This window comes from Rhodococcus sp. 24CO (genome assembly GCF_050586165.1).
Taxonomy (GTDB): Bacteria; Actinomycetota; Actinomycetes; order Mycobacteriales; family Mycobacteriaceae; genus Rhodococcus_F.
Map to the genome: position 1 here is coordinate 228,824 of NZ_JAZFNF010000004.1, position 228,947 is coordinate 457,770.

225 protein-coding genes and 4 tRNA genes (2 of these 229 running past the window's edge) are annotated in these 228,947 nt (G+C 61.9%); 131 read left to right on the forward strand and 98 right to left on the reverse strand.

The genetic code is table 11. The annotated features are described in order from the left end of the window. From V2B23_RS11195 to V2B23_RS11220, 6 genes are all read left to right on the forward strand, one after another. On the forward strand, positions 1–265 hold the 3' portion of the coding sequence (locus V2B23_RS11195) for a trimeric intracellular cation channel family protein (RefSeq protein ID WP_033234231.1). The gene continues 347 nt to the left of window position 1, outside the view; the window shows 265 of its 612 coding nt (coding positions 348–612); the start codon falls outside the window, past its left edge; it ends in the stop codon at positions 263–265. A gap of 71 nt (positions 266–336) precedes the next feature. Continuing rightward, positions 337–1,023, forward strand: a complete 687-nt coding sequence (locus V2B23_RS11200; RefSeq protein WP_430950414.1) for a response regulator transcription factor — start codon at positions 337–339, stop codon at positions 1,021–1,023. After that, the gene (locus V2B23_RS11205; RefSeq protein ID WP_430950694.1) at positions 1,023–2,471 is read left to right on the forward strand and encodes a HAMP domain-containing sensor histidine kinase; all 1,449 of its coding nucleotides are present in this window, start codon (positions 1,023–1,025) and stop codon (positions 2,469–2,471) included. The genes V2B23_RS11200 and V2B23_RS11205 overlap by 1 nt, the downstream gene beginning before the upstream one ends. A gap of 192 nt (positions 2,472–2,663) precedes the next feature. After that, positions 2,664–4,121 carry a S1C family serine protease gene (locus V2B23_RS11210; RefSeq protein WP_430950415.1) on the forward strand — a complete coding sequence of 486 codons (1,458 nt, stop codon included), beginning with the start codon at positions 2,664–2,666 and terminating at the stop codon, positions 4,119–4,121. An 80-nt stretch (positions 4,122–4,201) separates the two neighbouring features. Then, positions 4,202–4,699 (forward strand): MogA/MoaB family molybdenum cofactor biosynthesis protein, encoded by a 498-nt coding sequence (locus V2B23_RS11215; protein WP_179300869.1) that lies wholly within the window; start codon positions 4,202–4,204, stop codon positions 4,697–4,699. A 7-nt stretch (positions 4,700–4,706) separates the two neighbouring features. Then, complete coding sequence (locus V2B23_RS11220; protein WP_430950416.1) at positions 4,707–4,916, forward strand: hypothetical protein; 210 nt, start codon at positions 4,707–4,709, stop codon at positions 4,914–4,916. Positions 4,917–4,978: 62 nt separating this feature from the next. Here V2B23_RS11220 and mscL read toward each other — a convergent pair whose 3' ends face one another. The 4 genes from mscL to V2B23_RS11240 all read right to left on the reverse strand — a co-directional run bounded on the left by mscL (position 4,979) and on the right by V2B23_RS11240 (position 7,375). After that, positions 4,979–5,401 carry a large conductance mechanosensitive channel protein MscL gene (gene mscL, locus V2B23_RS11225; RefSeq protein ID WP_430950417.1) on the reverse strand — a complete coding sequence of 141 codons (423 nt, stop codon included), beginning with the start codon at positions 5,399–5,401 and terminating at the stop codon, positions 4,979–4,981. Positions 5,402–5,498: 97 nt separating this feature from the next. Beyond that, a complete protein-coding gene (locus V2B23_RS11230) occupies positions 5,499–6,242 on the reverse strand; it encodes an SAF domain-containing protein (RefSeq protein ID WP_430950418.1) in 744 nt (247 codons plus the stop codon). Positions 6,243–6,332: 90 nt separating this feature from the next. Continuing rightward, the gene (locus tag V2B23_RS11235) at positions 6,333–6,641 is read right to left on the reverse strand and encodes an FmdB family zinc ribbon protein (RefSeq protein WP_138872371.1); all 309 of its coding nucleotides are present in this window, start codon (positions 6,639–6,641) and stop codon (positions 6,333–6,335) included. A 158-nt stretch (positions 6,642–6,799) separates the two neighbouring features. Continuing rightward, positions 6,800–7,375 (reverse strand): 5-formyltetrahydrofolate cyclo-ligase, encoded by a 576-nt coding sequence (locus V2B23_RS11240; RefSeq protein ID WP_430950419.1) that lies wholly within the window; start codon positions 7,373–7,375, stop codon positions 6,800–6,802. A 59-nt stretch (positions 7,376–7,434) separates the two neighbouring features. Here V2B23_RS11240 and V2B23_RS11245 point away from each other — a divergent pair, with 59 nt between their 5' ends. The 5 genes from V2B23_RS11245 to V2B23_RS11265 all read left to right on the forward strand — a co-directional run bounded on the left by V2B23_RS11245 (position 7,435) and on the right by V2B23_RS11265 (position 11,572). Next, positions 7,435–8,346, forward strand: coding sequence for a UTP--glucose-1-phosphate uridylyltransferase (locus V2B23_RS11245; protein WP_430950420.1), 912 nt, complete (start codon positions 7,435–7,437; stop codon positions 8,344–8,346). 127 nt (positions 8,347–8,473) lie between these two features. Next, on the forward strand, positions 8,474–9,733 hold the full coding sequence (gene glp / locus V2B23_RS11250) for a molybdotransferase-like divisome protein Glp (RefSeq protein WP_378662574.1): 1,260 nt from the start codon (positions 8,474–8,476) through the stop codon (positions 9,731–9,733). Between the two features lie 57 nt (positions 9,734–9,790). Continuing rightward, the gene (locus V2B23_RS11255; RefSeq protein WP_092806967.1) at positions 9,791–10,426 is read left to right on the forward strand and encodes a GNAT family N-acetyltransferase; all 636 of its coding nucleotides are present in this window, start codon (positions 9,791–9,793) and stop codon (positions 10,424–10,426) included. A gap of 243 nt (positions 10,427–10,669) precedes the next feature. Next, on the forward strand, positions 10,670–11,407 hold the full coding sequence (gene sepX, locus V2B23_RS11260; RefSeq protein ID WP_430950421.1) for a divisome protein SepX/GlpR: 738 nt from the start codon (positions 10,670–10,672) through the stop codon (positions 11,405–11,407). Between the two features lie 89 nt (positions 11,408–11,496). Next, positions 11,497–11,572, forward strand: a tRNA-Ala gene (locus V2B23_RS11265). Positions 11,573–11,874: 302 nt separating this feature from the next. Here V2B23_RS11265 and V2B23_RS11270 read toward each other — a convergent pair. Together V2B23_RS11270 and V2B23_RS11275 are read right to left on the reverse strand one after the other, a co-directional pair. Next, positions 11,875–12,222 (reverse strand): hypothetical protein, encoded by a 348-nt coding sequence (locus V2B23_RS11270; protein WP_430950422.1) that lies wholly within the window; start codon positions 12,220–12,222, stop codon positions 11,875–11,877. Next, positions 12,219–12,635, reverse strand: coding sequence for a hypothetical protein (locus V2B23_RS11275; RefSeq protein WP_430950423.1), 417 nt, complete (start codon positions 12,633–12,635; stop codon positions 12,219–12,221). Before V2B23_RS11275 ends, V2B23_RS11270 begins: the two co-directional genes overlap by 4 nt. Positions 12,636–12,696: 61 nt before the next feature. On the opposite strand from V2B23_RS11275, the gene V2B23_RS11280 reads away from it, so the two are divergent. From V2B23_RS11280 to V2B23_RS11290, 3 genes are read left to right on the forward strand one after another with little or no spacing between them, the layout of a single operon-like run. After that, the gene (locus V2B23_RS11280; protein WP_430950424.1) at positions 12,697–13,092 is read left to right on the forward strand and encodes a hypothetical protein; all 396 of its coding nucleotides are present in this window, start codon (positions 12,697–12,699) and stop codon (positions 13,090–13,092) included. Positions 13,093–13,138: 46 nt separating this feature from the next. Next, entirely contained in the window at positions 13,139–13,600 is a 462-nt protein-coding gene (locus tag V2B23_RS11285; RefSeq protein ID WP_430950695.1) for an ImmA/IrrE family metallo-endopeptidase, read from the forward strand. Continuing rightward, positions 13,597–14,610 (forward strand): hypothetical protein, encoded by a 1,014-nt coding sequence (locus V2B23_RS11290; protein ID WP_430950425.1) that lies wholly within the window; start codon positions 13,597–13,599, stop codon positions 14,608–14,610. Before V2B23_RS11285 ends, V2B23_RS11290 begins: the two co-directional genes overlap by 4 nt. A 49-nt stretch (positions 14,611–14,659) precedes the next feature. On the opposite strand, the gene V2B23_RS11295 is transcribed toward V2B23_RS11290, so the two are convergent. Beyond that, positions 14,660–15,076: a helix-turn-helix domain-containing protein gene (locus V2B23_RS11295; RefSeq protein WP_033234244.1), complete on the reverse strand. Its 417-nt coding sequence runs from the start codon at positions 15,074–15,076 to the stop codon at positions 14,660–14,662. Between the two features lie 501 nt (positions 15,077–15,577). Here V2B23_RS11295 and V2B23_RS11300 point away from each other — a divergent pair. From V2B23_RS11300 to V2B23_RS11310, 3 genes are all read left to right on the forward strand, one after another. Next, complete coding sequence (locus V2B23_RS11300) at positions 15,578–15,733, forward strand: hypothetical protein (RefSeq protein WP_165826315.1); 156 nt, start codon at positions 15,578–15,580, stop codon at positions 15,731–15,733. A 117-nt stretch (positions 15,734–15,850) separates the two neighbouring features. Further along, positions 15,851–16,699: an SDR family oxidoreductase gene (locus V2B23_RS11305; RefSeq protein ID WP_430950426.1), complete on the forward strand. Its 849-nt coding sequence runs from the start codon at positions 15,851–15,853 to the stop codon at positions 16,697–16,699. Between the two features lie 53 nt (positions 16,700–16,752). Continuing rightward, positions 16,753–17,244 carry a DUF2505 domain-containing protein gene (locus tag V2B23_RS11310; RefSeq protein WP_430950427.1) on the forward strand — a complete coding sequence of 164 codons (492 nt, stop codon included), beginning with the start codon at positions 16,753–16,755 and terminating at the stop codon, positions 17,242–17,244. A 7-nt stretch (positions 17,245–17,251) separates the two neighbouring features. Here V2B23_RS11310 and V2B23_RS11315 read toward each other — a convergent pair whose 3' ends face one another. Then, complete coding sequence (locus tag V2B23_RS11315; protein ID WP_430950428.1) at positions 17,252–17,737, reverse strand: FABP family protein; 486 nt, start codon at positions 17,735–17,737, stop codon at positions 17,252–17,254. A gap of 61 nt (positions 17,738–17,798) precedes the next feature. Between V2B23_RS11315 and arcA the strand changes: the two genes are divergently transcribed. Beyond that, a complete protein-coding gene (gene arcA / locus V2B23_RS11320; RefSeq protein ID WP_430950429.1) occupies positions 17,799–19,016 on the forward strand; it encodes an arginine deiminase in 1,218 nt (405 codons plus the stop codon). Positions 19,017–19,019: 3 nt separating this feature from the next. Here arcA and arsC read toward each other — a convergent pair whose 3' ends face one another. Next, positions 19,020–19,373, reverse strand: coding sequence for an arsenate reductase (glutaredoxin) (gene arsC, locus V2B23_RS11325; protein WP_430950430.1), 354 nt, complete (start codon positions 19,371–19,373; stop codon positions 19,020–19,022). Positions 19,374–19,468: 95 nt separating this feature from the next. Between arsC and V2B23_RS11330 the strand changes: the two genes are divergently transcribed. From V2B23_RS11330 to V2B23_RS11345, 4 genes are all read left to right on the forward strand, one after another. Further along, positions 19,469–20,152: an SDR family oxidoreductase gene (locus V2B23_RS11330; protein WP_430950431.1), complete on the forward strand. Its 684-nt coding sequence runs from the start codon at positions 19,469–19,471 to the stop codon at positions 20,150–20,152. After that, positions 20,152–20,514, forward strand: a complete 363-nt coding sequence (locus V2B23_RS11335; RefSeq protein WP_430950432.1) for a GntR family transcriptional regulator — start codon at positions 20,152–20,154, stop codon at positions 20,512–20,514. The genes V2B23_RS11330 and V2B23_RS11335 overlap by 1 nt, the downstream gene beginning before the upstream one ends. A 47-nt stretch (positions 20,515–20,561) precedes the next feature. Next, positions 20,562–20,993, forward strand: coding sequence for a DoxX family protein (locus V2B23_RS11340; RefSeq protein WP_430950433.1), 432 nt, complete (start codon positions 20,562–20,564; stop codon positions 20,991–20,993). 84 nt (positions 20,994–21,077) lie between these two features. Next, positions 21,078–22,718, forward strand: a complete 1,641-nt coding sequence (locus V2B23_RS11345; RefSeq protein ID WP_430950434.1) for a BCCT family transporter — start codon at positions 21,078–21,080, stop codon at positions 22,716–22,718. 1 nt (position 22,719) lies between these two features. On the opposite strand, the gene V2B23_RS11350 is transcribed toward V2B23_RS11345, so the two are convergent. Then, the gene (locus V2B23_RS11350) at positions 22,720–24,279 is read right to left on the reverse strand and encodes a dolichyl-phosphate-mannose--protein mannosyltransferase (protein WP_033234252.1); all 1,560 of its coding nucleotides are present in this window, start codon (positions 24,277–24,279) and stop codon (positions 22,720–22,722) included. Positions 24,280–24,302: 23 nt separating this feature from the next. Between V2B23_RS11350 and rsmI the strand changes: the two genes are divergently transcribed. Further along, positions 24,303–25,133, forward strand: coding sequence for a 16S rRNA (cytidine(1402)-2'-O)-methyltransferase (gene rsmI, locus V2B23_RS11355; protein ID WP_430950435.1), 831 nt, complete (start codon positions 24,303–24,305; stop codon positions 25,131–25,133). 46 nt (positions 25,134–25,179) lie between these two features. Here rsmI and V2B23_RS11360 read toward each other — a convergent pair whose 3' ends face one another. Next, entirely contained in the window at positions 25,180–26,349 is a 1,170-nt protein-coding gene (locus tag V2B23_RS11360; protein ID WP_287160186.1) for a DUF2786 domain-containing protein, read from the reverse strand. Between the two features lie 151 nt (positions 26,350–26,500). Then, complete coding sequence (gene metG / locus V2B23_RS11365; RefSeq protein WP_430950436.1) at positions 26,501–28,099, reverse strand: methionine--tRNA ligase; 1,599 nt, start codon at positions 28,097–28,099, stop codon at positions 26,501–26,503. Positions 28,100–28,120: 21 nt separating this feature from the next. Between metG and V2B23_RS11370 the strand changes: the two genes are divergently transcribed. The 3 genes from V2B23_RS11370 to V2B23_RS11380 all read left to right on the forward strand — a co-directional run bounded on the left by V2B23_RS11370 (position 28,121) and on the right by V2B23_RS11380 (position 29,749). Further along, positions 28,121–28,948, forward strand: a complete 828-nt coding sequence (locus V2B23_RS11370) for a TatD family hydrolase (protein ID WP_430950437.1) — start codon at positions 28,121–28,123, stop codon at positions 28,946–28,948. A 76-nt stretch (positions 28,949–29,024) separates the two neighbouring features. After that, on the forward strand, positions 29,025–29,309 hold the full coding sequence (locus tag V2B23_RS11375) for a hypothetical protein (protein ID WP_430950438.1): 285 nt from the start codon (positions 29,025–29,027) through the stop codon (positions 29,307–29,309). Next, positions 29,306–29,749: a DUF6578 domain-containing protein gene (locus V2B23_RS11380; RefSeq protein ID WP_430950439.1), complete on the forward strand. Its 444-nt coding sequence runs from the start codon at positions 29,306–29,308 to the stop codon at positions 29,747–29,749. The genes V2B23_RS11375 and V2B23_RS11380 overlap by 4 nt, the downstream gene beginning before the upstream one ends. 122 nt (positions 29,750–29,871) lie before the next feature. Here V2B23_RS11380 and V2B23_RS11385 read toward each other — a convergent pair whose 3' ends face one another. Beyond that, positions 29,872–30,639, reverse strand: coding sequence for an amino acid ABC transporter ATP-binding protein (locus tag V2B23_RS11385; protein ID WP_430950440.1), 768 nt, complete (start codon positions 30,637–30,639; stop codon positions 29,872–29,874). Then, on the reverse strand, positions 30,636–32,030 hold the full coding sequence (locus V2B23_RS11390; protein ID WP_430950696.1) for an amino acid ABC transporter substrate-binding protein/permease: 1,395 nt from the start codon (positions 32,028–32,030) through the stop codon (positions 30,636–30,638). The genes V2B23_RS11385 and V2B23_RS11390 overlap by 4 nt, the downstream gene beginning before the upstream one ends. A 290-nt stretch (positions 32,031–32,320) precedes the next feature. Here V2B23_RS11390 and V2B23_RS11395 point away from each other — a divergent pair, with 290 nt between their 5' ends. From V2B23_RS11395 to rsmA, 3 genes are read left to right on the forward strand one after another with little or no spacing between them, the layout of a single operon-like run. After that, positions 32,321–33,445: a transglycosylase family protein gene (locus V2B23_RS11395; protein WP_430950441.1), complete on the forward strand. Its 1,125-nt coding sequence runs from the start codon at positions 32,321–32,323 to the stop codon at positions 33,443–33,445. A 32-nt stretch (positions 33,446–33,477) separates the two neighbouring features. Next, on the forward strand, positions 33,478–34,605 hold the full coding sequence (locus V2B23_RS11400) for a transglycosylase family protein (RefSeq protein WP_430950442.1): 1,128 nt from the start codon (positions 33,478–33,480) through the stop codon (positions 34,603–34,605). A gap of 10 nt (positions 34,606–34,615) precedes the next feature. Beyond that, positions 34,616–35,512 carry a 16S rRNA (adenine(1518)-N(6)/adenine(1519)-N(6))-dimethyltransferase RsmA gene (gene rsmA, locus V2B23_RS11405; RefSeq protein ID WP_092806994.1) on the forward strand — a complete coding sequence of 299 codons (897 nt, stop codon included), beginning with the start codon at positions 34,616–34,618 and terminating at the stop codon, positions 35,510–35,512. Between the two features lie 57 nt (positions 35,513–35,569). On the opposite strand, the gene V2B23_RS11410 is transcribed toward rsmA, so the two are convergent. Genes V2B23_RS11410 through V2B23_RS11420 form a run of 3 tightly spaced genes read right to left on the reverse strand, consistent with a single transcriptional unit; the run spans position 35,570 to position 38,198 of the window. Next, positions 35,570–37,807, reverse strand: a complete 2,238-nt coding sequence (locus tag V2B23_RS11410; protein WP_430950443.1) for a heavy metal translocating P-type ATPase — start codon at positions 37,805–37,807, stop codon at positions 35,570–35,572. Continuing rightward, complete coding sequence (locus tag V2B23_RS11415; protein WP_430950444.1) at positions 37,804–37,983, reverse strand: hypothetical protein; 180 nt, start codon at positions 37,981–37,983, stop codon at positions 37,804–37,806. Before V2B23_RS11415 ends, V2B23_RS11410 begins: the two co-directional genes overlap by 4 nt. Before the next feature lie 5 nt (positions 37,984–37,988). After that, on the reverse strand, positions 37,989–38,198 hold the full coding sequence (locus tag V2B23_RS11420) for a heavy-metal-associated domain-containing protein (RefSeq protein WP_430950445.1): 210 nt from the start codon (positions 38,196–38,198) through the stop codon (positions 37,989–37,991). A 324-nt stretch (positions 38,199–38,522) separates the two neighbouring features. On the opposite strand from V2B23_RS11420, the gene V2B23_RS11425 reads away from it, so the two are divergent. Then, entirely contained in the window at positions 38,523–38,726 is a 204-nt protein-coding gene (locus tag V2B23_RS11425) for a cold-shock protein (RefSeq protein ID WP_033234264.1), read from the forward strand. A gap of 97 nt (positions 38,727–38,823) precedes the next feature. Here V2B23_RS11425 and V2B23_RS11430 read toward each other — a convergent pair whose 3' ends face one another. After that, positions 38,824–39,792: a helix-turn-helix transcriptional regulator gene (locus V2B23_RS11430; protein WP_430950446.1), complete on the reverse strand. Its 969-nt coding sequence runs from the start codon at positions 39,790–39,792 to the stop codon at positions 38,824–38,826. A 98-nt stretch (positions 39,793–39,890) separates the two neighbouring features. On the opposite strand from V2B23_RS11430, the gene V2B23_RS11435 reads away from it, so the two are divergent. From V2B23_RS11435 to V2B23_RS11450, 4 genes are read left to right on the forward strand one after another with little or no spacing between them, the layout of a single operon-like run. Further along, a complete protein-coding gene (locus V2B23_RS11435) occupies positions 39,891–40,877 on the forward strand; it encodes an ABC transporter ATP-binding protein (RefSeq protein WP_430950447.1) in 987 nt (328 codons plus the stop codon). Between the two features lie 44 nt (positions 40,878–40,921). After that, positions 40,922–41,698 carry an ABC transporter permease gene (locus tag V2B23_RS11440; protein ID WP_430950448.1) on the forward strand — a complete coding sequence of 259 codons (777 nt, stop codon included), beginning with the start codon at positions 40,922–40,924 and terminating at the stop codon, positions 41,696–41,698. A 58-nt stretch (positions 41,699–41,756) separates the two neighbouring features. Further along, positions 41,757–42,692, forward strand: coding sequence for a 4-(cytidine 5'-diphospho)-2-C-methyl-D-erythritol kinase (locus V2B23_RS11445; protein ID WP_092807000.1), 936 nt, complete (start codon positions 41,757–41,759; stop codon positions 42,690–42,692). After that, entirely contained in the window at positions 42,692–44,500 is a 1,809-nt protein-coding gene (locus tag V2B23_RS11450) for an ABC-F family ATP-binding cassette domain-containing protein (protein WP_033234268.1), read from the forward strand. The genes V2B23_RS11445 and V2B23_RS11450 overlap by 1 nt, the downstream gene beginning before the upstream one ends. 194 nt (positions 44,501–44,694) lie before the next feature. On the opposite strand, the gene V2B23_RS11455 is transcribed toward V2B23_RS11450, so the two are convergent. Continuing rightward, entirely contained in the window at positions 44,695–46,056 is a 1,362-nt protein-coding gene (locus V2B23_RS11455) for a DUF222 domain-containing protein (protein WP_430950449.1), read from the reverse strand. A gap of 196 nt (positions 46,057–46,252) precedes the next feature. Here V2B23_RS11455 and V2B23_RS11460 point away from each other — a divergent pair, with 196 nt between their 5' ends. Beyond that, positions 46,253–46,378, forward strand: coding sequence for a hypothetical protein (locus V2B23_RS11460; RefSeq protein ID WP_430950450.1), 126 nt, complete (start codon positions 46,253–46,255; stop codon positions 46,376–46,378). A gap of 302 nt (positions 46,379–46,680) precedes the next feature. Here the strand turns inward: V2B23_RS11460 and V2B23_RS11465 are convergent, their stop codons facing one another. Then, complete coding sequence (locus tag V2B23_RS11465; RefSeq protein WP_430950451.1) at positions 46,681–48,168, reverse strand: acetyl-CoA acetyltransferase; 1,488 nt, start codon at positions 48,166–48,168, stop codon at positions 46,681–46,683. A 153-nt stretch (positions 48,169–48,321) separates the two neighbouring features. Here V2B23_RS11465 and V2B23_RS11470 point away from each other — a divergent pair, with 153 nt between their 5' ends. Beyond that, positions 48,322–49,146, forward strand: coding sequence for an AraC family transcriptional regulator (locus tag V2B23_RS11470; protein ID WP_430950452.1), 825 nt, complete (start codon positions 48,322–48,324; stop codon positions 49,144–49,146). A 24-nt stretch (positions 49,147–49,170) separates the two neighbouring features. Here the strand turns inward: V2B23_RS11470 and V2B23_RS11475 are convergent, their stop codons facing one another. The 3 genes from V2B23_RS11475 to V2B23_RS11485 are packed head-to-tail and all read right to left on the reverse strand — an operon-like array spanning position 49,171 to position 53,097. Continuing rightward, positions 49,171–49,638: an SRPBCC family protein gene (locus V2B23_RS11475; RefSeq protein ID WP_430950453.1), complete on the reverse strand. Its 468-nt coding sequence runs from the start codon at positions 49,636–49,638 to the stop codon at positions 49,171–49,173. A gap of 43 nt (positions 49,639–49,681) precedes the next feature. Further along, complete coding sequence (locus V2B23_RS11480) at positions 49,682–51,439, reverse strand: ABC transporter ATP-binding protein (protein ID WP_430950454.1); 1,758 nt, start codon at positions 51,437–51,439, stop codon at positions 49,682–49,684. Further along, positions 51,436–53,097, reverse strand: a complete 1,662-nt coding sequence (locus V2B23_RS11485; RefSeq protein WP_430950455.1) for an ABC transporter transmembrane domain-containing protein — start codon at positions 53,095–53,097, stop codon at positions 51,436–51,438. Before V2B23_RS11485 ends, V2B23_RS11480 begins: the two co-directional genes overlap by 4 nt. A 212-nt stretch (positions 53,098–53,309) precedes the next feature. On the opposite strand from V2B23_RS11485, the gene V2B23_RS11490 reads away from it, so the two are divergent. The 7 genes from V2B23_RS11490 to V2B23_RS11520 all read left to right on the forward strand — a co-directional run bounded on the left by V2B23_RS11490 (position 53,310) and on the right by V2B23_RS11520 (position 59,941). After that, a complete protein-coding gene (locus tag V2B23_RS11490; RefSeq protein ID WP_430950456.1) occupies positions 53,310–54,197 on the forward strand; it encodes a siderophore-interacting protein in 888 nt (295 codons plus the stop codon). Positions 54,198–54,232: 35 nt separating this feature from the next. Further along, positions 54,233–55,282, forward strand: a complete 1,050-nt coding sequence (locus V2B23_RS11495) for a Fe(3+)-siderophore ABC transporter permease (RefSeq protein WP_430950697.1) — start codon at positions 54,233–54,235, stop codon at positions 55,280–55,282. Continuing rightward, the gene (gene fepG, locus V2B23_RS11500; protein WP_430950457.1) at positions 55,279–56,328 is read left to right on the forward strand and encodes an iron-enterobactin ABC transporter permease; all 1,050 of its coding nucleotides are present in this window, start codon (positions 55,279–55,281) and stop codon (positions 56,326–56,328) included. Before V2B23_RS11495 ends, fepG begins: the two co-directional genes overlap by 4 nt. A gap of 11 nt (positions 56,329–56,339) precedes the next feature. Beyond that, positions 56,340–57,188, forward strand: coding sequence for an ABC transporter ATP-binding protein (locus tag V2B23_RS11505; protein ID WP_430950458.1), 849 nt, complete (start codon positions 56,340–56,342; stop codon positions 57,186–57,188). After that, entirely contained in the window at positions 57,185–58,213 is a 1,029-nt protein-coding gene (locus tag V2B23_RS11510) for an ABC transporter substrate-binding protein (RefSeq protein ID WP_430950459.1), read from the forward strand. The genes V2B23_RS11505 and V2B23_RS11510 overlap by 4 nt, the downstream gene beginning before the upstream one ends. A gap of 568 nt (positions 58,214–58,781) precedes the next feature. Next, positions 58,782–59,285, forward strand: a complete 504-nt coding sequence (locus V2B23_RS11515) for a nuclear transport factor 2 family protein (protein WP_430950460.1) — start codon at positions 58,782–58,784, stop codon at positions 59,283–59,285. Beyond that, positions 59,282–59,941: a pyridoxine/pyridoxamine 5'-phosphate oxidase gene (locus tag V2B23_RS11520; protein WP_430950461.1), complete on the forward strand. Its 660-nt coding sequence runs from the start codon at positions 59,282–59,284 to the stop codon at positions 59,939–59,941. Before V2B23_RS11515 ends, V2B23_RS11520 begins: the two co-directional genes overlap by 4 nt. A 9-nt stretch (positions 59,942–59,950) precedes the next feature. Here V2B23_RS11520 and V2B23_RS11525 read toward each other — a convergent pair whose 3' ends face one another. The 3 genes from V2B23_RS11525 to V2B23_RS11535 all read right to left on the reverse strand — a co-directional run bounded on the left by V2B23_RS11525 (position 59,951) and on the right by V2B23_RS11535 (position 63,085). Then, positions 59,951–60,541: a hypothetical protein gene (locus tag V2B23_RS11525; protein WP_430950462.1), complete on the reverse strand. Its 591-nt coding sequence runs from the start codon at positions 60,539–60,541 to the stop codon at positions 59,951–59,953. 199 nt (positions 60,542–60,740) lie between these two features. Then, entirely contained in the window at positions 60,741–61,391 is a 651-nt protein-coding gene (gene pnuC, locus V2B23_RS11530; protein WP_430950463.1) for a nicotinamide riboside transporter PnuC, read from the reverse strand. Continuing rightward, the gene (locus V2B23_RS11535; RefSeq protein WP_033234282.1) at positions 61,391–63,085 is read right to left on the reverse strand and encodes a peptide chain release factor 3; all 1,695 of its coding nucleotides are present in this window, start codon (positions 63,083–63,085) and stop codon (positions 61,391–61,393) included. Before V2B23_RS11535 ends, pnuC begins: the two co-directional genes overlap by 1 nt. 192 nt (positions 63,086–63,277) lie before the next feature. Between V2B23_RS11535 and V2B23_RS11540 the strand changes: the two genes are divergently transcribed. After that, entirely contained in the window at positions 63,278–64,912 is a 1,635-nt protein-coding gene (locus V2B23_RS11540; RefSeq protein ID WP_430950464.1) for a fatty acyl-AMP ligase, read from the forward strand. Positions 64,913–64,915: 3 nt separating this feature from the next. Here the strand turns inward: V2B23_RS11540 and pth are convergent, their stop codons facing one another. The 4 genes from pth to V2B23_RS11560 all read right to left on the reverse strand — a co-directional run bounded on the left by pth (position 64,916) and on the right by V2B23_RS11560 (position 69,180). After that, the gene (gene pth / locus V2B23_RS11545; RefSeq protein ID WP_430950465.1) at positions 64,916–65,488 is read right to left on the reverse strand and encodes an aminoacyl-tRNA hydrolase; all 573 of its coding nucleotides are present in this window, start codon (positions 65,486–65,488) and stop codon (positions 64,916–64,918) included. Positions 65,489–65,596: 108 nt separating this feature from the next. Further along, positions 65,597–66,196, reverse strand: a complete 600-nt coding sequence (locus V2B23_RS11550; protein ID WP_430950466.1) for a 50S ribosomal protein L25/general stress protein Ctc — start codon at positions 66,194–66,196, stop codon at positions 65,597–65,599. Between the two features lie 252 nt (positions 66,197–66,448). Then, positions 66,449–67,912: an FAD-dependent oxidoreductase gene (locus tag V2B23_RS11555; protein WP_430950467.1), complete on the reverse strand. Its 1,464-nt coding sequence runs from the start codon at positions 67,910–67,912 to the stop codon at positions 66,449–66,451. Positions 67,913–67,998: 86 nt separating this feature from the next. Next, positions 67,999–69,180, reverse strand: coding sequence for an aminotransferase class V-fold PLP-dependent enzyme (locus V2B23_RS11560; protein WP_430950468.1), 1,182 nt, complete (start codon positions 69,178–69,180; stop codon positions 67,999–68,001). A gap of 56 nt (positions 69,181–69,236) precedes the next feature. On the opposite strand from V2B23_RS11560, the gene V2B23_RS11565 reads away from it, so the two are divergent. The 6 genes from V2B23_RS11565 to V2B23_RS11590 all read left to right on the forward strand — a co-directional run bounded on the left by V2B23_RS11565 (position 69,237) and on the right by V2B23_RS11590 (position 76,043). Next, positions 69,237–70,469: an APC family permease gene (locus tag V2B23_RS11565; RefSeq protein ID WP_430950469.1), complete on the forward strand. Its 1,233-nt coding sequence runs from the start codon at positions 69,237–69,239 to the stop codon at positions 70,467–70,469. Between the two features lie 94 nt (positions 70,470–70,563). After that, the gene (gene egtA / locus V2B23_RS11570; RefSeq protein WP_430950470.1) at positions 70,564–71,769 is read left to right on the forward strand and encodes an ergothioneine biosynthesis glutamate--cysteine ligase EgtA; all 1,206 of its coding nucleotides are present in this window, start codon (positions 70,564–70,566) and stop codon (positions 71,767–71,769) included. Continuing rightward, a complete protein-coding gene (gene egtB / locus V2B23_RS11575) occupies positions 71,769–73,076 on the forward strand; it encodes an ergothioneine biosynthesis protein EgtB (protein ID WP_430950471.1) in 1,308 nt (435 codons plus the stop codon). The genes egtA and egtB overlap by 1 nt, the downstream gene beginning before the upstream one ends. 1 nt (position 73,077) lies before the next feature. Then, positions 73,078–73,842 carry an ergothioneine biosynthesis protein EgtC gene (gene egtC / locus V2B23_RS11580; protein WP_430950472.1) on the forward strand — a complete coding sequence of 255 codons (765 nt, stop codon included), beginning with the start codon at positions 73,078–73,080 and terminating at the stop codon, positions 73,840–73,842. Next, positions 73,839–74,804, forward strand: a complete 966-nt coding sequence (gene egtD / locus V2B23_RS11585) for an L-histidine N(alpha)-methyltransferase (protein WP_430950473.1) — start codon at positions 73,839–73,841, stop codon at positions 74,802–74,804. Before egtC ends, egtD begins: the two co-directional genes overlap by 4 nt. Positions 74,805–74,903: 99 nt before the next feature. Then, positions 74,904–76,043: a PQQ-dependent sugar dehydrogenase gene (locus V2B23_RS11590; RefSeq protein ID WP_430950698.1), complete on the forward strand. Its 1,140-nt coding sequence runs from the start codon at positions 74,904–74,906 to the stop codon at positions 76,041–76,043. 24 nt (positions 76,044–76,067) lie between these two features. On the opposite strand, the gene V2B23_RS11595 is transcribed toward V2B23_RS11590, so the two are convergent. From V2B23_RS11595 to V2B23_RS11615, 5 genes are all read right to left on the reverse strand, one after another. After that, positions 76,068–77,648 carry an SLC13 family permease gene (locus V2B23_RS11595; RefSeq protein WP_430950474.1) on the reverse strand — a complete coding sequence of 527 codons (1,581 nt, stop codon included), beginning with the start codon at positions 77,646–77,648 and terminating at the stop codon, positions 76,068–76,070. Between the two features lie 101 nt (positions 77,649–77,749). After that, positions 77,750–78,418: a hypothetical protein gene (locus V2B23_RS11600; protein WP_430950475.1), complete on the reverse strand. Its 669-nt coding sequence runs from the start codon at positions 78,416–78,418 to the stop codon at positions 77,750–77,752. 249 nt (positions 78,419–78,667) lie between these two features. Further along, positions 78,668–79,648, reverse strand: coding sequence for a ribose-phosphate diphosphokinase (locus tag V2B23_RS11605; protein WP_033234295.1), 981 nt, complete (start codon positions 79,646–79,648; stop codon positions 78,668–78,670). Continuing rightward, positions 79,645–81,144: a bifunctional UDP-N-acetylglucosamine diphosphorylase/glucosamine-1-phosphate N-acetyltransferase GlmU gene (gene glmU, locus V2B23_RS11610; protein WP_430950476.1), complete on the reverse strand. Its 1,500-nt coding sequence runs from the start codon at positions 81,142–81,144 to the stop codon at positions 79,645–79,647. Before glmU ends, V2B23_RS11605 begins: the two co-directional genes overlap by 4 nt. A gap of 10 nt (positions 81,145–81,154) precedes the next feature. After that, a tRNA-Gln gene (locus V2B23_RS11615) sits at positions 81,155–81,225 on the reverse strand. A 185-nt stretch (positions 81,226–81,410) separates the two neighbouring features. Here V2B23_RS11615 and V2B23_RS11620 point away from each other — a divergent pair. The 11 genes from V2B23_RS11620 (at position 81,411) to V2B23_RS11670 (ending at position 95,961) form a co-directional block, all read left to right on the forward strand. Continuing rightward, positions 81,411–82,043: a TetR/AcrR family transcriptional regulator gene (locus V2B23_RS11620; protein WP_430950699.1), complete on the forward strand. Its 633-nt coding sequence runs from the start codon at positions 81,411–81,413 to the stop codon at positions 82,041–82,043. 188 nt (positions 82,044–82,231) lie between these two features. After that, the gene (locus tag V2B23_RS11625) at positions 82,232–82,873 is read left to right on the forward strand and encodes a ScbR family autoregulator-binding transcription factor (protein ID WP_430950477.1); all 642 of its coding nucleotides are present in this window, start codon (positions 82,232–82,234) and stop codon (positions 82,871–82,873) included. 334 nt (positions 82,874–83,207) lie between these two features. Next, positions 83,208–83,681, forward strand: a complete 474-nt coding sequence (locus V2B23_RS11630; RefSeq protein ID WP_430950478.1) for a holo-ACP synthase — start codon at positions 83,208–83,210, stop codon at positions 83,679–83,681. Beyond that, positions 83,678–83,920 (forward strand): acyl carrier protein, encoded by a 243-nt coding sequence (locus V2B23_RS11635; protein ID WP_033234563.1) that lies wholly within the window; start codon positions 83,678–83,680, stop codon positions 83,918–83,920. Before V2B23_RS11630 ends, V2B23_RS11635 begins: the two co-directional genes overlap by 4 nt. After that, positions 83,917–85,107 (forward strand): acyl-CoA dehydrogenase family protein, encoded by a 1,191-nt coding sequence (locus tag V2B23_RS11640; protein WP_430950479.1) that lies wholly within the window; start codon positions 83,917–83,919, stop codon positions 85,105–85,107. The genes V2B23_RS11635 and V2B23_RS11640 overlap by 4 nt, the downstream gene beginning before the upstream one ends. Continuing rightward, positions 85,104–86,060 (forward strand): amino acid--[acyl-carrier-protein] ligase, encoded by a 957-nt coding sequence (locus tag V2B23_RS11645; protein ID WP_430950480.1) that lies wholly within the window; start codon positions 85,104–85,106, stop codon positions 86,058–86,060. Before V2B23_RS11640 ends, V2B23_RS11645 begins: the two co-directional genes overlap by 4 nt. Next, the gene (locus V2B23_RS11650; protein WP_430950481.1) at positions 86,060–87,046 is read left to right on the forward strand and encodes a DUF1839 family protein; all 987 of its coding nucleotides are present in this window, start codon (positions 86,060–86,062) and stop codon (positions 87,044–87,046) included. Before V2B23_RS11645 ends, V2B23_RS11650 begins: the two co-directional genes overlap by 1 nt. Continuing rightward, positions 87,046–89,589, forward strand: a complete 2,544-nt coding sequence (locus tag V2B23_RS11655; RefSeq protein ID WP_430950482.1) for a glycosyl hydrolase 2 galactose-binding domain-containing protein — start codon at positions 87,046–87,048, stop codon at positions 89,587–89,589. The genes V2B23_RS11650 and V2B23_RS11655 overlap by 1 nt, the downstream gene beginning before the upstream one ends. 103 nt (positions 89,590–89,692) lie before the next feature. Continuing rightward, complete coding sequence (gene mfd / locus V2B23_RS11660; RefSeq protein WP_430950483.1) at positions 89,693–93,319, forward strand: transcription-repair coupling factor; 3,627 nt, start codon at positions 89,693–89,695, stop codon at positions 93,317–93,319. A 7-nt stretch (positions 93,320–93,326) separates the two neighbouring features. Further along, positions 93,327–94,148 (forward strand): MazG family protein, encoded by an 822-nt coding sequence (locus tag V2B23_RS11665; RefSeq protein ID WP_430950484.1) that lies wholly within the window; start codon positions 93,327–93,329, stop codon positions 94,146–94,148. A 331-nt stretch (positions 94,149–94,479) separates the two neighbouring features. Further along, on the forward strand, positions 94,480–95,961 hold the full coding sequence (locus V2B23_RS11670) for a sugar transferase (protein WP_430950485.1): 1,482 nt from the start codon (positions 94,480–94,482) through the stop codon (positions 95,959–95,961). 7 nt (positions 95,962–95,968) lie between these two features. Here V2B23_RS11670 and V2B23_RS11675 read toward each other — a convergent pair whose 3' ends face one another. Beyond that, complete coding sequence (locus V2B23_RS11675; protein ID WP_430950486.1) at positions 95,969–96,529, reverse strand: YdcF family protein; 561 nt, start codon at positions 96,527–96,529, stop codon at positions 95,969–95,971. A gap of 308 nt (positions 96,530–96,837) precedes the next feature. Here V2B23_RS11675 and V2B23_RS11680 point away from each other — a divergent pair, with 308 nt between their 5' ends. Beyond that, positions 96,838–98,583: a hypothetical protein gene (locus tag V2B23_RS11680; protein ID WP_430950487.1), complete on the forward strand. Its 1,746-nt coding sequence runs from the start codon at positions 96,838–96,840 to the stop codon at positions 98,581–98,583. 17 nt (positions 98,584–98,600) lie between these two features. Here the strand turns inward: V2B23_RS11680 and V2B23_RS11685 are convergent, their stop codons facing one another. From V2B23_RS11685 to V2B23_RS11715, 7 genes are all read right to left on the reverse strand, one after another. Beyond that, on the reverse strand, positions 98,601–99,761 hold the full coding sequence (locus V2B23_RS11685; protein WP_430950488.1) for a cellulase family glycosylhydrolase: 1,161 nt from the start codon (positions 99,759–99,761) through the stop codon (positions 98,601–98,603). A 160-nt stretch (positions 99,762–99,921) separates the two neighbouring features. Further along, a complete protein-coding gene (locus V2B23_RS11690) occupies positions 99,922–101,007 on the reverse strand; it encodes a GH39 family glycosyl hydrolase (RefSeq protein WP_092807053.1) in 1,086 nt (361 codons plus the stop codon). Beyond that, positions 101,000–102,082, reverse strand: a complete 1,083-nt coding sequence (locus V2B23_RS11695; protein WP_092807054.1) for a glycosyltransferase family 4 protein — start codon at positions 102,080–102,082, stop codon at positions 101,000–101,002. Before V2B23_RS11695 ends, V2B23_RS11690 begins: the two co-directional genes overlap by 8 nt. After that, positions 102,079–103,668, reverse strand: coding sequence for a flippase (locus V2B23_RS11700; RefSeq protein ID WP_092807353.1), 1,590 nt, complete (start codon positions 103,666–103,668; stop codon positions 102,079–102,081). Before V2B23_RS11700 ends, V2B23_RS11695 begins: the two co-directional genes overlap by 4 nt. A 10-nt stretch (positions 103,669–103,678) precedes the next feature. Then, positions 103,679–104,701 (reverse strand): glycosyltransferase family 4 protein, encoded by a 1,023-nt coding sequence (locus V2B23_RS11705; protein WP_430950489.1) that lies wholly within the window; start codon positions 104,699–104,701, stop codon positions 103,679–103,681. After that, positions 104,647–106,035 (reverse strand): O-antigen ligase family protein, encoded by a 1,389-nt coding sequence (locus V2B23_RS11710; protein WP_430950490.1) that lies wholly within the window; start codon positions 106,033–106,035, stop codon positions 104,647–104,649. The genes V2B23_RS11705 and V2B23_RS11710 overlap by 55 nt, the downstream gene beginning before the upstream one ends. 11 nt (positions 106,036–106,046) lie before the next feature. Next, positions 106,047–107,816 (reverse strand): alpha/beta hydrolase family protein, encoded by a 1,770-nt coding sequence (locus V2B23_RS11715; protein WP_430950491.1) that lies wholly within the window; start codon positions 107,814–107,816, stop codon positions 106,047–106,049. Positions 107,817–107,999: 183 nt separating this feature from the next. Between V2B23_RS11715 and V2B23_RS11720 the strand changes: the two genes are divergently transcribed. After that, positions 108,000–109,124 carry a glycosyltransferase gene (locus tag V2B23_RS11720; protein ID WP_430950492.1) on the forward strand — a complete coding sequence of 375 codons (1,125 nt, stop codon included), beginning with the start codon at positions 108,000–108,002 and terminating at the stop codon, positions 109,122–109,124. Here V2B23_RS11720 and efeB read toward each other — a convergent pair. The 3 genes from efeB to efeU are packed head-to-tail and all read right to left on the reverse strand — an operon-like array spanning position 109,109 to position 112,434. Continuing rightward, positions 109,109–110,389, reverse strand: a complete 1,281-nt coding sequence (gene efeB, locus V2B23_RS11725; protein WP_430950493.1) for an iron uptake transporter deferrochelatase/peroxidase subunit — start codon at positions 110,387–110,389, stop codon at positions 109,109–109,111. The genes V2B23_RS11720 and efeB overlap by 16 nt on opposite strands. Continuing rightward, the gene (gene efeO / locus V2B23_RS11730; protein ID WP_430950494.1) at positions 110,389–111,519 is read right to left on the reverse strand and encodes an iron uptake system protein EfeO; all 1,131 of its coding nucleotides are present in this window, start codon (positions 111,517–111,519) and stop codon (positions 110,389–110,391) included. Before efeO ends, efeB begins: the two co-directional genes overlap by 1 nt. A 15-nt stretch (positions 111,520–111,534) precedes the next feature. Further along, a complete protein-coding gene (gene efeU, locus V2B23_RS11735; RefSeq protein WP_430950700.1) occupies positions 111,535–112,434 on the reverse strand; it encodes an iron uptake transporter permease EfeU in 900 nt (299 codons plus the stop codon). Positions 112,435–112,678: 244 nt separating this feature from the next. On the opposite strand from efeU, the gene V2B23_RS11740 reads away from it, so the two are divergent. The 7 genes from V2B23_RS11740 (at position 112,679) to V2B23_RS11770 (ending at position 117,724) form a co-directional block, all read left to right on the forward strand. Next, on the forward strand, positions 112,679–113,389 hold the full coding sequence (locus V2B23_RS11740) for a lytic transglycosylase domain-containing protein (protein ID WP_430950701.1): 711 nt from the start codon (positions 112,679–112,681) through the stop codon (positions 113,387–113,389). A 196-nt stretch (positions 113,390–113,585) separates the two neighbouring features. Further along, a complete protein-coding gene (gene eno, locus V2B23_RS11745; RefSeq protein WP_033234550.1) occupies positions 113,586–114,872 on the forward strand; it encodes a phosphopyruvate hydratase in 1,287 nt (428 codons plus the stop codon). 22 nt (positions 114,873–114,894) lie between these two features. Continuing rightward, positions 114,895–115,563: an FtsB family cell division protein gene (locus V2B23_RS11750; RefSeq protein ID WP_430950495.1), complete on the forward strand. Its 669-nt coding sequence runs from the start codon at positions 114,895–114,897 to the stop codon at positions 115,561–115,563. Then, a complete protein-coding gene (locus V2B23_RS11755) occupies positions 115,560–116,105 on the forward strand; it encodes a DUF501 domain-containing protein (RefSeq protein WP_033234548.1) in 546 nt (181 codons plus the stop codon). The genes V2B23_RS11750 and V2B23_RS11755 overlap by 4 nt, the downstream gene beginning before the upstream one ends. Further along, positions 116,102–117,064, forward strand: coding sequence for an exopolyphosphatase (locus V2B23_RS11760; protein WP_430950496.1), 963 nt, complete (start codon positions 116,102–116,104; stop codon positions 117,062–117,064). The genes V2B23_RS11755 and V2B23_RS11760 overlap by 4 nt, the downstream gene beginning before the upstream one ends. A 100-nt stretch (positions 117,065–117,164) precedes the next feature. After that, positions 117,165–117,241, forward strand: a tRNA-Leu gene (locus V2B23_RS11765). A gap of 138 nt (positions 117,242–117,379) precedes the next feature. Beyond that, the gene (locus V2B23_RS11770; RefSeq protein ID WP_430950497.1) at positions 117,380–117,724 is read left to right on the forward strand and encodes a TraR/DksA family transcriptional regulator; all 345 of its coding nucleotides are present in this window, start codon (positions 117,380–117,382) and stop codon (positions 117,722–117,724) included. A gap of 202 nt (positions 117,725–117,926) precedes the next feature. Here V2B23_RS11770 and V2B23_RS11775 read toward each other — a convergent pair whose 3' ends face one another. Both V2B23_RS11775 and V2B23_RS11780 read right to left on the reverse strand, forming a co-directional pair. Then, the gene (locus V2B23_RS11775; protein ID WP_430950498.1) at positions 117,927–118,274 is read right to left on the reverse strand and encodes a DUF3703 domain-containing protein; all 348 of its coding nucleotides are present in this window, start codon (positions 118,272–118,274) and stop codon (positions 117,927–117,929) included. Positions 118,275–118,336: 62 nt separating this feature from the next. Next, positions 118,337–118,855: a hypothetical protein gene (locus V2B23_RS11780; RefSeq protein ID WP_430950499.1), complete on the reverse strand. Its 519-nt coding sequence runs from the start codon at positions 118,853–118,855 to the stop codon at positions 118,337–118,339. A gap of 136 nt (positions 118,856–118,991) precedes the next feature. On the opposite strand from V2B23_RS11780, the gene V2B23_RS11785 reads away from it, so the two are divergent. Next, complete coding sequence (locus V2B23_RS11785) at positions 118,992–120,398, forward strand: ATP-binding protein (RefSeq protein WP_430950500.1); 1,407 nt, start codon at positions 118,992–118,994, stop codon at positions 120,396–120,398. Here V2B23_RS11785 and V2B23_RS11790 read toward each other — a convergent pair. After that, positions 120,395–121,075, reverse strand: a complete 681-nt coding sequence (locus tag V2B23_RS11790; RefSeq protein WP_430950501.1) for a response regulator transcription factor — start codon at positions 121,073–121,075, stop codon at positions 120,395–120,397. The two genes, V2B23_RS11785 and V2B23_RS11790, sit on opposite strands and share 4 nt — an antisense overlap. A 104-nt stretch (positions 121,076–121,179) precedes the next feature. On the opposite strand from V2B23_RS11790, the gene V2B23_RS11795 reads away from it, so the two are divergent. After that, positions 121,180–121,923, forward strand: coding sequence for a metal-dependent transcriptional regulator (locus V2B23_RS11795; RefSeq protein ID WP_430950502.1), 744 nt, complete (start codon positions 121,180–121,182; stop codon positions 121,921–121,923). Positions 121,924–121,938: 15 nt separating this feature from the next. Here the strand turns inward: V2B23_RS11795 and V2B23_RS11800 are convergent, their stop codons facing one another. Together V2B23_RS11800 and V2B23_RS11805 are read right to left on the reverse strand one after the other, a co-directional pair. Further along, complete coding sequence (locus V2B23_RS11800) at positions 121,939–122,106, reverse strand: hypothetical protein (protein WP_430950503.1); 168 nt, start codon at positions 122,104–122,106, stop codon at positions 121,939–121,941. 323 nt (positions 122,107–122,429) lie between these two features. Then, positions 122,430–123,107, reverse strand: coding sequence for a TerD family protein (locus V2B23_RS11805; protein WP_430950504.1), 678 nt, complete (start codon positions 123,105–123,107; stop codon positions 122,430–122,432). A gap of 381 nt (positions 123,108–123,488) precedes the next feature. Here V2B23_RS11805 and V2B23_RS11810 point away from each other — a divergent pair, with 381 nt between their 5' ends. The 7 genes from V2B23_RS11810 to V2B23_RS11840 all read left to right on the forward strand — a co-directional run bounded on the left by V2B23_RS11810 (position 123,489) and on the right by V2B23_RS11840 (position 132,946). Beyond that, on the forward strand, positions 123,489–125,792 hold the full coding sequence (locus V2B23_RS11810; protein ID WP_430950505.1) for a putative bifunctional diguanylate cyclase/phosphodiesterase: 2,304 nt from the start codon (positions 123,489–123,491) through the stop codon (positions 125,790–125,792). Then, positions 125,789–128,152 carry a putative bifunctional diguanylate cyclase/phosphodiesterase gene (locus tag V2B23_RS11815; protein ID WP_430950506.1) on the forward strand — a complete coding sequence of 788 codons (2,364 nt, stop codon included), beginning with the start codon at positions 125,789–125,791 and terminating at the stop codon, positions 128,150–128,152. Before V2B23_RS11810 ends, V2B23_RS11815 begins: the two co-directional genes overlap by 4 nt. 91 nt (positions 128,153–128,243) lie before the next feature. Continuing rightward, positions 128,244–129,074 (forward strand): SDR family NAD(P)-dependent oxidoreductase, encoded by an 831-nt coding sequence (locus V2B23_RS11820; RefSeq protein ID WP_430950702.1) that lies wholly within the window; start codon positions 128,244–128,246, stop codon positions 129,072–129,074. 3 nt (positions 129,075–129,077) lie between these two features. Continuing rightward, positions 129,078–129,983 carry a TIGR03619 family F420-dependent LLM class oxidoreductase gene (locus V2B23_RS11825; protein WP_430950507.1) on the forward strand — a complete coding sequence of 302 codons (906 nt, stop codon included), beginning with the start codon at positions 129,078–129,080 and terminating at the stop codon, positions 129,981–129,983. 52 nt (positions 129,984–130,035) lie between these two features. Then, a complete protein-coding gene (locus V2B23_RS11830) occupies positions 130,036–130,722 on the forward strand; it encodes a nitroreductase (RefSeq protein WP_430950508.1) in 687 nt (228 codons plus the stop codon). A 57-nt stretch (positions 130,723–130,779) separates the two neighbouring features. Further along, the gene (locus V2B23_RS11835) at positions 130,780–131,913 is read left to right on the forward strand and encodes a class I SAM-dependent methyltransferase (RefSeq protein ID WP_430950509.1); all 1,134 of its coding nucleotides are present in this window, start codon (positions 130,780–130,782) and stop codon (positions 131,911–131,913) included. A gap of 175 nt (positions 131,914–132,088) precedes the next feature. Beyond that, entirely contained in the window at positions 132,089–132,946 is an 858-nt protein-coding gene (locus V2B23_RS11840; protein ID WP_172937472.1) for a Bax inhibitor-1/YccA family protein, read from the forward strand. Between the two features lie 64 nt (positions 132,947–133,010). Here the strand turns inward: V2B23_RS11840 and V2B23_RS11845 are convergent, their stop codons facing one another. Then, complete coding sequence (locus V2B23_RS11845) at positions 133,011–133,238, reverse strand: PLD nuclease N-terminal domain-containing protein (RefSeq protein ID WP_430950510.1); 228 nt, start codon at positions 133,236–133,238, stop codon at positions 133,011–133,013. Positions 133,239–133,407: 169 nt separating this feature from the next. Here V2B23_RS11845 and V2B23_RS11850 point away from each other — a divergent pair, with 169 nt between their 5' ends. Both V2B23_RS11850 and V2B23_RS11855 read left to right on the forward strand, forming a co-directional pair. Continuing rightward, on the forward strand, positions 133,408–134,250 hold the full coding sequence (locus V2B23_RS11850; protein ID WP_430950511.1) for an SDR family oxidoreductase: 843 nt from the start codon (positions 133,408–133,410) through the stop codon (positions 134,248–134,250). 89 nt (positions 134,251–134,339) lie between these two features. Continuing rightward, complete coding sequence (locus V2B23_RS11855) at positions 134,340–135,083, forward strand: enoyl-CoA hydratase/isomerase family protein (protein ID WP_430950512.1); 744 nt, start codon at positions 134,340–134,342, stop codon at positions 135,081–135,083. 51 nt (positions 135,084–135,134) lie between these two features. Here the strand turns inward: V2B23_RS11855 and V2B23_RS11860 are convergent, their stop codons facing one another. Continuing rightward, positions 135,135–136,352, reverse strand: coding sequence for an acetyl-CoA C-acetyltransferase (locus tag V2B23_RS11860; RefSeq protein ID WP_033234533.1), 1,218 nt, complete (start codon positions 136,350–136,352; stop codon positions 135,135–135,137). Between the two features lie 123 nt (positions 136,353–136,475). Then, complete coding sequence (locus tag V2B23_RS11865; RefSeq protein ID WP_430950513.1) at positions 136,476–137,444, reverse strand: SGNH/GDSL hydrolase family protein; 969 nt, start codon at positions 137,442–137,444, stop codon at positions 136,476–136,478. A 71-nt stretch (positions 137,445–137,515) separates the two neighbouring features. Here V2B23_RS11865 and V2B23_RS11870 point away from each other — a divergent pair, with 71 nt between their 5' ends. The 3 genes from V2B23_RS11870 to V2B23_RS11880 are packed head-to-tail and all read left to right on the forward strand — an operon-like array spanning position 137,516 to position 140,713. Then, positions 137,516–138,901, forward strand: coding sequence for a cystathionine beta-synthase (locus V2B23_RS11870; RefSeq protein WP_430950514.1), 1,386 nt, complete (start codon positions 137,516–137,518; stop codon positions 138,899–138,901). Between the two features lie 40 nt (positions 138,902–138,941). Continuing rightward, positions 138,942–139,496: a hypothetical protein gene (locus tag V2B23_RS11875; RefSeq protein ID WP_430950515.1), complete on the forward strand. Its 555-nt coding sequence runs from the start codon at positions 138,942–138,944 to the stop codon at positions 139,494–139,496. A gap of 44 nt (positions 139,497–139,540) precedes the next feature. After that, on the forward strand, positions 139,541–140,713 hold the full coding sequence (locus V2B23_RS11880; RefSeq protein ID WP_172937400.1) for a cystathionine gamma-synthase: 1,173 nt from the start codon (positions 139,541–139,543) through the stop codon (positions 140,711–140,713). Between the two features lie 53 nt (positions 140,714–140,766). Here the strand turns inward: V2B23_RS11880 and V2B23_RS11885 are convergent, their stop codons facing one another. Together V2B23_RS11885 and V2B23_RS11890 are read right to left on the reverse strand one after the other, a co-directional pair. Beyond that, complete coding sequence (locus V2B23_RS11885) at positions 140,767–141,564, reverse strand: FAD:protein FMN transferase (RefSeq protein ID WP_430950516.1); 798 nt, start codon at positions 141,562–141,564, stop codon at positions 140,767–140,769. Then, a complete protein-coding gene (locus tag V2B23_RS11890) occupies positions 141,561–141,809 on the reverse strand; it encodes a hypothetical protein (RefSeq protein ID WP_430950517.1) in 249 nt (82 codons plus the stop codon). The genes V2B23_RS11885 and V2B23_RS11890 overlap by 4 nt, the downstream gene beginning before the upstream one ends. Before the next feature lie 195 nt (positions 141,810–142,004). Between V2B23_RS11890 and V2B23_RS11895 the strand changes: the two genes are divergently transcribed. After that, entirely contained in the window at positions 142,005–143,072 is a 1,068-nt protein-coding gene (locus tag V2B23_RS11895) for an NlpC/P60 family protein (RefSeq protein ID WP_430950518.1), read from the forward strand. A 62-nt stretch (positions 143,073–143,134) separates the two neighbouring features. Here V2B23_RS11895 and greA read toward each other — a convergent pair whose 3' ends face one another. Beyond that, positions 143,135–143,629 carry a transcription elongation factor GreA gene (gene greA / locus V2B23_RS11900; protein WP_033234619.1) on the reverse strand — a complete coding sequence of 165 codons (495 nt, stop codon included), beginning with the start codon at positions 143,627–143,629 and terminating at the stop codon, positions 143,135–143,137. A 290-nt stretch (positions 143,630–143,919) separates the two neighbouring features. Beyond that, positions 143,920–144,345, reverse strand: coding sequence for a DUF4307 domain-containing protein (locus tag V2B23_RS11905; RefSeq protein ID WP_430950519.1), 426 nt, complete (start codon positions 144,343–144,345; stop codon positions 143,920–143,922). A 184-nt stretch (positions 144,346–144,529) separates the two neighbouring features. On the opposite strand from V2B23_RS11905, the gene mca reads away from it, so the two are divergent. The 3 genes from mca to V2B23_RS11920 are packed head-to-tail and all read left to right on the forward strand — an operon-like array spanning position 144,530 to position 147,748. Continuing rightward, the gene (gene mca, locus V2B23_RS11910; RefSeq protein WP_430950703.1) at positions 144,530–145,402 is read left to right on the forward strand and encodes a mycothiol conjugate amidase Mca; all 873 of its coding nucleotides are present in this window, start codon (positions 144,530–144,532) and stop codon (positions 145,400–145,402) included. A gap of 2 nt (positions 145,403–145,404) precedes the next feature. Then, positions 145,405–145,719 (forward strand): hypothetical protein, encoded by a 315-nt coding sequence (locus V2B23_RS11915; RefSeq protein WP_430950520.1) that lies wholly within the window; start codon positions 145,405–145,407, stop codon positions 145,717–145,719. Positions 145,720–145,738: 19 nt separating this feature from the next. Further along, complete coding sequence (locus tag V2B23_RS11920; protein WP_430950521.1) at positions 145,739–147,748, forward strand: thioredoxin domain-containing protein; 2,010 nt, start codon at positions 145,739–145,741, stop codon at positions 147,746–147,748. Between the two features lie 5 nt (positions 147,749–147,753). On the opposite strand, the gene V2B23_RS11925 is transcribed toward V2B23_RS11920, so the two are convergent. After that, a complete protein-coding gene (locus tag V2B23_RS11925) occupies positions 147,754–149,262 on the reverse strand; it encodes an aldehyde dehydrogenase family protein (protein ID WP_430950522.1) in 1,509 nt (502 codons plus the stop codon). Positions 149,263–149,389: 127 nt separating this feature from the next. On the opposite strand from V2B23_RS11925, the gene V2B23_RS11930 reads away from it, so the two are divergent. Then, positions 149,390–150,532 carry an acyl-CoA dehydrogenase family protein gene (locus V2B23_RS11930; RefSeq protein WP_430950523.1) on the forward strand — a complete coding sequence of 381 codons (1,143 nt, stop codon included), beginning with the start codon at positions 149,390–149,392 and terminating at the stop codon, positions 150,530–150,532. Between the two features lie 9 nt (positions 150,533–150,541). Beyond that, positions 150,542–151,234, forward strand: a complete 693-nt coding sequence (locus tag V2B23_RS11935; protein ID WP_430950524.1) for a GntR family transcriptional regulator — start codon at positions 150,542–150,544, stop codon at positions 151,232–151,234. Between the two features lie 15 nt (positions 151,235–151,249). On the opposite strand, the gene V2B23_RS11940 is transcribed toward V2B23_RS11935, so the two are convergent. Next, entirely contained in the window at positions 151,250–151,870 is a 621-nt protein-coding gene (locus V2B23_RS11940) for a TetR/AcrR family transcriptional regulator (protein ID WP_430950525.1), read from the reverse strand. 146 nt (positions 151,871–152,016) lie between these two features. Here V2B23_RS11940 and V2B23_RS11945 point away from each other — a divergent pair, with 146 nt between their 5' ends. Beyond that, entirely contained in the window at positions 152,017–152,799 is a 783-nt protein-coding gene (locus V2B23_RS11945) for an oxygenase MpaB family protein (protein WP_430950704.1), read from the forward strand. A 16-nt stretch (positions 152,800–152,815) separates the two neighbouring features. Here the strand turns inward: V2B23_RS11945 and V2B23_RS11950 are convergent, their stop codons facing one another. From V2B23_RS11950 to V2B23_RS11995, 10 genes are read right to left on the reverse strand one after another with little or no spacing between them, the layout of a single operon-like run. Continuing rightward, complete coding sequence (locus tag V2B23_RS11950) at positions 152,816–153,721, reverse strand: oxygenase MpaB family protein (RefSeq protein ID WP_430950526.1); 906 nt, start codon at positions 153,719–153,721, stop codon at positions 152,816–152,818. An 8-nt stretch (positions 153,722–153,729) separates the two neighbouring features. Next, entirely contained in the window at positions 153,730–154,287 is a 558-nt protein-coding gene (locus V2B23_RS11955) for a mce associated protein mas1a (protein ID WP_430950527.1), read from the reverse strand. Further along, entirely contained in the window at positions 154,274–155,494 is a 1,221-nt protein-coding gene (locus V2B23_RS11960) for an MlaD family protein (protein WP_430950528.1), read from the reverse strand. Before V2B23_RS11960 ends, V2B23_RS11955 begins: the two co-directional genes overlap by 14 nt. Further along, a complete protein-coding gene (locus V2B23_RS11965) occupies positions 155,491–156,558 on the reverse strand; it encodes an MCE family protein (protein WP_430950529.1) in 1,068 nt (355 codons plus the stop codon). Before V2B23_RS11965 ends, V2B23_RS11960 begins: the two co-directional genes overlap by 4 nt. After that, positions 156,558–157,655 (reverse strand): MCE family protein, encoded by a 1,098-nt coding sequence (locus tag V2B23_RS11970; RefSeq protein WP_430950530.1) that lies wholly within the window; start codon positions 157,653–157,655, stop codon positions 156,558–156,560. The genes V2B23_RS11965 and V2B23_RS11970 overlap by 1 nt, the downstream gene beginning before the upstream one ends. After that, a complete protein-coding gene (locus V2B23_RS11975; protein WP_430950705.1) occupies positions 157,652–158,707 on the reverse strand; it encodes an MCE family protein in 1,056 nt (351 codons plus the stop codon). Before V2B23_RS11975 ends, V2B23_RS11970 begins: the two co-directional genes overlap by 4 nt. Then, positions 158,707–159,750, reverse strand: a complete 1,044-nt coding sequence (locus V2B23_RS11980; RefSeq protein WP_430950531.1) for an MCE family protein — start codon at positions 159,748–159,750, stop codon at positions 158,707–158,709. Before V2B23_RS11980 ends, V2B23_RS11975 begins: the two co-directional genes overlap by 1 nt. Beyond that, entirely contained in the window at positions 159,747–160,964 is a 1,218-nt protein-coding gene (locus V2B23_RS11985; RefSeq protein WP_430950532.1) for an MCE family protein, read from the reverse strand. The genes V2B23_RS11980 and V2B23_RS11985 overlap by 4 nt, the downstream gene beginning before the upstream one ends. 3 nt (positions 160,965–160,967) lie before the next feature. Further along, positions 160,968–161,825 (reverse strand): MlaE family ABC transporter permease, encoded by an 858-nt coding sequence (locus V2B23_RS11990; RefSeq protein WP_033234515.1) that lies wholly within the window; start codon positions 161,823–161,825, stop codon positions 160,968–160,970. Next, positions 161,825–162,634 (reverse strand): MlaE family ABC transporter permease, encoded by an 810-nt coding sequence (locus V2B23_RS11995; RefSeq protein WP_430950533.1) that lies wholly within the window; start codon positions 162,632–162,634, stop codon positions 161,825–161,827. The genes V2B23_RS11990 and V2B23_RS11995 overlap by 1 nt, the downstream gene beginning before the upstream one ends. Positions 162,635–162,973: 339 nt before the next feature. On the opposite strand from V2B23_RS11995, the gene V2B23_RS12000 reads away from it, so the two are divergent. After that, positions 162,974–164,167: a TetR/AcrR family transcriptional regulator gene (locus V2B23_RS12000; RefSeq protein WP_430950534.1), complete on the forward strand. Its 1,194-nt coding sequence runs from the start codon at positions 162,974–162,976 to the stop codon at positions 164,165–164,167. A 4-nt stretch (positions 164,168–164,171) separates the two neighbouring features. Here V2B23_RS12000 and trhA read toward each other — a convergent pair whose 3' ends face one another. Next, positions 164,172–164,840 (reverse strand): PAQR family membrane homeostasis protein TrhA, encoded by a 669-nt coding sequence (gene trhA, locus V2B23_RS12005; protein WP_430950535.1) that lies wholly within the window; start codon positions 164,838–164,840, stop codon positions 164,172–164,174. Between the two features lie 163 nt (positions 164,841–165,003). Between trhA and V2B23_RS12010 the strand changes: the two genes are divergently transcribed. Further along, entirely contained in the window at positions 165,004–165,771 is a 768-nt protein-coding gene (locus V2B23_RS12010; RefSeq protein ID WP_430950536.1) for an isoprenyl transferase, read from the forward strand. A gap of 6 nt (positions 165,772–165,777) precedes the next feature. On the opposite strand, the gene coaA is transcribed toward V2B23_RS12010, so the two are convergent. Beyond that, positions 165,778–166,710 carry a type I pantothenate kinase gene (gene coaA, locus V2B23_RS12015; protein WP_092807369.1) on the reverse strand — a complete coding sequence of 311 codons (933 nt, stop codon included), beginning with the start codon at positions 166,708–166,710 and terminating at the stop codon, positions 165,778–165,780. Positions 166,711–166,882: 172 nt separating this feature from the next. Between coaA and V2B23_RS12020 the strand changes: the two genes are divergently transcribed. The 4 genes from V2B23_RS12020 (at position 166,883) to V2B23_RS12035 (ending at position 172,218) form a co-directional block, all read left to right on the forward strand. Next, entirely contained in the window at positions 166,883–168,154 is a 1,272-nt protein-coding gene (locus tag V2B23_RS12020) for a DUF885 domain-containing protein (RefSeq protein WP_430950537.1), read from the forward strand. Continuing rightward, positions 168,151–169,458 carry a serine hydroxymethyltransferase gene (gene glyA, locus V2B23_RS12025; protein WP_430950538.1) on the forward strand — a complete coding sequence of 436 codons (1,308 nt, stop codon included), beginning with the start codon at positions 168,151–168,153 and terminating at the stop codon, positions 169,456–169,458. Before V2B23_RS12020 ends, glyA begins: the two co-directional genes overlap by 4 nt. Before the next feature lie 75 nt (positions 169,459–169,533). Beyond that, positions 169,534–170,535, forward strand: a complete 1,002-nt coding sequence (locus V2B23_RS12030) for a patatin-like phospholipase family protein (RefSeq protein ID WP_430950539.1) — start codon at positions 169,534–169,536, stop codon at positions 170,533–170,535. 303 nt (positions 170,536–170,838) lie between these two features. Beyond that, complete coding sequence (locus V2B23_RS12035; RefSeq protein ID WP_430950540.1) at positions 170,839–172,218, forward strand: PhoH family protein; 1,380 nt, start codon at positions 170,839–170,841, stop codon at positions 172,216–172,218. A 44-nt stretch (positions 172,219–172,262) separates the two neighbouring features. Here V2B23_RS12035 and V2B23_RS12040 read toward each other — a convergent pair whose 3' ends face one another. The 4 genes from V2B23_RS12040 to V2B23_RS12055 form a co-directional block, all read right to left on the reverse strand. Continuing rightward, complete coding sequence (locus tag V2B23_RS12040) at positions 172,263–172,667, reverse strand: carboxymuconolactone decarboxylase family protein (RefSeq protein WP_430950541.1); 405 nt, start codon at positions 172,665–172,667, stop codon at positions 172,263–172,265. Positions 172,668–172,697: 30 nt separating this feature from the next. Then, complete coding sequence (locus tag V2B23_RS12045; protein WP_430950542.1) at positions 172,698–173,126, reverse strand: limonene-1,2-epoxide hydrolase family protein; 429 nt, start codon at positions 173,124–173,126, stop codon at positions 172,698–172,700. 31 nt (positions 173,127–173,157) lie between these two features. Then, positions 173,158–174,765, reverse strand: coding sequence for a serine hydrolase (locus V2B23_RS12050; protein WP_430950706.1), 1,608 nt, complete (start codon positions 174,763–174,765; stop codon positions 173,158–173,160). A gap of 126 nt (positions 174,766–174,891) precedes the next feature. Continuing rightward, complete coding sequence (locus tag V2B23_RS12055) at positions 174,892–176,511, reverse strand: putative Ig domain-containing protein (protein WP_430950543.1); 1,620 nt, start codon at positions 176,509–176,511, stop codon at positions 174,892–174,894. A 197-nt stretch (positions 176,512–176,708) separates the two neighbouring features. Here V2B23_RS12055 and V2B23_RS12060 point away from each other — a divergent pair, with 197 nt between their 5' ends. Beyond that, positions 176,709–177,410: an NADPH-dependent F420 reductase gene (locus tag V2B23_RS12060; RefSeq protein ID WP_430950544.1), complete on the forward strand. Its 702-nt coding sequence runs from the start codon at positions 176,709–176,711 to the stop codon at positions 177,408–177,410. A gap of 59 nt (positions 177,411–177,469) precedes the next feature. On the opposite strand, the gene V2B23_RS12065 is transcribed toward V2B23_RS12060, so the two are convergent. Beyond that, complete coding sequence (locus V2B23_RS12065) at positions 177,470–178,873, reverse strand: class II fumarate hydratase (protein WP_430950545.1); 1,404 nt, start codon at positions 178,871–178,873, stop codon at positions 177,470–177,472. 80 nt (positions 178,874–178,953) lie between these two features. Beyond that, positions 178,954–179,988, reverse strand: coding sequence for a class II fructose-bisphosphatase (glpX, locus tag V2B23_RS12070; protein WP_430950546.1), 1,035 nt, complete (start codon positions 179,986–179,988; stop codon positions 178,954–178,956). 180 nt (positions 179,989–180,168) lie between these two features. Here glpX and V2B23_RS12075 point away from each other — a divergent pair, with 180 nt between their 5' ends. Beyond that, positions 180,169–180,738, forward strand: a complete 570-nt coding sequence (locus tag V2B23_RS12075) for a DUF4245 domain-containing protein (protein WP_430950547.1) — start codon at positions 180,169–180,171, stop codon at positions 180,736–180,738. Between the two features lie 82 nt (positions 180,739–180,820). Here the strand turns inward: V2B23_RS12075 and V2B23_RS12080 are convergent, their stop codons facing one another. Genes V2B23_RS12080 through V2B23_RS12090 form a run of 3 tightly spaced genes read right to left on the reverse strand, consistent with a single transcriptional unit; the run spans position 180,821 to position 182,891 of the window. Next, complete coding sequence (locus V2B23_RS12080) at positions 180,821–181,051, reverse strand: exodeoxyribonuclease VII small subunit (protein WP_430950548.1); 231 nt, start codon at positions 181,049–181,051, stop codon at positions 180,821–180,823. Next, positions 181,048–182,319 carry an exodeoxyribonuclease VII large subunit gene (gene xseA / locus V2B23_RS12085; protein WP_430950549.1) on the reverse strand — a complete coding sequence of 424 codons (1,272 nt, stop codon included), beginning with the start codon at positions 182,317–182,319 and terminating at the stop codon, positions 181,048–181,050. The genes V2B23_RS12080 and xseA overlap by 4 nt, the downstream gene beginning before the upstream one ends. Next, positions 182,316–182,891, reverse strand: a complete 576-nt coding sequence (locus V2B23_RS12090; protein WP_430950550.1) for a lipid droplet-associated protein — start codon at positions 182,889–182,891, stop codon at positions 182,316–182,318. Before V2B23_RS12090 ends, xseA begins: the two co-directional genes overlap by 4 nt. Before the next feature lie 109 nt (positions 182,892–183,000). Here V2B23_RS12090 and V2B23_RS12095 point away from each other — a divergent pair, with 109 nt between their 5' ends. After that, positions 183,001–184,014 carry a 4-hydroxy-3-methylbut-2-enyl diphosphate reductase gene (locus V2B23_RS12095; RefSeq protein WP_430950551.1) on the forward strand — a complete coding sequence of 338 codons (1,014 nt, stop codon included), beginning with the start codon at positions 183,001–183,003 and terminating at the stop codon, positions 184,012–184,014. A gap of 62 nt (positions 184,015–184,076) precedes the next feature. On the opposite strand, the gene V2B23_RS12100 is transcribed toward V2B23_RS12095, so the two are convergent. Beyond that, positions 184,077–185,096, reverse strand: a complete 1,020-nt coding sequence (locus tag V2B23_RS12100) for a DUF6542 domain-containing protein (protein WP_430950552.1) — start codon at positions 185,094–185,096, stop codon at positions 184,077–184,079. Between the two features lie 94 nt (positions 185,097–185,190). On the opposite strand from V2B23_RS12100, the gene V2B23_RS12105 reads away from it, so the two are divergent. Together V2B23_RS12105 and V2B23_RS12110 are read left to right on the forward strand one after the other, a co-directional pair. Continuing rightward, positions 185,191–186,366, forward strand: coding sequence for an exonuclease SbcCD subunit D (locus V2B23_RS12105; RefSeq protein WP_430950553.1), 1,176 nt, complete (start codon positions 185,191–185,193; stop codon positions 186,364–186,366). Continuing rightward, positions 186,363–189,341 carry an AAA family ATPase gene (locus V2B23_RS12110; protein ID WP_430950554.1) on the forward strand — a complete coding sequence of 993 codons (2,979 nt, stop codon included), beginning with the start codon at positions 186,363–186,365 and terminating at the stop codon, positions 189,339–189,341. The genes V2B23_RS12105 and V2B23_RS12110 overlap by 4 nt, the downstream gene beginning before the upstream one ends. Here V2B23_RS12110 and V2B23_RS12115 read toward each other — a convergent pair whose 3' ends face one another. Further along, positions 189,342–190,538, reverse strand: coding sequence for an AI-2E family transporter (locus V2B23_RS12115; RefSeq protein ID WP_430950555.1), 1,197 nt, complete (start codon positions 190,536–190,538; stop codon positions 189,342–189,344). It lies immediately after the preceding gene. A gap of 156 nt (positions 190,539–190,694) precedes the next feature. On the opposite strand from V2B23_RS12115, the gene V2B23_RS12120 reads away from it, so the two are divergent. Continuing rightward, positions 190,695–191,099: a hypothetical protein gene (locus tag V2B23_RS12120; RefSeq protein ID WP_430950556.1), complete on the forward strand. Its 405-nt coding sequence runs from the start codon at positions 190,695–190,697 to the stop codon at positions 191,097–191,099. 7 nt (positions 191,100–191,106) lie between these two features. Here the strand turns inward: V2B23_RS12120 and V2B23_RS12125 are convergent, their stop codons facing one another. The 3 genes from V2B23_RS12125 to V2B23_RS12135 all read right to left on the reverse strand — a co-directional run bounded on the left by V2B23_RS12125 (position 191,107) and on the right by V2B23_RS12135 (position 195,266). Further along, a complete protein-coding gene (locus V2B23_RS12125) occupies positions 191,107–191,301 on the reverse strand; it encodes a YbdD/YjiX family protein (protein WP_033234491.1) in 195 nt (64 codons plus the stop codon). Between the two features lie 2 nt (positions 191,302–191,303). Then, positions 191,304–193,586: a carbon starvation CstA family protein gene (locus V2B23_RS12130; RefSeq protein ID WP_430950557.1), complete on the reverse strand. Its 2,283-nt coding sequence runs from the start codon at positions 193,584–193,586 to the stop codon at positions 191,304–191,306. 102 nt (positions 193,587–193,688) lie between these two features. Then, positions 193,689–195,266 carry an FMN-binding glutamate synthase family protein gene (locus tag V2B23_RS12135; protein WP_430950558.1) on the reverse strand — a complete coding sequence of 526 codons (1,578 nt, stop codon included), beginning with the start codon at positions 195,264–195,266 and terminating at the stop codon, positions 193,689–193,691. Positions 195,267–195,358: 92 nt separating this feature from the next. Between V2B23_RS12135 and V2B23_RS12140 the strand changes: the two genes are divergently transcribed. Then, on the forward strand, positions 195,359–195,802 hold the full coding sequence (locus V2B23_RS12140; RefSeq protein ID WP_430950559.1) for a CD225/dispanin family protein: 444 nt from the start codon (positions 195,359–195,361) through the stop codon (positions 195,800–195,802). Positions 195,803–195,872: 70 nt separating this feature from the next. After that, complete coding sequence (gene ychF, locus V2B23_RS12145; protein ID WP_430950560.1) at positions 195,873–196,952, forward strand: redox-regulated ATPase YchF; 1,080 nt, start codon at positions 195,873–195,875, stop codon at positions 196,950–196,952. 85 nt (positions 196,953–197,037) lie between these two features. Here ychF and V2B23_RS12150 read toward each other — a convergent pair whose 3' ends face one another. After that, entirely contained in the window at positions 197,038–198,009 is a 972-nt protein-coding gene (locus V2B23_RS12150) for a pseudouridine synthase (RefSeq protein WP_430950561.1), read from the reverse strand. A gap of 196 nt (positions 198,010–198,205) precedes the next feature. Between V2B23_RS12150 and V2B23_RS12155 the strand changes: the two genes are divergently transcribed. Together V2B23_RS12155 and V2B23_RS12160 are read left to right on the forward strand one after the other, a co-directional pair. Beyond that, positions 198,206–198,278: transfer RNA gene (locus V2B23_RS12155), tRNA-His, on the forward strand. A 562-nt stretch (positions 198,279–198,840) separates the two neighbouring features. Next, on the forward strand, positions 198,841–199,770 hold the full coding sequence (locus V2B23_RS12160; protein WP_430950707.1) for a glycoside hydrolase family 43 protein: 930 nt from the start codon (positions 198,841–198,843) through the stop codon (positions 199,768–199,770). Positions 199,771–199,795: 25 nt separating this feature from the next. Here V2B23_RS12160 and V2B23_RS12165 read toward each other — a convergent pair whose 3' ends face one another. Continuing rightward, entirely contained in the window at positions 199,796–200,638 is an 843-nt protein-coding gene (locus V2B23_RS12165; protein WP_430950562.1) for a PE-PPE domain-containing protein, read from the reverse strand. Positions 200,639–200,747: 109 nt separating this feature from the next. Between V2B23_RS12165 and V2B23_RS12170 the strand changes: the two genes are divergently transcribed. The 7 genes from V2B23_RS12170 to V2B23_RS12200 all read left to right on the forward strand — a co-directional run bounded on the left by V2B23_RS12170 (position 200,748) and on the right by V2B23_RS12200 (position 205,409). Further along, positions 200,748–201,713: an L-lactate dehydrogenase gene (locus V2B23_RS12170; RefSeq protein WP_430950563.1), complete on the forward strand. Its 966-nt coding sequence runs from the start codon at positions 200,748–200,750 to the stop codon at positions 201,711–201,713. Positions 201,714–201,753: 40 nt separating this feature from the next. Then, positions 201,754–202,137 carry a hypothetical protein gene (locus V2B23_RS12175; protein ID WP_430950564.1) on the forward strand — a complete coding sequence of 128 codons (384 nt, stop codon included), beginning with the start codon at positions 201,754–201,756 and terminating at the stop codon, positions 202,135–202,137. Positions 202,138–202,157: 20 nt separating this feature from the next. After that, positions 202,158–202,502, forward strand: a complete 345-nt coding sequence (locus V2B23_RS12180) for a VOC family protein (RefSeq protein WP_430950565.1) — start codon at positions 202,158–202,160, stop codon at positions 202,500–202,502. A gap of 78 nt (positions 202,503–202,580) precedes the next feature. Further along, positions 202,581–203,057 carry an SRPBCC family protein gene (locus V2B23_RS12185; RefSeq protein WP_430950566.1) on the forward strand — a complete coding sequence of 159 codons (477 nt, stop codon included), beginning with the start codon at positions 202,581–202,583 and terminating at the stop codon, positions 203,055–203,057. Positions 203,058–203,089: 32 nt separating this feature from the next. Continuing rightward, a complete protein-coding gene (locus V2B23_RS12190; RefSeq protein WP_430950708.1) occupies positions 203,090–204,427 on the forward strand; it encodes a WS/DGAT domain-containing protein in 1,338 nt (445 codons plus the stop codon). Between the two features lie 12 nt (positions 204,428–204,439). Further along, entirely contained in the window at positions 204,440–205,003 is a 564-nt protein-coding gene (locus V2B23_RS12195) for a mismatch-specific DNA-glycosylase (RefSeq protein ID WP_430950567.1), read from the forward strand. A 52-nt stretch (positions 205,004–205,055) separates the two neighbouring features. Continuing rightward, a complete protein-coding gene (locus V2B23_RS12200) occupies positions 205,056–205,409 on the forward strand; it encodes a hypothetical protein (RefSeq protein WP_430950568.1) in 354 nt (117 codons plus the stop codon). Between the two features lie 61 nt (positions 205,410–205,470). Here V2B23_RS12200 and V2B23_RS12205 read toward each other — a convergent pair whose 3' ends face one another. Then, positions 205,471–207,168 carry a fumarate hydratase gene (locus V2B23_RS12205; RefSeq protein ID WP_430950569.1) on the reverse strand — a complete coding sequence of 566 codons (1,698 nt, stop codon included), beginning with the start codon at positions 207,166–207,168 and terminating at the stop codon, positions 205,471–205,473. Positions 207,169–207,340: 172 nt separating this feature from the next. Between V2B23_RS12205 and V2B23_RS12210 the strand changes: the two genes are divergently transcribed. The 6 genes from V2B23_RS12210 (at position 207,341) to V2B23_RS12235 (ending at position 213,209) form a co-directional block, all read left to right on the forward strand. After that, complete coding sequence (locus tag V2B23_RS12210) at positions 207,341–208,363, forward strand: alpha/beta hydrolase (RefSeq protein WP_430950570.1); 1,023 nt, start codon at positions 207,341–207,343, stop codon at positions 208,361–208,363. Between the two features lie 10 nt (positions 208,364–208,373). Continuing rightward, positions 208,374–209,381 carry an alpha/beta hydrolase gene (locus V2B23_RS12215; RefSeq protein WP_430950571.1) on the forward strand — a complete coding sequence of 336 codons (1,008 nt, stop codon included), beginning with the start codon at positions 208,374–208,376 and terminating at the stop codon, positions 209,379–209,381. 70 nt (positions 209,382–209,451) lie between these two features. Further along, a complete protein-coding gene (locus V2B23_RS12220) occupies positions 209,452–209,925 on the forward strand; it encodes a VOC family protein (RefSeq protein ID WP_033234476.1) in 474 nt (157 codons plus the stop codon). Positions 209,926–210,046: 121 nt separating this feature from the next. Further along, positions 210,047–210,796 carry a CPBP family intramembrane glutamic endopeptidase gene (locus tag V2B23_RS12225; protein WP_287159992.1) on the forward strand — a complete coding sequence of 250 codons (750 nt, stop codon included), beginning with the start codon at positions 210,047–210,049 and terminating at the stop codon, positions 210,794–210,796. Between the two features lie 51 nt (positions 210,797–210,847). After that, positions 210,848–212,248, forward strand: a complete 1,401-nt coding sequence (locus V2B23_RS12230; protein ID WP_430950572.1) for an amidohydrolase family protein — start codon at positions 210,848–210,850, stop codon at positions 212,246–212,248. 1 nt (position 212,249) lies between these two features. Then, a complete protein-coding gene (locus V2B23_RS12235) occupies positions 212,250–213,209 on the forward strand; it encodes an antibiotic biosynthesis monooxygenase (RefSeq protein WP_430950573.1) in 960 nt (319 codons plus the stop codon). Here the strand turns inward: V2B23_RS12235 and V2B23_RS12240 are convergent. Continuing rightward, positions 213,197–213,424 carry a PLDc N-terminal domain-containing protein gene (locus V2B23_RS12240; RefSeq protein ID WP_430950574.1) on the reverse strand — a complete coding sequence of 76 codons (228 nt, stop codon included), beginning with the start codon at positions 213,422–213,424 and terminating at the stop codon, positions 213,197–213,199. The two genes, V2B23_RS12235 and V2B23_RS12240, sit on opposite strands and share 13 nt — an antisense overlap. An 841-nt stretch (positions 213,425–214,265) precedes the next feature. Here V2B23_RS12240 and V2B23_RS12245 point away from each other — a divergent pair. Next, positions 214,266–215,030 carry a DUF1906 domain-containing protein gene (locus tag V2B23_RS12245; protein WP_430950575.1) on the forward strand — a complete coding sequence of 255 codons (765 nt, stop codon included), beginning with the start codon at positions 214,266–214,268 and terminating at the stop codon, positions 215,028–215,030. Here the strand turns inward: V2B23_RS12245 and V2B23_RS12250 are convergent. After that, positions 215,017–215,517: a nuclear transport factor 2 family protein gene (locus V2B23_RS12250; protein ID WP_430950576.1), complete on the reverse strand. Its 501-nt coding sequence runs from the start codon at positions 215,515–215,517 to the stop codon at positions 215,017–215,019. The two genes, V2B23_RS12245 and V2B23_RS12250, sit on opposite strands and share 14 nt — an antisense overlap. Positions 215,518–215,564: 47 nt before the next feature. Here V2B23_RS12250 and V2B23_RS12255 point away from each other — a divergent pair, with 47 nt between their 5' ends. Continuing rightward, positions 215,565–215,735 (forward strand): hypothetical protein, encoded by a 171-nt coding sequence (locus V2B23_RS12255; protein ID WP_430950577.1) that lies wholly within the window; start codon positions 215,565–215,567, stop codon positions 215,733–215,735. Between the two features lie 26 nt (positions 215,736–215,761). Here V2B23_RS12255 and V2B23_RS12260 read toward each other — a convergent pair whose 3' ends face one another. Continuing rightward, on the reverse strand, positions 215,762–217,225 hold the full coding sequence (locus V2B23_RS12260) for an MFS transporter (RefSeq protein ID WP_430950578.1): 1,464 nt from the start codon (positions 217,223–217,225) through the stop codon (positions 215,762–215,764). 75 nt (positions 217,226–217,300) lie between these two features. On the opposite strand from V2B23_RS12260, the gene V2B23_RS12265 reads away from it, so the two are divergent. Next, complete coding sequence (locus V2B23_RS12265) at positions 217,301–217,786, forward strand: MarR family winged helix-turn-helix transcriptional regulator (RefSeq protein WP_430950579.1); 486 nt, start codon at positions 217,301–217,303, stop codon at positions 217,784–217,786. Here the strand turns inward: V2B23_RS12265 and V2B23_RS12270 are convergent. From V2B23_RS12270 to V2B23_RS12280, 3 genes are all read right to left on the reverse strand, one after another. Beyond that, positions 217,777–218,076, reverse strand: coding sequence for a hypothetical protein (locus V2B23_RS12270; RefSeq protein ID WP_138872529.1), 300 nt, complete (start codon positions 218,074–218,076; stop codon positions 217,777–217,779). The two genes, V2B23_RS12265 and V2B23_RS12270, sit on opposite strands and share 10 nt — an antisense overlap. Before the next feature lie 80 nt (positions 218,077–218,156). Continuing rightward, positions 218,157–218,918: an Rv1157c family protein gene (locus V2B23_RS12275; RefSeq protein ID WP_430950709.1), complete on the reverse strand. Its 762-nt coding sequence runs from the start codon at positions 218,916–218,918 to the stop codon at positions 218,157–218,159. A 262-nt stretch (positions 218,919–219,180) separates the two neighbouring features. Next, positions 219,181–219,480 (reverse strand): 4a-hydroxytetrahydrobiopterin dehydratase, encoded by a 300-nt coding sequence (locus V2B23_RS12280; RefSeq protein WP_430950580.1) that lies wholly within the window; start codon positions 219,478–219,480, stop codon positions 219,181–219,183. Positions 219,481–219,496: 16 nt separating this feature from the next. Between V2B23_RS12280 and V2B23_RS12285 the strand changes: the two genes are divergently transcribed. Next, positions 219,497–219,940 carry a (deoxy)nucleoside triphosphate pyrophosphohydrolase gene (locus tag V2B23_RS12285; protein WP_430950581.1) on the forward strand — a complete coding sequence of 148 codons (444 nt, stop codon included), beginning with the start codon at positions 219,497–219,499 and terminating at the stop codon, positions 219,938–219,940. On the opposite strand, the gene V2B23_RS12290 is transcribed toward V2B23_RS12285, so the two are convergent. Further along, positions 219,918–220,094 carry a hypothetical protein gene (locus V2B23_RS12290; protein WP_430950582.1) on the reverse strand — a complete coding sequence of 59 codons (177 nt, stop codon included), beginning with the start codon at positions 220,092–220,094 and terminating at the stop codon, positions 219,918–219,920. The genes V2B23_RS12285 and V2B23_RS12290 overlap by 23 nt on opposite strands. 336 nt (positions 220,095–220,430) lie before the next feature. Between V2B23_RS12290 and typA the strand changes: the two genes are divergently transcribed. The 5 genes from typA to V2B23_RS12315 all read left to right on the forward strand — a co-directional run bounded on the left by typA (position 220,431) and on the right by V2B23_RS12315 (position 226,440). Then, entirely contained in the window at positions 220,431–222,338 is a 1,908-nt protein-coding gene (gene typA, locus V2B23_RS12295) for a translational GTPase TypA (protein WP_033234466.1), read from the forward strand. 154 nt (positions 222,339–222,492) lie between these two features. Then, complete coding sequence (locus V2B23_RS12300; protein WP_430950583.1) at positions 222,493–224,280, forward strand: ABC transporter family substrate-binding protein; 1,788 nt, start codon at positions 222,493–222,495, stop codon at positions 224,278–224,280. Further along, entirely contained in the window at positions 224,277–225,158 is an 882-nt protein-coding gene (gene mshB, locus V2B23_RS12305) for an N-acetyl-1-D-myo-inositol-2-amino-2-deoxy-alpha-D-glucopyranoside deacetylase (protein WP_430950584.1), read from the forward strand. Before V2B23_RS12300 ends, mshB begins: the two co-directional genes overlap by 4 nt. Further along, entirely contained in the window at positions 225,155–225,580 is a 426-nt protein-coding gene (locus V2B23_RS12310; protein ID WP_430950585.1) for a hypothetical protein, read from the forward strand. The genes mshB and V2B23_RS12310 overlap by 4 nt, the downstream gene beginning before the upstream one ends. A gap of 14 nt (positions 225,581–225,594) precedes the next feature. Beyond that, positions 225,595–226,440, forward strand: coding sequence for a uroporphyrinogen-III synthase (locus V2B23_RS12315; RefSeq protein WP_430950586.1), 846 nt, complete (start codon positions 225,595–225,597; stop codon positions 226,438–226,440). On the opposite strand, the gene V2B23_RS12320 is transcribed toward V2B23_RS12315, so the two are convergent. Both V2B23_RS12320 and V2B23_RS12325 read right to left on the reverse strand, forming a co-directional pair. Next, a complete protein-coding gene (locus V2B23_RS12320) occupies positions 226,400–227,947 on the reverse strand; it encodes a PH domain-containing protein (RefSeq protein WP_430950587.1) in 1,548 nt (515 codons plus the stop codon). The two genes, V2B23_RS12315 and V2B23_RS12320, sit on opposite strands and share 41 nt — an antisense overlap. Continuing rightward, positions 227,944–228,447, reverse strand: a complete 504-nt coding sequence (locus V2B23_RS12325) for a PH domain-containing protein (RefSeq protein WP_430950588.1) — start codon at positions 228,445–228,447, stop codon at positions 227,944–227,946. The genes V2B23_RS12320 and V2B23_RS12325 overlap by 4 nt, the downstream gene beginning before the upstream one ends. A gap of 81 nt (positions 228,448–228,528) precedes the next feature. Here V2B23_RS12325 and V2B23_RS12330 point away from each other — a divergent pair, with 81 nt between their 5' ends. Together V2B23_RS12330 and V2B23_RS12335 are read left to right on the forward strand one after the other, a co-directional pair. Then, the gene (locus V2B23_RS12330; RefSeq protein WP_430950589.1) at positions 228,529–228,717 is read left to right on the forward strand and encodes a hypothetical protein; all 189 of its coding nucleotides are present in this window, start codon (positions 228,529–228,531) and stop codon (positions 228,715–228,717) included. Positions 228,718–228,812: 95 nt separating this feature from the next. After that, positions 228,813–228,947, forward strand: partial view of a bifunctional FO biosynthesis protein CofGH gene (locus V2B23_RS12335; RefSeq protein ID WP_430950710.1) — the beginning only. 2,418 nt of this gene lie beyond the right edge of the window; only the first 135 of its 2,553 coding nucleotides appear in the window; its start codon is at positions 228,813–228,815; the stop codon falls past the right edge of the window.

The following is a 228,947-nucleotide window of genomic DNA, read 5'->3' on the forward strand; positions in this document are numbered from 1 at the left end:
GGCTGCCACGCTGATCGGTGCCACCGCGGCAATCGGCGGCGGCGTGATCCGCGACGTCCTCGTCAACGAGGTGCCCTTGCTGCTCCACAAGGACCTCTATGCCGTCCCGGCGCTCCTCGGCGCTGCGTTGGTGGTCACAGTCTCGGCGTGGGGGTTGTCGACGAACGGGGCCCTCGTGGTCGGCACCGCGTTTGCCGCCGTCTTCAGATTGCTTGCGCTGTGGCGTCATTGGAGCCTGCCAGGACCACGCCGAACCGAAGACTGACCGCGACACGCCGAACCTCCCGAACGGGACCCTCTCAGCCCTATCTCAGCACTTCAGTCCAAACTGTCGGTATGCGTATTTTGGTGGTCGACGACGACCGGGCGGTTCGCGAGTCGCTCCGGCGCTCGCTCAGCTTCAACGGCTACACGGTCGAACTGGCGGTGGACGGACTCGACGCGCTCGAGAAGATCCTCTCGAACCGGCCGGACGCCGTCGTTCTCGACGTCATGATGCCGCGCCTCGACGGACTCGAAGTGTGCCGCCGGTTGCGCAGCGCCGGCGACGATCTCCCCATCCTGGTGCTCACCGCCCGCGATTCCGTCAGCGAACGCGTCGCCGGTCTCGATGCCGGTGCCGACGACTACCTTCCCAAGCCTTTTGCACTGGAAGAACTGCTTGCCCGATTGCGCGCTCTGCTCCGGCGAACCGCACCGGATCCCGACGCGGACTCCGAGATGATGACCTTCGAGGATCTCACCCTCGACCCGGTGACCCGTGAGGTTCGGCGAGGCGAGCGATCCATCAGCCTCACCCGAACCGAGTTCTCGCTTCTCGAAATGCTGATGGCCAACCCACGTCGAGTCCTCACCCGTGGCCGCATTCTCGAGGAGGTGTGGGGATACGATTTCCCGACCTCCGGCAACGCTCTCGAGGTCTACGTCGGCTACCTGCGTCGTAAGACCGAGGCCGACGGCGAACCGAGGCTGATTCACACCGTGCGCGGTGTCGGCTACGTCCTGCGGGAGACGCCGCCGTGATCGCTGCACCCTTCGGCAAGAACGCCGAGCCGAAAACCTCTCCCACATCGAACAGCTCGGCGGCCGGGATGCGCCCGCCGATGCCGTTGACCCGATCGGTTTCGCTGCGATGGCGAGTCACATTGCTGGCTGCGTCCGTCGTTGCGGTAGCTGTCGCCGTCATGGCCATCGCTGCCTATGCGGTGGTCTCACGCGCACTGTATGCCGACGTTGATCACCAGTTGCGCACTCGCGCATCGGTTCTCATCGACAGCAACATCGTGCGCTTCGATCCGCGGTACATCACCGGTGCCACCCTGTACACCACCGATATCAGTGTGGCCCTGGTCTTTTCGAACCTCGATACGTATCAGCCGCCAGGTTCCGACGTGCCGATCGGCGAACCCGAACTAGCCGTCGCACGCGGCACCGCAGAGTCGTCACTGCGGACCGTCGAAGGCCAGCGCGTGCTGGCGCAACGAACCCACGACGGCAGCACGTTGGTGATAGCCCAGCGGTTGGAGCCGACCGTCGCAGTGCTCGATCGCCTTGCCTGGGTGCTGTTTGTCGTCGGTGGCTGCGGCGTCATACTCGCCGCAGTAGCAGGTACGACAGTGGGGCGCACAGGGTTACGACCAATCGCCCGGTTGACGGATGCCACCGAGCGCGTTGCCCGAACCGACGATCTGACGCAGATCCCCGTATCCGGCAGCGACGAATTGGCGCGCCTCACCGAGAGCTTCAACACCATGCTCCGGGCACTCGCCGAATCCCGGGAACGACAGAGTCGTCTCGTCGCCGACGCCGGTCACGAACTGCGCACACCGCTGACGTCGCTCCGCACCAATATGGAGCTGCTGATCGCGTCGAGCCGGCCAGGGGCACCACAAATTCCGGACGAGGACATGGCGGAACTGCGAGCCGACGTCGTGGCACAGATCGAAGAACTGTCGACTCTCGTCGGTGACCTCGTCGATCTCGCGCGAGAAGACGCACCCGAAACGGTGTACGAGCGGGTCGATGTCAGTGACGTCGTAGAACGATCGCTCGAACGTGCGCGTCGACGCCGCAACGAAATTGAATTCGAGGCCGTGACAACGCCGTGGTTCGTGTACGGCGATCAAGCGGGACTCTCGCGTGCCGTACTCAACGTCCTCGACAACGCCGCGAAATGGAGCCCCAAGGGCGAGCAGGTGCGCGTCGAGATGCGTCCAGTCGGTCAGGGACTGTTGGAATTGACCGTCAGTGATGCGGGACCGGGTATTCCGGAGGAAGATCGGGAGTTGGTGTTCGATCGTTTCTACCGGTCCACCGCTGCACGTTCCATGCCGGGATCCGGTCTGGGACTTGCGATAGTGCGTCAGGTGGTGATCAAGCACGGTGGCACCATCGCGATCGAGGAATCCGAGCGTGGCGGGGCACTGGTTCGGATCGTGCTTCCCGGAGAGCCGGGTCCGATCGCCGAATAACTGGACACCGAAAGGTAATGTGTTCAGCGAGAGTGCTTTTCGAAAAGTGTGCAGGGCGCACAGAATTATCGGTGCAAACTCTGGGCAAAGTGACAGGTGAGTCTCAGCGGCTTCTCAGCAGCGCAAGGCAGTCTTGTAGTCAACAGAGTTGTGACCAACCAATGAGGTGGTCACCGAGACGAAAGCGAGCCGATGACCGAGGACCGTAACACTGGGCCCAACCGGCCCGAGCAGCCAGGCAACGAGCCCCAGCCGACGCAGGGCTACCCGACCCAGCAGAATCCTGCCCCGCATAATCCTGCCCAGCAGAACCCCACGCAGGCCTACCCGACCCAGCAGCAGCCTTACCCGACCCAGCAGCATCAGGCGCCGGGCTACGGCCAGCCCACGCAGTCGTTCGGGCAGCACTACGGCGCGCATGAGGCTGCTCACCAGCAGCAGTCGCCCTATCAGAGTGCAGCGAGCGCGGCCGGCCCCGCCGGACCCGGCGGTCCGGACACACCGATCCCGCCAGCGCTGCGCGGACCCAACGCTGATCCCGAACCGGCCAAGCCGAAGTCGAAGCGCATGGCGCTGGTAGCCGGCGCATTGGCCCTGGTTCTGGTCAGCGGCGGTGTCGGCGGCGCGGTCGGCGCGATTGTGGCGGACGACAACGGTGGCAGCGCTGCCGTCACCAATTCGCTCAACGCTGCCAAGCCGACGGCAACCAACACGTCCAACGCACCGGCCGGTTCGGTGCAGGCTGTGGCTCAGAAGGTCGTGCCAAGTGTGGTCCAGATCGAGGTGGCCACAGCCCAGGGCTCCGGTGGCGAGGGGTCCGGCGTGATTCTGTCCTCCGACGGACTCATCCTGACCAACAATCACGTCGCCGGCGCGTCCGGTGCGCAGCTGAGTGTGTCGTTCTCCGACGGAAGCAAAGCATCGGCAACCCTGGTCGGTGCCGATCCGGTTTCCGATATCGCCGTCATCAAGGTCGAGGGCCGCAATGATCTGACGCCGATCGACCTGGGCAATTCGGCTGAGGTAGTGGTCGGTCAGCAGGTTGTTGCAGTCGGTTCGCCGTTGGGGCTGGCCGGAACCGTCACCGAGGGCATCATCTCGGCGCTCAACCGCCCGGTGTCGACCAGCGGTGAGTCCGGCAACCAGAACACCGTCATCGACGCCCTGCAGACCGACGCGGCCATCAACCCCGGTAACTCGGGTGGCGCACTGGTCAATATGGACGGACAGTTGATCGGTATCAACACGGCCATCGCGTCGCTCGGAGCGTCGTCGGGCACGCAGGGTGGGTCGATCGGACTCGGCTTTGCCATCCCGATCGATCAGGCGCGGCGTGTTGCCAACGAGTTGATCGAAACCGGCAAGGCCACTCAGGCCATGATCGGTGTGACGGTGCCGTCGCAAGACAATGCGGATGGCGCGACGGTTATGGACGTCACCGCTGACGGTCCGGCAGCCAAGGCCGGAATCCCGAAGGGTGCCGTCATCACGAAGGTCGACGATCGTGTTGTCGCAGACGGTGATTCGCTCATCGCGGCGGTGCGTTCGCATGCTCCCGGCGACACGGTGTCGATCACCTACACCGACGGTGGCCAGCAGAAGACCGTCGACGTCACGCTGGGAACCGCCCCGGCGCAAGGCGGACGATGACAGTTGGCGATCGGCCGACGATCACCCCGATCTTCGGCCGGATCGCAACTGATTCGGGGCGCGGCACTACGGTAGGAGTCATGGAACTCGAAGCCACATCGGCCGGCCGCGCCCTGGTTGTCATCGTCGACGATCGCACTGCTCACGGTGATACCACCGACTCCATCGGTCCGTTGGTTACGGAACTGCTGAACGAAGCAGGTTTTCACGTCGACGCGACGGTTGCAGTTGCTGCCGACGAGGTGGAAATCCGGAACGCTCTCAATACTGCGGTGATCGGTGGTGTCGACTTGGTGATCTCGGTCGGCGGTACCGGAGTGTCACCGCGCGACGTGACACCGGACGTGACGGCGGAGGTGCTCGATCGGGAGATCCCGGGAATCGCCGAGGCGCTGCGCGCGTCCGGGTTGTCCGCTGGATCGCTCGAAGCAGGCTTGTCTCGCGGCTTGGTCGGGGTCTCGGGCAGCACCGTGGTCGCCAACCTGGCGTCGACGCGTCCCGCGATCCGTGACGGTATGGCAACGTTGACGGCTTTGGCGGGCCATGTGATCGCCGAACTGTCCAGCCTCGAGGGCTGAGTAGAAGTTGTCCGACGAAACTGGGTTGTCCGACGACCAAGGGTTGTCCGACGAACCGCGCGCAGTAAAGAAGCGTGTGGACAAAGAGGCTTTGGCGCGCATTTTCGGGGATGTGTTCCCGGAGACGACGTCCGACGAGCGTGATCCGCAGGGATCGCCGGGTTCGTCGGATGACGAGTGGTTACGCAGGCAGGTTCCGCCGCATCACGGCGGTTGACGTACAACAGATCAGGCCCGCTCCGGAGTTTCCGGGGCGGGCCTGATCTGTTCAGGTGGACGCTAGTCGAAGCTCTTGGCGTGGGCGCCGGAGTCGGGGTCGGTTGCACCGGAAGCGAGGATGTCGCGGATCTGGATGAGCAGATCGGTTTCGCTGGCTTCCTTGTCCTCGGGTTCGGTGACGAACTTCTTTTTGGCCGCGTTCGCGGGAACGATCAGCACGAAGTAGACAACTGCCGCGATGATGACGAAGTTGATGATCGCGGTGACCACGGCACCGATGTTCACGAAGGTTTCGGGATTACCGGCAATGATCTCCTTTCCCCAGCCCAATTCGTCGGATCCGCCGATAGCTGCGACGAGTGGGTTGATGATGTTCGACGTGAAGGCCGTGACGATGGCGGTGAACGCTGCACCGACGACGACTGCAACGGCGAGGTCCAGAACATTTCCGCGGAGCAGGAAGTCTTTGAATCCCTTGAGCATTTCGGTATCCCCCGAATTGTGTGTGAGGTGAACTTTGTCGGTCCCCTGAGGGATCCGAATGCAAAAATCCTAAAGGAGCAAGCACCAATGTGTTCGCTTACTTGAACGTCACGGTGATGGCGTTGACGAGTGATGCAGCCGCGACGCGGGTGGCAGCCTCGGTGGGCAATGCCAGCATGATCACCTGTTCTCGCTGGTTACGTGTACTTTCCGCAGCGGTGACCAGAACAACAACGGCGTCGGACGCAAGAATCGTGGGGTTGCTGTCGTTTGTCTGCTCGTTCGGAGTGTCGGGACCGACTGTGAGCACATCGACAATGTCGCCGCTACGGACAATGTCCGAAACTGCGGCATCCGCGAGGCGGACCGGGACAATTCGCGCATCGTCGGTTCCCGTTGACTCGCGGGCCAGGCGTGACCCGAGAACCCGGACGTCGGTGACGATTTCCCCGCGGCGAACGGGCCCGGCGACGGTGCTGCCCACCACGTCACCGACCTCGGTGAGCGTCCCGTCAGGCAGATGATCGGCCGGGAACTCGCTGATTCCCAGGTCGTCGGTGGTGACAAGTTGTCCGGGAATGACATCGCGGGCCGCGGTGACAACCCGGACGGTATCGGAGTCCGGATCGCCGCGAAACAGCAGCGCAATCCCCAGCACGGCAAGAGTGAGTGCGGCGATTTTTCGAACCGTCGAGCCTCGCACACGGTTCGGCTTTGCAATCGCAACAAAGCGGTCGACGACGCTGGGCGTGAGATCGACTTCACCGAAATTCTGTGATCTGGATCGACCGCTAGTCCGAGATCGCGCGCGGAACAGCCCGGACAGGAATGGTTGTCGCATAGACGAACGGTAGGGCCGAAAGCGTGCTTTCGGCCCTACCGATATCTGACTGTGGACAACCTCGCGGTTGTGGAGAAAGTCGTGCTCGAACTAGCTGGCGGCAGCCTTTGCCGGAGCCGGAGTGCTGGTCGACGACGAGGACGACTCGGACTTGGTCGACGACTCGGACTTTGCGGCCGGAGCGGAATCGCTCTTGGCGGGTTCGCTGGCCGTGCCGGATCCACCACGGCTGTCGGTGCGGTAGAAACCGCTGCCCTTGAACACGATGCCCACCGAGTTGAACAGCTTGCGGAGCTTGCCGGAGCAGGCTGGGCAGACCGTCAGCGAATCTTCGCTGAACGACTGGACGATGTCGAAACGGTTGTCACATTCCGTACATGCGTATGAGTAGGTAGGCACCGGGCTTCCTCCGCATTGTGATCTAAGTGCTTCATCAGGTCTGGCGAGTGCTGTCGAGCCAGTTCTGACACCGCAGCCCTTAGCACTCTACAAGTGACAGTGCCAACAGTGCTAATTACGTGTCTATTCCCACTGTGCGGGAAATGGTGGCGTTCGCCTCATCGGTCCAGTCGGGTCCAACCCGCAGCCGGCGTCAGTGCCCAACCCATCGGAATGTCGTGGGGATCCGCGGGGAGCCGTTCCACCAGTTCGCAGTCGCGAACTATCGCGACGAGCCTCGCGGTCGGGGACGCCAAGCCCAGGGTGCGGTCGTAATAACCGGCGCCGCGTCCCAGTCGAGTGCCTCGCCGATCCACCGCGAGGGCGGGGACGAAAATGGTGTGGGCGAGTGCAATCGTTTCCGGTGGCAGTACCGGTCCGACGGGTTCACGCAGCCCGTATGCAGCGGGGCGAAGTGCGTCGACGCCCGTGTATTCGACCCAGGACAGGGGTCCGGGTGCGCCGGTGATCGGCAGGAGAACTCGGTCAGCGACGGTTGCGAGCGCGTCCAACAGGTCCGTGGTTCCTGGTTCGGTCCGGGTCGGAACGTAGGCGCAGACTGTCGTCCCCGGGATTGCCGGATCAAGAGCGTGCACCGCGAGAGCTGATGATTCGGTGCTCCGAATTTGCTCGGATAACGCACGCCGCTCAGTCAGGACGGATTGTCGCCATTGCGCTTTTTCTCGGGGTTCCACCACTTCACGATATGCATCGTGCTGACCATTGGGTAACAAGCTGCCGTTAGGGTGTTGGCATGACAGACGTGGTCGCTAGCAACAAGAAGGCCTTTCGCACGGCCGTGGTTCCTGCTGCCGGATTGGGTACCCGCTTCCTGCCGGCCACCAAGACCGTTCCCAAGGAATTGCTGCCGGTCGTCGACACACCGGGTATCGAACTGGTTGCCGGTGAGGCCGCCGATTCGGGCGCTGAGCGCCTGGTCATCGTGACCTCGCCCGGCAAAGACGGGGTTGTCGCGCATTTTGTCGAGGATCTTGTCCTCGAAAGCAAGCTGGAGGCGAGTGGAAAGCTCGCTCTACTGGCCAAGGTGCGTAAGGCACCCGGACTCCTCGAAGTCGACTCCGTGATCCAGGATCAGCCACTCGGATTGGGACACGCGGTCGGTTGCGCCGAGGCTGTCCTCGACGACGACGAGGATGCGATCGCGGTTCTTCTGCCCGACGATCTCGTGTTGCCTAGAGGTGTGCTCGAAACCATGGCCAAGGTGCGCGCCAAGCGTGGCGGTTCGGTTTTGTGCGCCATCGACGTTCCGAAGGACAAAGTCAGCGCGTACGGCGTCTTCGACGTCGAGATCGTGCCGGACGCCACCAACCCTGACGTGCTCAAAGTCGTCGGAATGGTCGAGAAGCCGGCTATGGAGGATGCACCGTCCACGTTTGCCGCCGCCGGTCGATACCTGCTCGATCGCGCCATTTTCGACGCACTGCGACGCATCAAGCCCGGAGCCGGTGGTGAGTTGCAGCTGACCGACGCCATCGCGCTTCTCATCTCCGAAGGCCACCCGGTGCACGTCGTCGTTCATCGCGGTACTCGACACGACCTCGGAAATCCCGGCGGTTACCTCCGCGCTGCGGTTGACTTCGCACTGGACATGGATGATTACGGACCGTCGTTGCGAGAGTGGTTGGTTGCTCGTCTCGAACGATAAATTCAGTTTTCGGACATCTCCGCACAGCAGTTGACGCAGGATCGAGATGACCGGCCAATCGTGTGGCAAGGCATCATGGGCTGCGGGTAACACGAGTTTCGCGACAAAGTAGGAGGACGCAGTCCATATGCGGTCGGTTGAGGAGCAGCAGACCAGGGTCACAGCCGCTGCAGTTGCGCCCCGGCCGGTTCGTGTCGCCATTTCGGAGGCACAGGGGTTGCTGTGTGCCGAGGAAGTGGTCACCGAGCGGCCGCTGCCAGGGTTCGATCAGGCGGCCATCGACGGATACGCAGTCCGTAGCGTCGATGTTGCGGGGGCCGGAACGGATCTTCGCGGCGAGGACGGCGAGCCGATCGACTTGAGCCTCCCCGTCGTCGGTGAAGTCACGGCCGGTTCGCGTCAGCCGATCCGGCTACAGCCCCGGCAAGCTGTTCGCGTCGACACCGGGGCACCGCTGCCCACACTGGCCGATGCGGTTCTGCCGCTGGAGCAGACCGACGGTGGCCGCGCGCGCGTGCGAGTCTTTGCGCCGGTGCGCTCGGGCGACTACGTACGACGCGCTGGTGACGACGTGCAACCGGGCGATGTCGCTGTTCGGGCGGGAACCATCATCGGCGCCGCCCAGGTCGGCCTTCTCGCGGCGGTGGGCCGGGACAAAGTTCTGGTGCATCCGCGTCCGCGGCTCTCGGTCATCAGCGTCGGCGGCGAACTGGTCGACATCGACCGAACTCCCGGACCGGGCCAGGTTTACGACGTGAATTCGTATGCTCTGGCTGCGGCCGCTCGTGACGCCGGAGCCGACGTCAATCGGGTCGGCATTGCCGGATCGGATGCTCGCCGGTTGCGTGAGGTCGTAGAGGGACAATTGATCCGATCCGAGATCGTGGTCATCGCGGGCGCTGTCGGCGGTGGGGCGTCCGACGAGGTCCGCGATGCCCTGTCCGAGCTGGGCACGCTCGAGGTCGAGCGGGTCGCGATGCATCCCGGATCAGTTCAAGGGTTCGGTCAGCTCGGGCGCGACGAGGTACCGACCTTTCTGCTGCCGTCGAATCCGGTCAGTGCACTCGTGGTGTTCGAGGTCATGGTCAGGCCGCTCATCCGGATCGCGCTTGGTCGTCGACAGCCGATGCGCCGCATCGTGAAGGCTCGGACAGTGGGAACGATTACGTCGATCGCGGACCGCAAGGGATTCCTGCGTGGACAGTTGATGCGCGACGAGGCAACAGGGGAGTACCTGGTCCAGGCGCTCGGTGGTGCTGCCGGTGCGTCGTCCCATCTGTTGGCGACGTTGGCCGAAGCGAATTGCCTGGTTCTTGTCGACCGTGATGTCACCGAAGTGCAGATCGGTGAAGAAGTCGACGTCGCATTTCTCGCCCAACGTGGCTGAGTCACGGCTGGTTTACTTCCGGTGCGCCGCTTCGACTTTCCAACCGAATGAGGTGTGATGTCAGTCCATCCCGGATGGCCCGAGAAGCTGGGCCCGATTCGTGTGGCTGCCGGTGTGGTCACCGTCCGGCCGATTCGGTTGCGTGACGCGTCTGCGTGGAGCAGATTGCGCATTCGGGATCGAGAGCATCTCGAGCCGTGGGAACCGACCGGTGAATCGCCGTGGGACGCCCGGCATCACATCACCGTGTGGCCGTCGTTGTGCGGAAGTCTTCGATCCGAGGCGCGCAAGGGCCGGATACTTCCGTGGGTGATCGAGCTGGACGGCAATTACTGCGGGCAGATCACCATCGGCAACATCGTTCGCGGCGCGTTGCGTTCCGCCTGGGTGGGTTATTGGGTTGCGTCCGACGTCACGGGTGGTGGTGTGGCGACAGCTGCGGTGGCGCTCACGCTGGACCATGCCTTCTCACAGGTGGGATTGCATCGCGTCGAGGCAACTGTTCGTCCGGAGAATTCGTCCTCCCGCGCTGTGCTCCACAACGTCGGCTTCCGTGAAGAGGGACTTCTCCGCCGGTACCTCGACGTCGACGGGCAGTGGCGCGATCACGTTCTTGTCGGGATGACGATTGAAGAGATTCCCACCACAGTTGTGGATCGACTTGTGCGCGCTGGTCGCGCGTCTTGGGTATGAAGTCCCTAGTTAAAAGGTAGTTACCGCCCGAATTGTCATCACAATGGCTGAGGCTGGTCATTGCGAGTTCAACTTCTCCCCTGACAAATTCCGGCGGATCGGTCAGTTCGGTTCGGTACGCGTGTGACACATGAGTAAGGTGGGGTTCGGCGCGTCGGCAACGATGCGAGCCAGTCGGCCGTTAACCTTGATTCATCAACGGCTGGCATAGGTGCTGGTAGGTGATCGGGAGGAGGTCGCGGCATGCCTAGTTCATTCGTGTGGATCGGGCTCGTGGCCGTCTGGTTGTTCGTCCTCGTGCCCATGCTCGTGAACAAGCGCCCCCGGATCCGTCAGACCAGCGAAGCGGCTCTTGCGACTCGCGTACTTCACCGCGGCGACAGCAATCCTGTGCGACGCGGACCGGCAGCCGGACATCGAAGCGATCCGAACTGGCAACCAGAACCAGTGCGCAGCAGCTACGACGCGGAGGACCAGATGGACACTCACGCAGAAGACAGCGACTACAGCGGTGGCCGTGCCCCGGTCAGGGAGTTCGTGCCTGTCCGACGCGGCCGCGGTGGATTCGATCCCGAAGCCGATGCCGTCGCCCGAGAAGCGCGCTACACATTTCGCCAGCGCACCCTTCTCGGACTTGCCTTCGTCTCGATCATGGCCGGCGCACTCGCGCTGATCGTATCGCCCCTGGTGTGGTGGCTCTGCGCCTTGTCGTTTGCCGGTCTCGTCGGCTACTTGGCATATTTGCGCCGGCAAGTGCAGATCGAGCAGGAAATTCGCCGCCGTCGCACAGAACGGCTCAACCGTTCACGTCTGGGCGTCGAATCACACACAGACGAGGAATTGCGCCTGATTCCTTCTCGTCTGCGCCGACCGGGCGCAGTAGTCCTGGAGGTTGACGACGGAGACCCGGCGTTCGACCACCTCGATCACTACGAGGAAATGCCGATGCAGTCGGAAATGCGACACGCATCGGGTCAGTAAACGTCCACCGTTTTCGGAAGGCGGGTAACTCCAGGCGCGGACTTCGGTCCTGCTAGAGTTGCCGAGCACCCGCTTTCGAGCGGTGGCAAGGGGCTGTGGCGCAGTTGGTAGCGCGCTTCGTTCGCATCGAAGAGGTCAGGGGTTCGATTCCCCTCAGCTCCACCACATAATCAGTTACCGATCAGGTCCTTCAGCTAGCGCTGAGGGACCTGTTTTGTTACGGACCGGTCGGTCGACAAATCGCCTCGACTCGCGAAGAATGTGCGGGTGTGTGCAGTTTCATACAGCCGATGGGGCCCACCGGACTCGGTTTGGAACCGGTTGGGGCATGATCCTTGGTGGGCCAGTTATTTTCTGGACATGTAACGGCCATGGCGCCGCGACGATAATCTCACTGTGTCGCTGCGCCAGTGCATGCAGCTAGAACGTATTTTGTCGGGAGGAAATTGATGAGCCAGCCACGACGGCTACTCATGGCGCTTGTAGCTGTCCTGTGCCTGACAGGCGTGGGGTTCCTCGCTGTTTCTGTATTCCCGACAGTCGTTTCGGCTCAACCCGGAGCAGGTGACGACAGCGACAACAGTGCTGACACCACCCTCGCCGATGCCACCGATATTCCCAGTGCCGATGCCCTCGGTAAAAACGGCAACGGCAATAACGGCAATAACGGCAACGGCAATAACGGCAACGGCAATAACGGCAATAACGGTTGCGGCAACAACGGCAATGGCTGGGGCAACGGTTGCGGCAACGGATGCGGCAATAACGGCAACGGCAATGGCTGGGGTAACGGATGCGGCGGCTGCCACCATCACTGCACGACGACAAGCCCGGTAGTAACCACGACAACCGATCCGGTCGTAACGACGACGACCGATCCGGAAGTGACGACGACGGACCCGACTGAACCAGAGGTCCCGACCACGACTACTGATCCGGTCGTAACGACGACGACCGATCCTGTTGTGACGACGACTACTGATCCGGAAGTGACGACGACCACGGATCCGGAAGTGACGACGACGGACCCGACTGAACCAGAGGTCCCGACCACGACTACTGATCCGGTCGTGACGACGACGACCGATCCTGTTGTGACGACGACTACTGATCCGGAAGTGACGACGACGACCACGGATCCGGAAGTGACGACGACTGACTCGACCGAACCCGAGGTGCCGAGTAATTCGACTGAGGCGTCTACAAGTACCGAGGCGTCTACAAGCACTGAGGCGTCTACAAGCACTGAGGCATCTACTAGTTCGGAACAGTCCAGCGAGACTTCGGTAGTGGCAGCTCCGGCCGGACCGGAAAATCCGCAGGGCCCGTCCGCTGAAAGTGGGTCACCGGCGTCCGGGCCATCCGGCGGTGTAGGCAACGCCGCCACACCGGCTGCACCTCAAATCTTGGCTGCACCGGCACCGATCGCAGCTTCGGTGCAAACGGATGGCCCGAATTCCTCGGCTTCGGCACAAAGTGACGACCCGCAAGCTCTCCCGGTGGTCTTCACCTCAGGATTGCCGCCAATTCAGAATGCTGCTGCGGTGGTAGGTGGCCTCGCAGGAATGACATTGGTTGCGGCGGGTGCAGGCGCGTTGACGTTCAGGGGCGCTTCGATGCAGAAGGCTCGATTGGCAGCGGCGCGGGCTGAGTTCCTGGCACCCCGATCCGGAAGAGGTGTGTAGGACAGTGCCGACAAACAGGCGTTCGCATCGCCGAGTTCTTGCTGCGGTGGACGCGGTGTGTGATGCTGCTGCGTCGTCGGAGGCGGTGAATTTGTTGACGGTGGTGGAGGCTGTGGCGCTCGAGCGTGAGCGGCCGATCGAGATCGATCTGCAGACTCCGTTGGCGACGGGTGTGTGCGGTCAGCGGCGCGCGTTCGATGATCATGACGTGATCGTTCTGGCACCTGGCTTGCCCAATGTCGAGCGAACTCTTGCACATGAGTTGGGGCACATCGTGTTTCGGCATGAAGGGGCGGAGATCGCGGAGGCGACGTTGGAAGCCAGCGATGATCTGATCGCGTACATGCTGAGCCAGCGATCGTTGCGTCGCAATGAGCCGGTTCCGATGGATGAACTTGCAGAGTGGGAAGCGGAGACGTTTGCGTCGATGTTGTTGATGAGGTTGAAGACGATGAGTGGTCGTGGGACGCCGTTGTCGGTGTTGCGGTACGACGAGGCGATCGGATGATCGCTTGGGCTATTGCCTTGGTGGTGTGGATCGCAGCAGGTGCAAGACTTGGGCGCGTGGTGGCGCGAGTTGCCACGCCGCTGCGTACGGCCATGGTTATCGCCGGATTCGGTGTTGCGTTGATGGTTACGGTGCTTATCCCCGGGGTCTGGGACATCGTGGACAGAATTGCCCCTGATCAGCACTTTTCAGCGATGGTTGTTGTCGTATTGTGGGTGTTCTTGTCGGCGGCAAGTGCGGTTGGCGCGGTGTCTGCGTGGCCGGTGATGACGCGTTCCGCTATGCGCGTCGTTGCGATCGTGTTGTATACGGTCGGCCTGCTTGTGTCGATTTCCGTAGCCGTCGGTTATTCGATGCCGGCTTTGCTCTTTGTTGTTGTCGCGCTGGCGTTGGTTATCTCGACCGGACTGCGGCACGTTGCGTGGGCGCCGTTGGGCCGCGGAATCGGACTCATCGTCGTGGGTTCGATGATCCTGCTGATTGTTGTCGTGGTCATGCTGGTCGAGTCGGTGCGTGGGGCGAACGCACTCGAGTCGGGTATCTGGTCAGGTGCCGGCGTGCAATTCGTGTCGGTGGCGGGGTTGTTGATCGCGTTGGGCATCACGTGGATGCTCACCGAGACGTGGATGCGAGCGCGCTTGGACGTGAAGCGACTGCGGGGCATGCATGGTCTTCTGGTGACGCGTTTTCCAGAGGTTGTCGATTCCGACAGCGCGGCAACCACATCAGTCCTCAAGGCGTCGGACATGATCGCGCAGATCATGGACGCGATGTACATCCAGGCGGGTGCCGGGTTGTTCGACGTCGGTGGGAGGGAGCCGCCGAGGTCGCTCGCCACGCATTCCGGGATATTGACGGAGTGGATTGTGAATCCACTGGAATCAGAAGTTCTCGATACCCGTTGGATTGCGCCTCCTGACGGTATGTCTGCCAGGAGATGGGTTTTGGTTCTGGCTAGGGATTACGACAAGGTCGAGGCCCAGCCGAATACGACAAAAGCAGGCCGATAGGTGTCGATCGACCTGCTCAGTGCCGTCTAGGGGCAGCCCTAGCCTCGCGTCAACGTGACGCGTCTGGTGGAACTTCAGGTAGTCCTTCGCTCGCGCGGAGCTTTTCGGCCATAGTCGTGAGAAGGTTCTGGGACTCTTCAGACAGATCGAACGCTCGGCTCGACAGTCGACGCAGACCGTAACCCTGGAGCTGTGCGAGCAGTTCGAGGTCGTGATCGATCTTCGCGGCATAGATGTCGTTGAAGAAGTAGTCGGGCTTCACCTTGAAGAAGCGCGCAAAAGCAGCGACGGTCTCGTCCGACGGGTTGGTGCGTTGTCCCGAGCGGAGCTGTGAGATGTACGGCTTGGAGATCTGGTGGCCGTCCTCGATCAACGCGGAGGCGACCTCGGCGTTGGTGTGGGGCTTGCGCCCGGGAGGATGGACACTGTCGAACAGTTTGTTCAGTCGTTCTGCAAAGTCAGCCATTGTGAACCGCCCCGTAATCCTCTCTATCAGCGATTGTTCGTTCAGCGAATCCCACGATATCACGCGGATAACCGATTGGTAGCTCGCTGTAGTCCATTCGGTGGGCTTTGGGCGCAAAGCTGAGTTCGGTAATTAGCGGCGCTCCGAGGCTGCTTCCGTCGAGTTCGCGGGTAATTTCGGGTTGGTCGATATCGCAATAGGACCAATTATGTGGGCACTAGAGACCTACCTCAGTGCTGCATATTGTCACCATAACGAACCGTTTACCCGTTTTGCCTGCAGTAGCTATACGTTAACCCGGTTTTGGTGGTTCTTTCGGCTCGAATAATCGCAGTTCAGGCCACGGTCGACTCCAGTTCACCTCGGGAAAGCGCATTCTCGGGACCTTTGCCCCGATTTGCTGAAATGTGGCACGTAGTCTGCCGCATATGGGGCGTCTGCGGTTCGTTGTAGCGGCGTTCACCACTAGCCATGGACCGATAGTTGGCGCAAAATTGTGACATGAAACACATCATGAGTGACGAAGAGTTACGCCGGGCGATTCGCGCGCTCCAGGATCGTGCCCTCGATGCGCGCAAGCGTGGCGACCGCGACGCGGCAGACGAAATCGAGCGCACCATGCGTGACTACCAGGATCAGATGGCGCAGCGCCTGTAGCGAAGCTGGGCCGAGATCCCCGGCTTGGATCGAAGCGGACATAACCCCTGCCGGTACGTGCTGCGTGCGTACACTTCCCTGCATGTCCACAGTGCTAGCGCGGGGGAGTGTAAAGCCATGTCGATAAGGTCGCTCGACGGAAAGAAATGCCTGATCACGGGTGCGGGTAGCGGCATCGGTCGAGCTACAGCGATCGCGGCGGGCGCTGGCGGAGCAGAGTTGTTTCTCACGGATATCAACGGTTCCGGTCTTGATGAGACCGTCGAAATGGTGTCCTCGGCCGGCGGTACCGTCAGCGTGGCCGAGGCGTTCGATGTTTCCGATTACGACGCCGTATCCAAATTCGGCGCAGAAGTGGCCGAGCAGTTCGGATCGATGGATGTGGTGATGAACATTGCCGGCATATCGGCCTGGGGAACAATCGAGAATCTCGAGCATCGTCACTGGCGATCCATGGTGGACGTCAATCTCATGGGCCCCATTCATGTCATGGAGACGTTCATTCCACCGATGATCCGCGCCGGAAAGGGTGGTCATCTGGTCAATGTCTCGTCGGCCGCCGGCCTGCTGGCTCTGCCCTGGCATGCGGCATACAGTGCCAGCAAGTTCGGGCTGAGGGGCGTGTCAGACGTACTTCGGTTCGATCTGAAGCGTCACGGCATCGGTGTGAGCCTCGTTGTCCCGGGTGGGGTGAAGACTCCGTTGGTGGGCACCGTTGACATTGCGGGTATCGATCGCGAAGACCCGCGAGTCAAAGCATTGGTGCATCGCTTCGAGAAGCGTGCAGTTTCCCCTGAGAAAGTGGCGGAGTGCATTGTCTCCGGTATCGAGAAGAATCGATATCTGGTTTATACGTCCAATGACATCAGGTTCGGTTATTGGTGGGCTCGCAAGTTCTCTCCGCCGTATGAATTTGTTATGCAGAAAGCGAACGACCAGTTCGCCAAGCTGTTACCGCGCTCGTAATTAGCTGCCATTGCAGAACCAGTGTCGACTCGCATAGGGACCAAGGTCACTAAATGTCAAAGAGTTTTCGATTTGATATCGAATTCAACTTTCCGCCCGAGCAGGTTCATGTGGCATTGACAGATACTCGGTATTGGATGATCAGACTCGGCGACCTGTATTCCAAGGCGGTTATCGAAGACGGAGGCGGAGCGATAGCGGTGTCGCTAACCGACGAGCTCGAATCTTCGGCCCTGCCGGGGTTGGTTGCAAAGCTGGTTCCGGATCGCCTCGGTGTCGAGCGAGCCGATCGGTGGGGGCCGCTATCCGACGGCCGAGCGGTCGGATCGGTGACCGGGCGAGCGCACGGATTGCCTATTCGTATCGAGGTCGCCCTGGAATTGGCCGAGGCAGGCGACGCTCGCTCCGTCCTGAACGTCGACGGCTGGGCAGAGGTGAAGATTCCGATCGTCGGCGGCCAGATCGAGAAGCTGCTGAAGAATATGGCCCAGGATCTGTTGCGCCGCGATCACGACGCCGTCGAAGCATTCCTGCTCAATCCGTGAACGAGCGTTAATCGTCGACGCGCTGGAGCTCGGCATGCAGATGATGAGTGAGTGGGGTCTGATCGTGTGCCATCCAGATGTCGTACGTCAGTGTGTCTTCGTGAACCCGCACCACGCGTCGCACATCCGTGACGGGCTTGGAATCCGGTGACGAGGCAAGCGTCAACAGTGTGAAGGCAAGTGTGCCCTCGGCGTCCACCCTTCCGCGGTGGATCTCCACGAAACCGGTCGGCTGGGTAATCAGCAACTCGAGCTCGTTGCCGGGGACGGGGCGCAGGTATCCCGATTCCATGTGAAGCGGGCGGCCGTCGGGCAAGCCACGTGTGCGTGAGCTGTACGTCAGGAAGGGTTTGGGGGTCGGAGCAAAGACGATTTCCTCGGAGTACTCGAAATCGTCGATCGTCGGAAAGTGTCCGCTACCGGTGCCGGCCCAGCGTCCACGCAACAACTCGACCCCTCGGTGTTCGTTCTCGGGAAGCTGCGGTGCCGTCATGGTGGTTCCTCTCACTGGTGTCGGCCATCAGATTACGCACCGACGGGAATAGTGTTTATCCATGAACGGTTCTGGATCCGTCTCGCTCGGTGTCGACTCCGAGGTAGGTAGGTTGCGTTCGGTCATCCTGCATCGTCCCGGCGACGAATTGAAGCGGCTCACCCCGCGAAACAACGATCAACTGCTTTTCGACGGTTTGCCGTGGGTTGATCGGGCGCAGGACGAGCACGACCAGTTCGCGTCGGTGCTGCGTGAGCGCGGTGTCGAGGTTCTGTTGCTTGCGGACCTGCTCGCCGAAGCCTTGACGGTCAGCGGTGCGGCCCGGATTCAGGGAATTTCGGCTGCGGTGGACACGAGGAAGATCGGGCACGCGCTGGGGCAGCACCTGTCGTCGTATTTACGCAGTGTGCCGCCGGCGGAGTTGTCGGCCATTCTCACCGCCGGTATGACTTTCGACGAACTCCCGATCGACGCGTCGTCGACGTCGCTTGTGCGGCGGATGCACCACGGCGGGGACTTCGTGATTGATCCGTTGCCCAATCTGCTTTTCACGCGTGATTCGTCGTTCTGGATCGGGCCGCGGGTGGTGATTACGTCCTTGGCGTTGTCGGCGCGGGCGCGGGAGTCGTCGATCACCGATCTGGTGTACGCGCATCATCCTCGGTTTCGTGGGGTGCGGCGGGCCTACGAATCGCATACCGCTCCGGTCGAAGGTGGTGATGTGCTGCTTCTCGCTCCCGGCGTTATTGCCGTCGGTGTGGGTGAGCGGACGTCGCCGGCGGGGGCGGAAGCGTTGGCGCGCAGTGTGTTCGACGACGATTTGGCGCATACGGTGTTGGTGGTGCCGATTGAACAGCGCCGCGCGTCGATGCATCTCGATACGGTGTGCACGATGGTGGAGGCCGACGCCGTGGTCATGTATCCGGCGATTCAGAACACATTGTCGGCCTTCACTATTCGGCGTGAGGACGACGGGGTCAGCATTCGTGGCGCTGACCCGTTCCTCGAGGCCGCTGCCGACGCGATGGGGATCGGGAAGCTGCGGGTCATCGACACCGGATTGGACACGGTGACTGCCGAACGTGAGCAGTGGGACGACGGAAACAACACTCTGGCAATTGAACCCGGTGTGGTTGTCGCTTACGAGCGCAATGTCGAGACCAATGCGCGGCTGGAGGCGTCGGGTATCGAGGTGCTCAGGATCGCGGGGTCGGAACTGGGATCCGGCCGGGGTGGTCCCCGGTGCATGTCCTGTCCGATCGCCCGCGATCCGTTGTGATGCCTAGAGGATTTCTTCGACCTTGTCGGCCGGGCGGGCGAGGACAGTGCCCTTGTCAGTGACGACAAAGGGGCGTTCGATGAGAATCGGGTGTTCGACCATGGCGTCGAGGATCTTGGACTCGGATGCGTCGGCGAGCCCGAGTTCTTTGTACTGCGATTCACGCTTGCGAACTGCCTGGCTGGGAGTGAGGCCGGCGTCGGAGAGGAGTTTTTCCAGTTCCGAACGGGTAGGCGGTGTATCGAGGTACATGACGACGGTCGGTTCGATGCCGTGTTCACGTAGCCGGGCGAGAACAGTTCGTGAGGTGTTGCACCGTTGATTGTGGAAGATCGTTGCAGAGGCCATGGTCGTCATTGTGCCTGGCGTGATCAGCTGGCCGGTCGGGAAGTGGGAACAAACGGACCCTTCCGGTGCGCTGGACTGAAGTACCGACGTACGAGGAGTGGATGATGACGGAACATCGAAGTGTCGACGAACGGCGAGTGGTGATTGCCGGAGGTCACGGCAAGATCGCGCAGCACCTCACATTCTTGCTGGCCGGGCATGGTGATCGGCCGGTTGCGCTGATCCGCAATCCGGATCACGAGGGTGCGGTCCGAACGTTGGGCGCATTTCCCGTAGTGATCGACCTGGAAACGGCTACCGTCGACGAACTCGCGAAGGTGCTGGCCGGGTGCGATGTTGCGGTGTTTGCGGCGGGTGCCGGTCCGGGGAGTGGAATTGCGCGTAAGGACACAGTCGATCGGGCGGCAGCGGTACGGCTTGCCGACGCGGCGGAAAAAGCGGGTGTTCGTCGTTTCATCCAGATCAGCGCGATGGGCGCCGGCGAACCTGTTGCGGAGGGGACCGACGAGGTTTTTGCCGCGTACCTCGAAGCCAAGACGGCCGCCGAGGACGATCTGCGTTCTCGCACGGAGTTGGACTGGACGATCCTTCGTCCGGGGCTTCTCACCGATGACGACCCGATCGGTGAGGTAACTCTGGCCGAGCCGCCGGTTGCCCGTGGATCGGTCAGCAGGGCTGATGTGGCGGCGGTGATCGAGGCGTTGATCGACGCGCCCGCGAGCGTCGGCAAGACGTTGGTACTGACGTCCGGTTCCGATCAGATTCGCGATGCGGTTGATGCCTTGTGATGACCGGTATCGTGATCGACCACGGTTCGCCCGTGGCGCCGTACGACCAACTGCGCCAACAGATTATCGAACAGGTGCAGACCGGGGGACTGATAGCGGGGGCCAAGATTCCCACGGTTCGGGCGCTGGCGACGCACTTGGGTTTGGCGGCGAATACCGTCGCCAAGGCGTATCGGGTGCTCGGCGAGCAAGGGGTGATCGAGACCCGCGGGAAGCAGGGCACCTTCATCGCGTCGGGAAGTGATCCGGTACGAGCGCAGGCGGAGCAGGCGGCGACAGCCTTCGTGAAAGATGTGCGTGCGCTCGGGTATTCGGATGACGAGATACTGACCATGGTCGAGGCCGCATTGAGAGGTGCATGACAGAGCCTTAAGTTGACGCTTCAACTTAAAGCTGTCAGGCTTGCACCATGAATTCGTCGATCGTCCGTGACCTCGGACTCCTCATCGCTCGCCTCGGCCTCGGCATCATCTTCATCGCTCACGGTTGGCAGAAGTTCTTCACGTACAAGATCGCCGGAACACAGGCGTCCTTCGAGGCTATGGGCGCGCCACTGCCCAAGGTGTCGGCGATTCTCGCGGCCACGATCGAACTCGGCGGCGGAATCCTGCTCATTGCCGGCGTGCTTACTCCGCTTGTCGGTGTGCTGCTGTTCCTCGACATGGTGGGTGCCTTCTTCATCGTCCACTCGGGTAACGGCGTTTTTGTCGACGCGGGTGGCTACGAGCTGGTTCTTGCGCTCGGCGTCGGTTCGCTGCTGATCGCCACGATCGGAGCCGGTCGCATCAGCGTCGACGGATTGATTGGCAAAGGCAACGGTTGGTTGAAAACCGCAGCGTAAGACGTGTTTCGAGGCGGGTCCGGCAGGTGTCGGGCCCGCCTTCGCTATTGCTTTTGTTCGCTCGAGTGACCAACGTATTGTCCTATGGTGACGAAATCTGATCCTTCAGAGCAGAATTCCGGTGCCAACGAGGACCGACCGACGACTGGGTTCACACGAGTAGGTGTGCGAACCGATTACGTGGTTTTTTCCGTAACGGCATTGGCGGTCTTGGCAATTCTCGTGTGGGGCCTCGTTGCCCCCGACAATCTGAACTCGGTGACGGGGAGCATTCTCGACTGGCTCGTCGTCAACATCGGCTGGCTCTTTGTTCTCGCGGCATCGGCATTTGTGCTGTTCTCCATCTACCTTGCCGTCAGTCGGTTCGGAGACATTCCGCTCGGCAAGGACGGTGAGAAACCGGAGTTCCGGACCGTCAGTTGGATTGCGATGATGTTCAGCGCCGGAATGGGAATCGGCCTGATGTTCTTCGGGGTCGCAGAACCGCTGGCGCACTACGTCAGTCCGCCACCCGGCACCGACGGCGGTATCGGAACGGCCATGGCAACCACCATGTTCCACTGGGGGCTTCACCCTTGGGCGATGTATGCCGTTGTGGGCCTTGCTATTGCGTACGGATCGTATCGGCGTGGACGCAAGCAGCTTTTCAGCTCGGCATTCATTCCGCTGCTCGGGCGTCGAGCAGAAGGTCCGATCGGCAAGATCATCGATATTCTTGCTATCTTCGCGACTCTCTTCGGCACGGCCGCATCACTGGGACTCGGTGCCCTGCAGATCGGCTCGGGATTCCAGGTGGTCGGGTGGATGCAAGAAGTGAGTGTCTTCCTCCTCGTTTCCATTGTCGCGGTGCTGACCCTGGCCTTCGTCGCATCGGCGGTCTCGGGCGTTTCCAAGGGAATTCAGTGGTTGTCGAACATCAACATGGTGCTCGCATTGATCTTGGCGCTCTTCGTGTTCGTGCTCGGACCGACAGTTCTGATCCTCAACCTACTGCCCACCACCATCGGCGCCTACGCCTCGGACCTCGCCCAGATGTCGGCCCGGACCGGAGCGTCGTCGAATCCGGAGACGGGGGAGTGGCTGTCGTCCTGGACCATCTTCTACTGGGCCTGGTGGGTGTCCTGGACGCCGTTCGTGGGAATGTTCTTGGCACGCATCAGTCGTGGGCGCACTATCCGCCAGTTCATCGTTGGTGTCATTGTCGTCCCGACGACGGTGAGCCTGTTGTGGTTCTCGATCTTCGGCGGTGCCGGGATCGGTGAGGAGCGAGACGGAATCGATCTCGCGAGCCGGGGTTCTGAGGAAGCGCAGTTGTTCGGGATGCTCGACAATCTCCCGCTCGCGGGCATCACGACCGTGCTGGTCATGCTGCTCGTAGCGGTGTTCTTCGTCTCGGGCGCAGACGCGGCGTCGATGGTGATGGGCACTCTCTCGCAGCGGGGAACTCTCGAGCCGAGTCGGTGGGTTGTGGTGTTCTGGGGTGTGCTGACCGGTGGCGCGGCGGCTCTACTGCTGTGGACCGGCGGCTCCGAAGCTCTCGAGGGCTTGCAGACGATGACGATCATCGCGGCCGCGCCCTTTGTCGTGGTGATGATCGGACTGTGCTTCTCGCTCTACCGAGATCTGTCACACGACCCGATCATCGTCGCTGCCCGAGAGCAGAAACGGGCGCTTCTCCACACCCGACGGGTCCGACGAGGCACTCGCGCTCGGCGCGATACCTGAGCTACTTCCAGCTCGGCAACCACAGATGGTTCTGCCACGATTCCGGAGTGATCGGCATCGCGGTCAAGATGGGCCACAGGTAGACGAAGTTCGCGACAACCAGCCCGATGTACAGGCTGACCGCGAGCAATCCCGTGGTGCGTCGCTCGACGGAATCCGTTGCCTTGCCCAGGACGTCGCCGAGCGTCAGCGCAAATCCCATGACCATGAACGGTGCGAGCGCCACGCCGTAGAAGAAGTACATCTGCCGGTCCATCGTGGCGAACCAGGGGAGGTAGGCGGCGGCGTATCCGGTGAGAACAACGGCGTAGCGCCAGTCACGCCGAACGAATGTCTTCCAGATCGCCCACGCCAACATGGGCAGCGCCAGCCACCACATAGCCGGTGTGCCGATGAGCATGATCGCCTTGACGCAGGTGGCCGCCCCACAGCCCGTCACCTGCTCGCCGTCGGCGTAGTAGTAGAGCATCGGACGCAGACCCATGGGCCATGTCCAGGGTTTCGATTCCCACGGGTGGTGGTTGCCCGCGGAGTTCGTCAGGCTCGAGTGGAAGGTGAGCACGTTGCCGCTGTAATACCAGAGCGAACGCAGCGCCGACGGTATGAAACTCCACGTTCCACCCTCGCCGATCTCGTTGCCGACGGCATGGCGATCGACGCCCGTCTCACTCGCGAACCAGGCCCAGTAGCTGGCCAGGTAGACGCCGATCGGGATGACGACCAACGCGTAGAGAGCCGGGCCGATGTCGCGGATCGCGGTGCCGAACCAGGGCCGCTGCACACGGTAGGCGCGGCGGGCGGACAGGTCGAACGCGACGCTGAGGAGTCCGAAGAACAAGATGAAGTACATGCCGGACCATTTGGTGCCGCAGGCCAATCCGAGCAGGATGCCCGCACCGAATCGCCACCACCGGAAGCCGAGCCGTGGACCCCATTCGGAATCGCCGATCCGGCCCTCGGCGTAGGCGGTGGCCATCCGTTGCCGAACCTGGTCACGGTCGACGATGAGGCAGCCGAGCGCAGCGAGGACAAAGAATGCGAGAAAGATGTCGAGCATTCCCAGGCGGGAGGAGACGAACGTGACTCCGTCGACGATCAGCAGAATGCCGGCAATCGCACCGATGAGAGTCGAACGCGTCATCCGTCGAACGATCCGAATGATCAGCAGCACCATCAGGGTTCCGACCAGTGCCGACGAGAACCGCCAACCCCAGCCGTTGTATCCGAAGATCGCCTCGCCGATTGCGATCATCTGCTTGCCGATCGGCGGATGCACCACCAATCCGTAACCCGGGTTGTCTTCGATCCCGCCGCCCGTCAGCACCTGCCAGCCCTGCGGCGCGTAGTGCTTCTCGTCGAATACAGGAGTGCCGGCGTCCGTCGGATAGGCGAGCATCGTGAACCGGGTGATTGCGGCGATCGTGGTGATGACGGCGGTGACGATCCAGCCGCGCAGTCGGTCCGTGGGGCCGAAGTCCGGGGCGGGTACGAGCGGCGCCGGACTACGCACTACCCGATCGCCACTGGCGGGCGTTGGCCGCTCGTCCGTCTGCACAGTCACTCGGCAATCGTAGGCTGTCAGGTATGACTGGTCGCTTGGTACTCGCCGCAACACCCATGGGAGACGTCGGTGACGCGTCTCCGCGTCTGCGCGACGCTCTCGCAACCGCCGACGTCGTGGCGGCCGAGGACACCCGACGCACCAAGTCGCTGGCCTCGGCTCTTGATGTGACGATCACCGGAAAGGTAGTCAGTTTCTACGATCAGGTGGAGATTGCGCGACTTCCCGCGCTGGTCGCCGACGTTGCCGACGGTAAAACCGTCCTTCTCGTGACCGACGCCGGTATGCCGTCGGTCAGTGATCCCGGATACCGCCTTGTTGCTGCGTGCGTCGCTGAGAACTTGTTGGTCACCTGCCTGCCTGGGCCGTCCGCAGTTACTACTGCCCTCGCGCTGTCAGGGTTGCCGGTCGAGCGCTTCTGCTTCGACGGTTTCCCGCCGCGCAAGGGCGGACAACGCAAGACCTGGTTCGCGGGACTGCTCACCGAGCAGCGTGCCTGCGTGTTCTTCGAAGCGCCGCATCGCCTGGCTGATTGTCTGGCCGACGCCGTCGAGGTGCTCGGTCCGGATCGGCGCGCTGCCGTTTGCCGCGAGTTGACCAAGACCTACGAAGAAGTGAAGCGCGGAACTCTCGGCGAACTCGCCGCGTGGGCTGCCGAAGGTGTGCGCGGCGAAATCACAGTAGTGCTCGAAGGGGCTGTCCTGGTGGCCTCCGATCCGGCCGATCTGGTCGAGGAAGTGGAACGCCTGGTCGAGGGCGGAGCACGCCTGAAAGACGCGTGCGCCCTCGTCGCCACCCCCGGTGTGTCGAAGCGCGAACTGTACGAAACGGTGCTGGCTGCGCGTAAGGACTAGCGCTGGGCTAGCGGCGCTGAGTTAACGGCGCACTGCCGGCGCTGAGTTAACGGCGCACTGCCGGCGCTCCGGGCCGGAGGTTGGCGTCGTCGGCAGCAGCTTGGCCGGCATGCCACCCTTCGGCGTCGACGGACCGTCCGCGGGCCTTGCGGGTTCGGGGGAACAACCGATCGAATTCGGTGTCGACGGCTGCCGAGGTGGTCGCGAGAATCGGCAGGAGATCGGCGACATCCATCGACGCGGCGTCGGCGGCTTCTGCGGTGGCTTTGGTGCCGGCGTCGCGGAGACGTTGACCGATTCGATTGGCGAACCCGGTGAGGAAGCCCTTGCGGAACGACGTGGTTCGGGAGCCGCCGCGATTACTGGTGTCGGCGAACTGCATTGCGCGGGTTGCTTGCACGAGTAGCGACGTGAAGAGCATGTCGACCTGTTGGAGATCGACGGGCGTGCCGATGACAGTGGCGATGGAGACCTCGCTGAACCACACGGCGCGAACGCGGTTGGAATCCCCGATTGCCGTGAGGAGATGGACTTTCTCTTTCACGTACGGGTTGTCGAGGTGGATGCGACGTCCGTTGACGGCGGTATCGGTGATGCCGGTGCGATTGTGCAGGAGAGCGGCATCGATGGCGTATCGCGTCATCAACTCCTGCGCCTTTTCGGTGAAGGATTCGGCCTCTTCGGCAAAATTGGTGGCCTCGGCTTTGGCGAGTAATCCTCGAATTCGCTTGAGTACCTTGGCATCAACTTCAGCGCCAGTGCCCGCGTAACTGGTGTCGGTGCGCTGCGGCGGCCAGGTGGACGGCGGCGCGAGCAACAGATTCCACGGCGCGAGTCGCGTCCAGTGCAACGACACCTCGGCAATTTGCGAGACCAGGAAATAGGGATCTTCGAACAGGAGTCCGGCCGCGAGGGATCGAAAAACGTCCTCGTCCAGAGTGATTCGTGACGCGATGCGGTCGGCATTGGGGAACTGCTCACGAATGGACGCGAGTTGCCCGACCCATTCGAGGGGCGCGCGGTCGGCGGCTCTGGTTCGGGCGGCGTCGAGTAGGACTGCGGTGGCAACAAGATCGGCATTCGAGGGATCTTTGCTGCGACGGGCCAGGTGAACAAGATCGGCAGGTTGCCACCCTCGTTCGTAGACGCCGGCAAGTTCGGTGATCAAGGCCTCGGCAGCTGCGACGGATTGAGGGCTGACTTCGTGAGAGGACACGCGGGTTCCGTTCCAAGGCAGTGTCTGCGAGGAGGCAGCAGTTCGAAAGTATGTTCTATCGGGTGTCATGGACGCAGTGTGCACGTGGGGTCCGACACAACTGGCTCAGACCAGATGCGGCGGACCCCACGTCACGCGTCACACGGTTGGATCACTCGTCGACGAAACGAGGGAAAACAGGTGCCGGAGCAGGCAGTTTACGGTTCGCGTCGATGCGTACCGCGATGTCGGTGAACTGCCGGTTCTCTTCGCTCTGGCCAAGCAGATCGAGGATCCGCGACGCCGCGTCCGGCATGACCGGCTGAACGAGAATGCCGACGATACGGACCACTTCGATCGTCACGTAGAGGACCGTTGCCATGCGTGCCGGATCGGTCTTGCGCAGAACCCACGGTTCCTGCTTGGAGAAGTAGCGGTTGGTCTCGCCGAGCACGCCCCAGATGGCTTCCAGCGCGAGGTGCAGAGCCTGGACGTCGAACTCGCTGCGGCACTTCGCAAGCAAGGCGTCCGCCGACGCCAGCATCGCCAGATCGTCCTCGGTGAACTCACCGGGGCTGGGTACCTGGGCGTCACAGTTCTTCGCGACCATTGTCAGCGAACGCTGTGCAAGATTGCCGAGTTCGTTCGACAGGTCCGCGTTCATGCGCGTCACGATCGCCTCGTGGCTGTAACTACCGTCCTGGCCGTACGAGATCTCGCGGAGCAGGAAGAAGCGGACGGCGTCGAGGCCGTACTGATCGACCATCGCAATCGGGTCGACGACGTTGCCGACCGACTTCGACATCTTCTCGCCCTTGTTGTACAAGAAGCCGTGGACGAAGACCCGCTCCGGCAGCTCGATGCCTGCGGACATGAGGAACGCCGGCCAGTAGACGGTGTGGAACCGCGTGATGTCCTTGCCGATGATGTGCAGGCTCGCCGGCCAGAACTTCTTGAACTCTTCCGAGTCCACGTTCGGGTATCCGACGCCGGTGAGGTAATTGGTGAGGGCGTCGACCCAGACGTACATGACGTGGTCGGGGTCGCCCGGAACCTTGACGCCCCAGTCGAACGTGGTGCGCGAGATCGAGAGGTCCTTGAGGCCGCCCTTGACGAAGCTGACGATCTCGTTGCGGCGCGTCGAGGGAGCGATGAACTCGGGGTGCTCTTCGTACAGTGCGAGCAAACGGTCCTCGTACGCCGACAGGCGGAAGGTGTAGTTGGACTCCTCAGTCCACTCCACCGGGGTGCCGGTCTCCGTGGACTGACGGGTGCCGTCCCCCAGAAGCGTGGTCTCGCCTTCGGTGTAGAAGGCCTCGTCACGAACCGAGTACCAGCCCGAGTACGTGTCGAGGTAGATGTCGCCCGATGCGGCCATCTTTTCCCACAGCGTCTTGCTGGCGATCTGATGATCTGCGTCGGTGGTGCGGATGAACCGGTCGTACGAGATGTTCAGGACCTTGTCGAGGTTCTCGAACACGTCGGAGTTGCGAGCCGCGAGGTCACGAACGTCGATGCCCTCTTTGATGGCCGTCTGCTGCATCTTCAGACCGTGCTCGTCGGTACCGGTCATGAAGAACACTTCATGTCCGTCCAACCGCTTGAAACGGGCAAGCGCGTCCGAGGAGATGTACTCGTACGCGTGGCCGATGTGCGGAGCGCCGTTGGGATACGCGATCGCTGTCGTGATGTAGAACGGCGATCGTTCTGCGCCTTCCGGGGCGGCGGAGTTCGGGCGCGGGGTCTGGGAGGGTGAGGCAGGCACAGTCATGGTGCGCTTACTCTATCGGGCGTGAGCAAAGACCGTCCCGCCCCCGATGCCCCTGAGCCCTTGTCGCCTCTGATCGACGCCCATACGCACCTCGACGCGTGTGGTGCGAACGACGCTGCGACCGTGGCCGAAATAGTCGACCGAGCCGAGGCCGTCGGCGTCGGACGGGTCGTCACGGTGGCCGACGACCTCGACGCCGCACGCTTTGCCGTCGACGCGGCGAACTGGGATTCTCGCGTGTACGCGGCCGTCGCGATCCACCCGACCAGGGCAAACGTTCTCGACGACGACACCAGAGCCGAGATCGAGCGATTGGCGTCCGATCCGCGGGTCGTCGCTGTGGGGGAGACGGGCCTCGACCTCTACTGGCCAGGCAAACTCGACGGCTGCGCCACCATCGAGGAGCAGATTGACGGATTCCGGTGGCACATCGACCTCGCGAAGCGTCTGGGCAAGACGCTGATGATCCACAACCGCGAAGCCGACCAGGACTTGCTGCGGGTGCTGAACGAGGAAGGCGCGCCGGAGACGGTGGTGTTCCACTGCTTCTCTTCCGATTCGGAGATGGCGCGGGCGTGCATCGACGCCGGCTACGTGCTCAGTTTCTCGGGAACCGTCAGCTTCAAGAATGCGAAGGCCCTTCGCGAGGCTGCGCTGCTGGTGCCGTCGGATCAGCTGATCGTCGAAACGGATGCGCCGTTCCTGACGCCGCATCCGTTCCGTGGCGCCCCCAACGAGTCGTACTGCCTCCCGTACACGGTTCGGGCATTGGCCGATATCCGTGGCGAGGACCCGCAAGTTCTGGCGGCGGCGTCGACGGCGACAGCGGAGCGCGTCTACAAGCTCTGACGCTATGGTGGTCTGACAGGTAACTCCGCGCCCGGGACCGTCGTGTCCCGGCCCGTCTACTGCGCGGAGTATTCAGATGAACGACTATATCTATCCCGACGGCGTGGTCACAGTCCGCATCGAAACGTGGGAATTCGAGTGCTGTGCACCGCTGCCGGTCGTCGGCGAAGAATCTTCGTGGGCCTTGCACCCGATGCGTGACGCGCTGTGGTTCGCGGGGGCGGTGCCGGGGAGCATCGATCACGTTCGCGTCGAGAAAGCCCCGAGCCACTTCCGCGGCGCGCCTTCGCTGGTTGCCGGTAGCCGCGGGTGGATGGAGACGGCCGTCGTCGTCGAGTTGGCTGTTCCTGCGAGGGCGTGAGAGCGCACCGTTACACCGATCCGACGCCGGTCGACTCCTCGGTCGCGATCCTCACCGTTCATGTCGACATCGGTGAAATCGAATGTTGCGGGCCCTATCCGGTTGTCGGTGAATCATGTTCGTGGACGCTGACTCCGCGCGCCGAAACCGGCAGCTTCGACGGCTGGGTTCACGGCGGGACATCTGTCGTGGGAGCACCAACCACTGGCTCGGTGCTGGAGATTCTTGTGGTCACGACGACGTACGCGGAGGTCGGAAGCCCACGCGTGCGGTTGCCCGTCGAAGGTAGTGAGACCTATCGCAGGGTCGATGCGAGTCCTCGGTGGTTCCGGCGGTTCGGTGATTTCGACGTCGGCCCACAGAATCGGATCGAGACCGGTGTGGTCGTCGAGTTGGCCGTCACCCCGGGTACACAAGACTCGGACGAGTCAGGTGCCTGAGTGCACACAACTCCGCGCTGGGAGTCACATCCAGCCGACCGGGGCCGACTTGTGTGCACAATCGCCCTGTGCGCCTTTCCGGTAGTCGGTGCTACCAGAAAGGCGCACACGGGCGGAGCCCCTTAGAGAACCTTCCCCAGGAAATCCTGGGTGCGCTTCTGCTGCGGATTGCCGAACAGGTTTTCCGGCTTCCCTTCCTCGACGATGTAGCCGTCGGCCATGAAGATGACGCGATCGGATACCTCGCGCGCGAATCCCATTTCGTGGGTCACGACGACCATGGTCATGCCCTGCTTCGCGAGGTCGCGCAATACCTGCAGAACCTCGCCCACCATTTCGGGGTCGAGGGCGCTGGTGGCCTCGTCGAAGAGCATGATGTCCGGGCTCATGGCGAGGGCGCGGGCGATGGCAACACGCTGCTTCTGGCCGCCGGACAGACTTGCGGGCTTGGCGTCGGCCTTCTCGGCGAGACCAACCTGATCCAGCAGTTTCACCGCGATCTCACGTGCCTGTTCCTTGGTGGAACGGCCCGTCTGGATCGGGGCGAGCATCACGTTGTCGATGACGGTCATGTGGGGGAAGAGATTGAAGTGCTGGAACACCATGCCGATGTGTTGGCGCACTTTGTCGATATTGACGTTCTTGTCCGTCAGGTCGAACTGGTCGACGCGCACGGTGCCTGCGGTGATGTCCTCGAGGCGGTTGAGGCAGCGCAGGAAGGTGGACTTGCCCGATCCGGACGGCCCGATGACGCACACCACTTCGCCGTTCTTGATGTCGACGTCGAGGCCTTTGAGGACCTCGTTGTCGCCGAACGACTTTTTCAGTCCTTTGACTTCGATCTTGATCTCGGTGTCTGGCTTGCTCATGTTGACGGCTGTTTCGGTCACTTGTTGATCCTCTTTTCGAGGCGGTTCGAGAACTTGGTGAGCGCCATGATGATGATGAAGTACATGGCGCCGATGATCAGCCACATGTTGAAGGACTGGAAGTTGCGCGCGATGATGATGCGCCCGGTCTGAGTGAGCTCAGCCAGTCCGATGACCGACAGGATCGACGTGTCCTTGAGGGTGATGACGAACTGGTTGATGTACGACGGGATCATCGTGCGAATTGCCTGCGGCATGATGACTTTCTGCATGGTCTTCATGTAGCTGATGCCCAGGCTGCGTGATGCCTCCATCTGACCCTTGTCGACGGCCAGGATTCCGCCGCGCACGATTTCGGCCATGTAGGCGCCGGCGTTGAGCGAGAGCGTGATGACACCGGCGGTGAATGCCGACATCTGGAATTGCAGAGCGGCCGGGATGCCGAAGTAGATGAAGAACGCCTGCACCAGAAGCGGTGTGCCACGGAAGATGTCGACGTAGGCGGTACCGATTCCGCGGACGACGATGTGTGTCGATACGCGGCAGAGTCCGAAGATCGCACCCAGAACAAGAGCGATCGTGATCGAGACGACCGACAGAACGATGGTCAGCCACAGGCCTTTGAGCAGTTGTGGGTAGGTGCTCTTGATCAGCCCGATGATGGAGTTGTCGGACGAGGTGGCGTCCTGGCCGAGGAACTGCGAGAGGATCTCGTCGTACTCGCCGCTGTCCTGCAGGTTCGCAAGTCCGGCGTTGAACATCTCGAGCAGTTCGGCGTTCTGGCCCTTGTTGACGGCAAAGCCGTAGCTTGCGCCGGCTTCCTTCTCGGTCACGGTTTTGAGCCCGTTGCCCTGGGTGATGCCGTAGGCCAGCACGGGGTAGTCGTCGAACACGGCGACGGAGTTTCCGGTGCGGACCTCGTCGTACATGCTGGCGGAGTCGGCGAAGTAGACCGTCGTGAAACCGTATTGATCCTTGATGGATTCGGCGAACGTGGCGCCTTCGGTGCCGTTCTTGACGGCGACGCGTTTGCCCTTCAGATCCTCGTAGGACTTGATGTCGTTGTTCGATTCGAGCACTGCCATCTGCACGCCCGACTCGAAGTACGGGTCGGAGAAGTCGAAGACCTGCTTGCGGGCGTCGGTGATCGACATGCCGGCGATGACGCCGTCTGCCTGGCCGGCCTGGACTGCTTGCAGAGCTGCGTCGAATCCCAATTGCTTGATCTCGACGTTGAATCCCTGATCCTCGGCGATGGCCCGGATCAGTTCCATGTCGATGCCGGTGAGATTGCCGTTTTCGTCCTCGAATTCGAACGGGGCGAACGTGACGTCGGTGGCGATGGTGTACGTCCGGCCCGGCTGCGCCGACGCGATGCCTGGAGCGAACAGCGCTGCGATGAGCGCCAGCAGGATGGCCAGTATCGGCCACCTCGGGTTACGGGGTTTCTCGACTTTTCTTCGCACTCTCGCCCAGCTTTCGTATGTCACGCCCGGGATCGCCGGACTGCTTATGACCAGACGAGAACATACTGCGCGCCGCGCTGAATCGGTACACCGTTAACTGAGGTAAAAAGTTACCGACCTGCGACACGCCGTGTTTATTCCGTGACAAAAGTCGCAATTCGTGACCGTTTGGTTGCCGAAGCGGTGTGTGGCCGTTACCGTATTGTGATCGAACGTCGTCTGCCTTGGGATTTCCTGTGTCGCCTTTTGTCAAGATCAACTCCACGAAGTCACCACTTCTCTATTCGATGGTGGCTGCGCTGCTCCTGACGCTTGTTGTCGGTGGGCTGCTCGTGGTGGTTCAGCACAAGACGATCACGCTCGACGTCGACGGCGAGATGATCTCGCTGTCCACGATGTCGAGCAGTGTCGGTGGCGCATTGGACAAGGCCGGATACGAGGTGGATCCGAAGGATGCACTGGCGCCCAGCTCCGACGCCTCCCTGGCCGACGGCGACACTGTCGTTCTGCGCCGCGCACGTGAGCTGGACTTGACCGTCGACGGCAAGCAGCAGACGGTGTGGACCACCGCGCTGACCGTGGACGAAGCGTTGAAGCAGTTCGACGTGGCCGACGACTTTGCGGTTTCCGCGTCGCGCTCACATCGTTTGCCGCTCGAACGCACGGAACTCGACGTGATCAGCCCGAAGGTCGTCAACGTTGCGGATGGCGGTGCACCCGCCGCGGAAATCAAGCTTGCTGCCGCTACCGTCGGTGATCTTCTGGCGGCACGCAATGCTCCGCTCGAGCAGGCTGACACTGTCGTTCCGCCCGCCGAGACTCCTGTTACCGACGGGCTCACCGTCGAAATTACCCGGTCGCGCACCGACACCCGCGTCGAGACCCAGCCGATTCCGGCGCCGGAGAACAAGATCGACGATCCTTCGCTCGAGAAGGACACCACCGTCGTGGAAAATCCGGGAGTCCCCGGTGAGCGCACGGCGACCATCGAGGTCAAGACCGTCAACGGTGTCGAGGCCGGACGCAACGAGCTGTCCGCGACCGTCGTCAAGGAACCTGTTGCCGCAGTAGTGAAGGTCGGCACCAAAGAACCTGCGGTACCGGCAATTTCCAATGCCGCGACCTGGGATGCGATTGCGCAGTGTGAGGCCACCGGCAACTGGGCGATCAACACCGGCAACGGCTTCTACGGCGGATTGCAGTTCACCCAGAGCACCTGGCAGGCATTCGGCGGCGGCGAGTACGCGTCGCGTGCCGACCTCGCAACCCGTGAGCAGCAGATCGCGATCGGCGAGAAGGTTCGCGCCGGTCAAGGCTGGGGCGCATGGCCTTCGTGCACAAGCAAATTGGGTCTGCGCTAACCGCGCACTGATCCCGGACCAGTCAGGAACCTATGTCACCGCTTGCGAAGCTCAACTCGACGCGATCACCGCTGTTGTATTCGATGATCGCCGCGTTGCTTCTCACGCTGGTGGCCGGGGGAATTCTGGCTGTGGTCAACCACAAGACCATCACTCTCGACGTCGACGGTGAGCAGATTCGCCTGAGCACCATGGCGAGCAACGTCGACGGCATCCTCGAAGATGCGGGTTATTCGATCGGTGACAAGGACGCTGTTGCACCGGCATCCGACGCGTCCGTTTCCGACGGTGACACCGTGGTGCTGCGTCGTGCCCGCGAGATCACCTTGACGCTCGACGGTCAGCAGAAGTCCGTGTGGACAACAGCTCTCACGGTCGAAGACGCCTTGAAGCAACTCGATGTTGCGGCAGATGTTCATGTTTCGGCTTCACGTTCACAGCGTCTTCCGTTGGACGGCGCGGCGCTCGATGTGCTCACGCCTGTTGTCGCGAAGCTCACTGACGGAGCGCAGGCGACGACGGATGTCCGGCTCGCGGCTCCCACTGTCGGTGAATTCCTGACCGCCAACGGAACTCCGCTCGCAGCTGCGGACACCGTTGTTCCCGCCGCAGATGCGCCGCTCACCGAAGGCCTCGAGATCACGGTGACGCGCAACATCACCGAAAGCCGAGTGGAGACCTTGCCGCTCGATCCGCCGGATCAGCGCATCGAGGATCCGACCATGAATCAGAGCCGCACGATCGTCGAGAATCCGGGAGTGCCCGGCGTTCGTGACGTCACATTTGCGGTCAATCTGGTCAACGGTGTCGAAACCGGCCGCACGCCTGTTGCCGAGACGATCACCACACCCGCGCAACCCAAGGTTGTCCGCGTCGGCACCAAGCCGGGCACCGAGGTGCCGCCGGTCGAGAACGGCAGCACGTGGGATGCGCTCGCTCAGTGTGAGGCCACCGGCAACTGGGCTATCAACACCGGCAACGGTTTCTACGGCGGCGTGCAGTTCGACCAGAACACCTGGGAACGACAGGGTGGGCTCAAATATGCTGCCCGCGCCGACCTCGCGACCCGCGAGGAGCAGATCGCCATTGCCACGCAAACCCAGCGTACCCAGGGCTGGGGCGCATGGCCGTCGTGCTCGGGTCGTCTCGGACTGGGTTAAGTTCTTACCTGTGTCAGACGCCGAATCGAACCAACCCATCGCCACCCCTCGCGGGCAGGCAGCGCTGCTCGGCCCGGCCGAGGTGCGCGCTCTTGCCGAGGAATTCGGTGTGCGCCCCACAAAGCAGTTGGGGCAGAACTTCGTTCACGACGCCAACACGGTGCGACGCATCGTCACCACCGCCGGCGTCACCCGTGACGACGTGGTTCTCGAGGTCGGACCAGGTCTCGGCTCATTGACCATGGCGCTGATGGACGTCGTTGATCGTGTCATCGCGGTGGAGATCGATCCGAATTTGGCGGCTCGTCTGCCCAAGACGGTGTCCGAGCGCGCTCCCGAACTGGCGGATCGTCTGACGGTGGTGGAGGCCGACGCCATGCGCGTATTGCCTTCGCAGATCCCGGGGGAGCCGACGGCTCTGGTCGCGAACCTTCCGTACAACGTGGCGGTGCCGGTGTTGCTGCACCTGTTTGCGTCGCTGCCGAGCCTGCGCACCGCTCTGGTGATGGTGCAAGCCGAGGTCGCCGATCGCCTTGCTGCTGATCCGGGAAACAAGATCTACGGCGTCCCGAGCGTCAAGGCCAACTTCTTCGGTGAGGTCCGCCGTGCCGGCGCCGTGGGTCGCAATGTGTTCTGGCCGGCGCCCAAGGTGGAATCCGGTCTGGTGCGGATCGATCGTTACGCCGAGCCGCCGTGGCCGATGGACGAGCAGCATCGTAAGCGTGTATTTGCCGCGATCGACGCAGCTTTTGCTCAGCGTCGCAAGACTTTGCGGGCAGCTCTCAGTGGCTGGGCGGGTTCGCCGGCTGAAGCGGAGCGCAGGCTCCTTGCTGCCGGGATCGAGCCGCAGACGCGTGGCGAGATGCTCGACGCAGCGGCGTTTGTTCGTTTGGCGGGCGTCGAATAGCACTGTGCGCCTTTCTGGTAGCCATCGCTACCAAAAAGGCGCACAAGGGCTTGCCCTTTACTTGAACCGGCGAAGCCTCAGACTGTTGCTCACCACGAACACGCTGCTGAATGCCATCGCGGCACCGGCCAGCATCGGGTTCAACAGTCCTGCCGCCGCGAGGGGGATAGCTGCCGTGTTGTAGGCAAAGGCCCAGAACAGGTTGCCCTTGATGGTTTTCAGTGTCTTGCGAGACAACCTGATTGCATCCGCTGCCGAGCGCAGGTCACCGCGAACCAGTGTGATGTCGCTCGCTTCGATTGCGACGTCGGTGCCTGTTCCCATCGCGAGACCCAGATCGGCCTGAGCCAAAGCTGCCGCATCGTTGACACCGTCGCCGACCATGGCCACGACGCGTCCCTCCGCCTGCAGTTTCTTGACAGCGTCGACCTTGTCAGCTGGCATGACCTCGGCAAATACGGTGCTGATACCCACTTGGTCTGCGACGGTCCTGGCGACGGTTTTGTTGTCGCCGGTCAGCAGGACCGGTTCGAGGCCGAGTGCCTTCAACTGCGCTATCGCCTCGGCGCTGGTGTCCTTGACGGCGTCGGCAATCACGAGAACGCCGCGCGCTGCTCCGTCCCAGCCGACTGCGATGGCGGTGCGTCCCGCTTTTTCTGCTTCGGTCTTTGCGGCCCGCAGGTTCTCGGGCAGCGTCATCGCCCAGTCCTCGAGCAACGCGTCGCGGCCGGCTACTACAGCGTGGCCGTCGACCATTCCCTGCACGCCGCGTCCGGCGACGTTCACGAAGTCGGAAACGGCGGGAAGCTCGCCCACTCTTTCCTTGGCGCCCTTGGCAATTGCCGCAGCGATCGGGTGCTCGGAACGATGTTCGAGAGCGCCGGCCAAACGCAAGACGTCATCAACACCGGTTCCGTCGGCTGCGACGGTGTCGAGCAGTGTCATCTGGCCGGTGGTGACGGTGCCGGTCTTGTCGAGGACGATGGTGTCCACTGCGCGAGTCGATTCCAGCACTTCGGGGCCCTTGATCAGGATTCCCATCTGGGCGCCTCGGCCGGTGCCGACCAACAGTGCGGTGGGTGTTGCCAATCCGAGCGCACAGGGGCAGGCGATGATCAGGACGGCGACGGCCGCCGTGAATGCCATCTCGATTCCGCTGCCGCTGCCGAGCCAGTAACCCAGTGTGGCAACGGCAATCGCGATGACAACGGGAACAAAGATTCCGGCGATGCGATCGGCGAGACGCTGAACCTCGGCCTTGCCGTTCTGTGCGTCTTCGACAAGTGCTGCCATCTGGGCGAGTTGGGTGTCGCTGCCGACTCGGGTGGCCCGGACGGACAGGGTGCCGCCTACGTTGACGGTGGCTCCGACAACGCTGTCGCCGACGCCTACCTCCTCGGGCACCGATTCGCCGGTCAGCATGCTCAGGTCGACGGCGGAGCGGCCTTCGGTGATGACTCCGTCGGTGGCGATCTTCTCACCTGGGCGGACGATGAAGACGTCGCCGGTGACGAGATCCTCGGCCGGGATTCTGACCTCGGCACCGTTTCGCAGGACTGCAACGTCTTTTGCGCCGAGTTCCATGAGTGCACGCAGTGCCGCACCCGAGGTGCGTTTGGATTTGTGCTCGAAGTAGCGTCCGGCCAACACGAAGGTGATCACCCCTGCGGCGACCTCGAGATAAATGTTGGCGGAGCCGTCCATTCGGTCGACGGTGAGCGAAAACGCGTGTTTCATCCCGGCTTCGCCTGCTGTGCCGAAGAACAGTGCGTACAGCGACCACAGGAACGCGGCAATGGTGCCGATGGAGATGAGGGTGTCCATCGTGGCTGCGCCGTGCCGGAGGTTGATCCAGGCGGCGCGATGGAAAGGCAGCGCCGCCCAGACGATGACCGGGGCCGCCAGTGTGAGGGAGAGCCATTGCCAGTTCGTGAACTGAAGTGCGGGGATCATCGCCATCGCGATGACGGGAACCGAGAGAAGGGTCGAGACGATCAGCCGGGTGCGCAGTTCGCGGAGGTCACGATCCTGTGGGGTCTCCGCGTCTGCGTCGGCGGTGGTGGCAGGCGGCGTGGGGAGCGCTGCCGAGTAGCCCGCGTTTTCTACGGTGGCGAGCAGTTCTTCGACCCCGACGGTGTCCGGGTAGGAGACCTTGGCCTTTTCCGTGGCGTAGTTGACCGTGGCACTGACGCCGTCGATCTTGTTGAGTTTCTTCTCGATTCGAGCGGCGCACGACGCACAGGTCATTCCCGTGATGGCGAGTTCGACGCTACCGACGGTGGTGGGTGTACTCATCGGTGACCTTCCTCATGGGGTGCGGGCGTGTTCGGCGTACTCGACGCCGGCGCGTGGCTCGGGCTGTGGCTCGGGCTGTCGACGGGGTTTCCGACGGCCGCCCCCACGCCGAAGGCGGCGCCGAATACGACGACCAGGCCTCCGGCGTAGGCGGCAAGTGTTGCCGATGTGCGCATGGCCATCAGCTGTCTACGACGGCGTAGCCGGCTTCGTCGATTGCTGCGGCGATGTCGGTTGCAGGCACGGGTGCGTCACTCGTGACACTGACGCGGCCGCTGGCCAGATCGACGTCGACGGCAGTCACTCCGGCGATGTTGCCGATCTCTTCCTTGACGGATCCGACGCAGTGTCCGCAGGTCATTCCGGAAACGGTGTATTCAGCGGTGGTCATGGGAGATCCCTTCGGTTGGCTGGCTCTATTGTACGGATACCCCGTGTAGGTATCGCTTCGAGATTCAAGGTACCCCCAGGGGGTATACCTGTCAACGGGTCGTCAATGGATCGGACTGTGATCTGACACTCGAGCGAGACAAAGTCGAGGATCTATGATCTACTTGTGTTGGTCGTAAGTGTTTGTGTTTGTGTTTCCACGCTCGCAAATGGTTAGGTTGCGAGCGTTTGGACATCCTCCACGGATTTGTCTCAGAACGGTCGTAGTAAGTGACCCGGGCGGTCGCAGTGACAGCCCGTAGACACTGTGTTAGAGGAGATTTACATGGCAGAGGGCATCGTGAAGTGGTTCAACTCCGAGAAGGGGTTCGGCTTCATTGCTCCCGAAGACGGCAGCGCTGACGTCTTCGTTCACTACTCCGAGATCCAGAGCGGCGGCTTCCGCACGCTCGAGGAGAACCAGCGTGTTGCGTTCGAGATCGGTCAGGGCAACAAGGGCCCGCAGGCCACCGGCGTTACCGTCGTCTAAGTCGTCCATGTGAGCCGGCAACCGGCGCATGACGTACTCAACAAAACCTCAACTCTTTCAGGGTTGGGGTTTTGTTGTATCTGAATGAAAAGTGTTGTCAGGCATCACGATAGCGGGCGGTGATTACGGCCTGCTCTTCGGCGATCGTTCGACATTCCTCGCGCAGCTCGGGTGGATTCAGGACTGTGAAGTCCGCCTCGAAGGCTCGCAGCCATTGCGCGATGGAACGAAGTGAAGTGCCGGAAAGTGCTATGACGCAGCGATTTTCGCCATCGGATTCCACTGATCCCCACTGATCGCTGACCATCGGCGCGATCTGTTCGATGGGCGCATGGAGTAGAACTGTTGCGCGCGTGGACGAAAAGGCGCGGCCGACTCCCCGGGATACAAATTCCGCGGCCCCGCCCTGAGGTAGTTCTCGAGGCGAAAACCGTGGTCCCGTAGGAATTTTGGGTTCCATGCGGTCGACGCGAAATGATCGCCAGTCTTCACGCGAGAGATCCCACGCCACCAGGTACCACCGCACGCCCGAGCGCACGAGGCGGTACGGCTCCACTTCGCGGCGGCTCTGCGTGCCGTCATGGGTGGCGTAGTCGAACCGAAGTCGCTCGTGGATGTGGCACACCGATGCGATGGCGGACAGGACGGAGGCGTCTACTGCGCTTGTGGCCGGTTCACGCGGCACCACATCGATCTGCAGCGATTCCAGGCGATAGCGCAGCCGGGGCGGCATGATCTGGCGGAGTTTGGCGAGCGCGCGCATCGAGGCCTCGCCGATGCCGACCACCGAGCCGGTGGCGCCGGACTGTAATGACAACGCCACCGCAAGGACTTCTTCGTCGTCGAGTTGAAGGGGCGGCATCTCCGCCCCGGCGCCGAGACGGTATCCACCACCGACGCCCACCGTCGCGTCCACCGGATATCCGAGGTCGCGTAGGCGGTCGACGTCACGGCGAACGGTGCGCGGTGTGATTGCAAGCTTGTCTGCGAGTTCGGCGCCGGACCAGTCTCGACGGGTCTGGAGTAGCGACAGCAACCGCAGTAGACGAGCTGATGTCTCCTTCATGAAATTCAGTGTCGCAGAGATTGAGGACTGTAACGGTCCTCAATTGATTCTAGGTTTATCCGCATCCGGGAAATCGAGAAGAAATGTGGGGCTCAATCATGAATCACAGCAGTCCGATGATCGAGACGAAGTCGCTCACCAAGCACTTTTCGCAGGGGAAGAACCTTGTCGAAGCGGTCAAAGGTGTGACACTCGACGTTGCGGAGGGGGAGTTGGTGGCCCTGTTGGGGCCCAACGGCGCCGGGAAGTCGACGACGTTGCGCATGTTGACTACTTTGCTCGAACCGACCTCCGGTAGTGCGCGCATCGCCGGCTTTGATGTGTCCGACGCGCGAAGTGAGGTGCGTTCGCGTCTCGGATACGTCGGGCAAGGCAACGGCGCCGGCCACAACCAGCGGGTTCGCGACGAATTGGTGACGCAGGGACAGTGTTACGGAATGTCCAAGGCGGATTCACAGGTTCGGGCGGACGAACTTCTCGGCGATCTGGAACTCGCGGATCTCGGAACTCGCAAGGTCAGCACGTTGTCGGGAGGCCAGCGTCGACGGCTCGATATTGCACTCGGCCTGGTGCATCGGCCACCGCTACTGTTTCTCGACGAGCCCACTACGGGCATGGACCCGCAGAGCCGGGCAAATTTGTGGGATCACATACTCCGGTTGCGGCGCGAGATGGGCACGACAATCGTGTTGACGACGCACTATCTCGAAGAAGCGGATTCGATGGCGGAACGAGTCATCGTCATCGACGAGGGAACCGTGATCGCCGACAACACGGCCGCAGCGCTCAAGGCCGACCTTGCGGGCGATCATCTGTCGCTGACGTTCGAGACCGAAGCGGCTGCTGCGGTTGCGGCGTCGGTGGCGGAGCAACTTGTCACGGTGCGGGAGACCGCCGTCGACGGACTCATGGTGAGTATTCGTGCGAGCGAGGGTGATTCGACGCTACCGGTACTACTGCGCGAAACGGATGCCCGGGGTGCCCGCGCTCTGACCGCCGACATCACCCGCCCGACGCTCGACGACGTCTTCCTCACCCTGACCGGACGCAGCCTGCGCGAGAGCGCTGCCGCAGTCGCTTCCTAGATCTATTACGGCTTCCTGGAACTTCGACAGATAAGGACTTTGCCATGACACTCACTCTCGATACCCCACGCGCTATGCGCGGCAACATCGTTCGCGACAGCGCGATAGTGATGGGGCGTGAACTGCGGCCGATGTTGCGCGACCCGGTCAGCGTCGTCTTCAGTCTCATTCAGCCACTGATCCTGCTCGCATTGTTCGGTCCGCTGCTCAAAGGTGTTCCGGGCACGGGAGACGGCGTGTGGAATTGGTTCATCCCCGGTGTGCTGGTGATGATCGCGATCTTCGGCACGACGATGACAGGCTCGAACCTCCTGATCGAAATGCAGCAGGGATCGCACGAGCGGATGCTGGTGACGCCGCTGCGACGCTCGTCGCTGTTGATCGGGCGGGCATGCAAGGAGATGGTTCCACTTGCGGCGCAGGCGATTCTGATCATTCTCGTGGCGTTGCCACTCGGATTGGACGTGAACGCTGCCGGTGCGGCAGTCGGGATAGTTCTGCTCGGAGTGTTCGGCGTCGGTCTCGGGGCCCTTTCCTATGCTTTGGCTCTGGCTGTGCGGGAGCAGGATTGGATGTTCTGGGTGGTGCAACAGACGCTGATGTTCCCGCTCCTGATTCTCTCGGGGACCATGCTTCCGCTCGACAACGCACCTGGCTGGATGACGGTGCTCGTGAACATCAACCCGCTGGGCTACGTAGTAGATGCCGAGCGCGCGCTATTCGCCGGGGACTTCGCGTCGGGAAGCGTTCTGGCCGGAGTTGTCGCCGCCGTGAGCGTGGCAGTGGTCGGGCTTGGAGTGGGGGTCCGAGCCGTCAAATGAAGCGTCAGGCGGTTGTAGGTTTTCGCCCAGGTGTTCGCAGCGCCTATTGTTGTACCTTGTGCTCTCCGTCGTTCCCCGCCCTGTAGTAGTCCGGGCCCCGTCCAAGGTGAATCTGCATCTGGCCGTCGGGGACCTGCGCGACGACGGGTATCACGATCTGACCACCGTATTCCAGGCATTGTCGCTGGTAGACACGGTGACGGTGTCGGCAGCAGACGGCTTGTCCGTCAGTGTTGTGGGCGATGACGCCGCCGCCGTGCCCACGGACCGGACCAACCTCGTCTGGAAAGCTGCGGAGCTGCTGTCGGCGGAAGCCGGCGTGGAGACCGACGTCGAGATTCTCATCGACAAGGGAATCCCCGTCGCCGGCGGTATGGCCGGTGGCAGCGCGGACGCAGCGGCGACGTTGGTTGCGCTCAACGCTTACTGGAAATTGGATCTCTCGCGGCGTGAACTGGACGGCTTTGCCGCGAAGTTGGGTAGCGATGTCCCGTTCTCACTGCACGGCGGCACCGCGCTGGGAACCGGGCGCGGTGAGCAGCTTGTCCCCGTGCTGACTCGAAACACCTTTCACTGGGTGCTGGCGCTGGCCAAGGGCGGGTTGAGCACACCGGTGGTGTTCCGCGAACTCGACAAGCTGCGGGCCGAGGGCACCCCGAACCGACTCGGTGACGCGGACGATCTGATCCACGCCCTCACCACCGGCGATCCTCGACAACTTGCACCACTGCTCGGAAACGATCTGCAGGCGGCGGCGTTGTCGCTCAATCCGGCGCTGCGCCGGACACTGCGCGCCGGCGTCGACGCCGGCGCTCTGGCCGGCATCATCTCCGGATCAGGACCGACCTGCGCTTTCCTCTGCAGCGACGCACAGTCTGCCGTAGACGTCAGCGCTGAACTTGCGGGAGCGGGGGTGTGCCGCACCGTTCGCGTGGCGAGCGGACCCGTTCCCGGAGCACGAATACTCGACAAAGCGGCAAAGGGACAGCACTGATGGCTAACTTGATCAATCTGGAAAACGTGTCGAAGTCGTTCGGCGTCAAGCCGTTGCTCGACGGGGTGTCGATGGGCGTCGAGGAAGGCGAGCGCATCGGCGTCGTCGGCCTCAACGGTGGCGGCAAGACAACCATGCTCGAAGTCCTCGCGGGCGTCGAGGAACCTGATTCGGGTCGGGTCAGCCGCGTCGGTGGACTGCGGATGGCGGTCGTGACGCAGCGCGGTGTGCTGCCTCCCGGATCCACTGTCGGCGATATCGTTCTGGGTCCGCTGGGTGTGGCTCAGCATGAATGGGCAGGCAATGCCCGGATTCGCTCCGTGCTCTCGGGCATCGGTATCGACAACCTCGGCGCCGGCGGCGAGCGTTCCGCATTGGACGCGCAGGTTGACGGACTCTCCGGTGGTGAGCGTCGACGTGTCGCACTGGCCGCGGCCCTCGTCCAGGATCTGGACCTGCTGGTACTCGACGAGCCCACCAACCATCTCGACGTCGAGGGCGTGCAGTGGCTGGCCGAGCACCTCGTGTCGCGTCGGAGCGCCCTGGTGGTCGTGACCCACGATCGGTGGTTCCTCGACACTGTGGCCACACGCACCTGGGAAGTTGTCGGCGGCGGCGTCGAAAGCTACGAGGGTGGCTACAACGACTGGGTGTTCGCCCGCGCCGAGCGTTCCCGCCAGGCCGACGCCTCCGAAGAGCGTCGACGCAACCTCGCGCGCAAGGAATTGGCGTGGCTGCGCCGCGGAGCGCCGGCCCGAACGTCCAAGCCGAAGTACCGCATCGAGGCTGCTGAAGCGTTGATTGCCGACGTCCCGGCGCCTCGTGACGCCGTCGCATTGGCGTCGTTCGCGCAGCGTCGACTCGGCAAGGTTGTCATCGAACTCGAGGACGCTCGCCTCGAGACCCCGGACGGCCGCGTCCTGGTCGAAGATCTGACGTGGCGTCTTGCTCCCGGTGAGCGCGTCGGCCTCGTCGGAGTCAACGGATCTGGTAAGACGACGTTGCTGCGCACACTTGCCGGTGAGTTGGAACCTGCTGCGGGACGGCGTATTCAGGGCCAGACCGTGCACATCGGTTGGCTCAAGCAGGAACTCGACGATCTGCCCACCGACATGCGGGTGCTCGACGCAGTCAAGGATGTGGCTGAGCGAATCACCTTGGGGGACAAGGAAGTTTCTGCCGGTCAGTTGGCTGAGCGCCTGGGCTTCACGCCGGCACGTCAGCGGACGCCGGTGGGGGATCTCTCCGGTGGTGAGCGTCGACGCCTGCAGTTGACGCGAGTTCTCATGGCCGAGCCCAACGTGTTGCTCCTCGACGAGCCCACTAACGATCTCGACATCGATACGCTCCAGCAACTCGAGGATCTGCTCGACGGTTGGGCCGGAACGATGGTTGTCATCTCACACGACCGGTACCTGATCGAACGAATCTGTGACACCACCTGGGCCCTCTTCGGTGACGGCAAGCTCACCAACCTGCCCCTCGGTATCGAGGACTACCTGCGTCGACGCGCAGCGATGGGCGATGGCGACAATCCGTCTGTGGCATCCACGGCGAGCGGCGCGACCAAGAGCAAGCAGGTTCGTGACGGGGCAGCAGATCGCGCTGCGCGTAAGGAACTTTCGAAGCTCGAGCGCTCGATCGCCAAGCTGGACGATCGGGAGAAGAAGCTGCATGCGTCGCTTGCCGACGCGGCCACTGACCCCGACAAGTTGCAGAGCCTCGGCGCTGAACTCAAGACTGTTCTCGCGGACAAGGAAGCTGCTGAAGAGCAGTGGATGGAGTTGTTCGAGGAGCTTGACGGCTAGAGGCATCTGCCAGATCGGCAGTGAGTTACCCGCAAACCCGGTGTCGTGAGTTTTGTTGCGGTGCCGGGTTTTTGCGTGAATAGGTACTGATCAGGGAAGCCGATCTTTGAACCTGGGCATGCGTGTGGGCTTCGCATCGTCTTGACTGGTGATGCGAAGCTTAGGCGCTGTATTCACTTCCGGCGCAGCCGGATTCAGTCTCGGTGCACTGGCCCTTGGCGGGTGGTGGAGCGGCGGGGTCCTTGTTTCGGGTCGATCGCGGCTGGTGGGATGAACCAGGGTTTATGATCATCGCCCATTTTGATTTCCCAGATGCCGCGGAACCCGCTGGTGCTGTGGATCAATCGGTGGTGGTTTCGGCAGAGAAGGGTGAGGTTGTCCATCACCGTCAGACCGCCGGTTGACCACGGCTTTATGTGGTGGGCGTCGCACCAGGCGGGGACGGCATCGCAGTTGGGGAAGGCGCAGCCTTTGTCCCGGGCGATCAGTGCCGTCCGCTGTTCTGCTGTGACGAGGCGTTTATGTGGAGTTGCATCCAGCGGTGCGCCGTTGCCGTCCATCAGAACGGTCGAGAGCATGCAGTCGCACGCGAGCATGCGGGTCAGGCTCACACTCAGTGGTCCCATCCAGGGCATGTAGCCGACGTCCAGATCCTCGACGTCAAGATCCTCGAGATCAGGCTCGTCGTCATTCGATGCGACATCGCTGTCAGCTCGCATGGTGGCGCATTCGCGATGCTCGGCAAGATCTTTCGCGGTGATATGCACATTCACATGCGGACGCTGACCACCATCGACCCCGGTGACAGCATTATCGAGATAGCGGCGGATAAGTTCGGTGAAGGCGTCGGCGGTGCGTTTAGCTGCCGACCGCTGATCGGGGGTTCCGTCCGCGGCCGGTTTCGGCATCGACAACTTCGAGAGGGCCGATAAGAACATTTCACCGGTCAACGCGTCGAAATCACCCTTGATCGCGACCCGACCGTTGAGCGTCGGCGAAATCCGCAAGACGTTGAGATCATCGTCCTCACCGGGCGGGGTCTCGTCGGATTCGAAGATCCGCTCGAGAACAGCAATCGCGTAGCGCAGTTTGAGGGTGGTGGCTTCCACCCCGGACGCCGCAGCGAGAAGGGTTTTCATGCAGGACGGTAGAGCGTTGTCGGGCATGCCTTTTGGTGGTGATTCGCAGAACGCGACGATTATCGCTGCATGATCGAACGAGAGGTCACCGGCCTCGAACTGAGCAGCAATATCCGGGAATGCGCGCAGCGCGGCACCGAGGGCAGCGATCTTGTTACCGGCCGCGTTCTGCAGCATCGTGTTCGCTGCCAACCAGCGCCCCACCCCTCGGTAGCAGAGCACCTGCTCATCCGGATTGAGCGCCAACTCGTCGACTGCGGCAACCCGAATCGCTTCCAACCGAATGATTTCCGCAGATACCGAGATCGCAACATCCCGAACCTCGGCCGGACGCAAGCGCCACAACCTGCCACGCACACCCACGGCCGAACCGGCTACAACATCCCCCACCGAAACAAAATCGCTCAACGTAGTCATCAAGGCCTCCCCACCCGTGACCTCAATTATACTCGAACGTCTATTCGATTCAAGAGGTAATTCGGACACATTCCGACTAAAGTTGGGAGAACTATCGCGATCAACGACGCGTTGAATAATGGCTCTAGCCAAGCGAATCCGACGGTTCTAAGCGCTGGGTGGACCGTACACGGGTTCAGATGGACGGAGGGGGCACATGGTGCTGGTACGTCATGCGGTTGCGGGTTTGGCAGTCTCAGGACTTGTTCTTGCGGTGGTGGGCTGCGGTAGCGGAGCTAACGAAGTTGTCGGGGGACGGAGTCGCCGTGGTGGCGGAAGCTGAGCCCATACCTGACCGGTGGTCGTACACCGACCGGCCCTCATCGATACCAATATCACCCCCTGATGACGTACCTGTATGGCCAGGACCGCACCCGGCCGAGTTTCTCGAACTCAGCCCGCCGTCGGGGCAGAAGCAGTGAGATCGTCAGCGAGCAGGCTGGGCAACCTACATGGCCGCTCTCGACAATCCGGATGCACTGTGGAACGTAGGCGGAACGGTGCAGTGGCTGGTTGTCGATCCACTTCCGTGAGGGTCTCCGGCTGGGGCGTCAGCGCGCGGCCACCGAAGTGGCCCAACTTCGGCTAGAACTTCAAGGTGAGTCGACCGTTCTCGTCGCTGATGTGAACGTGGCGACCCACCGCTGGGGGATTGGTGCCGCTGAGTTGCGTCAACTCTGCGGCGTTCTCGGGGCCGGTGTGGCCGGCGAGGCGCCGACCGTCCGGCGTCGTAGCGATGACAAATCCGGTTTCCGGTTCGCCACCCTTGCTGTATTCGACTGTGGCGGTTACGATCTTGGCGTTTCCGGCGAAGTCAGTGACTAGGTCCGGTGCATTGGGTGTGAGGGTGCGGGCCTGAGGATCCCCGACGTATCCGCGTTCATGTGCGGACGCGGAGAGCAGCACGGCATGTTGGTAGGTGAGAAATCCGCCGTTGCCGTGGACCAAGGCGAGTTGGTCGCCTGATCGGAGTCGGCGCGTCACCTCGGTCAAGGAATGGAGGGTGTAACTGTTGAGTGGTCCGCCGAAGAACGAGTGACCACCCGTGACGCTGGGGACGGTGTCACCTGGCAGCCCGAGCTCGTGAATCAACAGTTTCGGCACGATCGGAAAGCAGCTGTAGGCGTCGACGATATCGAGGGCTTCGGCGCTGACGTCGGCGTTGCCAAGTGTGCGGTCCAGGGTGTCCTGCAATGCTTCGGATCTGTGAAAGTTGTTTCTGTGCAAGATATCCAGCGGATCAACGGCCCCAGCTCCGCCCCATAGATAGACGAGCCTGTCTTGGTCGACGCCGAACTCGAGGGCCTTCGCCAGGGAGCAGATCACCACGGCAGCAGCCTGATTCACGAAGGGCATGGCGTTAAGCATCAAAGGATATGGTTCGGACACCATTCGGTTGCCCGGCCCGACGGTGCTGATCTCGTCTGCGGTGCGTACTTCCGATGTCCACGACGCCGAGTTCTTCGCAGCAATGGTTGAGAACTCGGCATACATCTGTGCCGACCAGTCCAGGGACGCTTGGGCGTCGTGGCCGATCGATGCGCTGAAACTGTTCTCGAAGAGTGGGTAGACGCGGGTGGGCACGATGAATCCCGCGCGCTGCATGTCGGCGCCGCCTAGATCAGCGGGATCGAAACCGGGAGGGCCGCCCGGTTCGGTGGCCCACCCGAGAGATTCGGGAGTGACGCCCGACTTTCGCAGTGCGGTTGTGGTGGCGTGTGATTCACCGCCTACTAGCAGCGCGACGGAGGATGTGCCGTCTGCAATGGCAGCGCCGATTCGATCGAGAAGTGCCGCAGGCCAGTGTCCGCCGATCGGTGAGGTGGTGGTGACCGAGGGTGTAGCGCCCAACCTGGCTGCCAGGAGTTCGGGGAGGTTGTCGTATGACCAACTGACGGTCTTGATCGCGTAGATCGCGTCGGTGTGGCTACCGAGCGAGGGCTCTCCACTGTCCGTGAGGGCAGCGATGGTCGCCTTGTGGATCAAGTCGAGAGGTTCGAGGTGCCCGGCATCCGGATTCCATCGCAGATCGCCTACGCCGACGATGACGGGAATCCGTGACGCGTCAACCATCGTGCTCCTCTTTCAACCAGTTCTCGTGTGTGCCCGACGTCGGGAGTTCCGCCACGATAGCGCTGCGATAGGTATGTGTAACTACTGGGTCACATTCAGAAACTTTCGACTTACTATTTAGGTATGCCTAACGAAAGTCCTATACTCGTTTGCATGACAGCTGTTGCGGAGAGAATGTTGGTGCCCGTGGGGCCTCGGGTTATCGACGATCCGTATTCGATGACCACCGTGACATTGAAGTTGTCGCATCAGCGTCAGTGGGCGGCGCACCGCCACCCGGAACATGAGCTGATCTGGGGTAACTCTGGCGGAATGCTCACCGTTGTTGCCGACGGCGTCACGTGGGAGGTGCCGCCGTCGGCGGGCCTGTGGCTGCCGGCCGGAGTGCTGCACTCCGTCAAGGCAGGTCCGGGTACCGAGTTCTTCTGCACGTACTTCCGTCCCGAGGCGCACGCTGCGCCCGCTACGGTGCCTGGGCTGTTCGGGGTGAGTGCCTTGCTACGGGAGGTTCTGCTGCACATGCATCGTCGCAACATGCCGGACGAGGCTCGCAGTCGTGCAGAGCGAGTGGCGTTCGACATGCTGCAACCACTCGAGGTTGCCGCCGTCGAGGTTCCGATGCCTACCGATCCGAGAGCGCTGTTTGTCGCCCAAGCCTTGGTGGCCAATCCAGCGGATCAGCGCTCACTGTCCGAATGGGCTCTGACTGCAGGCGGGAGCGTCCGAACGTTGACCCGCGTCTTCACCCAGGGAACGGGAATGACTTTTGCCCAGTGGAGAATTCAGGTGCGTGTGCGGGCTGCCCTGACCTATCTTGCAGCCGGGGTTCCGGTTTCCGTGGTCAGCCGACGCGTGGGATACGAGACTCCCAGCGCCTTTGTCGCGGTCTTCCGCAGGGTCACCGGCCGGACTCCGGGCGCCATGATGAAACATTCGAATCGTGGCTCGAATGCACCGCAGGAACTTCTGCGCGCTTGATCTGCGGGTCGCCGTCGTTCTGAATCAGCCGCGCTCTTCGATGTACGAGGCCAGGTTGGCCAACGAGGAGGCGATCCCGGTCTCGTGTGCCGCCTGATCGATGCCGGGTGGCACATCCGTGGCGGTGACGGTCACCTCGGTCCCGTTGGCTGCGGCAGCGAGGTGCCAGGTCATCGTCATGGTGCCCGCGTACGACGGGTCATCGGACTCGAACACCGCCCGCTGTACTACACGCTCCGGCGGCACAAGGTCGGCGAATCCGACATCGACGATATCCGTCGCGGCCGACGTCTTGCCAGGGCTATCGGTGGAGTCCAGATAGGTGAGAACCATGCGAAACCCGCCACCTGGCCGTGGATCCCACAGCTCGATCCGTCCGCGCATACCGTCCGGCGGCAACCAAGCCTCGAGCGACTCTCGGTCGAGGAGAGCGTCGTAGACGACCGCCGGTGGTGCCTCGATCACCCGGCTGGCGCGGTCGGTCCTGTCCATAACCCGATCCTAGAGCCCCATAACCCGATCGAGCCGCAGTTTCTCAACGCCGTGGTGCCGACCACGCAGCCCACAATTGCGCATACCGGCCGCCGAGGTCGACCAGCTCGTCATGGGAACCCTGTTCCACGACGCGACCGCTGTCCATGACAAGAATGTGATCGGCGTCGACGGCTTGTGAGAGTCGGTGGGCCACAGTGATCGACGTGCGCCCACGGGTCAGCGCGATAGCGGCGTCGTCGAGTATGTGGGCGCCGGCGCTGCCGGCTTCTGCCGTTGCCTCGTCCAAGATCAGCAGAGGTGGATCCAGCAGTTCGATCCGTGCGAGTGCAAGCTGTTGCGCCTGTGTCGCGGTGAGGCGGTGACCGCCGTCGCCGACCACCGTCTCGATGCCCTCGGGTAGTGCTCTGACCCAGTCCGAGGCGCCGACGGTATCGAGCGCGGAGATGATGTCGGTATCGGTTGCAGCAGGGGCGGCCAGTCGCAGATCGTCCGCTACCGTGCCCGCAAAAACGTGAACTTCCTGAGTAACCAACGCAACTGCGCTCCGAGCAGTGTTTCGCGACAGTTGATTCCGGGGGACGGTACCGATTTGCACGGAGCCCTCGGTGGGTTCGTAGGTACCGGCGAGAAGTTTGGCCACCGTGGATTTTCCGGCACCGGTGGCTCCCACGAGCGCGGTGACGGTACCGGCGGGAATCGTGATGTCGATGTCGCGCAACACGGGGGCGTCGCCCGGGCGGTAGGAGAAGGTCACGTCCGCCAAAGAGGCCGAGCTGTCGACGGGCTCGCGGGGATCTGCCGGAATCGGAGGTACCGGTGCCAGGGTGACGCCGACAAGGCGAGCCAGAGCGATTGTGCCCTCTTGCAGCTCGTCGAAGACACTGAGAACGGCTCCGACGGGGTCGAACAACCGGTGGAAGAACAGGGCCGCTGCGGTGGCAGCTCCGATGGTGACCTGCCCGTTCTTGACGAGCCAGAATCCTGTTATCAGAACTGCCGAGAGCCCGATGAATTCGGCAATGTTGAGTCGGCCGAAGAACCTGGTCCGTAGCCGTGTCGTCTTCAGGCTGAGCCGAACCGCGGTCAGCGAACGGGATTCGATCTGCTCCAGATGCGGCTTCGCCAACCGTAGAGATCCGACGGTGTCAGAGTTGCTCAGTGAGTCGAGGAGCTGTTGTGCACGTGCACCTTCCGCCTCTCGTTCTTGTCGGTAGACGGGTGCTGACTGTGTGAGGTACCAGCGCAGGGCGCGGACTTGAATCGGTGCGGCAATCACGGCGGCAACGGCAAATCGCCAATCGAGTGCGCCCAATCCGACAAGAGTCAAGACGATGGTGAGCGCAGCGGTGGCAAACACCGGCAAGGCCTGTGACACGGCTTGCGTTACCAGGCGGACGTCACCGGTGATGCGGGAGACGAGGTCGCCCCGCCCGGCGCGCTCGACTTCGCTCTGGGGTAGGTCGAGCACCCGGACGACTACTTCTTCACGAAGGTCCGCCACGACGCGTTCACCAACCCCGGCCAGAAGGTACTCGCTGACACCGACCAGTAGTGAAGACAGAACGGCGACGGCAATCAAGGCCCCGGTCAGCGTGCCGATGCGGGAGACGATGTCGGTGCCACCAGAAGTGACGGTGTCTACCATCTTGCCCAGAATCAGTGGGGTGAGAAGGCCGATTGCCGTAGCGGCGGTCAAGGTGACCACCGCACCGCTCGCGGCGAGACGGTGGGGCCGCAGCAACCGAAGTGCCTCGGTGCGAGCCTGTTTGGGGGTTGCGGTGGGGAGTAGGTCGTTCACAGCTCGATCACCCGATCGCAGATATCGAGCAGCGCGGGGCTGCTGGTGAGAAGAATTGTCGCGTGAGCGCTGCGAACGTCGGATATCCCGCGGGCAATGCGCGCTTCAGTGACGGAATCGACGGCAGTGGTCGGATCGTGCAGTACCAGTATCGGCACGTCGCTCGCCAACGCACGCGCGAGCGCTACTCGTTGACGTTGGCCGCCGGACAGTGAGTTGCCCTGCTCGGTGACGCCGGTATCCAGACCGTTCGGAAGGGCCTCGATCACCTGATCTGCGGCGGCGGCGGAGATGGCGGAGTCGGTTCGATGGCCGACCGGAGCCAAGGCATGGATGTTCTCACCGACAGTGCCGATGAAAAGCGCGGCGTCGTGCGGCGCAGCGAGGATGTGCGTCCGAAGTTCGTCGATATCAAGTTCGTGGATGGCGTTGTCACCCAGATGGATTGATCCGGAGGCCGGATCGATCCGGCGAGACAGCACATCCATGAGAGCGTCGACCCAGGCCGTGTTGTCGCAGGCGATGCCGACGATCTCGCCGCGCTTGACATCCAGATCGACCGGCGCCGCACCGGCCAGGACAACGTCACGAAGTGTCAGAGACTCCGAGTGATTCAGTGCTACAGGATCGCTTGCGGGGGCGACGGCGCGGCTCGTCGCGAGAAGCGCCGCAACACGATTCGCGGACGCCCGGGCTCGGGCCAGTCCGGCGCCGAAATAGATGATGTCGATCAGCGGTCCGCGAAGGAACTGTGCCAACCCCACCACCGCAATGAACTCGCCGATCGAAATACTGCCGGACGCTGCCATTCTGCCGCCGACGTACGCGATGACGGCGAGGTAAGCGCCCGCAATGGCGACGTTGGCTGCCGAGTACATCGCTTGATAACGCTGGGCGCGCAAGGTGGCATCAAGCGATGTCCGGCTGGCACCTCGATAGCGCTGCGCCGCAACGTCTCCGGCGCCGATGCCGGAAAGAATGCGTAGACCCGCCAGCAAGTCGGCGGCGAGTGCCCCGGCGCGCGCGCCCTGCCACTGATCCGTCTCGGCTCGGCGTTCGAGTGGGCGGCTCACGACCTGCATCAGTGCTAGCACCGGGGGAGTGCTGAGGATGACCAGGAGTCCGAGCGGCACTGAGATGACCAGTAGTGAGATTGCAGCGGTCAGCACTCCGCAGGCAGCGCCGAGTTTGGTGCTGAGAGTGTGGGTGAACCCGGCCACGGAACCAGCGTCGGACGTCGCGATCGAATAGACCTCACCTGGCATTCGACGCGGATTCATGCCGTGCGGATCGAGGCCGCGTCTGGCGATGTCCATCCGAAGTCGATGCGCGCCGTACTCGGTGACCGAGTCGGCGATACGGGCGGCAATTCTCCAGCTGAGCAGCAGGCCTGTGAACAGGATGCCGAGAACCAGAATCCACTTGCCCAGCGCGGCAGCGTCGCTGGTCGCCACCGCACGGTCGATGACAGCGCCGATCACGACCGGGACCAGGGCTTCGGCCACCTGATGCCCGGTGAAGCCAACTGACGCGGCGGCCAGCTTCGGCCCGCGCCCTTCGGCTGCGACGGCACGGGTGATCACCTGACGTGGCGTGATCGCCTGAGGCAGCGGCGGACCGTCAGTATCGTTACTCGGATGAAGCGGCGTTGATGACACTGGGTCCACGCTAGGGATCGACAGCGCTTGTTATGAAGTCACGCCGATGCCAAAACTTGTCGTGAACAGGCCATATAGGGCGCGCTGGCCGGATTGCGATACTAGTTGACCCCGTTGTGGCGGAGAATTTGTCGACGCGGCGACGGCTCTGCAATAAATTAAGGTCTGCCTTACCTTTGTGCGTTCGTGTTTCACCGATGTTGGAGATTGTCGTGAGTCTTGTGTTCGGCGAGGTGCTCTTCAAGGAGTACGTGACCCCGGGAATGGTCCGGATCGTGTTCGGTGGGGAGGGCTTGACCACATTCCGATCAACAGGTGTCGGTGACGAGTATCTTCGCCTCCACTTCCCGGTTCCTGCGACGGGTAAGTTCGTTCTGCCGGAAGAAGATCCGGACGCGCCACGCGGATGGCGATACCCGCAAGGGCAGGAAGCGTCGCCGTGCCAGCCGTACACGGTGCGACGGTTCGATTCCGAAACCGGCCGTATGACTGTCGATTTCGTGGTTCACGACGGTGGGATAGCCAGCGATTGGGCGCAGGGCGCCGCGATCGGCGACGCGTTGGCGATCGGCGAGTCCCGCGGTCTGTACGAGCCACCGGTCGGTGCGAGCTGGCAGGTATTTGTCGCCGACGCAACCGGACTCCCGGCATTGGGCCGTCTGATCGAAGAGTTGCCTGCCGGTATGTCGGCCAAGGCGATAGTCGAGGTGGTGGACGAGTCGCACGAGCAGCAGATCGAGTCGGCCGCGGATGTCGAATTCATCTGGCTGGTGGGCAGTGGCAATGGCGTTGCGCCGTCGAAGCTTCCGGACGCGGTGCGTGCACTGAATCTGCCCACTGACCCCGGATACGTCTGGGTGGCCGGGGAAAGCACGATGCTGCGTGACATCCGCAAGTATCTACGACACGAACTGAGGTTACCGGCCCAGCAGTACAAGGTGATCGGCTACTGGACGTACAAGGCCGAAGTATGGAATGCGAAGTACGAAGCGCTCGACGAGAGCATTCGGGCGCAGCTTGATGCGGCATGGCAATCCGATCGTGACGAAGAGGAAATTCGTGACGAAGTTGAGCAGACGCTCGAGAGCGCGGGCTTGTGACTATCGCAGTCAACGAGAGCGAGAAGACTGCGGAACTGATCGACGAATCGCTGGCGGAGAAGCAGAAGCAACCGGCCGGACTCGTCGAAACGAATTCGCGTCGAACCTTGGGGCTTGTTGTCTGCCTGGCAGTTCTCGGATGCGTTGTGCTCGTGAGTATCGCGGTCGGATCGAAGACCATCCCGTTCGGGACCGTCGTCGACGCATTGGTCAACTACGACGATTCCAATGATCACGTGATCATTCGCGATCTGCGATTGCCCCGCACACTGCTGGGTCTGCTCGTGGGCATGGCGTTAGGCGTAGCCGGTGCACTGATCCAGGCGATGACCCGAAACCCATTGGCGGACCCGGGAATTCTCGGCGTCAATGCCGGTGCAGGATTTGCGATGGTGGTTGCCGTCGCGGTGTTCGGATTGACCAGCATCTGGTCGTACATCTGGTTCGCGTTCATCGGGGCGGTGATCGCGACCGTCATCGTGTACGCGTTGGGCTCGATCGGACGAGGCGGTGCCACACCGATCCGGCTCACACTTGCCGGCGTGGCGATCGGATCGGTGCTTGGCGGCATCTCGTCCGGAATCACCTTGCTCAACCCGACGGCATTCGACCAGATGCGTCAGTGGAACGCAGGTTCTCTCAGCGGTCGGTCTCTCGACATCGTGCTGGCGGTGGCACCGTTCATCCTGATCGGGCTCGTACTGGCGCTGGCTCTCGCGCGGCAACTCAACGCCGTTGCTCTCGGTGACGATCTGGCGCGTTCCCTCGGTGCCAACATCACTCGTACCCGTGTGATCGGGGTTGTTGCCGTGACCCTGTTGTGCGGCGCGGCCACTGCAGCCGCCGGTCCCATCGGGTTTGTCGGACTGATGGTTCCACACGTTGCCCGCTGGTTCGTCGGTCCGGATCAACGCTGGATTCTTCCGTACACAATGGTCTGCGCGCCGATTCTGCTCCTTGCCTCCGATGTGGTCGGGCGAATCGTGCTGCGCCCCGGTGAACTTCAAGTGGGCATCGTCACGGCATTCATCGGCGCTCCGGTGCTGATCCTGCTGGTGCGTCGAAGCAAGGTGAGCGGCCTGTGAGTATCGACTTCGGGCGCCCCACCACGGTGGTGCGCTCACCCAAGGAAGGTTGGTCCGCTCGGATCGACGTCCGCACAGTCACCGTGTGCGTCGTACTTGTTGTCATCGGGTTGGGGATCGGCGTCATCGCCCTGGGCAGTGGCGACTATCAGGTGCCGATCACCGATGTCCTTGGTGCCTTGTTCGGTGAGGCCCCGGCGCGCATCCACATGGTTGTCGTGGAATGGCGTCTGCCACGGGTGTTATTGGCGTTGATGCTCGGTGCGGCGTTGGGTATGAGCGGTGCGATGTTCCAATCGCTCACCCGAAATCCTTTGGGCAGCCCCGACATCATCGGTTTCAATTCCGGTGCCTACACCGGTGCGCTTATCGTCATTCTGCTGGTAGGCGGAACGTACTACGAAATCGCGGTGGGCGCGCTGGTCGGCGGAATCGCCACTGCGGCAGTTGTATACCTCCTCGCGTACAAACGAGGTGTGCAGGGTTTCCGTCTGATCATCGTGGGAATCGCGATCAGCGCGATGTTGGGATCTGTCAACACCTGGCTGATTCTCAAAGCGAAACTCGACGACGCGATGGCTGCCGCCGTGTGGGGAGCCGGTTCGTTGAACGGACTGGGATGGACCCAGGTGTGGCCGGTTGTCGTAGTTCTGATTGTGCTGGTTCCGCTGATCTTGGTGCTGGGCAGGCGGATGCAGATGCTCGAGATGGGCGACGACGCGGCCAAGGCACTCGGGGTTCGAGCCGAACCCACGAGGCTGTCGTTGGTGGTTCTCGGTGTTGCGCTGACTGCGATGGTGACGGCGGCGGCCGGTCCCATCGGGTTCGTCTCGCTCGCCGCACCACAATTAGTGCGGAGACTGACCGGCAGCGCCGGCGTGACGCTCTTGCCTTCTGCCGCAATGGGTGGGGCCCTGCTGATGATCAGTGACTGGGTCGCACAGCGAGCATTTGCCCCGACACAGTTGCCTGTCGGAGTTGTGACCGTGTCCATCTGCGGTGTCTATTTCGTCTGGCTCCTCGCGCGTGAGGCCCGCAAGCAGTGACCGGCGTAGGAATGAGGAAGAGCGTGAACGAAATCAGCGGGCAGAAGACAAATCGGCTGCGCGCCGAGGACGTCACGATCGGGTACGACAAGCGCATCATCTCGCAGAACCTCAACGTCGACATCCCCGACGGCGGCTTCACCGTCATCGTCGGGCCGAATGCCTGTGGCAAATCGACGCTCCTGCGGGCGCTGTCTCGCTTACTCAAGCCCAGCACCGGCACAGTCCTGCTCGACGGTAAGGCGATCACCTCGTATCCGGCCAAGGAAGTTGCTCGCCGACTCGGGCTACTGCCGCAGACGTCGATTGCCCCTGACGGCATCAAAGTCGCCGATCTTGTTGCACGAGGCCGGTATCCGCATCAGAAGCTGATTCGGCAGTGGTCGCGCGAGGATGAGGCGGCAGTCATCACTGCCATGGAGGCCACGAAGGTCACGGACTTGTCTGCCCGACTCGTCGATGAATTGTCAGGCGGGCAGCGTCAACGAGTGTGGGTTGCCATGGTTCTCGCGCAACAGACGCCGCTGGTGCTGCTGGACGAGCCGACTACCTTCCTCGATATCGCGCATCAGATCGAATTGTTGGAACTGTGCCGAGACCTCAACGAAAACGACGGTCACACCTTGGTGGCCGTGCTTCACGATCTGAATCACGCGTGCCGGTACGGAACTCACATCATCGCCATGAAAGACGGCGCGGTCGTAGCCGAAGGCCCACCGGCCGAGATCATCACGGAAGAACTGGTGCAGGAGGTGTTCGGCATGGCGTGCCGCATCATCGACGATCCGGTTTCCCATACGCCGCTGGTCATTCCGTTGGGACGGGAGCGGCAACGACGCATCGAAGGAGCAAAGGTATGACGCTCGTCCTGGATACCCAGGTGACGGATTTCGAGTGGGCGCAGATAGTTGACCGCATCTCGCGACGTCAGTTCTTCGGTGGCGCAGCGGGTATGGCAGCGGTACTCGCACTGAGCGCCTGCGGAACCTCGGATGCGGAATCCGATTCGGCCGGTGACACTGTTCCGTACACGTGGGCGGAGTTCAGCGGCGACGTTCCGCGCAGTCCCAAGCGCGTAGTGGTTCTCGACGGACGGGTCGATCTCGAGTTCGCGATGATGATGGACTACCCGATCGTGGGGTCCGGCAATTTCTGGTTCCCCAATGAGAGCGCCGGGTTTCAATTCCCCGGACGCGCTATCGAGGATGCGAGCTTCGTCAATGTTGCCGGTGATTTCTCGACGAACTTCGAGGCAGTACTCGGCCTCGATCCCGATCTGATCGTGATGACACATATCGGATACACGAGCGACTGGTACGGCAACGAGCGGTTGGCGTCCATCGCGCCGCTCTTGGTGGTCGGAGACGATATCGAGCCGATTGCGGGACACCCGGTTGATTGGCGGGGTGCGTTGCTGGCGCAGGCGCGTCAACTCGATCGTGTTGCCATCGCCGAGGCATCTATCGCCGAGTACGAGCGCAAGCTCGCCGAGTTGCGTCCGTTGTTGCAGCCCAAGCTCGGCGGGAAGAAGCTGGTCTTCGGCGTCCAGACGCCGACGGGTTTTCTTGTCCACCAGCGCAATGTGCGGATCAGCGTGGCACTGGACGCCGGGCTCGATGTTCTTTTCCGTGACGACGACAATGCCGAGAACTCGTTCGAGGTGTCTTTCGAGCAACTCGATGTTCTGGCGCCGGCCGACGTAATCATCGCGCAGGCCAGAAACCAGGAAGCGCTGGACGTCATCAAGACGCAGCCGACCTGGCAGCGGTTACCCGTCGTGCAAGCGGGCAATGTGATCACGACGGACGCGCGGTACAACCAGGGATTTGCGCTCACATCGGCGATCTTCCTCGACGTACTTGCGGATGCTGCCGGACGCTTCTGACCCGGCGCTCTCGCGATACGGACAACCAGGATCGATCCGTCAGTCACAAGCAGACTCGCTACTGCGAGTTCCGGCTCTCTTGCCCGGAGGCCGCGAATGACGCCCTGCTTGTGATCGCACACATGCTGCCGGTGGAGAACGCTAGTCGGATTGTTGTACAGGGGACCGATGGATCAGTCGTCGAAGTGGGTATCCAACGTGCCACCGCGGCCCGGTGGCAAGTACGCGGATTCGTGGATCAACGCCATCGGGACATGGCAGAGGTTGCTGGCAGTCTGAAAGGTTATGCGGATCGTGTTGTGCGCCTGATGGTGTGGTGGTTCCGCGCTGCACGCGCGCGAGGGCAGTAGGAATGTATCCGATACATCGACCTGGAGAGAGCCTGCGGCGAATCGACGTGGCACGGGCGGGCTTGGCTTCACGACAAGATCACGATCATGCTCGACGGCCTCGAAAGGCGTGTGGTCCGGTGACTTATCTACTAACTTAGAAGGTAATGCCCGATTCATTCGGTTGCGGGTTATGGTTCAGATTGATTCGGGTGGTTGCTCCACGAGAGGCGAGGATCATGGATCTCGAAGCGATTGTGCACATCCAACGGCTCAAGTACCGGTATGCGCGTTCGTTGGATACTAAATCCTGGGGTGAATTCGCAGACACTCTGACGGTTGACGCCACCGCAATCTACGGCGAGCAACTCAGTTTCGACTCCCGTGATTCTTTTGTGTCTTTCCTCGAGAACACTCTCGGCGCCCATGTGATCACCGAGCATCAGTGCGGCCAACCGGAGATCGACGTCGACGGTGACACAGCCACCGGGGTGTGGTGCCTCGCCGATACCGTCGTGGTGCCCGAGGACGGCATGCTGATGCGCGGTTCTGCTTTTTATCACGACAGGTACGCCTTGTGCAGCGACGGTAAGTGGAGGATCTCGCATACCAGTTACGAGCGGACCTGGGAGTCGGTGATGTCGCTGTCGGACATGCCGAGCTTTCGGCTGACGTCGAACAAGTGGGCCATGTTGCAGCCGAACTCGTACGGGAACTCGATGCCGGCTGTGTCCGCAGGGTGACGGGCGAAGACATCCGGTCCTGGATTCGGGGATTGCCGGCGCTGACCGGGACACCGCCGCCGGCGCCGTCGACATTTCCCGACCGTCCGAACGACCTGTTCGTCAGTTGGCTGCGTGAAGCCGTCGCAGCCGGAGTTCGCGAACCACACGTGTGCGCGCTGTCCACCGTTGACGAGAGCGGTGTCCCCGATACCCGCTACTTGATTCTCAAAGATGTGACGGACTCCGGATTTTGGTTTTCCGGCAGCTCGGATTCCATGAAGGGGATTGAGCTGCAGGCGAATCCGCAGGCTTCATTGGCGTTCTACTGGCGCGAGCAGGGGCGTCAGATCCGAATCAGGGGATCGGTGGAAACCGAAACCGGGCCGGTCAGGGACACCGACTTTGTCGAGCGCTCCGTCACAGCGAGAGCCGTGGCGGCAGCGAGCCGGACAAGTCGGGTACTGACCGACCCGGACGAGTACAACCGACTTGTCGAAGAAGCGGCGGCGCGCATCGAGAAAGATCCCGGCTATGTCTCCGAGAGTTGGCGTGCCTGGTGCCTGGTTCCCGACACGGTCGAGTTCTGGCAAGCGGACCAAGGCCGCCGGCATCAGCGGTGGCAGTATCGCCGCACCGGAGACGGCGGGTACATCCAGGAAGTCTTGTGGCCCTGAGCGCTCGTGTTATGTCGCGCTGATCTCCGGCGACACGAGGTTGACGACGATGGACTGCCCGCCGAGCTTTGCGTGAATCTCCGGATGCTCGAACCCCGACGAGAGCAGGTAGCTGCCGAGCATGGTCAGTAGTTCGTCCAGATCAATCGTCGGATCCGACGAATGCGCACTGGACGGGGATGCCTGGTTGGCAAGAAGTTCGGTGTGGGTGAGGCGTCCGGCGACGCGAACCGCAGCTACACCCATGGCGTCGCGTCGGACAACGGTGCGGCTACGAGTCTCGAGGTTGCGCGACGATTCACGGGAAGGTGTGGGTGTTGCGGCAGGCATGGACGGGTCCTCTCCGCTGCTGTGTGCTGCGGTGCTGTAGGTGGGAAGTGCAGTGCTGTGAGTCGGAAGTGCAGTGCCATCGGTCGGGAGTGCAAAGCTGAAGGCGTCGGTCGGCTTGCTTGGTGCAGGGTTGGCTGTTGCTGTCGAACTGCCGGAGCCGTTTGTGAGCCCACCATTCGATCCATTTGCCGGTCGATGCGCGGAACCGTTGGTGGCCCCGTTTGTCGACCCGGTGGGGTTGCTTGCTCCATGCGAAGTCGTGTCTTCCATCGTGCGCTCCTGATGCTGTGTGCTCCTGGTGCCCGTGGTCGGACAGGCCCGTAAACAGACCATAGGTTTGCACAGTTTCAACAAACATACCAGGAGTTGGTTTTGCCTCACGAGCCTTCGGCAGTGATCACCTAGCGTGTACCGCAGTGATCACCAAGCGTGTACCGCAGTGATCACCAACCGTGTGCCGCAGCGATTACTACGCGTGTACCGCAGTGCGCCGCTGAATCTTCAGCCACGCCAGGAATCCCCACACGACAAAGAAGGCATAGACGAGATAGAGGATCGCCGACGGGTAGTAGCCGGCGCGGAAGAGTAAGGGAACGCCCACCGCGTCGACGCCGATCCAGATGAGCCAGAACTCGGTCCAGCCGCGGGCCATGCCATAGGTGGCGAGGATCGACCCGGTGAAGATCCAGGCTTCTGCCCACGCGCCATAGGAGCCGAGGACCGTGAATACCCATGCGAAAATCACTGTGCCGCTTGCCATGACAGTGATCATCGCCAGACGTTCGCGCCGGGTCGCCCAGTGTGGCAACACTGCGTCGCCGGAACTCTGTGCGCCGCGCCGCCACTGCATCCACCCGTAGATGCTGACGGTGATGAACAGCAACTGGCGGCCGGCTTGGCCGTACAGATTGAGTTCCTGCGGCGTATGGAACAGCGCGCCCATGAACACGGTGAACAGCAAGGCATTTCCGGCGATACCGACAGGCCATGCCCACACTGAACGCCGGGCCCCGGCAATTGCCGAGCCGATGCCGAAGGTGTTCCCGATGATCTCCCGCCACAAGATCGTGGCGCTGCCGATGTGTAGTTCGGCGTCGAACAGCGCCTCGATCAGGCTCATCAGTCTGCAGCGGCGACGAGTGGTTCGAGCGTCAGATCCGGGAGTTCCTTCTGGATGTACTGCAAGCGCCACTTGTCACTGACCAGAGCGAGCAGGACACCGTCCGAGCGCGTGAAGACCTCTACGCCGCGCTGACGGTTGAGCTCGACCTCGGATGCGGCGTCGGTGCGTCGTGCCAGTGCGTAACCGAGCGGTTCCATCTTCGCTTCGACATTGAATTCCGCCTTCATCCGAGCAGCGACGACCTCGAACTGCATGGGGCCGACAGCCGCCATGACGGGCGACGCGTCGCCACGGATGTCGTTGCGGAGAATCTGCACGACGCCCTCGGAATCGAGTTGGTCGACGGCACGGCGGAACTGCTTGTACTTTCCGGCACTCTCGGCACGCAGGATCGAGAAGTGTTCCGGTGCGAAGGACGGGATCGGCGGGAACTCGGTCTTCTTTTCGGTGTACAGCGTGTGGCCGGGTGCAAGTGCGGTGGCGTTGACCAGACCGACGACGTCGCCGGGGAACGCGGACTCGACGGTGGAACGCTCACGGCCGAACACCGTCTGCGCGTATTTGGTCGTGAAGGGCTTGCCGGTCTGCGCGTGGGTGACGACCATGCCGCGTTCGAAGACACCGGACACGATGCGCATGAACGCCAGACGGTCACGGTGGGCGGTGTCCATGCCGGCCTGAACCTTGAAGATCACCGCACTGAACGGATCGGTGACCTCGCGAGGCTTGCCGTTGATGTCGTCGCGAGCACGCGGCGGCGGCGCCAATTCGACCAGGGTGTCGAGGATCTGACGGACACCGAAGTTGAGCATCGCGGACGCGAAGATCACCGGGGAGGTCTGTCCGGCAAGGAACATTTCCTGATCGTGGTCCTGTCCGGTAGCCGAGAGCAATTCACTCTCCTCGGCAGCGGTTTCCCACTCGGAGCCTTCCTTGGCGAGTGCGGCGTCGGCGTCCATGATCTCTTCGGGGGCGATTTTTGCGCCACCGGCAGTGCGAGTGAACCGGACGTACTCGCGGGCTTCGCCGTCCTCGCCGCGTCGCAGCAGTCCGCGGAAGTCGCCGGCGATGCCGACGGGCCAGTACAGGGGAGTAGGTGTGAGGCCGATGCGCTCACTGATCTCGTCCAGCAATTCGAGCGGGGTCTGGCCGGGACGGTCCCACTTGTTGATAACGGTGATGACGGGGATGCCGCGGTGACGACACACCTGGAACAGCTTGAGTGTCTGCGGTTCGAGGCCCTTGGCAGCGTCGATGAGCATGACAGCCGCGTCGACGGCCGTCAGGACGCGGTACGTGTCCTCGGAGAAGTCGGAGTGGCCGGGGGTGTCGACGAGATTGATCACGTTGATCTGATCGTCGGGCGTTTCGGACGAGTGGTAGTTGAACTGCAGCGCGGTGGAACTGACGGAGATGCCGCGGGCCTTCTCCATTTCCATCCAGTCCGAGACCGTCGACTTGCGTCCGGCCTTGCCGTGGACCGCGCCGGCTTCGGAAATCTTTTTTGCGTGCAGGGCCAGCGCTTCGGTGAGCGTCGACTTACCGGCGTCGGGGTGTGAGATGACAGCAAAGGTGCGACGACGTGCAGCTTCGGCCGCGAGGCCCTTCGTGCTGACCGGAGCGGATGTGGCACCGGTGTCGGACTGGACAGTCGAGTCGGTGGGGACAGTCGAGTCGGACGGGGTAGTCAACGAAGAACCTCTCGCAGTGGGAGTAGTGGGCGTAGCGCGATGAAGCACGGGTGCGGACGCACAACAGAGAAAGGATACTCGCCCACGAATTGGCGGTAACACTCGGCGAACTTTGTCTGATTATCCAGATAGGTGTGCGCTGGATCACATGATGGGTTCGGCAACTGTATTCAGGCGTTCTGAGGAGCTGCGTTGAGCAAATTCACCGACGAGATGTACAAGAGTGCCGCTGTCAGCGATCACGGCATGGTGACGGGCGAACCGGATAGCCCGTTGCGCCGGACCTGGGGCGACATTCATCGGCAAGCGCGACGGATGGCGGGTGGATTGGCCGACGCCGGGATCGATCGCGGCGTCGCGGTCGGAATCCTGGCCGGTCAACCGGTGGACATCGCGCCGGCCTGTCAGGCGAGTTGGATGCGCGGCGCTTCCGTGACCATGTTGCACCAGCCGACACCGCGAACCGATCTGGCCGTGTGGGCTCAGGACACCCAGAAGGTGATCGACATGATTGCCGCGCGGGCGGTCATTGTCGGGAGCCCGTTCGACGCGGCAAAACCACTCCTCGAAGCGGGCGGCATCACGGTGGTCACGATCGACGAACTGCGGACAGGGCGGGCGATCGATCCGGTCGACACCGCGGAATCGGATATTGCTCTGCAGCAGTTGACCTCAGGGTCGACTGGTTCGCCGAAGGCTGTGCAGATAACGCACGAGAACTTTCACGTCAACGCGTACGCGATGGTCAACCGCATCAAGTTCTCGATCGACGAGGACGTCATGGTGAGTTGGCTCCCGCTCTTCCATGACATGGGGATGGTCGGGTTCCTCAGTGTTCCCATGCAATTGGGGGCCGAGGTCGTCAGCATCACGCCGTTGGACTTTCTCCGCAGCCCGATCCTGTGGGCGGAACTGATGGGGAAGTACGGTGGAACGGTCACGGCCGCACCGAATTTCGCGTACTCGCTTCTTGCTCGACGGCTGGCGCAAGCGGAGGACGGCGCGGTGGATCTCTCCACGGTCCGCTACATGTGGAACGGTGCCGAACCCGTCGACCCCGACACGTTGGACGCCCTCACCCAGGCCGGGGCACGGTTCGGTTTGAACCCGACTGCGCTCGCGCCGGCCTACGGTATGGCCGAGACAACTCTGGCGGTGTCCATCCCAGACCCGGGGCAAGGGGCGATCGTCGACTACGTCGATCCCGACTTCCTCGATGCGATGTCGCGGGCAGTTCCTTCGAACCGGCCCAACGCGAGGGCTCTCGCGACACTGGGGAGACTTGTTCCGGACTTGGAGGGCCGCGTCGTCGACGGTGACGGTGAGGTGCTGCCGGCTCGAGGCGTCGGAATCATAGAGGTCCGAGGCAAGGCCGTCACGCACGGTTACGTCACCACGGAAGGTCGCCGATCCGCGTATGGCGCCGACGGCTGGTTCAACACCGGTGACGTCGGCTACCTCACCGAAGAGGGCCTCGTCGTGGTGTGTGGGAGGGTCAAGGACGTCATCATCATGGGCGGCCGAAACGTGTATCCCACCGACATCGAGCGGGCCGCGGCGACGGTAGTCGGCGTGCGACCCGGAAATGCGGTGGCGGTACGACTCGACGCCGGGCAGAAGCGAGAGAGCTTTGCCGTTGCCGTCGAGACCAACGCGTTCGAGGACCCCGAGGAAGTTTCCCGCATCGAGCACGATGTGATCCGGGCCGTGTTCTCCGAAGTAGGTCTGCGGCCACGCGCCGTTGCGGTTTTGGGGCCTGGCAGTATCCCGAAGACGTCGTCGGGAAAACTGCGACGGTCCAACTCGGCAGCTCTGATCGGAAAGTAAAGGTCAGTGCAGGCGATTCTGCGCTGCTTCGAGCCCCAGTTCGAGGAGAAGTTCCACCGCGTCGGCGGCTTCCTCGCAGACCAGATCGAGTTCTTTGCGCTCGGCCGCGGAGAACGGCTTGAGTACGTAGTCGGCCGGGTCCATCCGGCCCGGCGGACGGCCGATGCCGACGCGGGTGCGCAGGTAATCCTTGGTGGACAGTGAACTCGAGATGGAGCGCAGACCGTTGTGGCCGCCCTCGCCGCCGCCGAGTTTGAGGCGGATGGTCCCGAAGTCGAGATCCAATTCGTCGTGGACGACGATGATGTTCGACGGATCAACCGAGAAGAACCGTGCCAGCCCCGCTACGGCGCCACCGGAGAGATTCATGTACGAGCGCGGCTTGCCGAGGATCACGCGTCGGCCCGCCAAGCGGCCTTCGACGATCTCGGCCCCACTCTTCTTGTGCGCGTTGAACTTTCCGCCCATCCGGCCTGCCAGGGTGCCGGCAACCATGAACCCGATGTTGTGTCGGGTCTTTTCGTACTGCGGGCCGGGGTTACCGAGTCCGATCACCAGGGCTGAATCTGTGCTCATCGGAGATTTCCTTTACCGACAGGGGAGTGGGCGCGCAAACGGCGCGTCACTCCGAAACTCGGAATGACGCGCCGCTCACAAGCTGGGTTCTCGAGGAGAACGCGAGGATCAGGCCTCTTCGTTTGCTGCCGCTGCTTCTGCCGCTGCTTCTTCGGAAGCCTCGGTGGCTGCTGCGGTGACGTTGACGATCAGCACGTCTGCATCTGCCTGCAGGGTCGCGCCCTTGGGGAGTTCGAGCTGGCTTGCCAGGATCTGGGTGCCGGCCTCGAGGCCCTCGACCGAAACCTCGATCTGCTCGGGGATGTGCAGCGCGTCAGCTTCGAGGGAGATCGTGGAGGCATCCTGCGCAACCATGGTGCCTGCAGCTGCGTCACCGGTGACGACGACGGGAACGTCGATCGTGACCTTCTCGCCCTTCTTGATGACGAGGAGGTCAGCGTGCTCGATGTAGTTGCGGATGGGGTGCACGACGACCGACTTGGTCAGTGCAACCTGCTCCGTGCCGTCGATGTCGAGCGTCAGCACAGCGTTGGTGCCGTGTGCGCGGAGGATGGAAGCGAAGTCGCGAGCGGCGACGTTGAGGTGCTTGGGGTCTTCACCGTGGCCGTACAGAACCGTGGGGACCAGGCCGTCGCGGCGTGCGCGGCGAGCTGCGCCCTTGCCGAACTCGGTGCGGACGACAGCGACGAGGTTGTTCTCTTCAGACATGATGAAACGGCTCCTACAACTCACGGGGTTCGTGCTCGGTTTACTGACGTGTGGTTCTGCCGGCGACGAGGACAGGCGCGCACACGGCCAGGAGCGAAACGCTCGAGCTGAGCCGTAGCCGCGTCGATCACGGAAAACCTGCAGTTAGTGGAGCAGCTGCGATTCACCCTCGCCGAGACAACGTTCCATACAGTACCGGAACTCGCGCGTCGCCGCGAATCGCCGCACGAGTTCCGGTAGTTCACGGCTGCATCAGGAGCGGGCTGCGCTGATTCCGGCGCGACGTCCGAAGAAGCTGCCGTCGCCGAGGCTGGTTCCGCTGGCATAGCCGCCCGCGCAGACACCGGACGTGCAGCGGCCCGCTGCGAACAGTCCGGGGATCGGCTCGCCGGAGACGTGCAGAACCTCGGAATCGACGGTTGTCTTCAACCCGCCGAGTGTGAAGCCGCCGGTGCGACCGCGCAGGTCGATCGCTGCGAACGGGCCGACAATCGGCTTGACCCATTCGGGCTTCTTGCCCAGCACCGGGTCGGCGTTCGACTCGGCGTGACGGTTGTAGAGCTCGACAGTGGATTGCAACGCGCCGACAGGAAGCCCCATCTCGGCTTCGAGTTCCTCGACCGTTTCCGCTACCCACGTCGGCTGCGCGCGCAACTGAGCGCTGGACGATTCGGCATTCATGCCTTCCTCGTATGCAGCCTCGTCGATCACGAGGAACGCCTGATTGTCCTGCTGGAAGAGTGTTGCCTGGCCGATGCGGCCCGGGTACGTGTCCTCGGGGATGTATCGCTGACCACGGCCGTTGACGAGAATGCCGCGCACCATCAACTGCGGGTCGCAGAAGAACGCGACCTCGGTGGCGTCCATGTGCGCGGTGTCGGCGCCAAGTGCCTGGCCGATCTGGATCGCGCGACCGTCGTGCGCCTCGATGGAAGCTGCCGGATGGCCGAAGATGCGCGGCGCGTTGGAGCGCACCATCTCGTTGTTGTACGCAAAGCTGCCCATCGCCAGGACAACACCCTTGCGGGCGCGGATCGCGACATCCTTGCCGTAACGCTTGGCGACGACGCCGACCACGCGGGGTCCGTCGACCACCAGAGTCTGGACGCGCAAATCGTATTCTGCTCGGACGCCCAGCTTTTCGGCCGTCTCGACGAGCGGCTTCATCAGCATGTAGCCGCCGCCCTGCTCGCCTGTCTTCTTCTCGGACATCTGCGGAACATGTCCACGGGGCGCGGGATCGACCAGCGTGTTGAACGGCGCGGCGTTCTCACCGCCGGAGTACATGAGGCCGTCGTCGAAGGGCGGTTCCCAGCCGGGCTGACCCCAGAACGACTCCTTGAACGGAACGCCCGCGTCGACGAGCCAGTTGTAGTGATCGACGCTGCCCTCGCAGTAGGCATCGATCTTGGCGTCGTCGGTTCCCGGGCCGAGCGCGGCTTTCATGAACGTCTTCATGTTGTCGACGGTGTCGTCGAATCCGCATGCCTTCTGCAACGCAGTGCCGCCGCCCAGGTAGATGAAGCCGCCGGCCAGCGATGCGGCACCGCCCCAACCGCCGGTTCGCTCGAGCACGAGCACGTCGGCGCCCGCGCGCGCAGCTTCGATTGCGGCGGTGACTCCGGCGATTCCGTAGCCGGCGACAACCACGTCGGCTTCGAAGTCCCAGCTGGTGATGTCGGAAACGGAAATCGGGGAAATTGTGGCGTCGGCCATGGACGGCGTCCTCTCGCAAATACGAACTGATCAGGTGAGAGTCAAGATTTGCAGCTCCGCTCGAATCCTGGCCGATGTGATCCCGGTCATCGGGAGACGCTCGAGTCCCGCACAGCGCCGAGAAAACGGTCTAGGTCTTTCTCGTCGACAAAACAGTGCGGGGACGCCCTGACCACGGCGTCGAGACCGCGTGCCGTCATGTCGAGGAGAGTCGATCCACGGCCGCTCACCGTGACGGTGATGCTCTGCGCCGCAAGTTGACTGCGGACTTCGGCGGCCGGAACCGCGTCCACGGTGAACGAGACGATACCGCTGAGGGTGGGGCCACGATCGTGGACGGAGACACCGGACATCGCGCCCAGGCCGGCCCGAAGATAGCGCGACCTCGATTCGATCTGCTGCGCAACGGTTTCCGTCCCCAATGCCAGGAGGTAGTCCGCCGCGGCGCCGAGTCCGAGGCGAGCCGCGACACTGGTTTCCCACAGTTCGAATCGTGTGGCATCCGGCGCGGGCACATAGGCATCAGGGTGGGTCCAGTCCGCTCCGTGCAGGTCCATCGCGGCGGGTTCGAGTGCAGTCGCCAGTCCGGGACGCACGTACAGAAATCCCGTTCCCCGTGGGCCGCGAAGCCACTTGCGCCCCGTGGCGCTCAACGCGTCGACGCCGAGGGCAGCCACGTCGATGGGTAGTTGGCCCACCGATTGGCACGCGTCGAGGAGTACCAGTGCGCCGTGGCGCGCAGCCAATTCGACCACCTCGCGGACCGGGTTGACCAGGCCGCTGTTCGTGGGTGCGTGGACAACCGAGATGACGCGGACGCGGTCGTCGAGCATCGCTTCGAGCGCCTCGAGGTCGATCCGGCCGTCGGAATCGCTCGGAATCACCTCGACCTTCGCGCCGGTCGACCGCGCCCGACCCAGCGCGGCGATGGCGTTGCTGGCGTATTCGACACCACAGATCAGGACGCGGTCGCCCGGGCTCAAGGGCACGGCCGCAAAAAAATCGTTCCAGGCTCGGGTTGCGCTGTCGGTCAACGCGATATCCGAAGGCTGGGCGCCGAACACCCGGGCCAGTGAGTGTGGAACCGCGGCCAAGGCTTCACCGCGGCGATCTGCGGCGACGTAGCCGCCGACTTCGGCTTCCAGGCGCAGATGCTCGATCATCGCCGTCAACACGGGTTCAGGCGGTAGCGAGGATCCGGCGCTGTCGAGGAACACCTTGTCGATGCACCCAGGGGTGTCGCGGCGGATCGAGGTGAGATCGAACATGGCACCATCCGTTCACTTCGGTGTGGTTCAAAGGCTCTGTGAACGAAGCTATACCGATGGACCGCACCCTGGGGACGTTCGACGCCGTGGGGATCGGCCTTGCCGCGATGATCGGTGCGGGAGTGTTCGTGGTGTTCGCACCGGCAGCGGCAGCGGCTGGCACCGGATTGATGTTCGGTCTGGTTATCGCGGCATTCGTGGCGTACTGCAACGCCACGTCGTCGGCGCAACTCGCCGCACGGTATCCGACCTCCGGCGGGACGTACGTCTACGGACGTGAGCAACTCGGGCCGTGGTGGGGGTTTGTTGCGGGGTGGTCGTTTGTGGTCGGGAAGATCGCGAGTTGCGGGGCGATGGCGTTGACCTTCGCGACTTACGTTGTACCCGAGCCGTATCGGAAGCCCGTCGCCGTGGCGCTTGTAGTGCTGCTGGTCGCGGTGAACTATCGCGGTGTCACCAGGACCGCGCAGATGGCCCGAGTGATCGTCGCGATGTCCGTGACTGCAATCGGCGTGGGTTTGTGTGTATCGCTGTGGGGGCCGGGTGCTCATCGTGCGATGCCTGAGGTTGTCTTCGGCTCGTGGCACGGGGTTCTGCAATCGGCCGGACTACTGTTCTTTGCCTTTGCCGGGTACGCCCGCATCGCGACTCTGGGCGAGGAAGTCCGGGATCCTCGGCGCACGATTCCACGCGCAATCCTGATAGCTCTGGGCGTTGCGGTAGTCATCTATGCGGTGGTAGCGGTGGTTCTTCTGGTGACTCTGGGACAGGAGAGACTTGCGGAGTCGACCCGTCCGCTCGCGGATGCCGTCGCGCTTTCCGGGTGGGGGTGGGCAGAACCGATTGTGGTCGTCGGCGCCGCCGCCGCATCCGCTGGTGCTCTGTTGGCGTTGATCGCGGGGGTGAGCCGAACCGCGATGGCGATGGGCCGGGAACGGGATCTGCCACGGACTTTCGCAGCGATTCATCCCAAATTTGCTGTGCCACATCACGCTGAACTGGCTGTCGGCGCGATCGTGATCGCACTGGTCTCGATGGTCGATCTACGTGGTGTGATCGGGTTTTCGTCATTCGGGGTGCTGGTGTACTACCTCGTGGCAAATGTGAGCGCCTATACCCAAGGCGGCGCGGATCGGATCTTCCCGCGGTGGCTTCAGGTTGTCGGAGCGCTGGGATGTGCGGTCCTGGCGTTCACGCTGCCTGTTTCGGCAGTCGCGGCGGGGACAGGTGTTGTTCTTCTGGGTTGTGGGTATCGGTGGATACGACTGAAAAAATTTGGCGACACGTAACACGGCAAAGGGTGCAATCGGTGTGTGCGGGCTCTATCGTCGGTACAACCGCTAGAGCACGCGAACCGCTAGACAAACCCAAAGGGGAAGTCGAATGGCAACCGCAGTACTGGAAACGACGCTGGACTCACGTCCCGCCGCCGAGGCATACATCGGTGGGGTGTGCTTCAAGCAAGGCCCGCCGAGACTTGTCGGAACCGAGGTCGAATGGCTGACCAGGGATGCCGGCGGTGGCCGTCCGTCACTCGAGGCTCTTGCCCTTGCGCTGGGTAAACATACGCCCACCAGTATCGATCCGGAATCTCCCGGCGCCCCACTTCCGGGCGGAAGTTACGTCACCGTCGAACCGGGCGGTCAGATCGAACTCTCCTCGGCGCCGCGCACGTCAGCTCGCGAAGTATGCGATTACCTGGGCGAAGACCACCGCGTGTTGAGTGCGCTTCTTCGCGACCAATCCATCGAGATGTACGACGGTTCCGCTGATGATTTGCGTGAACCACATCGCCTGCTGCGACTGCCCCGATACTGCGCCATGGAACACCAGTTTTCCTCTATCGGGCCGTACGGAACCCTCATGATGTGCAACACCGCCGCTGTACAGGTGAGCGTCGACGCGGGTGGCAGCCAAGAAGCTATAGCGCGGCGGTGGCGACTGCTCGGCGATATCGGGCCGGCTCTGATCGCCGCATTTGCGTGTTCGCCACAGCTGGAAGGGATTCCGCGAGGGGAGTGGGCGTCGCAACGGATGCGGACGTGGCTCGAACTCGATGCCAGGCGCACGATGCCCGTTGTCGATGCGGCCGATTACGCGCAGTGGGCCTTGAACGTCCCGCTGATGTGTGTCCGGAACAGTTCCGACGACTGGACTGCGCCGCGGAGCGCCACGTTTGGCGACTGGATCGACGGGGCACTCGAATCCGACATAGGTCGTGCGCCCACGTCCGAGGATCTGGACTACCACCTGTCCACGATGTTCCCGCCGGTCCGTGCGGCAGGACATCTGGAGGTGAGGTACATCGACGCTCAACCCGGCGATCTGTGGCGCGTACCGATAGCTGCGATCGATGCGCTGCTGTCCGGGCCCGCGGTGATGCAGGAAGCAAGCGATGCCGCGGCATCGACGGCGGGCCGCTGGCGTGATGCCGCGGAATACGGTCTGGTGGACGTCGAATTACGTTCGGCAGCAACATCTCTGATGTCGCTCGCAGCGTCGTATGCGCCTGACCCCGAGTTCGTTCGTCTCCTTGATCGTGCGGCCGAGCGGTGTTGTCGGGGCCTGGCGCCGGTCGAGGGAAGCTGATGTCGACAGAGGTCACCAAGGAAGCGGTCGAGACCGTTCTGGATCGGGCACGAGCGCGTTCGCTGCTGCTCACCGATTGCGTCGACGACACCGAGTTGATCGCCCAGCACTCGCCGCTCATGAGTCCGCTGGTGTGGGATCTTGCTCATATCGGCAACCAGGAGGAACTGTGGCTGGTGCGCGATGTGGGCGGACGCGAACCGGTCCGACGCGATATCGACGACATGTACGACGCGTTCAAGCACTCGCGGCCCACGCGACCTGAGCTTCCGCTGTTGGATCCGGCCGAATCGCGTCAGTACATACATACGGTTCGAGGCAAGGTGTGGGACGTTCTGGCTGACAGCAACTTCGACGGAAATCCGCTCGAACGCAGCGGGTTTGTGTTCGCCATGATCGCCCAGCACGAACAGCAACATGCCGAAAGTATGCTCGCAACACACCAATTACGTTCCGGCCCTGCGGCGCTCGTGGCCACACCAGCTCCCGCTGTGCGGCGCAAGTACCTTCATGACGACGTGGTCATTCCCGCCGGGCCGTTTGTGATGGGTACCGATGACGAACCGTGGGCTCTCGACAACGAGAGGACCGCTCATCAGGTGTATCTCGGCCCCTATGCAATCGACCGATTCCCGGTCACCAACGGCGAGTTCATCGAATTCATCGACGACGGTGGGTATTCCCGCCCCGAACTGTGGTCGCGGGCCGGGTGGCGTCATCGCATCGATGCCAATCTCACTGCGCCCCTGTTCTGGGAACGCGACGGATCAACATGGTGGCAGCGGTCTTTCGGCACCGACAAACCGGTAGCGATTCGCCGCCCGGTGGTGCATGTCAGCTACTTCGAAGCCGAAGCCTATGCAACCTGGGCAGGCAAGCGACTTCCCACTGAAGCCGAATGGGAGAAGGCGGCACGGTGGGACCCCGAATCCGGACGGTCCCGCCGATTCCCGTGGGGCGATGACCCACCGGACGAGACCCGCGCCAATCTCGGCCAACAGCATCTGTCTCCAGCTGATGCAGGGGCCTATCCCGACGGCGCGTCGGCGTACGGTGTGCAGCAGTTGATCGGGGACGTGTGGGAATGGACGTCTTCCGGTTTCCATCCGTACCCGGGGTTTCATGCGTTTCCGTACCGTGAGTACTCCGAGGTGTTCTTCGGCGGTGATTACAAGATGCTGCGCGGTGGTTCGTTCGGAACCGACAGCGTTGCGTGCCGTGGCACTTTCCGCAACTGGGATCATCCGATCCGGCGTCAGATTTTCTCCGGATTCCGTTGCGCCAGAACACTGTCCGGGCACGTCTGACATGTGCCGACATCTCGGCTATCTCGGACCGCCGCGCTCCGTCCGAGATCTACTACAGGGCGGAACCCATTCGCTGGTGAAGCAGTCGTGGGCACCGCGTGAGATGCGCCGGGGCGGAACCATCAACGCCGACGGCTTCGGTGTCAGTTGGTGGAATGACGGGGCGTTGGGCCGATATCGAAGTAGTGTCCCCATCTGGTCGGATACCACTGTCGAGGAAACGCTTTCACATATTCACAGTGGATCGGTCCTCGCCGCGGTTCGCTCCGCGACGGAGGGAATGGCAGTGGAGATCGGCGCGTGTGCGCCGTTTGCCGACGGTACTTACGCCTTCAGTCACAACGGAGCCGTCACGGGATGGCCGAATTCGATTGCCACTCTCGCACAGGAGATCCCGACTGTCGAGCTGTTGACCATGCCGGCGCCGACCGACGCGGCGCTACTGTGGACGCTGTTGCGTCATCGCCTGCAGGACGGGGCGTCGCTGACGGGTACGTCGGTGGAAGCCGCGTTGACCACCGTCCTTCACGACGTCGAAGCGGTGGCGCCAGGTTCGCGTCTGAACTTCCTGCTCGGCGACGGGAACGAACTGTGGGCAAGCACCTGGGGCCATACGTTGTACGTTCTCGTCGACGAGTTGCAGGCACTGATCGCGTCCGAACCCTTCGACGATTCACCGGGGTGGGAACAAATTCCCGACAGGCACCTCGTCTGCGCCCGCCCCGGGCATTTGATCATCACCCCGATCCCGATGGGAGAACGATGAGCACCCCGATTCTCGAGATCTTTCTGACTCCGGACGACCTTGTCGAGCAATTGCGGTCCGACGCTCGCTCCGGCCTGACCGCGCAGTCGAAGTGGCTTGCGCCGGTGTGGTTCTACGACGCCCGCGGCAGTGAACTCTTCGAGCAGATCACCGAGCTGCCGGAGTATTACCCCACCCGCACGGAACGCGCTTTGCTGGCCGAGTGCGCCGGCGAGATCGCATCGTTGACCGCACCGAAGATGCTGATCGAGTTGGGTTCCGGTTCCTCGGAGAAGACGCGCCTACTGCTGGAAGCGATGGCTGGTTCACTGCACACCTATGTCCCGCAAGATGTTTCGGTGACTGCGTTGGAAGGCGCTGCCAAGGCGATCAGCACGGAGTTTCCGGGCATCGACGTCATTGGAGTGGTCAGCGACTTCACCGGTTCGCTGCATCATCTTCCCAGCGGGGGCAGGCGGGCGGTCGCGTTTTTGGGCGGCACGCTGGGAAATCTGATTCCGGGCGAGCGCGCAGAGTTTCTTGCCGGTGTCGCGGAGGTTCTCGGCCACGGTGAGAGCTTGATCCTCGGAGTGGGGTTGGTAACCGATCCGGCTGTGCTGGTTCCCGCCTACGACGACAGTGTGGGAGTAACAGCGGAGTTCAACCTCAACGTGCTCAGCGTCTTGAACAAGCAACTCGGCGCGAACTTCCCTCTGGAAGCGTTCCGGCATGTCGCACTCTGGGATGCCGAGAACCAGTGGATCGAGATGAGGTTGGAAGCTCTCCGCGATCTTTCGGTGCGGATCGAAGACCTGGATCTGGAGATCACCTTCGCCGCGGGCGAGCAATTGCGCACGGAAATCTCCGCGAAGTTCACCGTCGACGGGATCACTGCCGAGTTGGAGGACGCGGGCTTTCGGCTACAGAAAGTGTGGACCGACGCCGATCAGCGGTTCGCGCTGCTGTGCGCGGAGCGAGCCTGAGTGCTCACCAATCGACGTGAAATACGGCTATCCGCGTCCAGGGCAAATTTGTGCGCACTCAGATACGGGCGCGCTGTCCTGACTGCGGCGACAATCGTGATGCTCACGATCCCGCTGACGCAATGCTCCGCGCAGCCGGTTCCGTCGCCCGAGAATCTCGAATCTGTTGGCAGCAGCTCGGAAGTCCCCACTGAAGACACGTTGCCGGAACTCGAGGTGACCACGGTCCTCGACGGACTCGACCATCCCTGGGACGTTGTGCAGGCGCCTGACGGCGCGATTCTCACCGGGCAGCGGTCCGGGGGTTTTGTCGTTCGCCGCAGCGACAACACGACCGGCCCTGTCACTGCAGACCTTTCGGATCTCTACGCTCGGTCCGAGACCGGACTGATGGGAATCGCGCTTGCCCGCGACTTTGCTCAGTCCCGCACCCTGTACACCTGCCAGGGATTCGGTGCTGGGGGAGTTACGGACGTTCGGGTGATCTCGTGGACAGTCGACGCCGGCTGGACCGAACTCACGCGAACCGGAACGGTGTTGCAGGGTCTCCCGGTCTCGTCGGGGCGACATGGTGGGTGCCGGATTCTTGCCGCCGAGGACGGAACGTTGTTTGTCGGCACGGGTGACAGCGCGAATCCCAGTGTTCCGCAGGACCCGAACTCGCTGGGCGGCAAGGTCTTGCACGTCAACGCAGACGGCACGCCGGCGGCGGGCAACCCCAACCCGTCGAGCCCGGTGTACACCCTCGGCCACCGGAACGTTCAGGGATTGGCCGTTCAACCCGGAACCGGCAGGTTCTATTCAGTGGAGCAGGGCACCAGCGTCGACGACGAGCTGAATCTGCTGACCCCCGGCGGAAATTACGGCTATCGACCGGATCGGTTGCCGGGAACATACGACGAGTCGGTGCCGATGACCGATCCGTCCCGTGTGCCAGGCGCGATCGAAGCGGTGTGGAGTTCGGGTAACTCGACCCTGGCAACCGCGAGCGCGGCATTTGCCGATGGCCCGCAATGGGGACCGTGGGACGGCAGCGTTGTCATCGGCGGACTCAAGAGCAAGAAACTGATCTTTCTGCGACTGAGCGACGACGGCCGGAGCGTCGACGCACAGGCATACGGGTTGGAAAACAAGTACGGCCGACTGCGTTCGATAACGCCAACAGGAGACGGATCTCTCCTCGTCACGACGGACAACGGAGACAACGACAAGGTGCTCCTCGTGACGCCGTCGCAGTAGCCGGATACCAGCCGTAGCCGGGTGTCAGAAGCTCCAGATCAGCGGAATCAGAACTGTCGCAACTACGAGGAACCACAGGAGCATCGGGAGTCCGAGCTTCCAGTAGTCGCCGAACTTGTAGCCGCCAGGGCCCATCACCATCATGTTGGCGGGGGTTGCGACTGGAGTCAGGAACGACGCGGCGGCCGCGACGGTCACGGTCATCAGGAGCGGCACCACCGAGATGTTCAACTCGGAGGCGACGGAAAGTGCGATCGGCGTGATGATCAATGCCGTCGCGGTGTTGCTGATGAGCTGGCCGAGCGTTGCGGTGACGAGGAACAGTCCGGCAACAACAACGTACGGGCTGGCGCCGCCGATGACGTCGACAAAACCGTGGGCGAGTTTCTCGGCAGCGCCGGTCTGTTGAATTGCCGTGGAGAGCGGAATCATTCCACCGACCAGAATGAGGGTGGTCCACGAGATCGAGCGGTGCGCCTCTTCGACACTGATCACACGCAGCAGGACCATCGCGCAGGCGGCAACAAGACCTGCGATAGCGGACGGGACCAACCCGAACGTCAGCATGATCACCATGGCGGCGACGACAACCAGGGACATGATCGCGCGGGTGCCGAGCGGCGCGGCCTGCTTACGGATCAAGGCAGGCGGATCGACAACAAGGACGTTCGGGTCCACCGACGTGTGAGTGTCCAGGTCGTCCCAACTGCCCTGTAGCAACAGTGTGTCGCCGGCGGCGAGCCTGATACCGCCAGGCCCACAGGGCTCGCCGGCCCGCGCGGCCGCCAGAACCACCAGATCGCCACTGTCGGTCACCATGCCGGGGAAAACCTTGTCGCCGATGATTTCCGAGCGTGGAGGAACGATCACTTCGACAACGCCGTCGTCCTTGGTGATCAGTGGTGCGTCGGATTGATCGCAACCGCCCGCGACGGCGTATTGCTGCGCGAGCGTCTTGGCGTGCCGGCTCAGGTCCGGTGACATCGACGTTCCGGCACGGTGGGGCAACACGCGAGGACCGAGTAACACTGCGATCGCAATGGTTCCGAGAACCAGCGGCGCACCGATCAAGGTGAAGTCGAAGAAGCCGAATGCGCCGACACCGGCGTCGGCGGCGGCATCGGAGACGATGATGTTGACCGGTGTGCCGGTGAGCGTGAGCATCGAACCGGCATGTGCGGCAAAGGCGAGCGGGAGCAGCAGTTGCGATGTGGACCGGCCGAGTCGGACCGCGAGGACGACCACCATCGGGATCAACGCGGCTACCGCACCGTTCACACTGATCAATGCCGTCAGTGCGGCGACCAGCAACATGATTGCGCTCACCAACCGAACGCGTGAATCGCCTACCTTCGTCAGAAGCTTCTCGCCCGCCCACGTCGTGACCCCTGTGGCGTCGAGCGCTTCGCTGACGACAAAGAGTGCGGCGATGAATATGACTGTGGGATCACCGAATCCGGCCAGCGCCTGTTCCACCGAGATCACCCCGGTTGCGGCCAGCGCCAGTGCCGTTCCGATCGCGATGATGCCGACCGGAATTCTACCTATGACAAACAGAGCCACAACCACGGCAAGCACGACAAAGGTGATGGTGATGTCATTCACGATTCGTAAAGCTACCTCCCACCGCGGCTACCTCCCTGCACCGCATACAGAACGACCCCGTCTCGGAAGGAGACGGGGTCGAAAGGACGGACGCGGTGGAATTAGTTGGAGGCGGCGATGCGCGCCTTCTCGAGAGCGGCGAGGGTGCGGAGCACGGTTGCCTTCTGCTTGTTGAGATCGCTCAGGCGAGCGCGGGCAGGCAGACCCTGGGCAAGTTCGGCGACCTTGATCTGCTCGTCGATGGAACCGAGCTGATCGAGAAGCCCCAGAACGCGCGTCTGCAGCGTGTTGATGTCGACGGTGTCCGTCTTCACCGGAGCGGCAACGCGAGTCGCAGTGCCCGTGCTGGAGGGGCGGGAAGCGCGTGCCGGCGACGTGTCGGCAACAACGGTAGCCGCGCGCGGGCGGATGGCCTTGCGGACAGCGGCAGCGTCGGGGAGAACGTCCATGCGGATTTCGTTGAGGACGCGGCGGGCTTCGCGTGCCGTGACACGGTATTCGCGCTCTTCGTCATCGTCGGACTGCAGCGTTCCGCCGAGCGGACGCAGGCCGTACATGCCGAGGAATCGCTTGGCGTCGTCGATGATGCCTTCGTTTTCGCGGCACCGTGCGCAGCGAGGTTCGTTGCGGAACATTTCTACGGAGTTGTCGTCACCACACCAGACACAGGATCCTGGGCGCCACCGCCGGACCGTGGGAACTGAAGAATTCAGTGAATGAGATTCGGGCCGGGATGCCGAACGAGATTCCAGGGTTTGCGCGTCGATCACGACGAGCCACATTAGGCGAAGATTGCGGGCAGGTGAACACCAGCTCGGCGTCGACCTGGGATTCTCTCCGGAGGCGTGACCAAGATCATGCCGATTGTCCGATTCTCGGGTATTTGTGTGTCGCACAAATGGTTTCGTGAAGACCTCTCGGTCTGGTTCCACGGATGAGCGTCACCGTGAAACACGAAGGGCGCGTACCCGTGACCGTATGGTCACAGATACGCGCCCGCCCCGCGGTAACGCGAAAGACTATGCGCTGCCGTTGAACAGTGAAGTCACAGAACCGTTCTCGAAAACTTCCTTGATGGTCCGTGCGAGCAGAGGTGCAATCGACAGAATCGTCAGCGTCGGGAACTGCTTCGACTCGGGGATCGGCAGCGTGTTGGTCGTGATGACCTCCTTGGCGCCGCAGGCAGCCAGGCGCTCGGCGGCCGGATCCGAGAAGATGCCGTGGGTGGTGGCGATGATGACGTCGACAGCACCGGCGTCCTTGAGTACCTTGACGGCGCCGGCGATGGTGCCGCCGGTGTCGATCATGTCGTCGATCAACACGCAGGTGAGGCCGTTGACATCACCGACGACGCGGTTGGACTTGACCTGGTTCGGGACCAGCGGATCACGCGTCTTGTGCACGAACGCCAGCGGTGCGCCGTCGAGGGCATCTGCCCACTTCTCGGCAACCTTGACGCGGCCGGCATCAGGGGAAACGACGCAGATGTTGTCGGTGCCGTAGTTGTCGCGCACGTACTCGGCGAGCTGGCCCTGAGCGTGCATGTGATCGACCGGACCGTCGAAGAAGCCCTGAATCTGATCGGTGTGAAGGTCGACCGTGATGATCCGGTCGGCGCCTGCGGTCTTGAGCAGGTCCGCGATCAAGCGAGCGGAAATGGGCTCGCGTCCGCGGTGCTTCTTGTCCTGGCGGGCGTACGGGTAGAACGGCAGCACCGCGGTGATGCGCTTTGCAGATCCACGCTTGAGCGCGTCGATCATGATGAGCTGCTCCATCACCCACGTGTTCAGCGGCGCCGGATGGCTCTGCAGCACAAACGCATCCGAACCACGTACAGACTCTTCGAAGCGAACGAAGATCTCACCGTTCGCGAAATCGCGGGCAGTCTGCGGGGTGACTCGGATGTCGAGTTCCTTCGCAACCTGCTCAGCCAACTCGGGATGCGCACGACCCGAGAACAACATCAAGTTCTTCTGGTTGTCGATCCAATTCGCAGTCACTGGTTCATGCCATCCTTTTGTACTTGCTGATCTGTGCGCTCTGATTCCGAAGCCGTTGCTGCATCGGCTGCAGGAGTACCGGGCCGATTTTTCTCGACCCAACCCTCGATGTTGCGTTGCTTACCGCCCGAGACCGCAAGAGCCCCAGCCGGAACGTCGAATCGCAAGACGGTGCCGGCGCCGGTGTACGCACCGTCCCCGACGTGAACCGGAGCGACGAACATGGTGTCCGAGCCGGTTCGCACGTGCGACCCCACCACAGTACGGCGCTTGGTCACCCCGTCGTAATTGACGAAGACGCTCGACGCTCCGATGTTGCTGTGATGGCCGATGGTGGCGTCGCCGACGTAGGTAAGATGCGGAACCTTCGAATGTTCGCCGATCTCGGCGTTCTTGGTCTCCACGTACGCACCGAGTTTGCCGTGAGCGCCCAGGGAAGTGGCCGGGCGTAGGTACGCGAAGGGGCCGACGGTAGCGTCGGCGCCGATTGTCGACTCGTTTGCATGCGAACGGATGACAACGGCCCTGGCACCGACAGTGACATCGGTCAGAGTGGTATCCGGGCCGATCACAGCGTCTTCGCCCACTGACGTGGTGCCGGCCAACTGTACGCCGGGTAGCAGCGTCACATCCTGTTCGAGAGTGACGTCGCAGTCGATCCAGGTACTTGCCGGATCGACGACGGTGACGCCGGCGCGCATCCACTTCTCGAGGATTCGACGGTTCTTCTCACGTGCCAACGTCGACAGCTGCACGCGATCGTTTGCACCGGCGACCAGAACCGAGTCCGCGATGTGCTGAGCACGTACACGCTTTCCGGCGCGACGGGCGATCATGATCACATCGGTGAGATAGAACTCGTGCTGAGCATTGTTGGAGTCGAGGGACGACAACGCATCACGAAGCGTCTCGACGTCGAATGCGTAGACACCGGAATTGACCTCGGTGATCGAACGCTGCGACTCCGTCGCTTCTTTCTCCTCGACGATCGCGTTGACTTCACCGTCTGTGGTGCGCAGGATCCGGCCGTAACCGGTGGGGTCGGATGCCGTGGACGTCAGGACCGTCACCGCAGCTGCCGGCGCGCTGGTGTGGCGCTCGAGTAGATCCGCGATGGTGGTGCCGTCCAGGAGGGGGACGTCGGCAGCAGTCACGAGTACCGTGCCGCGGAAATCTGCAGGCAGTCCTTCGAGACCACAACTGACCGCGTGGCCGGTGCCCTTCTGCTCGTCCTGAACGGCGATCGTGATCAAGCGACCCAAGTCGGTGGCGACGGATGCCACAGCTTCGGATACCCGTTCGCGGTCGTGGCCGACGACGGTCACCAAATGCGTCGGATTCAACGACGCGGCAGCGTGGAGGGAGTGCGCGAGCATGGTGCGGCCGGCAAGAGTGTGGAGCACCTTGGGAGTCTTGGACTTCATCCGAGTGCCTGCACCCGCTGCGAGAACGATCACGGCGGTTTGCACTTGTTTGAGCTCCCTCTTGTCGATCATCAACTACCGGCTCCGCCGCCAGGACTCGAACCTGAACTATCTGAACCAAAATCAGAGGTGCTGCCATTACACCACGGCGGATTGCCACGCTCTCCGAACCTTGCGGCGGATTACGCGCAAGAATAATCGCATGCCGACCCGGTCTAGGTCGAACCGCTCCTCCGTTTTCGGGTCGAGCAGTGCCGATAGGCTTGCTGTGAGCGGTGCGGTGACAACCGTCCGGCGTATGGGGGAGAGAGGCAATCATGGCGACGGTTCCCAATCCGATGGGCAGTGATCGCGCACCTGAACGGGCAACTCGGGTGCGTATGACGGGAACACAGCGTCGTCAGCAGTTGATCGAGATCGCCAGGGCTCTTTTTGCCGAACGTGGATACGAAGCAACCTCGATCGAGGAAATTGCGCAACGGGCGAATGTCTCGAAGCCTGTCGTCTACGAGCACTTCGGCGGTAAAGAGGGCTTGTATGCCGTGGTCGTGGATCGCGAGATGTCGCGACTGCTGGAGATGATCACGTCGTCGTTATCGCAGAACCGCTCGAGAGTTCGAGTCGAGCGGGTAGCGCTGGCGTTGCTCACATACGTCGAGGAACACACAGACGGCTTCCGGATCCTGGTTCGTGATTCGTCCGTCGTGGCGCCGAGCGGTACCTATTCCAGTCTCCTCAACGACGCCATCAGTCAGGTGGGATACCTGTTGGCCGGAGACTTCTCGCGGCGTGGATTCGACCCGGGACTTGCAACGATGTACGCGCAGGCGCTGGTCGGGATGGTGTCGACCACAGCCACGTGGTGGCTCGACGAGCGCACTCCGTCCAAGGAAGTCGTGGCCGCCCACCTCGTGAATTTGTGTTGGAACGGCCTCACCAATCTCGAGGCCGATCCGCAATTAGAGGGTTAACGCAGGCGTGCCTGTCGCTGAAGTATGGAGCGCAGTCTAAGCTGTGTTGGCTGTATCACGATCGTTCGATGGGCAAATGTGGTTTGTTTGCGTGGGGTGTTCTTTGTTGCAAAGCGCCTTCCATTTTGACGCTGTGAACGGGTAATGGTGAGGATTCGTTCGATGTGTGGTGACTGGAGGCCGGATCGATGGTGAGGCAGGAGCGGGCGGAAGCCACTCGTGATTCGGTACTGCGCGGTGCAGCGGGCGTTTTCCTGCGTCTGGGGTATGCAAACGCCAGTCTGAGCGAGATCATCGCCGAATCGCAGGTGACCAAAGGGGCGCTTTACTTCCACTTCGGTTCCAAGGAAGAGCTCGCCCGCGCGGTGATCGACGAAGGGTCTGCTCGTTTCGACGCCAAGTCGGAATTGTGGCTGGATCGCCGAACGCCGGCGCTGGAATCGCTGATCGGTGTCTCGTCGGTGGCGGTCGACACTGCCGCACATGACGTACTTGTTCGTGCCACGTTCCGTTTGCTGGTCGAAATCGGTGACTACCGTGGATCGGGTCCGGCAACGTTCGACGTCTGGCTCGATATTTTCCGGGATCTCGCCACCAGAGCCGCCGATGAAGGTGACCTCAAATCCGACGTCGACTCTTCGGACATTGCGCGTTTCTTGTTGCAAATGGTGACGGGTGTCCGATTGATAGCGTCGGCTACGGGAACAATGCGCGATTTGTCTGAGTCGATGAAGACGTCGTGGAATATCATTCTTCCGGTCGTCGTTCCGGAATCGAAGGTCGAATACTTCCGCCAGTTTGCTGCTCGACGGCTAAGTAGCGACCACTGAGTTAATCGGGTTGCGTCGGTCCGAATGTCGCTCGGGTCGATAGCCTGGGCAGTTGATGGGATGTATCTCCCATTTGAGTGGATCTAATCGTGTAGCTGAAGTGCCTTTGGCCTATATTGGGCTTTTGAAACAAACTCAGAGTATGTTTATCTCATAACTAAATGTCCGATGGTCTGATCTTGCCGACTTGCCCGACGTTGCGGTATGTTCTTTCAATAGCTGAACAATTGCTGCGACTGTCGATCGGTCAGGGAAGCTTGATTGTTCGAGACGAAGTCGGTGTACCGGGCGGGGTAGGGGGTCGCCCGGTACACCGATGAAAGGGGTATCGAAGATGGGTGAATCTGTACCGTCGGGGACTTCGGCAGTTTCGGCTGTTTCGTCAGCAACATTCGATGCGACCCCTCGGATCGGCTGCGACGTCGTCAATGTCGTGGATGTCAGTCGAAGTATCGATCTGTTCGGGAGTCGATACCTCGAGCGGACGTTCACCGCGCGCGAGTTGGAGATCTGCAGCGGGGCTGCCAGGGATCAGCGACTCGCGGCGCGCTTTGCCGCGAAGGAAGCGGTGGTCAAGGTTCTCCGGCCCGCGGACACAGCAATTCCATGGAATTCCATCGAGATTACGCGTGAGCTGTGGGGGGGATGTGGAGTAGAGCTCTTCGGCGAAGCAGCAAAACTTGCTGTGGCGCAAGATCTTCAGGATTTTCAAGTATCTATTTCGCATGAGGCCGACGTCGCCATCGCCATGGTGATTGCCATGCATCGCGGCGGTTCGCACCAAACAGAAGGACGAAGTCACCGATGAGTGATCAGGCAATTCGCAAAGTGCTCATGGAGCATGGTCGGCTTGCAGTTGATGTCGGCACGATCGACATCGACGCCGATCTGTACGCCTTGGGTTTGACCTCCCACGCGAGTGTCAATGTGATGCTGGCGCTGGAAGATTCGTTCGATATCGAGTTCCCGGACGAGTTGCTCCGGAAGAGCACTTTTGCCAGCGTCAGGGCGATCGAGAGTGCGTTGATCGGACTGGGTGAAGCGTGAGCATTCCGCATTCCGACGTTATTGTCGAGCCCGCCCTCGATCGGGCACGCCGTGTCGCAGACGAAGTTGCCGCCGTGTGGGCGGCCGAGGTGGACGAAGACTCTCGATTCCCCGTCGAGGCGGTTGCCGCGATGCGCGAGCAGCGTCTGCTCTCTGTTGCCGTTCCCACCGAGCTCGGTGGCGACGGCTTGTCCTTGCGTGAGGTTGCCACGATCGCGCGGATCATCGGATCACGCTGTGCGTCCAGCGGAATGATCTTCGCGATGCATCAGACGCAGATCTACTCCCTGGTCAAGCATGGCAACACGGAGGCGCTGCGGGCGTTTGTGGTCGAATCCGTCGAAAAGCAGTTGCTGCTCGCATCGGCAACAACGGAGTTGGGGATCGGCGGCGATGTCAGTCGAAGTTACTGTGCTGTGGAGGATCTCGGTGGCCATCTGCTGCTGATCAAGAACGCGCCGGTAATCTCGTACGGCGAGCATGCAGACGCGATTCTGGTCACTGCCCGCCGTTCGCCGGAGAGTCAGCCGAACGATCAGGTTCTTGTTGTCTGTCGCAGCGGGGATCTCACTCTGGAAAAGACTGCCGAATGGAACGCATTCGGGTTGCGGGGAACGTGCAGCCTCGGGTACATCCTGCGGGCGACGTCCACACCGGACATGATGATCGATACTCCGTACGCCGATATTTCCACCAACACCATGTTGCCCGTGTCGCACGTCGTGTGGAGCTCGGTGTGGCTCGGCATCGCTGACGCGGCACTCGACAAGGCGCGTAAGTACGTGCGCGCGGCGGCGCGCAAGCAGCCTGGAGTCTCGTCGCCGGCAGCGCTGCGTTTGGCTGAAACAGCGTCGACTGCACAACAATTCGCGGACCTGGTGGACGCATCTGCCGGCCGCTACGACCGCGCCGTCGGCGCTCGCGGCGAATTGGCTGAGGCGGCGACAACCGACAGTGTCGGTTTCTCGCTGTCAATGAACAACCTGAAGGTCGCCACATCGAGATCTGTGGTGGAGATTGTCGGTCAGACGATGTTGATCTGCGGTATCTCCGGATACCGAGAAGACAGTGAGTTCTCGCTGGGGCGTCATCTCCGTGATGCCCACGGGGCTGCCGTGATGGTGAACAACGATCGCATCATGGCGGGGTCTGCTCAAATGGCCATCGGATACCAAGGAACAATGTGACTACCGAATTCGTGAACACCGAGACCGATTCCACCCCTTCCGAACTCGATCTCGCCAGGGCCGAGTTTCAGCGTGAATTGCTGAGCGCAGGAATTCTCATCGAGACAGATGTCCTAGGTCTTTACGGTCGTTCCGGGTTGTTCGAGGACATCGTCGACGGAATCGACCGAGTGGTCGTAGCTGCGGGTCCCGGATCCGCCGCAACGCGTCTGCGTTTTCCGCCGGTGTTTCCTCGCACGAGTTTCGAGCGCACCGATTACATCGCGTCGTTCCCCAACTTGACCGGTGCCATCAATACCTTCAACGGAAGCAATCGTGATCACTCACAGTTGCTGGCAGATCGTGCGAACGGCGATTCGTGGGATCGCTATCTCGAACCGACCGAGACGATGTTGGTGTCGGCTGCATGCCACCCCGCCTACGCTCAGTACACGGGTGAGTTGCCCGAAGGTGGAGTGCTGCTTGATATCTACGGTTTCTGCTTTCGGCACGAACCGGCAATCGATCCGGCCCGTATGCAGGCGTTCCGTATGCACGAGTTCGTGACGATCGGCGACGCCGCCGCCGCTGCCGCTCACCGCAGAAAGTGGATCGAACGCGGGATGGGGGTCTTGGGCGACCTCGGCCTCGATGCCACGCCGGTCATTGCCAACGATCCGTTCTTCGGAAGGGCTGGTCGGATGTTGGCGGCCAATCAACGGGATGAAAACCTGAAGACGGAGTTGACAGTTCGGTTGTACGGCGATCTCGACGAGGGTACGGCAATCGTGTCTTCCAACAACCACCTCGATCATTTCGGCAAGACATTCGACATCACGACCGCCGGCGGGGAGGTTGCCCACAGTTCCTGCGTCGGTTTCGGAATGGAGCGAATCGCTCTGACTCTCTTGCGAACACACGGTCTTGACATTGCTGCCTGGCCAGGCAGCGTCCGTGGACATATGGGGTTGTGATGGCCAGACTCCTCGATATCACCCCCGACCGCTACACCTCACATGCCGTGCATCACGAGGACCGGGTGTGGGCGCAGACCAATTGCTACTTGGATCTGTGGATCGAGGTTCTGCATTCGCTCGGCCTCGACCCGGTGCCCGCGATGGCATGTGCGTTTTCGTCGAGGTTCGACGGTGCGCAGTGGACTTTCCTCAAGTTCAAGGCCGAGGATATCTTTGCGCTGTACGGGATCGACGTCGCCGAGATGAACGTCTGGCGCGCGCCGCTGATACACGTCGAGGACAATCTCGAGGCGGGAATGCTGTCCACGGTGGAGGTGGACGGTTACTGGCTGCCGGACACATTGGGTACGAGTTACCATGAGACGCATACCAAGACAACAATTGTCCCCAACCGGATCGATCGAGTGGCGGGAGAACTCGAGTACTTCCACAACAGTGGATATTATGTGCTTCGGGGCGACGATTTTTCCGGGGTGTTCGATCTCGATCGTTCGAGCATTCCGCCGTTCGTTCCCTACGTCGAGCAGGTCCGACTTTCGCCCGTTCACGAGATGAACGCGGGAAACATCGCAGAAGTAGCCCGGCGGAACGTGGCAGTTCGGCCTCCGGGAAATCCGGTACGCGAGCTGGGACGCAGGGTCGTCGAGGATTCCGAGTGGATCCGCACAGCCGGCATCGAGGCATTCCATCTGTGGTCGTTCGGGTTACTGAGGCAGTGCGGCGCCAGCGCTGAACTTGCCGGCGATGTCAGCGAATTTCTCGATGCGTCAGGGTTTTCCGGTACAGCGCAGGCGGCAGCGGGGTTCCGCAGTGTCGCTGCGGGCGCCAAGAGTGTGCAATTCCAGATGGCACGTGCGGCGAGGGGGCGCGTCGTGGATCCCCGTGATCAACTCGACGAGATGGCGGTGTCCTGGACACAGTCCATGGACATCATCACCTCGATTGTCGGAGTTGACTCCCAGCGACATCTCAGGTTGGTGTGATGCCGCGGAAATACGCTACAGATCTTCTCGAAGAAGCGCAGTGGCGTTGTATTGCAACGCAACCCGGCGAAATCGCGAATCCCGCGCAGCTGTCGGGCAAGACTGGATGGCTACCGGTTACGGTGCCGGGCACGGTGGCCGGAGCGGTCCGCGAATCCGAAGGCTCCGCTGCGGCTCGTGGGGTGGCAGCCGACGCCAGTGACTGGTGGTTCGTCACGAGGGTTGCCGCGGCCGGTGAGGGGTCGTGGCTGCTCCGCCTCCAGGGGTTGACGGCGGGCGCGGACGTCTGGGTCGACGACACCGTGGTCTTGTCTTCGGAGTCCATGTTCGTTCCCGGCGAGGTAGTCGTAACCCGGGAGGCGGCCAAGAGTGGTGAATTCACACTCGCGATCCACTTTCATTCTCTGGCAACCGTTCTGAGGTCGCGTCGGCCCCGTGGACGATGGCGTTCGTCGTTGGTGCGTGAGCAGGGTCTGCGATGGATACGTACGACACTGCTGGGAAGTGCACCCGTATTCTCCGGCGTGCCGGTCCCGGTGGGGCCGTGGCGGGGTATTCGAATGTTGGATGTCGGCAAGGCAAGTGTCGTGTCTCGGACTCTCGACGTCACTGCTGACGGAATGTCCGGGACCGTCGAGATCTCGGCGCGTCTTACGGGTGTGCCCCGCAATGTCACGGCAGTGCCGGTGACCGTCGGAAATGTTCGTGGTTCCCTCACAGTGACATCGCGAGACGGTGGACTCGCCGTCGTATCCGGCGTCGTCGAAGTTCCCGACGTGGAACTCTGGTGGCCGCACACACACGGTCGGCCGCATCGATACTCTGTGTCGGTCGACGTGGGTAGAGATGTGCTCCACTTGGGGCACATCGGTTTTCGTAGTCTCGAGGTAGATCGAACCGGCGGTGGATTTCGGGTATCGGTCAATGGGGTCGACCTGTATTGCCGGGGATCGGTGTGGGTGCCCACCGATCCCGTCTCCTTCCGCGGCGAGGCGCAAACTACGTCGGTGCTCGAGCGTTGTGCAGCGTCCGGCGTGAACATGCTGCGTATTCCCGGGACCATGGTCTACGAGAGTGACCACTTCTGGAACGAATGCGCCCGGTTGGGCATTCTCGTCTGGCAGGACGCGATGCTCGCGACCCTCGATCCGCCCGACACCGACGAGTTCTTTGCACTCTTTGCCACCGAGGTACGTGCGTTCCTGCAACAGGTCGGTGGCAACCCGGCGCTCGCAGTTTTCTGCGGAGGAAGTGAAACCGAACAGCAACCGACCATGCTCGGTCTGGTCGATCAGCACATCTCGATCATTCATTCCCGCTTGCCGGCGATGCTCGAGGAACTCGCACCGGATCTCGAGTACGTCACCTCGTCCCCCGCAGCGCCGCCCGACCGTGAAACATTGGCTACTCACGTAGGCACCGGTATCGCCCACTACTTCGGAATAGGTGGGTACCGGCGTCCACTCGACGACGTGTTGAGCGCGCGGGTGCGATTCGCAACCGAGTGCCTGGCATTCTCCATTCCGCCGTCGAACGCTGCCATCGAGAACGAGTTCGGCTCTGTGTCCGTAGCCGGCCACCATCCGTCGTGGAAGGCTGCTGTGCCACGGGACAACGGGGCGTCCTGGGACTTCGAGGACGTTCGCGATCATTACGTCACAACGTTGTTCGGCGAGGATCCGAGTGAGGTTCGCTGGTCCGATCCGGAACGCTATCTCGACTTGGGGCGCGCGGCGATCTGCGAGGCCTTCGGCGCAGCCCTCGGTTACTGGCGTCGAGCAGATTCCGGTTGTGACGGTGCGCTGACCTTGGCTTTGATGGATCTCGAACCTGGGCCGGGGTGGGGAGTCCTCGACTGGCAGGGCACACCGAAGGCTCCGTGGTACGTGCTACGTCGGTACTCGAAACCCGTGGCCCTCATTGTCACCGACGACGGTCTTGACGGACTCCGCCTCGACGTGATCAACGAGACCGGTGACCCGTTGGTTGCCGAGATTCGCATCCGAGCGCACAACAGGTCCGGTGTGGTCCCGGTGGATGTGGTCGCACCCGTCAAGGTCGACGCCCACGGAAAACGGATTCTGACGGTCGACGAGGTGGTGGGGCGATTCACCGATCTCACTCACGTCTTCAAGTTCGGGCCGCGCAACTACGACGCAGTCACCATCACTCTCGAGAACGAGGAAGGCGTGGTTATCGACGAGGTTGTGCATCTGTTGGGAAGCCCGGCCAGACCCCTCGAACGCACTGTCGGCCTTGCCGCCATCGCCCGAAGTATCGGCGACGACTGGGTTGTCGACGTCACCTCGGAAGGTACGGCGCAATACGTGTCGCTGGACCTGCAGGGGTTCGAGCCGGAAGATTCCTGGTTTCATCTCGCACCAGGCGGTGCGCGGACGGTGAGGTTGCGTCGCACCGGTCAGGCGAAGATGGTGATCGGTCGCGTTCGAGCACTCAATTCCCATTCCAGCGCCCCGGTCAGCCCGCCGTTGGTTGCCGATCCACCTCGGCAAGCGGCGACCAAGCGGGTTCCGCGGAGGTAGGGCGCGCTCGCGGATAGAATCGACTCGGCGTCACGCCACCGCTGGTGGGTGACGCTCGGGTTGTTCGTCCGCAGCTCGCCGTCACCGCCGAGGAGCGCATTCGTTGACTGCCTTGCCCGCTGCCCAGACTTCGCTTGCCGGCCTTGCCGAGGCCGCGCTCGCAGACGCGGCCTTCGCCTCGGTGACCGAGGCGATCGGTAGAGCCACCCTCGACATCGTTGCGCCGAAACCGGCGAGGCCCTTCATCGCGGCCGCGCTTGCATCGCGAACGCCAGTGCTGCTGGTGACCGCAACAGGGCGTGAAGCCGACGATCTGACGGCCGAACTCACCGAGATGATCGGCGGATCGGTTGCACAGTTCCCGTCGTGGGAAACGTTGCCTCACGAGCGGCTCTCTCCCAGCGCGGACACCGTCGGGCGGCGTATCGAGGTTCTTCGGCGCCTCGCTCGTCCGGACGATTCCTCGTACGGTGCACCGCTGCGGGTTGTAGTCACGACCGTGCGCTCTCTGGTTCAGCCGATGGCCCCCGGGCTGGGTGAGATCGAGCCGATCACACTGCGCGTCGGCACCGAGATCGACTTCGAGTCGGTTCTGGTCCGGCTGGTGGAAATGGCGTACACGCGCGTCGACATGGTCGGCAAGCGCGGCGAGTTCGCAGTGCGGGGCGGCATTCTCGACCTTTTCTCACCCACCGCGGATCACCCTGTTCGCATCGAGTTCTGGGGCGACGAAGTTTCGGAACTGCGCTACTTCTCCGTTGCCGATCAGCGTTCGCTACCGGATATCGACGTCGACCTCGTGATCGCGCCGCCGTGTCGTGAATTGTTATTGACCCAAGATGTTCGGGATCGGGCTGCGGCGATTGCCGCAGAGAACCAGGCCGACGCCTCCCTGGTGGAAATGCTGGACAAAATCTCGGCAGGTATTCCGGTCGAAGGCATGGAGGCGCTGCTTCCGGTGCTGAAACCTGGTGAATTGCAATTGCTTTCCGATGTTCTTCCCGCCGGAACCCACATCCTGCTCTGTGACCCGGAGAAAGTGCGCACCCGTGCAACGGATTTGGTTCGCACCGGGCAGGAGTTCCTGGAAGCGTCGTGGACTGCGGCGTCCATCGGCGGCGCGGCACCACTCGACACCTCCATCCTCGCCGGTGGCGATTCAGGGCTAGGCGCTTCCGCCTACCGGTCGCTGCGTCAGGTGCGAGAATCCGCAGAAGCGGGTGGGCGTCCGTGGTGGACCGTCAGCCCGCTGGCATCGGGGAGTGGTGAGGAACTCGAACTCCCGATTCAGCCCGCGCCGCAGGTGCGTGGGTCGGACGATCTTCTTGCCGAGCTATTCGTCAGTCTCCGTGCGCACGTGACCACGGGTGGGCGCGCGGCCGTGGTTGTTGCCGGTGCAGGCACGGCAAAACGCGTCCTCGAACGACTCGGTGAGGCCGAGGTTCCGGCCACGATGGCTGAGCCAGGAGCGGTCCCGGCACGCGGTCAGGTCTCGGTATTGCGTGGATCGTTGCACGACGGTCTGGTTCTGCACGGGGACGGCGACGTTCCCGGAATGGTTGTCGTCACAGAGTCCGACCTCACCGGCAATCGAGTTGCAGCCGTCGGCGACGGTAAGCGGTTGCCGGCCAAGCGTCGCAACCAGGTGGATCCGCTTGCACTTGCCGCGGGCGACATGGTTGTTCACGACCAGCACGGTATCGGCCGATTTGTCGAGATGGTGGAGCGCACCATCGGCGGGGCACGGCGCGAGTACCTGGTCATCGAATACGCTGCGAGCAAGCGAGGCCATCCGGGGGACCGGTTGTTCGTGCCGATGGAATCGCTCGATCAGCTCTCCCGCTACGTCGGCGGTGAATTGCCCGCGCTGAGCAAGCTCGGTGGATCCGATTGGGCGAACACAAAACGTAAGGCGCGCAAAGCGGTTCGCGAAATCGCGGGCGAACTCGTACAGCTCTATGCCGCGCGGCAGGCAGCCCCCGGCCATGCATTCGGCCCCGACACTCCGTGGCAGAAGGAACTCGAGGACGCCTTTGCGTTCACCGAGACGGTCGATCAGCTGACCGTGATCAGTGAAGTCAAGGGCGACATGGAGAAAGCCGTCCCGATGGACCGCGTCGTGATCGGCGACGTCGGATACGGCAAGACCGAGATCGCTGTGCGAGCCGCCTTCAAAGCGGTACAGGACGGCAAGCAGGTAGCTGTCCTGGTTCCGACAACTCTGCTGGCGCAGCAGCATCTTCAGACGTTCACCGAACGGATGGCGTCGTTCCCGGTGAAGGTCCGCGGATTGTCGCGCTTCACCGACGCCAAGGACTCCAAGGAAATCATCGCTTCCATGGCCGAGGGCGAGATCGACATCGTCATCGGCACACATCGCCTGCTGCAGACCGGGGTTCGGTGGAAGGACCTCGGTTTGGTGATCGTCGACGAGGAACAGAGATTCGGCGTCGAGCACAAGGAACACATCAAATCCTTGCGGACCCACGTCGATGTTCTGACCATGTCGGCAACGCCGATACCTCGTACGCTGGAAATGAGCATGGCCGGCATCCGCGAGATGTCTACCATTCTGACCCCGCCGGAAGAGCGTCATCCGATTCTGACGTACGTCGGGGCCTATGCAGACAAGCAGGTCGCGGCCGCCATCAGGCGTGAGCTCCTGCGCGACGGTCAGGTGTTCTACGTTCACAACCGCGTCAGCTCGATCGACAAGGCTGCCAAGCGAATCCGTGAACTGGTACCAGAGGCGCGGGTTGTGGTCGCCCACGGTCAGATGAACGAGGACACTCTCGAGAAAACGGTTCAGGGATTCTGGGAGAGAGATTTCGACGTCCTGGTGTGTACCACGATCATCGAGACAGGCCTCGATATTTCCAACGCGAATACGTTGATCGTCGAGCGCGCCGATTCACTCGGGCTCTCCCAACTCCACCAGCTGCGCGGTCGTGTCGGACGCAGCCGGGAACGCGGATACGCATACTTCCTGTATCCGCCGGAGAAGCCGTTGACCGAAACGGCATACGACCGCCTTGCCACCATTTCGCAGAATTCCGATCTCGGCGCCGGTATGGCCGTTGCGATGAAGGACCTCGAAATCCGCGGCGCCGGTAACGTCCTCGGCGCCGAACAGTCCGGACACGTTGCCGGCGTCGGGTTCGACCTGTACGTCCGCCTGGTCGGCGAGGCGGTCGAGGCCTACCGCGCTGCCGCTGACGGGCTTCCGATTACGACCGACGAGGGCCCGAAAGAGGTTCGCATCGATCTACCCGTCGATGCACATATTCCGCCGGACTATGTCACCAGCGATCGTCTTCGGCTCGAGGGTTATCGAAAGATTGCTGCCGCAACGGATTCCGAAGGCATCGCTGCCGTCGTCGAAGAACTGGTTGACCGGTACGGCCCGATACCGGAAGAAGTGCGTCGACTCGTGTCGGTGGCGAAGCTGCGGTTGCTGTGCCGCGAGTACCAACTCGAGGAAGTGGCGGTGACCGGTACACAACTCAAGATCTCGCCCATGTCGCTGCCCGATTCCAAGCAGATCAGGCTCAAGCGGATCTATCCGAGCGCGCAGTACCGGGCTACGACAGGCTTGGTGCAGTTGCCACTGCCGCGAACCGGGGGAGTGGGTTCCGATCGCCTGCGCGACGTGGAATTGCTGCAGTACATTGCCGATTTCATCCTGGCGATCGACGGTCGCGCGGCGAGAGCCGTGGTGATGGAGGCATGAGCCGGTCGTGACCGAGATCTCGACGATAGTTCTGCTCGACCCGCTGCGCCCGCACGTTTTTCCGCTCGAGGCACTCTCGTTGTTGTCCGGACCGATCCGGATCGACGACGGTGTGCCGGTGTCGGTTCGGGAGGCGCTTCCGAAGCCGGCAGCGGGTGCCGCAGTGATCGTGATGATGGGCGACGACGCAGCGGTATCCGCACAGGCGGCAGCCGGGGTGCGGATCATCCGGGCCGCACCTGTTCAGGGTGATCGCCTTGTCGAGGCTGCTTCCATCATGGACAGGCTGTGGAGCCGCGGCGGCTGGGAAGCGACTCAGACCCACGAGAGCCTCTCGGTCTACCTTGTGGAGGAGACGTACGAAGTGCTCGACGCCATCCGCAGCGGTGACGAGATCGACCTTCGTGAGGAGCTTGGCGATCTATTGCTGCAGGTTCTCTTCCATTCACGGATCGCACAATCACACAATGTGTTCGAGCTGGACGACGTAGCCACCGCATTGATCGAGAAGTTGATCCACCGAAGTCCACACCTGACGAGTTCGGGGGTGGTCGATATTGCCGAGCAAGAGCGCGCCTGGGATGAGTTGAAAGCTGCCGAGAAGGCTCGGGCTTCGGCGATGGACGGAATCGCCACGTCGCAACCGCCGATCCTCCTGGCCGCGAAGGTTCGGGCGAGGGCGGAGAAAGCGGGAGTGAGTGAGGTCATCGACGAGGAAGAGTTGGAGCGACTCGTTGCGCAATGCAGGCAAGCGGACGCGGCGCTTGCCGGGGCCCTTCACATTCTGATCGGCGCGATTCGCGCGCGCGAGGCCGACTCATCCCGCTGACGCCCAAGTCCGTCCGATTTGAAGTGATTGCCCGGTAATTTGTTGGCAATCACAAAAATAGCTCGAACTCCTATGTGCAGAGAAAACAAACCTAAGGTATGTTTACGTACGGAACGAGCTACCTGTGGTTGTTTTCTCAAGAGGTAGCTGCCTGAGCGGCAGTTATGTTGGGCAAATGATCATCGATTCGTTTCCGCACTGTGAGAGGCCAGGTACGGCAGCCGGCGGGGTGTTGCCGTGCTTGGCTCCAGGGTTGGTTAACGATCAGCGACCACCATTACGGACCTTGATGTAGCCGGCGCCGCCGCATGTAGACGAAAGACTGATGATCATGAGCGTTCATGCTGAGGTGGGGATCGCGCCGACAATACGGCAGGCGGACGCAGAACTGCGGACTGACTGGCGGCGGGCGTACAGGCGAAGGATAGCGATCACAGATACGGTCATCGTCACCTTCGTCATCGCGCTCGCGCAGGTTGGAAGTATGTGGCCCAATCCGATCGAGTGGCTGACACTGCTCAAGGTGGTTGCATCTATTGCTTTGGGCGCGCTGTGGATGACAGTTCTTGCACGCGGACGCAGTCGACATCAAGCGATGCTGGGCGACGGACGCGACGAGTACGAGAGGGTGGTCCTTGCCACCGGCCAGGTTTTCGGATTGGGTGCACTCGCGGGAATTCTTCTCGGGATCGAAATCGCGCGAAGCTATCTGATGATCGCTTTGCCGCTCGGGTTGGTGGCCCTGGTGTTTGGTCGCTACCTGTGGCGCCGCCGCATTCAGGCGAAGCGCTCAGCGGGTCTGTGCCGCAACTCGGTCCTGCTGGTCGGTGGTCACGCGTCCGTGGTTGCTACCACCCGATCCTTCGTTCGAGAGTCTGGAGCCGGGTACGACGTTGTGGGCGTGTGCATTCCACGACGATCGACCGCCCTCGACGACCACATTGTCGTCGACGGCGCACGCGTGCCCGTGCTCGGCAATGAATTCGAAGTAATCGAGGCGATGCGGGCGAGCAATGCCGACACCGTGATCGTTACGGGAACCGAGGACCTCGGTCAAGTCGGAATTCGGAAGTTGATGTGGGACTTGGAATCTGAAGGAATCGACCTCGTTGTCTCGCCAGTTATCGCAGATGTGTCCATGGCCCGCTTGATGATTCGGCCGGTAGCAGGAATCCCACTGATGCATGTGGCGCGTCCACGATACGAAGGTGCGAACGGTTGGGCGTCAGGGGCGTTCGACAAGGCCTTCTCGGTTGCGATGCTTCTGCTTGTTGCTCCGGTGATGGTTGCTGCTGCACTGGCTGTGAAGATCACGTCGAAGGGCACGGTGTTCTACAAGGCCGAACGGATCGGACTGAACGGAAAACCGTTCCCCATGTACAAGTTTCGAACGATGGTTGCGGGTGCCGATCAACAGGTTGTCGATCTGATGGGTGACAACGAGGGCGCCGGCGGAGTGTTGTTCAAAATGCGTGAGGATCCGCGGATCACTCCCGTCGGCAAAATTCTACGTCGGTTGAGTATCGACGAGCTTCCACAGTTCTTCAACGTCATTCGCGGTGAGATGAGTGTGGTCGGCCCGCGTCCGCCATTGCGGCGCGAAGTCGAGATGTACGACGACGAAGTGTCGCGTCGTCTGTTCGTGAAGCCAGGCATCACCGGTCTGTGGCAGGTCAGCGGTCGAAGCGATCTGTCATGGGAGGAATCGGTTCGACTCGATTCTTCGTATGTGGAGAACTGGTCTGTGGTGCAGGATCTTTCGATTATTGCTCGCACGGTTTCAGCAGTAGTCCGGAGTGACGGGGCCTACTAGCCACGACTTACAAAGCTGCGCTGAAACGGGACTCTGCGCACCGGGCTCGCAGATTTTTGAGGTATCCCGCTGTTTGGTAGACGTAATTGAAGGCCCAGGTACCGATGGAGAGGTCGGGACGACTTGCGACCATCAGTAGCTCCCCCGAATAGCACTGGGAAATAATGAATCGGGCGCGCGAAATATGGGGAACAAAGGTCACGGCGATGACAGTTTTCCAACCGTTCAGGCGCGCAAGCCGTTCGATTTCGAATCCTTCCCCTTCGGTTGTCGAGGGGGAAGGCACAAAGCAATCGACCGGAAAATCGAATGATCCGTCACAGATCGATTGCATCTTCTTGTCGTTGGCGCTGTAGGGATTGGAGAAGATAATCCGTGGTGCGTATCCACGTCGCACCAGTTCGAGTCCCACTTCTTCGCGGCCGTCGTGCGCGCCACCGAGTACTACGACGGCGTCGGCAGATTGAGGTTCGTCGACCTTCGGGGACACGTAGAGCGGCCACCCTGCGATGGTTGTCAGGGCGAGCGCGGACACCGAGATGGCTACGATTTTCGAGGCTTTCGACATTTTTCTGATAGCCCGACAATACCTGCATCGATGCACGCGATATTGATGGATGTGAACCACTCGGGTCATATGTCGGATTTACGGCATTGCGGATTGCCCAGGGGCAAAACAGGTCTGGGTCCGTGTCCTCGAGCGGATCAGGCAACCTCGTCGGCGCCGGAAATGTCGAGTATTGCCCTGGTGTCACCGAAAATTCGATGCCTGCTGGGTAACTGGTTACCGTCCTTCGGGTATGTTTGTGGTTGTTCAGCAAACTTGCGGTTTCCTTTGTTGATCTTGAACTGCAGGGCCGAATTGGAGGTTTCGACGTGTCAGATGTCCGGGCTAGGGACGCAGCGATTCGTCGTGAGTTAGGCGTACCACCGACATTCGATCTGGTAGCACACGTTCGGAATCTCTCGCGGGTGATGCTGCCTGCGTTAATAATTGCGTTGATCGCCGGTGGTGCGATGTATTTCGCTCGGGGGAGTGAGTCGCCGGTCTATGAATCGGACATCGTCGCGGAAGTGCAAGCGGGTGCCCAGGTTGTCGTCAGCGATGCAAATCTGGGGCAACTGGTTGCGCCGTATATCGCCTTGTCTTCTGATAGCGCAGTAGTTGCCAGTATTCAAAGTCGGATGGACAACGGCTGGGCGGCATCTGATGTTTCGAGTCACATCGCGGTTACTCCCGGCACTTCGCCGGCACTGGTATTGGTGAAGGCGACTGGATCCAGTCAGGAGGAGGCGGACCGTCTCGCCCGCACCGTAGTCGAGATACTGAGCGATGCGCAGGCTCAACGCAACGCAGAAACTCTTGCACTACGCACCAGAGCATTGACTGACGACATTGCGCGGCTCAACTCACAACTCGCGGCTGCCCGTCAGGAGAGCATCGACAACGACGAGACGCCGATAGCAGATCCGACGACCTCAGCTGATTTGGATGCAAGGCTTGATCAACTGAGGCAACTCCGTGCGTCCGACTCCACAGCGGATCGGTTACAGCTGTTGTCGGCACCGACAGGGACTGGTCTACCGGTAGCCCCGAAACCGTTTGCAGAAGCAGCAGTGGTGTTCCTGGTTGTCCTGATACTGGTGGCAGAAATTCTTGTCGCTTGCCGTGGACGCTTCAGTTCTCGGGTTACCGATGCGTGGGCTCGGCGTGCCTCCAGAAAGTTTGGTGCATCATTGCTCGTACAGCACACATCGGGCGCCGATATTCCGTCGAATGTTGCTCTCACACTGAGTCAGCGTGCGAGCTTGGGCGACGACGTACTCGTGCTGGTGGGGGACGGAGTCGACACCGACTCGTGGCACGTTCCGGAAAACCTGCAATCCCGGATAGCTGTCCACCCCTTGAAATCGGAATGGTGGAGCAAGATCGATTCGAGTGGGACGGAATTCGCCATTGTGCTCGTCTCGGCTCGGAAGGCGGAACAGCAGGACGTCGTCAATGCTCTCAGAGCGCTGGCAGAAGTTGACGTCACACGCTCGCTGGTGCTCGTCGGTCCAGCCGCGCCTGAACCGTTCATCGAACTGATTACGTTGTCACGATTTCGGGGCCGACACGACACATCACCTTCAGTCAGTCCACGGCCTGTGGTGAAGGAATCGGTTGCGACGATATTGGCGGTGCCGGACACCTCGCCTTATGCGCAGACTCCGGCAAGTGGCCCGAAACCAGGGGCGCCGGCGGAGGCTGCATCCCTTGCGACACCTGCGCCTGTGCGCCAAGAACATTCAGTTGATTTGATCAAATCTGCCGATCGCAGTGAGCGTGGGAAGTTGATCGATGCACAGACGGTGACCATCGAACGAAATCGCTTACCTTCGTCTGCCGGCAAGAATGCCCGACCCGCTCGTGCAGAAACGGCAGTACCGCGAACCGATCAGGACGGGGTAAGTGCCCCCGACGGAGTTGAGGCCGCAGCCGAGGGCGACGACATCAACTCCGAGGCACCTACCGAGCGAATTGTATTGGTCACCAAAAAGAACGGTGATACTCGCACTGGGCAGTCCGTGCGGCGCGTGGGCTCACCACGCCATGAGGGTGCGGACAAGCAGCCGGATTGACATAAGGGGTATCGGGATCAGATCTTGGGGGCGCTGCAACCCCCGACTGCCTTCTTGACCGCGTCCAGCGCAGGTTTCGGCGTGTAGTTGATTGTCACCAGACCGAAATTCTGCTCGATGTCTCGGGAATTGGTTCCGCGATCACGCATGCTGTAGATGAATATGCGTTCGATGTAACCGAGTGCCTGCGCCTGCGCAAATCCGTCGGAGATGATGCTGGCTTGTAGTTGCGGAGTGACAGCAGTTGATCCCGATCCGGTAGGAGCGCCGAATTCTGTTGCCCAGACCTTCTTTCCGGTGTCGCCATTCTTCACCATGATGTCGCGCATCAAACGAATCCGGTAGAAAGTATTCCAACTCGAGGTGGATGCGTCGGATGGCAAGGCAGGCCAACTGTACGGGTGGATGGAGAACACATCGAAGTACGATTTAGCTCCGGCGCTGTAGAGGGCGTTCAGATAGGTGACCGGTGATATGTCGGAGCCGTTGTCGACCGCGGGCGCTAATCCGCCGTTGAGGATCTTGGCTCCGGGTTGGACCGCTCGGATACTGGTTGATGCAGCCTTCAGTATCGCTGCGTAGGTGTTGACGTTGGGCTTCGGGCGGAAGAACTGTGTGAGGTTCGGCTCGTTCCAGATCTCCCAAGTGCTGATCCTCGTTGAATAGCGTTGCGCTGCTTGTTGAGCGAACTTGGCAAAAGCCGCGGTGTCAGAAGGGTAACCATGAGTGTCGGTTGCTCCGGCCACACGTGCCCATGCCGGCGTGTAGGTGATGATGCCGACGAGACTCAATCCTTGTAGTCTCGCTCGATCGACAACACGATCAGTCGCTGCCCAATTCTGTTGACCCTTGGTAGGTTCGACGGCAGACCAGTCGATGTCGAAGCGAAGCCATGTCGTGCCTGCGTTCTTCATAGCACTCAACTCGGTGTCCAGATCGGCTTGTGAGAGCCAATTCAGTGGCGCTCCGCCTGCGATACCCAAACCGACAGAACTGCAGGTTGCGGGCGGGGCAGTCGTAGTTGTTGTGACAGGCTTGGGTGCACAGGCGCTTAACGATCCGATCGTCAGTAGCAGTGCACAGACGAGTGGTAATCGAAGTCGACGCACGTCGACCACCTTCCTTCCACGGGAATGCGAAATCGGAGCATCTGACAGAGCGGATAATCCGTATTTCACGGATTGATCCGACGAGCATCAGAATTACACGAATTCTTCCGGTGGTTGGCAGGCGGCAGGTTTTTTCTTCAGTACTTGTGCCTGCTTGTGAAGTCGATGGAAATGCGCCGGTTGGTATTGTCCGTTTTTTGCCGACTGCAGATTAACGTTGCGAAATATTTCAGATACAGCCTCCGGTTTTGTTGGCAGCTATCAGTACGTCCATTGCAGGCTTCGGATTGGAGTTCACGTCCAGAAGCCCGAAATTTTGTTCGCGATCGCTTGTGTCGGAACCGCGGTCCTGGAGGCTGTACACAAATACCTTCGCGATGAATCCCAGTTCGCGAGCCTCGTTCAGTCCGTCCTGGAGAATTTCGGCTTGGACTGCCTCGGTGACGGCATCCGGGCCGTCGCCGGTAGGGGAACCGAATTCCGTTGCCCAGATCGACTTTGTCGTGTCGCCGTTCTCGATCATGGTGTCGCGCATAAGTCTCATTCGATAAAACGCATTCCAGCTTTGTGTCAGCGAATCGGAGGGAAGCGCGGGAAAACTGTACGGATGCATGCCGACGACGTCGAACTGCGGTCCCGCCCCGGCCTCGTACAGGTCGGCGAGAAACGTCGTGGGGCTGATATCGGTGCCGTTGTCCGTCGCCGGTGACAGTCCGCCGGAGACAATTGTCGCATTCGGTTGTGATTCTCTGATCGAGGTACTTGCCGCAGTGAGCAGTTCGGCGTAAGAGGTCACGTCGGGCACCGGATTGTAGAAGGCTCGCAGATTAGGTTCGTTCCAGATTTCCCACGAAGACACAGAATCGGCGTAGCGCTCCGCCGCAAGGCCTGCGAAGTTGGCAAAAGTATTCGGGTCCGCGGGGCGGGTATGGCTGTCGGATTCGGCGACGGAGGTATCACGTGCCCACTCCGGCGTGTAGGTGATCAGGCCGAGCACCTCGAGTCCTGAATCTGTCGCAGTGTCGACCAATCTGTCGGTCCCGGACCAGTCGAAGGTTCCCTGAGTGGATTCGATATACGACCAGTCGAAGTCGAATCTGATCCAATGCGCGCCGGACGATCGAATATCTTCGACCACCTGCTGCATTTCCGATTGGTCCAATGACGTGTAACCGGATCCGAGAGCGATGCCGGTGTTGTCTGTCGGAGGAGCCGTTGCACATGGTTGCCCTAACGCGGGAACTGACGAGTGCACGACAACGCCCATTCCGACGAGAACGATCGCGGCTGCTGATAGTCGAATCAATTTAGTCATGGACGAGTTCCTCGAGTAGTGCCGGAAGATTCTTTTGTATGTCGTACCGGTCGACAACCTTTTCTCGTCCGGCACGTGCGAAAGCGGATCGCGCATTTTCGTCGCCTAAAAGCCTGGTGATTTCTGCGGCCAGGCGAGTCGGGTCGTCGACCGGAACGAGCGAACCGGCGCCACCCGCCAATAACTCGCTGGTTCCACCGTGATCGGTTCCGATGACTGCAATTCCGACGCTCATCGCTTCGAGAACCACCAAGGGGCTGGCTTCAGGCGACGTGCTGGCCGAGATGGCGAGGTCCCAATTCCTCAGTGTGGCCAGTGAATCGACATATCCGAGGAATTTCACGCGCCCCAGCAGATCCGGCTCGTTAGACCGTTGTTGCAGTGCTTCGGCATACGGTTCGTCTCCAGGGAACGGGACGCCGCCGATCTCGAGATGCACATCGGGTGTTCGGGCAACGGCGTCCAGCAGAACGGTATGGCCCTTCCACGGAGTGATGGATCCGATGATTCCCACGATGCGCCCGGCGGGGGACTGAATTTTCGCAGCTTCGGCAGGCACCGCTACGCCGAGTCTCGCGACACTCGTGGGAATGCCGAGTGCGCGTACCGGTATTGCGGTGGGTCCGGACACGGCAACAGCGCGTCGGATCGATGGCCTCGCAATCCGTACGACGATGTTCTGTTTGGTGCTGGACAGAGTGTCGTGGATGAGCCAGGTCGCGCCGCCTCGCACACGGCCGAGCCTGATTGCGGGCAAGGCAAACAGCGAGTTGACAATAACTTTGGCGTTCTCGGCCAGCGCGCGGGCGGCGATGACGCGTCCGGCGATCCGCCAGTTCTTCGCCACTGTGGCGATACCGAGAATTCGACGGACGCCGCCCTCTCCCTTGAGTCCGAGGGCAGGCAGTTCGACAACTTCACAGATACCGGTGACGCGTTCGCGCAGTGGCCCTTTCGGGCAAGCCAATATCACCGTGGACCCGCGGTCTCGTGCAAGTGACATCACTTGGATCATGACGAGTTCGGCTCCGGATACTTCACCGGTATGGCTGACGAAGATCAACGTTCGAGTCATGCGGATTCTCCACCGGGTTTGATGAGTGACAACAGGGGTTTCCCGTCGGAAATCGGGAGTACTACGAAGATCCCGATGACGATGACAGGTGCGACGATGGCGACGATCGGCCACGGAATGTCGAAACGTTCGACACCGAGGGTTCCCGTTACCGCGGCCAATGCGCCCACGACGGACGTTGCGATGAACGGGACTGCCGGAAACAGTTTGCGCGCTGGAAGTGTCCGAAAAATGACCGTCCAAATCGCAACGAACAGAAGTATTTCGGTCAGTACCGTTGCCAGCGCAGCGCCGTTGAACGACAAGCGGGGGATCAGGACGAAGTTGAGAACAACATTGACGCTCAGACCGCCGAGAGCGACCCACGGATACGTCCGATGCCGTCCACTGGCAACCAGCATCATCAGGCCGAGTTGTGTCAACATCGAGAAGCACGCGCCGAGTACCAACAGTCGTGTCGAAGTGGCTGCAACGGTGAATCTCTCGCCGTACAGCAATGAAAGAACCTCTGCCGCTGCCGGCCAGAAAGCAGCAATGGATGCACCCCCGAGGACAGTCAGGACAATGAATGCTTCTCGGCTTCGTTCCCGGAATGCGTCGAGTTTGTCGGGCCAGGACGACACAAGGAGAGTCGTCACGGGCGTGACGATGGTGATCGCGACGATCTGGAGGAGATCCGCGAACTTGTATCCGATGCTGTACAACCCGACAGACTCGAAAGAATCGAGTTGTCCGAGCATGAGTACGTCGACGCGGGAAAGTAGTGTGATGAAAGCAAATCCGATGCTCAGCGGGATTGCTTCGACCAGCATTTCCTTCCATCGCCGAAATTGAGCACGCGACGCCGGGAGCGGACCGGCGATTCCTTGGCGAACACCTCGAATCTTGATTACGGCGGCAACCACTTCGTTGACCACTGCCGGAATTACGAAGACGATCAGGATGGGCTGCCATAGCACCGCCGCGATGGTCGCGATCAGTTGAGCAAGTTGTCCGACTCCTTCGGCGACTGCCACGTACGTCATCTTGAGCCGGCTTTGATACATCACGGACAGTGCGTGGCTCGGCGTCGCGACAACAACGACGAGACCGGCAACGGCTGTCGCTTGAATGACCTCCGTTGGATAACTCAACAACCAGACGTAGCCAACAGCAAGGATGTATCCGAGTAGCCCCAGGGCGACGCGCAGCGAAATAAAGGCTGTGGTGACCAGCGATATTTCCCAAGGATTACTTTCGACCAGTTTCGCAAGGACGACTCGACCGACTCCGAGATCGGTGATGACGGACAACAATCCGAGCAGGCCGAAGATCAACGAGAACTGTCCGAACTGCTCTGGGCTGATGGCGCGAGCGATCAGGACGGAGCCGATCCAGCCCATCGTTGCTACAGCGACCCTGCTCCCCAGCATGATGACGGTGCTGCGGCGGGCTGCGCTCGCGGTCAATTCAGGCGTCGACGGTTCGTGGATCTTGGTTTCTCGTTCGCGCCGTCCCTGTTCGAACGTCTCGAGTGCGGCTCTTTTCAGTTCCGCGAATTCTCGCTGCGATACGTACTCGCTGTCCGTTTCGCGGCGGTTTGTCATGAAGCGCAATTCAGACACTCAATCCAGCGGATCGGTATGCGCCGACGGTGAGTTCGGCAGTTCGTGCCCAGGTGAGTCGTGATGCGACGTGGGGTGCGGCGGTCCGCAGGGCCAAGTTGCATTCGTGATCGTCGATCGCTGAGCGCAAAGCACGCACCCACGAATTCTTGTCATGGGTCTTCACCAGTATCGCGGCTTCGCCGGCAAAATCGGGAAGGCCGCCGACTGCGCTGGCGACTACCGCACTGCCACAGGCCATGGCCTCGAGTGGCGGTAGTCCGAAACCTTCGTAGTGTGAGGCGTAGGCAACGACTGTGGCTGCGGAATACAGTGCGGGGAGGTCCTCTGTTGCAACGTATCCGAGTCCTATCGCAGAACTGGGTGCGGAAGGTCCGCGAGAGCCGGCACCCGCGAGCACAAACGGAATAGAAAGTTCTGAGCAGGCCTCGGCAACGAGCGCGACGTCCTTACGGGGTTCGATCGTTCCGACTTGAAGCACGAACCTCTCGGGCAAATTGAGTCGAACCCGGACGTCTGCGACTGCAGCAGGGGTGGGCACGACTGCCCACGGTGCGGGTGCCAACGGGGTGACCACTGCCGCTCGACCACTGAAAGACTTGATTCGTTCGGCCGTGAAGTCGGACACCGCGATGAGCACGTCCGCTTTGCGTAGGGCTCGTGAGAGTAGTTGCCGTTCACCGGCCGCCCGAAACTTGCTGAATGCCCACGGGACATCGAATACCGACATATCGTGAAACGTCGAGACCGTAACGCCCGCTTGCCTGATCGGCAGATCCACGTCGAGGCTGTGGTACAAAGCTGACCCGGCGATAGGAACCATTGCCCAGGCCGCCCTACGGGCGCCGGCGACGACCGGTCGCTCGATCGCGCTGAGCGACGACGGAATCTCGGCGACGGCATCGCTTTGGATTGCCGCGCTCAACTTCACCGATCCGTCGACCTGCAAGGCGATCTCTTTCAGGATTTCACGAGCGTAGGTTTGTACGCCTCCTCCGCCGGGGCGCAGGGCCATTGCTCCGAAGGTGATCTCCGAACGGACGTCGTGTGTTCGTCTGAGTGGTGTTGACTCAATGCGCATCCCACAGTTCCAATCAGTAACCAGAAATAGAGGTCGAGAGGGAAAATCTCGAAGTAAGTGGCAAACACCGATGCACAGGCCGCGGCGATGACGGACGCACTGACACCCAAGGCGAACGCGCTGTCCTGTCCCCGAAGTATCCGAGAACTTCGAAGTGCGGTGACCGCCGCCGAGACCAGGAGCAGGAGAAAGATCCACACCCCGATCGGGCCGAGTTCGACCGCGACTTTCATGTAGTAGTTGTCGGGTTGATACGGAATCAATCCCAGCGTGGTTGCTGCCTTGATAGTCAGTGTGTCCAGCATCGGGTGAGCGGTTTCAGCGGCTTTCGCCGCTGCAGATCCGGTGGCGCCGAGTCCCTGGCCGAGCGGATGGACGTACAGCGAACTGATCGTGGACGACCAACCGTTGCCACGTTCCGCGAGGCTGTACGACGAGAACAACGGAGCGACGATCGACGACGGCGCGAGCAGTAGCGCAACCGGAACTACAACGGCAATGCCGGCGAAGACGACCAGTAACGAGCGGTAGCGGTAGATCGCCAAGCAGAAGAGACCCACAGCAAAAGCGATGTAGCTGGCGCGCACGATCGAAACGCCCATCCCGGCAATCATGATCGGAGTTGAGGCGAGAAAGATGATGTTCCGCAAGCGCTTCGGATCAGCAAGGCTGACAGAGATGCCGACAATCAGGCTGAGGCTGACGAACAGAGCAAACGCGAATGGTCCGGTGAACGTGCTGAAACTGCGCAGCAGAGAACCGGTGATTCTGATCTGTTCGGTGTAGCTGTAACCGAGTTCGACCAGATACTCCGGCCCGACGAGTTGCTGGAGCAGACCGATCACGGAGGTGAGAATGCCCATCCCCATCAAAATCGTGACGAGATGATCTCGGTCCGATCGTGTGAAGGGCGCTCTCCAGAGGATGACCGGGATCAGAGCGTAGAAGTACGTGATCTTGATCGAACCCAGCCCGCCGATTCCGGACAGGATGAGGGCAGACGCCGACCCGAGTACTACCCAGGCAATGGCGGCAGGCCACCATGGCATCGACGGATGCACGACACGGTGACGATTGGGGCTGACAAAGGTGCTCAACAGCGTGAGCAAAATGAGCCCTTCCTTCCAGCCTGCCAACGATTGCCCACTCGGGATGATCGCCAGTAGTCCGTGAAGTGGCGCAAAAAGCGCGAGGAGGAGGAGTCCACGCTGCGGCCGACGATAGAGGGCAAGCGCCACCGGGGCTGCCGCCACCGCGCCGAGCGCCATGATCACAGGGTTCACACGGTTGATCGCTTCGGTGGAGGGCTGTAGATCGGTTGTGTTGCGGCTCTTCCGAATTGCTTCGCCACCACCGACATTGATTCTCTGCGGATGATGCTGCGAAGGTCACGATGGTACGACGGGTGATCGCCGACCTCTGCCATGACAGCGTCGAACTCATACCCACGTCGAGTCATTCGCGCAATGCCCTCGTCTCCTCGCTGATGACGGAACCACTCGGCGTCAGCAGGGGAGAGAATTGCTTTCGTAGGGACGTCACGCCTATGCAATGCGTCCAGCAAGACTTCGGGAACTTGAGTTATGCCCCTGTGCCCCAGCAGCTTCCATGCAAAATACGGAAGACGAGATTGAAGTTGCGCCTTGATCACCGCACGCAGGGGAGGTTTGGTGGTGTCGGCGCCCGAAATGATCTTCGGAGATTCGGGCAGTACCGCATCGGTGAGCGACCGCTTCCTGCGCGTCGACCACAAGATGGTATTCACAAGAATTATCGACCGAGCACCAAGTCTCAGGGCCACCGACGCCGCCGTCCATCCACCCGAGCACAATCCCGCGAGTATGACGTTCTCAGGTGCAGCGCCGAGAGCCGCAACTGCTGTCAGCGCGTCTTCGTCTGCGGCCCTTGAATACACAGACGTTGGATTGTTTGCATCGATATGTCCGGTGTCTCCGACTCCACGTCGGTCGAACCGCAAGCTGGTAACGGAGTGCTCGGCGGCATCGCGTGCAATGTGTACCCAAGATCTGCCGGGTCCGATGCGATGCTCGATCGCAGTTGTGAAGAAAACCATGCCGCGCTCGGGTTTTCCGAAAGAGGTAGCCGAGGCGTCGACGGCGGTGTGTGTGACCGAAGTTGCGGGATGGGTCCGGATTGCGAACAGTTGATCCGCGCCGACTCGTTCGAGCGACTCGTAGACGTCGTCACCCGTCGCCGTCACCGCTACTCGCGCAGTGAGTTCGATTGTGGGGCTGACGGTATGCATCGTCGTCGGTGCATGTCGGTCGATCCATCCGGCGATCTCGTCGATGTGGCGGTACGGGATATCGACGTAGAAGCTCGGCGGCGAAGTGAATGCCTCGTGATTCTCCAGTGTCAGCACATCAGGCTGCAGCTCGGAAGTCAGGCGGGTGATCGCGCCGCTGTCCTTCATCGAGGACCGGACGGCAAGGAGGATCTGCGGGTTTCCCGGGAATGGGTATTTCAATTGGGTATGGCTGAGTTCGTCGGCGCATTCGGGTGCCAGCGCGCCACCCATGATCGATACGCGCGGGTCGGTGGGATCGTCCTCTCCTACGCTGATGGAGTAGAACGCTCGTTGCTCCCGGATGAAATTGCGCCCGTTGACAACCGGATCCCAAAGGACCACCGAATTGATTGTCCCGCAGCCCTCGAGAGCCGAGGCGGCCAACAGTGCACCGACTCGTAAACCGACGACGCTGACGGATTGGGTACCGCACTGACGGACGAAATCAACTGCGCTGACGATGCTGCTGCGCCATCGGCTCATCGCGTCGGGCGCATCCTCATTGCCCGACGAATCGCCGACACCTTCGTAGTCGAAGCGAAACGCGACTATTCCTCGGGCGGCCAGTTCGTCGGCCAGAAGTCGCATCCCGCGGTACGTGTCGATGTGCTCTTTGCCGACGGGGGAACACAATACGACCGCTTCGCGCGCAATGCCCGATGTCGGAACATGGATGAATCCGAGCAGTGGTGCCTCCGTCGGGCCGAACCATGTGGCCAATTGAGTCTCGATGGTGATCACTCCGTGTTGTTGGCTGCAGAATTTGAAATATTGACGCGCTGTTGCCGACCTCACCGTGAGGAGGGCAGCCGCCGGATTGTGGTTGCCTGTATGTTGCTAGTAAACATACCATCGGTTTGTTTGAGCGCGCTTTTACGGGCGCAAAGTATCAAATCGCACAATTGACGCGTACTGGAGTCCGAAATGGCTGGTGTTCTGGTCCATGAATGGATCGAACGTTCTGGGGGAGCGGAGAAGGTTCTCGACGAGTTTGTCAATTGCTACCCGGATGCGGACGTGTACTGCCTCTGGAACGACGCTCCGGATCGATATCCGGCGACAAATGTCCGCGAGAGTGTGTTGGCTGGGACGCCTCTACGCGGCAGGAAAGCGATGGCACTTCCGGCGATGCCGTTCACGTGGCGTGGCCTCGAAAATCGTGACTACGATTTCGCTTTGATCAGTTCTCATCTCTTTGCTCACCACGCAACATTCGCTGGAGCGTCCCCGGAATTACGCAAGTTCGTTTATGTTCACACGCCTGCCCGTTATGTGTGGAATCCGGAATTGGACGAGCGCGGTAATTCACTCTCGGCGCGGATGGCGTCGCCGATGTTGCGGCGAATTGATCGTAAGCGCGCCTCCGAAGGTGCGTCTTTCGCGGCCAACAGTGACTTTGTCAGCAAACGAATCGAACGCGCTTGGGGCGTGAATTCCAAGGTCATTCATCCGCCGGTTGATGTCGATCGAATTGTCGCTGTTGACGACTGGAGGTTGAAATTATCACCGGATGAACTTCAGTTACTTTTCAGCATGCCATCTGTGTTCGTTTTGGGTGCATCGAGGTTTATTCCGTACAAGCGGCTTGACTGGGTGATCCGTGCCGCCGAGAAAGCCGGCGTCGCGGCTGTCATTGCCGGGTCGGGGCCGGAGGAGGAACGACTTCGTTCAATGGCTGCCGAAGCGTCCGTGCCGGTGCGGATTATTCATCGACCGTCGGACGCTTTGCTCTTCGCCTTGTACCAGCGCGCGCTCGCGTACGTGTTTCCGCCTATCGAGGACTTCGGGATCATGCCGGTGGAGGCCATGGCTGCCGGCGCCCGACTGATTACGAACAGCATGGGAGGTGCTGCGGAGACTGTGACGCATGGCGTCGACGGGCTGCATTTCCACGATGACCGGTGGGAGGCGATTGCAGAGTGCATTCAGGAGATCGACCGCGTGAGTATTGTCAGGTCGAATACGTATGGCAAGTACTCGGTGCGGCGCTTCCATGAGGAGATAGCGATGTGGACGGGTGTCGAATCGACCGCCTATGTGAAAAGTTGAGATCCCCAATAACTTTCACCTGAAAGCCCGCCGGGGCAAGCGAAGACGGCAGAACCGACGTGTTGGATGTATTCGTTCAGCGCGTCGTGCCGGGAGAGGTTTTGCTGCATCGGAACAAACTGCTCGACGGGGTTCCGGCAGTAGGCAACAAAGAACAAGCCGGCGTCGAGGTGGCCGAGCCCGTCGGATCCATCGGTGAAGTTGTATCCGCGCCGCAGGATTTGGATTCCGCCCAGTTCTTCGGAAGACGCCAGACGGACATGCGCGTCCTCGGGAATGACGAAGTCGTGCCCTTCCTTCGAGTCCAGATCGAGTTCGTCGAACTCGTCCTTTCCGCCGAGCGGAGCGCCGCTGCGCTTCGACCTCCCGATGACGGCTTCCTGTTCCTTGAGGACTGTTCGATCCCATTGCTCGATCAGCATCCGGATGCGGCGGGCGACCAGAAATGATCCCCCCGCCATCCATTCCTGATCGTCGGCGCCGTCGACCCAGACGTGTTCGCTCAGTAGCGTTGGATCCTCCGCCTTGATGTTGGCGGTTCCGTCCTTGAAGCCGAACAGGTTTCGCGGAGTTTGTTGTGTCGTGGACGTCGAGGATGTTCGTCCGAATCCTAGCTGCGACCATTTGACCGATGCCGTTCCGAAGGCAACGCGCGCGAGGTTGCGAATGGCATGAACCGCGACCTGCGGATCGTTGGCGCACGCCTGGATTGCGATGTCGCCGCCACTACGCGCCGGATCGAGGTTATCAGCCCGAAAATGCGGAAGGTCGAGTAGCGCAGCAGGTTTCTTGTCGGCCAGTCCGAAACGGTCGTCGAACAGTGACGGTCCGAAACCGATGGTGAGCGTCAGTTGTGAGGCAACAAGGTCGAGGGCCTCACCGGTATCGCTCGGCGGTGCATACGGACCGTCGCCGCTTGCACCGTCCTCGGTTGCTTCCTCACCCTTGGTCATTCGCTCGGCCATGGTGGTCCAGGTCTGCAACAAAGCGATCAGTTCTTCGCGGGATGTCGTCGTCACGTCGAACGCGACGAAGTGCATGCGATCCTGGGCGGGTGTTGTGATGCCGGCCTGATGATCACCGCGGAAAGCCACCACGTTGGAGTGGTCGGCGCTGGAACTGTCGTCGGCGGTGACCCGTCCGACAACAGCACCGGCACCAGCGAGGGCAACGCCCGCTCCCACGGCGCCGAACAGTTTGCGCCGTGAGAGCCCTTGCGGTGTCGGATTTTCCGGGCTGGATGTGCCCTCTGGTGAATCAGTCATCACTGCCCCGCAACTACTTCCTGAACCTGGCTGACCTCTGCGGACAGAGCGTCGATCTTACGTGAGAGTTCCTGGCGCTGAGCTTCGGTGACGGTGTCGTAGAAGACAAATCCGTCGCCGACGCGGAACTGCGCGAGCGCTGCGTCGAGGTCGGTAAATCGATCCGAGATGCGCTGGGCGAGTTCCGGATTGCGTTCCTGCAGAATCGGGTTCAGGGCGGCGATCGCGGCCTGGGAGCCGTCGACGTTTGCCTGGAAGTCCCACAGGTCGGTGTGCGAGAAGATGTCTTCTTCGCCGGTGATCTTGGAGGTCGAGATCTCGTCGAGCAGCCCCTGCGCGTCGCCGGCGATCTTGGTCGGATCGATCGAGTAGTCCTGGGCGTTCACCTGATCGGCCAAGTACTCGATGTCGACGAGCAGTTGATCTGCGACGGCATTGGTGTCGGGCTGCAGACCGGTGACCCACAGGTCCTTCTCGAGGCGGTGGAAGCCGGTCCAGACCTGGCCGGGTTCGAGGTCTGCCTCGCGCAAGTCGAGCTTGGGATCAAGCTCACCGAAGCTCTCGGCCTCGGGTTCGATGCGCTCGTAGTACGTGCGAGTGACCGGGAAGAGTGCCTTCGCCTGTTCGACGTCGCCGGCCTGAACGGCTGCGACGAACTGCGCGGCGGTGTCCTGAAGTGCAACGATCTGGCTGCGGATGTACCGGCGGTATCCGTCTGCTGCTTCAGCGAGCTGGCCGCTCTCGTCGGTGGCTGCCTGCGAATCGCCGGTGACGACCAGGTCCTGGCGGATTCCGGTTCCCACCATGCCCGGCTTGCATGCAAGCTGGTAGGTCGCGGCCTCGGGGAGGGAGACGATGAGCTGACGCGTCAGACCGGGGCCGATGTTCTCGACCTCGCCCATCGCGCGGTCACCCTCGGCAAAGACGTAGAACTCGGTGACCTTCGTGCCGTTGTTCGTGACCTGGAACGTCGACTTACCCGTCGTGGCTGTGGTGGCACTGACGTCGCACGAATCATCGGTGGCAGTGACGATGATGTCGCCGTCGCTTGCCGTCGACTTCTCGGTGCACGCGGCAAGGGAGAAGGGGAGTACCGCGGCCGTCGCGAGCACGAGAGTGGATTTGCGCATCGTAGAAGGTGCCTTTCAGGATTCTGTGGGTTCGGACGAAGTTGTGGGCGATGCAGCGGTGGCAGGCGCCGGTGACGATTGCGGGCGCAGGAAGAGCGCCAGTACGACGACGAGATACACGACCCACGCGGTCGCCTGCAGAACCGTCGGGTCGGGACGGAAGTTGAAGATGCCGGCGAGGACGGTTCCGTACCAAGTGGAGGGGTCGTAGCCCGGTGTGAGGTTGAAGGCGATGTTTTCGGCTCCGGGCAGGACGTTGCCGATCTGCAGGGCGCGAACGCCGTAGGAGAGGATTCCGGCGGCCACGACGATAAGGAAAATCGCGGTGTAGCGGAAAAACGTCGTGAGATTGAGACGTAGTGCCCCGAAGTACATGGCGACGGTCAGGATGGCGGCCACAAGAATTCCGAGCAGCAATCCGATGAGTGGCCATGAACTGCCTGCGGTGTTCTCGGCGTACCCGACCATCAGCAGCGCCGTCTCGACGCCTTCGCGGCCGACAGCAAAGAACGCCAGCGTCAGGATTGCGATCGGTCCGGCAACGAGGGCCTTTTCCATCCCGGCCTTGAGGTCGCCGGAGATGTTCTTTGCCGCGGTTCGCATCCACAGGACCATCGCCGTCACGATCACCACGGCGATCAGTGACGCAATTCCGGCGATGACTTCCGCAGTAAGGCCGTCGACGGTGGATGTTCCGTAGTGGATGGCAAGGAAGATGATCGCCACCATCGCGACCGCGGCGACAACTCCGAGCCACACCCACTTCAGTGCGTCCCGCCGCTGTGCCTTGACGAGGTATGCGGCCAGGATCATGACGACGATGCCGGCTTCGAGGCCTTCACGGAGCCCGATCAGGCCGCTGCCGAATAGCTGCGTGGCAACTGACGGACTGCTCGACGCAGCGAGTACCGACACGGACACGGATGCTCCTTAACCGGAGGAAGCTGGGCCGCTTCACGGAATCGGCCAAAAGTAGGACAGCCTTAACTCCGATGAAGATACTCCACCTTGTAGCTGGTATCCACACCCTGACCAGGTCTTTTGCTTCTCTTTACCCTTGTATTCGGGTGTTCAGTCGACTCGTGTGGATGATGGAGGGGTGTACCGAACCACTGCCAAGACCTCGAGACCCCGGCGCGTCGTGCGCGTCGTCGCCGCGATAGCTGCCGGAACGGTGCTTGCCGGAGTGGGTATTGCAGCGTGTGGATCCGACGAACCGAAGATTGCGATTCCCGAAGGAATCCCGCCGGGTGTCGGCTCGCCGACACCGCCGATCGACATCAACGCACCCGGCCGCAGTGCAGATCAACTCGCTGATTGGGCCGCCGGACTGAGTGGTGACGTCGGAATCGGCACGACTGCGCTTGCGGCCTACGGGTACGCCGCCGCCGTGATGGCTGAGACATTGCCTGGTTGCGGGATCGGGTGGACAACACTCGCGGGGATCGGGAGCGTCGAAAGCCGTCACGGAACGTACGACGGCTCAGCGGTCGACGCCGTGGGTCAGGTCAGTCCGATCATTCGAGGCATTCCACTCGACGGTGGGCCTGGCGTAGCCGAGATCCCCGACACCGATGGCGGCACCATGGACGGAGATTCCGTACACGATCGAGCGATGGGCCCGATGCAGTTCATCCCGGAAACCTGGCTGAAGTGGGGCGTCGACGCCAATGGTGACGGTCGCGTCGATCCCGACAATATCGACGACGCCGCGCTCACTGCGGCGCGGTATCTGTGTGCCCGCGGGGGAGACCTGAGCACCGCGGCCGGTTGGCAGCAGGCTCTGATGGCGTACAACCTGTCCGGTGACTACCTCGCGCTAGTGCGCGATCGAGCGTCGGCATACTCGGTGGGAACTCGGCCGGCGTGAGTGCTCATGACCGCAGTTCAGGCCGGTGTGTGCGCGTCGATAAAGAAGCCTTCGCGCGCTGCGGTTAGGCTGTGTGCTGGCACTACGCGGGCCCCGGCACGATCGTGGTCCAATGCCCATGCACGCAGTGTGTGTCCCAATGTCCACGCACGCGGAGTGTGCCCCAATGCGAAGCCCATCGAAGGAGAACCACACAGTGGCCAGTATTGAGCAGGTCGGAGCTCGCGAGATCCTTGATTCCCGTGGCAACCCCACGGTTGAAGTTGAGGTTTTGCTCGACGACGGAAGTTTCGCCCGGGCCGCAGTGCCCTCCGGCGCATCCACCGGTGAGCACGAAGCCGTCGAGTTGCGCGATGGTGGCGCTCGCTACGGCGGAAAGGGTGTCGAGAAGGCAGTCGAGGCAGTCCTCGGCGAGATCGCGCCCGCAATCATCGGCATCGACGCCACCGAACAGCGCACCGTCGACCAGGCGCTGCTCGACGCAGACGGCACCCCGGACAAGTCTCGCCTCGGCGCCAACGCACTCCTCGGCGCGTCGCTGGCAGTTGCCCGCGCCGCAGCGGAGTCTTCGGGCCTGGAGCTGTTCCGCTACGTCGGTGGCCCCAACGCCCACGTCCTGCCCGTCCCGATGATGAACATCCTCAACGGTGGCGCTCACGCCGACACCGGCGTCGATGTGCAGGAGTTCATGGTTGCTCCGATCGGTGCACCGAGCTTCAAGGAATCCCTGCGCTGGGGTGCCGAGGTTTACCACTCCCTCAAGTCCGTCCTGAAGGAGAAGGGCCTGTCCACGGGCCTCGGAGACGAAGGCGGCTTCGCGCCTGACGTTGCCGGCACCAAGGAAGCTCTCGACCTCATCACGATCGCCGTGAACAAGACCGGCCTCAAGCTGGGTACCGATGTCGCGCTCGCGCTCGACGTTGCAGCCACCGAGTTCTACACCGACGGCACCGGCTACAAGTTCGAGGGCAAGAACCGCACGGCAGCCGAGATGGCGGCGTTCTACGCCGAGCTCATCGACGCCTACCCGCTCGTCTCCATCGAGGATCCGCTCGACGAAGACGACTGGGACGGCTGGGTTGCACTCACCGACCAGATCGGCAACAAGGTTCAGCTCGTCGGCGACGACCTGTTCGTCACCAACCCCGAGCGCCTCGAAGAGGGCATCGTCAAGGGCGCGGCAAACGCACTGCTGGTCAAGGTCAACCAGATCGGCACGCTGACCGAGACCCTCGACGCAGTCGACCTCGCTCACCGCAACGGCTACAAGACGATGATGAGCCACCGGTCCGGCGAGACCGAGGACACCACCATCGCGGACCTCGCAGTTGCCGTCGGCAGCGGCCAGATCAAGACGGGTGCGCCGGCTCGAAGCGAGCGCGTCGCCAAGTACAACCAGTTGCTGCGCATCGAGGAGAACCTCGGTGATGCCGCTCGTTACGCCGGCGAGGTTGCATTCCCGCGCTTCGCGTTCGAGGCCTGAGCAACACATTTAGGTATCAGCAGTGTCTGCACAACGCGGTAAACCACGATCCCCCGGCGGAAGTCCGGGGGGTCGTGGTTCCGGGCGCGCAGACACTGCTCGTCGCACCAAACCCGGCAGCACCCGCCGGGCACGCGGTACGGAAGCCGAGTCGACGGAAGCAGCGTCGACCGGGGTCAAGGCAACGACGGCGTCGACGCGTAAATTCTGGTCGAGGCTGCCCAGTTCCGACAACACGGTCTTCGGGCTCTCGACCAGCCGGGCGGTCATTCTCGCGATGGTTGTTCTGATGCTCGCGTTGACGTTGGCGGTGCCGTTGCGCACGTACATCTCTCAGCGTTCCGATGCCGCTCAGATCGCTGCCGAACGACGCGTACTTCAAGAGGAAGTTGACGCGCTCCGCCAGCAGAATGCGCGTTTCGATGATCCCGCCTACATCGAAGCCCTTGCACGGGAACGCCTTCGGTACGTCAAGCCTGGCGAAACGCCGTTCCAGGTACAGCTTCCCGGTGACTATCAAGAACCCGAGAAGAAGCAAGTTGAAGAAGCCCCGCTGACAGGTCCGTGGTATCGCGATCTGTGGCAAACGATTTCGGAGCCACCAGTGGTTCCCGAGACGAAGGCAACGCCGGCGCCGATGCCGGTGATGCCGACAGAGCAGTCAGAAGAACAAGGAGTACCCACCGGGTGAGCAAGCCGTCCGAAAATTCCCCTCACGTCGCGCAGGCAGATCTTGACGCCGTCGCAGCTCAGTTGGGCCGTGAGCCGCGCGGAGTGCTCGAGATTGCATACCGCAGTCCCGACGGCACACCAGGCGTGGTCAAGACAGCTCCCAAACTTCCTGACGGAACGCCTTTCCCGACGCTCTACTACTTGACAGACCCCAGGCTGACCGCAGAGGCCAGCCGTCAGGAATCTGCCGGTGTGATGCGTGAGATGACCGAGCGCCTGACACAGGATCCCGAGTTGGCTGCCGCGTACCGCCGCGCCTACGAGTCGTATCTTGCTGAGCGTGACGCCATCGAATCCCTCGGTACGGACTTCGCCGGCGGCGGGATGCCGGATCGCGTCAAGTGCCTGCATGTTCTGATGGCGCATTCACTGGCCAAGGGTCCTGGCGTCAATCCGCTCGGCGACGAGTCGGTGGCTCTGGCCGGGAAGGGCAAGTTGCGCGGCACCGCCATCCCCGCTGACTGGCCGGGCATCGACGACGCGGTAGATCCCGAGAAGTGAGGGGTCGCGTTGCCGCCGTCGACTGCGGCACCAATTCGATCCGTCTGCTGATCGCGGATGTCGGTGCAGACGGGCGATTGACCGACGTCTGCCGCGAAATGCGGGTTGTCCGTCTCGGTCAAGGTGTTGACGCAACAGGAACTTTGGCTCCCGAAGCCATCGAACGCACGCGTGTTGCACTGGTCGAGTATGCGGGCATGATCGCCGAATCCGGAGCGAGCGCCGTTCGGATGGTTGCCACATCTGCGACGCGCGATGCTTCCAACCGCGACGACTTCTTCGCGATGACGCGCGAAGTGCTGGGCAGCGTGATTCCCGGTGCGGGCGCCGAGGTGATCTCCGGCGACGAGGAAGCGCGACTCTCCTTCAGTGGTGCTGTGGGAGAGCTTGATCCGTCCGAGGGTCCGTTTGTGGTGGTCGACCTCGGCGGCGGTTCCACCGAGCTGGTTCTCGGCGACTCTGCTGGTGTTCAGGCTGCGTATTCCACCGATATCGGCTGTGTGCGGGTGACAGAACGGTGCTTGCATTCCGACCCGCCAACCGCTGAACAGGTTTCCGAGGCAACAGAGTTCGCGTCTGCCAAGCTTGCCGAGGCATTCTCGGTTGTTCCCATCGAGAAAGCACGCACCTTGGTCGGTGTCGCGGGAACCATGACCACGCTCTCGGCAATCGCACAGGATCTGCCGGACTACGACGCGGACAAGGTGCACCTGTCCCGAATCTCGTTCGGCCAGTTGATCGACGTGTGTGATCGCCTCACCGCGATGCCACGCGCCGAACGAGCGAAATTCGGGCCCATGCATCCCGGACGAGTCGACGTGATCGGCGGCGGAGCGATCGTCACCACCATCCTCGCGCGGGCATTCGAGGACAAAGCGGGAATCACCGAACTGGTGGTCAGCGAGCATGACATCCTCGACGGTATCGCCATGTCTATCCCGCTGCACACCGCCCAATAGTGCTGATGGGCATCACAATCGGTGGGTCTGATGAAGATGCCTGTGAGCGCACGATAGTGTGATCCCTGTTGTTGTCGGGAAACCGGCGGTAGCAGGGTAGGCCCCCATAGCCCAATTGGCAGAGGCAACGGACTTAAAATCCGTCAAGTGTCGGTTCAAGTCCGACTGGGGGCACCAAAAAGACCAGCTCACCGCACAAGTCGAAGCCTCGGATGTTCATCCAGTTTCGCTTCGGTACGCAGAGGGCACGCAGCTCTCTCCGACCAGCAGATCGCACGCATTGTGCGCGGTGCTTGGGCAGCGTTGAATACTGTGATGCAGGATTTCCACGCGACCATCGGCCTTGAACGGCGGCGGGCAGAGCACCGATTGGCATCGCTCCGCGAAGGACTCGAATCCATAATCGAAGGCTCCCGTTGGACTACCGACGACGATGAACACGATCCCGAAGGGTCGACCATCGCGTTCGAGCGGGCCAAAATCACGTCTCTCATTGCCGATACCGAAGCCGAATTGCGGGATTTGGATGCGGCGACAACCCGCCTCCGGTCAGGTGAATACGGAATTTGTGAGGTCTGCCAGGAGCCGATTGCAGACGCCAGACTGGAGGCGCTACCCACTGCGCGACAGTGCATCGAGTGTGTGCGACGGAGTCGATGACGGTGCTGTGCGTGTATCCGGCATCGTCAAGACGTCTTGGCGGAGCGGTAACTGTCGTTTCCGGCCGGGCCGGCCGCTGTGGGCGAGCTGCCCCTGTAACACGGATCAATGTCGAGCAGTCGCGATGATCCGCACAGTCCCCGCCCGCATTGCGGGTTGGCCATTCCAGTCCGAAGCGCCACGGAATCCAGTGGTGGGTCGGCTAAGCCGAATTGGTGAGAAGGTTCGCCAGCTGATCCGGGATCGGCATCGGTGTCGTGAGCCCAGCAGCAGTGCGTCCGGTGTTGCCGGCGGGGTAGCGGCGCAGGACCGAACCGGGCGTCGCAACAACAATCCGCACGAGTTGCCCGCGCACTTCGCGCCAATCACGTTGCCGCAGTGCCAGTGTGAGCATTGCGATGTGATTGCGCGTGTGCGGCCACGGGTACGGCTGCGCCAGGATGTGGGCCTGTTCTAGGTGAATCCATTTCTGCGCGTCGTCGCTGGTAGTACCGACGTCGTACATTTCGGCGTTATACGCGGCGCGAATACGCTCGGGCATCCTTGTCATGACGGGTTCCTTTATTCGGATTCGACTGTGTGGTGTTCGCGCCGCGTATGCGATCAGATGCTCTAGCTGCCGAACTGGCTCAAAACGCCGTCGAGCAGGCCTTTGATGAGTGCGGACGGGTCAAGCGAACCGGTAGCCGGAGGAGTGGTGCTGGTGACCGTGACGCGGACCGATGCGATCGGATCCTGGTAGTCGGTGTCGCCGTCTTCCTTGCACTTGGTGCGGACCTGGTACTCGCCGTCGGGGAAGACGGCGGAGGTGCCGACGCCGGAGGCGTTGGTCAGTACCTGACCGGCGACCATGGTGTCACCCACGACGAGGTAGCTCGAGCCGACCTTGGTGGTCGAATCGAGGATGGTGGCGTCGGCGCGGTAAACGGTGCCCTCACACTTGACGAAACCCTTGGTGGTGTTGAGGCCGGTGATCGAGGTGGTGATGGTGCCTGCGCCGGCGTTGGCGTGCACGGATGCGCCGCCGGTAATCGCTGCGGAGCCGATTGCCGGGTTGACGACGAGGGCGAGTGCCGACAGGCCGGCAATGGTGCCGGCGACGGCCAGGCGGTGCCCGGTACGAGTAGCCATGAATGGTGTCCCTTCGGTGTGTGTGGTGACGACAGCACTTCGGCACGTCGCACAGAATGCATCCTGGACCAGCAATACTTAGGGGACGCTGAGTTGCGCTACGGATCGACTGCATGGCGCGTCTACTGTCTTACTCGTGCACTCATCACTCACTGCCTGGACCGGCCGAATTCGGCGGCGGCTCAGGCCGGTGCGTACCCGTCTGACGGTGCTGGCGACGTTGTTGGTAGCGCTTACGTTGGCTGTTGCGGCAGGGGCAGTTCTCTACGCCCTGTACCAGTCGTCGCGCCAGTCAGCGGACGTGGCGACGACAGCCCGCGCGAGGCAGATCGCGGCGGTCGTCGAATCGAAGGGGATTGCCGGCCTCGACGAGTCGTTGCTGACCGACAGTCGCTACGTCGACCTCATTCAGGTGGTGGACGACGCGGGGCACGTGGTGTTCAGTGGGGAGCGTTATCCGGCTGGTCCACTCGGCTCGGGGCTGGCGCCTGGCGAGGAACGACGGGAAAGTGGTTTGCGGACAACCCCGGACGGTCCCGGGTATCGAGGGGCACTTGTCGGTGCACGCGCCCCGAGTGGTGAAGCGATCACCGTGGAGGTCGGGGCGGCCGAGAGTCGACTCGACTCGCTCTTTCGCTTTGTTGCAGTGCTGGCCGCCGTGGTGATCCCGATCATCGTGATCGGGACGGCCGCCTCGACCCATTACTTTGTCGCCCGGACCCTGAAACCGGTTGACGACATTCGTAGACAGGTTGACGACATTACCGGTGGAGACCTCGATCAGCGGGTGCCTGTACCGGATACCGGCGACGAGATCGCCACTCTGGCAACCACAATGAATGCAATGCTCGACCGTATCGGAACTTCCCGTGCCGAACAGATGCGCTTCGTGAACGACGCGTCGCACGAGCTCAACAGTCCGCTGACCACATTGGTGGGTCTGCTCGATCTGTCCCGGACTACGCAGCAGCCCATCGACCCGGAGACCGTGGCGACGGTCATGATGCCCGAGGCTCTTCGGTTGCAGGGGATGGTCTCGGATCTGTTGTTCCTGGCCCGCGCCGACGAGCATGGCGTCCCACTGCGGCTGGGTGATGTCGACATCGACGAGGTGGTCAGCGCCGAGGTCGCACGCCTGGAAGCGCTTGGCCGCCAAACGATTACCGCGAAAATTTGCGCGGTGCGGGTACAAGGTGACGGCGAGAAACTGGCTCGCGCCTTGCGTAACATCGTGGACAACGCATCCCGTCACACCGATGACCGCCTGGACTTCGACATAACCGTCGACGCCGATCGGCGCCAGGTGAGTGTGACCGTGTCAGACAACGGGCCCGGGATTGCCGATGCCGATAAATCGCGTGTGCTGCAACGCTTTGTCCGTCTCGACACTGTCCGTGAACGTAGCAGCGGGGGTTCAGGTCTCGGTCTGGCGATCGTCGACGAAATCATACGGGCCCACCACGGAAACGTCACTGTTGCAGATGCTCCCGGCGGCGGCGCCGCCGTCGGATTCACGCTCCCGGTGCCACCGTGGAGCGACTAGCCTCCACCGTCGGCTGCCAACCGGTAGCCGACCCCGCGAATCGTTTCGATCGACTTGCACCCGAACGGGGTGTCGATCCGTCGGCGCAGGTAGCTGACGTACACCTCCACGACGTTCTCGTCGCCTCGATAGTTGATGTCCCACACGGACTGGAGGATTTCGGTTTTGGTCACGACTTCGCCCTTGTGGCGCATCAAGAACTCGAGCATTCCGAATTCTCTTGGAGCCAAGGACAACTCGGTATTTCCTCGTTTGGCGACGTGAGAGGTCGGATCGACGCTCAGCGAACCCGCAGTCAGCACCACCGGCCGCTTCGGTGCGCCGCGGCGCACCAGTGCCCGCAATCGCGCTATCAGCACGACAAAGGAGAAAGGCTTTGTCAGATAGTCGTCGGCGCCGAAATCGAAGGCATCGGCCTGGTCGTACTCTCCGTCCTTGGCAGTCAGCATCAAAACTGGTGTCCACACACCGTCGCGGCGCAGTTGGCGCACCACTTCGTACCCGTTGAGGGCAGGCATCATGATGTCGAGAACCGCGACGTCGAAATGCTCTGTGGTCGCCTTCTCCAGCCCCGCGCGGCCGTCATGTTCCACGTCTACGACCCAGCCTTCGGCCACCAGCATTCGGCGCACAGTTTCCGCGACATTACGGTCGTCGTCCACCACAAGAATTCGCACGGCTCTACTATCCCTGCTCCGGTTCGGCGCCACCAAAGTGCGGTATCGGAACCATTACTGCGTTCGAGCAAGCACCACTTCGGTTTGGAAAGGCATCTGGCCGCGTGAAGGAAATCGTCAACACCACTGAGATGTATCTGCGCACCATCTACGACCTCAACGAGGATTGTGTCCCGGTGCGGCAATCTCGCTTGATCGAACGAATGCACCAGGCCGCTGCGACGGTATTTCACACCGTGGCACGAATGAAACGAGCCGGTCTGGTCTCGATTGCCGACGATAACCTCATCGAACTAACCGATCCGGGAAGCATCCGTGCCATCGAGGTGACTCGCAAACATCGATTGGCCGAGCGACTGCTCACCGACGTCATCAACATGCCGACGACACTCGTGCATGGGGAAGCCTGCCGCCTGCAACATGTCATGAGCGAGGAGGCTGAGCGGCGCATCGTCGACCTCCTCGGTGGTCCGACCACTTCACCGTGGGGAAACCCCATTCCGGGGCTCGAGCACTTCGGAATCACAGTTGAATCAATGGGTGCAGCAACAAAACTGGCTGACATTCCGGAATCGACTCTGCCGGTGACCGGCGTCGTCAGGTGCATTTCCGAACATGCGCAGTCCGACCCCGAACTCATTACGTTTCTGGTCAACGCCGGCGTCATTCCCGGTGCCCGCGTGACGATCAGACCGAGTGGAAAGTCCTACGCCATCAGAGGGCTGGACGAGATCGAGCTCCCGAAGAAGCTGGCCCACATCATCGATGTCGACTGCACGTCCACTTCTTCAAGACATCTGCGTTCAACTGATGGGTCAAAATTATTGCGGTACTTGACTATTCATTGACGGCAGGGATGAAGATCATTTCGGGGAATGGAACCCGTGGATGAATCCGCAGGCGATCCAGAAGGTTGCGGCAGCGGCGACGGTGACCCCGATCGACGCGGCGAGGTGAGAACTCGAGATCCACACCATGATCCCGAGGACGACGGCAACGATGACGATCAGCGCTGTGTCGGTTCGCTTCACCCACATTCGGATCACCAGTTCTATCTCTAAAGAAGCTCGCGGAGAACTTCCTCCCTGGTACCCGTGCCGGAGAGCCGCGAAACCACGTGTGAAATGGCGAAATTGCGGCGCATCGCATGGCGAGAGAGCTAGGTGATGCCCCGATCTCGAGCGAATCGGGGCACCACCGCCGACCAGGCTAAGCACATAGCACGGCCGACCCACTATCGGTGTCGAGTTGACCCCTCATGTCTGACCCCACAGAAATCGAGCCTAGCTAATTACACGGTCAAATATGGACAAATTGCGCAATGACGGCAGCCCTTGATTGGTCTCGTCGCTGCTTATTTGCGGCCCGCAGACCACTGCATGCCCCAACTGTAGGCGCGGTCGAGGTCGGACTGACTGCCGTTGATGTACTGCACTTCCCGAGTAACACTCACGCCTTGCCCGGAACTCTGGATGAAGGCGATTGCGCAGATGCGAGCCTGATTGCTGGCAGAGTCCAGTCGAACTTCCACTTGGGGTCCAGCGGTCGGCTCCAGGGTGACGACGCCGTCGACGGCAGCCCAGTTGGGTGCGCCGTCGTAGATCATCGCGAAGATCAGTATCCGTCGGAAGACGCTCGGGTCGGCGAGATTGATGTGCATGTTCTCGCCGCCGGTGTTCGAACCACTGCGATCGTCGCCGTCCAACAGAATGAACGGCGCGGTGTTCAATGCTCCGAAGCTGTTGCCCAGCGCTTGGACAACCCCTTTGGAACCGTCTGCGAGTTCGTAGAGACAGCCGAGGTCGAGATCGACGGCACCAGATCCTGAGCCGGCGAGTTTGGCCAGGAAACCCGTTTTCTTCGGCGCGGCACCTTGTGACCAGTTGAGATTCACGCGCATGTTTCCCTGGCGTTCGCCGGCCTTGGCGAGATTGACCGTCGGTGCGGCTTTGGTCAGTGTGATCTTGCTCAGATTGACCGAGCCTGTGGAGGGCGTGGATTCCGAGGGGCGCCGGGTGTAGTCGATTGCCATCGTTGTTGTCCTTCTCTGAACCCGAAGAGTTCGATCGTGGAACCTGGTGCGCGATCAGTTGCGAATTTTGTTCGTTGTGATGGTCGATCAGATCCCATTGTTCCTGATGTCCGATTTTGGTGACGGCGTGGACATAAACCGAGCCTCCTCGACCAGTGCGGAACCTTGCCGGTGTCCGGTCGATGTCACGGTCGATTCACATGATGTTGCCATGACGGCGCTCGCAGTTTGCTGACTTCGGGGCAATCGTGTGGTTTCCTACCGTAGTGCCACTTGGACGTCTGTATCGACGGGCGAATTCTTGTTACGGCATAATTGCCCGATTGGTGCAAAGCTGCATGCAGGTCGGTCCGCACAGAGTCCGACGGGCGAGGGGGCTCGATGGTTTTCGAACCACGTTCGGCACTGCTCGGTGAGCAGCGCGCCCTGACAGCTGCGCAGCGGCGTGACCTCAGGAACCGGCAGATAACAGTCAGCTACGCGATGCTGCCTTGGGCAGCCGCGGTGCACCTCCTGGCTGTGCTCGGTTTGTCGATATACGTCATTCCCGAGGACGGCGGCCTTTGGCTCAGGGTCTGGCCGATTGCCGCAGGAATAGTCGGCTTTGTCGGTGCGTATGTGGGGTTTGCCGTCAAACGAGGGGCGATCCTGCAGTCCGATCGACTCGCCTATTCCTTCCTGGCATTCGAGTTTGCCGCAGCAGGAGTTCTTTACTCAGCGCTTGCGATCGTCCTGTACCCGATTCTCGACGACGCCGGCGACCTGGTGATGACGGGCACGATGGCGGCGATCATCGGTGCGGGCACGTTGGCCACGGCGGTGCTGCGTTCTCTGGGGGTCGTCTGGATTATGTCGAGCACGGTAGTTCTCGGCATTGCGTTCTGGCAGCAACCGGGTCCGGAGTTCGGACGGCTTCTGATCAGTCTCGTGGTCTACGGGAGCGCGCTGATCGCCGGCACGGTCGTGGTGTCGGGGCATATCGAAGCGCGCTACAAAGCGGAACTCAGCGCCGCAGCAGAGCGCACTGTTGCGCAAATGCTGCTCGACGATTTCGAAGGCAATGCCGCCGATTTTGTGTGGGAGACCGACAGCAAAGGTCGGTTCTTGCGGATTCCCAGCCGGCTCGCGTTCGATGCCGGGGTCGATCCGGCCGCGGTGCGAGGCGTGTCGTGGCAGCAACTATTTGCCGAGCTGGGGTCATACGACCTAGCCGGTGGGCCTGGCGCGCTGTTGGAACTCGAGAAGGCTCGTAGCACAAAGGATGCGTTTGTCGATGTCATGCTTCCGGTACGGGTACGCGACGCCACGCGATGGTGGAAATTGTCCGGGCGGCCGACCCCCGGACTGGCACCCGGCGATTTTGTTTGGCGCGGCGTCGGTTCGGATGTCACCGATGTGAAGATTCAGAGCGACGAAATCGTTCGCATGGGATTGATCGACGCTCTGACCGGAATGCCGAACCGGCACAATTTCTGGTTGGAACTCGAACGTAGCGTGCGTAATTCGAAACAGGGGAGACCTCGGATCGCGCTGGCGATGCTGGACCTGGACAACTTCAAATCGGTGAATGACACGCTGGGACATTCGATAGGCGACGAAGTGTTGAAAGAGGTGGGAGCACGACTGGTGGAAGTGGGCGGTGCATCACACCTCTGTGCGCGCCTCGGCGGTGACGAGTTCGCAATCTTGTTCCGAAAGGTTGACGATCACGACACCGTACATACGGATCTGCTGAGTTACGTGGATATTCTCCGCGAACCGGTTTTGGTATCGGGGAACCGGTTGGATATCGGATGCAGCATAGGTTTCCACGTTCCGACTGATCCGGGACAAACCGCTGATGGCCTTCTGATAGCGGCGGACCTTGCGCTTTACGCAGCCAAGGACTCGGGTCGAGGAACAATCCTCCAGTATCAGCATTCGATGCAACTCATTGCGACCCGACGCGCACACCTCTTGGAAGACATCGGAAATGGCATATCTCCCGACGATGTCGAGCTCCGCTTTCTGCCACAGATCGATGTGGCTTCGCGTGCGATCGTCGGGGTAGAGGTCAAGGCGACGTGGAATAACCCGAGACTGGGAATGGTCCCGGCAACCGAATTCATGGTTGTCGTCGACGACGCAGGATTGTCGTCGAAGGTCGGCTCGATGCTATTCGAGAAGGCATGCAGCGCTGCATCGAGGATGCCGGACGATATCAGGTTGGCGATCAGCGTGTCCGGGCGCGAACTCGAATCGGATGGGCTCGTCGACCATGTTGCGGACGCACTCGACAGATGGGGCGTTCTCGCTCGTCGAATCGAGTTGCAGCTCACCGAATCATCGGCGATCTCGGAGCGAGCGAAGGCAGGAATGCGTGGAGTGACCGGGCTTGGTGTTTCGTTGACCGTCGACGAATTCGGAACCGGATTCTCTTCTCTTGCATCATTGTCCGATCTCCCCTTCACACGCGTCCGCGTCGATAGGTCATTCTCGGGAACCGTTCCGGGGCAACGGCCGATTCTTGCCGCCGTTGTGACCTTGGTCGAGTCCTTGGGCATGGAGGCGGTGATGCTGGGCGTCGACAGCGAGGAACAACTCGCTGCCGCAGCCGACATGAAAGTGCGGACGGTGCAGGGGCGTGTCGCTGGTGACGCGATGGCGCTCGAGCATTTGATGCAGATCGTGTCGGTGCATCGATGAGTGAGAGCCGAAGGTTGAGGCAGCGGGCGTTCAACACTGTGTTTCATCTTATCGACCCGTCGTGGACGGGCGACCCCGCGTCGTACTACGAAGATCGAAGACTCCTCATCCGCCGATTGCACTACTCTGCGCGCGTCGCACCCATGGCATTCCTCGTCGCGGCATTTTCACTGAGCTTGGTCGTCGCATTTATGCCTGTCGAAACCGATTGGTTCCGGTGGATTTGGATGGCTTTGGTACTCGGATCCAATATCTCGCTCGCCGTGTTCTGGTTTACACGACTCAAGAAACGTGAAGCCGAGCGAGAGATCACGGATCTTGTTGTCGTGGCGATTCAGGTTGTCACATGGGCGTTACTGCTGGCGTGGGCCGCTGTAGTTCTCTTTCCGCTTCTCGATGCGGCCGAAGAATTGACGTTGGCGGCAATCATGTTGGGAGGCGTGGTTGTCGGGGTCATTCCGGTAGTGATGTTCCGGGGTTTGGCGACGGTGTGGATCGTGATTGTCGGCGGTGGTCTCGTGTGGGGATTCTGGACGGAACCAGGTTCAGAGCGTTGGGTACTACTAGCGTTGCTCGGTGTCTATCTCGTCTCGCTTCAGCGCGGAACATTGGTCTTGGCCAACGTTTTCGAGCGTCGCTTGCGCGCAGAACTCAATGCGGAGGATCAGCGCGACCTTGTCGAACTGCTACTCAACGATCTCGAAGACGGTGCGCAGGACTGGCTGTGGGAAACCGACGACGCAGGTGTCGCCGTGGCTGTGTCCCATCGTTTTGCGGAGAGTCTGGGATTGCCGGCCACCGAGATCCGTGGACGGGCCATGAGCGAAATTCTGAAGGGAGTCGGGGCCGACAGAACAGCGACCGGACGCATTGCGCTCGACACACTCGTCGAGCGTCTCGACAACGGTGACGCATTCCGTGACATCGAACTGGAGGTGTGGATCGGTGGTCGACCTCGACGGTGGTCGATGTCCGGGCATCGTAGGAGCGACAGCCTTTCCGATGGCGGTTGGCGCGGCGTCGGTTCCGATATCACGCGCGCTCATCAGCAGCGGGAGTACATTCGCGAGCTTGCCGAGGTGGATTCGCTCACCGGACTTCAGAATCGCTACACATTCACCGCGCAGTTGTCGAAGATGATCGCCGACGGAAATGAGGTCTGGCTGGCCATGCTCGATCTCGACAATTTCAAGTCGATCAACGACCGCTGGGGGCACCGCGTCGGCGATGACGTGCTGGTTGATGTTGCGGCACGGTTGAACGCCGTGCTGCGCCCGACGGAAACTTGTGCCCGCCTCGGCGGCGACGAATTTGCTGTTGCTTTCAGCGGGGTCGAGGACGGGCAGGTAGTCAAGGATCGGTTCCAGTCGATAGTTGATGCGATCGATGTTCCGTTCGATCTCGCCGGCAACTCGATTCGGGTTCGGGGAAGCCTGGGATACGGTTCACTTCCGAATGATGCCGCGACCCTGGACGATTTGGTGGTTGTCGCGGACCTCGCGCTCTATCACGCGAAGGTGAGTGGCCGGAATCAAATCAGACGGTTCGACTTGACTCTGCGTGAGCGCGCTACCGGTAGAGCCAGAGCGCTCCTGGATCTTCGAATGGCCGTGCAGAACGGCGAGTTCGAACTTGCCTACCAACCGCAGGTTTCGGCTGCCACCGGCGCGGTTGTGGGGTTCGAGGCGCTGTTGAGGTGGAACCACCCGGTGTCCGGTGTGGTTTCACCGGCTGATTTCATCTCGGTCGCGGAGGAAACCGGCCTGATCGTTCCCATCGGGGCTGGGGTATTGCGCACCGCGTCCGCGCTGGCGACGACGTGGCCGGATCACGTGCGCATTGCGGTGAATGTCTCTCAGGTGCAGTTGCGTTCGGTGGGGTATGTCGAATCCGTTCGCGAAGTTCTCCGCGAAACAGGCTTGGCTGCGGAGCGGCTCGAGATCGAGGTGACCGAGTCTCTGATTATCGACGACTCGGATCGAGAAGTACTCGTACGTATCGCGGAGCTGGGTGTTGCCATAGCCATGGACGATTTCGGTACCGGGTACTCATCGGTTGCGAGTCTGTCCATGCTGCCGGTGGACAGGTTGAAGATCGACCGCGCTTTTGTGAGTCAGTTGGATGCGGACCCGACGGAGTCGAGAACAGCGGTATTTCGCGCCATTGTCGACATTGCCGAGTCGATGGGCTTGGAAACCGTTGCCGAGGGCGTCGAAACCGATCGTCAAAGAGCCGTAGTGACCGAGTGCGGGTGCCGCGTCGTCCAGGGCTATCTGGAAGGCCGTCCGATGCCGGCGGCGGACGTCGACGCGTTCATCGAGTCTCGCCGAAATTACAGATTGCCTTCTGCCGCTGAGTGAGAACACAGACGCGGTTTGTTACTTCTTTGTGTGATGGTGCACTCCGTAGCGGCCTCATCTCGAGTTGCCGAGCGAGAACAGTGACGGAGTGATGTTTGTGGTGAGCAATTCGGCGTTTGTTCCGGGGCCGATGTTGACGGGTAAGAAGGCGGTGGTGACGGGTGGTGCGCACGCGATCGGCGCCGCAATCGCCCGGGCGTATGCGAGCCATGGCGCGCACGTGCTTGTAGTCGACGTCGACACCGAGCCTGTCGCGGACATCGAATTCGATTCCCCAGCAGGTGGTTCGGTTGTCAGTTTGTGCTACGACGTCCGCGAAGCCGAAATACCGCAGGAGCTGATCGACTTCGCACCTGACATTCTGGTAAACAACGTCGGCCACTTTCTGGCACCGCCACAAACCTTTTCGGCCACGACGCCGACGTTCTGGTCGGACATGGGCAATATCAACTTCGATCAGGTTCTGCGCCTGACACATGCCTTGCTTCCCGGCATGATCGAACGCGGCGCAGGCGGATCGATCCTGAATCTGACCACGGTGGAAGCGCATCGGGCAATCCCGGGGCACACCGTGTACTCGGCGTACAAGGCCGCGCTGACGCAGTTCACCAGAAGCCTCGGCGTCGAGATCGGTAGAACAGGCGTGCGCGTCAACGCAATTGCGCCCGATCTCATCGAGTCCGTGCAGGTGCCGTACCGGTCGATCGTCGCCGCCGATGACTGGGCCAAGTGGCCGCAGTGGGCACCGTTGGGTGGCCCGGGTCAACCCGTGGATATCGCCGGGCCGGCACTGTTTCTTGCATCGGACCTGGCGCGGTACATCACCGGCACCGTCATCCACGTCGACGGTGGCTCCCACGCCGCGGGCGGTTGGTTCCCCGCAGAAGAGGGTGGTTGGACCAATCGCCCCCGAAAGGCTTGACCCATGACAACTTTGAGTCTCAATGTTCCGAACTTCGGCACGACGCTGGCCGCGGATTCCTACGGGAAACTGGTTGAGGTCTGTCAAAGCGCGGAAGCAGCCGGGTTCGATCGAGTCCTGGTCACCGATCACGTCGTGATGGGTTCGGACAACTCCGCATACACATGGTCGGCGTTTCCCACCGAGCCGGACGCGAACTGGCTCGAACCCTTGAGTGTGCTGGCTTTTGTTGCCGGACAGACCACAACGATTCGACTGGGCACCGGCATCGTGATCGCGGCGTTGCGTGGGGGAGCGGTGCTGGCCAAGACCGCCGCGACCATCGACCTTCTCTCGCGTGGCCGCTTGGATCTCGGAGTCGGAACCGGTTGGCAGGAACGTGAATACGATGCTGCGGGAATGGACTTCGGCAAGCGCGGACCGCTTCTCGACGACGCATTGGCGGTCTGCCGGGCACTGTGGGCTTCGGCACCGGCACACATTGACACACCCCGCCTGAAGTTCGACGACGTGTACTGCGCGCCTCGGCCGGACGCTGCAATCCCTATCTGGGTGTCCGGCTCGTTGTCCAAGGCCGTCGTGCGACGTGTCGCAACCTGGGGTGACGGGTGGATTCCGATCATGGGCGCCACCAACGACGACCTGCGAGAGGGTGGGGCCGTCATCCGTAAAGCGATGGCTGATCTCGGCCGAGACGGGTCAACCCTGGACATCCGTGGACGTCTGACGATCGCCAGGGCGTCGGACGGATCGATCGATCTACGTGCGACGATGCTCGGGGCCGAAGAACTTGTCGACGCCGGCGCGACCGATGTATTGGTGGCTCTCGGAGCTCTCGATCCGAACCCTGACGAGGCAATGACTGTCTTCGGGGAGCTGGCGTCGGCCTTCAAAACCGCAACCGGTTAGGGTCTAACGAACGCTAGAAAGACACGCTGGTCAAGACCGAGGAGACGCATACATGACCGAGAACACCGCCACCCTGTCGAGCCTCGAATCGCTCCTCGACTCCCGAATCAGTTGCCGGGCCTATGAGGATCGTCAGGTTCCTCGTGATGTCATCAACGAGATCCTGCGGCTCGCGCAGAAGACACCGTCGTGGTGCAACACCCAACCGTGGCAGGTGGCAATCACCGAAGGCGAGGGCACCGAAAAGTTCCGGGCCGGTATAGGCGCTTATGTCATGGCCAATCCGCAGGAATCCGATTTCGAGTTCCCGCGCGAGTATCAAGGTGTCTACAAGTCGCGCCGGTTCGATTGCGCGATGGCACTGTACTCGAGCGTCGGAATCGAACACGGTGACCGCGCCGGGTCCGGAGCTCAGACCATGAAGAACTTCGAGCTCTTCGGCGCTCCGCACGTCGCCATCATCACCACGGACGAGGCTTTGGGGACCTACGGGGCCGTCGACTGTGGGCTTTACGTCAACAGCTTTCTCCTCGCTGCTCAAAGCCTTGGCGTCGCGACGATCCCGCAGGCGGCGCTTGCCGGTTGCTCCAAGTTCATCCACGAGCACTTCGGCATCGACGACACCCGCAAGGTCGTGTGCGCGATCTCCTTCGGATACGCGGACACGGAACACCCCGTGAACGGGTTCCGCACCTCCCGCGAGGACGTCGACAACGTCGTGCAGTGGATGTCGAACTGATCACCTGCTCGGAGCGGGATTGAGTGTTGGGCAGGCGGACCTGAGAGACTGGTCCGCATGTCCGACACCCCCGAAATGTTCGATCGACTCCGCCGCTTTCCCGACATCGAGGCACCCAATCTGTTTGCTGTCGACGCGGCTGATCGGCTGATTCTCGACGAGGCCGCCGACGCACTCGCGGCGGCGCCGTCGGGATCGGTGGTTGTTGTCGGCGATCACTACGGCGCGTTGACCGCTGGAGCGGTTCTCGAGCACGGCCGGTCCGAGGTTCGGGTTTACCAGGACCCGCTCACCGGCGAACTGGCGTTGGCGAACAATGCCCGCGAACTCGGCTTCACCGAGCGCTACACATCACACGGACTCGGCGAAGAGTTGCTGCGCGGCGCTCGCGTTGTCCTCATGCAGTTGCCGCGCAGCCTCGCCGAGCTTGGAGAGATCAGCCAGTTGATCGCGCTCCATGCCGATCCGGAGGTACGCGTCTTTGCGGGCGGGCGCGACAAGCACATCACCCCGGCCATGAACAAGGTTCTCGCAGAGTCCTTTTCGTCGGTCAGTGCGTCGCGCGGCCGGCAGAAGTCCCGTGTTCTGCGGGCCGCTGAGCCGAAGCCCGACGTCGCGGTCACGTTCCCGATGACCGAGTGGCTCGACGAATTCGGTCTCGACGTGGTTGCGCACGGAGCGGTGTTTGCCGGTGCGAGCCTCGACATCGGAACCCGGTTGTTGCTCGAAAATCTGGGCAAGATCAACATCACGCCCCGCGACGTCGTCGACCTGGGCTGTGGCAGTGGCATTCTGGCGACGGCTATCGCGCTGAAGTTCTCCGACGCTCAGGTAGTTGCCACGGACCAGTCGTCGGCAGCCGTGGCGTCGGCGATGGCTACGGCGTCGGCCAACGGTGTCGGAGATCGAGTTCGCGGCCTACGGGACGACGCCATGAGCACTCTGCCCGACGCCAGTGTCGACCTGGTCCTCCTGAATCCGCCGTTCCACGTCGGTGCCGCCGTTCATACCGGTGGTGCACTCAAGCTGTTCGAGGCAGCAGGTCGGGTACTGCGTCCGGGCGGGCAACTGTGGACCGTGCACAACGCCCACCTGGGCTACCGGGAACCGTTGAAAGCTGCAGTCGGTGAGAGTCAAGCGATGGCCAAGAACGCGAAGTTCATCGTCATGCGATCGATCAAAGCGTCCTAGTATCGGAAACTGTTGACCCGCCGGAAACCTGCCGGGAACTACGGCGAACGCTCCGACGTTGTAAATTACGAGTGCTTTACTTTTTGTAAGTACACGGACCGGTCGGAAACTCGGATCCGTTCGGCGAACCCGCGACGCACCCGTCGCAGGTCACCACGATGAAGGGATGATCACGGTGCGCACCACCAGCAACCCGGTGTTCCGCAATCTGCCCAAGCAAGAGGGCAACGGATACGCCTCGTTCGGATCTGCGACGGCGGGCGCCTCGCAGGTCACCCAGCAGTTCGGCCAGCCGCAGTACGCTCCGGCCGAGCCGTACCAGACCGGCCCCACCTCGCGGGCTATGACAATCGACGATGTTGTCACCAAGACGGGCATGACGCTCGGTGTGCTTGCGTTGACCGCGCTGGTCTCGTACTTCCTCGTGAACAACGACCCGAGTCTCGCATCGCCGTTTGTGATCGTCGGCGGTCTGGTCGGACTTGTCCTGGTTCTCGTTGCGACTTTCGGGCGCAAGATGGACAACCCGGCCATCGTGCTGGCTTATGCCGCGTTCGAGGGCCTCTTCCTGGGTGCTCTGTCATTCATGTTTACCGCCCCGATCGAAGCGGCTGGCGGTGTGTCGGCCTCGGTGCTGATCTCACAGGCAGTTCTCGGCACGTTCGGCGTGTTCTTCGGCATGCTTGTGGTCTACAAGACCGGCGCCATTCGTGTGACGCCGCGACTGACCCGCATGATCATCGGTGCCTTGATCGGCGTCGTGGTTTTGGCTCTGGGTAACCTCGTTGCCAGCTTCTTTATCGACGGCGGACTCGGCCTGCGTGACGGTGGACCGATCGCCATTATCTTCAGCTTGGTCTGCATCGGTCTCGCAGCCTTCAGCTTCCTGCTCGACTTCGATGCCGCTGATCAGCTGATCCGCGCACAGGCTCCGGAGAAGGCAGCCTGGGGCGTCGCCCTCGGCCTCACCGTCACCTTGGTCTGGCTGTACGTCGAGATCCTGCGCCTGCTGAGCTACTTCAGTCGCGACTGACAACTCCTGAAAACGAATGGCCTCTGCGATGCAGGGGCCATTTGTTTTGTCATAGCGTCTCTTGTCATAGCGCGTTCTGCCGACGCCTGCTCGCGAAGAACCACGCCGCAGGCCCGACGATCGGCAGGATGACGGCAAAGGCAGACCATCCGATTTTTGCGATTGGGTCGGCATCGGATCTCACGATCGAAACCAGCGCAGCCGCCGTGAGAACGATCCACAGGATCATGAACACGGACCAGGCGATGTCGTAGCCGATGGGCACCATCGGTTGAGAAACCTCGTTGTCCATGTCGAATCCTCCATTCCGGCTCCCGTCCCCGTAGACGAGTCGAGGGAGGCACTGGCATTAACCGTATAGACAGGGTCTCCCTCGTTCGGTGAAACTGAGTTTGGCTGAGTGTCATCCCGGCGATCCGGATCGGCATGTGCGCCGATTCCACTGCAGAAGGAAGACAGTCATGGCTGAAAAGAAGGTTTGGTTCATTACCGGCGCTGGCCGAGGAATGGGTGTCGACATCGCCCAAGCCGCGCTCACCGCCGGACATTCGGTCGTCGCGACGGGACGAAACGCGGACCGGGTCGAGAAGGCTATCGGTGCACATGAGGAGCTACTCGCCGTTGCTCTCGATATCACCTCAGCCGAAGCGGCGCAGGCGGCAGCTGCGACTGCGGTCGAACGCTTCGGCCGCATCGACGTGTTGGTCAACAACGCCGGAAACTTCTACGCCGGTTACTTCGAGAACATCAGTCCCGAACAGTTCCGGGCGCAGATGGAAACCAATTTTTTCGGCCCACTCAACGTGACGCATGCTGTCCTCCCCGTCATGCGGAAGCAGCGCAGAGGTCAGGTCATCACCATTACGTCCACTGCCGGTCTGATCGGTCAGGAGTTCTGCGCCGCCTACGCCGCATCGAAGTTCGCTCTGGAAGGGTGGATGGAGTCTCTGCACTTCGATCTCGAGCCGTACGGCATCAGCACGATGGCAGTGGAGCCCGGATTCTTCCGCACGGAACTGTTGGTCGAAGGCTCGTCGACCATCTGGCCGGAGCTCGAGATCGAGGACTACGCGGAACGTACCGCGCAGACGATCGAGGCGTGGAAGAGCATGAACGGACAACAGGGCGGCGACCCGAAGAAGCTCGCCCGAGCTCTCGTCACACTTTCCGATTCGGAGAAATTACCGCGGCGGTTCGTCGCCGGCGCGGACGCGATAAGCGGTGTCGAGCAGAACCTCGTTGTCATTTCGGGCCAGCTCGATGCGAACCGCGACTTGTCGGAATCTCTGTCCTACGACTCCTGACACCTTCTTTTGTCGGTGTTGCCGGGTTACGGTGCTTGGGATACCTAGCAGTTGCTTGGTTCCTATAGATGAAGGACGTGCGTATATCCATGTCGACAGCGGTACTCGTCTCGGACAACGGATCCGTACGGACAGTGACGTTCAACAAACCGGAGCGACTCAACGCTTTTGATGCGGCCGGCTTCCGGGCTCTGACCAAAGCGCTCGACGACGCGGCCGCAGATTCAAGTGTCGCGGTAGTGGTGATCGAGGGTGCGGGCAAGGCCTTTTCGAGCGGAGTGGACCTGCGCGCGCTCTCCGAACCCGGGGCGGACACCGCTGATTTCGGACACGCATTTGCGCCTTTGATTGTGGCGCTGGTGGAGTTTCCGAAGCCGCTCGTCGCTGCCGTGCACGGTGCCGCTGTCGGTATCGGTCTGACGATGCTGCTCTTTTGCGACGTCGTCTACGTTGCCGACGACGCCCGGTTGCGTGCCCCGTTCACATCACTCGGAACGGCGCCCGAGGCCGCGAGCAGTTGGATGCTACCTAAAGTGGTTGGCACACAACGCGCGTCCGAACTTCTGTTGACGGCCAGATGGCTGAGCGGAGTAGAAGCAGCCGAGATCGGCATTGCGGTCGCGGCGGTTCCAGCCGATCAGCTACATGTTCGAGCAATGGAGGCTGCCTCGCAGATCGCCGGAAATGTCGGGCCCGCAGTCCTGGCCGCGAAAAGGCTACTGCGCCAAGGGTGGTCGGAGGAAGCCCGAGCGGCGGTCCAGCGCGAGGATGATGCCGCGCGCGAGCTGATCCGCGAGTTGGGAAGTTTTGCTCAGAAATTCACGACTACATGAAAACGGCCGCCCGGCAGAAGCCGGGCGGCCGTTTTCGACGTGCTCAGGAGATCAGCTGAGGCGTTCGATCACCATTGCCATGCCCTGTCCGCCGCCGACACACATGGTCTCGACGCCGAAGGTCTTGTCCTGCTCGCGCAGGTTGTTGATCAGGGTGTTGGTGATGCGTGCACCGGTCATGCCGAAGGGATGGCCGAGTGCCAGTGCGCCGCCGGAGATGTTGAGCTTGTCCTCGTCGATGCCGAGTTCACGAGCAGATCCGATGACCTGGACCGCAAATGCCTCGTTGATCTCGAACAGGTCGATGTCGGAGATCGACTTTCCGGCGAACTTCAGGGCGTTCTTGACGGCCTGGATCGGGCCGAGGCCCATGATCTCGGGGGACAGACCCGAGACGCCGGTGGAGACGATGCGGGCGAGGGGCGTCAGGCCCAATGCCTTGGCCTTGGTGTCGGACATGATCACCAGAGCGGCAGCGCCGTCGTTGAGCGGGCAGGCATTGCCGGCGGTGACGGTGCCGTCGGGACGGAAGACGGGCTTGAGGCCGCTGATGCCTTCGTAGGTGGTGCCGGCGCGCGGGCCGTCATCCTTGGAGACGACGGTGCCGTCGGCGAGGGTGACCGGGGTGATCTCACGCTCGAAGAAGCCACGGTTGATGGCTTCCTCGGCGCGGTTCTGGCTGCGGACAGCGAAGCGGTCCTGGTCTTCGCGGCTGATGCCGGTAGCTGAGGCAACGTTCTCTGCCGTCTGGCCCATGCCCAGGTAGACGTCGGGGAGCAGTCCCTCTTCGCGAGGATCGGTCCAGGCGACTCCACCTTCGGCGAGCTTGGCGCTACGCGCCTGCGCTGCGTCGAAGAGCGGGTTCTTGGTGTTCGGGAGGCCGTCTGCGTTGCCCGTGACGAAGCTGGAGACGGACTCGACGCCGGCGGAGATGAAGACGTCGCCCTCGCCTGCGCGGATGGCGTGCAGTGCCATGCGGGTGGTCTGCAGCGACGAGGAGCAGTAACGGTTGACCGTCACGCCGGGGAGGAAGTCGTAGCCCAGCTGAACTGCGACGACGCGGGCGATGTTGAAGCCCGACTGTCCGGCAGGCTGACCGCAACCCATGATGAGGTCGTCGATCTCGGTGGGATCGAGCTCGGGGATCTTCGCCAGCGCGGCTGCAACCATCTGGGTGGCGAGGTCATCGGGGCGGATGTCCTTGAGCGAACCCTTCATTGCGCGGCCGATGGGCGACCGTACTGCTGAGACGATTACTGCCTCGGGCATGAAAACTCCTTTTGTGTACTGCGTGGTCGGCGCAGACGACTGCGCGACGAGCAGGGCAAGATGGATGCAGCTTCGACTGCCAATTTACGTTGCCGGCCCGAAAACAGCGGCACGGCGTCTCACTCAGTCGTTTCCAAGCTCCTGTACTGCGGGTTTCGGGCGGCCGACCCACCCAACGCGGTGCAGCGCAGTGGATACGCGGGCAGTCATCGTCTGTGCCTGTGCGGCGTCCGAGACCTGTGGGAGATCGGGGAGTGGACCGCCGGTCCATTCGCCCAGCGCCGCAGCGAGCACCGGCACTATCTGGCGGGCCGCGAGCTCGTAGCCGGCCGCCGACGGGTGGAACCGATCAGCCGAGAACATGGTGTCCGGGGAAGCGAGGAATTCTTTTGCGAGCAGATCGGCCAGCGGAACAGGATGCCCACCCGCAGCTCTTGTCGCCGACGCCTGCGCTGCCGCCAGACGATGTCCCCACTCGCGTACGACGGTCCGCAGCGGTTGTGGGATCGCGGTGACAACCCCGAGATCGGGACACGTGCCCACCACGACGACGCCGCCGCTCTCACGCAAGCGTCGCACCGCGTCACCGAGACGTCTGGCCGATGCTCGAATCGCGTTCTTGGCAGTCACGTCGTTTGCGCCGATCAGGATCACCGCCGCGTCCGGTGCCGCCCCGGCAATGAACATGGCGTCGACCTGCCCACTCAACCCGCGCGATGTTGCGCCGCCGATAGCCTTGGTGCTCAGACGGATTCGCTTCCCGGTTTCCTCCGAGAGGAGTTTTGCGATCCGCACACCTGGTACCTCGTCCGCCGTCACGGCGCCCACCCCGGCAGCTGACGAATCGCCGAAAATCATCAGATGGAGGTCGAACGGAACACCGCGCCACCACCGCTCCGGTGCGTCGGCGCCCGGCGAATACACCCCGTCGGCTTCGGGTGGTTTGGAGACGTTGCGTCCGATCACGCCGCGTGCGGCACCGGCCTGCGACATCAGGTAGTGGTATGCCAGCCACGTCGCCGTGCCGGCGCTCGACCCGGCCACCAGTGTGGCCACCGACGCCTTCACTCCGGTCCGACTCACAGTGGTCAATCTAGCCGGATCGACGCACCTTCGCCCGACGTCTACGCGCAGCGATTCGTCGGATCTGGGAACATGGAGCGATGCGCATCGCGGAACACGTCGTAGACCTCATCGGCAACACCCCACTCGTCAAACTTACGTCCGTCACGGGCGAGAACTACGGCACTGTGGCAGCCAAGGTCGAGTACCTCAACCCGGGCGGTAGCTCCAAGGACCGTATCGCCGTCAAGATGATCGACGCGGCGGAGGCCTCCGGAGAATTGAAGCCGGGCGGCACCATCGTCGAACCGACCTCAGGCAACACCGGAATCGGTTTGGCGCTCGTCGCTCAGAAACGCGGATACAAGTGCGTGTTCGTCTGCCCCGACAAGGTCAGCGAAGACAAGCGAAACGTTCTGCGTGCTTACGGAGCCGAGGTAGTCGTCTGCCCCACGGCCGTCGCACCCGAGCACCCCAACAGCTACTACAGCGTCTCCGATCGACTCACCCGTGAGATCCCGGGTGCCTGGAAGCCCAACCAGTACTCCAACCCGGGCGGACCGGCAAGCCACTACGAGACCACCGGCCCCGAGATCTGGGCAGACACCGACGGCAAGATCACCCATTTCGTCGCAGGCGTCGGCACCGGTGGAACCATCACCGGCACCGGTCGCTACCTCAAGGAGGTGTCGGGCGGCAAGGTCAAGGTTGTCGGCGTCGACCCCGAAGGTTCCGTCTACTCCGGCGGCACGGGTCGCCCGTACCTGGTCGAAGGTGTCGGCGAGGATTTCTGGCCCACGGCTTACGATCCGTCCATCCCGGACGAGATCATCGCCGTGTCGGATGCTGACTCCTTCGAGATGACGCGTCGTCTCGCCCGTGAAGAAGGCCTGCTGGTTGGTGGATCGTGCGGCATGGCTGTCGTCGCGGCACTCGAGGTCGCCAAGCGCGAAGGCCCCGACGCGCTTGTTGTCGTACTCCTTCCCGACGGTGGCCGCGGCTACCTTTCCAAGATCTTCAACGATCAGTGGATGGCGTCGTACGGCTTCCTGCGGACTCCGCTCGACGGTAAGACAAACGTCCCCACCGTGGGCGACGTGCTGCGCGGAAAGTCGGGAGAACTGCCCGACCTCGTGCACACGCACCCGTCGGAAACCTTGCGCGACGCCATCGAGATCCTCCGTGAATACGGTGTGTCTCAGATGCCGGTTGTCGGTGCCGAACCGCCCGTCATGGCGGGCGAGGTGGCCGGCAGTGTCACCGAACGCGACCTGCTCAGCGCGGTCTTCGAAGGCCGTGCGCAACTTGCCGATTCGGTCGAAAAGCACATGAGTGCGCCGTTCCCGCTCATCGGATCGGGCGAGCCGGTCTCGGCCGCGACCAAGGCACTCGGCGACACTGACGCCCTCATGGTCGTCGACGACGGTAAGCCCGTCGGTGTCATCACCCGCCACGACCTTTTGGGATTCCTCAGCGCCGGATCGTGAGACATCCGAGTTTGTCCCCCGGACGGTAAGGTCAGCGCCCATGGGGGACAAACTCGTCGGATGTATCGGTGTTCTTGCTGCGGTGCTGGTGACAACGTCGTGTAGTTCGACGGTTGTCGGCACTCCGCAAGCGGCATCGGGGGCAAAGGTAGCTGCGTCGACCACCGCCCCGTCGGGGACGTCGACTACCGCCAAGACGGCGCCGACGACGGTCAAGCCGACGCTATCGCTCGCTCCGGCCTTCTCCGGCACGGTGGAGTGTTCGACCCTCATTCCCGCGGTCCGTGACATCGTCGAAACCTACGGTTCCCCTAACGACATGCCGAACGGGTGTATCTGGATGGACGGCGGCAGGTCCCTGGCCATCACGTCCTTGACGTTGGACCACTCGGAGAGCACGCGCAACACGATGGCAAAAAGCGGATTCGACTTGAAGGACCCGCGACTGACGGAGTTGGAGGCGGTTGTCAAAGGTGGTCAGACGATCACTGTTCTCTCTCCCACCCATATGACGGTGGTGTTGTACAGCTCGGAGCTCACCGAGACCGCCGCGCTGGATGCGGCAATCAGAGTCGTGGAGTTGGTCGAGAACTGACACAGCCGCCCTACATCGGCGGGGTGGCTACTAGTCTGGTGGGCATGAGCGAGCAACGCAGCAAGGCCGACAACATCAGCTGGCAGGGTTTCTCCACGAAAGCGGTACACGCGGGCTACGAGCCCGATCCGCTGACCGGTGCCGTCAACGTTCCGATCTACGCGAGTTCCACCTTCGCGCAAGACGGTGTGGGTGGGATGCGCAGTGGATTCGAGTACGCGCGCACGGGCAATCCCACTCGTCGACCGCTCGAAGCAAACCTTGCAGCACTCGAATCAGGTAGTTACGGACGGGCTTTCAGCTCGGGCATGGCTGCCACGGACTGCCTCCTCCGATCCGTTCTGCGTCCGGGTGACCACCTCGTCATTCCCGACGACGCCTACGGCGGAACCTTCCGGCTCATCGACAAGGTCTTCACGCAGTGGGGCATCGAGTACACCCCGGCTCCGGTGTCGGACGTCGACGCGGTGCGCGCAGCGATGCGTCCCAACACCAAGCTGGTGTGGGTGGAGACACCCACGAACCCGCTGCTCAACATCGGTGACATCGAACTCCTGGCCGAGGTTGCGCACGAGGGCAATGCAAAGATCGTGGTGGACAACACCTTTGCGTCGCCCTACTTGCAGCAGCCCCTGCAGTTGGGTGCCGACATCGCTCTGCACTCCACCACCAAGTACATCGGTGGACACTCCGATGTGGTCGGTGGCGCACTGGTCTGCGACGACGAAGAACTCGACCATGCTTTCGGGTTCCTGCAGAACGGTTCCGGCGGCGTCCCCGGTCCGTTCGACGCCTTCCTCACGCTGCGCGGCATCAAGACACTGGCATTGCGGATGGAGCGTCACAGCGACAACGCCGAAAAGGTTGTCGAACTGCTCGACGGGCACCCCGCCGTCGCGAGCGTCATCTACCCGGGTCTCGCCTCGCATCCGTCGCATAAAGTTGCGGCCAAGCAGATGCGCCGATTCGGCGGCATGATCTCCGTGCGGCTCAAGGGTGGCAAAGCTGCCGCTCTCGACTTGTGCTCACGTACCGAAATCTTCACGCTCGCAGAATCTCTCGGCGGCGTCGAATCGCTCATCGAGTTCCCGGGCGCCATGACCCACGCGTCGACGGCCGGGTCGGCGCTCGAGGTTCCCGACGACCTGGTTCGTCTGTCGGTTGGTATCGAAGATGCCTCCGACCTGGTCGGCGATATCGAGCAGGCGCTGGCGTAACTCTGTGCTGTGCGCCTTTGTCAACCGCGGGCGGTTGATAGAGGCGCACAGTGTCAGTCGTCCGGCCACCCCGCCAGTGTGGTGACCCGGAACTCCTGGTCGACCAGGCGGGCGGGGCGATCCAGCTTGTGCAGCCAATCGATGGCGGAGCCGCTCATTCCCACGGCGACCCGGCTCAGTGCTGCTGCCTCCGCGCAGGATTCGGCGATCACCGATACCGTGCGCCACATGGAAGTTGCCGTCGATTCCCGGGCAAGTGGCTTGACGGTGCTGGCCGTCGCGATGCCGCACCCGGAGGGAACGGCCACCTGGCACGTGGGGTCACCCGGGAGATCTTGAACTTGAATCTGCCAGCCACCTTCCGGTGACGGTCCGGCCACGGCGATGTCGCCGCCCAAGGCAACCAGAACGCCGCAGCCGAGAAGTTCGGCAGTGGTCGCGGCGCAATGATCTGCGGAACTGGCGCGCGCAGTGGCTGACAGATCGAGGACAACGTCAGCCGGGCTGAACACCCGGTTGCTCTCGACGCGGATCTTCCACCAGGAGTGTGGATCTCGCGATCCTGCTGTGGGGGTGAGTTTGCCGTCCGTGAGGCGCGCGATCGCGAGGGCGTCTGTGAGGAAATGCGCAAACATCGGTGTTATGGGGGCGCCGTCGGCCTCGAGAGCGGGACCGGATCCGAATGTGCGGATCTCGGAGTCTGCGCGATCGTGATTGGTGGCCGCGTCGGCAGCGCTCAGATAGCCCCGCACGAGGCTGGCGGCCGACGCGAGGGCACCGGGATCGGTGACGACTACGCGGGCCTGCACGCCCCAGGTGAGCCATTCGGTTGCGGCGCGTGGTGCGTTCACGAACCGTTGGAGACGGCGTCCGGAACTCCGAACCCGCTGACTACGACCAGCCGTGATGCGGTCGCATGCTTCGAGGTGGTGTCGGTGGAGAAGGCCGATGTCGTGGAATTGTCGGTGGGGTTGGAAACGAGGGATAAGCCACCACTTGCGATGGCGCCCGCTACAGCCGTCGCAGCAAGCGCGAGGTGAACGGGTCGGTATGCCGAGGTGCGAGCCCGAATGGGCCGTGTCCGATCGTCGCTCATGTCCACAGACTGCCCGCCGAACCTGAGAAAAGCCTTGGGGTATGTGGTCATTTGGGTAACGTCTGACGTGATAAATGAGACATTGGTTACAGGTTGGTGTGCCACCGGGGATATCGAATGCATGTTCGAAATCGTAAACGGTGCCACCGACAGGTTCGGCCGGCTCGTGGATCGATCAGTTACCGGAGGTTTTTGATGGCAGTGAGTGTCCTGGCGATCACTGTGTCGATCGGTACTGCACTGGGGGTGATAGGAGCAACACTGGGGACGCCGGCCGAGGCCGTCGCAGCTCCCGCCGCGGAGATCTCACTCGCGTCCTGGGGCGGACCGGCGCGAACACAGGAGAATCCGGAAGGGCTTGTGCCCTCGGTGCCGTCTGATTTTCCGGGTGCTGCTCTGGCGCCGGTTGGTGCGGTCGCGGTATTTGCTCCGTGGGTCAAGAAAGCGGGTGCAATCTGCTCGGAGATCACGCCGGCGGTGGTGGCGTCGCTGTATTCGACGCGCAGCGGTTTTCAATACGGCCCCGGCGCAGAAGTGTCGGAAGCCGGCGGACGCGGACCTGGCCGATTCACCACAGCAGCGTGGACGGCCTACGGCAAGGACGGTGACGGCGACGGCAAGATGGACATCTTCGGTGTCGCAGACCCCGTGATGACGACCGGCTACCGGCTGTGCGAATTGGTCAAGCAGGCCCAGTCGTGGCAGCAATCAGGGGAGGTCCAGGGCGATACCGTCGAACTGGCACTGGCCGCCTACGACGTCGGACCAGAGGCAGTGCGGGCAGCGCACGGGGTTCCGCAAGATCAAGCCGCGGCACCCTTCGTCGCGCAGGTCACGTCCTTGCAGGATTCCTTTGCCCTGATGCTTGCGCCGTTCAACTACAACAATCTTGCCGCCGCGGTTGGTGGTGTAGTCCAAGCCGGACTGAAATTTCTGGGACTGCCGTACGTGTGGGGCGGAGGCAACATCAACGGTCCCTCGATGGGCGGTTTCGACTGCTCGGGACTGACGTCGTACGCCATCCATGCCGCTACCGGAATCACGTTGCCCCGCACGTCGGAAACCCAATGGGGTGTTGGCGTCGAGATTCCCCTCGATCAAGCGCAACCGGGTGATCTGCTGTTCGGAAACTGGCAGGCAGGCGGCCCGGGGCACGTCGCGATCTACGTCGGAAACGGGCAGATGCTGCACGCGCCGACCTTCGGCGACGTAGTGAAAGTCGGTCCGATCTTTGCGGGTATGAAGGCTCGACGAGTGATCTAGGCAAGAAAAAACGTCGCCCGGACGAGGATGTCCGGGCGACGTTCGTTTCGTTGTGTAACTGATCAGCTGTGGTACGGCTCCGCGCTGACCAGGGTGACCTTCATGGTGCCGCCGTTAGGCAGGTTGTACTCGCGAGTCTCGCCTTCCTTGGCCTCGAGAAGCGCGCTACCCAGCGGAGAGTTGGGGGAGTACACCTCGAGCTTGGCGTCACGCGCGCCCTCTTCGCGGGTCGCGATCAGGAAGGTCTCGGTGTCGCTCTCGTCGCCGTCGTAGTACACCTTCACTACCGAACCCGGGAGTGCAACACCGGACTGAGTGGGTGCTTCGCCGACCTTTGCGCTGTTGAGCAGATCCTGAAGCTGGCGGATGCGAGCTTCCTGCTGGCCCTGATCCTCACGGGCAGCGTGGTAGCCGCCGTTCTCCTTCAGATCGCCCTCTTCTCGACGCTCGTTGATCTCGGCGGCGATGATGGGGCGGTACGCGATGAGCTGGTCGAGTTCCTTCTTGAGCCTGTCATGTGATTCCTGCGTAAGCCAGGTCACCTGGGTCTCGGTCATCTCGATCACTCCCTAGTAGTCGGAGCCGGGGGCTCCCTCGACAGATCACTGCGACAGCAATGAACTCACCGCAACAGCAATGAACTTCACTGCAACAGCAATAAACAACGGCTCGAACGCGCCTGGGCTAGGCGTGATCTTGCCGTCAGCGCTGCGCTCGACGCCAACCTGGCCGTCAATGCAGCAATACACGGTTCCACCCGGAACCGTGTACCAAGCAATTCTATCACGCAGGACTACCCGCCCCTGTCGGAACTCAAACGTCGGACAGGGGTGGGTAGTAGGCGCAGTCAGTTTTTGGTCAGATACTCCGGGACGTCGAGGCTGCATCCGAAGACGTCGGCCATGCCTGGTGGGAGGGACGTTTTGATCTCGGTGTTGAACTCCAAAGTCTGGTACGTCGTCGCGGGAATGTAGACCTCGCGTCGACCGGTTTCGGATCCACCTTTGGAACGGGCGCGAACGATGCACACAGCTTCCTGGCTAGGATCGTCACGCGTGACGGTGAACCGGATCTTCATGGTCGAGTCGTCGGCGATGTCGTACGAGATCGTCTCGGTCGTGATCTCTTTCACCGAGAACTTGGTGTATCCGACGTACGCGATACCGGTGCCCACAACGATGACGAGGGCGGTCAGAGCCCACACGATCCACTTCTTGGAACCGCCCGTGCGAGTCGCGCTCGGGTACCGATCTTGGGGAAGCGTATTACTCATCACTCTGCTCTCGAAGACTCGAGTTCGTGTTCTACGCAACCGCGGACTGGGGTCATGGCTGCATCAGGAACTCTCGGGTGGAACTATAGAGGACGCGCCCACTGGCGCTGCCGGTAGGTTTGACGGCAAGAGTTCGGAGCAGACGCCGATAACGGCTACAGGTGAAGTTGAGGTGAACGAACACGTGAGCGGATTCCGGCTCATGGCCGTCCATGCCCATCCCGACGACGAGTCGAGCAAGGGCGCGGCCACCACCGCCCGTTATGCAGCCGAAGGCCACGAAGTGATGGTCCTGACGCTTACCGGGGGTGAACGTGGCGACATTCTCAACCCGGCCATGGATGTCCCCGGCGTCCGCGACCGCATCAGCGAGGTGCGCCAGGAAGAAATGGCAGAAGCTGCGCGGATTCTGGGCGTGAAGCACCGCTGGCTGGGCTTCGTCGACTCGGGCCTGCCCGAGGGTGATCCGTTGCCGCCGCTTCCGGAGGGCTGCTTTGCCCTGGTGCCGCTCGAGGAATCGACGCGCGCACTCGTCAAGGTGTTCCGCGAATTCCGTCCGCACGTCATCACGACGTACGACGAGAACGGTGGATACCCGCACCCCGACCACATTCGGTGCCACGAGGTGTCGATGGCTGCGTACGAAGCGGCTGCCGACCCGGAATATCATCCCGAAGACGGCGAACCGTGGGAGATCAAGAAGGTCTACTACTCGCACGGTTTCATCCGTAAGCGTCTCGAACTTTTCCAAGAGGAGTACGAGCGTCGCGGCGAGCCGTTCCCCATGGCGGATTGGCTCAAGAAGTGGAAGACCGAGCGCGGCGACATGATGGTCCGGGTCACCACTCAGATCGCCTGCGGCGATTACTTCCCCCAGCGCGACGACGCTCTGCGTGCGCATGCGACGCAAATCGACCCCAACGGTTCGTTCTTTGCGGTGCCGCTCGAGATTCAGCAGAAGATCTGGCCCACAGAAGAATTCGAACTCGCGAAGACGCGGGTTTCCACGTCCATCCCGGAAACCGACCTGTTCGCAGGTCTTGAAGAGGACGTCTGAAAGTGAATGCACTCTCCGCCGAGTTGGTAATCGGCACAACACAATTGCTTGCACAGAGCCCGAGTAATCCCTCGGGACCTGAGTTCGGGAAGTCGTCGCCGGTCGGACTGGTTGTCGTCTTGGCATTGTTCATCGGTGTGATCCTGTTGGTCGTGTCGATGAACCGTCAGCTCAAGAAGTTGCCGGAAACTTTCGAACCCGAACACCCGGAAGCCGATCAGCAGTTGGATGAAGGAACGGATCGTGGTGCGATCGCCACGCCGGACACGGATGCCGGCGACGCATCAGCCGAGAAGACTCCCAAGCACGATTCCTGACGCGAGCGAGGTAGGGCACATGGACCCACGGATGAAGAACAATCTGGGTGAGTCCACCAGCCCCTACCTTCGTCAGCATGCCGACAATCCGGTCCACTGGCAGCAGTGGGGGCCGGAGGCCATGGAGTGGGCACGCGAACGTAACGTGCCGATTCTGTTGTCGATCGGATACTCGGCGTGCCACTGGTGTCACGTGATGGCCCACGAATCGTTCGAGAACGACAACGTCGCGGCGATCATGAACGACAACTTCGTCTGCGTGAAGGTGGACCGCGAAGAGCGTCCTGACATCGACGCGGTCTACATGAATGCCACAGTCGCTATGACCGGTCAGGGCGGCTGGCCGATGACGTGTTTCCTGACGCCGGACGGTTCGCCGTTCTACTGCGGAACGTACTACCCACCGGCACCGCGCGGTGGAATGCCTTCGTTCACACAGCTTCTCGAAGCGATTGCCGATACGTTTGCCAACCGCCGCGGCGAGGTCGACGATGCTGCGTCGTCGATCGTGACGGAGTTGGCGCGCGCGTCGGGCGGAATCCCGTACAGCGGTGTGCCGATCGATGCCGCGCTGCTCGACGCCGCAGGCCAAGCAATATCGGCCGATGAAGACCGGCCCCGCGGCGGTTTCGGCGGCGCCCCGAAGTTTCCGCCGTCCGCGTTGCTCGAAGGACTGTTGCGGCAGTTCGAGCGGACTGGTTCGAACGATATTCTCGGTGGACTGCAGCGCACTGGTGAAGCCATGGCGCGCGGCGGCATCTACGACCAGTTGGGCGGCGGTTTCTCCCGCTACTCCGTCGACGCCGAGTGGGTCGTGCCGCATTTCGAGAAGATGCTCTACGACAACGCGTTGCTGCTCCGGTTCTACGCGCACTGGGTACGTCGGAGCGGTTCCGCGTTGGCAACCCGCATTACCGAGGAAACCGTAGGATTTCTTCTCGGCGATCTGCGAACCGAAAACGGCTGCTTCGCTTCGGCTCTGGACGCGGACACCAACGGGGTCGAAGGATTGACCTATGTGTGGACGCCCAGCCAGCTGATCGATGCGCTCGGCGAGGACGACGGACGGTGGGCGGCAGAGTTGTTCCGCGTCACCGACGACGGAACCTTCGAAGAAGGCGCATCGGTGTTGCAGTTGCTACGCGATCCTGACGATTGGGCGCGCTGGCAGAAGGTTTCCGAGGCACTACGCGCCGTGCGAAAAGACCGACCACAACCGGGCCGAGACGACAAAGTCGTGACCGCATGGAACGGGCTCAGCATCACCGCCTTGACCGAAGCCGGGCTCGCACTGAATCGACCCGAATGGATTGACGCTGCACGGGTGTGCGCACACACCCTTCTCGGCCTGCATCTGGTTGACGGCAGATTGCGCCGCGCATCGCTCGGTGGTGTTGTCGGTGAGCCTGCCGGGGTCCTCGAGGACTACGCAGCCCTGGCCACCGGACTCCTTGCGCTGTACCAGGCAACCGGGGAATCGGAGTGGCTCGACACCGCCCAGCAGTTGCTCGACCTCACGCTCGATCATTTTGCCGACCCAGCCGAGCCTGGAAGTTGGTTCGACACAGCAGATTTCGCCGAAAGCTTGGTGACTCGACCCCGCGATCCGCTGGACGGCGCAACACCGTCGGGAGCATCCACTGTCACGGAGGCGCTGTTGACGGCGTCGGCGCTTACCGAACCCGAGCGCGCCTCCCGCTATGCCCAAGCCGTATCCGACGCCCTCGCACGCGCAACGCTGCCGCTCGAGCGTGCCCCGCGCTCGGCCGGGCATTGGCTTGCGGTGGCGGAAGCGTCGCTGCGCGGGCCGATCCAGGTAGCTGTGGTGGGTGACGGTGATCTGCTGGACGCGGCCCGTCGCCTCGCCCCCGGCGGCGCCGTGATCGTCGCAGGCGAGCCGGATTCCTCACCGCTGCTGGCAGATCGGCCGTTGGTCGACGGTAGTCAAGCGGCCTACGTCTGCCGAGGCTTCGTCTGTGACCGACCGGTCACAGACGAAGCCGGCTTGGCGCTTGCGCTCGAGTACTGATCTGGTCAGGACTTGGCGTGCCGCTTTGCCAACATCCAGCGCGAGATCTTCATGTCGCGAGCTTTCCTCTCGATGGTCAGTAGATCCAGGGGCGCACTGAATTTCTGAACTGCCATCGATTTGACGCTGCTGAACTCGCGCAGTCCGTCGGCCCCGTGGATGCGGCCGAATCCGGAATCGCCGACCCCACCGAATGGGAGGGCCGCGATTCCGGCAAATCCGAGAACCGAATTGACGGTGACCACACCACATTCGAGTTTCTCGGCAATTGCCCGTCCCTTCGATGTGCTCTTCGTGAACACCGACGCGCCCAATCCGTACTTCGACGCGTTGGCGCGCTCGATGCCTTCGTTCATGTCGGCAACCTTGTTCACCACGACGCTCGGTCCGAACGTTTCCTCGGTGACTGCGGTGGAATCTTCCGGTACGTCCGTCAGGACGATGGGGTCGATGAACGGGCCGCGGAAGGAATCGAGGCCGCCGAGAACAGCTTTCGCTCCACGGTCGAGGGCGTTCTCGATCTGACCCCGCACGATCGCCGTCTGCTTGCCCAGGGTCATGGGGCCGTACGTCGAACCGGCGCGAGCATCGCGCAGCGCCGTAGTGAGTTTCGAGAGGAAGGCGTCGTAGACCGGGGCGGCGACGTAGATGCGCTCGACACCGGCGCAGGTTTGTCCGGCGTTGCCGACCGCGCCGAATGCCGCGAAGGTCACGGCCGCATCAAGATTGGCGTCGGAATCCACCAGCATGGCGTCCTTGCCGCCGCACTCGGCAACCAGGGGAGTCAAGGTATCCGCACAGGCGGCCATGACACGTTTCGCGGTGGCCGTCGACCCGGTGAATGCAATCTTGTTCACGCCGGACGAGCACAACAGTGCGCCGGTCTTGCCGTCGCCGGTGATGGTTTGGAGGACAGGATGTCCGGGTGCCGCGAGGTTCCACAGGCGGGCCAGTTCTACACCGACGCCTGGTGAGAGTTCGCTTGGCTTGAAGACGACGGCGTTGCCGGCTGCCAGTGCGTAGCCGATCGACCCCATCGGGGTGTACAGCGGATAGTTCCACGGACCGATCACACCGACGACGCCCATCGGCCGGTAGCCGACGGAGGCGGATTGGTTGACGCTGATCAAGCCTGCACCGACGCGTCTGCGGCGCAACACCTTCTGTGCGTTGCGGGCGGCCCAGTCGAGATGTTCGACTGCCAACATCACTTCGAGTAACGCGTCGTCGCTCGGCTTTCCGGTTTCCGTGGAGATGATCGACGCCATCGAATCCGCATGGGAGGCAATGGCCGCCCGGAAGTCGCCGAGAACCTTCTTTCGCCCGGCAAAACCGAGTTGATCCCACCACGTCGCTGCGCTGTGTGCCGCGGCGACGGCCTTGTCGACCGCCTGCTGATCAGCGACGGGGTACTGCGCGATCACGGTGTCATCGCGAGGGTCGAGGCTCGCGAAGGTGGGATCGCCTGACGTCGGATCTGTGGACGTGCTGTGTCGGCCGAGCTGTTCGGTCATGTTTCTCAGATCCTCCAGGAGTCGACGCATCACATATATGTGATGTGATTTACTGTGCTGGTAGTCACAGTATGCGTCGGACGGAGCTCCGACAAGCCTCCAGCCATTTCTCATTCGGGAGTTTGCGATGCACATGGATTTCACGCAGGAGCAGTCTGATTTCGCCAAGTCGGTAGCCGCGTTCTGCAAAAAGGAAAGTGGTACCCGCGAGCAGCGAGACCTGCTGACCGATCACGGGGCGCACAACCACAACCAGGCGTACTACGAGAAAATGGCGGAACTCGGATGGCTTGGACTGACCGTGCCGGAGGAGTACGGCGGATCGGCCGGCAGCACGGTTGACCTGTGCATTTTCCTCGAGGAAGCGGCCAAGGGGATGGCGCCGATCGGCGGACTCGGCCCGACGGTCATCACCGGGGCGGCGTACGAGAAGTTCGGTAGTCCGGCGCAGAAGGAAGCGGTACTCGGCGGCATCGTTCGAGGGGCGTCGCAGTCGATCTCGATGTCCGAACCCGAGGCGGGCTCGGACGTCGGTAACTTGAGTTGCCGCGCCGAGAAGGTCGACGGTGGATGGCTGATCAACGGACAGAAGACGTGGTGCTCCAATGCGCACTTCGCCGAGAACATCCTGCTCGTCGCGCGCACGTCCAGAGGTGAAGGCAAGCACGAGGGCTTGACGATGTTCCACGTTCCGGCAGATATTTCCGGCCTGAAGATCAGCGGGATCGACACGATGGGCGGCAAGGAGGTCAACGACCTCTACTTCACCGATGTCTTGCTGCCCGACGACTCTGTGGTCGGCGAGGTCGGCAACGGCTGGCGTCAACTCATGGCCGGACTCAACATCGAACGACTCATCCTGGCGGCGATGATGCTCGGAACGGCGCAGCGGGCTTTCGACGACACTCTCGAATTCATCACCACCCGTAAGCAATTCGGTCGTCCTGTCGGTTCGTTTCAGGCGCTTCGGCACCGCGTCGCGGATCTGGCTACGGAGATCGAATGCGGCCGACTGCTGGTCTACAGCGTCGCCAGGATGGTCGACGCCAACCCGACGAAGATGTTCCCACGTGAGGCGTCGATGGCAAAGCTCAAGCTCACCGAAACCGCCAAGAAGGTTGCGCTCGAGGGCATGCAGATGATGGGCGGGTACGGTTACGCCACGGAATTCGACATGGAGCATCATGTGCGAAAGACTCTGGTGTCCTCCATTTATGGTGGTACCAACGAGATTCAGCGAGATATCATCGGCAAAACGTACGGACTGTGAGGATCGGTTGTGGCAACGTCTGCACGCACTCGGAGGGCGACGTCTGGGCTGAGAAGACGGCCACAGCTGTCCGAGGATGTGGCGAACCATGTTCGCAACCTGATCATGTCCGGGGAGGTTCGTCCGGGCGAGTTCGTTCGCCTCGACGAAACGGCAGCGGACCTCGGGGTCAGCGTCACGCCGGTTCGGGAGGCTCTGGTCGCGTTGCGCGGCGAGGGGATGGTCGAGTTGGTTCCCCACCGCGGCTATCTGGTGTCGCCGCTCAGTCGCCAGGACATCGAAGACATCTTCTGGTTGCAGGGGCAGATTGCGGTCAAACTGGCGTTGCGGGCCGCCGGCAGCATCACCGCTGACCAGCTCGCAGAGTTGGTCGAGCTCAATGCCGATTTACGGGCAGCGGTCGACGCGTCGGATGCGGCTGCGATCGAGCAGTGCGAATTCCAATTTCACCGCCTGATCAATCTCGCGGCAGGCGGGGCAAAATTGGCGTGGTTCCTGTTCGGAGCAATCCGTTACACCCCGGCGCGGCTGTACGCGACCGACCCCGGCTGGGGTGAGCTTGCTGTGTCGAGCCACGACAAGTTGATCGAGGCGTTCGAGAAACGGGACCTCGAGCAGGTGGACGCGCAGATGCGAGTTCAGTTCTCCGACGGTGCCGCTCGTCTGCTCGCTCACCTCGACAGCATCGGTCTCTGGGACTGAACTGGAGTCTGGCCCTCAAGGCGGCGGCATTGCGGGAGCGAGCAGGATCGCCGCGCATTCGGCGACCAGCTCTTCTTCCGTGACGTCGATGTATCCGTCGAGCCATGCGCTCAGCGTCTGCGCGAGGCCGCCGACCAGGAAGGTTGCCGTCAGCGTCAGTTGGCCGCTGTCACCAAGTCGGTAGAAGCTCTTGGCGTTGGCGGCGAGGAGACCGATGAAGATAGTGGTCGACGCCCGGCGTTTCTCGACGAGGAGTGGGCTTGTGAGTGCGCTCGAGAAGAGTAGTCGTCCGCGCCGGGGGTCGCGGGCAACAGTGTGGACGATGTTGGCTATGGCCGCCACTGCCTTGTCTCGTTCGGCTGCGGCCGCGTCCACTGCTGCCTGGGTGGAGACGGCGATATCCGTGATGACCGTGTCGTACACCGCGGAGATCAGGGCGTCGCGGTCGGTGAAGCTCTCGTAGAAGTACCGGGCAGCTACACCCGCCTGTTTGCACACCCCACGCACTGTCAGCTCGGGTTCGGCTGATCCCATCAGCTCGAGCCCGGCTTCGATCAGGGTCTCGCGGCGCGCAGCGACGCGGAGGGCGCCGTCGACGCCACCGTACAAACGAGGTTGGTCATTCATGTAGACCATCTTGGCATCTCGAAGTTCTTGACATCGTGAGGTTTCAGCGCTTGACTCATCTGAGAACACGCGTTCGCAGATATCCGACTCGAAGGGGTTAGGCCGTGACGGTGAGTAGAGATTCGATCGACATCGACGCCGAAGTCGAGAAGGCGATGTCGGGGTTGGGACTGTTGGCTGCCGGCGCGAACGTGATCATGCAACTTGCGCGCCCCGCGGTGGGATATGGCGTGTACGAGAGCAAGGTCGAGACCGGCAGGTTGGACCGCCATCCGGTCAAGCGCACTCGCACGACGCTGACCTACCTGGCGGTGGCAAGCCTGGCCACCGAGGAAGAGAAGAAGCAGTACCGGCGCGCAGTCAACGGCGCGCACAAGTATGTCCGTTCGGACGAGAACAGCGCCGTCGAGTACAACGCATTCGACCCCGAACTTCAGTTGTGGGTTGCTGCTTGCCTGTACCGCGGCTTCGAGGACGTCTACAAGGCACTGTACGGAGATCTCGACCCCGCAACCCAGGACGCTTTCTACCAACGCAGTTCAAGTTTCGGCACCACCCTCCAGATGCGCCGCGACATGTGGCCGGTTGATCGAGACGCGTTCGAGGTCTACTGGAACGAGAACCTGAACAAGGTCAGCATCGACGACACGATCCGTGAGCACCTGTACGGAATCGCATCGGCCACTTTCACCCCGAAGTTGTTGCATCCCTTGGTCGGCCCGCTCAATCGCTTTCTCACGACGGGATTCCTGCCGCAATCCTTCCGGGACGAAATGCACCTTCCGTGGTCCGAACGGAGGCAGCGCGGATTCGACCGGTCGATGCGCGTCGCGGCGGCAGTCAATCGAGTTACCCCGAAGGTCGTTCGCATGTTCCCGTACAACTTCTACCTGTGGGATCTGCGTCGCCGTATAGCCAAAGGGATTCCGTTGGTCTGATGAGAAAGTCCACAGCTCAGACGAGGTTCTTGCTTCGCTTGATCCGGCGGCGGAGGTCGCGCATCTGAATGGTGTTGCCCGCCTGCCGGATCGATCGAGGTATGAATCTGTTGACAAAGGACACGAAGATGAAGAGATGTTCGAAGCGTCGACGGTCGTCTTCGGTCCATTCGAGTCCGAGTTGGTCACGGTAGATCGGGGGCAGAAACCCGATTGTCAAAAAGCGCAGCAGGTTTCGGAACACCAGGCGCAGTGGCCAGGCGATCATGCGTAGGTCGATCAGATCGTTCAGATACTGACTGGTGCGTTCGTCGATGATCACACGTTCACAGCCGATGTTCCAGTAACGTTCGAAATCCGCGCGCGTGGCCGGCCACATCTCTTCGGTGACCTGCAAAGTGGTTCCCAGAGTGGAGGCGGATTGGTAGAACGACTCCGCCTGTTCCTCGGACATCACGCCGTGCAGCAACTGGTGACTGTCTTCGAATCCGATGAACAGGCAAGCAGCGACCCATAATTGGAGTTCACGGTTGAAGGCGTTGTACTTGACCGGGCTGTTGGCGTCCGACCGTACGTGCCGGTGCACCGAGTTGACTGCTTCGCGGTACGCCAGACGCTCTTCCTCGTTGCCCAGAATCGCCACGGTCAGATACTGCGTGGTGGTTCGCGCGCGCTTCCACGGATGTGCCGTCAGAGCGCCCGACTCGACCTTGCTTTCCATGACGCCATACGCCACCTCCGGCCAGCCGAGTTGCAGGACAACGTTGGCGGCGGCGCCGGCAAAGGACCAGAAGTCGAGGGCATCGGTGATGTGTGCAGGTTTCCGGGCCCACCGCCGACGCAGGCCTGTGATGGTGATTCGCGTCTGATCGGTTCGAAGTGAGGACTCGGTCTGTTCTGCGTTCAGATAGTGAGTGGGCATCGATCCTCCTATTTTGTCTCTACGTTGCCGACGAGCCACTGGTCGTTCGCCCGCACCATTGAGATGACCATCCGATACTTCTGCGCATTCCCCTGCGGCGCAGCAACATTCTTGGCTTCCTGATCGACGAACACCAGAACTGTCGCCGATGAACTGTCCATGGACTCGATGCCCACGTGTGCTGCCGTCGCGGTTGCCTGCCCCTGCCCGCCGGCGACAACATCGCGCAGCGAATCGACCATGGTTCCGTATGTGCCGGCAAACTCGTCCGTCGACATGGAGGCAATCGAGTCCTTGTTCGCGTCCAGATCCTGGTAATCGAAGGAAGACATGATGATCGAGTATTCGCGGGCAGTGTCGAGAGCTTCCTGGCGCAGAGTGTTGTCCCGGCTTTCCGAATACATCTGAAACCCCCACGCTGCCACTGCTGCGAACAGTGCCAGAGCCAACACGGCAGTCAGTGCGGTGCGCGGCGTCTTCAGGCGTCGCAGCAACGACGGTCGACCCGGCTGGTCACCGGATTCCTGCTCGGTCTTGTCGATCACTGTGCTTTCAGCGGGTGCCATTTCCCAGTCCTTCCAACATCGATCTCCAATAGTTCAGTGCGTCTACGCCGGTCGGGATGAGAATGGGATCATCGACAACCGGTGGGCCGATCGGCGTGCCGGGGATGGTGGCATTCTGCAATCCGAGATCGTTCGGTCGCGGAGCATTTCGCGCTCCGCGTTGGACCAGATCATCGGCAGGTGGGCAGTACATCGCGAGGTTCGGACTGGTGGGGGAGAGGTCACCGACTTCGCGCCGGGGAGTGTCGTAGTTACACACCGGCCCTTGTGTGGCTACCAGCGCAAAATCGGCGCGGTCACCCTTGACGATCGAAGCTAGATCCGCGAGGCCGTGAGGAATGGTGACCAGACCCGTTTCGAGAGCGTCCGTGCGGTCGGAGATGATCGGAGCGACCGTGACAAGGTTGGCCAACACTGCACCAAAAGTGTTGTGGTACTTGTCGAACAACTGCTGCGCACTGCTCAACGCGGCCGGTGAATGATCGGTCAGATAGATCAGCACCGGTGCGTTGGAATCGAGTTGCTCGGTGAAGTTCTTTGCAGCAGACATCCCACGGACAAACGAATCCGATTGTGTTGCCATGGAATCAACCAGCGTCGAGGTGCGTGAGAGCAGTGCCGCGAGCTCAGCGGACTGATCGTTCAACTGTGCGGACAGCGTCCCACCGTTCTCGATCATCGTGGACAGACTTGGCCCCAGTCCGTTGAAGGAATTCCCCAATTCGGTTCCGATGTCGCTGATCGCCCGCGGATCGAGACCTTCGAGGACATCCGACGCCTGAAGCATCAACTGGCTCATCTGAACCGGCTGTTGATCCGCCGGCATCGCGATCTCGTCGCCGTCCCGAAGATAAGGTCCCTGATCGGTGTTGGGATAGATGTCCACGTTCTGGATTCCGGCGGCAGTTCCCATCGTCACTTTGGCAACACTGTCTGCTGGTATCTCGGCGTTTTCGTTGAGCGAGAGCTCTACTCGAGCGGAACGGGTACTCGAGTCGAGAGCAACCTCGCTGACCTTTCCTACCTGCACCCCGCGGTAGGTGACCACGGTTCCCGCGGTCAGGCCAAAGGCGTCGGACATCGTGGCGTGCAGGCGGATGTGATCTCCGAAGCCTTGTGGACCGACGACGTAGACGATGCCGAACGGAATGACCACGGCAGCGGTGAGCGCAAACAAGACAAGTTGCACGAGCGCAAGACGTTTCATCGTCGGCCTCCCTGAAGAAGATCGGTCAGAGTTCCGGGTGCCGCTATAGCCGCTGCGCCGCCGGCCATCCCACCGGTCCACAGTTTGTCGATCGTGCCGGGAATGTCGAGGGCGCCGTCGAACATCAGGTAGTCGCCGCGAACCGCATAGGTGAAACTTTCGAGCATTCCGTTCATGTTTGCCAGCGTCTGGCCCATTTCGGAGTTGAACGAATCGAGAGTCCCGACAACGGTCGACGCATCCTGGAGCATGCTGTCGAGCCCGCCCGGCGAGGAGTCGAGAATAGTGTTCGCATTGACGGCGAGTTGAATCGTCGAGTTCAACAGGCTGGAAATCTGATCCTTCTGACCGACAAGAATCGATACCACCTGCGGGACGGAATCCAAATAGTGGTCCACGATTTCGCGTTGCCCGGCAAGCTGCGAGGAGACCCGAGCCGCGAAATCAACAGCCTCGTTGAACTCGTCTTGGTGACTACCGGCTTCGGCCATGAGGGAGGTGAGGGTATCGGTCAGTGACCGTACCTCACCGGACCGGCCGGAGAACGCGGTGTTCAGTTCCCTCACGACGGTATCGAGTTGGTCGATGCCGCTCCCGGTGAGCACTGTCCCGAGTGTCGCGAGTGCACTTTCCACTTGCGGTCCGATCTCGGTGCGGGACTCCGGAATGGTGTCACCGTCGCTCAACACCGAACTCGAAGGAACTTCCGGCAGAAGTAGTCGAATGAACGGATTACCCAGCGCTGAGGGAAGTTCGACGGATGCTTCGACGTTGTCCGGCAGCTGTGTCGCGCTGTCCAGACTCAGCGTGACGCGGGCTCCGACGACGTCTGCGGACAGTTCGGATACCCGTCCGATCACCTTCTGACCGCTGCGGACGTCGGCTCCCAGAACAAGACCGTCAGCGCCCGCCAACTGCACTGCCACGGTGTACGCGTTACCGTCTGCCGAGCGGCCCAACGGAAGATCCTGGATTCCGGCGCTGCACCCGCCCAAGGCAAAGACCATCGCGCAACCAACACCGAATGCCACGACTCCGGTGAGTATCCGGACAGAGGGCCGCATCAGTTGCCACCTCCCGAGGCTGCGCCGCCGGATACGGCAGATGCGATTCCGAGCGGATCGGACGCACTGAGCGGGAAGGAAATGGGATTGGTGAATCCGGCGCCGGTGCAGATCGGCAGCTTGTACGTCTCGCACAACGGTTGCGCCACAGCAAATTGCGTCAGCGCTGTCGAGACATTGAGTCGAATACGTCCACGCTGATCCGGGCCGATGGTGCCGGACAGGTTCGCCATCATCAACGGCACGAGGTCCATGAACTCGGCGAGACCCGATTGTTTTGCCGCCAGTACGTCACCGAGGACTTGAACGTTTCCGGCGATGGCACCGACGTCGTCGCCGTGAGTGGTCATGAATCGTTCCAACTGATCGAACACCACCTGCAAATCCTGAAGTGGTTGGGAGATGTCCATGTTCTGGCTCGACCACTGATCACCCAATTGACCCAAGTCGCCGACAAGTTCGTCGAGACTGACCTGCCGGGCGTCGAGTGCGGCCATCAAGGTGCTGAGGTTGCCGACGAGTACGCCGATGTCTTCGGACCGAGCACCGACTACTCCCGTTGCCGTACTGAGGTTTCGGATTGCCGTGTTGAACTGATCGCCCTGGCCCGCCCACCCGGCCGCACCGCGGCTGACAAGATCACCGAGATTGCCGCCGTCGCCGGCAAACGCTTCGGCCAAGGTGCTGACACTTCCCATCAAACCGTCGAAATCGATAGGGGAATGTGCGCGTTCGATGGGGATCTGATCACCGTCGTCGAGTGTGTCTCCGCCGGTATACGCCGGTCCGAGTTCGATGTGGCGATCACTGATCACCGAAGGATTGAGAACATACGCGGACGCATCGGCCGGGAGTTCGACGGAGGTCGGCATGGACATCGCCACCCGAACCGATGTTCCGCGGGGCTCGACCGCTGTGACTGTCCCGACGCCGACACCGAGGACGGTGACCTTGCTGCCCTCGTAGATCCCCCCGACGTAACTGAAATCGGCGTAGACGGTCTTGGACTGATCGGTGCGTCCGAAGATGTACCAACCGGGGAGCGCGATCGCCAGGGTCACGACGAGCAGCGCTGTGACGGCCTTTCGTGGATTCACTTGCAGCCCTCCATGATGCCGAGCGCGCAGAGTAGATTGTCCGGGATCACGGCTGCCGGTGCGTTGACGTCGGTCCAGTTTCCGGTACCGGTGGCATCGGTGACCGAGCGCAGTGCAGACGGGAGGCGTGTCATCAGCAGGTCGATCTGATCGGCGTTGTTCTTCAGCGTTGTGGTGACGGCGACCAGGTTGTCTGTCAGTGCTCCGAATTCGCCCTCGTGCGCGGTGAACGTAGTGGACAGCTTCGAGATGATGATCGTCAGGTTGTCGACGAGTTGAGTCAGGGCGTCCTTGCGCATGGCAAGCGTGCGGACGATGGTCTGAGCGTTTGCAGCCGTGTTCACTATCGAATCGGTCTGCGCCACAGCCATGTCCGACAGCTCTCGCGACATCGTCAGGATTTGGTCGATCTGCTCGCCGTTCTGTGCGAAGGCCGCGGAGGCGCCACTGATTCCGGCGAGTGCTCGGCCGACCTGATCGGAGTCGGTCGGAATCACCTGCGAGAGAGTGTTCATCATCGACTCCATCGCTTGCAGATCGACGCCGGTTGCCGCGTGGGTTGCGTCGGCACTGACGTCGTCGAGGCTGTACGGCACCGTGGTTCGCGAGAGGGGGATGACGCGTCCGTCGGCGTCGTCCACAACACCGGCAGGCACCACCTCGAGGTAGCGCTTACCCAGGACGGTCTTGAGTCGGACGGTGGCGGTGCTCTGGTTGCCCAACGGTTGATCCTTGTCCAGGCGGAAACTGACGATCACGTGGTCTCCGGCAAGTTCGATGGAATCCACCCGTCCGGCGGGAACTCCGGCTACGTAGACCGGGTCGGTGTCGGAAAGACCACTGGCATTGGCAAATTCAGCTGTGTAGGCCGATGTGCGAACGTTGTACCAGAGTTTCGGAATACCCAGCGCAGCCGCCAGTCCAACTACCAGAACAAAGATACCGAGGCTGCCCAACGCCAAAGCAGTTCCGCTGCCGCTCTGGCGACGGTCCCCTTTGAACAGAAAGAGCATGATGCCGACAAAAACGTCGATCAGCTTGACCAGAAACATCATGAGCACACCGGCGAATGTGTTGCGCCGAAGATGTTGGCTTCCACGTCCCCTGCCTTCAGTGTGAAATTGCACAGATAAAGATTGATGAAACTTCCGTAGCTGCCGATCCGGTTTGTGGCATCGGCAAACTGGGGGAGGTTCGCGACAAGCCGATTGAATTCGTCGGTGCTCGCAATCCAGCCGGCGGTCACATTTTCGAGTTGCGCAACCGTCGTGCCGAATGAACCGTTTGATCCGGTCATCAGCTGAGCCAACGACGAGACGGTGCGGTTTCCCTGATCCAGAAGTGCGGCGAGTTGGTCGTTCTCTTCGACAACCGAGGTACTCAGACCGTTCAAACCGTCGAGGAGGCCGACTATTTCGGGTTGGCGATCGTCAACGGAGGTGAGGAGTGTGTTCATATTCGTCAACAGCTGCGCAAAAACATCTTGGCGGTCGACGAGACCTGATGTCATGGCGGCGATCTGGTCGAGAAGCGCGGAGATCGCACCGCCCTGCCCGTTGAACGTTTCGACAAAACTCCGAGTGAGAGTGTTGACCTGGTCGGGTTGTAGTGCGGAGAACAGTGGTTTGAAGCCGTTCATCAACGCAGTCAGGTTGATCGGGGGCGTTGTCTGCGTCAGCGGAACAGTCCCACCAGGTTCCAGCGTTCTCGCTGACACCGATGCTGGTCCCGATTGCGCACCGTCATTGTGAGTCAGAGCGAGGTAGCGGGCGCCCAGCATGTCGCCGTAGCGGACCGTAGCCTGAACATCAGATGCGAGAGAATAGTGCGATTCGATCTCCACATCGACGATCGCCTTACTTGTGCCACCACCGTTGTCGGCAAAGGCGACCGAGTCCACCCTGCCGATCCGGACACCCGACATGGTCACCGGGTTACCCGGGTTCAGGCCCTCCACATCGGTGAACTCGAACGAATAGGAATCGGTATCCCCACGAACCGGCACCGACAACGTGTTTGCCACGAACGACGCGCACGCGAGGCCAGTGATACAGAACAGTGACAACCGAACTACCTGAGCGGTCCGAATTTTCACGGAACACTCACCTCGTTACCCCGGACCAACGGCCCCAACATGAGTGTTGTGGCGGGGTTGGGTGCGGTGCTGTCACCGGCCGCGTTGTCGAGTGGCGGGTTGCCGAGTAGTTGATCCTCGAGAAAGAGAAGGGCTGAGGCTTCGTCCGCGCCACCAGCAACCGGCCTGAGATTGGTGCCCGAACATTGCGCGCCGCGCTCATCCACGTACTGAGGGCAATCCTCGCCTGTGTACGGAAGCGGATCGGCAAAGGTGGGAACCGCTGTGATGTTGAATTTTCCGGTGGAGAATACTCGCGCACCGGCGGCGCCGAATGCGGAGGCATTCGCCAGAGTGGAGCGTAGGCCGTCGGGGTTGGCTGCTGTTGTTGCGAGTATCTTTCCGGTGGAGTCGATGACGGTGATGATGTTGCCGGTGTTTTCGGCGACGAAGCTGTCGAGCGTCGCGGCGAAGACCGCGGCCGCACTCATCGACCTCTCGAGGTTTTCCTGGTTGGCGACCATGCTGTTGGAGACTGACGTGGCCGCTGCCAGGGTGTCGAGTATGTCCGGGGTTGCGCGGTCCAACGCGTCGACAACCGACTTGAATTCCGGTGTCGAATCGAGGAATTGGTGTGCAGCCGGTGTCAGCACCGCAGAAGCGGCGCTGAGATTGTCGATCGTGGCACCGATTTCGGCGCCGTTCCCGTCCAAGGCCTGACCCAGTGCGGTCAGTGCAGTGTGCATTTTCTCGGGGCGCATCGCGGTGAGTACCGACACGAGATCGGTGTACACGTCGTAGAGTGCGACGGCTTCGGGACCAGTGTCCATGGGGACGACGTCGCCCTCCGAGAGCGTTGCCTGGCTCTGGGCATTCGGGTTGTCGACAAGTTGCACGTAGATGTCGCCGAAAAAGGTCCGCGGTACTACTCGTGCGACGACGTCTGCCGGGATCTTCGATGCTTCACCGGTGTCGATCTGCAGTTGCACCACCGATTCTGTAGTACCCGAATCGATGTCACCGATGCGGCCGATATTCACCCCGTGGTATCGAACCGGAGCCTCGCCACTGATCAGCCCTGCGTCGGCAGGGACGGCGACGTACACGTCGGTGCTGCGTTCGAGATTGCCCGAGCCGCGCAGCACCATGGTGACTGCTGCGACGACGGCTACCGCTATGGCCACTGCGCCGCGAAGGGCATAGGCAATCTTGGTGCGCGTAGTTAGCCTGTCCACGGCTCAGACCCCCATTCCGGGGATTTGGGGAACGAGACCCCACAAGCCGAAAGTCATGATGACGTCCAGGATTCCGATCGCCAGGATCGCGGTTCGGAGCGCGCGGCCGGCGGCCTGACCCACGCCCGCGGGTCCACCCGAGGCGTAATACCCGTAAGCGCAGTGCACCAGCGCCACCACGGCTGCGAAGACCACGGCTTTGAGGCCGGAGTAGAGAAGATCCTGCGGGGAGATCGCAAGGTGGAAGAAGTAGTCGTACGTTCCGGCCGATGCGCCGTTGAAGAACACGACGACAAGTCGGGTCGACAGGTAGCTGGCCAGCAGACCGATCATGTAGATCGGAATGACGCAGATCATTGCCGCGATCACCCGAGTACCTGCAAGAAAGGGGATGGATCTGATGGCCATCGAATCCAGGGCATCGATCTCGTCGGAGATACGCATGGCGCCGATCTGCGCGGTGAAGCCCGTTCCCACCTTCGCGGCCAACGCAATTGCAACAACAACCGGCGCAAGTTCACGTGTGTTGGCAACGGCCGACAGCATTCCGGACAGTGAGGTCATGCCCACGAGTTCGAGTCCCCGATGCATTTCGACACCCAGCATCATTGCGGCTGCCAGAGACATCGCGAACACGATGCCGATAGTTCCGCCGCCGGACAGCAGCGAGTTCGTGCCGAAGCTGACCTCGCTGATCTGGCCGAGTACATGCTTGCGATATTTGGTGAGGGCAAACGGAATTGACGCGACCGTGCGGACGTAGAACGTCACATGCTGACCGAGTGACACCAAACCGTCGGCAGCGGTCCGGAGCGGTCTGCTTGCCTGGTGAGCTCTGATCCGTAGATCGACAAGCGACATCAGAATTCACCGACTGCCGGAACTATGACGGTGTACAGCGCGGACAGAACCGTGTTGGCGATGAAGACCAGAGCGAAGGCGATGACCACGGCTTCGTTGACGGCGTCGGCGACGCCGCGGGGGCCACCTTTGGCATGGAGTCCTTTGAACGTGGCGACCAACGTTGAAGCGAGACCGAAGATCGCGGCCTTGACCAAGGCCATGACAAAGTCGGATGAACGGCCGTACTGGCTGAACGTAGCCATGAATGTTCCGGCAGGGAGATGCTGAACGTAGATGTGGTACAGGTAGCACGCGATCACTCCGCCGAACGTGACCATGGAACACAGTGCCAGGGAAACGACCACCGCTGCAATCAATCTCGGAGCAACGAGACGTTCGATGACGTCGATACCCATGACTTCCATGGCGTCGATCTCTTCGCGGATCTTCCGTGAGCCCAGATCGGTGCAGATGGCCGAGCCGGCAACCCCCGCCATCATGAGCGCGCACACCAGTGCTGCGGCCTGACCGACGATGATGAATGCGACAACTGCACCGGAGTAACCGCCGGCGCCGATTCGCCCCGCGAGTTCGCCGACCGACACCGCGATGAAGACCCCGATCGGGATCATGAGCAGCAGGGACGGGCCGGTACTGACCCTGCCGATGAACAGCGTTTGAGTTATCGTCTCGTGCAACGAGAGTCGCCTACGAATGATGGCCGTGAACAGGCCGAACAGTGCCTGCACCGAGAATCCGATCAGGTAGCCGCCCTCGAGCGCTACGTCTCGTACCGGGCCTTTCGGGGCTGGCAGTTCGTACGTCACCTGGTTCTATTCCTTTGCAGCTCAAGTTCTTTCATTGAAGATGTCGAGTGTGTTCAGGCGTCGAGAGGGCCGAAATGCGCGGCGCGATCGTGGCGGATGGTGTTGTGAATCATTTCACAGCGACTCGCGTGCGGCAATAGTTATGTGAATGGAAATTCTTCTCAGATTTCCTCTGGCTGGCGACGGAGACTTGATATAACTACAGTTGAAAGCTGCATCTTCGAGAGTGCAGACAGTATCTGCCCAAAAGATGTGTATGGGTATTCTCAATATGGAAGCGGGCCGGAGACAGTGACAACAAGAGACCTGAGGGTTGCTCCGGCCGTCGGTCGGAGCCGTGTGGCCGAAGTGAAGAAGAGGCCGAAAGACCGCAAGGCACAAATTGCGGCCGCAGCGGCAATCGCCTTCAGTGAGCGCGGCTACCACGGAGTCAGTGTCGAAGACATCGCGTCGTCGGTGGGTATCTCGCCCTCAGCGCTCTACCGCCATTTTCCGAAGAAGTACGCACTGTTTCAGTATTCGGCGCTGTCGTTGATGGAGGCGCTCACAGAGGCTCTCGATTCTGCGGAAGGCGTTGGGCAAGACGCCGATCGGCTTCGACAAGATCTGCTGGCTGTAATCCGAACCACGATCAGCAATCGCCGGACCGCGGGCATCTACCGTTGGGAGAGCAGGTTTCTCGAACCCTCGGACCGGGCGGTGATTCGCGAACACTCGATTCTGCTCAATCGCCGGGTGGGTGAGCATTTGTCACCGTCGGATCCACCGATCGGCGAGAGTGACACCAAGCTTGTGGTGGCTGCGATGTTCAGTGCGATCGGCAGCATCACGGCCCACAACCTTGTACTGCCGCAGAAGACAATTGAACGCATCTTGCTCAGTGCATGTTCGGCGATAGATCGGGCGAGATTTGCGCGAGGGCGCCAAGGCAACTCACAAAGCCGCCGTTCGGTGCTTGCGCCGCTAGGGGATAACAAGCGGGAACGACTACTGCATGAAGCGGTTCGGCTCTTCGACCTCCACGGCTACCACGACGTCAAGATCGAAGAGATAGCTGCCGCAGCTGGTTTGAACGCGTCCGGCATGTATCGGTACTTCCCGAGCAAAGCGGATCTTCTCTCCGCGATCTTCTACCGGGCCGCAGATCGCCTGGACGTCGCGACGGTATCGGTACTGGACGGGGCGGAAACGCCGGCCGAGGCACTGGCATCGCTCTCGTCGATGTACGTCGACTTGTCTTTTGCGCAACACGAGTTGATGTCCATCTACTTCTCCGAGATGCACAATCTGTTGCCCAGTCACCGAAATGACCTGAAGAGTCGACAAAAACTCTACGTGGTCGAATGGGCGCGACTGCTCCGTGAGATCCGACCGGAGCTCACGGAGCCCGAAAGCATGTTCATCGTGCATGCTGCGCTGAACGTGGTTCCCGATGGCGGCCGTCTGCTCGGATTCGATCCCGAACCTGAGAACGTGTGGAAAGTTTACTGCTTGGTTTCGGCAGTTCTGTTCGGTGGACCGACACAGCTGTGACGAGTCAGTTGAAGACGACGAGCCAGACGGCGATGTAGTGGCAGATTGCCGCGACGACCGTTGCGGCGTGGAAGAACTCGTGATGTCCGAACGTTGTGGGCCACGGGTTCGGCCATTTGGTGGCGTAGAGAATTGCTCCGACGCTGTAGAGGATTCCGCCGACGAGCAGCAGCACCATCGGCGCGACGCCCACCTGGTGGGTCAGCTCGCCGGCGACGGGCACGATGGCCCATCCGAGAATCAGGTACAGCGGCACGCCCACCCACTTAGGGGCTGTCGGCCACAGCATCTTGAGTGCAACGCCTGCGAGTGCACCAGCCCAGACGACCGCAAGGACTACAGTGCCGGTCTCGCTGGGCAAGCCCAGCATCGCAAACGGTGTGTAACTGCCGGCGATGAACAGGAAGATCATCGAATGGTCGGCACGCTTCATCCAGATGCGGGCGTCGACGGTCTTCCAGTGAATGCGGTGATACGTCGCGCTGATGGCGAAGAGGCCACAGATAGTGATGCTGTAAATCGTGGTGGCCACGGCTGCCTTGGCTCCGACTCGAGCGCCCGCCACCGAGACGAGAACGATGCCCGCTACGACGGAGACGCAGAGTGCCCACAGATGGATCCACCCGCGCATGCGCGGTTTGACCGGAAGGGCGTCCAACCCGAGTGCTGTCATCCTGTAACTCCTCTCGGCGACTCCGCCAGAACCTACGGTACCGTAGGTTACGTGTCAGTAGCATAACCTACCTGCAGCTTTTCGACGCGCTGGTAAAGCGTGACGGCGCTCGCAGGTGGGGACAAGGTCCCGGCGTAGTCTTTGTCACCATGGTGATGTCACGGTGAAGGTGCGCGGACTGCTGTACAGCATCTACGAGCGACGGCTCTTGAAGCATTTGGATGGACTCACCCATCCAAGGCATGTCGCGGTGATGTGTGACGGTAACCGACGCTGGGCGCGCGAGAACGGTTTCACTGACGTCAGTCACGGGCACCGGATGGGCGCACTCAAGATTTCCGAGCTACTCGACTGGTGCGATGCCGCCGGAATCGAGATGGCAACGATCTACCTACTCTCCACCGAGAATCTGCGCCGGGATCCCGAAGAGTTGGACACACTCCTCGAAATCATCACCGATGTGGTCGAGGAAATCTCCGGGCCGAGCAAGAACTGGAGCGTGCAGATCGTCGGCGCTCTGGATCTGCTGCCGGCCGAACAATCGCGGCGCCTGCGTGATGCCGCGGACGGAACCGAGGGCCGCACCGGAACTCACGTCAATATCGCGATCGGATACGGCGGCCGCCAGGAGATCGCCGACGCCGTTCAGTCGCTGCTCAGTGAGAAGCTCAGCCAAGGACTCAGCGGCGACGACCTGGTCCAGGCGATCACCGTCGACGGTATCGACAGTCACCTCTATACGTCGGGTCAGCCCGATCCCGACCTGGTGATCCGCACGTCGGGCGAGCAGCGTCTCTCGGGATTCCTGTTGTGGCAGAGCGCGTATTCGGAGATTTGGTTCACCGAGGCGTACTGGCCCGAGTTTCGCCGGGTCGACTTCCTTCGGGCCCTTCGTGACTACGCCGCCAGGCATCGCCGGTTCGGCGCCTGAGCACAATCAGAGCTTGCGCAGGCGCAGCCGGTTGATCGTGTGATCGGAATCCTTGCGCAACACCAGCGTTGCTCGCGGACGGGTGGGGAGGATGTTCTCCACCAGGTTCGGTTGGTTGATCGAATTCCAGATGTCCTTGGCGGCGCTGGTCGCGTCTCGGTCCGACAGTCCCGAGTAGTGGTGGAAGTGTGCGTTCGGGTCGGCAAACGACGTCTTCCGTAGTGCCAGGAATCGTTCGATGTACCAGGCTTCGATGTCCTCGATCCGGGCGTCGACGTAGATCGAGAAGTCGAACAGATCCGAGACCATCAGACGCGGACCGGTCTGCAGTACGTTGAGGCCCTCGATGATGAGGATGTCCGGCTGGCGGATCAGGTGGAACTGGCCGGGGATGACGTCGTACAGAGTGTGCGAATAGACCGGGGCCGCTACCTCTTCGGCACCCGACTTCACCTCGGTCACGAATCGCAGGAGCTTGCGGCGATCGTAGCTTTCCGGAAAACCCTTGCGGTGCATCATGCCCCGACGGTGCAGTTCTTTGGTGGGATAGAGAAAGCCGTCCGTGGTGACAAGATCGACACGCGGGTGGTGGTCCCAGCGGGCCAGGAGTGCTTGCAGCACACGGGCTGTCGTGGATTTGCCGACAGCCACCGAACCGGCAACGCCGATGACGAACGGAACTTGTCGATCGGGATGTTTCTCGCCGAGGAACGTTGCGGTAGCCGCAAACAGACGCTGCCTCGCCGCGACCTGTAGGTGGATCAGTCGAGCCAACGGGAGATACACCTCGGCAACTTCTTCGAGGTCGATCTGCTCACCGAGGCCGCGGAGGCCGTACAGTTCGTCCTCCGTCAGGACCAGGGGAGTCGACTTACGCAGTGTGCGCCACTGCTTACGGTCGAACTCGACATACGGGCTGGATTCGCCGGCGCGTGCCATCAGCGCAGCTCGCCGGTGCCGAGGAACTGTGATGCCGTTGGTACGGGCGAAGCGTGCGAGCAAGCCAGGCGCGAGTGCGCACGATCCAAGTGCATAACCGAATTGTGCTTGGTGCCACGTCGGGAGTTGTCGTCGGGTCGCATTCCGGGCGCGGGCGCTAGGCTAGTGCGTTATGGATCCAGACTCGCTCGTTCGCCGATATCTGCTGCTGGGACTAGGTTTCGATCGACTCGAGGAAGGGTTTGTCGACGCGTTCACCGGCGACCCGGCCCTCCGTCAACAGGTTGAAAATGCGACGAAGCCCGATCCGGGCGTGCTGGCCCGCACTGCCCGCGAACTCCGCGCCGAGTTGCCGGCAAGCGGTCTGAACGCCGAGCGGGCTCACTTCATCGACGTTCACCTACGGGCTCTCGAATGCTCCGGCCGCAAATTCGCGGGCGAGGAGATCGGGTTTGTCGACGAGGTCGAGGCCTATTTCGACGTGCGAGTTTCCAAGGGAAACGAAGATGAATACGGCGATGCTCACCGCCGGATGGGTGAGGTGCTACCAGGCCCGGGAACGCTGGCGGAGCGCGTGCAGGCACATCGCATAGCCGACGAGATTCCGGCTGCAAAATTGGCCGAGTGCGTCGACGCGATGTCCAGTGCCCTGCGCGATCTGGTGCGCGGCACGTTCCCGCTGCCGGCGTCGGAAACCGTCGAATACGAAGTGGTGGGGGACAAGCCGTGGTCCGGGTTCAACTACTACCTCGGTGACTATCGCTCCAAAGTTGCGATCAATTCCGATCTCCCGCAGTTCATGGCAAACCTGCCGAGACTGATTGCCCACGAGTCGTATCCGGGCCATCACACCGAACATTGCCGCAAGGAAGCCGGATTGGTGGGTGCCGGGCAACTCGAGCAGACGCTCTTCCTGGTGAACACGCCGCAGTGCCTCATGGCAGAGGGTCTGGCGGATTTGGCACTCGAAGCGATAGTCGGCCACGACTGGGGACTGTGGGCGCAGGAGATCTACGCGGATCTGGGGTTGGCATTCGACGGTGAGAAGGCGCAGCAACTGTCGGCAGCGTCGGGCCAGCTGATCAGCGTCCGGCAGGACGCCGCGTTGATGCTGCACGACGAGGGACGCAGCCATGACGACGTTGCCGGATTCCTCGAGCGGTGGTCACTGTCGACGCCGGAGCGGGCACGGCAGTCGCTGCGATTCTTGTCCTCACCGCTGTGGCGGGCGTACACCAGCACGTACGTCGAGGGGTACCGGTTGCTCGGCGGGTGGCTCGATCAGGCTGCAACTCCGTCCGAACGAACAGACCGATTCCGGCGGCTGCTGGACGAACCGCTGGTGCCGAGCTCACTGCGTTCGGCACCGGGTGGAGCCACGTCGGGTGAACTTCGTAGACTGGACGCATTCGATCCCGCATCCACCTTGGAGATTCCTCGATGACCGCTGTGCCTGGCTCCGACGTCAACTCTGCACCACTCGCCGAACTCGACCCCGAGGTCGCCGAAGCTATGGCGGGTGAATTGGCTCGTCAGCGCGACACTCTCGAGATGATCGCGTCGGAGAACTTCGTCCCCCGCTCGGTTCTGCAGGCTCAGGGCAGCGTCCTGACCAACAAGTACGCCGAGGGATACCCGGGACGTCGTTACTACGGCGGTTGTGAGCACGTCGACGTCATCGAGGATCTGGCGCGTAACCGTGCGAAGGAGCTCTTCGGCGCAGAATTCGCGAACGTTCAGCCGCACTCGGGCGCACAGGCCAACGCTGCCGTTCTGATGGCGCTGATGAACCCGGGTGAGAAGCTGCTCGGCCTCGACCTCGCTCACGGTGGTCACCTGACGCACGGCATGAAGCTCAACTTCTCCGGCAAGCTGTACGACGTCGCGTCCTACGGCGTCAGCAAGGAAGATCACCGCATCGACATGGACGAGGTGCGCTCGATCGCCCTCGCCGAGAAGCCGAAGGTCATCGTCGCCGGCTGGTCCGCGTACCCGCGTCAGCAGGACTTCGCGGCCTTCCGCGCCATCGCCGACGAGGTCGGTGCGTACCTGTGGGTCGACATGGCTCACTTCGCCGGACTGGTGGCCGCCGGCCTGCACCCGTCACCCGTCCCGTACGCCGACGTCGTATCTTCCACCGTCCACAAGACCCTCGGTGGCCCGCGCTCCGGTCTGATCCTGGCGAAGAAGGAATGGGCCAAGAAGCTCAACTCCGCAGTCTTCCCCGGCCAGCAGGGTGGACCGCTCATGCACGCCATCGCAGCCAAGGCCGTCACCTTCAAGATCGCGGCCGGCGAAGAGTTCAAGGACCGTCAGGTACGCACCCTCTCCGGCGCCCGCATCCTCGCCGAGCGTCTCGGCAACAAGGACGTCGCAGATCAGGGCATCACCGTTCTGACCGGTGGCACCGACGTCCACCTCGTTCTCGTGGACCTGCGCAACTCCAAGCTCGACGGCCAGCAGGGTGAGGATCTTCTGCACGAGGTCGGCATCACCGTCAACCGCAACGCTGTTCCGTTCGATCCCCGTCCGCCGATGACCACGTCGGGTCTGCGTATCGGTACCGCAGCCTTGGCTACTCGCGGATTCGGCGACGCCGAGTTCACCGAGGTCGCCGACATCATCGGCACCGCCCTCGCCGGCGATGCCGATCTGGTTTCCCTGCGCGCCCGCGTTGCCAAGCTCGCTCTCGACGTCCCGTTGTACGACGGACTCGAGGACTGGGGCTTGCTCAGCAAGAACGTCTAAGCAGTAGTTCCCGACAGCCCGGTGCCCGTTGTGGTGCCGGGCTGTCGGCGTTCTTGCGGCGCTTACGATGGTCCGATGGCTCAGTCTCGGACAGTTGCATTGGCACTCGGTTCCGGTGGCGCGCGAGGCTACGCCCACATCGGTGTCATCCAAGTGCTCGAGGAACGTGGCTACTCGATAGTCGGGGTGGCAGGTTCGTCGATGGGCGCGTTGATCGGTGGGTTGTACGCAGCCGGAAAGCTGGACGAGTTTACCGAGTGGGCAACGACGCTGAAAGCCCGCGATGTTGTTCGGTTGCTCGACGTATCCATGTCGGCTCCCGGGGCCATCCACGCGGAGAAGGTACTTGGACGCGTACGGGAGATCCTGGGTGAAACGTGTATTGAGGACATGCGCATCCCGTTCACTGCTGTTGCCACCGACCTGGCGGCGGGCAGGTCGGTGTGGTTTCAGCACGGGCCGGTCGACGCCGCGATTCGTGCGTCCATCGCTATCCCCGGAGTCATCACTCCGTTGGTTCTCAACGGCCGGGTGCTGGTGGACGGCGGCATCCTCGATCCGCTTCCCGTCGCGCCGACGCTCTCGATTCGTGCAGACCTGACGATCGGTGTCAGTTTGGGCGCGGACGCCCGTGAGAATCGGACGCCCGCGCGGGTGGGTACGGAGCCACGGCCCGTCGACGAGTGGGTCGGCCGATTCAAACGGGGCACCGCCCAGTTTCTCGATCGGGAGACAGTGAAGTCTGTGGTGTCTCGATTCGGTGGTCACTCGACGGGCCTGGGTCTTGAAGAGGTAGGTCTGGACGAGGTGAGCCTGGACGAGGTGAGCCTGGACGAGGTAGTTGTGGATACGGGTCCTGATATCGCTCCGAAGATCGGGCGTTTGGAGATCATGGGTCGTTCTCTCGAGGTCGTGCAGTCCGCGCTGGCCAGGTACCAGCTCGCCGTGTATCCACCGGACATTCTCATCCAGGTACCCCGCAAATCGGCCAGGACTCTCGACTTTGCGCGGGCTACCGAGATGATCGCGATCGGTCGGGCTTTGACCGAGTCGGCGCTCGATGCCGAGGATTTCTGAGCTCACGCGTCGATAGTGCAGGCGGCGTCGACAAGCACCTCTGTGGCGGTAAATGACACGAGTGGCATTTTGTAACCTGGCGTTCACGCATTGTGTGTCGGAATTCGTGGCGGGATGGCCCGAAGCACAGTACCGTCGGCAGTATCGAGTAGCGCAGAAGTTACTTGTGCGGGAGGTTCTGATCGTGACTGAAACACTCAGTGCGAGAGGGCCGGCGCCCGGCCCTCGTGTCACCTGACACAAGAGCCGACCGGTCCAGCGAGAACAAGTTTGTGCGGCGTAGCGCAGACCTAGGAGCCCACCGTGACTGCATCACGCTCCGTTTCTGCCCACTCGGTTCCGGGCGGTATTTCAGCCGGCAATTCAGCCGGGAGTCATTCGGTAGATGCACTTCGCACGTACGTCTTGGATACGTCGGTCTTACTGTCCGATCCGTGGGCCGTCACCAGATTCGCCGAGCACAATGTAGTTCTTCCCCTCGTTGTGGTCAGTGAACTCGAAGGCAAGCGACATCATCACGAACTGGGATGGTTTGCGCGAGAAGCACTCCGCATGCTCGACGACCTCCGAATCGAGTACGGCCGGCTCGACCGTCCGGTGCCGATCGGTAGCGAGAACGGCACCTTGCAAGTCGAACTCAATCACACTGATCCCGCAGTACTCCCCGTCGGATTCCGCACGGACAGTAATGATTCGAGGATACTTGCCTGCGCGCTCAATCTTGCGGCCGAAGGCAAAGATGTAGTCCTGGTCAGCAAAGACATTCCGCTCCGAGTCAAAGCGGGCGCCGTGGGGCTTCCCGCCGACGAGTACCACGCGCACGACGTCGTTCCCTCCGGGTGGACCGGCATGACTGAGTGTGATGTCGCGTCGACGGACATCGACGAACTATTCTCCGAGGGCTTCCTCGATCTCGAGGAGGCGCGAGACCTGCCCTGTCACACCGGGGTTCGGTTGCTCGGCGGTTCGTCCAGTGCCTTGGGGAGGGTGACACCGGACAAGCGGATTCAGCTTGTCCGCGGTGAGCGCGAGGCATTCGGTCTGCACGGCCGCAGCGCCGAGCAGCGGATTGCACTGGAACTGCTGATGGACGAAAGCATCGGAATCGTCTCTCTCGGCGGCAAAGCCGGTACCGGAAAGTCGGCGCTGGCCTTGACTGCGGGACTTGAAGCGGTACTCGAGCGTCGAAGCCAACGCAAGGTGGTGGTCTTCCGGCCACTGTATGCCGTTGGTGGACAGGAACTCGGATATCTCCCGGGCAGCGAGAGTGAGAAGATGGGCCCGTGGGCTCAGGCCGTCTTCGACACACTCGACGGGTTGGCGTCACCCGAAGTTCTCGAAGAGGTCCAAGCCCGCGGAATGTTGGAAGTCCTGCCGCTCACGCACATTCGTGGACGTTCTCTGCATGATTCGTTCGTGATCGTCGACGAGGCGCAGTCCCTCGAACGAAATGTGTTGCTGACGGTGCTTTCTCGACTGGGAACCGGATCGCGAGTGGTGTTGACGCATGACGTCGCGCAGCGTGACAACCTGCGAGTCGGCCGCCACGACGGTGTTGCCGCCGTGATCGAAAAGCTCAAGGGGCATCCACTGTTTGCGCACATCACGCTCACTCGAAGTGAGCGTTCGCCGATCGCCGAGTTGGTTACCGAAATGTTGGAGGAGTTCGGACCGACTCCCTGAGAATAGTTCTCCCCGTGCGGCATTCTTGCCGCACGGGGGGAGACTCAGTTTTCCAGCGGACCCAGTTCCGCGCTGAGAACTTCCTGGACGACGCGCATAGCGGCGAGTCCGGCCGGGGCGCCGCAGTACGCGCTGGCATGTATCACCGTTTCGACGATTTCGGTGCGCGTCAAGCCATTTCGCAAAGCGCCGCGAACATGGCCTTTCAGCTCGTTCTCTGCCCGCAGGGCGATCAGCATTCCCAGATTGATCAGGCTGCGGCTGCGTCGATCGAGACCGGGACGCGTCCACACAGAACCCCACACGTTGGCCGTCACGAAGTTCTGCAATTCTTCGCTGTCGGTTCCGCGGGTGCGCTCGAACGCTGCGTCGACAAAATCGGCACCCATGACTTCTGTGCGCACGGCCAGTCCGGCGTCGAAGGAATCGGATGTGTTGTTTTCGGTCATCGGGCGAGTGCTCTCTTCCGGCAGGTGTTGTCAGGCCGGAGCCAGCCTACTGCGAGAGCCGATACCCAACACCGCCTGCCCGATCGCGGTCACGACACCCCACGCAACGTCGCGCAGCGAGAAGTAGTCCCGCCATACGGCGACCTTGCCGTCGCGTAATTCGAAGGTCCCACACACCCAGAACTCGATGCGCAGTGGTCCGACGGTCAGGATGTCGGTGCGTTCGGTGAGGACGGTGAACTCGTCGCCGATGATGTGGTGCATGTCGGCCTCGAACTTGAGCGACGGCTTCGTGACCATTCGAAGCGCCCGGACAACGGCCTTTCTCCCGTGCAACGTCGGTAGCGAGACGTTCTGCCAGATGATGTCCTCGGTCATCAACTCGGCGGCGCCGTCGACATCGAAATCGGTGAGGGCGCGGAACATCTTTCGAACTGTGGTGACCGAATCAGTGTTCATGAAAACCCTTCTTCATCGAAACCGCTGTTCATCACGATCCTTTGACAAATATGCCCAAACCGTCGCTGTCGAAGTATTCCAAGGTTAGCGAGTTTCCGTCGAATATGGCTCGAGAAATGGTTCCGATCGGTGCGTTCTCGGTGGCGAGAGCAAAGGTGAAGGTGTCGCCGTCCCAATGAGTCAACGGATATTCAGTCTGTGCCGGCCCCATAGTCAGTGTCAGCACGCCGTTCTGTTCGGTGACCGTCGCTGCGCCCCAATACGGATTGTCGTAGGTTCCTGCCAGTGACTCGAGGGGTGCAGATGGTGCCGGGTTGGCCGGTGGACTCTGGCCGACCAGTTCACCTTCCGGGTCTTGTTGCGCGGAGAGCATCGCCTTGTACGGTGCGTGCCAGTCGCGGGTGATCTCGCCGTACTGAACGAGGTCGGCAAATTCGGCCGTGAGCGTCTCGGGAACTCCGGTAGGACTGCCATTGGTCAGAGCAACGATCCCGACATCCGCAGACGGAATCATGAGCATGTGGGTGGCGGCACCGAGAATGAACGCTCCGGAGTGTCCGAGGGTCACGCGTCCTGTGGAACTGTCGGAGACGTTGAAGCCGAAACCGTAGAAGCCCGCACGCTCACCGAGTTCGGCGGGATGACGCGAGACGATCTCCGGGCTGACCGCCGGAACCAAGGCCTCCGTTTCGACGATCTGTTTGCCACCCGACTCGCCGCCGCCGAGGACCATGTCCATCCACTTGGCCATGTCGTTCACCGACGACGTCACGCCCCCTGCGGGCGACTGAGCATCCGGTTGGCGTACGACGCCGGCGGCGTATTCACCGTCGTGCAATTGGTGGCCGACAGCGCGGTTCTCACGAGCTTGATAGTCGGCAAACGTCGACGACGTCGACGTCATCCCCAGCGGGCCGTAGATTGTGTTCTGGGACAGGGATTCCCAGCTTGTGCCGGCTGCAGCTGCGACAGCCTCGGCGCCCACGGTGACCCCGAAGTTCGTGTATTCGTAGGTGACCCGGAACGGTTCGAGGGGGAGTTGGCGAAGCTTGTCGAGTATTTGCGCCCGGTTGAATCCGATATCTTCGAGCGCGTCACCGGCATGATCGGGCAGCCCGGATCTGTGTGCGTAGAGATCGGAAATCATGAGGTGATCCGTGACCCACGGATCACTGAGCGCAAAGTTCGGTAGTTCGGACTTCACCAATGTGTCCCACTCCACCGTCCCGACGCCCACCCCGTGGGCGACAACGGTGGCGCCGACAGGCTTGGACAGGGACGCGAGTTGGAAGACGGTATCGGCGTCGACGGCAGCCTCCTTACCTTGCTCTCGCACGCCGAAACCCTTGGCGTACAAAGTCTTGCCGTCATGGACGACGGCGATCGCCATGCCAGGCACACCGGAGCTGTCCATGAGCTCTTGCGCCAAGCCGTCGAGTTTTCCGACGGCTGCGTCGATCTGCCCGTCAGGGATCGGGACGCCGATATCGAGGCCTGGGTTCGTATCGTTGATCTGTGGTCCTGGCGTCTGTTCGACGGATGAGGTGTCCGACGAACATCCAGCGACGAGGCCGAAGGTGAGAAACACGGGAAGGGCCAGTGTGAAGGCGTGAGTCGAGGTGCTGCGGGCTCTGGACATCATGTTCCCCCTGGTCGGGCGATCGTCGGGATCGTTCGATTTGTCCAGTATTGACGAATTCAGGGATGCAATCGACGGAATCAGGAAAAGGCAGATCGGAACCTGCAATCCGGAGCCCCCGTGAGGTCAGCTACCGAATCCGGTGAACTCGAGTGATCCAAGGGATCCTGTGGTGGGTTGTTCGGGTGTGATCGGGGCCTCGGCGACATTGACGGTAACGACAAGGGTCAGGTCGGGATTGACGCCGTTGGTGGCGTTGAGGATGAACGTGTAAGAGCCTGCAGTGGTGGGTGTTCCGGACAGCGTTCCGTCGGCGAACGTCAGACCGATGGGCAGCTTCGTCGGGTCGACCACTGTGATGGTGGGGGCAGGGTTACCGGTGACGGTGAATTCACGTGTAAGTGCTGTTCCGGCAACAGCATCGAGCGTCACGGGTCCGGCGTCGGTGAACATCGGCGCGGCGGGTGCTGCGGCGACGATGAGGGTCACGTTGAGCGTTGCGGCATTTCCGATGCCATTGGTGGCGGTGATGGTGAAGGGGAACGAGCCTTCGGTGGTGGGTGTTCCGGTCAGAGCCCCGGTTTCACTGAGCGTGAGTCCGGTCGGGAGTCCGGTGGCGGTGAGGGTAGGTGCGGGGTTGCCGGTGGTGGCGAACAAGTGAGTGAGTGCAGTTCCGGCAATACCGTTGACCGTGACGGTGCCGGCATCGGAGAACGCAGAAGCGGTTGCCCTCTTCAAGGTCATCGAGTGGAAGAGGCCGGAGGCGACGGCGGTGTAGCCGTTTCCGACAGGGGCGGTTGCCTGTCCGAAGTTGTCGAGTCCCCAGGCTTTGATGGTGCCGTCGGCCGCAAGCGCTACTGAGTGGATGTTGCCGGCGGCAATTGCGGTGTAGCCGTTGCCGGAAGGAGGGTTGGTAAGTCCATATCCGCCGTCTCCCCAGGTTTTGATGGTGCCGTCGGACGTCAGCGCAAACGAATGGTAGAAACCGGCGGCGATTGCGGTGTAGCCGTTGTCCTCGGGGACGTCGGTCTGTCCGTTGCTGTTGAGTCCCCAGGCTTTGATGGTGCCGTCGGCGGTCAATGCCACCGAATGGTTGAAGCCGGCGGCGATGGCTTTGTAGCCGCTGCCAGTCGGGGCGTTGAGCTCACCGTATTGGTTGCTTCCCCAGATTTTGATGGTGCCGTCGGCGGTCAATGCCATCGAATGGAGGTGGCCGGCGGAAATGGCTTTGAACCCGCTACCGGCAGGGAGGGCGTCCAGACCAGAGCCGGTTGCCCCCCAGATTTTGATGGTGCCGTCTGCTGTCAGCGCCAAGGAGTGGTAGCTGCCGGCAGAGATTGCGGTGTAGCCGTTACCGGCCGGGGCGTCTGCCTGCCCGCTGACGTTGTTTCCCCAGGCTTTGATGGTGCCGTCTGCTGTCAGGGCTAACGAATGGCTCAGGCCGCCGCTGATAGCGGTGAAGTCACTATCGGCCGGAGGGTTTGCCCGCCCGTTCTCGTTGTTTCCCCAGGCCGTGATGGTGTTAGGCGGTGCGACAGGTACGCCCTCGGGTGCCGGTGCCGCCGCGGCAGTGGTCGCGGCGGCACCGGCACCCGAGGGCAAGTGCCCCAGCGGCAAAGAGAGCGGTGAGCCCTCGCAGCCGTCTGCCTCGGTGTGGTCTGCGACGGTTATCGAGCGGTGCCATCGTGGTGTGCCTTTCCTGGCGTGTTCCGCCGGGAGGGCGGTGCGGCCACGGTTAGTGACCACGCAGCGACGATAACGGGTGCCGAGGCATAAAACGTCCCTTTTTGCTGGCCATTTTAGGCCAGGGGGCGTTGGTGGCCGAAAATGGCCACTTTGTTGCCGGGGGTTCCAGGGCAAGCATTTGAATCAGTTCGAGTTGAATGTGCCAGTCCGGAATTAGCCCGCGGTGATCCGTTGTTGAGGCATGCAGCAGTCGCGGAGTGTCGCGACACTCGACGAAGGAGCACAAGAATATGCGCATCGGAATTATCGGAGCTGGTCAGATCGGTGGAACGCTTACCCGCAGGCTGACCGCGCTGGGTCACGACGTGCGCGTCTCGAACTCTCGGACGCCCGACACTCTGGCAGACCTCGAGGCAGAAACCGGTGCAAAAGCGGTACTGAACACCGAAGCCGCCGAAGGTGCAGACCTGGTGATCGTGAGCATCCCGCAGAAGAACGTCGTGGACCTTCCCGCCGGCATCCTCGCGGGCGCCGCCGACGGCGCTCCGGTGATCGAGACCAACAACTACTACCCGCAGCAGCGAGACGGATTGATCGCCGCAATCGAAGACGGTCAGGCAGAAAGCGATTGGGTGCAAGAGCACCTCGGAGTTCCGGTCTTCAAGGCATTCAACGGAATCTGGTGGAAGCACCTTCTCGAGAAGGGCCTACCGGAAGGGGCGGACGGCCGGATTGCACTCCCCATCGCCGGTGACGACGAGCTGAAGAAGCAGGTTGTCTTCGATCTGATCAATCAGCTCGGCTTCGACCCCGTCGACGCGGGCACCATCGAAGACTCCTGGCGTCAGCAGCCGGGAACTCCGGTCTACGGCAAGGATTTTGGTCGCGACGCTACGTTGAAGGCGCTGGCGCAGGCAACTCCCGAGCGCACGGACGAGTGGCGAGCTGTCGCGGAGTGACTGACTGACCTGGGCCTCGCGGCGGTTCCCGAATGCGGAACCGCCGCGAGGCCGGTGGGTTAGTCCTTGACCTTCGCCATCGCGAGTACGTCGAGGCGCTTGTCGAGTTCGGCTTCGCTGAGCTTGTCCGGAACCAATCCGCGCTCGACGACAACCTGCCGAATCGTCTTCTTCTCCTTCAACGCTTGCTTGGCAACGGACGCGGCTTCTTCGTATCCGATTGCCGAGTTGAGCGGCGTCACGATCGACGGCGAGGATTCGGCAAGGGTCTTGAGGTGCTCCTCGTGCGCAACCAAACCGCTGATACACTTGTCCGCGAACAACCGAGAAACGTTGGCCAGCAACGTGAATGACTCGAGTAGATTACGTGCCATCATCGGGATGTAGACGTTGAGCTCGAACGCGCCGGCAGCGCCGCCCCACGCGATGGCCGCGTCGTTTCCGATTACCTGTGCAGCGACCTGCGTAACAGCCTCCGGCAGAACGGGATTGACCTTGCCTGGCATGATCGAGCTGCCTGGCTGCAAATCCGGGAGCGCTATCTCGCCGAGACCTGTCAACGGTCCCGAACCCATCCAGCGAATGTCGTTGGCAATCTTCGTCAGCGAGACCGCGATGGTGCGCAGGGCGCCTGACGCTTCCACCAGTCCGTCACGGGCAGCCTGCGCCTCGAAGCTGTTCTTTGCCGGGGTCAAGGCGTCGATGCCTGTCGACTTGACCAGTTCTGCAACAACTTTGGGCCCGAATCCGTCCGGTGCGTTGAGTCCGGTGCCCACCGCGGTGCCGCCGATCGGTAGTTCGCCGAGTCGGGGGAGCGTTGCCTTGATTCGTTCGATGCCGGCCTCGATCTGGCGGGCGTAACCGCCGAACTCCTGGCCGAGGGTCACCGGAACTGCGTCCATCAGGTGTGTGCGTCCGGACTTGACGACGGACTTCCACTCCGCGGACTTCGCGGCGAGCGCGGTGTGCAGATGCGCCAGAGCCGGAACAAGATCCGTGACGGCGGCTTCTGTCGCTGCGACGTGCGTGGCCGTCGGGAAGGTGTCGTTGGACGACTGCGACATGTTGACGTCATCGTTCGGATGCACATCTACGTCGTTGGCCTGGGCAATCGACGCGATGACCTCGTTGGCGTTCATGTTGGAACTGGTGCCAGAGCCGGTCTGGAAGACATCGATGGGGAACTGATCGTCGTGCTTGCCGTCGGCAATCTCGTTGGCTGCCGAGATGATGGCATCGGCCTTGCCCGCGTCGAGGAGGCCAAGATCCTTGTTGACCTGCGCACACGCGGCCTTGAGAAGGCCCATCGCACGAATCTGAGTGCGTTCGAGAGGTCGGCCGCTGATCGGGAAATTCTCGACTGCGCGTTGGGTTTGCGCTCGCCACAGTGCGTCGATGGGTACCCGAACTTCACCCATGGTGTCGTGTTCGATCCGGAACTGCTGTTCGTTGCTTTCCGTCATGGTTCCAGAGTAGGGGCCATCGGCCCCTGTGCGCCTTTTTGGTAGCGGTGACTACCAGAAAGGCGCACGGGGAGGAGCCGTCAGAACGTCGGCGGAACCGCGCCCTCTTCGCCGTCGAAGTCCACCGAGCTGTACTCGCGGAGCTTCTCGAGGCGGTGGTACGCGTCGATCATGCGGACGGTGCCGGACTTGCTGCGCATCACGATGGACTGCGTGCTGGCGCCCCCGCCGTAGTAGCGGACACCGCGCAGGAGGTCACCGTCGGTGACGCCGGTGGCGCAGAAGAAGACGTTCTCGCCCGAGACCAGATCTTCGGTGGTCAGGATGCGATCGAGATCGTGACCGGCGTCGATGGCCTTCTGGCGCTCTTCGTCGTCGGTGGGGGCAAGCTTGCCCTGCAACGATCCGCCCATGCAGCGCATGGCCGCAGCGGCGATGATGCCCTCAGGGGTGCCGCCGATACCGACAAGCATGTCCGTGCCGGACTCTGGACGCGCTGCCGCGATTGCGCCGGCAACGTCACCGTCGGAGATCAGACGGATACGAGCGCCCGTGTCGCGAACGTCCTGGATCAGTTGGGTGTGGCGAGGACGGTCCAGGATGCAGATCGTGATGTCGGAAACCGACGCCTTCTTGACCTTGGCAACACGCTTGATGTTCTCGGCGATCGGCGCGCTGATGTCGATGACATCTGCAGCGTCCGGTCCGACAGCGATCTTCTCCATGTAGAACACAGCAGACGGATCGAACATCGCGCCGCGCTCGGCAACAGCCAACACCGAGATGGCGTTGGGCATGCCCTTGGACATCAGCGTGGTTCCGTCAACCGGATCGACAGCGAAGTCGCAGTCCGGGCCGTCGCCGTTGCCGACCTCTTCGCCGTTGAACAGCATCGGCGCTTCGTCCTTCTCGCCTTCTCCGATGACAACGATGCCGCGCATGGACACCGAAGAAACAAGCTGACGCATCGCATCGACGGCAGCTCCGTCGCCGCCTTCCTTGTCGCCGCGTCCTACCCAGCGACCTGCAGCCATCGCGCCGGCTTCGGTGACTCGGACCAATTCGAGAGCAAGGTTACGGTCCGGGGTCTCACGATGAATGCTGCTGGCCGTCATGTGCGGTGCCTCCTGGCGCGGTCGCGGTCGACGGGGTGTGTCGACGCAAGTGGTTTCTACAGGCGTGATTGTCCCAGATGGGAGCCACTGTGTGCGCTGCTGGGTCAGTGCCGTGGTGATTTGTCACGCTTAGGGGTACCGGGAATCGTTCCCAGCGCCCGGTACCTGGATACTGGGAGTGTGGCATCGAAGAAACCCCGCATTCTCGAAGACAACAAAGACATGGTCTGGTCTCTCGTACCGCTGGTGCTGATTTGCATCATCATCGCGAGCATCGCCAGCCAGTGCACGTTCAGCCCCGGAGGCCCCACCCAGGGACCGATCCCGAGCGTCGACATCGACGCAGCGCTGAACTACGACGCCAAAGAACTGGGTTTCCCGATCCGCAAACCTGAAGTTCCCGAGGGCTGGACCCCGAACTCGGGAAGTCGGAAAGTGATCACAGGCGACGGTGGCGGCGACTCCAGCACTGTGGGATTCATCACCACCAACGGCAGCTACATTCAGCTGACACAAAGCAACGCCGAAGAATTTCCCCTGGTGTCTTACGTCGCCGGCGGCCCGCGTTTTGCGACGGGTGTCGAAGACATCGACGGTCACACCTGGAACGTCTTCGGCGGCGAGGGCGTCGAATCAATCTGGGTGACGGACATCGACGGAGTGCGTCTCCTGATTACCGGCGCCGCTCCGGCTGAAGACTTCACGACCTTGGCGCGCAACGCCGGCCAGGCCGAGCCCATCGTTCCCTAGATCAGCCGGTCTACTCGTCCGACCCGGACAGCCTCTACTCGTCCGACCCGGACAGTCTCTACTCGTCCGACCCGGACAGCCTCTACTCGTCCGACCCGGACAGTGCCGTCTCCACGCGAGCCCTAGCACCCGCCAGGTGCTCCTCACAGCGCTTGGCGAGCGCTTCGCCACGCTCCCACAGGGCCAACGAGGCGTCGAGGTCCAGACCGCCCTGCTCGAGGATCTTCACGACGCCCACCAATTCGTCGCGGGCAGCTTCGTACCCGAGTTCGCTGATGTCGACGTCTGCTGGGTTGTTGTCGGCGTTGCTCATTTTTCTCTTCCCATTACTGCGGCGCGAACAGCGCCGTCTGCAAGTCGAACTCGTATCTGAGTGCCAGGCGGCGCGTCTTCGACCGAGCGCAGCACTTCCGGATCTCCGTCGGCGATGATGCGCTGCACCACCGCATAGCCGCGGGCCAGCGTGGCTGCCGGACCAAGAGTTGTCAGGCGTGCCCGCAAGTGCTCGACGGTTCGTGATTCGGAGTCGATCAACCTCGTGACATCGCGTCGGCCGGCGGCTTGGAGTCGTTCGATTTCCTCGGCCCGACGGTCGATTGCCAGCAGCGGCGACGCCATTACCGGGCGGGTGCGCAGTTGCTCGATGAGGTGCGACTCGCGCTTGACCCAGCTGCGTAGCGCTGCGGCACTGCGATCGCGGAGTTCGGAAACCAGCGCTGCTTCCGCAACGGCGTCGGGAACTACTCGCTTCGCAGCATCGGTAGGTGTGGCGGCGCGAAGGTCGGCGACGTGGTCGCTCAACGGACTGTCGGGTTCGTGGCCGATCGCGCTGACAACGGGCGTCGTGCACGCGACGATTGCCCGGCACAACGCTTCGTCGGAGAACGGGAGCAGATCTTCGACGCTTCCGCCGCCGCGCGCGAGGATGATGACGTCGACTTCGGGGTTCGCGTCGAGATCCTTCAGTGCCTCGATGATCTGAGGCACCGCGGTCGGACCTTGAACTGCGGTGTTGCGCAACGCAATTGCGACAGCAGGCCAGCGTCGATGGGCGACGGACACGACGTCCTTCTCGGCAGCACTGGCCCGTCCGGTGATCAATCCGATTGTCCCGGGCAGGAACGGCAGCGGTCGCTTGAGCCGGGGATCGAACAGCCCCTCGGCCGCAAGCAGTGCGCGTAGTCGCTCGATGCGCGCGAGCAGCTCACCGATGCCGACGGCTCGGATCTCGGTCACCCGCAGCGAGACGGTGCCGCGTCCGGTGTAGAACGAGAGCTTCCCGAACATCACGACCCGAGAACCTTCCGTCAACGGGACGGGAGAGTTGTGCAGTAGTTGCGGTGAGCACGTAACCGACAACGACATGTCAGCCGACGGATCACGAAGAACCAGAAACGCCGTCCGGGTGCCGGGGCGCGCATTGATCTGGGTGATCTGACCCTCGACCCAAATACTGCCGAGACGGTCGATCCATCCTGCGACCTTGGCCGAGACTGTACGAACCGGCCACGGTTGTTCGGGGGAGCTGGCACCCGAACCCGTCGGGCGTTGTTGTGCGGGCGGACGCTGGGCGGAAGTCACTTTGCCTTGGCTGTGGTGATGCGGTTGGTCAACATGGTGACGTACGGCGCGCGCGAACGAGTTGCGTTCTCGTAGTCGAGCAGCGTCGTCAGGTTCTCCACACTTAACGACTTGATGCGGGCACGCAGCTCTGCGAGCGTGAGGTTGGCGTAGTCCAGTTCGGCGACGATGGGCGGTTCCGACGCAGCGGTGTTGTCGGTATCACTGTCGGGATCAGCCTCCGCGTCCGAGTTGGGCGCGGTCTCGGCTGTGGGGTCGACCGAGTACAGAGCGAACCGACCGGCGTTGGTAGGGCTCTCCCGAGTCTTCGGCGACGACGGCTTCACGTCCTCGTCGAAAACGGCCCACTCCGGCTGCTCGTCATCACCGGACCAGCTGAGCAGCGCAAACGCCTGATCGCCCTTGATTGCGAGGGACGTGATGGACTGCTGCAGCCGCATGCTCGTCTGGAGCATCTGACTGACGGCGGTCATGGGCAGGGCGACTGCGGTTTCCGGAAGCTTCTTGGCTTCTTCCAACGCTGTGACGGCGAGTCCTGCAGCCACACGTGCCACGAACGGGGGTCGAATCATTCCAACAGCTTGCCGTAAAGCACCGACAATCGGTAGCCGACTCGGCTGTTATGCGGAGGTAGACCTTCGCCGAAGTGTTGCACAGGGACGCTGCCAGTAGGCTGGTGCCATGTCTTCGGCTGTTCCTCTCAATCTCGGTATCGCGCACTCCGCGGATTCGGCGTCCATTCGTAAGGGCACAGGCAAGCGGGTACTTCTCGCTGAGCCACGGGGCTACTGCGCCGGCGTCGACCGGGCGGTGGAGACCGTCGAAAAGGCGCTGGAGAAGCACGGCGCGCCCATCTTCGTGCGCAAGGAAATCGTTCACAACCGTCACGTCGTCGAGACGTTGGAAGATCAGGGAGTGATCTTCGTCGACGAAACCGACGAGGTTCCCGAGGGTTCCCTTCTGGTCTTCTCCGCACACGGCGTCTCACCGGCGGTCCACGAATCGGCTGCCGAACGCAATCTGCGCACCATCGACGCGACGTGCCCACTGGTCACCAAGGTGCACCAGGAAGCAAAGCGGTTTGCGCGTGACGACTACGACATCCTGCTCATCGGCCACGAAGGCCACGAGGAAGTCGAAGGCACCGCAGGTGAGGCGCCCAATCACGTCACGATCGTCGACGGCCCCGACTCCGTGGACGCTGTCACTGTCCGCGACGAGAACAAAGTGATCTGGCTGTCGCAGACCACGTTGAGCGTCGACGAGACGATGCAGACTGTCGCTCGTCTGCGAGATCGCTTCCCGAATCTGCAGGATCCGCCGTCCGACGACATTTGCTACGCGACCCAGAACCGCCAGGTCGCCGTCAAGGCCATGGCGCCCGAATGCGATCTGGTGATCGTGGTCGGCTCGCGCAACTCCTCGAACTCGGTTCGATTGGTCGAGGTCGCACTCGGTGCGGGCGCCCGGGCGTCGTACCTGGTCGACTATGCCCGTGAAGTTGATCTGAGCTGGCTCGAGGGCGTCGAGACGGTCGGAATCACGTCCGGCGCTTCCGTCCCGGAGGTGCTGGTTCGCGGAGTGATCGACTTACTGGCAGATCACGGTTTCAAGGATGTGCAGTCGGTGACCACAGCCAACGAGACGCTGGTGTTTGCCCTACCGCGGGAACTGCGAGCAGCCCGCACCCAGTAGACGCTACGAAAAACCCCGAACCAGCACACACAGGTTCGGGGTTTTCGTTTGCACGAAGAGTGTCAGGTCGGCGTTTCGTCGCGGTCGCGGTAACGCACGCGAGGAGCCGGGTAGGCCGGCAGGTCCGCGCCCGCTGGGCGTCGACGCGGGGGGAGCGGCGCGTCGTCTGCCCCACCTGAGGCAAAGAACGGTTCCATGCGTTCTTCGGAGGGGCGACCGGCTTCCGGGGTGCGACGCTCTCCATACGACGGGTACTCGCGACGCTCGTACGAAGGGGAGTCGCTCCGCTCGCTGACCGGCTGGTTGCGTCGCGGCGGTTGGTAGCGGTCGTGGTCTGGTTGGTATCGATCGTGGTCGACGGGAGCGGAGCTACGACGCGGTGGTGTGCGATCAGGCGCGGCAGCCGGGCGGTACGACGGCCGCTCGTTGTAGACAGGACGTTCGCTGTACGCCGGGCGATCGGCGTCGCGGCGGCGGGGTTGCGGTGGGATCAGGTCGGTTGCCTCTGCGGCATCCGGTCGGCTCGGTTCCGGCCGACGGCGACGACGTTGCACCGAATCGGAACCGGCGTCGCCTGCACTACGTGCGCTCTTGGCCGGCGGCGTGTCGCGCCGGGTTCGGGTGGATCGAACCGGACCCGTCGGACGCTGCTGCAGCAGGAAGTAACGCAGGCAGCCGATAATCAGGACCACGATGCTGGTGGCCAGCATGACGGGGAAGCGGTCTACCAGCGGGTATGCGATGTTGATGGCAATGTCGCGGAGTGAAGTGCTGTTTTCCTTGCCGATCAGGGTCTGAGCAACCGGTACCGCGACCAGGAGCAGGAGCGGTGGCTGCGCCATTGCCGTGAACAGTGACTTGTTTGCGGCGGCAACCACGGCAAACAGGCAACCGAGGAAGTAGAACGTCGAGAAGACGGAGGTCAGCTCGCCGCCACCGCCGGATGCATCGATCAGGACACCGATCGAAGTGACTCCGGCAGCGAGCAGAATGACTCCCCACCAGGGCAGGCCGGGGACTGTGACGACCAGAGATCGTTTGTCCAGCGGTACCCCGGAGCGAGCACGTTGGGTTGCAGACACACATTGACATTAGCCGCTTTCTCGGTGTGAGCAGTGTTTGTGCCGGTCGTGGCTTCGGGTTTATCTGTCGGTGGGGTCCTCTACCGTCACTGGAATGAAGATCCTGCACACGTCTGATTGGCACATAGGTCGCACTTTCCATGGTGTGGATTTGTTGGCCGATCAGGCGAGTGTGTTGAACACCATTGCGGCTCTGGTCCGTGAGCACGGCGTGGACGTCGTGGTTGTTCCGGGGGATATCTACGATCGCTCCATTCCCAGTTCCGACGCGGTCACCGTGTGCAATCGAGGGTTCGAGGCCATTCGCGATGCCGGGGCGATCATCGTCGCGACGTCGGGAAATCACGATTCGGCCGTGCGCTTGGGTGCCGGTGCGTCGTTTGCCGCGGCCGGCGGGCTGCATCTGATCACTCGAGTCGGTCAGGTGGATTCACCGGTTGTGGTGCAGGACGAGTTCGGCCCCGTTGTGTTCTACGGAATTCCGTATCTCGAACCGGAGATCACGAGAGTCGAGTTGGACGTGCCCCGTGCGCGGAGTCACTCGGACGTTCTCGGGGCCGCTATGGCCCGGGTGCGGGCAGATCTGACGGGTCGGCAAGAGAGTGACCCGAAAACCCGGTCGGTGCTCTTGGCGCATGCCTTTGTTGTCGGCGGTGAGGCGACGGGTGAGGAGCGTTCCATTTCTGTGGGTGGCGTCGAGACGGTGTCGGCTGGGGAGTTCGACGGTGTCGATTACGTCGCGTTGGGGCACCTCCATTCGCCGCAGATGTTGTCGGAGCGGGTCTGGTATTCGGGATCGCCGTTGCCGTACTCGTTCGGTGAGCGCAGTCATAAGAAGGCGGCGTTGTTGGTCGAACTCGACGGCACCGGTCTTGTCTCGACGTCGCGTCTCGATCTTCCGATTGTTCGGGGATTGCGACAGTTGACGGGCACTCTCGAGGCGTTGCTGAGTTCACCGGATTACGTCGATGCTGAGGATTGTTACGTCTCGGCGCTGCTCACCGATCCGGTTCGCCCGATCGATGCGATGCGCGCGTTGCACACGAGGTTCCCGTTTGCCGTCCATCTCGAATGGCAGCGGCCAGAAGGTAATTCGGAACTCAAATACAGCGACGCGGTGCGTGGTCGAGACGATATCGAGATCGCCCGGGGGTTTGTTTCCGCAGTCCGCAGCGAGCCTACCGAGGGCGAAATCTCTCTGATGCAAGCTGCACTCGGTTCGGCTGATCGAGCCGACGAAGCAACAGCTGAACTGGGCGTGACAGCGTGAGACTTCATACGCTCGAGGTCAAGGCCTTCGGCCCGTTCGCGGACACCGTCACGGTCGATTTCGACAGGCTGGGGGCCGACGGACTTTTCCTGCTGCACGGCGATACCGGCGCGGGTAAAACCACTGTCCTCGACGCCGTTGCCTTTGCGTTGTACGGCCGGGTGCCTGGTGCTCGAAACGAGGGCAAGCGGTTGCTGTCCGATCATGCTCCAGTCGGGTCGGTACCGCAGGTGACGCTTGAAGTGACCATCAGCGGTCGACGCCTCAAACTTGTTCGTAGTCCGGAGTTTTCGCGCCCGAAAAAACGTGGATCCGGGTCGATCGTCGAGAATGCCAAGGCGACCCTGACGTGGCTCGACGGCCGCGGCGAGAACCTTTCGCGAATTCCGGATATCGGCGACGAGATCAACCGACTGATGGGAATGAGTGCCGATCAGTTCTTCCAGGTTGTCCTACTCCCGCAAGGGGAGTTCGCCAAATTCCTTCGAGCCGAGAACGAGGAGCGAGGCAAGCTCCTCGAGCGACTTTTCGACACCAAGAAATTTGTGTCGGTCGAGGCGTGGTTCGACGAGAAGAAGAAAGTCAGTGCCAGCGCTCTCGCCGACAAAGAGCAGGCCGTGCAGGTCTTACTTGCGCGGGTCGAGACTGCCGCGGGTTTGGAAGTAGGAGCGGAAGCGCATCCGCTCGAATGGTCGCGCAAGTTGCTCGCGGAGGCGCAAGACAGCCGCGATCTGGCAAACGGAGTACTCGAGAAGTCCAAAGCTGCTGCAGCGGAGGCAAACCGAATTATAGGGGTTGCCGAGCGTGCCGCGGATTTGGTGCGTCGCCGAGACCGTGCGCGCGCAGAGATCATTGCCCTGGACGAGGGGTCGGCAGATCTGGCCGTCATTTCGAGTGAGTTGGCTACAGCCACACGGGCGCAACCGGTTTCGGTAATCTCTCAGGATTCGGACGCGGCGCAGCGGGCAATGGCGTCGGCACTCGCGCAGGCTGAGAAGGCGGTGGCGCGGTACTCGGAGCACGGCGGTCCCGACATCTTCAGCGGGGGACTGTGGCCGCCGCGAGACGGTGAGCGCGGCGAGGTCTTGGCTCAGGTCCGAGACTGGCGAGACGAGATCGTGCGACTGGATTCGGTGGCAGAGCAGGCACGGGTCGCGGATGCGGCAGAATCGGAGATCGGCACACTGTCGGCGCGGCACGCCAAGATGATCGCCCGCACCGAGGATATCGTGCGTGAGCGTTCGCAGCTTCCGGAGCAATTGAGCTCTGCCGCATCGGAACTCGCCGATGCGCAGCGATGCGAAGCGTCGTTGCCGGGCCTTCGAGCTGCCTATGCAGCAGCGGCGGACAGTGCTTCGGCCGCGCACGACATCGTTGGTGTGCGGGCAACGGCCGAGGCAATGCGCTCCGCAGTGCTTGATGCGCGGGGCTCCCATCAGGCGGCGCGTGGTCGGTGGCTCGATCGGGTGCAAACACGTATCGAGGGAATGGCGGCGGAGCTGGCCGGTTCGCTGAAACCGGGCGACGCGTGTCAGGTGTGTGGTTCCCCGGAACATCCAGCTCTGGCGCAGCCCGGAACCGACACCGTCACCGAGGCTGACGTCGAGAAAGCCGCAGCACTCGAACGCGCCGCAGAAGGTGCTTTGACGGTCGTTCTCGAGCAGGAGAGCGCACTGGCGTTGGAGATCGAGCGTTTGATCGCCCGCGGCGGCGGCGGTGATGTCGCGGAACTCGAGGCAGCGCGAGACAAGGCACAAGCGGATCTCGAGAGTGCGACATCCACGGCGCGTCGGGCAGCCGATTTGGCTGCCAAGGCAGCGGAACTCAGTGGCCGCGACAACACACTCGAGCAGGAGTCCGCAGCGTTGGCCACGGAGGCGGCCACAGTCATCGAGCGCATCTCGGCTCTGACGCTGCGAGCACAGGAAATTCGTGCGGCGATTGTCTTTGCGGCGGGCGAGGATTCGAGCATCGCGGCAAGGCGGGCACGATTCGATACCTGGGCAACCGCTGCGACGACGGCTTCGGAAGCTCGCGACGAGGCCGCCCGCGCGAAAACTCGAGCTGTCGAGTTGTCGACAAAACTGGTGGATGCAGCACTCTCCGCTGGTTTCGAGTCGGTCCCGGCCGCGCTGGCAGCTGTTCGGACGCACGCACGTATCGCGGCTATCGAGGCTGACGTTGCCCGGGCACGTGATCGCAGAGTCGCTGCGCGTTCAGTTCTCGACGATCCGGATGTTGCTGCAACGGCTGATATTGCGACCGTGGATGTGGATGGACCAGCACTGGTTTCGCGTGAATGCGCGGCGGCAGCCAACGAGGCTGTGGCAGCGGCGTCGTTGGCGGAGAGTCGGGTGTCGAACCTCGAGCGGCTCAACAGCCAACTCGAGAATGCCTACGAGGCAATCGCGCCGCAGCGAGCGCGTCACGACGAGTTGGCAGCGCTGGCAGACGTGATCGCGGGCAAGGGGCAGAACAGCCGCAAGATGTCATTGCGGTCATATGTGTTGGCGTCGCGGCTCGAGGAAGTGGCACTGTCTGCGTCGGTTCGGTTGCGCCGAATGTCCGGTGGACGATACGAATTCGTTCACAGTGACGAAGCCGGATCCCGTGGTCGCCGCGGTGGGCTCGGGCTTGATATTCGTGACGATTTCACCGGCGTCGTGCGGTCGGCAAAAACGCTGTCGGGCGGTGAGTCCTTCTTGGCGTCACTGTCGTTGGCGTTGGGGCTTGCCGACGTTGTCGCGGCTGAATCCGGTGGCGTTGTGCTGGACACAATGTTCATCGACGAGGGATTCGGAACGCTCGATGCAGACACACTCGACTCGGTGATGGGTGTACTGGACGAACTTCGCGACGGTGGACGTGTTGTCGGGATAGTCAGTCACGTCGACGAAATGCGACAGCGAATCCCGAGTCGCCTGCACGTCATTCGGGGACGTGCAGGCTCCTCGGTGGAATTGATTGCCGGCTGATCAGGCCTTCTGGTCTCCGGCGGTGTTTGTACTGTTCTCGGATTGTTCGACCAGATCGGCGGCGTCGCCCTTCGGCATAGGTTCGTTGTCGGTGGCGCGTTCGTCGATCTGCTCGCCGATGTAGCGGATCACGACGGCGGCGACAGCGGCCACGGGGACGGCGAGGAATGCACCGATGATTCCGTAGAGGGAGCTACCCGCCGCGACGGCAAGAAGCACGATAACCGCGTGGAGTTTCATCGACTTGCTTTGCAGGACAGGCTGAAGGACGTTTCCTTCGATCTGCTGCACCAGGAGGATGATGATCAACACGATGATCGCGGTGGTCAGGCCGTTGGCAACCAATGCAACCAACACCGCAAGGGCGCCGGCAACAAATGCGCCCACAATCGGAATGAAGCCGCCGATGAAGGTGAGAATCGCGAGCACGGGTGCCAGGGGGACGCCGAGGATCAACAGTCCGGCGCCGATGAACACCGCGTCGATCAGACTCACCAGAGCCTGGGTGCGGATGAACCCACCAAGGGTGTCCCACATACGCGTCAGAACTTCTTCGAGGTGCCGTCCGGCCTTTCCGCCGCCAACCGCGTGGAGCCACGGGATGAATCGGGGGCCGTCCTTGATGAAGAAGAACGACAGGACCAGAACGAGGCCCAGGGTGACCAGTAGGGAGCCGGCGGTGCTCACGCCACTGAAAACGCCTGAGGCGATAGCGGTTCCGCTCTCCTGGACCTTGGCGACAACTGAATGGATGGCGTTGTCGATCTGATCGTCTTGCAGGTTCAGCGGCGGTCCTTGGAGCCAGTCCTGGACTTGGTTGATGCCCTCGGTTGTCTTGTTCGCGAGTTCAGGGGCCTGCCCGACTACCGACGGGATGATTCCGGCGATCACACCGGCGAGCACACCGATCGACAGCAGCAGGGTGATGCCGGCAGCTGCTGCGGGCGGCAATCCGCGTTTGACCATTTCGCGAGTGGGCGGCCACATGACAGTCGCAAGGACAATCGCCAGAGCCACGGGCAGCACAATTACCCATAGCTTTTCGACGAGCCAGCCGAAAATCAATGCGCCGATCGAAATGGATGCCAACACCAACGACCATTTGGCGAGCCACAGGCCGCCCTGCCCGATGATCTCGCCACGGTCGCGTGTACGCGCGGGAGTCGGCCCAGCTACCTCGTTGCCTTGCTCGCTCACTGATCGTCCTTTCGGTCGGCGTGGGGTTCTCCCCGCCGATGTAATTGACGTGGTTTCGCTTGCCTGATCGTAACGCTGTCCGAATTGGTGCAGTACGCACGACGCTAACGGTTGGTCCGTATCTGGCGGCGTCGGTGCGCGACTACCATCTTCGCTATGAGAATTGCAGCAGCAGTTGTGGCAGCAACAATCGTCGTTCTGGGTCTCACCGCGTGCAGTGAGGAACAGACGAACGATGCACAGGACAAGGTCAACAGCGCGATCACCAGTGGGCAGCAGGCTTTCGAGACTGCAAAAGAGTCAGCGGGCACTGCCATCGATCAGGGAAAGTCTGCCCTGTTCGTAGCAACGTTCCGCGGTGCGTACGCGCCGTTGGCTGCTGATCGTGATGACGCGGACATCGAGAAGATCCTGACGGCAACGTGTGACGAAGTCGCCAAGGGGACCGACGAGGCAGACGTGAAGGCAGAGATCATCACTCTGGCGGAAAACAATGGAACTGTTCCGACTCAGGAGCAGGCCGACCACATTTACTCTCTGGCCAAGGCAGCCTGCCCCTGATCGTCAGTCAGCAGCAGCGGGCACCAGGATTGCTGTCTGCTGCTGCGTGACGTCGACGCCAGAACTCACGCTCGCTCAGAAGCGGCGCATCGGTGTGGTTCCGCCGTGTGTGTTCGACGTACCGGGCGTAGTCCAGATCGCCCATCACCGAACGGATCCACCACAGGATGCCGCGCAGGGTTGTTGCGACGTGTGCAGTCATGATCAGTGCCCACTTGCATGTGCGGCGCCGGGTGCGCGAACTTTACCCGCCTTGATGAGCTCGTCCCATTCCTTCTGAACTTCCTTTTCTGCCGGTGTCGGGACGAAGCTCGCGGGGCCGAAGATCTTCGACGGCTCCTCGGGGGATTCGGTAGTGGGTAGGCCGCCGGCCCTGATTGCCTTGATGCACACGATGATTCCGGCAATCACCACGACGATGACGAGTGACGCGAAGATGATCGACAACGTGCCCTGAATGAACGTGTTGCGAATGACGGCGTCGATTGCTTCGGGAGTCTTCGCTGAGCCGTGCGACGTCTCGCCGGCGGCTTTTGCGTCCTTGAACACGTTGTGCTGAGCCCAGTATCCGATTGCCGGATTGTCGGAGAAGATCTTCTGCCACGACGCCGTCATGGTGACAATCAAGTCCCACACCAACGGAACTCCGGGGATCCAGGCCCACTTGAACAGTCCCTTTTTCATCACGATCGTCATGACCACTGTCAGCGCGATTGCCGCGAGTAGCTGATTGGCGATTCCGAACAGAGGGAAGAGCGTGTTGATGCCGCCGAGTGGATCGGTGACGCCCATCAGCAGGATTGCGCCCCACGCTGCAACAACGATCAGCGAGCAGAGCCACGCACCGATGCGCCACGACGGATCCTTGAACTTCTTTGCGGGACCACCGAAGTTACCCAGCGAGTCCGAGAGCATGAACCGCGCAACTCGGGTGCCGGCGTCGATGGTCGTGAGAATGAAGAGGGCCTCGAACATGATCGCGAAGTGATACCAGAACGATTTCAGTGAGTCACCACCGAACACGTCGCTGAGGACTTCGGACATGCCGAACGCCAGTGTCGGAGCGCCGCCTGTTCTCGAGATGATCGATTCCTCGCCGACGGCCTCAGCTGCCTGGGACAGGACGTCGGGGGAGATGGGATCGATGCCGAGCGGCAGGTTGTTGACGTATTCCGCTGCGGTTTCGGGTGTTCCACCGGTCAGTGCGGCGGGAGCGTTGAGCGCGAAGTACAGGTGCTGATCGAGGATGCAGGCGGTAACCAGGGCCATGATGGCGACAAACGATTCGGTCAACATGCCGCCGTAGCCGATCATCCTGGTCTGGCTTTCCTTCTCCAGCAGCTTCGGTGTGGTTCCCGACGCGATCAGCGCATGGAATCCCGAGAGTGCGCCGCAGGCGATGGTGATGAACAGGAATGGGAACAGTGCGCCGGCAAAGGCAGGTCCCTCTCCGTTGGAAGCGAACGGCGTCACAGCAGGCATGTTCAGTGCTGGTCGTGCAACCAGAATTCCGATGGCCAGCAAGGCAATAGTGCCGACCTTCATGAACGTCGACAGGTAGTCGCGGGGAGCGAGGAGCAGCCACACGGGCAGGACCGAGGCGGCAAATCCGTACGCGATCATCAGCCACGCGATGGTGACCTTGGACAGCGTGAACCAGTCTGCGCCCCAACCGGTATCGGCGACCCAGCCGCCGGAGACGATTGCCAGCAGCAGCAGGACCACGCCGATCATCGAGACCTCGGAGACCTTGCCGGGGCGAAGGTAACGCAGGTAGACGCCCATGAACAGTGCGATGGGGATAGTCATCGCGATAGAGAAGACGCCCCAAGGACTTTCGGCGAGCGCGTTGACAACCACCAGTCCGAGAACGGCGATGAGGATGATCATGATGACAAAAACGCCGATCAATGCCGCGACGCCCCCGACGAGGCCAAGTTCTTCACGGGCCATCTGACCGAGACTGCGGCCGCGTCGTTTCGACGAGATCCACAGAACCAGGAAATCCTGAACGGCGCCGGCAAAGACGACTCCGATGATGATCCACAGAGTGCCTGGTAGATAACCCATTTGCGCGGCCAGGACCGGACCGACCAGTGGGCCGGCGCCCGCGATGGCTGCGAAGTGATGGCCGAAGAGGACCCGTCGATCCGTCGGCATGTAGTCCGCGCCGTTTTCCATGATTTCGGCGGGGGTGGCGACGTCGTCGCGTGGTTTGACGATTTTGCGTTCGATCAACCGCGCGTAGAACCGATAGGCGATCAGGTAGGTGCAGATTGCGGCCAACACGAACCAGACGGCGCTGATGTGTTCATTTCGCACTATCGCGATCATGTACCAGGCGAGGCCGCCTACCAGTCCGATGACCAGGAATACGAAGCGAGCAGTCGGTGAGATGGGGGTGCGGTCCACCACGCCGACCGGTGGCAGGTCAGGGTCTGTTTTCAGGTACTCGACATTCGGTTCCGGCGCCGTCGTCAGGCTCATCGTCGAACTCCGTCCACTAGTTCAGATGTGGCCGCCGTCACAGCGAGCCATCTGTCACTGTAGGACTAGAAGTGTGAATCCGCGCGGTACCTGGCCGGTATTTCAGAATCGATGGGCGTCGGCGTCGATCCAGTCGGTGCGCCAGCTTTGTGGCGGGGAGTCGAGGAGTTCGCCGGGCATGAGCCAATCGAAGAGATCGGCATACGTCCGGGTTGTGAGGCCGTCGATCCGACGGTTGAGCATCGCCGGTTCCAGTTGATCGAACGAGTCGACACCCATCGACGCGATCATCTGTTGTGCGCTGGCGACGGTTGCCTTCTGGAATCGATACACGCGTTCGCTCTTGTCGGGGATGTCGAGGGCGCGCGTGCGGGCCGGGTCTTGAGTCGCAACGCCGACGGGACAGCGGTTGGTGTGGCACATCTGGGCCTGAATGCAGCCAACGGCGAACATCATTGCGCGGGCGGCCATCGTGAAATCGGCTCCCTGAATAATGCGCTTGACGATGTCGGAGCCGCTGGCAACCTTGCCGGACGCACCGACCTTCACGAGATCCCGTAATCCCGTCCCCACCAACGCGTTGTGGACCAACATCAATCCCTCGGTGAGCGGCATACCCATGTGGTCTTCGAACTCGACCGGACCTGCTCCGGTGCCGCCCTCGGAACCGTCGACGATGATGAAGTCGGGCGTGATGCCGCGCTCGATCATCGCCTTGCAAATGCCGAGGAACTCACGGCGCGAGCCCACACACAGTTTCAATCCGACGGGCTTGCCGCCGGACAACGTTCGCAGAGTGTGGACGAAGTCGACCAGTTCGACAGGTGTGTCGAATGTGGTGTGCGCGGGCGGCGATATGACGGTCTGGCCGACGGGAACGCCTCGGGTATCGGCGATTTCGGGGGTGACCTTGACTCCGGGAAGTACCCCACCCAATCCGGGCTTGGCGCCTTGTGAGAGCTTGATCGAAATGGCCTTCACCTGGTCGAGAGCCGCACGCTCGGCAAAGCGGTCCGGATCGAACCGCCCGTCCTCGGTTCGGCATCCGAAGTATCCGGAGGCGATTTCCCAGATCAGGTCGCCGCCGTGTTTGCGGTGATACGGACTGATGGCGCCTTCGCCGGTGTCGTGGGCAAAACCGCCCTTCGCGGCGCCCGCGTTAAGCGCCTCGATTGCGTTGGCGGACAACGACCCGAAGCTCATCGCGGAGACGTTCAGAAGAGCGATGTCGTACGGTTTGGTGCAATCGCGTCCGCCGAGGCGAACTCTCGGAATGGTGTCGGAGGCTTTGCGGGCCCGGATCGAGTGTGTCATGAACTCGTAGCCGATTGCATTGACGTCGCGCTCGGTCCCGAACGGTTCCTCGGCCAGAGTGCCCTTTGCGCGTTCGTAGACCAGATCGCGTGTCTCCCGGTCGAATGGCGTTCCATCGGTGGATGATTCGACGAAGTACTGCTGAATCTCCGGTCGGATCTTTTCGAGCAGAAAGCGGGCGTGTCCGAGAACGGGATAGTTTCGCAGAATGCTGTGCCGCCGCTGAGTCAGGTCGTAGGTGCCCACCGCGGCCAGAGCGAGCGCGACGACAGCGATCACCCACCACGCCGGGGCGACGACGCTCGCGAGCGTCGCGGCTCCGAGACCAACTATCCACATGGCGAGCACGATCAGCATCCGGGTCACACGGCGAGCGTAGGCGTTCACTACGACGCGGCAACGCTTGCTTCCATTAGGTTCTGCAGTAGAGGAACCGAAACCGAGTCTTTGGGGGAACGATGACCGAACCGCAGGAACCGAAACCGACATACGGCGAGATGCCGAGTTACGACCAATCAGGCGCCGCCGGCCAGCAGTATCAGCAGTACCCGACCGAGCAGTACCCGTCGGGTCAGCAGTACGGCACGCAGCAGCAATATGCCGCTCCACAGACCTACGCGCAGCCTCAGTACGGGCCGCCGAAATCGAATGCGGGTTGGGCCGTCGCCGCGATCATCTTCTTCTGGCCCGTCGCGTTTGCCGCGTTCAACCATCTGCACGACATTTATCCGAAGTGGGCGATGGGTGATCACCAGGGCGCGCAGTACGCGTCGGAGCGGGTGAAGAAGTTAGGACAGATCGCGCTCTTGATTGCCGTTATCGGATGGATTCTGCTGATCGCGTTCTACGTCATCTTCCTGGTCGCGGTCGTGGCGTCCGTCGACAACTACAACTACAACTGATCACCTGCGGCGACGTGACGGTGGGGCGAGTTCCCGGCGCGTCGCCGCGAGGCCGTAGAATCCACAGACCGTGAGCCTTACCCTCGGAATCGTCGGACTGCCCAACGTCGGCAAGTCCACCCTTTTCAATGCACTGACCAACAACGACGTGTTGGCAGCGAACTACCCGTTCGCGACCATCGAACCCAACGTCGGCCTGGTCGAGCTGCCCGATCCGCGGCTGCAGAAGCTCGCCGAGATCTTCGGCTCCGAGCGCATCCTTCCCGCGACCGTGTCGTTCGTCGACATCGCGGGAATCGTGAAGGGCGCCTCCGAGGGCGCCGGCCTTGGCAACAAGTTCCTCGCCAACATTCGTGAAGCCGACGCAATCTGCCAGGTAGTGCGCGTTTTCGCCGACGACGACGTCATCCACGTCGACGGCAAGGTCGACCCGGCCTCCGATATCGAGGTCATCGAGACCGAGCTCGTGATCGCAGACATGCAGACACTCGAGAAGGCTCTCCCGCGTCTGGACAAGGAAGCTCGCAAGAACAAGGAGCTCAAGCCGGCCCACGACGAGGCACTCAAGGCTCAGGCATTCCTCAACGAGGGCACGACGCTCTTCAGCGTCAAGGACAAGCTCGACTTCTCGCTGCTGCGTGAACTGAGCCTGCTCACCACCAAGCCCTTCCTCTACGTCTTCAACGCCGACGAGTCGGTGCTCACCGACGCGGCGAAGGTTGCGGAACTGCGCGCATCCGTTGCTCCGGCCGACGCCGTGTTCCTCGACGCGAAGGTCGAGCAGGAACTGCTCGAGCTGGACGAGGAAGACCGCCAGGAAATGCTCGACTCGATCGGTCAGACCGAGCCTGGCCTGCACGCCCTCGCGCGCACTGGTTTCCACACCCTCGGGCTGCAGACCTACCTGACGGCAGGTCCGAAGGAAGCTCGCGCCTGGACCATCCACAAGGGCGATACCGCGCCCCAGGCTGCCGGCGTCATTCACACCGACTTCGAGCGCGGCTTCATCAAGGCTGAAATCGTGTCCTTCGACGACCTCGTCGAGGCGGGCTCCATGGCCGCAGCCAAGGCTGCCGGCAAGGTCCGCATGGAGGGCAAGGACTACATCATGGCCGACGGCGATGTGGTGGAGTTCCGCTTCAACGTCTAAATCCGCCGTACTGCCGCAGGGCAATTGTGCAACCGCAGGGAGAACTGTCCGCGCGGCTGCACAATTGCCCTGCGGCGTCTGGTCCTCACCTCACCGGCATCTCGCTGAGCGTCCGCCGCGTGACAAACCGCCGCGCTCTCCCCGACAACGGATCGGTGAATTCGAGTTCCCGCGCGAGCAATTGGAGCGGGAGGGAATGATCGTCCGGGGCGTCGGGCAGCAGCTCGGGGTATCGCCGGTCGCCCAGGATCCCGGCGCCGAGAGCTGCCAAATGCACCCGCAACTGGTGCATCCGTCCGGAGCTCGGACGTAGAACCGTGTGCAGCACTGTACGTCCGGAGGCGCTCACGCCCGTCCCTCGCGCCTCGATCATGGTCTCGGAGTTAGGTTCACGGCTGTCGTCGACGAGGACCCGTAACTCGCCGCGCCGAGCTTCGATGTGGTTGCGGTAGACGAGGGGACCGTTGGATTCGCTGAGCGCCGGTGCGCCCTGGACCCACCGGGGCGGTCGCGCCGACACTGCCTCGTAGACCTTCGTGACCTGCCGCTTCTCGAACAGTGACTGGTACGCGCCGCGCGTCGCGGGGCAGGTCGAGAACATCACCACGCCTGCGGTGCCGCGGTCGAGTCGATGGATCGGGGTCAGATCTGGGTTGTCGAGGCGGACCCGCAGTCGGACGAGCGCCGACTCGCGCAGGTAGCGCCCGCTGGGGGTGGTCGGGAGAAAATGTGGCTTGTCGATTACGACGAGATCGTCGTCGACGTGCAGGATCTCTTCGCGGAACGGCACCGGGTCCTCCGCCGGCAACTCACGGTAGTACCAGACGAACTGGTGCGCGCTGAATTCTGTGCTCCGGCAGATCGGGTGGCCGTCGATACCCACGAACTCGCCGGCGTCGAACCGCCGAAATAGGTTTTCGGCGTCCAGGTGGTCGAACTTCGCCACGACGTACTCGGCGATCGTCGCCCACGGCCCGGCCAGTGGGATGCGGAGGCGCGTCGGGCCAACTCCGTTCTTGACGGGCAGCGGTGGGGTCATCGACACGCATGTCATCATCCCACCGGTCGCTGGCCAGTGGCGATTCGGTGTGGCGTCGACGGGGACGTCCCCGCGGGGACGCCGGGGACCGCTCTCGGATCGGGTGCCACGCCACCCACGACATTTGGATCAGAAAAATCAGTAGCGCGGACCACAGAAGGGTCCGCATGGTCTCGACAGACAAGATCGCAGTCGAAAAGCGCTGCGGTCCATACCTTCTGTAGCTCAATTGGTGAGAGCACCCGACTGTGACTCGGGCGACGGCGGATCGTAACCGCCCAGAGGGACTCAGCTCAGATACGCAACAAGGGCTTCGGCCAGAGTCTGAAGAACCCACATGAATTGCCGTGTGTTCTCGTGTTGCCATTTTGAGGAAGCTGAATCCGCAGGGCGATTATGCGCTCGCGTGGATGATCAGCCGCGCGTACGCATAATTGCCCTGCGGTGTCGGACATGCGCGTCCGGGCCCTACACGTAACGACCTGAAGCCCTCAGCCGGGACAACTGTTCGACCAACCTCAGGCGATGTTCTCTGAACCTCCGGGCAGCATCACCGTTGCCTGTGAGTTCCGCGTCAGCCAGTAGGTATTCACAGTTGTCCAGCTGATCCGTCAAGGTCATCACCTGAAGTCACCTCTCATCGCCTGAATAAGTACCGATCCAGAATGCAGGCGGGGGCGGCTGGAGACATCCGCTGAACTACCTATCCAGGTACCTATCTGGCGCCACCACACTGTCGTCGGTAACGATCCAGCGACACCTGCGGTCAAAGTTGCGCATGGTTCGCCTGTTGTCGTAGATACTTCACCGGTGAATCCGACAAAACGGACCGTTCTTTCCGCCATATCGATGGTGACGCTCGTTGTCGCGGGTTTGCTCGTCGCGGCCCCGGCCAGCAGCGGCGCCGACCCGCAGGCTTGGCGATACACGATGGTGGCGTTCAGCAACGTCAGCGACCGCGACATGGATGTATACGAGTCGGGTGACGGTTCTGGATTCCAGCTCGTCCAGCCGTCGGCGTATCGGCCTCCGTCAGGGCTGGTGCGTGATCCGAGTATCTTCCGGAACTCAGACGGAATGTATTACCTCACCTACACAACGGGCGGAACGAGTATCGGCTTCGCCCGCAGTAGCGACCGCATCACCTGGACACCTCTGGCGAACTATTCACTCCCGTTCTGCTGTGCCTTCATGCCAGGCACCGGGGACGGCACGGGTTCTGCGAGCCCGCCGGGCTTCTCGGGGTCGGCCGGCTTCAGCGACGGCCCGTCGTTGTCACCGTTCGTCACCAAAGCCTGGGCGCCCGAGTGGTTCGTCGACGGCGGCCGGGTCAACGTCATCGTGTCGATGTCGACCGGTGGAGGATTTGTGCCGTATCTGATGACGGCACTGGAACCGTCGCTGCGGTTGTGGAGCCTGCCTGTTCCGCTCGCCGGGATCGGTGCGGACCACATCGACACCACCGTGGTCAAGGTCGGATCGACCTATCATGCGTTCACGAAGAACGAGACGAAGAAGGTCATCGAGCATGCGGTCGCGCCGTCGGCAACGGGACCCTATTCCTTTGTACCGCCCGGAAATTGGGGCACTTTGGTGGAGGGACCAGCTCTGGCTCAGTTGCCGGACGGCACCTGGCGGCTCTATCTCGACGCCTATACCGAGGGGAAGTATCTCTATTCCGACAGCACGGATGGGCTGAACACGTGGTCTGACGCGCAAGAGCTTCCAGGCCTTTCCGGGACGGTGCGCCATATCGGAGTGATGAGAGAGCCGGCATAAAGGAGACTCGTCGCAGTCTGCAGATTCATGCTGCGGCGACGTGCTCCCTGACGCCTTGAGCTTGTGCCGTCATCCAATCGGCCAGCAGTTGGCAGCCCGTGCGCCCGCTGGCGTCGAGGGGTTCGCTTGCATAACTGACATGCCGCCCGCCGCGGGAGTTACGGATCTGAAAGCGCCGCCAACTCACTCGGCTCGGTAGGTATCCGAGGACTTCGAGGAATGCGGTGTGGAGGCGTCGTAGATCTTTGCGCCATTGGCTCGGACTGAATCGAGTCTTCTGTGCGTTCTGAAAGGTGTTGCTGCGAAGCAGTTCCCACACTTTGTTTGCCCACAGTCGCGCTTGGGAGAAAGACATCCAGCCGGTGAGGTCGGCGATGTCACGAATGTAGCTGTCGTCGCTGGCGTTGCAGATCAAGTCCTGCGGGTGTCCGATCCACTTGGCCGGAATCCACGACGGAATTTCCGGTCCGTCGCCGGCGACGCCGTACCCGTCGCAATCTGGGAGAACCCCCACTGGTTGTTGCGGATCGGAGATCAGCCCGATCCCGATGATGTTGCTGCCGTTCACTTCTGGCAGTGCGGCGCGAATGACCGAGCATCCCTGTGAGTATCCGATGAGCATGACAGGTCCACGGACCTCGGCGAGAGCTGCTAACAGTGCCCGGGCACCCATTTCGGTGCTGCGGCGAAAACTGGAGCCGCCGTCGGCAACAGGTCCGTACGACGCGGGGTAACTCACCCACTTCGCGTCGAACCGATCATCGAGTTCACGTGTGACCGCGCTCAGTAGTCCGACAACGTGGGTGCGGGTGTCACCGTCGTACGACTCGCCGGTGCCGCCGACTGCAAAAACCGTTACCTCTGTCATGTTCACCATGGTCTACGGCAATTCTGAGAGGTCTGCGATCAAAGCCTGAGAGAACGCTGGCAATCCCGATATCCTGCAGAATCGTTATAAAGGGCGCACCATCAAAGCTATGACGACGGCATATCGCTCTCGGAAGAAGAAGGTCTCCATCGTCGGCGCCGGCAGTGTCGGCACGGCTATCGCCTATGCGTGCCTCATCCGCGGATCAGCGGACGCACTTGCCCTCTACGACACGAATGCCGCGAAGGTGCGAGCGGAGGTGCTCGATCTCAATCACGGCACTCAGTTCACCCCACCGTGTTCGGTGGACGGTAGTGACGACATCGCGGTCACCGCAGGGTCCGATCTGGTTGTGGTGACGGCCGGAGCGAAGCAGAAACCCGGGCAGTCTCGTCTCGAGTTGGCGGCGGTCAACGTCAAGATCGTGCAGACCTTGACGGAGCAACTTCTCTCGCAGTCGCCCGAAGCGATCATTTTGTTTGTCAGCAATCCCGTCGACATCGCGACGTACGCGGCGGTTCAGGCCGCGGGCCGGCCATACCGGCATCGGATCTTCGGATCCGGGACGGTGCTGGACACGGCTCGCCTGCGCTTTCTCATGGCGTCGAAGTTGGGCGTGGCGGTCGAGAATGTGCACGCGTTCATCGTCGGCGAGCACGGGGACTCCGAAATTCCGTTGTGGTCCAGTGCCACCATCGGTGGTGTTCCGGCGACGGCATTTGTGGGGCCTTCGGGGAACACACTCGACAGCGTGATCCGCGACGAGGTCGCGACCGAGGTGGTGCAGAGCGCGTACAAAATCATCGAGGGCAAGGGCGCGACCAATCTGGCCATCGGATTGTCGAGCGCCTTCATGGTGGAAGTGGTGCTGCGCGACGAGCAGCGGGTGCTGCCGATTTCGACTCTGCAGAACGGGGTGCACGACCTCGAAGGGGTGTGCCTGTCGTTGCCGACGCTGGTTGGTGGTGCGGGAGCCGGCCGAGTCCTGGAAGTACCGTTGTCGGACAGTGAACGCGAGGGTCTCCATGCGTCGGCGCGAGCATTGCGAGACGTTCAACATTCTCTCGGATTGTGAAGTGCTGCCAGGACGTATATCGGGCATATAGGATCGGCCCATGATTACCTTTCTGATTCGCGCCGCGATATTCCTCGGGTCTGCGGCAGTCGGGCTTCTTGTTGCGACGTGGTTGCTTTCAGGGTTTTCGGTGAGCGCGTCGGGTTTCGTCACGGCGGTTGTCATCTTTGCGATCGCGCAGTCGGTGCTGTCGCCGTTCATCGCCAAAGTGGCGAAGCGTCACGCACCGGCGTTCCTCGGCGGCATCGGGTTGGTCTCGACCTTTGTCGCTCTGCTGATCGCGTCGATCTTCGGCGGTCTGACGATCACGGGTGTGTCGACGTGGATTACGGGCACGGTTCTGGTGTGGCTGGTCACGGCACTCGCGACCCTGTTGCTGCCATTCCTCTTCGTGCGTAAGAAAGTCCAAGAGAAGAGGGCTTAGATATGCGCCCGGACATCGGAATGGATTACACAGTCCTCGACTGCCCGGATCCGGCTGCGCTGGCACGCTTCTACGAACAGGTTCTCGGATGGAGAATTGTTCGCGCGGAAGATGATTGGCACGTCATCGAAGGCCTGCCCGGCCAACGACTCGCGTTTCAACTTGCCCCGGATTTTGTTCCGGTGGACTGGCCCAAGGTGGGCGTGGGAATCCACCTCGATCTTCTCGTCGAGGCTTTCGACCCCGCGCAGGAGTGGGTTCTGAGTCTCGGTGCGCAACGCGTCGACGGTATTGCCGAGCATCCGACTTTCCGCGTCTACCGCGACCCGGTCGGCCATTACTTCTGTCTGTGCCTGCGCGATTGAGTTCTGTCTCGACGGCGACAGCGTCACCATGGATAATTCCGTCAGACTGATCGCCCCGAGAGCGCTGGAGAGACGACTATGGCTGCACCGAATTCCGACGAGTTTCTTGTCGAACGCTCCGCTGTGATCAATGCGGACGCTGCCACAATCTTCGATCTGATCAACGACTTCCACTGCTGGACCACCTGGTCCCCGTGGGAAGGACTGGACCCGGCGATGCAGCGTACGTACTCGGGCCCGGATTCCGGTGTAGGTGCGTCGTACGCCTGGTCCGGCAACAAGAAAGCCGGTTCGGGCTCGATGAAGATCACGGAATCGGTTCCGGGTAGCCGTGTCGTGTTGGATCTTTCCTTCCTCAAACCGTTCAAAGCGCAGAACGTCACGACGTTCCTTCTCGAACCGCAGAGCAATTCAACCCGGGTGACGTGGCAAATGACAGGGAAGAAGAACTTCTTCTTCAAGACCTTCGGATTCATTTTCAGCATGGACAAGATGGTGGGCAAGGACTTCGAGAGGGGCCTTGCACAGTTGAAAGCCGAAGCCGAAAAGGGCTGATGCCTCGGTGGTACCGTCACCCCGTGTTACGGATGACGCCCACCGACGCCCAAACTTTCTGGATTTCGGAAAAGATCCCCAACGATCAACTCCTGCTGTACTGCTTCGAGGGGCAATCGGAATCGCTCGAGGATGTACGACGCGCGGTCATCGATCGTGCGTCGTCGATTCCGGATCTGTGTGTGCGGATTCGTGAAGTGCCGTGGCATCTGGATTATCCGCTGTGGGAACCGATGCCGGTCGACCAGTCGTTGGTCGTGACGCATCGACTTCCGGACTCCTCGTGGGAACAGTGCATCAACGCGATCGAGTTGTTGCTCGAAAACCACGTCAATCCGCGCGCGACGCCCTGGCTGCTGCATCTTTTCGAGGGCGTGCGGGGCGCACCGCGCTGCGACGGTCCTGCGTTGATTGCCGTTCTGCAAGTTGCTCATTCGTTGGCGGACGGCAAACGGGCGAGTGCTATTGCCCGCACGCTGTTCTCGGCAGACCAGCCGAAAAGCATAGAGATCGACAAACGCTCGGTCAGTTCGGCAGAAATACTCGCTCGCGCGGCACTGCGCCTGCCCGGTCAGATCTACCGACTGTTTCGCGACGGCCGCGCGGGTCATCAGGCTCAGCTGCAACTCGAGGCAGATACCGAGTCGGGAGTTGTTGCGCCGCAGGCTCCGAACCGTCCGAAGGTCACCTCGAACATCGCCCCGGATGCGCACAGGCTTGTTCGGATGGTGGTGCGTGACGCGGCAGATCTCCGAGCCGACGGGGTCTCCGTGACGGTGGGTGCGATGACGGCTATCTCGGTGGCCATGACCAGGTACCTGCTGGCCGCCGATGGCGTCGTTCCTCCTGAGCTGGGTGCCGAAGTCACCATCGCGAAGGACGGAAAACCGAAATCGCGCAACCACTTCCGCAACGCAGGTGTCGGTCTGTTTCCGGAGGTGGCCGATCTTCGCGAGCGCGCCGACAGCATCACGGAATCCCTGGCCGAGCGGCGGGCGAGAGCAGCACACCCGTCCAGCGCGGCGTCGGACCGGGCACTCGAGGCTGTGCCGGGGCCGCTGATTCGTTGGGGCGTGCAGCAATACGATTTCACGGCGATTCCCGAGACGGTGACGGGTAATACGGTGGTGTCGAGTGTTGCTCGCGGAGCCGCGGACTTGGTGTTCGGCGGCGGAACCGTGCGATTCACGGCAGGGTTTCCGAGCCTGTCGCCGGTCATGTCACTCACACACGGTGTCCACGGAATCGGTGACACCGTGACCATCAGCATCACAACCAGTCCGTCGGCGATTGCGGATATCGATCACTACGAACAGCTGATGCACGACGCGATCGACGAGGTGCGCGATACCTTTGCGCGGCGGGTCTGATCTACTGGCCCTATGGGATTCACGCGCGCGGAGTTGGAGTCGTATCGCGACGCCGAGATCGACGATCTGATCGGACCGGGTTGCCGATTGCTGTTCGTAGGCATCAACCCGGGATTGTGGACGGCAGCAACGGGTGCGCATTTTGCGAGGCCGGGGAACCGTTTCTATCCGGCGTTATTGCGGGCGGGAATCATCGAACGCCCGATAGATCCGTCAGACGGTATGTCGGCGGCGGACACACAGCACCTGATCGATCGGGGAGTTGGCATCACCAATCTGGCGGTGCGGGCAACGGCGCGGGCCGATGAATTGACGCCGGAGGAACTGGCAACTGGTGGGGTTCGGGTGCGAAACATCGTGCAGGACACCAAGCCTGTGGTTGTTGCCTTCGCCGGAATCACTGCGTATCGAACAGCTTTCGGTAACAAGAAGGCCAAGGCCGGCCGTCAGGACCACGATTTCGAGGGGGCGATACTCTGGATCGTGCCCAATCCCAGTGGGCTCAATGCGCACGAAACGGTGGACACGCTTGCCGCCAAATACCGTGATGCGGCCCGGGACGCCGGAATCCTGTAACTGATATCGGGGTTCGGTAAAACCGGCACAAACTAGGCGCTACAGTGCAGATATGTCATTTCTTTACAATATCTTTGTAGTCATTCACTTACTCGGTATGGCGGCCCTTGTCGGTAGCTATTTCACGGTCCTGAAGGCTCCGAAGATCACCGAGGTCATGGTCTGGGGTGCGCGCATCCAGTTCCTGTCCGGCCTCATCATCGTCGGATTCGGCGAAGCTGTGCTCGACAACAAGGAGTACAACCACACGAAGATCGCTGTGAAGCTTGTACTTTCACTGGCTATCGTTGCATTGGCCGAGATCACGCGGGCCAGGCAGAAGAAGGGGCAGCCCAACCCCAACCTGGTACACGTGGTCGGTGGGCTGTCCGTCGTGACGGTTTTTGTGGCTGCACTCTGGACCTGACAAAACCACAAAAGAGCCCCGGCGAATCGGAATTCGCCGGGGCTCTTTGCTATTGGTCTGTCTACAGACCTGGACGCTTGCCGATCGTCAAGGTCACTTCACCGGTATGGGCAAAGAAGTCGTTGCCCTTGTCGTCTACGACGATGAACGCGGGGAAGTCCTCGACGTCGATCTTCCAGACAGCTTCCATACCCAGTTCGGCGTACTCGAGGATGTCGACCTTCTTGATGCAGTCGAGGGCCAGACGAGCGGCCGGTCCGCCGATGGATCCGAGGTAGAAACCGCCGTGCGTGTTGCACGCATCGGTGACCTGCTTGGACCGGTTTCCCTTGGCCAGCATGATCATCGAGCCACCAGCAGCCTGGAACTGCTCGACGTACGAGTCCATCCGGCCGGCGGTGGTGGGGCCGAAGGAACCGGAGGCCATACCGTCTGGCGTCTTGGCGGGTCCGGCGTAGTACACCGGGTGATCCTTGAGGTACTGCGGCATTTCCTCGCCGGCGTCGAGGCGTTCCTTGATCTTGGCGTGCGCGATGTCGCGGGCCACGACCAACGGACCGGTGAGCGACAGACGCGTCTTCACCGGGTGCTTGGACAGCTCGGCGAGGATCTCGGCCATGGGCTTGGTGAGGTCGATCTTGACCGCTGCGCCCTTGCCTGTTCCGGAGATGCCGTCTGTATCGGCGTCGAGCTGCGCGTCGGTGACCTCGGGCAGGAAACGGCCCGGGTTGAATTCGAGCTGCTCGAGGAACACACCTTCGGGCGTGATCTTGGCCTTGGCCTGGCGGTCTGCGGAGCATGACACGGCAATGGCAACGGGCAGCGAAGCGCCGTGGCGGGGGAGACGGACGACGCGGACGTCGTGGCAGAAGTACTTACCGCCGAACTGTGCGCCGATGCCGATCTTCTGCGTGAGCTCGAAGACCTTCTTCTCGAGTTCGTGATCGCGGAAGCCGCGGCCCGTGATGGCACCTTCGGTGGGGAGCTCGTCGAGGTAGTGCGCCGACGCGTACTTGGCCGTCTTCATCGCGAACTCGGCCGACGTACCGCCGACGACGATTGCGAGGTGGTACGGCGGGCAGGCCGCGGTGCCGAGCGAGCGGATCTTCGCCTCGAGGAACTGCATCATCGAGTCGGGATTCAGGATCGCTTTGGTTTCCTGGTACAGGTAGGACTTGTTGGCGCTGCCGCCGCCCTTGGCCATGAACAGGAACTTGTACGAGTTCTCGTGTCCGGCAGCAGTATCGGCGTACAGCTCGATCTGCGCGGGCAGGTTGTTGCCGGTGTTCTTCTCGTCCCACATCGTGATGGGGGCGTTCTGCGAGTAGCGAAGATTGAGGCGCGTGTAGGCGTCGTACACACCGCGGGCGATGGCCTGCTCGTCGTCGCCGGGGGTGAGGACGTGCTGTCCGCGCTTGCCCATGACGATGGCGGTGCCGGTGTCCTGGCACATCGGGAGAACGCCGGCGGCGGCGATGTTTGCGTTCTTCAGGAGATCGAGAGCAACGAACTTGTCGTTGTTGGACGCCTCGGGATCGTCGAGGATGCTCGCCAGCTGCGTCAGGTGATCGGTGCGCAAGTAGTGGGAGATGTCGTGCAGAGCCGTTTCGGTCAGCAGACGCATCGCTTCGGGCTCGACCTTCAGGAAGGTCCGACCGTCCGGGCCTTCGACTGTCGACACCCCTTCACTGGTGAGCAGTCGGTACTCGGTGGTGTCCTCACCGATCGGCAACAGGTCCTCATAGAGGAAGTCGGCCATCTTTTCTCCTGAACAAGGGTGCGTGCGAAGGTCTCGTTCAGGTTATCGTTGGAGGTTTTCCTCGATTACGCCGGGCGGTCGGACGGTAGTCGTGACTGGACCGTTTGCCCTCGAAACAGAACATTTCGGGCAATAATGTCCATCTGTGCTCGGCAACTCAAGGGACGTTTTCATGAGAGGTATCCGCATAGCGCGTGGATTGATCGGTGCTGCGACGGCCGCAACCGTTCTCTTCGTCGTGTCGTCGCCGGCAGTGGCCGAGGCGGGCGGTCCACGAGTGATCAGCGCGGTGCCCGGGGAAGGCCGTCTCGTCGACGTCGTCGTGTATTCACCGTCGATGGATCGCGGAATTCCGGTCCAGGTGCTTCGTCCGGCCGATACGTCGACGCCCGCGCCGAGTCTGTACCTGCTCAACGGAGTAGATGGTGGGAAGAACGACGCGACGTGGTCGGTGCGTACCGACGTGCCGAAGTTCTTCGCCGACAAACACGTCAACGTCGTCACGCCGTTGGACGGGGCATTCAGCTATTACACCGATTGGTTGCGACCGGATCCGGGGCTCGCACAGATCAACGACAACAACGGCGTGAATATGTGGACCACGTTTCTCACATCGGAATTGCCGCACGTGATCGACGAGTATTTCGACACGACGGGTGAGAACGCACTCGGGGGGATCTCGATGGCAGGTACCTCGGTATTGAACCTGGCGATGGCAGCGCCGACGGTCTACAACAGCGTCGCTTCGTTCAGTGGCTGCGCGATGACCAGTCCCGGTCCGGGACAGGACTTCGTGAAGGTGGTTGTCGGGATCGGCGGGGGTAACCCCGAGAACATGTGGGGGCCGTACAACGACCCGGCGTGGGTTGCCCACGATCCGGTGGTGAATGCGGAGAAGCTACCGCGAATTCCGATGTACATCACGACCGCAACGGGCATCCCCGGCCCCTACGACACGTTGGCAGATCCGCGAATCGACAACAACGTCACGGTACTGGCGGCGACCCTGGCTCTGGGCGGGGGCATCGAGGCCGCGACACATTTCTGCACAATTCAGTTGGCAGATCGGACCACTGCATTGGGTATGGATAACATCCGATACAACATCAAACCGGCCGGTACCCACTCGTGGGGCTACTGGCAGGACGACCTGCACGATTCGTGGCCGATGTTTGCCGCGTCCCTCGGCTTGTAAGGACTTTTGCATGCGTTTGTCTCAGATCGCACTGGCGTGCGCCGTGTCGCTGGCGTCGGTAGTCGCTCTCCCGATAGTTGCGAGCGCGGACGAAGTAGTGCCGCCGGCGCAAACCGTGTCCGCCGATGCGTCGCCTCGAATTGCCGCGACCACTGCGGTGTCGGATCGGGAAGTGCTGCTCGACGTCGACAGTCCGGCGATGGGGCGCACGATGGCCGTGCGGGTGTTCCTCCCGGCCGATAGTTCGGAGCCTCGCCCCGCTCTGTATCTGCTCGACGGAAACTCGGGCCAGATCGAGGACAACAACTGGTTCGAACCGACGAAGGGCAACGCTCGGGAGTTCTTCGCGGACAAGAACGTTTTTGTGGTTGCACCGATCGGCGGAACCGGAACCATGTACACCGATTGGCAGGAAGACCACCCGAAATTCGGCAAGCTCAAGTGGGAGACATTCCTGACCAAGGAATTGCCGCCGCTGATCGACGGGGAGTTCGACACCAGCGGGCGCAACGCGATCGGTGGCATTTCGATGGGGGCCGAGGCCGCGCTCATGCTTGCTCAGCGGGCACCTGATCTGTACGACGGCGTAGCGGCATACAGCGGGTGCTACACGACAGAGGGCGGGTTCGGTAAGGCTCTGACCGACCTTGTTGTCATCAACGGAATGGCAACATCGGAGCAGATGTGGGGGCCGGTGGGTAGTCCGGCATGGCGCGAGCACGACATCTTTGCCAACGCGGACAAGCTGCGCGGCACAAAGGTGTACCTGTCATCGGGCACGGGACTACCTGGTCCCCACGAAACACTCGAGACCCCGGACCTTGCTCGGGTCGTTGTCGTCGGTGGTGTCATGGAACTCGGCGCCAATCTGTGTACCGATCAGATTTCCGGTGTTCTCCGCAGTCACGGCGTCGATGTCACGCGCAGCGCGCAACCGGTAGGCACACACGGTTGGCCGTATTGGTCCGACGAACTGGCGCGTTCCTGGCCGGTGATCGAGTCGGCTCTGTTCGACTGAACTACCCGATGATTTCCGGCGGCCGCGACGGTCTATCCCTATGAAGACCGTCCCGACCTAAGGAGTAGTCATGCCCTCGATCACCCCGTGCCTGTGGTTCGACACGCAAGCGGAGGAAGCAGCACAGTTCTACATCTCGGTTTTCGGCAAAGGGAAAATCATCGGAATCGAGCGATACGGCGAGGGATCGCCGTCCGGTCAACCGGCAGGGTCGGTCATGACGGTGGTGTTCGAACTCGACGGACAGCGGTTCACCGGGTTGAACGGCGGACCGATGTTCACGTTCTCGGAGGCGGTGTCGTTCGAGATTCCGTGCGCCGACCAGGCTGAAGTCGACCACTACTGGTCGGCTCTGACCGAGGGCGGTGAGGAAAGCCAGTGCGGTTGGCTCAAGGACAAGTTCGGTCTGTCGTGGCAGGTGGTGCCGAACCGATTGATCGAATTGATGCAGGATCCTGATCGCGCAAAAGCCCAGCGTGTGATGGACGCGATGATGCAGATGAAGAAGATCGACGTGGCAGAACTCGAACGTGCCGCACTCTGAGAGTCGACTGTGAGTGTCGACGCAAACCTGGCGGGCACGTCAGCAGCGTCGGTACACTTGAATGAGTGAATTTTCAGCTAACTGCGGCGATGGGTGACGGCCTTATATGAGTTTTTCAACCGTGTCTGATGCTGCTGTTCTGAACACGGCCCCGTCTACCTCGCGTCCTCGCGTCCACGCGTACATCGACATCGCAGTGGTCATCGCGGTCCTGGTGGGAACCAATCTGATTGCGCACTTCACCACGGTGTGGGCGAGCATCGCGACGGTTCCGATCTCGGCGCTTGTGCTCCTCGCGATGAGCAAGCGCAGAGGGCTGGGCTGGGCGGAGTTGGGCCTGTCCCCGAAGCATCTCAAAAGCGGTTCGAAGTACGCACTCATCGCGGTCGGACTGGTTCTGACCGTTGTGGCAGTCGGCGCGTTGCTGCCGCTGACCAGGCCGTTCTTCATGGCTGATCGTTACGCAACCATCTCGGGCGCCATCATCGCGTCGATGATCATCATTCCCCTGCAAACCGTCATTCCCGAGGAGTTGGCATTCCGCGGTGTCCTGCACGGGACACTCAACCGGGTCAGTGGATTCCGGGGCGTCGCCGCAGCGGGTTCGTTGACGTTCGGGCTGTGGCACATCGCGTCGTCGATGGGTCTGACCAGTGGAAACGCGGGGCTGTCCGGCTTCCTCGGTAACGGCGTGGTCGGCCAGATCGCCGGTATTCTCGGCGCGGTTCTGGCCACTGCGGCGGCCGGTCTCGTCTTCACGTGGCTTCGCCATCGAAGTGGCAGTCTTCTTGCGCCCATCGCGTTGCACTGGTCCCTGAACGGCGCCGGCGCTTTGGCTGCGGCATTCGTGTGGCACGCGACCATGAACTGACCCGGACAATTCGAACGCGCGGTATCGCCGCGACTGTGATTTGCTCAATGAGTGATACAGCTGCATCGGGGCCATATCTTCCACATTTCCGGTAGCCCGACGGTCGAGGGCGCGGCCGACGCGCTCGTCTCCCTCCCCGACGGTGTGCTCGCGATCGACGACGCCGGTGTTGTGGCTTTCTGTGGTGAATTCGACGCGTTGCCGCAGCATCTGCACGGCGGCGACGTCCACGATCATCGCCCAGGGTTTCTGCTCCCCGGATTCATCGACACTCACGTTCACTTTCCGCAGATCTACGCCGGCGATGCCTACGGCGGTGGACAGCTACTCGAGTGGCTCGATCTCTGTGTGTTCCCGTCGGAATCGCGACTGGCCGATCCGGAATTTGCCGCCCACGCCGCTGCTGCGTTCTGCGCTCGCCGGATAGCCACCGGAACTACCGCGGCAATGGTCTTCGGTTCCGCTTTTCCGCACGCGCAGGACGCGCTGTTTGCCGAAACTCAGCGAACCGGACTTCGCATCGTCAGCGGCCGTGGCATCCAAACCACGGGTCCCGAATCTGCTGCCGCGCTCATCACGTCCGAGGACGACGCGATCACGCTGACCCGCGAAGAGATCGATCGTTGGCACGGTGCGGACACCGGTGATGTCGGCACTGCGCTCCTGCACGTTGCCGTCGTACCGCGGTTTTCCCTGGCAGTGACGACGGAGACCCTGAAAAATCTGGGGGAGTTGTACGACTCGGTTCGAGACCGTGGCGTGTACTTCCACAGTCACCTCAACGAGAACAACAGGCCGGGCACCGGCGAGGTGGCGACCACGCTCGAGCGTTACCAGGTTCAGTCGTATCTCGACACGTACGACGGCAAATTTCTGCCAGGCTCCGAAGTCGGTGGCAAGTCGTTCCTCGGACCCCGCGCAATTCTTGCGCACTCCGTCCACTGCCAGGATTCCGAATTGGCTCGGATGGCGGAGACCGGAACGTCGATTGCTCATTGCCCGACGTCGCAGCAGTTCCTCGGTTCCGGCACGATGCCGTGGAAGCGAACGGTGGCGGCGGGAGTCAACATCGCGATCGGTTCGGACTTCGGCGGCGGCGACGAATTCCTCCTTTCGCGGGTTCTGGGCGACGCTTTCAAAGTGCATATCTCGGAGGAGGGCGACGGCGCGCTTTCGCTGCACCCGGCCGAATTGCTGTTCACGGGGACACTGGCCGGAGCGCGTGCGCTGGACATGGAGAACCGCATCGGAAACCTCGACGCCGGTAAAGAGGCAGATTTTCTCGTCGTCGATCCTGCCGGGTGGCCGGCGCTGGGCAATCTGATCGACTTCGGCACGCGTTCGCCCGATCCGATTCTGGCGCGTGATCAAACTCTGTTCGGATTGTTGATGGCGATGCGTGAGCCGGCGATCTCGCACGTTTACGTCCAGGGTCGCAGGGTTTCGACCTGACGTGTCCGGTTCGGCGACGGTTGTCACGGCCTATCACCGCCCCGAAATCGGTGGTGATGAGCGCTTCGCCGAGTGGACCGCTCAGGCTGTCAGAACAGCGAGATCGGCTCAGGGCTATCTCGGCAGCGCAGTCAGTGACGGTTCAGAGCTTTCCGATTACGGTGTGTCCCATACCTTTTCCAGCGTCGAAGAGTTACATGGCTGGCTCGACTCGCCAGAGCATGCACGTCTTGTCGACGACGGTGTGGCGCGGGGGATCCGCGCCAAGAGTTCGGACCTTGTCCTGGTGGACGATGCCGTGCCACCGCCAGGCATCGGCGTGTACGACCACACGGTTGTCGCCGGACGGCAAGACGAATTTCTGCGGACCCAGCATCGCCTGATCGCGGAAAGTTCGCGTTTCTCGGGGTACGAGAGTGCATTGCTATTGTGCTCGACTGCGGATGCAACGCGGTGGCAATCGGTTCTGCGCTTTAGGACGGAACCGCAACTGTCCGCGTGGATGCGATCGGAGCAGCGGGCGGCGGTGTTGCCTGCGCTACGCGAGGAGTTGGCGGAAGACTTCACCGAATCCGTGCGCTCCACACCTTTCGGCACGATCTTGCGCACCGAAAACGGGCAGACGCGGGTGACGCCGAACTGGAAGACCGCGATGATCATTCTTCTGGTCCTCTACCCGACAGTGATGACGTTGTCGCGATTTCTCGGTCCGGTTCTCGACGGGATCGGCGCACCGCCCTGGCTCTCGATGTGGCTGAGCCAGATCGTCAGCGTGGGGGCGATGACGTGGTTCCTGATGCCGGCGGCGACGCGTCGGTTCGGTCGATGGCTCGACCCGTTCGACGGAGCGAAACTGCGCACGAACGTCCTGGGTACCGCTGCTGTCCTGGCGATATACGTCGGGACGCTCGCGCTGTTCGCTTCAGTGAAGTGGTTGCAGTTCTGGGACTACTTCGACTGAATCCTGCCGCGCCGGAAGTACGTGATCGGTCCGAAAAAGTTGATCGCGATGATCGCTGCCCATTTTGCTTTACTACCGTTGACCGCCGCACGATCGCGCTTCGCGAGGTCGGCCCAAGCGGCGATCGCCAGGACGGATTGGATCGTCCCCATCACGAGTACGACGCGTCGTTGGCGCGGTGAGAGTTCACTCCATGACTTCTTGTTGCGGCTCATGACATCAACTGTGCCCGATGAGCCTGCAACGGCCCGGACATTTCGTGTGAATAGCATCACGTTCCAGGAGGTCGGGATTGTTTCGGGCTTCGTTTCGATTGGACTCGATAGGTATCAATGTTCTGTTAATCGACGCCGTGGCTGAAGAGTTGCGCGGCATGGCGTCCGTGCACCGATCAGCCTCGTGGGGAATCGCCTCATTCCTGGTCAGGGCGGTGCTAGTGCTGAAACAGGCACAATTAAGTAAGGCTTACCAATAACATTTGGCCGAATCGAGAGATTGCGAAGTAATAACCACTAATGGAAACCGTGTTCGGATATCGTTAAGAAAAGGGCGAATAATCTCGATCGGATCACGCCGCCTGGGCGTTACCTGTGAATATGCGTTTGCCGCCTAGGCCTGAAGATGTAACGTCCCGGACACATTTGGTGTCGCGGAAGTAACGGAAGACCTCTACTCTGAGTCCAGCAGGTCAGCAAGAGGGCCTGTTAGACCACTGATGTTTCATCTTCGACAGGAGTTAACACATGACCAGCGCTGAACTCTCGGGCCAGTTCTCTTTCATCACCGACTTCCTCAGCAACGCATCTGACCTGTTCAGTGCTCTGACGTTCTTCACGTCGCTCAGCTGATAACTTCCGGCCGCTACGGCCGATGACGATGGCCCCCGAAACGAAAGTTTCGGGGGCCATCGTTTTTGTTGTCGCTGGTCACGGCGATGGTGTGGCTGGTGTTGGTCAAGTGCAAGGCGGTGGCCTTGTGACTGTGGTGCAATCGAGTGAAGGAAGAAACTCGACTTTCCGCCTAGATCGGGCGGGATACGCCGATGATCGGAGCAGTGTGCACGTCTCACGAAGAAGTTTGTTCAAGTACGCGGCCGCAGGTTCTGCCGCCGCAGGACTGGCCGCGCTCGGTGGCACGGCGACGGTAGCGAATGCCGGCTCGCTCGGAACTCTGCTCGACTACTCAGCCGGGGTTCCGTCGGCGCAGTCGATTCGTGCGGGCGGTTACGCGGGCGCAATCCGCTACGTATCCGACCGGCGCCCCGATGCGAATTGGATGGTGGGGAAGCCAGTCAAGGCGGGCGAAGTGAACGCGCTGACCGCAGCGGGACTGCAGGTCGTGTCCTGCTATCAGTTCGGAAAAGGTGCGACGGCCGATTGGCGTGAAGGTCGCGAGGGTGGCAAGAGGCATGCAACACGGGGTCTCGAATTGCATCGTCAAGCGGGTGGACCGCAGGGGCGTCCGATCTACGCGTCCATCGACGACAACCCGTCACCAGCCGAGATCAACAATCTGATCAGGCCCTATCTCGAGGGCTGGGCGTCGGTGGTCGGCAATCAGAATCTTGGTATCTACGGAAACACCGGCGTGCTCGACGCGATGATCGGTGCGGGCGTCGGAACCTGGTACTGGCAACATAATTGGGGTTCGCCGAAGGGATACGTCCATCCTCGGGCGCACCTGCATCAGTTCGAGATCGACAAGCGCACGGTCGACGGTATCGGCGTCGACCTGAATTCGATCCTGGCCCTGGACTACGGGCAGTGGTCACTGGCCGGATCGGTCGTGCCCAACATTCCGATCGGCTCTATCGCACCATAGCGCCGAATTTTGCCAACCAGGCGCGGGCATCCTCGGGGAGGTTGTCCGCGGCTTCGGCGGCCAAGCACCAGGCTTTGGTCATCGCCAGGAAATTCATCGGGTTGTATGCGTCTTCCTCGCGGGAGAACAATCCGTCTCCCGCGTAGTGCAGGATCGTGATGTTCGCGGCACCGTGAGCCGATCCGTCGCCCGGGTCTTCCATGGGATTGTCGATTTCGCAGATGATCCACCCGCGTTCCTCGTCGATCACGTACCAGTTCGCGGGGAACTCGGTCATGCGGTTTCCGGGGAACTCGGTCATCGTGCGGGTGACCCACTTACGCACGGCCTCACGGCCGTTGAGGGTTCCGAAGGCATGTTCCACGTACACGACGTCTTCGGTGAACACGTCGGCAAACGCATTCCAATCGCCGCTGCGGGTGCATTCGACGACGGTGTTCTGGAAAACGGCAAAGGCCTGATCGAGTTCAGCGCGTGTCCATGCCATGTGTGACTCCTCGGGTAGACGACCGAGTCAAATTAGAACATGTTCTCGTGGCCGGGAGGTGGGGATTCGGCCGATCGTGTGTTGCGGTACCGTCGTTGCCGGGTCGGGACCCGTATTGCGAGAGGAAGTATTTCATGGAGTTTCTCATCGACTTCATCTACACCCTGCTCTCGAAGCTGCAGGTTGCCGGCAGCATCGAAGGCGCTTCGGAGAAGTAACACCTCCCGCAGTTCTTACGGCCGTGTCATTCTTGCGGCCGTGACGTGGTTGATTCCCTGTGCGGCGCTATCCGTTTGGGAATCAACCACGCGAAGATCATCGCTACGGCCGCGGCGACTATCGAGATCACGAACGTGGCTTTGAACATGTCGAGCGTGGGATAGACGCGGTCGTGGACCACGATGGTGGCACCGGCAAGCACGACGCTCACCACGGCGGCGGAACTCGAGGTTCCGATCGATCGCATCAGTGAGTTCAAACCGTTGGCGGCGGCCGATTCCGTGATCGGAACCGAGCTCATGATGAGTGCCGGCATCGACGAGAATGTCAGTCCCACACCAGCTCCGATCACCATTCCGGCCAGCGCGACTTGCCACACCGCGGACGTCGCGAACAAGGCGGCGACGTAACCGAGCCCGATGACCAGCGCTCCGGTCAGCAAGGTGACCCGTGGACCTTTCCAGTCCGAGATGCGGGCGGAGACGGGGGAGAGTGCCATCATCACCAGTCCGGCGGGTGCGAGTACCAGGCCGGTGGTCACCATCGACAATCCGAATCCGTAGCCGGTGTCCTTCGGGGCCATGAGAAGTTGCGGTAGGGACAGTGAATTTCCGTACATCGAAAAGCCGACCGCAATGGATGCGAGGTTGGTGAACAGCACTTGTTTGCGTGCCGCGATTCGCAGATTCACCAGCGGCGCACTGCGTCTGAGTTCCCAGAAGCCCCACGCCGCGAAGATGACGACGGAGGACGCCAGTAGCCCGAGGGTCTTGGGATCGGACCATCCCCACGTGCCGCCCTTGGTGATCGGCAGGAGAAGGGCGATCAAGGCAGCGGCCAGGCCGAGGGCGCCGACGAAGTCGAAACGTCCAGGCTTGCGGACGGACGACTCGGGAATGACGAAGAACACCAACAACATACAGAGGCAACCCAGAGCCGCGGACACTACAAACAGGTAGTGCCAATCGGCGCTCTGAGCGATAAGCGCTGCGATGGGCAGGCCGACGGCGCCGCCGACGCCCAGGGTGGCGCTCATGACGGCCATAGCGCCGCCCACCTTCTTCGGTGGCAGAACGTCACGCAGGATGGCAATGCCCAACGGGATGGCACCAACGGAGGCGCCTTGAAGTGCGCGTCCGATCACCAGCACGATGAGCGACGACGAGAGCGCGCAGATGACAGAACCGAGAACCACCAGACCGAGACTGACGAGGATCATGCGTTTCTTGCCGAACATGTCGCCGAGGCGGCCACTGATCGGGGTGATGACCGCAGCGGCGAGAAGTGTCGCGGTGATGGCCCACGACGTGTCGGCCGGCGACGCGTTCAGCAGGCTCGGTAGCTGCGGGATGATCGGGACGACCAGCGTCTGCATCAGGGCGACGACGATCCCACACAGGCCGAGGACGGTGAGGATCAATCGTGGACGAGGGGACACTGTCGCGTCGACGGCTGTATCCGCGTTCGACGGATGGGCGTGAACGGACATTCGGCTCCCGGAGTATGTGGGTAGCGCTCGCCACCTATTCTGTGCACGCTACACATTCTGTGTATCCTGCACAACGTGACGAATGCGCACGGACAAAAGCCGGACCCCAACCTTGTCGACGTCGAATACGAACTGACGCTGTTGTCGCGGTATCACGCACTGGCGCAGCGCGCGGACCTCCACCTGGACCGCTCGGCGTACCTGCTGCTCGGGCGCCTCGAGCTGGAACAGCCGATGAGTCTGAAAGAACTGTCCTGCGCCTTCGGGTTGGACATCTCGACCATCAATCGACAGATCGGTGCGCTCCGGCGCCAAGGTTTGGTCGAACGCGTCGAAGATCCGGACGGTGGATTGGCGAGAAAGGTCCGTCCCACCGCGTCCGGTCTGGCACAACTGCGGGCAGACCGTGAGCATTCGACTGCGGGAGTGGGAAAGGTATTGCGGGACTGGACACCGGAGTCGCGTCGGGCATTGGGTGAGCTACTGCGGCATTTCAATCAATCGGTGGAAGAGATCGAAGGGCGGACCTGGCCGCGGCCGACACCCGGTGATCACGTCTGAGTGTGAGCCAGGGTCGAATCCGGTTCGGGCGCAATCACAACCAGCTTCGGTCGATCTTCCGGCGACGAGTGATTTCCGCGCCACGACATCAGTGACCACCGGGACAGCGCGGAAAATGCCGATCCGAGACTGGCAAAGGACCCGGAGCTCAGGATCGAGCCGGCCGAACCGATGCTGCCGATCGACAGTATCGAGAATGCGCTGCCGATCGACAATATCGAGTGAGTGCTACCGATCGAGAGAATCGACCCTTCGGAGCGGATCGACAGAATTGATCTGGAATGTCCCATTCCTTGGTCTATCACGAGCGCTGCACACACAAAAGAGGCCCGCCGAAAATTCAGCGAGCCTCTTTTTGAGTGATTGTGGATCAAGCCACTGCGAACATACCCACGGTCGGCAGGAAGCTGCAGGTGATGCGATCTGCGCCTTCGGGCTGGGTGGTCAGCGAACCGCTGATCACGGAAAGAACGCGTCCCGGGCCGGTGTCGGCGATGGCCGACAGGGTGGCGGGGCCGTCCGGGTTGATGCGAGCGGCGGTGGTGAGGTTCTGCGTAGCGCTGCGACCGTTGTCGATGTTGATCCAGGTGACCGTCAGAGGGACGGGCTGGTCATCGGTGGCCGGAGCGGTACCGAGTGCGGTGAACACAAATCCGGCCTGACCTGCGGCAGGTCCCGGAGGCGGCAAGTGCGCCGGGCCGGGAACGGCAAGGGCGGTACCGACGGAATCAGCCGTTGCGGAGATGCAGCCCTTACCCAGCGTGGGGTACAGGAACTGTGCGATGACGGGTGCGTTCTCATCCGGAATCGCCGGTCCGCCGCCGCCGCTGCCGTCGAGGAAGGTGATGACCTTTTCGAGCGTTGCCTTGATCTCAGGCGGGAGGCCGGCGGAATTGAGAATCGCGCGAGCCTGAGCGAGGAGATCGGCCTGCGGATTGCCTGCGACCTGGGTGACGCCTTGGGCGTCGACTGGGCCGGCCGCTGCTCCGATGATGGCGGGAGCAAACGATGCCAGGAACTCGATCGGCACACTATCCGGTGTGGGGGCGGGAGCCGGATCGGCCATTGCCTGTGCCGGCAAGGCAAGTCCTGCTGCTGCGGCAATTGCGACGGCGGTGAACGCCCTACGCATACCTCGGGTTCGAAGCACTGTTTCCCCATCCTTAGTCAGACCGCGCAGGCGCCGTAGCGCCCGCGTTGACGGCTCGAGGGGTCACTCTATGTAAGAGAGCCCCGGGTTGTACAGCCGTTCAGTTTCTGAGCAGCTACGGATCCCGGTGGAGTCTATTACATGACTGGCCTCGAAATGATTGCTTGCAGACCATACCCTGTGACAGAAGTGATCAATGTGAATATTGATGCAACTGTTATGTCGGTTTAGGTGGTTTCAGGCGTCAGTTTTTTGCCGAGTCTGCGACGAGCGCATCGATCCTCCGAGCAAACTTCACGTCGAGTTCGGTAATGCCGCCCGCCGAATGTGTCGACAGTGTGTAGGTGACTTTCCGCCACCGGACGTCCATGTCGGGATGATGATCGGCGGCTTCGGCAGCTGCGGCGACGTCCTGAAGCAGTGCGACGGCTTCGGGAAATGTCGCGGATTCGACCACCCGCGTAATTGCGTTGTCGGATCGGTGCCAGTCGGGCAGTTCCACGAGTGCGGCGTCGATCGCGGAATCAGACATCACGGAAGCCATACTCCATCATGGTGTCATGAGCGACGAGGCTGCAAGGGGTGGCGGGGCCGGCGACGAGTACGAGATAGTGGCCGGCGCAATCTTCCGCGATGACAGGTTGTTGCTGGCGCAGCGCATCCGCCCGCCAGAGTTGGCGGGGATGTGGGAGCTTCCGGGTGGCAAAGTCGAGGCGTTCGAGACGCCGCAACAAGCACTCGAGAGGGAACTGGCAGAAGAATTAGGTGTTGTTGTCCGCTGCGGGCGCCGAATCGGCGTCGACGTTGCATTGGGGAGCAGACGAGTTCTGCGAGCGTATCGAGTGGAAATCCTGGCCGGGGAGCCTGCGGCGCTGGATCATGCGCAGCTTGCTTGGGTGGACGCAGACGATCTGGAAAAGTTCGACATGGTGGTGAACGACCAGGCGTGGATACCGGATTTGCTCACCGAATTGCGCAGGCTCAGGCTGCCCGAGCCATCTTGAGGCCGACCTTCAGTTCCTTTTTGGAGGCGCCGCCGTTCTCGAGTTTCCGCATCCGCATGATCACGACCGGGCACTTCACACAGCGAGTCTTCTTGCGGCAGCACTTCTTCTTCGGCTTGAGCTGCGAGACTTTGCTTGGCTTAACTTTTCCCATGTGGCACTGCGTCTTTCCTTTAACGGCGATGGCGGAGAACCGCACTGCAGACAAGGTTAGCGTAACCTTAAAAGCGCTGAATTGCCAGCAAAAAATTTGACCCCACGAGTAGTGGCGAAAATCACTATCTGCAGGTCGTGGCCGTGATAGAGGACGCACTTTGCGCGAGTACCTCTTCGGAGCGAGTAGTATTTACTAGGCCGCGGTGCCTTCTCGAGGCGATTCGTGCACGTACTCGGATCACACATTCGTGCAGCGGCCACCAGAAGAGCCGTGCGATGCGAGTTTCGCGTGGCCGATTACTTAGCCGAATTACTCAGCCAGGAGAGCCATCGCGTGACCACCACCAGCTTCCGTAACGTTGCCATCGTCGCACACGTCGACCACGGCAAGACCACCCTCGTTGACGCCATGCTTCGTCAGTCCGGCGCCTTCGAGGAGCGCGCCGAGCTGGTCGATCGCGTCATGGACTCAGGAGACCTCGAGCGCGAGAAGGGAATCACGATTCTCGCGAAGAACACCTCCGTACACAAGCGCAACGACGACGGCTCGATCACCGTCATCAACGTCATCGACACCCCCGGCCACGCCGACTTCGGTGGAGAGGTCGAGCGCGGCCTGTCCATGGTCGACGGTGTCGTTCTGCTCGTCGACGCTTCCGAGGGCCCGCTGCCCCAGACCCGCTTCGTGCTGCGCAAGGCGCTTGCTGCGTCGCTGCCCGTCATCCTGGTCGTCAACAAGACCGACCGCCCTGACGCCCGCATCGAAGAGGTTGTCTCCGAGGCACAGGACCTGCTCCTCGACCTCGCATCGGACCTGTCCGACGAAGCCGCCGAAGCCGCTGAGCTCGCGCTCGGTCTCCCCGTCCTCTACGCCTCCGGCCGTGAGGGCAAGGCCTCGACCGTGCAGCCCGAAAACGGCCAGGCACCCGACGCCGAAGACCTCACCGCACTTTTCCAGGTTCTGATGGAGTACGTCCCGGCCCCCAAGGGCACGTCCGACGCCCCCCTGCAGGCTCACGTCACCAACCTCGACGCGTCCGCATTCCTCGGCCGCCTCGCGCTGGTTCGCATCCACAACGGCGAGCTGCGCAAGGGCCAGACCGTGTCCTGGTGCCGCGAGGTCGACGGCGAGCCCGTCATCACCAAGACCAAGATCACCGAACTGCTCACCACCATCGGTGTCGAGCGCGTTCCGGCAGAGGTTGCCTACGCCGGCGACATCTGCGCAGTGGCAGGCTTCCCGGACATCATGATCGGCGACACCCTCGCTGATCTCGAGAACCCGGTGCCGCTGCCCCGCATCACCGTCGACCAGCCGGCCATCTCGGTCACGATCGGCACCAACACGTCGCCGCTCGTCGGTCGCGTCAAGGGCCACAAGCTGACCTCGCGCATGGTCAAGGCTCGCCTCGATCAGGAGCTCGTCGGTAACGTCTCGCTCAAGGTCCTCGACATCGGTCGCCCCGATGCGTGGGAGGTTCAGGGTCGTGGAGAGCTCGCTCTCGCCATCCTCGTCGAGCAGATGCGTCGCGAGGGCTTCGAGCTCACCGTCGGTAAGCCGCAGGTTGTCACCCAGGTCGTCGACGGCAAGGTTCACGAGCCGTTCGAAGAGCTAACCATCGACAGCCCGGAGGAATACCTCGGCGCCATCACGCAGCTCCTCGCAAACCGCAAGGGCAAGATGGTCCAGATGTCGAACCACGGCCAGGGCTGGGTTCGCATGGAGTTCATCGTTCCTTCGCGTGGACTCATCGGTTTCCGTACGGAGTTCCTCACGGATACCCGCGGAACCGGTATCGCCAACGCCGTGTTCGACGGATACGGCCCGTGGGCCGGCGAGATCCGTGCGCGCCACACCGGTTCGCTCGTCTCGGACCGCTCCGGCTCCGTCACCCCGTTCGCCATGATCCAGCTGGCTGACCGTGGAACGTTCTTCGTCGAGCCGGGCGCAGACACCTACGAGGGCATGGTCGTGGGCATCAACCCGCGTCAGGAAGACCTCGACATCAACGTCACCCGCGAGAAGAAGCTGACCAATATGCGTCAGTCTTCCGCAGACGTGATGGAGACCCTCGCAAAGCCGATCAAGCTCGAACTCGAAGCAGCCATGGAGTTCTGCTCCGGCGACGAGTGCGTCGAGGTCACCCCGGAGGACGTTCGCGTCCGCAAGGTGCACCTCAATGCCACCGAGCGTGCTCGTGAGCGTTCACGCAGCAAGTCCCGCGACAAGGCTTCTCTGTAGTCTTTCGCAGTAACAAACATGACAAGGCGAATGTGCCTTTTGCTCGGTGTTCTTCCGGCAAAAGGTACATTCGCCTTCATGGTTTCCAGGCATCGTGTGGCTGCGAAACCGTGGACTCAGGCTGCACGCGCCTGAAAACGGAAGGAATATCTCTGTGGTTGCTGGACGTCGGTACCTGGCGTTGGCCGTGGCGGTGACAGCGTTGTCTCTGACGGCGTGCACTGCTGATCCGCCGCCGCCTGTCGAGAGCACCGAGACGGTCAAGCCGACCACGACGCCCGTCACACCGGCAATGCGGGTGGTGTCGGTGGCTATCGACCAGGTGGGTGACGGATTCAATCCCCACCTCCTCGCCGATTTGTCCCCGGTGAACTCTGCCGTCGGTAATTTGGTGTTGCCCAGCGTATTTCGTCCGATCAGCTCGACTGTGCAGCCTGGCCAGGCCGAGTGGGTCCTCGACGACTCGTTGGCCCTCTCCGCGGAAGTAGTCTCGGAGGCGCCGTTCACGATTCGCTATCAGCTCCGCAACGAAGCGCAGTGGTCCGACGGTGCGCCGATCGCCGCCGAGGATTTCCGTTACCTGTGGCAGCAGATGATTTCGGTTCCCGGCGTGGTGAACCCCGCCGGGTACCAGTTGATTTCGGACGTCACCTCGTCCGGCGGCGGAAAAACCGTGAACGTCGTGATGCGCGCGGCGTACCCGGCGTGGCGTGAACTCTTCACGGATCTTCTCCCGTCGCACCTGATCAAGGACACCCCCGGCGGTTTCAGTACCGGGTTGAGTGAGGGAATTCCGGTATCGGGGGCGCATTTTCACGTGCGCTCCGTCGACCGCGGCCGCGACGAGATCATCCTCGAACGCAACGACAGGTTCTGGGGAGAGCCGTCGGATCCCGACCAGATCGTGATGCGTCGGGCAGGGTCGTCCGCGCAGTTGGCCGAAGCGATGCGCACCGACGATTCGCAGATCGCGCAGATTCATGCGGGCAGCGCCACCGATATTCAGCTGTCGGCGGTTCCGGGAGTGAGCACGGCATTTACCTTTGTGCCGCGCACTCTCGACATGACGATCAACGGACGCAGTGCCACGTTTGCCGATGTCCGCGTCCGCAAAGCTGTTCTGGGACTTCTGGATTCCGATCTGCTGGCAGTAGTCGCCGCGGGCAGTGAATCTGCTGCGGTTCCGGCAAAAGCGCAGATCCTCTCGCCGTCCGATCCCGGCTATGTACCAACGGCGCCGCCTAAGCAGAGTCGTGAGCGCTCGATGGAGCAACTGGTGGAGTCCGGCTACGTCGTCGTGCCGCCGGCAGGACCGGTAGTGGTCGGCGGAACAAACGGAAGCGTCGTCCGTGACGGCAAGCCGCTCGAACTGACGCTGGGAGCGCCGGAGAACGACGACATCGCGATCGCGGTGGCCAACACCGCTGCCGACGAACTGCGGGACGCAGGGATCGTGGCAACGGTGACATCTCTTCCGGCAGAAGAGCTGTACGGCCAGGAATTGACAACCGGGAGCGTCGACATGGTGGTCGGTTGGATCCGCGCCGGCGTCGACCCCGCGACATCGTTGGCGTCTCGGTTCAGTTGCCCCTTGACTCCCACCGTGCCGGTAACCACTACGGAGACCGCGGAGTCGACCTCGGCCGCGCCGACTCCGACTACGGCTCGCGAGTCCGATTCCGAAGCGCCGAGCAATATTTCAGGACTGTGCGACCCGTCGTTGCAGCCGCGGATCGACGAAGCGCTCAGCGGGATCGGTGATTTCGGAGCGCTGATCGCCGACGCCGAGCCCAAGTTGTGGGATCTCGCGGCGGTTCTGCCCATCGTGCAGGACCGCACATTGGCCGCACTCGGAACCGGCGTCGAGGGTGTCACGCTGACCAGTCCGGTTCAGGTCGGAATATTCGGTGACGCAACCAACTGGGTGAGGGTGAAGGAATGACCGTCGCAAAGAAGAGACTTCTGCTGGTTCACGCGCATCCCGACGACGAAACGATCACCACCGGCGGCACCATCGCCCGGTACGTCGACGAAGGCGCCGAGGTGACCGTCCTGACCTGCACGTTGGGCGAGGAAGGGGAGGTAATAGGTGATCGGTGGGCCGGACTGGTTGCCGACGCCGCGGATCAACTCGGTGGTTACCGGATTGCGGAGCTGACCACGGCGTTGTCCTGTCTCGGCGTAAGCGAGCCCCGATTCCTGCTGGGAGCCGGTCACTTTCGTGATTCCGGAATGGCCGGGACGCCGTCAGCTGCCAATCCGCGGGCATTCGTCAACGCCGATCTCGAGGTTGCTGTTCGCGCCGTGGTCGAGGTGATCCGGGAACTGCGTCCGCACGTGGTGATCACGTACGACACCAACGGCGGGTACGGCCATCCCGATCACATTCAAGCCAACGCCATCACGACCGCTGCCGTTGCTGCGGCCGGTACTTCGGTGTATCCCGAAGCCGGCGAGCCGTGGAGCCCACAGAAGTTCTACTGGACCGTCACCGAACGAAGTTCCCTGGAACGGGCAATCGCGTCGATCGAGCAGGTGCCTGCGCACTGGCGGCTACCCGAGCCCCGGGAACTTCCGTGTGTGGCCGATGAGGATGTCACGACGGCGATCGATGTCAGCGGCGTTGTCGAGTCCAAGGCCGCCGCGCTGTCCGCCCACGCCACCCAGGTGACCGTCGCGCCGAGCCGCACCGAGTTCGCGTTGTCCAACAACGTCGTGCAGCCCATCGTGCCGGTCGAGCATTTTGTGCTTGTTCGCGGCGAGTTGGGTCCGGTGGAGGCAGACGGCCGCGAGGCCGACCTCTTCGGTGGGATCTCGTGACCGGTGTCGCACCGGATGCGGTCGTACCACAAAACGGCAAGTTCGCGTTTCTCGATCCGGTCATCCTCGGCGTCTTGATCTTCGACGGATTTTTGTGCGCTGTACTGTCGGTGATTTTTCTCCCGAGCTATCTCGGCACCACACCGTTTCCGGTCAGCATCCTGGTGGCCGCGGTGGTCAACCTCGGTTTGGTCATCGCCGCGCGGACAGTGACAACAACCGGTAAAGCGGCACTTCCGCTGGCCGGTTGGATCGCCGGATTCCTTATCTGCATGGTCGGCGGGCCAGGCGGCGACGTTCTGGTGTTGTCGTCGCCGCTCACGTTCCTGCTGCTTGTCGGCGCGCTGGCACCGGCGATCGTCTTTTTGTTTCGAGTGGCAAGCAAGGCTCTCGCGTCTATCGATACTTCGAAGCGTTCATAAGGGACACTTGCTGTGTGGCTGAACTACATCTTGCGGGCGTCACGATCGCCCTGACTGCGGAGCGTCGTTCGGAAGAATTTGCGACGCTCCTTGAACGGCGAGGTGCGGAGACGGTCCGGACCCCGGTGATTCATGTGCTTCCTCTGGTCGACGACGCTGATCTGCGAGTTCAGACCGAGGCATTGATTGCTGATCCGCCGGAACTCGTGGTGATCAGCACGGGAATCGGGTTCCGCGGTTGGCTGGAGGCGGTTCAGTCGTGGGATCTGACGGAGCAGTTTCTCGGCGCGCTGAACCGGACCCGCATCGTGGCTCGCGGTCCGAAGGCGATGGGGGCGATCCGCGGCGCGGGCTTGCGTGAGGAATGGTCGCCGTCGGGTGAGTCGTCCGAGGAGGTGCTGGCGCACCTCGCGAGCGAGGGCGTCGACGGGATTCGGGTCGCTGTTCAACTGCACGGGATCATCACCGAATGGGAACCGCTGACCGATCTGAGTGCGTCGTTGACCGACATCGGCGCAGTGGTCACGGCCGTCTCGGTCTATCGGTGGATTCGTCCGCCGGATCAGTCGCAGGTGCGGGCACTGGTCTCCGCTGTGCGATCGGGAAGCATCGACGCACTCACTTTCACCAGCGCCCCGGCGGTGTCGTCCATGCTCAGCACAGCAAAGGAGATGGGGGAGTTGGAACGCTTCGTCGCGGCGATGCGAGACAACGTGCCCACCTATTGCGTCGGTCCGGTGACCGCCGCTCCGCTGGAACTTCTGGGAGTCCCCACCATCCAACCGGAACGCTCGCGCCTCGGTGCGTTGGCGCGGTTGATCATCGAGGATTTGCCCAGACGTCGCGCGCTCCGGGCGTGACGGCTTCGATCAGACCCCATGCGTTCTCGGCGGGCAGGTCGATCACGTCGTAGCTGCCGGTGCCTGCCGGGGTTGCGGCGATGACGGTGGCAACTCCGGCGCGTCGCTGGAAGAACGTTTCCCGAACGGTCCAACCGATCACGCCGTCGGCTTCGAGGCTGTGCCGTTTGCGGTCGAGGGAGCCGCTGCGGGTGATGAGCCAGCCGGGTAGTACCGCGTGGCCCAGGCCGTTGTACCGGTCGTAGGCAAGCCCCGCTCCGCCCACAGCGAGCACGACGATGCCGACCCAGACATAGGTGGGCACGTGAACTCCGAAGATCAGGCAGACCACTGCCGCTACCGCGGCGATCACAGCGGGGAACAAGGCTCGGGTGTATCGGCGTCGACGGGCGGCGCCGCCGTGGGTAATGAGCGGCACGGACGCCTGCCGACTGTCGCCGATGACCGTCGCCATGACGCGTTCGGCTTCGGCTCGTGGGCCTTGTGGCAGCAGGAGTGAGGATTCCTTTTTCTCGGCGCTCACCCCCGTCATGATCGCGTCGAGGCGCGCACCGCCCGCAAGTCGAAGCAGGAGAGGCTCTTTGAGCGTCGTACCGCGTAGCCGGGCCCGGTCCAAGGTTGTCGCCCGCGTCTTGAGCAGCCCGTGGCTGACGTGCAGGATGCGTCCGTTGTCGGTGAGCGTCATGTTGCCGAACGCGATCAGATACTGGATGCATGCAAAGGCACTGGAGAGGATGAGTAGTGCCACCAGCAGAACGATGACCAGCACGGTGATGCCGAGACCTTCGAGCGATTCGACGCTACCGGTGACAGCGGACGACTTCGCGATCGCAGTGCCGATTCCGTATTGGAACGCGATGCCGACGATTGCCGCGATGATCGCGATGCCGGTGAACGAGAAGGGCGCAAATCGAACCCAGCTCACTTGCCAGTGCCCGATTTCGGCGTCCGCAGACACCGGCGAGGTCGGTGTTTCGAGCGTGGGCTTGCCCCGAGACTCGCTCAGCAAGGCTGCGCGTAGATCCGGAACCAGTGCGCTCGAGAGTGCGTTGAGCTCGAACTTGTTGGAATCGTGGCCGTTTCCGGCGCGTTGCCCGGTGCCGATTCGCACGATTGACAGCCCCAACACGCGGTGCAGGACTCCGGCTTCGACGTCGACGGACCGGATGCGACTGCGCGGCACCGAGAGCAGCTTCTTCTGGAAAACGCCGGTGCGCAGCTGAACGTGGACGGGGCCGATGCGATAGGTGGTGGTGAAATACCGCAGGAGGCCGTAGATCACGAGCAGCGTGACAACGCCGAATCCCCAGTAGTGGTTGCCGCTCTGGCTGCCGAGAACAAAGGAAATCAGCAGGATCGGAAGCAGTTTGACCACTTCGTTGATCGGATGGACCAGCAGCATCCGTCGGTCGAGGCGAAGCCACGGCTGTTCCTGCTCCGCGGCCTCGGCGGCTGCGGACTCGGCTTCGTCGGGAATGTCGATCATGAGTTTGTCGATTTCGCTCATGTCGCGTCACTCGAATTGGTGCCGGCAATGGCAGTCAGTTGTGCAACCGTACGGTCGGCCACGTCTTGATCGAGGGCGGTGATCTTCACGGCACCCGCCGACGACGCAGTCGTCACGGTGACGGTCGCGAGCCCCAGCATCCGGTCGATGGGGCCACGTTCGGTGTCGACGGTCTGGACCCGCGAGATCGGGGCGATGCGTCGTTCCTGCGTGAACCAGCCGGTGCGGGTGTACACGGCGGTGTCGCTGATTTCCCAGCGATGCACCCGGTAACGCCACATCGGCACCATCAGAATGTGTACCGCTGCGCAGGACACGGTGACCGCACCTACTGCCCCCACCACCCAGGTCGGTAAGCCGGAGATCAGGATCGCGCAGACAATTTCGGCGACGATGACCGGTGCCCAGAAAAGTGCTGCGGTGATCGCCCACAATCGGGGTGCTTTGGTGCTCGGGCGCCACAGCGGATCGGCCATGGTGATGCGGGTGGACGCGGTCATGATGCCTACTTTGGTCGAGTTGAGGCGTTCTGTCGACAACCACCCTATGGTGGAGTGTGGCGACCATGAAGGGAGCACGTGATGACTGAACAAGATTCGGCATTCAGCTCGGAGGCACCGGAGTCCGATGCTCTGGAACAGGCAACACCGGTAGATCCGAATACTCCCGACGAACCAGACTTGACCGATATTCCGCTCGACGCACCGGCGGCCGATGTTGTCGAACAACGGCGTGAAGTTGAGATCGACGAGGAGTATCCGCCTAGCTGAGTGGTGGTAGTTCCGGCACCGAGTGGCAGTAGTCGTCGGGTATGGCGCATGATCGCTAGGTGAACCGAACTGGTGATGACTCCGGCAAACCCACCATGCTTCCGATGCCTGGCCTGTCTGCGTCGGCAACTGGGACCGCGTCGCCGAGCCCATCTGCGATGCGACGTGTGCTGCGTCGTGCTCGCGATGGCGCGACACTGAACGTAGACGAGGCAACGACGCTGCTGCAG

Bases quoted from the DNA above. Each gene is read 5' to 3' on its own strand.
- V2B23_RS12165 (WP_430950562.1), bottom strand. From the start codon at position 200,638: ATGACAGAGGTAACGGTTTTTGCAGTCGGCGGCACCGGCGAGTCGTAC.
- V2B23_RS12260 (WP_430950578.1), bottom strand. From the start codon at position 217,225: ATGTCCGTTCACGCCCATCCGTCGAACGCGGATACAGCCGTCGACGCG.
- V2B23_RS11565 (WP_430950469.1), top strand. From the start codon at position 69,237: ATGGACCGCACCCTGGGGACGTTCGACGCCGTGGGGATCGGCCTTGCC.
- V2B23_RS11990 (WP_033234515.1), bottom strand. From the start codon at position 161,825: ATGTCGCTTGTCGATCTACGGATCAGAGCTCACCAGGCAAGCAGACCG.
- V2B23_RS12200 (WP_430950568.1), top strand. From the start codon at position 205,056: ATGTCATTTCTTTACAATATCTTTGTAGTCATTCACTTACTCGGTATG.
- glyA (WP_430950538.1), top strand. From the start codon at position 168,151: ATGACCGCTGTGCCTGGCTCCGACGTCAACTCTGCACCACTCGCCGAA.
- V2B23_RS11650 (WP_430950481.1), top strand. From the start codon at position 86,060: ATGGCCAGACTCCTCGATATCACCCCCGACCGCTACACCTCACATGCC.
- egtD (WP_430950473.1), top strand. From the start codon at position 73,839: ATGAGCACCCCGATTCTCGAGATCTTTCTGACTCCGGACGACCTTGTC.
- V2B23_RS12120 (WP_430950556.1), top strand. From the start codon at position 190,695: ATGAGAATTGCAGCAGCAGTTGTGGCAGCAACAATCGTCGTTCTGGGT.
- V2B23_RS11945 (WP_430950704.1), top strand. From the start codon at position 152,017: ATGTCGGGGTTGGGACTGTTGGCTGCCGGCGCGAACGTGATCATGCAA.
- glmU (WP_430950476.1), bottom strand. From the start codon at position 81,144: ATGATCGACAAGAGGGAGCTCAAACAAGTGCAAACCGCCGTGATCGTT.
- V2B23_RS11290 (WP_430950425.1), top strand. From the start codon at position 13,597: ATGATCGCTTGGGCTATTGCCTTGGTGGTGTGGATCGCAGCAGGTGCA.
- V2B23_RS12320 (WP_430950587.1), bottom strand. From the start codon at position 227,947: ATGAGCGAAATCGACAAACTCATGATCGACATTCCCGACGAAGCCGAG.
- V2B23_RS11315 (WP_430950428.1), bottom strand. From the start codon at position 17,737: ATGACGGCACCGCAGCTTCCCGAGAACGAACACCGAGGGGTCGAGTTG.
- V2B23_RS11305 (WP_430950426.1), top strand. From the start codon at position 15,851: ATGTCGATAAGGTCGCTCGACGGAAAGAAATGCCTGATCACGGGTGCG.
- V2B23_RS12280 (WP_430950580.1), bottom strand. From the start codon at position 219,480: ATGGCTTCCGTGATGTCTGATTCCGCGATCGACGCCGCACTCGTGGAA.
- V2B23_RS11955 (WP_430950527.1), bottom strand. From the start codon at position 154,287: ATGGCACCCGCTGAAAGCACAGTGATCGACAAGACCGAGCAGGAATCC.
- V2B23_RS11255 (WP_092806967.1), top strand. From the start codon at position 9,791: ATGTCAGTCCATCCCGGATGGCCCGAGAAGCTGGGCCCGATTCGTGTG.
- V2B23_RS12210 (WP_430950570.1), top strand. From the start codon at position 207,341: ATGAGAGGTATCCGCATAGCGCGTGGATTGATCGGTGCTGCGACGGCC.
- V2B23_RS12160 (WP_430950707.1), top strand. From the start codon at position 198,841: ATGGTGACGCTCGTTGTCGCGGGTTTGCTCGTCGCGGCCCCGGCCAGC.
- V2B23_RS11845 (WP_430950510.1), bottom strand. From the start codon at position 133,238: ATGGACAACGAGGTTTCTCAACCGATGGTGCCCATCGGCTACGACATC.
- arcA (WP_430950429.1), top strand. From the start codon at position 17,799: ATGAACGGTTCTGGATCCGTCTCGCTCGGTGTCGACTCCGAGGTAGGT.
- V2B23_RS11295 (WP_033234244.1), bottom strand. From the start codon at position 15,076: ATGGCTGACTTTGCAGAACGACTGAACAAACTGTTCGACAGTGTCCAT.
- V2B23_RS11210 (WP_430950415.1), top strand. From the start codon at position 2,664: ATGACCGAGGACCGTAACACTGGGCCCAACCGGCCCGAGCAGCCAGGC.
- V2B23_RS11925 (WP_430950522.1), bottom strand. From the start codon at position 149,262: ATGACCGAACAGCTCGGCCGACACAGCACGTCCACAGATCCGACGTCA.
- V2B23_RS11635 (WP_033234563.1), top strand. From the start codon at position 83,678: ATGAGTGATCAGGCAATTCGCAAAGTGCTCATGGAGCATGGTCGGCTT.
- V2B23_RS11830 (WP_430950508.1), top strand. From the start codon at position 130,036: ATGACCGAGAACACCGCCACCCTGTCGAGCCTCGAATCGCTCCTCGAC.
- V2B23_RS11875 (WP_430950515.1), top strand. From the start codon at position 138,942: ATGGGGGACAAACTCGTCGGATGTATCGGTGTTCTTGCTGCGGTGCTG.
- V2B23_RS11630 (WP_430950478.1), top strand. From the start codon at position 83,208: ATGGGTGAATCTGTACCGTCGGGGACTTCGGCAGTTTCGGCTGTTTCG.
- V2B23_RS11555 (WP_430950467.1), bottom strand. From the start codon at position 67,912: ATGGCCGACGCCACAATTTCCCCGATTTCCGTTTCCGACATCACCAGC.
- V2B23_RS11435 (WP_430950447.1), top strand. From the start codon at position 39,891: ATGAATCACAGCAGTCCGATGATCGAGACGAAGTCGCTCACCAAGCAC.
- glpX (WP_430950546.1), bottom strand. From the start codon at position 179,988: ATGACGGCCAGCAGCATTCATCGTGAGACCCCGGACCGTAACCTTGCT.
- V2B23_RS11515 (WP_430950460.1), top strand. From the start codon at position 58,782: ATGGATCTCGAAGCGATTGTGCACATCCAACGGCTCAAGTACCGGTAT.
- egtA (WP_430950470.1), top strand. From the start codon at position 70,564: ATGGCAACCGCAGTACTGGAAACGACGCTGGACTCACGTCCCGCCGCC.
- sepX (WP_430950421.1), top strand. From the start codon at position 10,670: ATGCCTAGTTCATTCGTGTGGATCGGGCTCGTGGCCGTCTGGTTGTTC.
- V2B23_RS12090 (WP_430950550.1), bottom strand. From the start codon at position 182,891: ATGATTCGACCCCCGTTCGTGGCACGTGTGGCTGCAGGACTCGCCGTC.
- V2B23_RS11675 (WP_430950486.1), bottom strand. From the start codon at position 96,529: ATGTCGAAAGCCTCGAAAATCGTAGCCATCTCGGTGTCCGCGCTCGCC.
- V2B23_RS11550 (WP_430950466.1), bottom strand. From the start codon at position 66,196: ATGTCTGAAGAGAACAACCTCGTCGCTGTCGTCCGCACCGAGTTCGGC.
- V2B23_RS11430 (WP_430950446.1), bottom strand. From the start codon at position 39,792: ATGAAGGAGACATCAGCTCGTCTACTGCGGTTGCTGTCGCTACTCCAG.
- V2B23_RS11245 (WP_430950420.1), top strand. From the start codon at position 7,435: ATGACAGACGTGGTCGCTAGCAACAAGAAGGCCTTTCGCACGGCCGTG.
- egtC (WP_430950472.1), top strand. From the start codon at position 73,078: ATGTGCCGACATCTCGGCTATCTCGGACCGCCGCGCTCCGTCCGAGAT.
- V2B23_RS12220 (WP_033234476.1), top strand. From the start codon at position 209,452: ATGCCCTCGATCACCCCGTGCCTGTGGTTCGACACGCAAGCGGAGGAA.
- V2B23_RS11345 (WP_430950434.1), top strand. From the start codon at position 21,078: ATGGTGACGAAATCTGATCCTTCAGAGCAGAATTCCGGTGCCAACGAG.
- V2B23_RS11375 (WP_430950438.1), top strand. From the start codon at position 29,025: ATGAACGACTATATCTATCCCGACGGCGTGGTCACAGTCCGCATCGAA.
- V2B23_RS11825 (WP_430950507.1), top strand. From the start codon at position 129,078: ATGACAACTTTGAGTCTCAATGTTCCGAACTTCGGCACGACGCTGGCC.
- V2B23_RS12275 (WP_430950709.1), bottom strand. From the start codon at position 218,918: ATGCGTAGGGCGTTCACCGCCGTCGCAATTGCCGCAGCAGCAGGACTT.
- V2B23_RS11710 (WP_430950490.1), bottom strand. From the start codon at position 106,035: ATGGCGCTCGGCGCGGTGGCGGCAGCCCCGGTGGCGCTTGCCCTCTAT.
- V2B23_RS11920 (WP_430950521.1), top strand. From the start codon at position 145,739: ATGGACCCACGGATGAAGAACAATCTGGGTGAGTCCACCAGCCCCTAC.
- V2B23_RS12330 (WP_430950589.1), top strand. From the start codon at position 228,529: ATGACTGAACAAGATTCGGCATTCAGCTCGGAGGCACCGGAGTCCGAT.
- V2B23_RS11930 (WP_430950523.1), top strand. From the start codon at position 149,390: ATGCACATGGATTTCACGCAGGAGCAGTCTGATTTCGCCAAGTCGGTA.
- V2B23_RS11905 (WP_430950519.1), bottom strand. From the start codon at position 144,345: ATGAGTAATACGCTTCCCCAAGATCGGTACCCGAGCGCGACTCGCACG.
- V2B23_RS11880 (WP_172937400.1), top strand. From the start codon at position 139,541: ATGAGCGAGCAACGCAGCAAGGCCGACAACATCAGCTGGCAGGGTTTC.
- V2B23_RS11460 (WP_430950450.1), top strand. From the start codon at position 46,253: ATGGTGCTGGTACGTCATGCGGTTGCGGGTTTGGCAGTCTCAGGACTT.
- V2B23_RS12140 (WP_430950559.1), top strand. From the start codon at position 195,359: ATGACCGAACCGCAGGAACCGAAACCGACATACGGCGAGATGCCGAGT.
- V2B23_RS12050 (WP_430950706.1), bottom strand. From the start codon at position 174,765: ATGTCCAGAGCCCGCAGCACCTCGACTCACGCCTTCACACTGGCCCTT.
- V2B23_RS11895 (WP_430950518.1), top strand. From the start codon at position 142,005: ATGGCAGTGAGTGTCCTGGCGATCACTGTGTCGATCGGTACTGCACTG.
- V2B23_RS11440 (WP_430950448.1), top strand. From the start codon at position 40,922: ATGACACTCACTCTCGATACCCCACGCGCTATGCGCGGCAACATCGTT.
- V2B23_RS11870 (WP_430950514.1), top strand. From the start codon at position 137,516: ATGCGCATCGCGGAACACGTCGTAGACCTCATCGGCAACACCCCACTC.
- V2B23_RS12190 (WP_430950708.1), top strand. From the start codon at position 203,090: ATGACGCCCACCGACGCCCAAACTTTCTGGATTTCGGAAAAGATCCCC.
- V2B23_RS12080 (WP_430950548.1), bottom strand. From the start codon at position 181,051: ATGAGCAACGCCGACAACAACCCAGCAGACGTCGACATCAGCGAACTC.
- V2B23_RS11835 (WP_430950509.1), top strand. From the start codon at position 130,780: ATGTCCGACACCCCCGAAATGTTCGATCGACTCCGCCGCTTTCCCGAC.
- V2B23_RS12240 (WP_430950574.1), bottom strand. From the start codon at position 213,424: ATGAGCCGCAACAAGAAGTCATGGAGTGAACTCTCACCGCGCCAACGA.
- V2B23_RS11815 (WP_430950506.1), top strand. From the start codon at position 125,789: ATGAGTGAGAGCCGAAGGTTGAGGCAGCGGGCGTTCAACACTGTGTTT.
- V2B23_RS11775 (WP_430950498.1), bottom strand. From the start codon at position 118,274: ATGACAAGGATGCCCGAGCGTATTCGCGCCGCGTATAACGCCGAAATG.
- V2B23_RS11505 (WP_430950458.1), top strand. From the start codon at position 56,340: ATGAGGAAGAGCGTGAACGAAATCAGCGGGCAGAAGACAAATCGGCTG.
- V2B23_RS12215 (WP_430950571.1), top strand. From the start codon at position 208,374: ATGCGTTTGTCTCAGATCGCACTGGCGTGCGCCGTGTCGCTGGCGTCG.
- V2B23_RS11860 (WP_033234533.1), bottom strand. From the start codon at position 136,352: ATGCCCGAGGCAGTAATCGTCTCAGCAGTACGGTCGCCCATCGGCCGC.
- rsmI (WP_430950435.1), top strand. From the start codon at position 24,303: ATGACTGGTCGCTTGGTACTCGCCGCAACACCCATGGGAGACGTCGGT.
- V2B23_RS11450 (WP_033234268.1), top strand. From the start codon at position 42,692: ATGGCTAACTTGATCAATCTGGAAAACGTGTCGAAGTCGTTCGGCGTC.
- egtB (WP_430950471.1), top strand. From the start codon at position 71,769: ATGTCGACAGAGGTCACCAAGGAAGCGGTCGAGACCGTTCTGGATCGG.
- V2B23_RS11425 (WP_033234264.1), top strand. From the start codon at position 38,523: ATGGCAGAGGGCATCGTGAAGTGGTTCAACTCCGAGAAGGGGTTCGGC.
- V2B23_RS12125 (WP_033234491.1), bottom strand. From the start codon at position 191,301: ATGACTGCACACGTCGCAACAACCCTGCGCGGCATCCTGTGGTGGATC.
- pth (WP_430950465.1), bottom strand. From the start codon at position 65,488: ATGAGCACAGATTCAGCCCTGGTGATCGGACTCGGTAACCCCGGCCCG.
- V2B23_RS11510 (WP_430950459.1), top strand. From the start codon at position 57,185: ATGACGCTCGTCCTGGATACCCAGGTGACGGATTTCGAGTGGGCGCAG.
- V2B23_RS11960 (WP_430950528.1), bottom strand. From the start codon at position 155,494: ATGAAACGTCTTGCGCTCGTGCAACTTGTCTTGTTTGCGCTCACCGCT.
- V2B23_RS11950 (WP_430950526.1), bottom strand. From the start codon at position 153,721: ATGCCCACTCACTATCTGAACGCAGAACAGACCGAGTCCTCACTTCGA.
- V2B23_RS11230 (WP_430950418.1), bottom strand. From the start codon at position 6,242: ATGCGACAACCATTCCTGTCCGGGCTGTTCCGCGCGCGATCTCGGACT.
- V2B23_RS11590 (WP_430950698.1), top strand. From the start codon at position 74,904: ATGCTCACGATCCCGCTGACGCAATGCTCCGCGCAGCCGGTTCCGTCG.
- V2B23_RS12130 (WP_430950557.1), bottom strand. From the start codon at position 193,586: ATGAGCCTGACGACGGCGCCGGAACCGAATGTCGAGTACCTGAAAACA.
- V2B23_RS11780 (WP_430950499.1), bottom strand. From the start codon at position 118,855: ATGGCTACTCGTACCGGGCACCGCCTGGCCGTCGCCGGCACCATTGCC.
- V2B23_RS11310 (WP_430950427.1), top strand. From the start codon at position 16,753: ATGTCAAAGAGTTTTCGATTTGATATCGAATTCAACTTTCCGCCCGAG.
- V2B23_RS12170 (WP_430950563.1), top strand. From the start codon at position 200,748: ATGACGACGGCATATCGCTCTCGGAAGAAGAAGGTCTCCATCGTCGGC.
- V2B23_RS11470 (WP_430950452.1), top strand. From the start codon at position 48,322: ATGACAGCTGTTGCGGAGAGAATGTTGGTGCCCGTGGGGCCTCGGGTT.
- pnuC (WP_430950463.1), bottom strand. From the start codon at position 61,391: ATGAGCCTGATCGAGGCGCTGTTCGACGCCGAACTACACATCGGCAGC.
- coaA (WP_092807369.1), bottom strand. From the start codon at position 166,710: ATGGCACGCGCCGGCGAATCCAGCCCGTATGTCGAGTTCGACCGTAAG.
- V2B23_RS12045 (WP_430950542.1), bottom strand. From the start codon at position 173,126: ATGAACACTGATTCGGTCACCACAGTTCGAAAGATGTTCCGCGCCCTC.
- V2B23_RS11850 (WP_430950511.1), top strand. From the start codon at position 133,408: ATGGCTGAAAAGAAGGTTTGGTTCATTACCGGCGCTGGCCGAGGAATG.
- V2B23_RS11810 (WP_430950505.1), top strand. From the start codon at position 123,489: ATGGTTTTCGAACCACGTTCGGCACTGCTCGGTGAGCAGCGCGCCCTG.
- V2B23_RS11890 (WP_430950517.1), bottom strand. From the start codon at position 141,809: ATGAGCGACGATCGGACACGGCCCATTCGGGCTCGCACCTCGGCATAC.
- V2B23_RS11475 (WP_430950453.1), bottom strand. From the start codon at position 49,638: ATGGACAGGACCGACCGCGCCAGCCGGGTGATCGAGGCACCACCGGCG.
- V2B23_RS11410 (WP_430950443.1), bottom strand. From the start codon at position 37,807: ATGAGTACACCCACCACCGTCGGTAGCGTCGAACTCGCCATCACGGGA.
- V2B23_RS12185 (WP_430950566.1), top strand. From the start codon at position 202,581: ATGGCTGCACCGAATTCCGACGAGTTTCTTGTCGAACGCTCCGCTGTG.
- V2B23_RS12250 (WP_430950576.1), bottom strand. From the start codon at position 215,517: ATGGCATGGACACGCGCTGAACTCGATCAGGCCTTTGCCGTTTTCCAG.
- V2B23_RS12175 (WP_430950564.1), top strand. From the start codon at position 201,754: ATGATTACCTTTCTGATTCGCGCCGCGATATTCCTCGGGTCTGCGGCA.
- V2B23_RS11705 (WP_430950489.1), bottom strand. From the start codon at position 104,701: ATGGCCCTGCGCCCCGGCGGAGGAGGCGTACAAACCTACGCTCGTGAA.
- V2B23_RS12325 (WP_430950588.1), bottom strand. From the start codon at position 228,447: ATGACCGCGTCCACCCGCATCACCATGGCCGATCCGCTGTGGCGCCCG.
- mshB (WP_430950584.1), top strand. From the start codon at position 224,277: ATGACCGTCGCAAAGAAGAGACTTCTGCTGGTTCACGCGCATCCCGAC.
- efeB (WP_430950493.1), bottom strand. From the start codon at position 110,389: ATGACTGATTCACCAGAGGGCACATCCAGCCCGGAAAATCCGACACCG.
- V2B23_RS12095 (WP_430950551.1), top strand. From the start codon at position 183,001: ATGTCTTCGGCTGTTCCTCTCAATCTCGGTATCGCGCACTCCGCGGAT.
- V2B23_RS12105 (WP_430950553.1), top strand. From the start codon at position 185,191: ATGAAGATCCTGCACACGTCTGATTGGCACATAGGTCGCACTTTCCAT.
- greA (WP_033234619.1), bottom strand. From the start codon at position 143,629: ATGACCGAGACCCAGGTGACCTGGCTTACGCAGGAATCACATGACAGG.
- V2B23_RS11805 (WP_430950504.1), bottom strand. From the start codon at position 123,107: ATGGCAATCGACTACACCCGGCGCCCCTCGGAATCCACGCCCTCCACA.
- V2B23_RS11700 (WP_092807353.1), bottom strand. From the start codon at position 103,668: ATGACAAACCGCCGCGAAACGGACAGCGAGTACGTATCGCAGCGAGAA.
- V2B23_RS11695 (WP_092807054.1), bottom strand. From the start codon at position 102,082: ATGACTCGAACGTTGATCTTCGTCAGCCATACCGGTGAAGTATCCGGA.
- V2B23_RS11335 (WP_430950432.1), top strand. From the start codon at position 20,152: ATGACCGGTATCGTGATCGACCACGGTTCGCCCGTGGCGCCGTACGAC.
- V2B23_RS12195 (WP_430950567.1), top strand. From the start codon at position 204,440: ATGGGATTCACGCGCGCGGAGTTGGAGTCGTATCGCGACGCCGAGATC.
- V2B23_RS12290 (WP_430950582.1), bottom strand. From the start codon at position 220,094: ATGGGAAAAGTTAAGCCAAGCAAAGTCTCGCAGCTCAAGCCGAAGAAG.
- V2B23_RS11655 (WP_430950482.1), top strand. From the start codon at position 87,046: ATGCCGCGGAAATACGCTACAGATCTTCTCGAAGAAGCGCAGTGGCGT.
- V2B23_RS11940 (WP_430950525.1), bottom strand. From the start codon at position 151,870: ATGGTCTACATGAATGACCAACCTCGTTTGTACGGTGGCGTCGACGGC.
- V2B23_RS12040 (WP_430950541.1), bottom strand. From the start codon at position 172,667: ATGACCGAAAACAACACATCCGATTCCTTCGACGCCGGACTGGCCGTG.
- V2B23_RS11975 (WP_430950705.1), bottom strand. From the start codon at position 158,707: ATGTTTCTGGTCAAGCTGATCGACGTTTTTGTCGGCATCATGCTCTTT.
- V2B23_RS11820 (WP_430950702.1), top strand. From the start codon at position 128,244: ATGTTTGTGGTGAGCAATTCGGCGTTTGTTCCGGGGCCGATGTTGACG.
- V2B23_RS11670 (WP_430950485.1), top strand. From the start codon at position 94,480: ATGAGCGTTCATGCTGAGGTGGGGATCGCGCCGACAATACGGCAGGCG.
- metG (WP_430950436.1), bottom strand. From the start codon at position 28,099: ATGACTGTGCCTGCCTCACCCTCCCAGACCCCGCGCCCGAACTCCGCC.
- V2B23_RS12270 (WP_138872529.1), bottom strand. From the start codon at position 218,076: ATGGGACATTCCAGATCAATTCTGTCGATCCGCTCCGAAGGGTCGATT.
- V2B23_RS11770 (WP_430950497.1), top strand. From the start codon at position 117,380: ATGCAGGATTTCCACGCGACCATCGGCCTTGAACGGCGGCGGGCAGAG.
- V2B23_RS11455 (WP_430950449.1), bottom strand. From the start codon at position 46,056: ATGACTACGTTGAGCGATTTTGTTTCGGTGGGGGATGTTGTAGCCGGT.
- mscL (WP_430950417.1), bottom strand. From the start codon at position 5,401: ATGCTCAAGGGATTCAAAGACTTCCTGCTCCGCGGAAATGTTCTGGAC.
- V2B23_RS12020 (WP_430950537.1), top strand. From the start codon at position 166,883: ATGGATCCAGACTCGCTCGTTCGCCGATATCTGCTGCTGGGACTAGGT.
- V2B23_RS12205 (WP_430950569.1), bottom strand. From the start codon at position 207,168: ATGGCCGACTTCCTCTATGAGGACCTGTTGCCGATCGGTGAGGACACC.
- trhA (WP_430950535.1), bottom strand. From the start codon at position 164,840: ATGACAGCACTCGGGTTGGACGCCCTTCCGGTCAAACCGCGCATGCGC.
- V2B23_RS11560 (WP_430950468.1), bottom strand. From the start codon at position 69,180: ATGTTCGATCTCACCTCGATCCGCCGCGACACCCCTGGGTGCATCGAC.
- V2B23_RS12030 (WP_430950539.1), top strand. From the start codon at position 169,534: ATGGCTCAGTCTCGGACAGTTGCATTGGCACTCGGTTCCGGTGGCGCG.
- V2B23_RS11415 (WP_430950444.1), bottom strand. From the start codon at position 37,983: ATGCGCACATCGGCAACACTTGCCGCCTACGCCGGAGGCCTGGTCGTC.
- V2B23_RS12285 (WP_430950581.1), top strand. From the start codon at position 219,497: ATGAGCGACGAGGCTGCAAGGGGTGGCGGGGCCGGCGACGAGTACGAG.
- V2B23_RS11420 (WP_430950445.1), bottom strand. From the start codon at position 38,198: ATGACCACCGCTGAATACACCGTTTCCGGAATGACCTGCGGACACTGC.
- V2B23_RS11720 (WP_430950492.1), top strand. From the start codon at position 108,000: ATGGCTGGTGTTCTGGTCCATGAATGGATCGAACGTTCTGGGGGAGCG.
- V2B23_RS12180 (WP_430950565.1), top strand. From the start codon at position 202,158: ATGGATTACACAGTCCTCGACTGCCCGGATCCGGCTGCGCTGGCACGC.
- V2B23_RS11620 (WP_430950699.1), top strand. From the start codon at position 81,411: ATGGGCAGTGATCGCGCACCTGAACGGGCAACTCGGGTGCGTATGACG.
- V2B23_RS11340 (WP_430950433.1), top strand. From the start codon at position 20,562: ATGAATTCGTCGATCGTCCGTGACCTCGGACTCCTCATCGCTCGCCTC.
- V2B23_RS11215 (WP_179300869.1), top strand. From the start codon at position 4,202: ATGGAACTCGAAGCCACATCGGCCGGCCGCGCCCTGGTTGTCATCGTC.
- arsC (WP_430950430.1), bottom strand. From the start codon at position 19,373: ATGACGACCATGGCCTCTGCAACGATCTTCCACAATCAACGGTGCAAC.
- V2B23_RS11200 (WP_430950414.1), top strand. From the start codon at position 337: ATGCGTATTTTGGTGGTCGACGACGACCGGGCGGTTCGCGAGTCGCTC.
- V2B23_RS11855 (WP_430950512.1), top strand. From the start codon at position 134,340: ATGTCGACAGCGGTACTCGTCTCGGACAACGGATCCGTACGGACAGTG.
- V2B23_RS11525 (WP_430950462.1), bottom strand. From the start codon at position 60,541: ATGGAAGACACGACTTCGCATGGAGCAAGCAACCCCACCGGGTCGACA.
- V2B23_RS11465 (WP_430950451.1), bottom strand. From the start codon at position 48,168: ATGGTTGACGCGTCACGGATTCCCGTCATCGTCGGCGTAGGCGATCTG.
- V2B23_RS11330 (WP_430950431.1), top strand. From the start codon at position 19,469: ATGACGGAACATCGAAGTGTCGACGAACGGCGAGTGGTGATTGCCGGA.
- V2B23_RS11690 (WP_092807053.1), bottom strand. From the start codon at position 101,007: ATGACTAAATTGATTCGACTATCAGCAGCCGCGATCGTTCTCGTCGGA.
- efeO (WP_430950494.1), bottom strand. From the start codon at position 111,519: ATGCGCAAATCCACTCTCGTGCTCGCGACGGCCGCGGTACTCCCCTTC.
- glp (WP_378662574.1), top strand. From the start codon at position 8,474: ATGCGGTCGGTTGAGGAGCAGCAGACCAGGGTCACAGCCGCTGCAGTT.
- V2B23_RS11965 (WP_430950529.1), bottom strand. From the start codon at position 156,558: ATGCGGCCCTCTGTCCGGATACTCACCGGAGTCGTGGCATTCGGTGTT.
- V2B23_RS12065 (WP_430950545.1), bottom strand. From the start codon at position 178,873: ATGACGGAAAGCAACGAACAGCAGTTCCGGATCGAACACGACACCATG.
- V2B23_RS11625 (WP_430950477.1), top strand. From the start codon at position 82,232: ATGGTGAGGCAGGAGCGGGCGGAAGCCACTCGTGATTCGGTACTGCGC.
- V2B23_RS11400 (WP_430950442.1), top strand. From the start codon at position 33,478: ATGTCACCGCTTGCGAAGCTCAACTCGACGCGATCACCGCTGTTGTAT.
- V2B23_RS12150 (WP_430950561.1), bottom strand. From the start codon at position 198,009: ATGATGACATGCGTGTCGATGACCCCACCGCTGCCCGTCAAGAACGGA.
- V2B23_RS11300 (WP_165826315.1), top strand. From the start codon at position 15,578: ATGAAACACATCATGAGTGACGAAGAGTTACGCCGGGCGATTCGCGCG.